Raw genomic sequence first — 229,796 nt, forward strand, 5'->3', positions numbered from 1 at the left:
TGTTCTCCGGCGACATGATCATGGGCGGCGTGCGCAATCTGATCGAGACCTACACGAGCGGCGGCTCATTGTTCGCCAACATCACCCCGAACACGCATCTGATGAGCTACCAGACCAGCGAGGAGAAGCTCGCCAGCGTCTACATCACCGAAAAGGTCGACCGCAAAACCGGCTGGCAATATGTCTGCCTCGAGGAGGAATGGACGCGCGGGTACTTGCAGGAGATCCAGGACTTCATGGAATGCGCCGCGACGGATCGACAGCCACTCTCGGACCTCGCGCTGGCGTACGAGACGATCAAGGTGAACTACGCGGGCTACTGGGCGGCGGAAGAGGGGCGGCGCGTGGTGTTGTAGCGATGAGCCCGCTGAGCTGGCCGCGCGCATGGCTGAGCAGTGGGCGCGCAAACAAAGAAAGCCCCGAGAGGAAACCCACATTGGGAATCCTTTGGGGGCTATTTTTCGGCAAAGCTCGTATTGAAAAAGTGCGAGGTTTCTATCTGCACACCCGCCCCAATTCTTCTTCTCCGGCTGCTCGATCTGTCGTCACAGCACCAGCTTCGTCAATTGCCCTGATAATTACAGGACACGCACATATGACCAGCTTTATCAAAGTTCTCCCTAGCATCGTAGCCTGAGTTCGCGCAGATTTTGCCTATAAAGTGTCGAGGCAGGTCGTTGGTCCATAGCACCGCCTGCTGGAACAGCCATCACAGCTGATCCACTATGATGTCTCTTATGGAGTGATGAACGATGACGCTGATCACTACCAGCATTAGCTGATACAACACCAGCAGCTAATATAGCTGCAATAAGAAGTGCGGTCTTCATGATACACCTCTCAAATTAAGGCAACGTAGTCGCTGCCAAAGCAAGGCGACTGCTTCTGTCACCGGTCTGCGTGTCCGCCGTGTCAACACTACTCTGACCAGCAGGATCGCAGTCCGCTTGCAAGAGTTCAGGACGTTTGCTCGTGAGCAGAGGCTGTTTCCGCATTTCATTAAGGCGGGCGCGGCAATATTCGCGATAGAGCAGCTCGAATATGGCGGGCATGGTCACCCCCATCGTTGACTATCACTGTTATGAGTATTCCCAGGCCCCGCTGGATGCGCGCCCGTTCGCCGACTGCGCCAGCCGTGCGAAAAAAGGAGCAGGGCCAATTACCTAAAGGCTACTATAGCAGGCTCGTGTTTCAGCAAAACTTCGTCCGACAACTTGAGAGCGCGGCCCTGCGATCGAAAATCCAACTACAGCGCGAAAAGAATTACCACTGGATGCAAGCACCATCGGCTGCAACGTCGCCAGCGCGGCGTTGCAGCACTGATTGGTTAGCCGCTTGCACGCTGCAGATCCTTCTCCTCTTGCGGGAGAAGGTCGCATAGCCGCTACGACAAGCTACGTCAGAGCATCACTCACGCCCCGTAAGTCGATCCCTTCGGCAGCGGGAAGACCGGCTCCCGCGTCCGGATGTTCGTCGGCCATACCACCGAGATGTGCTCGCCGGCGTTCTGCATCACGACCGGCGTCGAACGCTCGTTCTGGCCGGAGAGCGGCGTGCCCGGCGGGAAGAATTTCACGCCATAGCCCTGGATGGTGCCACCGGCGGGGATGTCGACGTCGAGCGCTGCTTTGCGAACGGCCTCGGGCTCGAAGCTGCCGTACTTCTCCTTGGCGACCGGCAGCACGTTGTTGAGCAGCACCCAGGTCTGGTTAAAACCCATCGAGCAGTGCGGCGGCACGTCGGTGGCGCCGGTCTTGGACTGGTAGCGCGAGACCATGGTCTTGATCAGATCGCCCATACCCGGCGCGAGCTTGGCGGGGTCGAGCAGCTGCGCCGGCACCGGATCGATGTTGCAGAAATTGTCGATGTCGGAGCCGAAAGTCGCACGCAGCTTGTCGAGCTGGCTGTAGCCGGCACCGGCCCCGAACAGCATCTTGAAACGCAAGCCGCTCTCGCGGGCCTGGCGCAGGAACAGCGTGATATCGGGGTTGTAGCCGGCGTGCGAGATCACGTCGGCCTTGGCGCGCTTGATTTTTGTGACCAGCACCGAGAGATCGGGCGCCGAGGCCGAATACCCTTCGCGCAGCACCACCTGGATGCCGGCCTGCTTGGCATAGGCCTCGTCGGCGGAGGCAACGCCGACGCCATAGGGGCCGTCCTCGTGGATCAATGCGACCTTGACCTCCTTCGGGTCGATGCCGAGCTTGGCTTTCGCATGCTCGTTGATAAAGCTTGCAAAGGCTTGTCCGTACTGGTCGGAATGAATCTGCGCGCGGAAGACGTATTGCAGATTCTTGTCTTTGAACACGGCGGTCGAGACCGCGGTCGTGATCCAGAGGATCTTCTTCTGCTGCTCGACCCTGGCGGCGAGCGGCACGGCATGCGAGCTCGCATAGACGCCGTTGAGGATATCGACCTTCTCCTGGTTGATCAGGCGTTCGGCCTCGTTGATCGCGACGTCCGGCTTGCTCTGGGAGTCGGCGGCAACAGGCACGATCTTGGTCTTGCCTCCGATCCCGCCCTTCTCGTTGACGAGATCGATGGCAATCTGCGCACCGATCGAAGAGGCGACCGAACCGCCTGCGGCGAACGGCCCGGTCAGATCGTAGATGACGCCAATTCGCAAATTCTCGGCTTGGGCCTGGGCCCGTGTCCAATCGAGGCTGAGTGCGGCGGCGGCAGCCGCCGATGTCTTCAGCAGCTGCCTGCGTGAAGTCGGCATCCTATCCTCCCTCAAAACCGTCTTATGTTTGGCTGTTATTTTTTTGCGAAGTATTGGGAGCAGGATGGCGAAAGTCAACATCGCCCAAGGTCGATAGGGCAGGCGGCGGCGTAGAACGCATCTGCGAAAGGCAGCAAAAAGCCCATCACTCCGCGCGGAGCGATGGGCCTCCTGTCGATGCGACTGGTTACTGCGACAGCTTGACGAAGTTCGGAAACTTCATCTTGCCTTCCGCGATCTTCTCGGGCCAGACCACGACCTGCTTGGAGTCCTGCCACTGGAAGACGAGGCCGGTGACAGCGCCGGGGCCCGACTTGATGCCGTGGGTGAACTCGTCGTTCTTGCCGTGGAACTGGATGCGACCGATCGTGCCCTCGTAATCGGTCTTCTCGAGCTCGGCGACCATCTTGTCGGGATCGGTCGAGCCGGCGCGCTTGATGGCTTCCGTGATGAAGTAGACCTCGTCATAGGAGGTGTAGCCGGTATAGGCCGGCGGAGTGCCGAACTTGGCCTTGAAGGCGGCCGCGAACGGCTTCGTCTTGGGAGTGACGGCGACGTCCGGCGTCGCCACCGCCAGCGACGGTATGCCGTCGGCCGCGCCATTGGTGTCCTTCCAGAAGGTCGGGCTCAGCGCCTGCGCGCTGATGCCGAACATCGGGATCGGCACCTGCTGGTTCTTCCACTGCACCGTCGGCTGCACGCCGACATGGGAGATGCCGGTGACGATCACGTCGGGCTTCTTGCTCTCGATGTTGTTGAAGATCGGCGTGAAGTCGGTGGTATCAGGCGAGAAGCGGACGTGCTCGACGACCTTGAGGCCGGCCTTCGGCAGGCATGCCTCGTAGCCGACGTCGAGCGGCTTGGTCCAGGCGGCGTCCTCGCTCATGATCGCGACGGTCTTGAACTTGAGCTTGTCGACGAGCAGGTCCTTGGCGGCGTCGCAGACCAGCTGGGCTTGGGCGGCCGAGGTCAGGTAGCCGTGGAAGGTGTACTTGTTCTTCTCGTAGTCGTTGTGGATCGCCTTGGTGATCTCGTTCGAGGCGGCGCCCGGCGTGATCAGCGGCATCTTCAGCCGCGCCGCCCAGGGCTCCAGCGCCAGCACGACCTCGCTGATATAGCTCGCGATCACCGCGGAGACCTTGTCCTCGCTGACCGCACGCTGGAAGGCGCGCACGGAATCCGCCGACGAGCTCTTGTTGTCGTAGGTGACGATCTCGATCTTGCGGCCGAGCACGCCGCCCTTGGCGTTGATCTCGTCGGCAGCGATCTGCGCGCCGCCGGGCGTCGCCGCACCGGCGATCGACTGCACCTCGGCGATGACGCCGATCTTGATCGGATCGGTCGACTGCGCGTAGGCGGGTGCCGCGAGGCACAGCGCCAGCGCGGAGGCGAGCAGGCTGCTGTTGAGAACTGATGGTCGCATGGTCGTTTCCTTTTCCATGTTTTTGTTGATGTTGACGGACTTAAAGAAATCGGCGCCGGCCTCGCTCGCGAATCGGCCGGGATCGCCTTCCCAGACGATCCTTGCATGCTCCAGCACATAGACGCGGTCGGCATGCGGCAGCGCGAAGGTCACGTTCTGCTCGCCGAGCAGCACCGTGATCGACGTGGTCTGCCGCAGCTTGGTCAGCGCCTTGGACAACTGCTCGAGGATGACGGGGGCAAGGCCCAGCGTCGGCTCGTCCAGGATCAGGATCTGCGGCTGCATCATTAGCGCGCGGCCGATGGCGAGCATCTGCTGCTCGCCGCCGGATAGCGTCTGCGCCATTTGCCCTTGGCGCTCCTTGAGGATCGGGAACAGCTCGAACAGCCAGGCGAGCTGTGCCGCGCGCTTGTCATCGGAAAGGTGCTGGCCACCGAGATCGAGGTTTTCCCGCACGCTCATCTCGCCGAACAGCTCGCGCGATTCCGGGCACTGCACGAGACCGCTGCGCGCGATCCTGGCCGGGCTGGTGCCGCGCAGCTTCTCGCCGCCGCGGACGATCTCACCGCTGTAAGGCAGGAAGCCCGAGATGGTATTGAATAGCGTGGTCTTGCCGGCGCCGTTAAGGCCGACGACCGAGACGAACTCGCCCTCATGGACGTGGATCGAGACGTTCTCCAGCGCCTGGGCCTTGCCGTAGAACACGCTGACATTCTCGACCTGGAGCAGCGGCACCTTGTCCTTGAAGCTGGTCTCGGGCCGCGCATGGGTCTCGATGGCGCCGCCGAGATAGACCCGGCGCACGGTCTCGTTCTTCATCACGTCGTCGGCCCTGCCGGTGACGATCTCCTCGCCGAGATACATCGCGAGCACGCGGTCGACGAGGGCGGCGACGCTCTTGACGTTGTGGTCGACCAGCATCACCGCGCGGCCCTCATCGCGAAAGCTGCGGATCAGGTCGGAGAAGATGTCGACTTCGGCCCGTGTCAGGCCGGCGAAGGGCTCGTCGACCAGCACGACCTTGGGGTCACGCGCGATCGCCCTGGCAAGCTCGAGCCGGCGCAGATCGGCAAACGGCAGCGTCGGCGGGCGGCGGTTCATCACATTGCCGAGCCCGACGCGGTCGGCGATCCATTTGGCGCGCTCGACCAGCGCCTTGTCGGGGAACAGCATGAACAGGCTGTCCGGCAACAGCGCCACCATGATGTTTTCCAGCACCGTTTGCCGGTTCAGCGGCCGCGAGTGCTGGAACACCATGCCAAAACCTTTGCGCGCGATCTTGTGCGCGGGCAGGCCGGCGACGTCCTCGCCTTCGAAGACGACCTCGCCTGATGTCGGGCGCTCGATGCCCATCACGCTCTTCATCGCGGTCGACTTGCCGGAGCCGTTCGGCCCGATCAGGCCAAAGATCTCACCGGCGTTGACCTCGAAGCCGAGGTTTTTCACCGCAGTCAATCCGCCGAAGCGTTTTGTCAGGCCGCGAACTTCGAGCACGGCCCGGTTTGAAAGCCTCATGTCCATCACGTGCGCGCCTCGCGCGAGAGGGCCGCTCCGAGGAAGCCGCCGGGAAAGAACAGCACGACGAGGAGCGCGACCGCCGAGACGATGAAGGTCGCGAGCTCACCGGTCGGCCGCAAGAACTCGCCGGCGACGATCAGGAAGATCGCGCCCAACGCCGCGCCAAGCACGGTGCGGCGGCCGCCGAGCACGGCGGAGACGATGACGTTGACGCCGACCGCGACGTCGACGACCGTGCCGACCGAGGCGGTGCCGAAGTAGAACACGAGAAGCGCGCCCGACAGTCCCGAGAAGAACGCGCTGACGATGAAGGCGGCGAGCTTGTGCTTGACGATGTTGAAGCCGAGCGCGCCGGCCTGCACCGGATCCTGACCGCTGGCCTGGAGCACGAGTCCAACAGGCGATTGCGACAGGCCGTAGAGGATCGCCGCCGAGATCGTCATGAAGCCGAGCGCGATCCAGTAATTCGTGCCGGCATTGATGCTGATGACGTCGGGGATGGTGAGCCCGATCTCACCGCCGGTGAGGTCGGCGAACACGACGATGAAGTTCTGCAGCAACAAGACCGCGACCAGCGTGGTCAGGCCGAAATAGGGCCCGCGCACCCGCAAGGCCGGCAGCGCCAGCACGAGGCCGGCGACGACGGAGGCGAGGGCGCCGAGGACGATGCAGAGATAAACTGACCAGCCGAACTGGGCATTGAGGATGCCGGCGGCATAGGCACCGACGCCGATCAGGAACGTGGGGCCAAAGTTCACTTCGCCGGCAAAGCCGAACAAGAGGTCCCAGGCCATCGCGAACACACCGAAATAGAACGCGACGGTGAGCAGCCCGAGCACATAGCCGGAGACGTAGAGCGGCAGCGTTGCCGCGATGATGACGAGCGCGAGCGAGATGAAGAACAGGCGCGAGGTGAAGAAGGTAGACATCTCAGCGCCTCCCCAGAAGGCCCTGGGGCCGGATGTACATCACGAACACGAGCAGCAGCAGCGCCGGGATGGTGCGGTAGGCCGGCGAGAGCAGGTAGGCCGTCAGGGTCTCGAGATAGCCGACCACGAAGGCCGCGATCAGCGAGCCGGAGACGCTGCCGAGGCCGCCGAGCACGACGATCGAGAACGCGCTCGCGGTCAGCGGTCCGACGCTGTAGGAGCTGACCCCTAAGAACATGCCGAGCAGCACACCGGCGATGCCGGCGAGGATGCCGTAGATCGCCCACACCACGATGTAGATGTTGGTGAGCTCGAGCCCGAGCAGGGTGACACCGCGTGGGTTCATCGAGGCCGCCAGCACGGCCTTACCGGTGCGGGTGCGGTTCACCAGGAGCCACAGCAGCGCGATGACCAGGCAGCAGACGATCGCCGTGAAAATCTCGTTGCGCGGCGTGCGGACGCCGAGGATCTCGACCACGCCGTCGACAATCGGCAGCACGGTCTTGGCGTTGTTGGTGAAGAAATAGGCGATCAGCTCCTGGATCATGATGCCCCACAGCAGGGTGCCGGTGAGGACGAAGATCTCCTTTTCCTCGTTCGGGATGCGCCGCGAATCCTGGATCGGCTTCACCACCGCGAAATAGGTGGCAAAAGCGGTGAGAAGTGCGACGCCGACGCCGATCAGCGCGCCGGCATAGGTGCCGACATTGAGGATGCTGACGGCGGCCCAGGCCGCCACCGCTGCGGCCACCATGATGGCACCGTGAGAGAGGTTGAGCACGCCGGAGACGCCGAAGATCAGCGTGAAGCCGGTTGCACCGAGAGCGTAGAGAGCGCTGATGGCAAAGCCATCGATCAATATCTGGAATGCTTGCATCTATGGTTGGCCAGGCAGTCTTGGCTGCCTCTTGGAGAAAAGGTGCTGCGGAAGCCGCATGTGGAAGCTCCCGGGGAAAGAGCCCGGGAGCTGTTCCGATCAGTTCGTGGTGAGCTTGATGAAGCTCGGGAACTTGACGTCGGTCTTGGCGACGTCCTTCGGCCAGACCGCGGTCTGCTTGCCGTTCTGCCATTGCAGCATCAGTCCGGTGATCAGGCCCTTGCCGTACTTGATCGAGTGCGTGAACGGATCGTCCTTGCCGTAGAACTGGACGCGACCGATCGTGCCTTCCCAGTCGGTCTTCTCGAGCGCCGCGACCAGCTTGTCGGCGTCGGTCGAGCCTGCGCGCTTGGCGGCATCGGCGATGTAGTAGACCTCGTCATAGGCGGTGTAGCCGGCATAGGACGGATAGTTGCCGTACTTCTTCTTGAAGTTCTCCGCGAACGGCACCGACTTCGGCGTCACCGCGACGCCAGGGCCGGAGACGCCCTGGTAGAGCACGCCTTCGGCCGCTTGATTGGTGTCCTTGCCAAAGGTCTCGTTTGTCGCCTGCGAGGCGATGCCGAACATCGGGATCGGCACCTGCTGGTTCTTCCACTGCACCGTCGGCTGCACGCCGACATGCGAGATGCCGGTGATGATCACGTCGGGCTTGGAGCCCTCGATCTTGTTGAAGATCGGCGTGAAGTCGGTGGTATCGGGCGAGAAGCGGATGTGATCGAGCACCTTCAGCCCGACCTTGGGCAGGCATTCCTCGTAGCCGACGTCGAGCGGCTTGGTCCAGGCGGCGTCTTCGCTCATGATCACCGCCGACTTCATATGCATCTTGTCGACGAGCAGATCCTTGGCGGCGTCGCAGACCGAAAGCGCCAGCGCGGCCGAGGTCAGATAGCCATGGAAGGTGTACTTGTTCTTCTCGTAGTCGGCGTGGACGCTCTTGCTGATCTCGTTGGAGGCCGCGCCGGGCGTCACGAACGGCGTCTTCAGACGCGAGGCCCAGGGCTCCAGCGCCAGCACCACCTCGCTGATGTAGCTGGCGATGACCGCGTTGACCTTGTCCTCGTTCACCGCGCGCTGGAACGCGCGCACCGAATCTGCGGAGGAGGAGTGATTGTCGTAGGAGATGATCTCGATCTTGCGGCCGTCGACGCCGCCGCTCGCATTGATCTCGTCGGCTGCGAGCTGCGCCGCCTGCGGGATCGATGCGCCGGCGATCGCCTGCGCCTCCGCGATCACGCCGATCCTGATCGGGTCTACCGCAAGTGCCGCGCTCGACGCGGTCATCAGCGCGCCGAGTGAGGCTGCGCCGAGGACCATCCGCAATGCACCAGAGAGTATGGTTTTCATGTTGTTCTTTCTCCCTTTTAATAAGCCTCTTACGAGCTATTGGGGCGGGACTATAACGGCGATGACATTCTCGGCAAGTGAAACTGCATTCGGGATTGTGAGAGCCGGCTAAAGTCTAGCGCTGCGCAAACAGCTGGTATTGCAGTTGCAAGCGCTGCTTCGGGATCAGGCATGCAGATTTCGTCGATCGCCATGCTGTATGCGCTCGGCCTTGCGATCGTCAGTGTCGACCCGAAACGCCCGCACTGCGAGCAGCCATTGATCATCGCCCGCCACGGGCGTCCAGTGGTAATGCCGCGCCGCGCGGGAAGGTCTTAAAGCATGGTCCAGCTGGTTGAATGCCGCCTCGTCAACGAGCCGTTCGCCGATCCCGGCCTGCTCGTCGACTTCAGGTTCGGACGCCGTGCGATGCTGTTCGACATCGGCGATCTCTCTGGCTTGTCCAATCGCGAGTTGCTCCGCATCAGCGACGTCTTCGTCAGCCATCTCGAAACGCCGGGACCGGTTGCGCAGCGAAGCGGAGGCCGCGTTCTCCGGCGCGGCTTAGCGCGCCCTTAGCAGCGACGGATCGAGCGGGCGCAGCCGGGCGGGATCGAACGGCGACAGGTCGACATCGCCTGCTGCGCCATGCGCGATCAGCTGCGCCAGCGCTTCGCCGGTCGCGGGCGCATTGAGGATGCCCCAGACATTATGTCCAGTCGCAACGTAGAGGCCCTCACTTCCCGGCACCTTGCCGATCAGCGGCAAGCCGTCCTGCGTGACCGGACGGAAGCAGGCCTGCCGCGCGATGATCCTGTCGGCGCGAAACGCGGGCGACAGCCGTTCGGAGATCGCCTGCAGGCGAGCGATCGCGTCCTGGTCCGGCGTCACGGCTGCGGGATCGAGCGGCAGCGGCGCGATGTCGGAGAAGGCAGTGACGTGCGTGCTGCCGTCGGCACGCGGGAAAACCTCGATCGAGACCGCGCTGCCATTCTCATCATATTCCAGGAACAGCGCATCCGCCGGCACGTCCGCGCCGGTGTCGTACACGATGCTCGGGCTGCGCTGGCCGTAGACCGCAGGCAGGCTCATCCATTGTGCGGCGAGCAGCGACCAAGGTCCCATGGCGATCACTACCGCATCCGCCTCAAGGGTGCGGCCGTCAATTTCGACCCCGCGCGCGGTGCCGTTCGCATCGCGAACGATGCCGGTGACGCGTCCGGTTCGAAGCTCGGCGCCTTGCGCGAGGGCCGCGTTCATCATGGCGGAGGTGAACTTGCGCGGATGAACGATCGCGGTCGTCTCAGTCGTGCCGAGGCGGTGCGCGATGACGACGCCATTGGAGAGCCAGCCGAGCGCGGCCGGCGCATCACGGTGCGCATCAGCATCGGACACGACGAAGCCGCTATAGGCGTTCATGCGGCGATAGCCCCAATCACCAGCGGTCTCGTCCGGCAACCGCGCATGAAGCGCAAAGCTGCGCCGCGCCAGCGCATCGAGCGGCGTGTCGGCGCACCAGTCGAGCGCCAGGAATCCGCCGGCCTTGCCGGATGCGGCGGCCGCGACCTCGGTCCGTTCGACGACGATGACGTCGATGCCGAGGCGGCCGAGGAAATAAGCGGTGCAGGCGCCGATCACGCCGCCGCCGCAGATGACAACGCACATGGCTTCTTCCCTGATAGTCCCTCTCGCATCGAGAGGAGTATCAAAACAATTCGGCGCCGGCAGGGCGCGCCGGCGCCGTCTCGTGGACTGCGTCGCGCCGCTTCAGCCCGGCCCAGCGCCTTGTGTCGCCGTGTAGACCGCGTAGAGCGACTGGCTCGCGGCCATGAACAGGCGGTTGCGCTTGGGGCCGCCGAAGCAGATGTTGCCGCACACTTCCGGCAGGCGGATGCGACCGAGCAGCTTGCCGTCCGGTGACCACACCGTCACGCCGTTGTAGCCGACGGCGCGGCCGGCATTGCTGGAGGCCCAGACATTGCCGTTGACGTCGCAGCGCAAGCCGTCGGGCCCGCACTTCACGCCGTCGATCACGCAATCGCTGAACTTCCTGAGGTTGGAGAGCTTGTTGTCGCTGCCGACGTCGAACACGAAGATCTCGCCCTTGCCGCCCGCTCCGGTGTCGCCCGGTCCCTTCCCGGTCGAGGCGATGTAGAGCTTCTTGTAGTCGGGTGAGAAGCAGAGGCCGTTCGGATCTGGCACCTGGTCTTCGGTGACGACGAGGTCGATGCGGCCCGAGGGGTCGATGCGATAGCAGTTGGTCGGCAACTCGCGTTTGCCTGCGACGAAGCCGGCCGGCTGTCCGATCCGCGGATTGAGCTTGCCGCCTGCATTGCTCGGGCCACCTGCGACATCGGGCTCGCCTTCGTAGAGCTGGCCGCCATAGGGCGGATCGGTGAACCAGTAGCTGCCGTCGGGATGCGCGGCGATGTCGTTCGGCGAGTTCAGCTTCTTGCCCTGATAGGAGTCCGCGAGCACGGTGGCGGTGCCGTCATGCTCATAACGCGTCACCCGACGCGTCAGGTGTTCGCAGGAAAGCTGGCGGCCCTGGAAGTCGAATGAGTTGCCGTTGGAATTGTTGGACGGCGCACGAAACACGCTGACGCGACCGTCGTCCTCGCTCCAGCGCATCTGACGGTTGTTGGGAATGTCGCTCCACAGCAGATAACGTCCTTGCGCGCTCCAGGCCGGGCCCTCGGCCCAGAGCACACCGGTGTAGAGCCGCTTGATCGCGGTGTTGGGCTGCGCGAGATCGTTGAAGGACGGATCGACGGCGATGATGTCGGGGTCCCAGAAATAGGTGGTCGGCGCGCCACTGGGGCCGAAGTCGCGCGGCGGGGTGGTGATCGTCGTCGGCGGTGCGGCGGGGCCGGCCTGCGCCAGCGCGGAGCCGGCTCCAGCCATTGTGGCGGCGGCGCCGAGCGCAAGCCCTTGTAAAACTCCTTGGACAAGTGTTCGTCGTGAAAGCGCACCATCGTGGTCACGCTGCTCTCCGTCACGAGCCTCTTGGCGTGTCATCGCGTCCTCCCGATCATGTTCGCTGGCCGGTTGATCCGGCCGAGCGGGGCGGAGGTTAATGCGGTCCGCAACCGGTTGCGAGGGGTGGAATCGAAACCGCTGCGCGAGGCGGGTCGCAATTTCGTCACCTTCGAATGCGTTTGGATTGGAGGCTGACAGGGATAAAGCCGGAGCTCATTGTGCAATTTGTCGTCCTGGTCATTCTGCTCGCGATCGCATTTGCGGCCGGCTACTTCACGCGCGACTACGTCTCTCGCAAAAGGCGCGCGGAGGCACGCCGCTGGCGCGAGTACACCGAGCCGGATTGGCTCTCCGCCCACGCGCCGGCAAACACCAACGAGATCACGAACGCCGGCGCCGCCGTGGTTACCACCGGCGAGCTTGGCCAGATGCTGAACCGCTGGGAAAGCAGGGCCCGCGCCCGTCGCACCGGCACCGGATAGCCGGCGGTCGCGCGCTGGCCTACAAATTCCCCTCTACTAGGTCAGCTCCCCTGACCATCTTTTGGCGTTGCAGTTGTGGCCGTTTCTCGTCTAGAAACGGCCGTATCGAGCCCCGGCAACCAACCGTCAACGGTTTTGACCGAGGATTGTGGGCTCAAAAGGGTCTGGCAATGCTGATTCGCGGCCAAATCGATGGGATTTCGGGGGAGGTGGCTGTGGCCGCCGCCGCGATCCCGGCCGCGCTGCCCACCCTCCTTCTTGGCGGGCTTCTTCTTAGCTGCCCCTGAGGGCCGGCTGGGCGCCACGCGCCTGGGCGCTCAGGGGTTGGTCGAGATCACCAGACACCTCAAGCGCCCAGCAGACTGAACGGCGCAAAAGCTCAAAAGGAAATTTGGAATGGCCACCGTGAACAAGTCCGACAAGGACCGCGTCATCATTTTCGACACCACGCTGCGCGACGGCGAGCAGTGCCCCGGCGCCACCATGACCTTCGAGGAGAAGCTCGAGGTCGCCGAGCTCCTGGACGATATGGGCGTCGACGTCATCGAGGCCGGCTTCCCGATCACCTCCGAAGGCGACTTCCAGGCGGTCAGCGAGATCGCCCGCCGCTCCAAGAATTCGGTGATCGCCGGCCTGTCCCGCGCGCATCCGGCCGACATCGACCGCTGCGCCGAGGCGGTGAAGTTCGCCAAGCGCGGCCGCGTTCATACCGTGATCGCGACCTCGCCGCTGCACATGCGGGTGAAACTCAACAAGACCCCGGAGCAGGTGATCGAGACCTCGGTCGCCATGGTCGCGCGCGCTCGCAACCAGATCGACGACGTCGAATGGTCGGCCGAGGACGGCACCCGCAGCGAGATGGACTTTCTGTGCCGTATCGTCGAGGCCGTGATCAAAGCCGGCGCCACCACGGTGAACATCCCCGACACCGTCGGCTATACGGTGCCGGAGGAATACACCCACTTCATGAAGACGCTGATCGAGCGCGTGCCGAACTCGGACAAGGCTGTGTTCTCCGTGCACTGTCATAACGACCTCGGCATGGCGGTGGCGAACTCGCTGGCCGGCGTGGTCGGCGGCGCGCGCCAGGTCGAGTGCACCATCAACGGCATCGGCGAGCGCGCCGGTAACGCGGCGCTCGAAGAGATCGTGATGGCGATCAATGTGCGCAACGACAAATTCCCGTACTGGAACAAGATCGACACCACGCAGCTGACCCGCGCCTCGAAGATGGTATCGGCGGCGACCTCGTTCCCGGTGCAGTACAACAAGGCCATCGTCGGCCGGAACGCGTTCGCGCATGAGAGCGGCATCCACCAGGACGGCGTGCTGAAGGACGCCTCGACCTACGAGATCATGCGCCCGGAGATGGTCGGCCTGAAGCAGTCCTCGCTGGTGCTGGGCAAGCATTCCGGCCGTCATGCCTTCGTGCACAAGCTGGAGGAGATGGGCTACAAGCTCGGCCCGAACCAGCTGGAAGATGCGTTCACGCGGATGAAGGCGCTGGCCGACCGCAAGAAGGACATCTACGACGAGGACATCGAGGCGCTGGTCGACGAGGAGATGGCGGCCTCGCACGACCGCATCAAGCTGACCTCGCTGACCGTGATCGCCGGCACCCATGGCCCGCAGCGCGCGACCATGAAGCTCGACGTCGACGGCCAGATCAAGATCGAGGAGGCCGAGGGCAACGGTCCGGTCGACGCGGTGTTCAACTGCATCAAGCGCCTGGTGCCGCACGAGGCCAAACTCGAGCTGTACCAGGTTCACGCGGTGACCGAAGGCACCGACGCACAGGCCGAGGTCTCGGTGCGGCTGTCGCAGGACGGCCGTTCGATGACGGCGCGTGCGGCGGACCCGGATACGCTGGTGGCCTCCGCAAAGGCCTATCTCGGCGCGCTCAACAAGATCGTCATGAAGCGCCAGCGCGATACGGTGACGGCGGCAGCGGCGAGTTGACGCAGCTGACTTCGCCTCTCCCGCTGGCGGGAGAGGCCGACGCGCTCGGCAGCGCACTTGCGCGCCGGAGCGAGGCAGGTGAAGGCTCCGTTCTCACAGGGAGCTCTCCCCAACCCTCTCCCGCAAGCGGGAGAGGGCGCAGCGATGCTCGCGGCATTCACCATGAATACCTGCCCTGCTAACGGCCAATAGCCGTGCAGGCTGCCGGCCTGTATTGATGCTGTCGGCATGAGGATAGGCCGCTCGGCATGCCGGGCGGCCCAATAACACCAGGGAGAGATTATGCGCACCTTTGCGATCGCGGCCTCCGTCGCGGCTTTGGCCTTGGGCCTTGTCGGCCCCGCCAGCGCTGACCCGATCATCATCAAATTCAGCCACGTCGTCGCCACCGACACGCCGAAGGGCAAGGGGGCGGAGAAATTCAAGGAGCTCGCCGAGAAGTACACCGGCGGCAAGGTCAAGGTCGAAGTCTATCCGAACTCGACGCTCTACAAGGACAAGGAAGAGCTCGAGGCGCTCCAGCTCGGCAGCGTGCAGATGCTGGCGCCGTCCAACTCGAAATTCGGTCCGCTCGGCATCCGCGAGTTCGAGGTGTTCGATCTGCCCTACATCCTTCCCGACCTGAAGACGCTGCGGAAGGTGACGGAAGGCCCGCTCGGCGCAAAGCTGCTCAAGCTCCTGGACGCCAAGGGCATCACGGGACTTGCCTATTGGGATAACGGCTTCAAGCAGATGAGCGCCAACAAGAAGCTGATCTCGCCTGCCGACTATCAGGGCGTCAAATTCCGCATCCAGTCCTCGCGCGTGCTCCAGGCCCAGTTCAAGGCGCTCGGCTCGCTGCCGCAGGTGATGGCGTTCTCGGAAGTCTACCAGGCACTCCAGACCGGCGTCGTCGACGGACAGGAGAACACCTGGTCGAACATCTATACCCAGAAGATGCACGAGGTGCAGAAGTACATCACCGAGACCAATCACGGTTACATCGGCTACGTCGTGATCGTGAACAAGAAGTTCTGGGACGATCTGCCGGCCGACATCCGCGACCAGCTTTCGAAGGCGATGAAGGAGGCAACCGCCTTCAGCAACGCGCAGTCGCAGAAGGAGAACGACGACGCGCTCGCCGAGATCAAGAAGAGCGGCAAGAGCGAGATCATCAAGCTCACGGGCGAGCAGGACGAGGCGATGCGCAAGGCGATGGAGCCGGTCTACAAGGACGCCGCAAGCCGCGTCGGCCAGCCGCTGATCGACGAATTCCTGAAGGAAGCCAAGAGCACGACCAACTGATCTGGAAAGACGATGAAGGGGCTTCCGTGCGAGCTGCACGGAAGCCTTTTTGTTGCGAATGATTTCTGATTGTGGCTGGCGGTAAAATCAGGCGTTGCGTCGTCGTAAGAACGCCGCTTCCTGTCCAAGTTGTAAGTTGCGCGTCAGCCGCACCGCGCTCATCCTCGGGGCATCCTTCCAGAGGAGGTCCGTATGAGGAAGTTCACCATCGCTGCCATTGCCGTGCTCAGCATCGCCGGCTCGGGCGTGGTCTATGCTCAATATCATCGCCCGTGGATGGAGCGCTTCCATCACATCCGCATGAACCCCGAGGACCGCGCCGCCTTCGTCGACGCGCGGATCGCCGCCGTCCATGCCGGCTTGAAGCTCAATGCCGATCAGGAGAAGCTGTGGCCGCCGGTCGAGGCCGCCGTGCGCGATTTCGCCAAGCTGCGCATCGACCGCGCCAATGCGCGGATGAATGCCGGCCCGGGCGATACCGACAAGCCGGAGGATCCGATTGCGCGCCTGCGCCAGCGCGCCGAGGACATGGGCGCCAGTTCCGCCGCCCTGAAGAAGATCGCCGATGCCGCCGATCCGCTCTACAAGACGCTGGATGAGGGCCAGAAGCGGCGCCTCGCGGTGCTGACCCGCCACCGCGGCCCATTCGGCGGCGGCGAAGACGGGCCGCCCCGCCACTTCATGGAACGCGGCATGGACCGCATGATGGAGCGCGGCATGGAGCACTTCCATCGTGACCGTTTCGACCGCGACGGCGGTTCGGACCGGGACGGCGAAGGCCGGCTCTGAGGGGGGCCGGACTGTCCCGGGATTAACCCTGGCGAAGCCGCAGGAATCCGGCGGCTTTTCGCTTTTTTGGACGTGTGGACGAAGCCTTGGAAAACTTGCGTCCCATCGCTTGCCATACCCGGATCGCTTTGCTAAACGACCGGCCTCGCAAGGCCTTAACCGCCTTTCGGGCGCATAGCTCAGTTGGTAGAGCAGCTGACTCTTAATCAGCGGGTCCCAGGTTCGAGCCCTGGTGCGCCCACCAAGCCTTTCAATGGCTTGGGTACCCCTCGCGATAGCCATTCCGACAAGCGGTCAGCGGCTGGACGTGGTCCAGTCCGCATTCGGTAGCCGCCAAAATCCTTTCTTTGAGCCTGTTGGCGGACGCTGGGTTGCATGCATTCCCGACGAGCGGAGCCGATCGCTCTGCGTCATCCGAGCCAGCGCTTGCGACGCTTGTAGTGCTTCACGTCGCGGAATGATTTTCGCCTGTCACCGGCAACGCCAAGGTAGAATTCCTTGACGTCCTCATTTGCTGCGAGCGCCCGTGCCTCGCCGTCCATCACCACGCGGCCATTTTCGAGGATATAGCCGTGGCTCGCGTATTTGAGCGCCATATTGGTGTTCTGCTCGGCGAGAAGAAAGGAAACGCCTTCCTTGACGTTGAGATCCTTTACGATCTCGAAGATCTCCTGCACGATCTGCGGCGCAAGGCCCATCGAAGGTTCATCGAGCAGGATCATCTTCGGGCACGACATCAGCGCGCGCCCGATCACGCACATCTGCTGTTCACCGCCTGACGTATAACCGGCGGTGGAACCACGTCGCTCTCTGAGGCGGGGGAAATAGGCATAGACCCGCTCAAGGTCCTGCGTGATCGCCGACTTGCCGTCCTTGCGCGTGAAGGCGCCAGTCAGAAGATTCTCTTCTATCGTGAGGTGAGGGAAGGCACGTCGCCCCTCCATCACCTGGATGCAACCGCGCTGCACCAGATCGCTCGGCGACAGGGACTTCACCTCGACGCCGTCGAACAGAATCGAGCCCTTGGTGACTTCGCCACGCTCTGCATGCAGCAGATTGGAGATCGCTTTCAGCGTCGTGGTCTTGCCGGCACCATTGGCGCCGAGAAGCGCGACTATGCCGCCCCGCGGAACCTCCAGCGATACGCCTTTTAGCACGAGGATGACGTGATCGTAGACAACCTCGATATTGTTGACCGACAGAACCGGAGCTGCCGCTTCCGTCGCCGGAGCGACCTTGGGGGTTGACACGGCAGACCTCCAGACAGTTGCACCTTCGGGGATCCGGGAGCAGGCAAACCTGCCTCCCGGATCACTCAGACTGGTTCAGGTTTCTTTCGCGCAGTCGCGCGGCTGGATCTTCTTCTCCGCGGCATACTTCGCGGACACATCGGCGACGAGCGGTTCAATGAGCGATTCGTCTGCCGTGTACCAGTCGGAGATTACTTTCCAGGCCTTGCCATCCCACTGCTGAACGCGCCCGTAGCGCGCACCCTCGTGATCGGAGCAGGAAATGCTGACCGGCTTCAACATCCCCTCAAATCCGAGTTCCTTGATGCGTGCATCGGTGAGGATGAGGTTCTCCAGCCCCCAACGGACCTGCTCGCCCGTCAGCGGTTTCTTGCCGAACTTTTCCTGCGCCTTCCGGATCGCCTCCACGCCGAGCATGGCGTTGACCATGCCACGGTTGTAGAGAACTTCGCCGACCTTGCCAGTTTCCGTTGAACCTTTGCCTTTCGCGTAGACGTATTTCTCTATGTCAGCATGGACAGGAAACCTGCCAGCACCATGCTGAAGCATCAGTGATTTGTAACCTGTGGCCTGATCGCCTGCCGGCGTCACGTCGGGCTCTGCGCCCGACCACCAAACACCGATCATCTTCTCGCGCGGATAGGCAACGGCTGCCGCTTCCTTGATTGCCGTGCTGTTCATGACGCCCCAGCCCCAGACCAGGACATAGTCCGGTCGATTCTGGCGGATCGCCAGCCATTGCGACTTCTGCTCGACACCGGGGTGCGTGACCGGGATCGAGGTGAACGCAAAGCCGTACTTCTGCGCCAGCACCTGCAGCATCGGAATCGGCTCCTTGCCATAGGGGCTGTCGTGATACAGCAGCGAAATCTTCCTGCCTTTCAGCTTGTCGAAGCCACCGAGTTCCTTGGCGACATGCTGGATCGCGATATCCGCCGCCGACCAGTAAGTGCCGAGCAATGGGAAGTTGTAGGCGAACACCGCGCCGTTCTTGGAATCGGCACGGCCGTACCCCATCGTGATGATCGGGATTTTGTCGGTCGCGGTCTTCTCGGTGAGCGCAAAGGTGATCCCGGTCGATAGCGGGTTGATGAAGGCCGCGCCGGTCGGCCCCTTGCCCTTGAGGTGCTCGTAGCACTCAACGCCCTTGTCGGTCGCGTAACTCGTCTCGCATTCTTCGGTCAGAATCTTGACGCCGTTGATACCGCCGTCACGCTCATTGATCAGGTTGTAATAGTCCACAACGCCGTTTGCGTAGGGCGCTCCGTTCACAGCGTACGGGCCGGTCCGGTAGGACAGAACTGGGATGAACTGCTCGTTTTGCGCTGCGGCCGGTGCACTAAACGCCGCGCCCGACAACGCGGCCGCCAGTATCAGTACATTGCGTGCATTACTTGCCATGTTGATATTCTCCTCCTTTGAGCCCCTCTTTTTCCGTTCGGGGGATTGTTTCCTTCCTCCTTTGTCAACAGCCGCCATCCGCTCGAGGCGCGATCGCAACTTCAATAGGGAAACGGCCAAAGTCTGAGCTTCTCCTTGCCGATTGATATCAGCCGGGCGAACCCATGGGGTTCTTTGATGAGAAGATAGCAGATCAACGACCCAAAGATAATGAACTGCAGGTGAGTGATCGTTTCCGTCGACAGCGGCACGCCGAGCTGGGTTGGAAGGACGTTCAGCATGATCGGCACAATGAGGATAAACGCCGCTCCGACGAACGGGCCCATGATGGATCCCAGCCCACCGATTATCACCATGAACAAGAGCTCGAGCGAACGGTCGATCGAGAACGCGAGCGGCTCCCATGAGCCAAGGTAAACGAACGCCCAGAGTGCGCCCGCCACGCCGATGATAAATGAAGAGACCGCGAAGGCGGTGAGCTTTGCATAGAGTGGCCGGATGCCGATCAGCTCGGCAGCGATATCCATATCGCGAATTGCCATCCATTGTCGGCCAAGGTTGCCGCGGACGAGATTCTTCGCCAAGACCGCGATCACCGTGACGAAGATCAGGCACAGCAGATAGCGTTCGATCGGCGTGCGAACGACCACACCGAAGAAATTCAGTTCCGGCGCATTGACCGACCCTGACGGGGCGTAGTTGGTGAACCACGGCACCCGCAGGAATACCCAGTCGAAGAAGAACTGCGCCGCGAGCGTTGCAACCGCAAGATAGAGGCCCTTGATCCGCAGACTGGGAATCCCGAATAGGATTCCGACACCCGCCGCCATGAACCCGCCAAGCAGAATGGATACCAATACGGGCAAAGGCGGGATCGAAATCGCGAAGCCATGCGAGGTGAGCGGGACATGAACGCCTGTCGCCAGCTTGTAGGCGGAATAGGCGCCAATGGCCATGAACGCACCGCTGCCGAGCGAGATTTGGCCGCAATAGCCGACGAGAATGTTTGTGCCGATGGCAGCGAGTGCGAGGATCAGGAAGGGCAGCAGAATCGCCCACAGCAGATACTCGCTACCAAACGGCCAGATGTGGAAGCTGGCCAGCACCGGCACCCCAATGAAAGCGATGCCGAGCAAGATCGCGAGCGCAATGCGGTCCTGACGGATCGGGAAGATCGCCATATCCTCTGCGTAGGTTGTCTTGAATTGGCCGACCTCACGATAAAGCAAAGCTAGCTCCTGTCTCAGATACGCTCGATGATCCGCTCGCCGAACAGACCCTGCGGCCGCACAAGCAACACTGTTAACGCCAGCACATAGCCAAACCAATATTCGATACCGCCGCCTATAGATGGCCCGAGGTACACCTCTGCAAGCTTCTCACCCGCCCCGACAATGAGCCCGCCGGCGATGGCTCCCGGAATGGAGGTGAGGCCCCCGATGATCAGGACCGGCAGAGCCTTCAGCGCGAGAAAGGTGATGGAAAATTGCACACCAAGCTTGGTGCCCCACACGGTCGCAGCAACCAGCGCAACGAGACCGGCAACGAGCCAGACCACGAACCAGATCCAACTGATTGGAATCCCAACCGAGTGCGCGGCCAAATGGTCATCGGCCACAGCCCTGAGTGCGCGACCGGTCTTGGTACGCTGAAAGAAGATCGCGAGGCCGGCGACCAGGATGCCTGCGATCAATGCACCCCAGACGTCCAGTTTGTTGATCAGAATTCCACCCGGGAAGAGGCCCTCAAACACGAACCAGGCGTCCGTCGGGAATAGCCGCAACGGATAAACATCCGATCCGAAGATCATTTCCGCCGCGCCCTCGAGAACGAATGTCACGCCGATGGTGGACATGAACAGCGTGAGGGCGTCCTGGTTGATGAGGGGTCCGATCACGAACCGCTCGATCAGCCAAGCCGTTGTCGCCATGATCAGGGCGGCAAAGCCGATGCCGAGAACGATCGCAACCCAAAGCGGGAAGCCGTTGGCCACGAGGAGATCGAGCGAGCGAACCAGCGCCAATCCCGCGAGCAATACCATTGCACCCTGGGCAAAATTAAAAACGCCGGATGCCTTGAAGATCAGCACGAAGCCGAGGGCGACCAGCGAATAGAGCACGCCGGACATCAATCCGCCGATCAGGACCTCGAGAAACTGACCCAATGCGATCACGAACGCACCTCAGTGTGCGACGCCAAGATAGGCGTCGATGACGGCCTGGTTCTCCCTCATCTCGTCCGGCGTGCCGTCGGCGATCTTTACGCCATGATCGAGCACCGCCACTCTATCCGATAGATCCATGACCACAGCCATGTCGTGCTCGATCAGCACGATCGTTGTGCCGTAATGGCTGTTCACATCGATAATGAACCGCGACATGTCCTCCTTCTCCTCGAGATTCATCCCTGCCATGGGCTCGTCGAGGAGAAGAAGGTCGGGCTCCATGGCGAGAGCGCGACCAAGCTCGACGCGCTTCTGCAAGCCGTATGGCAAGCGCCCGACAGGCACCTTGCGGATCGATTCGATCTCCAGGAAGTCGATAATCTCCTCGACCCGGTGCCGATGCTCGACTTCCTCTGCCAGAGCAGGGCCGTAACGCAGCATCTGCCATAAGAGGCCCCGGCGCACCTTCAACGTGCGGCCAGCCATGATGTTGTCGAGCGCGCTCATTCCCTTGAACAGGGCGACGTTCTGGAAGGTGCGCGCGACGCCGCCGCGGGCGGCCTCGAAAGGCTGCATCCTGGCCCGGGTGCGCCCCTTGAAGGTGATGGTGCCACGATCAGGGTGATAGAAACCGTTGATGACGTTGAGCATTGAGGTCTTGCCGGCGCCGTTGGGGCCGATGATGGCTCGAATTTCGCCTTTTCTCACGTTGAACGAAACGTCCCTCAGCGCCCTGACGCCGCCGAAGGCCAGTGCTACGCCCTCGACTTGAAGCAGGATCTCGTTCGTGTCCGGCGCTCTCATGCTGCCTTCCCCAAAGATTTCCGCCGAACCAGTGGCCTGCATGTCGCGGATCTTGACACGAGCCGCGATAGTGCCCTTGCGGCCATCCTCAAAAGTGACTTCAGTGGAAATGTCGGCCTCATGCGAGCCGTCGTAGAGTGCGGTGACCAGTGGCGCATAGCGCTCGGCAATGAACCGGCGACGCACCTTCTGCGTGCGGGTCAATTCGCCGTCATCTGCGTCGAGTTCCTTGTGCAAAATGAGAAAGCGACGAATTTGAGCGCCCGCCAGCACCCTTTCCTTGACGAGAGAGTGGTTCACCGCGGCAACGTCTTTCGCTACCATGTCATAGACCAGCGGATGCCCGGCAAGCTCCTGATAGGAGCCATAGGCGATATTGTTGCGCTCCGCCCAATTCGCGATAGCGACCGGGTCGATGTTGATCATGGCGCAAACAAACTCTCTTGAGTCGCCGAAAGTGATCGCTTCCTTGATATTGGGAAAAAACTTCAGTTTGTTCTCAAGGTACTTCGGCGCAACCATCGTGCCGTCAGCCAGCCAGCCGACGTCCTTCGCCCGATCGATGATCTTTAGATGTCCGGTCTTCTCGTCGAAAAAGCCCGCATCGCCGGTCTTGACGTAACCGTCGAATGTCATGGTTTCCGCGGTCTTCGCCTGATCCTTGAAATATCCGACGAACATGCCGGGCGAGCGAAATTGCACTTCGCCCGATTGCGCAATGCGGATGTCGACGTTCGGGGCCGCCGGACCAACCGTATCGGGGTAGATCTCGCCATCAGGCTGGCACGTCACGTACAGGAAGGCTTCGGTCTGGCCGTAGAGCTGCTTCAGATTTAGTCCGATCGAGCGGTAGAATGCGAACAAGTCCGGACCGATGGCTTCGCCTGCAGTGTACGCGACACGCACCCGGGACAGGCCGAGAACATTCTTGAGAGGTTCGTAGACCAGCAAGCGCCCGAGCGCATAGAGCAACCGGCCCCGCAGCGGCACCTGTTTTCCGGTCAACACCTGCTCGCCATACCGGCGCGCCACGTCGAGAAAGTAGTTGAACATTCGACGCTTGACAGGCGCAGCGTCCTCCATGCGGATCATCAGGCGCGTCCGCATGGCCTCGAAACCACGCGGCGGCGCGAAATAGAAGGTCGGTCCGATCTCGCGCCGATCCTGCTCGATCGTTTCACTACTCTCGGGACAGGCCATGCAGAAGCCAGCGACAAGGCCTTGCACATAGTTGAGGTAATGATCGCCCACCCAGGCCAGCGGCAGATATGCGAACACCACGTCGTGGTCGGCCAGTCCGTCGAACCTGGTGGTGTCCGACGCGGCGTCAATGCAGCCTCGCGTCGACAGCACGACGCCCTTCGACGCGCCGGTCGTTCCCGAGGTGTAGAGGATGACCGCGATGTCAGAACCATCACCCTGCCGGACGAATTCATCGATCTGTCCACAGAGCGCCGGATCCGCCGTAAGCGCTGCGCGACCGTCCTCGATGACATCGTGGATTGCGATCAGCCGGCTGTCCGCGTAGCCATCAAGGCCGCGCGACTCGTCATAGAGAATCTTTTGAAGATGCGGCACTCGCTCGCATACGGACAAGACCTTGTCCACTTGCTCCTGATCCTGTGCTGCAACAAAGCTCACCTCAGCGTGCGCGAGAACAAAAGCAAGCTCTTCAGCCACTGCGTCCGAGTAAACCGGAACCGGAATCGCTTGCAGCGCCTGCGCTGCCATCATGGTCCAGTAGAGCTTCGGTCGGTTGGAACCCACTACCGCGATCTTGTCTCCTGGCTGCAGTCCAAGTCGATGCAAGCCCGCGGCGTAAGCCCGGACGATCGCAGCAACCTGGGCCCACGTCCACGTCTGCCAAATGCCAAGATCCTTGTGTCGAAACGCCGGACGCGTGCCGAACTGCGTCGCATTTCGCAGAAGCAACTTGGGGAACGTATCAAACGATCCGCCATCGGCCATGTCGCTCTCGATCCCAAAAACCGACGCGTTGGTTCGCGCCTGCTTATGGTGACGCCGCGCCCTTTATGGGAAGCAGCCATGCGAACGCCGCACGTTCCAACATTACAACGGTTCGAAAGTCCTACAAGTCCCGGTTTTGCCGGGCCGAGATTGTCGTGACCGTCCCCGCGGTGGGTCATTGAGGGGGCCGCCTGCCAATAACCGATTGCGGTATTGACGGCTAAACTCGAGCGTCCAGATTTATGTTGCGTTGCGATATTGAAGCTGCGCTCCATTCCGACAGGGAAAATCCTATTCTGCGTAGGCATTGGTCGGCTGCGAAGGCGGTGGAGGGCTGCCTTGCCGCCCTGACCAACCGAGGCTTCGAGGGCCGGATACATGACATCGGCAGCCTTTTTGCGCAAACCGAACGTTTAGCTTCCGCCCTCAATAAACGGTCGACTACGACGGCAAAGCGCGGGGCCGTCGTTTCTTTGGCCGGCCGGAACGATGTAGACCCCGTACTTCCTGCTGTTGAAAGAGCTCACCGCACACGTCACGCAGCCATTGGCTTGCCGGATCGTGATGGAAGCGGGCGTGCCAATATTGCTTCACCGTAAAGCCGACGATCGCCAGCGGGCAGTCGAGCACGCGCAGTCCGTAATAGTGAGCCAACGTTTCGCCGATGTGCCTTGGAAGGGTGGCGATCAGGTCAGTCGTTCCGACGATTGCGGGTAACCCCAAAAAGCCCGGCAGCTCAAGCGCAACGTCGAGGACTATCCGCTGCTCCTGTAGCGCGGCCGCGAGCAACTGATGTCCGGTGCCGGAGCGAATGAGGACGTGCGCCTCACGCCTGAAATCCTTTGCGGTGATGCGGTCGCGGATCCGGGCATGTTTTGCGTTCGCCAAGCAGACCCAATCCTGCGGAAAGAGTGCCTGTTGGAAGTGCCCAGCGTCGAGGTCCGAGATGTAGCCGAGCGCCAGATCGGCCTCGCCAGACTGCAGCATTCGTGGGGTATCGCCGCCGATCTGCGCCGCCTCGATGCGGATGCCCGGAGCAACACGACGAACGTAGGCGAGGATGGCCGGAAGCAGCGTGATGTGGCTCGCATCCGTCATGCAGATGACGAAGCGGCGCTTTGCAGTCGCCGGATCAAACTCGGGCGAAGCTCTGCCAGACGACGCAGCATCTCCAACGCCTGTCTGGCCGTGCCGATGAGAGCCTCGGCGCGCGGAGTCGGCAGCATTCCCTCCGCCGACCGGATAAAGAGCGGATCGTCCAGTTCCTTTCGCAGGCGCGCCAGCCAGATCGAAATGGTCGGCTGGCTCTGACCGAGCTTATCGGCTGCCTTGGTCACGCTACCCGTGGTGAACAATGCATCGAAGAGCCGGAGCAGGCGCGGCTCCAGCAGGTTCGTCTCGGAGAGGTCCCGGTGCTTCATTGCATTCTGCAATAATGGTTATAAGGATCATAGCATATCCAAATACCGGGCAGCCTGCTACCACGCTTCCAACGCCAAAATGGGCGAGGGAGAAGCGTTCGGATGAGGATCTGCTTTATCGGAGCGGGAGCCCTGGGCTCGACCATCGGCGGCACGCTGGCACGCGGCGGTGCCGAGGTTTGGTTGATCGATCCGTTCCAGGCTCATGTCGACGCGATCAATGCCGATGGTCTCCGGATGCTCGAAGGTGACGCCGAGACCGTTGTGAAGGTCTCTGCCTGCACCTCCGCGACCCAGGTCGGCATCGTGGCGGACCTCGTCATCGTCCTCGTCAAATCCTATCACACGCGGGATGCGATCCGGGCGGCAGCGCCGATCATCGGGCCGCAGACGGTCGTGATGTCGCTTCAAAACGGTCTTGGTCACGAGGATATCCTTGCGGAGGAAGTGGGGCGTGACAGGGTCATGGCCGGCAAGACCTACGTTGGCGGTGTGCTGCTTGGCCCCGGTCGTGTTCGCTCCGGGGTCATCGGCAAGGAAACCATCATCGGTGAACTTGATGGACACCTGACGGAACGCGCTCAGCGAATTTCCGAGACGTTCAATCGCGCCGGCATTCTCACGCTGCTCAGCGACAACATTCTGGGCACGATGTGGGACAAGTTGTTCATCAATGTCGCCGGAGGAGGAATCACTGCCGTTACCGGGCTGACTTATGGCGGTCTCTATTCGCTGCCGATCCTGGAAGATTGCGCGCTGGCCGCGATCTCAGAGGGCATCGCGGTCGCGCAGGCGGCCGGCGTGAAGATCTCGATCACCGATCCGCGACGCGCTTGGACGATGGCATCCGCTGGTCTACCGCCCGAGTTCAAGACGTCGATGTTGCAGAGTTTGCAGTCCGGCAACCTGACCGAGGTCGACTACATCCACGGCTCCGTCGTGCGTTGGGGTTCCAGGCTCAACGTCCCAACTCCCGTAAATTCCACCCTCGTCGCGTTAGTCAAGGGCATCGAATACGCCCGCAGCGACTATCCTGGAAGGTCCTGAGACGATGTCGCCGCCCCGTGCCTATGTCGAACACGTCGCCATCCGTGTGCCTGACGTTGATCGTCACGTCGACTTCTTTCGTGAGGTGCTTGGTCTTGCCATTCGCGACGAGCAACCCGCCGATGGCGCGCGCCCACGTCAGGTGTGGGTGCTCGGAAGCGTGCAACTCATCGAAGATCCGAACTTCGTGGGACCAGAGGGGCGTCTCGCCCATCTCGGCATCATGGTCGACGATTACGAAGGTGTGCTCGCCCGTGCGGCCGCGTGGGGCGCCAAGGCGTTGCCTGCCGGGCCGAACTGGCTCGAGCTACCGGGCGGGCTCAACGTCGAAATCTTGCAAGCCAGTGCAGGCGCCGTGGAAGCCGCCCTGGCGATCAATCCCCGTGCCTAGAGTTAGAGGAAGACGCGACATGACCGGTGAGCGCTACTGGGACGATGCCAGGGTCGGTGACGAATGCGTCACCCCCTCGGTGACGGTCACCGAAGCGATGGTGAATGCCTATGCCGAACTGACGGGTGATTTCACGCCGGTCCATGTCGACGAGGAATACGCCAAGACCACACCGTTCGGCACGCGCGTCGCGCACGGGCTGTTCGGTCTGTCGCTGGCCGACGGTTTGAAGACCCGTGCCGACTACCGTTTCCTTCCGGGAATGTCGCTGGGCTGGACGTGGGATTTCAAGCTACCGATCAAGCTCGGTGACACCGTGCACGTGAAGTTCCGCGTTGGTTCGATGCGCGCCACGAAGCGTGACGGGTGGGGCATCGTGGTGCTGCCCTCGGAGCTCATCAACCAGCGCGGCGAAGTGGTGCAGCTAGGCGAGCATCGGCTGATGATTCCGATGCGGCCGAAGACCAACGCCGCAGGAGAGCAGGCATGAGCACGCAAGATCTGCCGCTCAAAGGCATTCGCGTCATCGACTACAGCCATTTCCTGGCAGGCCCGTTCATGGGCCGTTGCCTCGCCGCGATGGGCGCGGACGTCATCAAGGTGGAGCGTCCGAAGGCAGGCGATGCGGGCCGCGCCCATGGGTATTTCAAGGACGGACAATCCGGCTACTTCCTGCAGCAGAACATGGGGAAGCAGGGATTGTGTATCGATCTGCGCGACACGCGTGGTCTCGACATGATGATGAAGCTGGTCGACACAGCCGACGTCTTCATCGAGAACTACCGCCCCGGCGCACTCGAGCGCCTCGGGCTCGGTTACAAGGCGCTATCGACGCGGAAGCCCGGACTGATCTACTGCTCGGTCTCCGCCTATGGCCACACCGGTCCCTATGCCGACCGTCCGGGCTTCGGCCTGATCGCAGAGGCGATGTCGGGCGCTCTGGCGCAACTGGGCTCCCCCGGTGAAGCGCCGCCGCTGCTGCGGATGCCACTGGCCGACATGTATACCGGCATTCACGGTGTGGCTGCCATCAATGCAGCGCTGGTCGGCCGCGCGTCGTCCGGCCGCGGCCAGCATATCGATCTGGCGCTGTACGACTGCATGGTGTCGATGCACGACTATGCGGTTCAGCGTTACTTCCTTTCCGGCGGTACCGACCTGCCGAAGCAGACCGGCAGCGGCCAGCCGGACTCGACCGTTTACGGGGTCTTTCCGGCCAAGGACGGCAATCTTGTCATCGCTGCGCAAGTCGATGATGCGTGGCGACGATTGGCGGCGCTGATCGGAGGAAGCAGGTTGTCATCCGACGAACGCTTCACCACGCCTGCCGCGCGGAACGCCCACTATGCCGAGGCGATGGAAATTGTGCGCAACTGGACGCTGTCGCAGCCGTCTCGGGATGCCTGTCTTGCCGCACTCGAGCAAGCAGGTGTGCCGTCCGCTCCTGTGCAGACCATCGAAGAGGTCGTGAGGGATCCGCAGATCCACGCGCGTGGCATGCTGGTCGAGCAGGAGCATCCTGTTCTCGGCAGGGTGACGTTGCCGAACCTGCCCTTCCGCTTCTCCAGCTGCGACATCACGGTGCGCACTCCAGCACCACTGCTCGGCCAGGACAATCGCCACATTGCAGAGTCGCTGGGCCTGTCGGCCCAAACCATCGACGCGATGGTGCGAGACGGTGTTCTCTACAACGAAACTGCAGTGCAGGAGTAAGCCATGAGCGATCGTTATGCGGTGATTGGCAATCCGATCGGCTTCAGCAAATCACCCCTCATCCATGGCACTTTCGCCAAAATGACGGGACAGGACCTTGTCTATGAGGCGATCGAGGGACCACTCGATGGCTTCAACGAACGGGTTGATCAATTCCGGACGGAGGGCGCCAAGGGGCTGAACATCACAGCCCCGTTCAAGCTCGATGCTTTCGCCTACGCAAATGAGCTTTCAGAGAGCGCCAAACGAGCGGGCGCCGCAAACTGCCTGAAGTTCGAGGGCGATCGGATCATTGCCGAGAATTTCGACGGGATCGGCCTGGTGCGTGACATCACCGTCAATCTCGGCGTCAAAATGGCCGGCCGCCGCGTCCTGATGCTCGGCGCTGGAGGAGCAGCACGTGGCGCGCTGCTGCCGTTCCTCCGCCAGGAGCCGTCCGAGCTGGTTCTGGTCAACCGAACGCTGTCGAAAGCGGTGGCATTGGCCGAAGAGTTTGCCGGCTGGGGTCCCCTGATTGTCAGCGGCTATGCTGAACTGGCCGATCTTGCCAAGGGCTATGACGTCGTGGTCAACGCGACGTCGGCCAGCCTGCGCGGTGAAATGCCGCCGCTTCCAGGCAATGTCTTCCGCGGTGCGGAGCTGGCGTACGAACTCGCCTACGGCAAAGGGCTGACGCCCTTTTTGCAAGCAGCCCGCGCCGAAGGCGTAGCCAAGCTGGCCGACGGCGTCGGCATGCTGGTCGAGCAAGCGGCCGAAGCTTTTTCCTGGTGGCGCGGCGTTCGACCGAGCACGGCTCAGGTCATCGCCGAACTGACCGTCCCATTGAGCTGACGGCCGATGCCGAGCATGCATCCGAAGTCCAGCTTTCTCGTCGGCCTGATCGGCAGCGGCATCGCTGCGTCCCGCACCCCGCCCATGCACGAAGCGGCCGCAGACGCCGCTGGCATCCGCTATATCTACAAAAAGATCGATCTGACAGAGTTGAAGCTCGGTGTGGAGGCGTTGCCGGAATTGCTCACGGCCGCAAGGCGGATGGGCTTTGACGGGTTGAACGTGACCCATCCCTGCAAGCAGGCGATCCTTCCATACTTGGACGAGCTTTCGCCTGACGCAGAGGCGCTTGGCGCCGTGAACACCGTGGTCATCAGGAACGGTCGAATGACCGGCAACAACACGGACTGGTTCGGCTTCGCCGAGAACTTTCGCCGCAACATGGAAGGTGCATCACTCGGTCGCGTCGTCCAGTTCGGCGCGGGCGGCGCAGGCGCGGCGGTCGCTTTCGCGCTCATGAAGCTGGGCGTGCGGGAACTAACCATCATCGACGTCGACGTGGCCAAGGCGCAGAGTTTGGTGGATAGCTTGTCTCCCCGATTTGTAGAGGGGCGCTTGAGGGCCGGCCAGGATGTTCGCGGCGGCCGTCGCTGCCGCAGACGGAATTGTCAACGCAACGCCGATCGGCATGGACAAGTATCCGGGGACACCGCTGCCGACGGCCCTGCTGCGTCCCGATCTGTGGGTCGCCGAGATCGTCTACTTCCCGCTGGAAACCGCGCTGCTGCGCGCGGCGCGTGCCCTCGGCTGCCGCGCCGTCGATGGTGGTGGCATGGCGATCTTCCAGGGCACCGAGGCATTCCGCCTGTTCACGGGCATCTCACCTGATCCAGACGTCTTCTTCGCCACTTTTGCATCCCGGGGAGGGTGACACCCGGCCGATGGGCGAGCGGCACGCACAACGCCCGAGAGGAAACGCAAGATGGGCTACACGCTCGATTTCTCGGTGGTTTGGCATGCGATGCCCGCGCTGCTGTGGGGGTGCGTGGGTACGTTGGGCCTGGCGCTTGCCGGCATGACGCTCGCAATGATGATCGGTGTCGCCGGCGTCGCGGCACGCGATTCGAAGGCGGCGTGGTTGCGTGCTCTCGTGATCGGCTTCGTCGAGACCGTGCGCAATACGCCTTTCCTGGTGCAGATCTTCTTTCTGTTCTTCGCCCTGCCGCTCGTCGGATTGAAGCTCAATCCGACAGCTACCGCCGTCATCGCACTCGGTGTCAACGGCGGCGCCTACGCCATCGAGATCATCCGCGGCGGGGTGCAGTCCATTCATAAGGGACAGGTAGAAGCCGGCTACGCGCTCGGACTGCACAAAGGGCAGGTATTCCGGTTCGTTGTGCTCAAGCCAGCGCTTCGCGCGATCTACCCCTCGCTCACGGGTCAGTTCATCATGCTGACGCTGACCTCGTCGATCTGTTCGGCCGTATCGGCTTACGAATTGACGTCGGTTGCGCAGCGCATCGAAAGCGACACATTCCGCAGCTTCGAGGTCTACTTCTTCGTCACTTTCCTCTACCTCGCGATCTCCTGGCTGTTGATGCTGGGCTTCGCGGTCATCTCTCACCGTTTCTTCTCATATCCAACACGCTGAGGGGGAGATGATGGCACCGCATTTTGGCCTCCCTGAGTTCGGTTTCCTGTTGCGTGGATTGCAATGGACGATGCTGCTGACGCTGGTCGCGTTTGCGGGCGGCTGCACGGCGGGGCTGGCTATCGCATTGCTGCGCACCTGTGGTCATAAGGGCGTGGAATGGGTCATCCGCATTTACATCGGGATATTCCAGGGCACTCCGCTGCTGCTGCAGCTTTTCGTCGTGTATTACGGATTGGCGCTAACCGGGCTGAAGCTCGACGCCTTCGTCGCGGTGGCGATCGGCTTCACCGTGAATGCCTCCGCCTTCCTTGGTGAGATTTGGCGCGGAGCGATACAGGCCGTGCCGCGCGGCCAGACCGAGGCGGCGATGGCGCTTGGACTGCATTATTCGTCCCGCATGCGCGACATCGTGCTGCCGCAGGCGATCCGCATCTCGCTACCGGCGACCATCGGCTATCTCGTGCAGCTCATCAAGGGCACTTCGCTCGCCGCCATCGTCGGCTTCATCGAACTCGCCCGCGCCGGTCAAATCGTATCGAACCAGACCTTCCAGCCGTTGCTCGTCTTCGGCGTGGTCGGCGCGATGTATTTCATCCTCTGCTGGCCACTCTCATGGTGGGGCAGCCGGATGGAGGCCAGGCTCGCCCTGGCCAGTCAAAGGTAGGAACGGCGCACTTGCCCAATCAAACAGAGCCATCACCAGGAGGAGGAAACATCAGATGTTATTTTCGATCAATCGTCGCCAACTCGGCGCCGCGCTGCTGATGCTGGGGGCCATCGCTGTCGCGGGTAAATCGCAGGCGGGCACTCTGGAAGACGTGAAGAAGAAGGGCGTCGTCGTCATCGGCATCCAGGGCGACAATCCTCCTTGGGGCTATGTCGACAGCTCAGGAAAGCAGGATGGCATCGATGCCGATATGGGGCGCGCCTTCGCTGAATATCTTGGCGTGAAGGCCGAGTTCGTCCCGCTGGCGGTGGCCAATCGTATTCCGGCGCTGACCACAGGCCGCGTAGACATTCTGTTCGCAACCATGGCGATGCTGCCCGAGCGTGCAAAGGCGGTGCAGTATTCCAAACCGTATGTTGCCAATGAGATCACGCTTGTCGCTGCCCAGGCAACGCCGATCAGCAGCAATGCCGATATGGGCAAGTACGTTATAGGCGTTCCGAGGTCCTCCACGCAGGACACCCAGGTCACCAATAGTGCTCCAGCGGGCACCGAAATCCGCAGATTTGATGATGATGCGGCCACGATCCAGGCGCTGCTCTCGGGTCAGGTGCAGGCCGTCGGCGCAAACAGCTTCTACCCGCAGCGTCTGAACGCCGCAAAGCCGGAATTTGGGTTCGAGCCCAAGCTTCACTTCACTGCCCTGTACAACGGAGCCTGCACCCGCCTGGGGGAGAAGGAGTGGAACGAGACCGCCAACAAGTTCATCGACCAGATCAAGTCTAACGGTAAATTGGCCGGCTTCTACGCCAAATGGATGAAGGCGCCCGTGCCGACCTTCCCCGACTCGGTCCCCGGCGTTCCGTTCACAGTCCAGTAAATACCGTTAAGCGGCCGACGCGCTGCGCGCGTTGGCCGCTGTCGATGTCGGAGGCCGAATTCATGCAGGACCAGATCCTGATCGAAATGACGGGTGTGCAGAAGTGGTACGGCGGGTACCAAGCTCTCCGCAACGTTGATCTCACTGTGCGCAAGGGTGAAAAAATCGTGCTCTGCGGTCCGTCCGGCTCAGGCAAGTCGACACTGATCCGCTGCATCAACCGCCTCGAGGCGATCCAGCAGGGCAGTATCGTAGTAAACGGTCATCGGCTGGACGACAGCATCAAGGCAATCGATGTCGTACGTCAGGACGTCGGCATGGTCTTTCAGAGCTTCAACCTCTTTCCGCATATGACGGTGTTGCAGAATTGCATGCTCGCCCCCGTTCGCGCGCGCCGCATCAGCAAGACCGAGGCGGAGGCGACCGCGCGAAAATATCTCGAGCGCGTGCGCATCGGTGACCAGGCTAACAAGTATCCGGCTCAGCTTTCGGGCGGTCAGCAACAGCGCGTCGCTATTGCGCGCGCGCTCTGCATGCAGCCTAAGGTGATGCTGTTTGACGAACCGACCTCGGCTCTCGATCCCGAAATGGTCAAGGAGGTGCTCGATACAATGATAGGCCTCGCCAACGACGGCATGACCATGATTTGCGTCACCCACGAGATGGGCTTTGCCCGCCAGGTTGCCGACCGGGTCATCTTCATGGCTGAAGGCCAGATCATCGAAGAAGGCGAGCCCGGCGCTTTCTTCCGCAATCCACAGCACGCCCGCACCAGGCAGTTCCTTGGTGAGATCCTCGCCCATCACTGAACGGAGTACTTCCATGAGTCGTCTTGTCTACGTCCTCAACGGGCCAAATCTCAATTTGCTTGGCAAGCGCCAGCCCCACATCTATGGCCACGAGACGCTTTCGGATGTGGAGCGAGATTGCCGGGCGCTGGCCGGGGAGCTTGGCCTGGAGATTCGCTTTCATCAATCCAACAGAGAATACGAGCTGATCGACTGGATCCACGAGGCGCGCGAGACGGCGGCCGGTATTGTGATGAATCCCGCGGCTTTCACCCATACGTCGGTCGCCATCCTGGATGCTCTAAACACGTTCGAGGGGACAGTGATCGAGGTGCACATTTCCAACGTGCACAAACGCGAGGAATTCCGCCACCACTCGTTTGTGTCCAAACGAGCTGATGGAGTCATCGCAGGCTTCGGGACCCAGGGTTATCTGCTCGGCTTGCGTCGTGTGGCCAAGCTGCTTGATGAGAAGAAGGGGTAGCATCGTATGAGTGCACCCGTCCGTCGTGATGCGCCAACGTCTCATGCCGATCGCTGCGGATGTTTGGTAGTCTGCGCCGGCGTCGGCGGAGGGCAATAGTGGTCGGAACCGCTCGTTTGATCTGGATCAAGTCTCAGGCCCCCGCGGTCTTCAAGCTGTAAGCTGTCTGGCCTCTGAGATCCGGCAAAGCCTTGAAGACACTTCGCCAGCTTCTGTCCACCGACGGTGTTGTCCAGCTTGTGATCCGGCTGGCGCTGCTCGGCCTGCTGATCCTATGGACATTTCTGATCATCCGACCGTTCGTGCCGATCCTGACTTGGAGCGCGGTGCTGGCGGTGGCGTTCTACCCGGTTTTCGCCTGGCTCGCCCAACGCCTCGGCGATCGTCCCCGGATCGCCTCAGCCGTTCTCACCCTCGTCACGCTAGGCATCGTCATCGGTCCCGCCGCCTGGCTGGGCCTTGGTGCGGTTGAAGGGCTCCGGGACCTTGCGGGCCAGATCGGCAGCGGGGATCTCGTGCTTCAGGCGGCGCCAGAGCAGATCAGGGATTGGCCCTTGATCGGTCCGCAGCTCTACGCGTTCTGGGATGAGGCCTACACGAATATCCGTGCTGCGCTGCGCGAGGTGGCGCCGTATTTGAAACCGCTCGCCGGGACGATGTTGTCGTTTGCGGGCGACACCGGCATCGGAATGCTCCAATTCCTGCTGTCGGTGGTCGTCGCCGGTTTCCTGCTTCCGTACGGGACGCAGCTTGTTGCCGCGCTCCGGGGCTTCCTGTTGCGCATCGTGCCCGACCAGAGCGAGCACTTCCTGGAGCTCGCCGGGGCCACCATACGCGCGGTCTCACAGGGTGTCATCGGTGTCGCCATCGTGCAGGCCCTGCTGGCGGGCATCGGTTTCAAGCTCGCTGGCCTCCCAAGCGCAGGGCTGCTCGCAATCATCGTGCTCTTGCTATCGATCGTTCAGATCGGCGCGGCTATCGTGCTTCTTCCCGTGGTCGTTTGGATATGGATGGACAAGGACGTGACCGTAGCCCTGCTCTTGACGGTCTATCTCGTCGCCGTCGGTCTTCTTGATAACGTCCTGAAGCCGCTTCTCATGGGGCGAGGCCTGACGACGCCGACGCTCGTGATCCTGATCGGGGTCATCGGTGGTACGCTCGCGCATGGGATCATCGGCCTGTTCATCGGGCCGATCATCCTGTCGGTTGCTTGGGAGTTAGCGGCTGCATGGATCGGGATCGACCGGGCTACGCCGATTCCGGTGGACCAGGCTGCCGTTGCCGCAACGGAAACCGTCGACGCACCGTTGACCTAGATCAATCGTCCCCTTCGTCGATAGGCGCGAGCATGGTCACCATCAGATTCGATTCTCATCGTCGATCATAACGAATTGGGTCTGCCGAATTGAGGTCGGGTTCGACGCTATGATGCTACAATTCCTTGTCGGCATCCTGGTCAGTGTGATCAATATCGGGCTCCACGCGCTGGTGACGGTGGTCGCGGTCGCCATCGCTCGCAGTGCAGGCCTGCGTCATACCAATCGGCCGAGGTTGCATCTCATGGGCGTCATGATCGCGGCCGCCGTCGTGTTGAAGATCGCCCACATGCTCGAAATCCTGATGTGGGCCGCGACCTACAATGTCGTCCAGGCTGCTGCCGTCGACACGGACTTGCTCTACTTTGCTTTCGTCAACTACACCACGCTGGGCTACGGCGACATCACGCCGGTGCGCGAATGGCGGCTCATCGGCCCATTGACCGCCATGAATGGTGTTCTGCTGTTCGGCTGGTCCGCCGCCATTCTGTTCGAAGTCCTGCGCAAGACACTCGAACATCTCGGGCTGACGGAAGCGCCCGGCACAAGTCTACCACGGACCTAACGCAGTCGCGTGGACCCATCTTGATGGTCGTGGATTGTGGACCAGCACTCCGCCGGTTCAGGGCTGCAGATCGAGACTGGCGAGCTGGTGCCGGTCGAGCAGCACGATCTGACGCTGAGTGTTGCCGACGAAGCCGAGAACGCCAAGCTCATGCAGCCGCGACAGAGCGCGCGAGACAGTCTCCAGCGTCAGGCCGAGATAGTCGGCGATATCGCGCCGCGACATCGGAAGTGCCATGACGCCGGCGGCCGTCAGGCGCTTGTCCATTTCAAGCAGGAACGCCGCGACCCGCTCCAGGGAGGTCTTGCGGCCGAGAAGCAGCATGTGGTCTTCCGCATGCTGGAGGTTATCTGTCGTCATGCTGAGCAGGTTTCTGGTTACCATGACATCGCTCTCGGCCACGGTTTCGAGACTTTGCCGTCTGATCAGGCGTACCGTGGTGTCGATGATCGCTTCCGTCGTGAACCGGTGCTCGCTGCCGTTCTCGAGCCCGAAGATGTCGCCAACGAGGTGAAATGCGCCGATCTGCCTGCGGCCATCCGACAGCAGCTTGTAACTTCGTACCGCTCCGGACTTGACCTGGTAAACATACTCGGCCGGCTCTTTCTCGCCGTAGATCTCGGATCCTTTTCGGTAGGAGAATTCGCTTAAATTGACCAGCGCATTTGAATGATTTGTCATGCCGAGGTCGCGGAGGGTATTGGGACGCAGGGTGGAATCCGTTGTGATGCGAACGAACATGGGCCAACTCCTCAGCTTGTCGCCGAATTGGTCGGTCGGATGAAATATTCTCAGCTGGAAATGCGCCGCGCTATCCCACTCCCGCCGCAGTTGATTTTCGACCAAGGTGGTAGTTCAATCCATTGTCCCAAGGTTCATTGTACCAAAGGACAGCACTGCTGATTGTTGCGCGGGATGAGAAGCTTGCCGCGGTGGAGATGCGACATATTGCGAAGCAGATATTCCGACTTCCAAACGTGAAGATGACTTGAAGAATGAGAGGGACGTCGAGCCGTCCTCATTAAATTGAGCGAGAGGTAAAAAAGTGCCAGGCCTCGTTCACGTTGTTGACGACGACAGAGTCCTTTCGGACCGCGATCGAGCGCAGGCTGAAGCTCGCAGGATACGAGGTCGCGACCTATGCCTCAGCACTGGAGCTCCTGGATTCGGCGCCGGATGACGAGCAGGTGGGGTGTATCCTGCTCGACGTACGGATCCCGGGACTGAGCGGTCCCGACCTGCAGACCCGGTTGATCGCGTCTGGTTCGATGCTGCCGATCGTCTTCCTGACCGGCCATGCCGACACGCCGACCACCGTGCGCGCGATCAAGGCTGGTGCGGAAGACTTCCTGACCAAACCTATATCCTCCGAGCAGTTGCTCGACGCGATCGAGCGCGCGTTGGCCAGTCAGCAAACGGCGCGCACCCAGCGCAGCAGGCTTGATGGGTTTCGTGGTCATCTGGCCACGCTGACGCAGCGCGAGCGACAGGTGTTTGATCTCATCGTGCGCGGCCGGATCAACAAGCAGATCGCGCATGAACTCGGAACCACCGAACGCACAGTGAAAGCGCACCGTCACCAGGTGATGGAGAAGATGCAGGTTCATTCGCTGGCGGAACTCGTTTCGATCGCAGAGCGGCTCGGAATACTCGATTCGAACGAGCATTAGCCGCATCGTCACAGCGGTACGGTTCTCCCCGCTGTCGACTGCCCCGAAGGACAATGCCGAGGCGTGTTGACAGTGCACGGCGAGCCGTGCGCTATAGTGGATAGATGTCCGCTCCCGGAAATGCGGAGCAATCGTATCCAGTATCCCACCATCGTAGCAGTTCATCATCTCCCGGAAAGGCAGATCGCCTTGCCCCTATGCGAGTCCGTTTTCGTCGTCGATGACGATCCGTCCATGCGTGCCAGCATGGACAGACTTCTGCGAGGGTACGGTTTCGACACCACGCTGTTCGACACTGCGAGTGCCTTGCTCGATCATGGCAAGTTCTCCACCGCGATTTGCATCATCCTCGACATCAATCTTGGCGCAAAGTCCGGCATCGAGGTACGGCGAAGACTGGCTGAGAACGGCGTCATGGCGCCCGTGATCTATGTAACCGGGAATGATTGCCCCGCGAACCGTGCCGCGGCGATCGCATCGGGCTGCTTCGCTTATCTGACAAAGCCATTTTCCGCAGCATCGCTGATCGAGTCGGTGACGCGCGCCGCTGCCGCATAGGCCGCGAGCGCTCACTCCTCGACATATTGCTCCAGCGTCTTCGCCGGCGCACCGTTGCGCACGGACGCGAACTGAGCCAGCGGAACCGAGGTCGTGAGGGCCAGGAGATTCGAATCGACGAGCTCGAGCGTCAGCGCCTTGCCTGATGCCATCTCCTTGAGGGTCTTTGGCGCCGCCACGTCGGCTGCGATGCAGAGGTTGGTGACACACCAGGTATAGGGCACGCGGAAGGGAGTGCCGTGGTCGACCGTCAATTTGGGGGCTTGTTGCAGGTACATGCCGACAGGCACGAACAACTGCAGCCGGGCTGTGGAAGCGTCCTCGCGCTCGATCAGGTCGATGCGCACGGCCGTCTGACCGGTCGGGAATTTGCCTGTTATCGAAGTCCGGCACAGCATCGGCGCACCGCCGGCCTTGAAGCAGAGTTTCTGCCAGGCGCCATAGCTGATGTCCTTTGCTTCGCGCTGGCCGCGCGTTGCGACCTCGGCGGGCTTGTCGGCTTTCGCGGCCTCTGGCGCGGCGACGGTTGCGCTTGTGGCGGTTCCGACGGCTGCAACCACCAAGAGGCCAGAGACAATCAAGAGGGCGAGGCATCGTCGCGTCTCCGGGATATGGCAATCACTTCTGCGCATCCAAGAACTTCGTCACCGGCGGCGACCAGAGCGGGATCGCGTCCGGCGAGCCGATGAAGAAATGACCTTCATTGCCGAACGGCGGCATCAGATGATATTCGGCGCGGCCGCCGGCGGCGGTGAAGGCGGCATGCATGCGCTTGGACAGATCGGGTCCGAAGAACGTGTCGTTCTCGATGTAGATCCACAGCATCGGCACGCGCGAGGTGCGGCCGAAATCCGCGGTGGCCGCGACCAGCTTGTCGGGCGCGCAATTGCTGTTGGGCTTGCCGCCGACCCGGCCGCCGCGGCCTGCGGCGAAGGTGATGATCGCCTTCACCTGCGGCGGGTTCACGCTCGACAAGGCGATCGAAGCCCAGCCGCCGGCGGATTGACCGACCACGATCACGTCCTTCGGGATGATCCGCTTCTCGGCGGCCAAATAGTCGATAATCCAGAGATCGACCTGGGCGACCGCAAGGCCCGCATCATGGAAATTGGGATTGGTGCACTTGCCGACTTTGGAGAAGAACGGGCCAAACAGTGCGCGCTCGGGAATGTCGATCGCCTGTGCGCCATAACCGCTGCCGACCGGCGCCACCACCAGATAGCCGCGCTTGGCAAACCATTTGGCGGCATCGCGGAATTCCACCAAAGGAAAGAAGCTGCGATCGGTCGGGTTGAGCGAGACGCCATGGTTCATGATCACCAGCGGGAAGGGGCCGTCGCCGACCGGACGCACCAGATAGGCGAACATCGGCAGCGGCAGCGGGAGTGCCCAGACTTCTTCCTGGATGCTGACCTCGTCCTCGGCGCGCACGGGCGATGCGACGACGAGAAGGACGAGGAGGGTAATCGCAAGAGCCTGGAGCAATGCAGGCATGCGATGCATCGCGACCTCCCTCATCCCGAAAACGTTGCGGCCACCACGATCGGACCGAGCACCGTCAGCACGACGTTGCCGACCGCGTAGGGCACGGCGACGCCGAGCACCGGCGTCTGACTCTCAGCGACGTCGCAGGCGCCGGTGACGGCGGCATCGACCGTCATGGCGCCGGCCAGCGCGCCGCAGGTCACGACCGGGTTCATGCGCAGCAGGTAATAGGCAACGAGCGTTCCGACCGTCATCGGGATCAGCGTGACGACGATGCCCATGCCGACCAGCAGCAGGCCATGGGCCTGGATCGCCGACCAGGCGGCAAGACCGTTGCCGAGCCCGACCGCCGCGATGAAGCCGCCAAGGCCGATGTCGCTCAAAGTCTGCTGCGCCGCTGGCGGCATCGCGCCCATAGTCGGCTTGCGCGAGCGCAGCCAGCCGCAGACGAGGCCTGCGATCAGCGCGCCGCCGCCGCCACCAAGCGTCAGCGCGACCGCGCTGAGCTTGAAGCTGGCAAGGCCGGCCAAGAGACCGACGGCGATGCCGGCGGCAAGGAAGGCGATATCGGTCCGGTCGCTCGCGTTCAGCGCGTGACCGACCTGAGCCGTCGCCCGTGCGATATTGCCGGTGCTGCCGACCAGCGTCATGACATCGCCGAGATAGACGCGCGTTTCGGGCCCGAGCGGCACTTCACGCCCCATCCTCGTGAGGGCGCGCAGGAAAACGCCGCGTGCGCTGTCGCCGACGATATCGGCCACCTCCTTGATCGAGCGGCTGTGCAGCCTGCGGTTCTCCACGAGCACGTCGATCACGTTGCCTGGCAGGCTGCGCAAGAGCTCGTCCGCGTCGATTTCCTCGCCGATTACGGGCTTTGCCGCGACGATGGCCGCAGTCGGGCCGGTCAGGACGACGTCGTCGCCGTTCTCGAGAGCGGTATTGCGGTGCGGCGCAATATCGGCGCCGCGGCGCACGATCCGCTCCACAATGGTGCGGCTGCCGATCTCCGCCTCGATGGCTTCGACCGTGCGGCCCGCCGCGGCCGAGATGCGATAGGCGCGGGCCTGGAATTTGCGATAGGACAGATTGTCGGTCTTCGCTGGCGCACCGCCGGCAAGCTCGGCCTCGAGCTTTTTCGCTTCCGCCTTCAAATCGATCCGCATCAGCCGCGGCGCGACGAAGGGAACGAACAGCAGCGTCAGGATGTAGCCGAGCACATAGGTTACGGCGTAGCCAGCCGCGATGTTGGCCTCCTGCTGCTTCAACACGTCGGCGGAGAGGCCGAGCTGCGCCAGCGCGCCAGATGCGGTGCCGATCACCGAGGATTGCGTCAGCGCGCCCGCTGCGAGGCCTGCGGCCGTTCCGGTGTCGAGCTTGAACGCGTGAGCGAAGATGAGCACGAGCACGAGGCCCGTCGCGCCGATCACCAGCGCCAGCACGACCTGCGCCAGCGTCCGCACACTCAGCGAGGCAAAGAATTCCGGTCCCGAGCGGTAGCCGATCGTGAAGACGAAGAGGCTGAACAGGATCGCCCGCAGGATCGGTGGGAACGTGAAGCTGCCGAGCTGTCCGATCAAGACGGCGACGATCAAGATGCAAGCGGTGGTGCCGATCGAAAAACCGCGAACCTTGATGCGGCCGAGGATGGTGCCCACCGCAATCGCCAGCAGCAGGAATATCTCCGGTGCGGTGGTGATGATCCACCTGACGGTTTCCATGGTCGCATTCCCCCGGCGCTTTGGTGCGATTTGATTGGCGGTGCGGGGGACATTGCTTGATCCAGATCAAGCCTCGGCAGAGACGAGGCGATGCCTATGACCTCATGAAATGTTTGCGACAGCCCGTATTGCCGACATGAGCACCCTGTACGTCGCCGCCGGCGCGATCCGCCGCGATGAAACGGTCGAGATCGTCCTGCTGCTCGCCTTTGCCGGCGGCTATATCGATGCCTATACCTGGATCATTCACGGCGTGATGGCGAATGCCCAGACAGCCAATGTGATTTTTCTTTGGGTCTATGCGATGGCCGGAAATTGGGCGAAGGCATTGCACTTCGTGCCGCCGATCCTGGCCTTCGCGATCGGCATCGTGATCGCGGCCTGGCTGCGCCGTGCGGCGGGTGGGAGGGCCAGCGCGATCAGCACCTTGATCGAGATCCTGCTCTTGATCGTGATCGGTATCCTGCATAACCGGCTGCCGGATCTGGCCGGAACGCTCGGCATTTCCGTGATTGCGGCGATGCAAGCCGCGATATTCGTGAAAGTCGAGGGCACCGGTTGCAGCACGGTGATGCTCACCGGCAACATGCGTCAGACTATCGAGAACATCTTCGCGGTCGCATCCGGAGGCGCGCCGCTGGGGACGTTGCGCCGCTCGGGCATCTTCTTCGCATTATGTGCGGTATTCGGCTTTGGTGCCGCCGCCGGTGCTTTTGCGACTAAGAGCATCCCCGATCTCGCGCTGGGCGTGCCGGTGGTCGCGCTGCTGATTGTGTTGCTACGCTGCGAAGCGTCTAATTCGGAGGAGCGGCGATGAACACACCGTCCGATCCGACCTGGACGCGATTCTTTCCACCGGCTGAGTGGCTTGCAGCGTATCGACGCGAATGGCTGCCGTCCGACGCGATCGCCGGCATCACGCTCGCCGCTTACGCCATCCCGGTCTCGCTCGCCTATGCCGCGCTCGCCGGCTTGCCGCCGCAGGTCGGCGTCTATGGCTACATGCTCGGCGGCATCGGCTACGCCTTGCTGGGGTCATCGCGGCAGCTTGCGATCGGCCCGACCTCGGCGATCTCCCTGATGATCGCCGGCACCGTCGGCGCGCTGGCCGGCGGCGATGCACTGCGTTATGCCCAGATCGCGAGCCTTGCAGCCTTTGCGGTGGCCGTGTTGTGCTTCATCGCCTGGCTGTTCAAGCTCAGTGTGCTGGTCCGCCTCGTCAGCGACAGCATTCTGGTCGGCTTCAAGGCCGGTGCCGGGCTCACCATCATCATGAGCCAGCTGCCGAGCCTGCTCGGTGTTGCCGGTGGCGGCCACAATTTCTTCGATCGCGCCATCAAGCTGGGCGGTCAGCTCGGCGGCATCGATCCGCTTGTGCTCGCCATCGGCGCCGTCGCGCTGTTGTTGCTCCTGCTTGGCGAGCCGGCTTTTGCCGGGCAAGCCCGTCGGCATCACCATCGTTGCGCTCGCGATCATTCTGGCAACACTTCTGGGCCTCCCGGCCCTCGGTGTGCCCGTGACCGGGAAGATACCGGAAGGGCTGCCGGCGCTGGGGATCCCGACATTCGGCCTGCTGGAGTTCGACGATCTGTTTCCGCTGGCGGCAGGTTGCGTGCTGCTGGCCTATATCGAAGGCGTATCGGCAGCCGCAGCTTTGCTGCCAAGCACGGCTATCCGCTCGATGTCCGTCGGGAGTTCCTGGGATTGGGCGCGGCGAACCTCGCCGCTGCCTTAGGCCATGGCTATCCCGTCGCCGGCGGCCTGTCGCAATCGGCCGTCAACGACAGTGCCGGCGCGCGGACAGCGTTGGCGCTGGTGATCTGCTCGGTGGCGCTCGGGCTGTGCCTGCTGTTCTTCACGGGGCTGCTGACCAATCTCCCCAAGGCGGTGCTCGGGGCGATCGTCTTCGCCGCCGTCTACAGGCTGGTCGACGTTCGTGCACTGCTACGAATGTGGCAGGTCAGTCGGATCGATTTCTACGCCGCGGCGATTGCCCTGATCTCCGTGCTGCTGCTCGGCATCCTCCAGGGCATTCTGCTGGCATCGATCGCGTCGATCTTCCTGCTGCTGGCGCGGGCCTCGCGGCCAAACGTCGCATTCCTCGGCCGCTTGCCCGGCAGCGGACGTTATTCGGACAGTGCGAGGCATGAGGGCGTCGAGCCGCTGGTTGGAATCATCGCCTTCCGGCCCGAAGCGTCGCTGCTCTACATCAATGCCGAGACGATTCTGGAAACCGTCCTGATCGCCCTCCGGGGATCGCCGGGCGTCCGGCTGGTGGCCTGCGACTTGTCGGCGTCGCCCTATATCGATCTGGCAGGCGCGCGCATGCTGCACGATCTCCATGACGAACTTGCATCACGCAGGGTGACCTTCTGCATCGTCGGCGCTCATGCGCAGCTCCGCGACCTCTTGCGCGCCGAAGGACTCGCGGCCAAGACCGACAGCGGGCAGTGGCTGCGGTCGCTCGATAGCCTGCTGAGCGATGATCAGGCGAGCACCGCGCAACGAACGGTCTGACGCCTTCCTATTGCGTTGCGAACGGCATGGCATTGGCTGTCACAATGCACCCGACCGTTGACTTGGATCAATGGAGCAACCGGCGCCGCACTCACGATCCCGCATCACCTTCGCCCCAAAGGATCGGGAGAGACAGATGTCCAAAGAGCCCAAGGCCGCGCACAAGCGCATTGACCAGTTCTTTTCCGGCCCCGGAGCGCGGGCGGACGACTGGCGTGATCTGGTCGAGGCCGCCAAGACCTGGGCGCGGGTCGGCAATCGCGCGGTCTACGACGCGGCGCTGGCCGAGCTATCGGTCACGGAGGAGTTTCACGGCTATCCCGGTCTGCAATTGATGGCAGCGCTGCGGGAGGCCGCGGCTGCGGGCGACGGGGCAACCTCGTTGGCGCTTGCGAGCCGGATCAGCCAGGCACTGGCGACGCGATCTTTCCGTCAGCATGCCGGCGACTGGAGCGCCAAGGACGACGCCAATGGCGATGCGCCCGAGCTGGTGCCGCCGAGCTTCGGCGCGCATACGGCGCGCAGGCCGTATTTCGAGACCCTGATCGTCACCGGCGTGTCACCCAGCCAATGGCCGGCGCTCGCCGCCGAATGGCGCAAGCTGCGGCGCCCGGTCGATGGCTTCATCTATGAGCCGGTCATCGTCGGGAGCCTGGAGGATGCCTTCTGCGCGACGATGCTCAATCCCAACATCGGCGCCGTCATCATCAACGAAGGCTTCGGCCTGCGCTCGCGGCACGATGCCCCCGTGCTCCGCTCGATCACGGCCGCGGCCGGTCTCAATGACGAGGCCGACGCCTCCGCGCTGCGGCTCGCCCAGATCATCAAGCGCGTCCGACCCGAGCTCGATCTCTACATGATCTCGAACCGCGACGTCGAGGAGCTCGCCGGCAATCCCGAGGCCGACGTCGTCCGCCGCATCTTCTATTCGGTGGAAGAGCTCTTGGAGCTGCATCTGTCGATCCTCGAAGGCATCCAGGATCGCTACGACACTCCATTCTTCGACAATCTCAAGAAGTACGCGCAGCGTCCGATCGGGACGTTCCACGCGCTGCCGATCGCCCGCGGCAAGTCGATCTTCAAATCCGACTGGATCCGCGACATGGGCGAGTTCTACGGCCCGAACCTGTTTTTGGCCGAGAGCAGCGCCACCACGGGCGGCCTCGACAGCATGCTCGAGCCGACCGGCAACATCAAGAAGGCGCAGGAGAAGGCCGCCCGTGCGCTCGGCGCCGATCGCGTCTTCTTCGTCACCAACGGCACCTCGACCTCCAACAAGATGGCGGTGCAAGCGCTGCTCGCGCCCGGCGACATCGCGATCGTCGACCGCAACTGCCACAAGTCGCACCATTACGGCATGGTGCTGGCCGGCGCTCAGCCGCTCTATGTCGAAGCCTTCCCGATGACGGAATATTCGATGTATGGCGCGGTTCCGCTAAAGACGATCAAGCAGGCGCTTTTGAGCGCCAAGGCTGACGGCCGGCTGGACCGCGTCAAGATGATAGATCTCACCAATTGCACCTTCGATGGCCACATCTACAACACCCGCCGGGTGATGGAGGAATGTCTCGCCATCAAGCCGGACCTGATCTTCCTATGGGACGAGGCCTGGTTCGGCTTTGCGCGCTTCTCGCCGTTCCTGCGCCGGCGCACCGCCATGGGCGCCGCCAACGAGATCGAGGCATGGATGCGCGATCCGAAGTCGGTCGCTGCCTATGAAAAGCAGCAAGCCGAGCTCGGCAAGAATCCGTCCGAAGAGGTTCTGCTCAAGACCCGGCTTATTCCCGACCCCCGGCAGATCCGCCTGCGCGTCTACCAGACCAACTCGACCCACAAGTCGATGTCGGCGATCCGGCAGGGCTCCATGCTCTCGGTCAAGGACATCGAATTCCACACGGTCGAGCAGCAATTCAAGGAGGCCGTGTTCACCCACGCCTCCACCAGCCCGAACCAGCAGCTCATCGCCAGCCTCGATATCTCGCGGCGGCAGATGGAGCTTGAAGGTTATGGGCTCGTCGCCAATGCGATGGAGATCGCGCTCGCGATACGCCAGGCGGTCAACAACAATCCGCTGATCTCGAAGTATTTCCGCATTCTCGGCGCCGATGTCATGGTGCCCGCGCAATACCGTCAGAGCGGTTTTACTGACTATCTCGCGCCAGGCGTGAACTGGGTCACTGCGCTGAAGAGCCTCGACGACGACGAGTTCTGCCTCGACCCGACCCGTATGACGCTGGTGTGCGGCATGGCCGGCTATGACGGCACCCAGTTCAAGGGCATCCTCGCCAACGAGTACAACATCCAGGTCAACAAGACCTCGCGCAACTCGGTCCTGGTCCAATCCAACATCAACAACACCCGCAGCGACGTCGCGCATCTCGTGCGCGTGCTCGCTGAGATCGCGGGCGAAGTCGATCGCGGGCTGGCGCAAGGCGGCGCCAATGCGCGCAAGACGTTCGAGGCGCGGGTCAAGAGCCTGATGACCGACGTGCCGGACTTGCCGAACTTCTCGCATTTCCACCCGAGCTTCCGCGGCGATGCCGGCGCCAAGACCAACGAAGGCGACATCCGCTCCGGCTTCTACGCGGCCTATGACGTAGCGGGTTGCGAGCACATCCGCCTCAACGATCCCGAGATCGACCGGCGGCTGCAGGCCGGCCCCGAGCTCGTCTCGGCGAACTTCGTGATCCCCTATCCGCCGGGCTTCCCAATCATGGTGCCGGGCCAGGTCATCACCCAGGAGACCATCGACTTCATGCGCAAGCTCGATGTGAAGGAGATCCATGGCTACGACGCCAAGGAAGGGCTGAAGCTCGTGCGCACGGAAGCTCTGGCGAAGCTCGGCCGGCCGAAGCCGGCCGCATCGCCGAAGCTCAAGGCTGCCTCATAGGTTTGGAGGGGACGAACATGCAGGGCTTTTTCCAGTTTTTGCAGCAGTATCCGTATCTGCTGCTGTTCTTCGTCGTCGGTCTCGCCGTCTATATCGGCCGGGCCAGCATCAAGGGTTATGGCCTCGGCATGGTCGCCGGTGCCATTGTGGTGGGCGCAGGCATCTCGGTCTGGGCCTCCAGTTATGGCGTGAAGCTCGAGCTGAACAATTTCGCCAAGAGCCTGTTCTATTACCTCTTCATGTACGGTGTGGGCTTGCGCGTCGGTCCGTCCTTCATCAACAGCCTGAGGGGAGATGGCGTCAAGTTCCTGTTCCTCGCAGTCGTGTCCAGCATTCTGGGCCTGACCCTGGTCGTGCTTGGTGCGAAGCTCTTCGCGTTGCCGCCCGGTGCGGCCGGCGGCATGCTGGCGGGGTCACAGACCATGTCGGCGGCGATCGGTTCGGCCGAGCAGGCGGTGACCTCAGGTGTCGTCAAGCTGCCCGAGGGCATGAAGCCCGAGGAAGCGTCCGGCATGATCGCGCTGTCCTACGGCATCACTTACATCTGGGGCACCGTTGGCATCATCCTGATCTGCAAATATCTGCCGCGCTGGTGGGGCGTCGACGCCAAGGCTGCCGCGAAGCGGTATGAGCAGGAATTCGGCGTCAAGGATCTCGAAGGCGGGGCCCTGACCGGCTATCGGCAGTTCGGCCTGCGAGCCTACCGGCTGGAGAATCCAGCGACGGTCGGGATGAGCATCGCAAAATTCCGCTCGGTCAATCCTGAGTACCGGATCGTCAATGTGGGACGTAACGGCGAGCCGCAAGGCGCCGATGCCGACCTTGTCCTGCAAAGGGGCGACATCGTCGCGCTCGGTGGCGCGACCGAGCATCTCACCGAGAAGATGGGTCTGATTGGTCCGGAGGTCGCAGACGCCAAGACGCTCGGCGTCCCCATGGACCAGGCGGACATCCTCGTCACCAACAAGGAGATGGTGGGGCGCACCTTCGAATCCTTCCGCGACACGGCGATCGCCGGTCGAATTGCAGGTGACCAAGGTCGAGCGCGGCGGTGTGCAGATCCCGGCGGGTCTCAAGACCAAGCTGGAGCGAATGGACATCGTCTCCGTGGTCGGCTTGAAGTCCGCGGTCAACGAGCTCGGCGAGACGTGGGGCCGCATCGCGCGCGCCAACACGTCGACCGACCTGCTGACTCTGTCTGTCGGCATGATCCTCGGCTTCCTGATCGGCATGATCGAATTCCCCGCTTTCGGGGCCAAGGTCGGTCTTGGCAACGCAGGTGGCCTGCTTCTGTCAGGCGTGATCGTGTCCTCGATCGTGTCGCGTCTGCGCTTCTTCGGCAACACGCCGAATGCGGCGCGCAACGTGCTTGAGGATCTCGGCCTCGTTGTCTTCGTCGCCATCGTCGGCGTCAACGCCGGCGCGGGCCTCTTGGCACAGCTCACCGGCGCGGTCGCCCTGAAGATCTTCATCGTCGGCTTCATTGCCTGCACGATCCCGCCGTTCATCGTCTGGGCGATCGGCTTCCACGTCTTCAAGATCAATCCGGCCGTGTTGATGGGCGGCGTTGCCGGTGCGCGGTCGCATTCGGGCCCGTGCCGCGAGGCCGCAGTCGAGATCCAGAGTTCCGTGCCCTGGATCGGATTCCCGGTCGGCTATGCCGTCTCGGGCATCCTCCTCACCATCTTCGGCTACTTCGCGATGATCCTGGCGCAATGACCACAACAGGGGAAAGAAACGTCATGAGGAAAGTTACTATCGGCGCCGTCCTGATTGCATCGATCGCAGCCGCTACCGGATTCAGCACGCCGTCGCGTGCTGACACCGGCCAGGTTGCCGTCGTGTTCACCAAGGGCGGATTTATCGTCGGTGTCGGGGGCGGCGAAGGCGTCCTGCTATACCGGGGCAAGAAATATCCCTTCACGGTGTCCGGCATGAGCGTCGGCTTGACGGTCGGAGCGTCCACCACGAAGTTCGTCGGCCGCGCGCTCAATCTGAAGGGGCCCGCGTCCATCGAAGGCTCTTATGCCGTGGGGGGAGCGGGTGGGGCAGTCGCCGCAGGCGCCGGTGCCGTTCAGTTGCAGAACAGCAATGGCGTGATCCTCCAGCTCAGCGGCCCGCGGGTCGGCGCGGAAGTATCGGCGGCCGTCGGCGGCGTTACAATCCGCTTGAAGTGATCCGAACATGCAACGGGCTGCGCCACCGCAGCCCGTTCGCGTTTCAATATCGCTCGGCGACGAAATTCATTCCCTTTAGGCTGGCCTGGTCGTTGTAGCGTCCCTTCTCGGAGCGCTGCGGCAGCTTGATCTTGTCCTTCTTGATGCGCTTGTAGGGGATCGCGCCGAGGAGATGCGCGATGCAGTTCAGCCGTGCCTTTCGCTTGTCATCGGAGCGGATGATGTACCACGGCGCTTCCTTCGTGCTGGTCTGCTTGAGCATCAGATCGCGAGCTCGCGAATAGTCGTACCAGCGCCGGTAGGACTTTAGATCCATCGGGCTCAGCTTCCATTGCCGCACGGGGTCGTCGATGCGCGCGTGGAAGCGGCGTTCCTGCTCGTCCATGCCCACTTCGAGCCAGATCTTGATCAGGATTATGCCGCCATCGATGACATATTTCTCCATCTGCGGACACAACGTGAGGAAGCGCTCGTGCTCGGCGGGGGTGCAGAAGCCCATGACGTATTCCACGCCCGCGCGATTGTACCAGCTTCGGTCGAAGATCACGATCTCGCCGCCGGCCGGAAATCTCTCCATGTAGCGCTGGAAGAAGAGTTGCGTCTTCTCCCGGTCGGACGGCGCGGGCAGGGCAACGACGCGGAACACGCGCGGGCTGACCTTCTCGGTGATGGCCTTGATCGTCCCGCCCTTGCCGGCGGCGTCCCGGCCTTCGAACAGGACGATGACCCGCAGCTTGTTCTCCCGCACATAATCCTGGAGGTGGCACAGCTCGACCTGGAGCTTTTCAAGCTCCTTCTCGTAATCCTTACGCTTCATCCGCTCCGCAGATACGTCCTTGGCCATGCCGATCCTTCCTGTTGCTCGTCAATCGTCCCAGGAAATGGTCACGCCGATATCGCCGGGCACACCGCCAGGGAACTCGATGATCTGATAGGAAATGCGATAGCCGCGTGGTTTCAGGTAGTCGGTCCAGAGCTGGAAGATCTCCTTGGGAATGCCGGTTAGGGTGTTCTCCCAGCCCTTTTCCATCTGATTGATAGCGCGTCCCTTGTCGGTGCAGAGGGAGTTGGGAAAACGATACACCAGCACTTCCGTCAGGCCATTTCGCACCGCACGCTGGATGATGGTCGAGGCGAGCTTGATCTTCTCCTCCTCGGTCTTGCCGGAAGGTTTGCTCAAGCGCTCGATCAGCGCGCGCTTCTCGGCCTCGGCAGCGGTTGCGAGGCGGACATCTCCTCCGCCTTTTCGGCCTCCTTGAGGGCGGCTTCCTTTCGAATCTGGGCGGCGTTGGGGATGAGATCGTCGAGGCCGGGCATGGCTGCGGCTCCTGATGGTTATCCAATCAGCATCCGGGGAACGCTAAGTCCGGCGGAGGGCGTTCCCTTGATTCAAATCAAGCAAACCGGAAGCCTGTCCGAACACAGTGGCACACATGCGCATTTGACCGGGAGAGACGTTTGAGCGACCAGCTTCATCCGATGGCCCCGCACCATCTGCCATTCTATCTCGCGCCGGCCAGCGGGACCGATACGCTGATGGTAGTGATGGGCATATTTCTGATCGGGACTGTGCTCTGGGTCGGCACGCTCTATTGGAAGCTGCACAGCCTGCCGGAGCGGATGGCGCACAAATCGCAAAAATTGCAGTTCGAGTTCGTTGCGGTGCTCGGTCTGATCTCGCTTTTTACGCACATGCATATCTTCTGGATTGCGGGGCTCCTGCTGGCTTTGATCGATCTCCCCGATTTCGGTACACCGCTGCGCAGCATTGCCGGGTCGGTCGAGAAGATTGCAGAGGCAACGCCGGCCGGCGATGGCGAGGAAATCCCGACAGACGCTGCGGCTGCGCCGCCTCCAGCGGAAAAGCCCGGGTCTGCCAAGGAGAAGGAGCCCAGCCATGCTTGAGCTGCTGATCTGCTCCCTTGTCACGATCCTGCCGGACTACCTCTACCGTCGCTACGCCCAGGGCAAGCGCTTCGGCAAGGAGATCACCTTCTTCTCGATCTGGTACGAGCTGCGCTGGGGCATCACCGCCTGCCTGATGCTGACGGTGTCGCTGATCACGATGATCTTCTATTTCCATCCGTCCACGTCGTCGGCGGCTCTCTATTTCCGCACCGTGCCGATCTTGCCCGAAGGCTCGGGCCGCGTGGCTGAGGTCAAGGTCGGCTTCACTGCGCCGGTCAAGAAGGGCGATGTGCTGTTCACGCTGGACGCCTCGAAGCAGCGGGCCGCCTACGAGACGGCGAAGCGAAAGGTCGCGGAGGTCGACGCCGCCATGCAGACGGCGCAGGCCGACGTGGTCAAGGCCGAGGCGCAGATCGGGGAAGCGAAAGCCAACTACCAGCAGGCCAAGGACGAGCTCGAGGTCAAGAGCGAACTCCAGCGTCGCAATCCCGGCATCGTCCCGCAACGTGATATCGACAAGCTCCAGGTCCTGGTTGACCAGCGCCAGTCCGGCATCGATGCTGCGACGGCCGCGAAGCAATCGGCATCCTTGCAGGTCTCTACCCTGCTGCCGGCACAGAAGGCCAGTGCGGAGGCCGCGCTCGACCAGGCTCAGGTCGATCTCGACAAGACCCTCGTGCGCGCCGGCGTCGATGGGCGCGTCGAGCAGTTCCTGGTTCGCCCCGGCGACGTCGTCAATCAGCTGATGCGCCCAGCCGGCGTTCTCGTTCCCGAAGGTGCTGGCCGCAAGGCGCTTCAGGCCGGTTTCGGCCAGATCGAGGCGCAGGTGATGAAGGAAGGCATGGTGGCGGAAGCGACCTGCATCTCAAAGCCATGGGTGATCATCCCGATGGTGATCACCACGGTGCAGGACTACATCGCTGCCGGACAGTTCCGATCCGGCGAGCAGCTGATCGATCCACAGAACGCCGTCCGTCCCGGCACCATCCTGGTATTTCTGGAGCCGCTTTACAAAGGCGGCCTGGATGGGGTCACACCCGGCAGCAGCTGCATCGTCAATGCCTACACCAGCAATCACGAGGAAATCTCGGCCAAGGACACTCCGACCAGCCGGAAGATCGCGCTGCACGTCGTGGACGGCGTCGGCCTCGTACACGCGCTGCTGCTGCGTATCCAGGCGCTGTTGCTGCCGATCCAGACACTTGTGCTGAGCGGTCATTGAACGGCCTAGGAAGGAAGACGATATGTGTTCACGGAAGGTGGTCGCGCTCGGCACGGCGTTGCTGGTCCCGCTGCTTGTCATGGGTGGCCGTGCCGTTGCTCTCGACCTCAACGGTGCATGGGTGACCGATTCCAGCAATTGCCCCAAGGTGTTCGCGCGCAAGGGGATGCAGCTCGGCTTCACCGACATGTCCGATGTTTATGGCGGCGGCTTCATTGTCGATGGCGAACAGATCATCGGCAAGTTCGCCCGCTGCCGGATCAAGGCGCGGAAGGACGACGGTCCGACCGTCAATCTGGTTGCGGCCTGCGCGACGACATGATGCTCTCCAGCGTTCAATTCAGCCTGAAAGAGCTGGATGCAAACAGCCTCATCCGGCTGTTCCCGGGCATGGAGGATATGGAGATTCGCTATCACCGTTGCCCGGCGCTCTAGCGACAAGTTGTGCCAGCTTTGACTCAAGTCAAACAAGCGGACCGCCAGCGCATTTCAATGTCCTTCATTCTAGGAGGACTCGCAATGAAACCAATAACAGGCTTTGGAAGGACATTGTTCGCTACCGGCGCAGCGTTGCTGCTTGCTGCGACCTCGCCGGCACGTGCGGATGACCCGGCCAAGATCCTCAAGTCGATGACGGACTATCTCGGCAGCCAGAAGACACTGTCCGCGTCATTCGACAGCGACATCGAGATCATCACCCCCGAGCTCCAGAAGATCCAGTTCGCAAGCTCCGGCCAGTTCAAGCTGGGGCGGCCCGACAAGCTGCGCGTCAGGCGCACCGGCGGCTATGCCGATGTCGAGCTGGTCTATGACGGAAAGACCGTCTCGCTCTACGGCAACGACGCCAAATCCTACATGCAGGCCGAGATGGCAGGCACGGTGGATCAGATGATCACCGAGATGCAGACCCATTCCGGAACTCGGCATGCCCGGTACCGATTTGCTGCTCACCAACGCATTCGAGGAGCTGATGGCCACGGCCGCCGACGGCAAGCATGTCGGGCAGGGCGTGATCGACGGCGTCGAATGCGAGCATCTCGCATTTCGCACGGCCGACACGGACTGGCAGATCTGGATCGAAACGGGTGCAAAGCCGGTGCCGCGCAAATACGTGATCACCAGCAAAACGGTCACGGGCGCACCGCAATACACGTTGCGGACCAGAGACTGGAAGACCGACGCCTTTGCCGAGGATACGTTTGTATTCAAGGCGCCAGCCGGCGCCACCAAGGTCGACATCAACTCGGTCGCGATGGCGGATTTCGACGAACTTCCTCCGGGCACACCGACAGGAGCCAAGAAATGATCATGCTGCGGAAAACCTTGATCGGCGCGGCTGCAATGGTCGCTTTTGCCGCCGGACTGTCCTGGAACGGTGCGCCGCGTATCGACGAGAGCGGCTTCCTTTCGGAGGCGCAGGCGAGGGTGGGACGCCCCCTCACGCCCATGAGCTATGCCGGCGTCGCGCGTCGAACGACGCGCCGGGCGGTTGCGGTTGGCGCCGCGGCGGGAGCCGCCGGGGCCTATTATGCGCCCTCCTGCGCGCAGGTCGTGGACGCTTATGGGCGGGTCGTCACGCGGTGCTGAGGCCCGCCTCGGGGCTGTCCGTGCGGTGCAATCCCCGCTAAAATTGCCTGGAAAGCAGCTGCCGGAAGCTGCGAGGGTGTAGCATGAGCGGGGGCGCGTCCATTAACGGGGTGAGGCCGCGGCTCGTGGCCGCGTTACTTTGTCTCGGCCTGTTCGTCGCCCTGTGCCTGCCGCCCGAGCGCGCCGGGGCCGTCGAGCGAAGTCTGCGCGGCGAGCTCAAGCGCGTGCTGGTGTTGCATTCCTTCGGTCGCGAGTTTCGGCCGTGGAGTGAGTATGCGCGTGACATCAAGGCCGAACTGGAGCGGCAATCGCCCTGGCCGCTCGATATCCAGGAGCACGCGCTGCTCACCGCGCGCTTCAACAATCCTGGTCCCGAGGCGCCTTTCGTCGAGTATCTGCACTCGCTGTACCAGGGCGCGATGCCCGACATCGTGTTGAGCATCGGCGCGCCTGCCGCCCGGTTTGCGCAGAGATACCGCGACAGACTGTTCCCCCATACGCCGTTGATTCTCTCGGCAGTCGAGCATCGACTGATCAATCGCGCCGATCTCGGCGACAACGATGTCGTCGTGGCGATCCGGAACGATTTCGTGGCGGCCTTCGACAACATCCTTCAGGTTCTGCCGGACACCAGGTCGGTTGCGGTCGTCATCGGTGCCTCGCCGCTCGAGAAGTTTTGGGTAGAGGAGGTGAAGCGGGAGCTGAAATCTTTCGGCGAGCGGGTAGAGCTCGTCTGGTATTCGGATTTGTCGTTCGAGGAAATACTGAAACGCGCATCAAAACTCCCGCCGCACACTGTGCTGTTTTGGGGCCTGATGTCGGTCGATGCGGCTGGGGTCGTCCACGAGAGCGACATCGCCTTGCGCAGCCTGCACGCAGTCGCGAATGCTCCGATCTTCTCCTACCAGGAGCCGTTCTTCGGTAACAGCACGGTCGGTGGGCCGATGCATTTGATTGCGGACACGAGTTCGAGGACCGTCACCGCCGCGCTCGGCGTTCTCGGCGGCGCGAAACCGGCGAGCATCCATTACGAGCCGATCGGCTTCGCTGCGCCGAGATATGATTGGCGGGAATTGCAGCGCTGGGGCATCAGCGAGAGTCGTTTGCCTCCCGGCAGCGAGATCCTGTTTCGCGAGCCGAACATCTGGGTGCGCTATCGCTGGCAGATGTTGATGATCGCGGCGGTATTCCTGGTGCAGGCAGGTCTCATCAGCGGGTTGCTGCACGAGCGTCGCCGCCGCCGCGTCGCCGAAGTGGAATCGCGCCAGCGGCTTACGGAGCTGGCCCACGTCAATCGCTATTCGACTGTCGGCGAGCTCACGACCTCGATCGCCCATGAATTGAACCAGCCGCTCGGCTCCATCTTGACAAATGCCGAGACGGCGGAGCTCATGCTCAAGGCCAGTTCGCCGGACATCAACGAGATTCGTCTGATTCTTGCCGACATCCGGCGTGACGATCAACGCGCAAGCGAGGTGATCCGCAGGCTGCGCAGCGTTCTGAGAAAGACGCCGTTTGAGGTCAAGGACATCGAGCTCAACGATACGGTCCGCGAAGCGATCGGCCTTGTGAAGGCCGTCGCCGACGGACGCCGGATCACGCTGATCTACACGCCTGTGCTGGCCGATCTGCGCGTCAAGGGCGATCCGGTCCAGCTTCAGCAGATCATCCTCAACCTGATCATCAATGCGATGGATGCGATCTCCGATGCGGAGACCGGAAAGCGCGAGGTCAGCGTTTCAACCCTCCGCGCCGGCAATCAGGCCGAGATCAGGATCGCCGATACCGGACCCGGAATAGCGGCCTCAGATCTCGCAAACGTCTTCGATCCGTTCTTCACGACCAAGCCGCAAGGCATGGGCATGGGACTCGCGATCGCCCGAACCATCATCGAGGCCCACCACGGCGCAATTGTCGCGGCGAACCAGCTCGCCGGAGGAGCCCTGTTCACGATCCGGCTTCCGATCGCCCGCTGACAGGCGGTATCTTGACGATCATGCCTCTGGATCGGGGGGAAAGTCGTCCTGGCCTGAAATCTGGGCGGATGCGTCCTCGCGCTGCAGCCAGCCGCGACGAATTCGTTTCGTTGATCTCGATCAACAAACGCCTGCGCTCCGGCCTGATCTTCCCACATTGGAAGTCTGAGGGAGGATGTGATGTTTCGCTGTGGCAAGACCCTGATGGCGCTTGCGCTCCTAATGGCGACTTCGGTCGCTGCAACGGCGCAGACCACAACGACACCTGCAGCCCCAAATCCGCAGGCGCAATCAGTGAGCCCGCCTGCGCCGACTGCCGAGCTCTTGAAGCCCGAGCAACTTGAGGCCCTCGTTGCGCCGATCGCGCTCTATCCCGACGAGCTGCTGGCCAATGTGCTGGCGGCCTCAACTTATCCGCTGGAGGTGGTGCAGGCCGACCGCTGGCTGAAGGAGCGCAAGCAGCTCAAGGGTGATGCGCTCAAGACTGAGGTGGACAAGCAGGGCTGGGACGACAGCGTCAAGGCGCTGGCCAGCACCGCCGATGTGTTGACCATGATGAGCGACCAGCTCGACTGGACCAAGAAGCTCGGCGACGCCTTTCTCGCCCAGCAACCCGATGTGATGGATGCGATCCAGCGCCTGCGCACCAAGGCCTATGACAACAAGAAGCTGGTCACGACCAAGCAGCAGAAGGTCAGTGTCCAGTCCCAGGAAGGCAAGCAGGTCGTCGTGATCCAGCAGGCCGATCCTTCAGCGATGTACGTGCCGTATTACGATCCGGCGACGGTCTACGGCAGCTGGCCCTATGCGGAGTATCCGCCGTACTATTGGGGCTATCCGTCCTATATCGGCGCCGGCATGGTTGCGGCGGGAATCGCCTTCGGCACCGCTTGGGCGATCGGACGCTGGGGCAATTACTGGGGCGGCGGCTGCAACTGGGGCAATCGCAACGTCTATGTCAACCATCGCACCACCAACATCGGCAACGGCTGGCAGCACAATCCGGCGCATCGTCAGGGCGTTCGCTACAACAACACCAACGTTCAGCAGCGCTTCGGCAACAACAATCTGAAGGCTGGCGTGTCGGACCGGATGGATTTCCGCGGTCGTGACGGAAATCAGGTCTTGCGACCGAATCAAGGTGCGGGAGATCGGGCGGGCGACCGTGCCGGTGATCGTGGGGGGCCGGGTGATCGCGCAGGTGACCGTGCGGGCAACCGCGGCGATCGGCCCGGCGGTGGCGATCGCGCTGGGGCCGCGGATCGTGCCAAGGGCGGTGGCGACCGGGCCAAGGGCGCAAGCAAAGGCGGCGGCGATCGCGCCAAGGCTGCCAATCGAGCCGGCGGCGGTGCTGCCGCCAATCGTGGTGGCGGCAATCGTAGCGGCAACCGCGGCGGCGCGATGAACGTCTCGTCGGGCCGATCGGCGGCCGCGGCATCGGCGCGCGGGCGTTCGAGCATGGCAAGCATGCCGCGCGGTGGCGGCGGCTTTGCCGGGCGGGGCGGTGGTGGCGGAATGGCCATGCATGGTGGCGGCGGTTTCCGTGGTGGCGGCGGAGGGGGCGGCTTCCGCGGCGGTGGCGGCGGCCGGCGCTCCGATATCGCGCTGAAACACGACGTTGTCCTACTCGGCCATCTTCCCAACGGCCTCGGCTACTATCGCTTCAGCTACATCGGCAGCAATAAGGCCTATGTCGGCGTGATGGCGCAGGAGGTCGAGCAGGTGATGCCTGCCGCCGTGACCCGTGGCAGCGATGGATATCTGCGTGTCCATTACGAAAAACTCGGGCTGACATTCCGCAGCTATGGTGAATGGCTCGCCGGCGGCGCGAAGATTCCTGCGGAGGTGACGCCATGACGGGCCTGAAATCGTTCCGCCGCGCGGTGTTGCCGGGCATCATGGCGCTGGCGCTTCTTGGCTCTGCGTCACAGGCACAGCAATCCTACAAGACGCCGGAGGACGCGGCGGCTACGCTTGCGGCCGCGGTCAAGAGCGGACCAAGCGACATTCTGAAGGTGCTTGGGCGCGCTGCTGAAGACATCGTCTCCTCCGGCGACGAGATCGCCGACAACGACATCCGCCAGCGCTTCTCGTCGATGTATGAAGCCAAGCACGGCATCAAGGCCGAGGGCAACAAGACTGCGACCCTGATGCTGGGGCCGGACAATTTCCCGTTCCCGATTCCGCTGGTCAACACGAGGAGCGGTTGGGAGTTCGACACCGACGAGGGACGGATCGAGGTGCTGCGGCGTCGCATCGGCCGCAACGAGCTCGACGCAATCCAGACCGCGCTCGCCTTTGTCGACGCGCAGAACGAATATGCCGACAAGGACCGCGGCGAAGGCGCCGGCGTCTATGCGCAGCGCATCGTTTCCTCGCCCGGCAAGAAGGACGGCCTGTTCTGGCGCGACGACAGCGACCCGAGCCCGCTTGGCGCGCTGGCAGCCGAAGCCTCGAAGGAGGGCTATCGCGCGGGCGATGTCGGACCTGAGCCCTATCACGGCTACTACTTCCGCATCCTCAAAGGACAGGGGCGGGATGCACCCGGCGGCGCGCTCAACTACGTCGTCAAGGGCAAGATGATCGGCGGCTTCGCCTTGATCGCCTGGCCAGCGGAGTACGGCAATTCGGGCGTGATGACCTTTCTGGTCAACCATGCCGGCACTGTTTACCAGAAGGATCTCGGCAAACGCACGGCCTTCATCGCCGAGCGGACCACGCTGTTCGATCCCGATGAGACCTGGAAGAAGGTCGATGCCCAAAAACCGTGAACGGCGCGCGCGCCGGCGTGCATTTCGCCTGATCGCGCTCCTGCTGCTGGCACTCGGGCTGACCATGCCGGCGACGCCGTCCTTCGCGCAAGCGGCCGGTCATGTCAGAGTCAAGATCGTCAAGGCCGGTCTCCTGGTCGGCGGTGGCGCCGGCAACGGCGTGCTGACGTACCGCGGTAAGACCTATCCGTTCAAGATCAGCGGTCTGAGTTTCGGCATCACGGTCGGCGCCACGGTCGGCCGTCTCGACGGCTGGGCCTCGGGCATCCGCGAGATCAGTGACTTCGCCGGCACCTACAGCTCCGTCGGCGGCGGTTTTGCGCTGGTCGGCGGCGTCAGCGGCGTTCACCTTCGCAACGAAAAGGGCGTGACGATGGTGCTGCAGGGCCCGAAGGCGGGACTCGAGCTGGCGGCCAATATCAGTCAGATCACGATCGCTTTGAGATGAGGCTCAAGCGGGGCGCGCGGATGCAAGATCGAGAGCCAAGCGCACTGTCCTCGGATCATCACTTCTCGCGGGCTTGAAACCTGACTTCGCGAACACGCTGCGCATGGGCGCGTTGTCGGACAGAACCTCGGCCGTGAGCTCCTGCATCCCATGCGCCCGCGCGATGTCGATGAGGTACCGCAGCAGCAGGGAGCCGATCCCGCGGCCTTGCCAGGCATCCACCACGACGAAGGCCATCTCGGCCCGACCGGGATCTGTGACCACGTAGCGGCCGCCGCCGATGATGGTGAGACGATCCTGTTCCTCGACGAGGGCGGCCAGTGCAACGTGATTGCTGAAATCCACGTTCATGAAGAAGGCGCGCTCCTTCTCCGAGAAGTGCCGCTTCATGACGAAGAATCGGCTCTGCAGCGAGCTCGGCCCGGTGCGCTCGATGGCAGCGAGCATATCCGCCTCGTCGCTCGCTCGAAGCGCGCGGATCTGGACCGGAGTGCCGTCCTTCAGTACGGCTTGCGCGCTGTAACTTGCGATTTGTGACATGCCGATGTCGTCCGGCGAAATCAGCTCGTCAAGTGAGCCGCGTCTCATGAACTCGATTGCAGGATAAGAGTCCTTTCAAGCGTGCAGATCATCTTGACCTAGATCAACGTTCGTCCTTGCCCGGCGCCGTCAATTGTCGAACCCGACAAAGAGGTCGAAAACATGTCCATAGACAAGGTGCAAATTCCGGGCGGTCCAATGTCGGGGCTGTTCGCCTCGGCGATCGAATACTTGGTCGATGCGGGACAACGCAGTGTCCTGTTCCTGGATATCATGCGCCGGCGCGGTGATCAGTACAGGGAACACCTCGCGCAAACCGCGCCGCATGTTCTTCAATATGCGGCCGAACTGATCATGGACGGCCGCAAACTCGTCGAGCCGGTCAATTACGCGCTGGTGCGCATCGTTCCGCCGGACAATGTCGAGATCGACATGAACCGTCGGCCTTTCATTGTGGTCGATCCGCGCGCGGGCCACGGCCCCGGCATCGGTGGCTTCAAGGCGGACAGCGAGATCGGCGTGGCAATGAAAGCAGGCCATCCCTGCTATTTCATCGGATTTCTGCCGGATCCGATGCCCGGTCAGACCATTGAGCGTATCGCGCGTGCAGAAGCCATATTCATCGAAAAGGTCATGAACCTTCACCCGGATGCCGACGGCAAGCCCTGTGTGATCGGCAATTGCCAGGCCGGATGGGCCGTCATGATCCTGGCCTCGCTGCGTCCTGAACTGTTCGGGCCGCTGATCATCGCCGGCGCGCCGCTCAGCTATTGGGCCGGCGTGCGCGGAAAATATCCAATGCGCTACTCCGGAGGCCTCTTGGGCGGGAGTTGGCTCACGGCGCTCACCAGCGATCTCGGCGCCGGCAAATTCGACGGCGCCTGGCTAGTGCAGAATTTTGAGAGCCAGAACCCGTCGAACACGCTGTGGACCAAGCAGTACAACGTCTATTCGAAGGTCGACACCGAGGCAGAGCGTTATCTCGAATTCGAGCGTTGGTGGGGCGGCCACGTCAATCTGAACGCCGCGGAGATCCAGTTCATCGTCGACGAGCTGTTCGTCGGCAACAATCTTGCGGCAGGCAACATCGAATTGTCCGACGGCCGCAAGGTCGATCTCCGCAACATCAGGTCGCCGATCGTGGTGTTCTGCTCGGAGGGCGACAACATCACGCCACCGCAACAGGCACTGCATTGGATCCTGGATTGCTACGCCGACGTCGACGAGATCAGGGCCTATGGGCAGACCATCGTCTACACCGTGCACAAGAGCATCGGTCATCTCGGTATTTTCGTCTCCGGTGGCGTTGCCAAGAAGGAACATGCGGAGTTTTCCAGCAACATCGACCTGATCGACGTTCTTCCACCCGGGCTCTATGAAGCCACCTTCGAGGCGAAAGGCGAGGACACCGCGAGTTCGGATCTGGTGGTCGGCCAGTGGGTAATGCGCTGCGAGGCGCGGACCCTCGAAGATATCCGCGCTATGGGGGGCAACTCGCCCGAGGACGAGCGGCGCTTTGCCACGGCCAAACGCGTCTCGGAGATCAATCTGGCGGCGTACCAGAAATTCCTTCAGCCATGGATCAAGGCCATGGTGACGCCCCAGATGGCCGAATGGGCCCACAACATGCACCCGCTGCGGCTGCAATACGAGCTCTTCAGCAACCGGAATCCCTATATGGCGATAGTGAAATCGTTGGCCGAGAAGGCCGTCGAGAAGCGCAAGCCGGTCGCGAAGGACAACCCATTCCTGGCGTTCCAGGAGCAGATGTCGAAGCAGATCGTGCATGCCCTGGACAGCTGGCGCGATTCACAGGAGGCGCTCAGCGAAGCGATCTTCCTCAGCGTCTATGGGTCGCCGGCGCTGCAGGCCGCAGTCGGAATTGATCCCACTTCCGTGCCATCCCGGCAGCGTGAAATGTCCGTCGAGCATCGCGCCATGCTCGAAAGGCGCATCGACGATCTGAAGTCGCGGATCGGCGAGGGCGGCCTTCGTGAAGCGGCGCTGCGCGCCTTGCTCTATGTCGGCTCTGCGCGGGGGATGGTCGACGAACGAAGTATCGAGGCTCTACGCCAGATCCGCCGCAAACATGGTGGCGCACGCATGAGCCTTGCCGAATTCAAAATGCTGGTGCAGGAGCAGTTCTTCATGCTGCTGCTCGATCGTGACGGGGCGCTCGGCGCTATTCCGAAGCTGCTGCCTGACGACATGAATCGTCGCCGCGGGGCTTTCGAGGCGATCGAGCAGGTGCTTTCGGCCAGTGAGGATGTCACGGGCGAGCGCGCAATCCGCCTGCGGCAGGTCGCCGGCCTGTTTGGCATCGACACAATGGAAGATGCCGAAAAGGCGTCGAACGTTGCCCCTTTCGATCCGAAAGCGAAGGCCTCGTAGCGCGAGTTGCAACGATCGGGAGCGACATCATGGCACTAGATGCGACGGCCACGCACTCTCCCAGCAAGTATGATCGCCTGATCGCCGCGGCCAAGGCGATCCCGCCGGCGCCGACCGTCGTCGTGCATCCCTGCGACGAGACATCGTTGCGGGGCGCCGTCGACAGCGCGGCGGCCGGCATCGTCCGGCCCCTGCTGGTCGGGCCGGAACGGAAGATCAGGGATACGGCCGCCAGGTTTGCACTGGACATTTCGGGCTATGAGATCGTCGATGCCGCTCACAGCGACGATGCCGCGGCGAAGGGCGTCGAACTGATCCATGCCGCCCGCGGCGAACTGCTGATGAAGGGCAGCCTGCACACCGACGAGTTAATGCGTGCCGTCACCGCGAAGGCCGGAGGTTTGCGGACGGATCGACGCATAAGCCACGTTTTCGTCATGGACGTGCCGGCCTACGCCGAGACTATCTTTGTCACTGACGCCGCCATCAACATCTTTCCCGATCTGGATGCCAAGCGGGACATCATCCAGAATGCGATCGACCTCTACAACCAGGCCGGTTTCGGTCAGTCGCCGCGGGTCGCCATCCTCTCTGCGGTCGAGACGGTTACATCGAAAATTCCATCCACGATCGAGGCGGCGGCGCTCTGCAAGATGGCGGACCGCGGACAGATCACCGGCGGCGTGCTCGACGGGCCGCTGGCGTTCGACAATGCGATCGACCTGGAGTCCGCGCGGATCAAGGGCATCAAATCCGAGGTCGCCGGCCGGGCGCAGATCCTGGTCGTGCCTGACCTTGAATTCGGGCAACATGCTCGCTAAGAATCTCGCCTATTTCGCCAAGGCCGACGGCGCCGGCATTGTGCTCGGCGCGCGCGTGCCAGTTGTCCTGACCTCGCGTGCGGACAGCCCGAGAGCGCGGATGGCGTCCTGCGCGGTCGCGGCACTTTATGCTCATGCCCTGCGCCAAACGGCGCCGACGATTGCGGCGTGACCGCCATGGACAGCATCCTCGTCGTCAACGCCGGCTCGTCGAGCGTCAAGTTCCAGGTCTTCGTGATCGAGGGGGAAGGCACGCTTCGCCGGTTGATCAAGGGGCAGGTGGACGGCATCGGCAGCCGCCCGCGCCTGCGGGCGAGCGGTGCGGGCAGCGATCCCATGGCCGACCGGGCCTATCCGATCGAGGCCATTCCGGACGTTCCGGCGGCGATGAACCTGGCAGGCGAATGGCTGCGGAACGAAGTTCGTATCCATCCCATGGCGGTCGGGCATCGCGTGGTGCACGGTGGACCGGACTATGAGCGGCCGGTTCTGGTCGATCATGGCGTGGTGGCGCGACTGGAGCGCTTCGTCGCCCTGGCGCCGCTGCACCAGCCACACAATCTGGCGCCGATCCGCTCGATCCTGGCCAATTTCCCGACCGTGCCGCAGGTCGCCTGCTTCGATACCGCGTTTCACCGCACGCACGGCCCGCTGGCCGATCATTACGCCATTCCGCACCAGCTCCATGCCGAGGGCGTGCGGCGCTATGGCTTCCACGGGCTTTCCTATGAACACATATCCAGAACGCTACCCCAGACTGCACCGGAGATCGCAGAACGGCGCGTGATCGTCGCCCATCTCGGCAGCGGCGCATCGATGTGCGCCATGAAGGGCGGACAAAGCGTCGAGAGCACCATGGGATTCACCGCGCTTGACGGGCTGCCGATGGGCACGCGCCCCGGCCAGCTCGATCCAGGCGTCGTGCTGTATCTAATGTCCGAGAAGGGCATGACTGCCTCGAAGGTCCAGGAGTTCCTCTATCGCGATTGCGGATTGAAAGGTCTGTCCGGCGTCAGCAACGACATGCGCGAACTGGAGGCAAGCACCGATCCGCAAGCAAAGCTGGCAGTCGATTATTTCGTCTATCGCATTGGTCTCAACGCCGGGATGCTCGCCGCTGCGCTGCAAGGTGTTGACGCGTTCGTCTTTACCGCCGGCATCGGAGAGAACTCGAGCGGCATTCGGGCCCGCGTTGCGGCACACCTCGGCTGGCTCGGCGCCGCGCTTGATGCAACCGCGAATGCCCGTCACGCACGGCTGATATCGACGAAGAGCAGTCGCATCCCGGTCTACGTCATCCCGACCGACGAGGAGCTGATGATCGCGCAGCATACGTTGTCGCTGCTGATGAACGGCCAGTCGCCCAACGCCAGACATGAGAGGGTATCATGATTCCAGTATATCCGGACAGCAAGGTCGCCCTGAAGGGGAAGAAAGGCCTCGTCGTCGGCATCGCCAACGACCAGTCGATCGCCTGGGGCTGCGCCAGGGCGTTTCGCGCACTCGGCGCCGATCTCGCCGTCACTTACCTGAACGGCCGCGCCAAGAAGCACGTCGAGCCGCTCGCGCAGGCACTGGCGGCGCCGATCTTCCTGCCGCTCGACGTCATGGTTGAAGGCCAGACTGAAGCGGTGTTCGAGCGGATCAAATCGGAGTGGGGGCAGCTCGATTTCCTGCTTCATTCCATCGCATTCTCGCCGAAGGAGGCGCTGCACGGCCGCGTCGTCGATGTCGGCCGTGATGGCTTCCTGAAGACCATGGACGTCTCCTGCTGGTCATTCCTGCGAATGGCACATCTTGCCGAACCCTTGATGAAGAACGGCGGCACGATGTTCACCATGACCTATTACGGCAGCCAGATGGTGGTGGAGAACTACAACATCATGGGCGTCGCGAAGGCAGCCCTCGAGGCCTCCGTCCGTTACGCTGCCGCCGAATTAGGCCCGAAAGGCATCCGGGTCCACGCGATCTCGCCAGGACCGCTCGCCACGCGCGCAGCGTCAGGCATTCCCGAATTCGACGAGCTGATGGACAAAGCGCAGTCGAAAGCTCCCTCGCGCAGCCTCGTCAGCATCGATGATGTCGGCAATGCCACAGCGTTCCTGGCGCTCGACGGCGCCAAGCTGATCACCGGTGGTGTGCTCTATATCGACGGCGGCTATCACATCATCGATTGATCGCGCCGCGTTGCCAAGCCGGGCTGGCAGTCTGGGCCATGGGCTGACGATGGCATATTGTCACTGTGTTGCCCGACGGGTCAACCTCTTTCGTAAAATAAGAAATCGTAATGCCGTCAACCTCATGGCTACTGTGCATGGGGTTGTTTTTCGACTTTTTTGATTCAGCGATAGTGCAACGCGATCAACTCGGCGACGCAAGCAGGCTTCTTGCCGTCCTCGATCTCGATCACGAGGTGATAGTTGACACGCAGCCCGTCCGGCGGCACGTCCTCGGCTTCGGCGATCGTGACGCGGCCGCGCAGTTTCGAGCCCGCCGGCACCGGCGCAAGATACCTGATCCGGTCGGCGCCGTAGTTGAGCGTGTTGCGCAGGCCCTTCAGGCCGATGACCGAGCGGATGAAGAGTGGGGCCAGTGCAAGTGACAGCAGGCCGTGGGCGATGGTCTTGCCGCCGGGCATCTCTTGCTTCGCGCGCTCCTGGTCGACATGGATCCATTGCTCGTCGCAGGTCGCCTCGGCGAATTGGTTGATGCGGTCCTGCGTGATCTCGATCCAGTCGCTGGCACCGATCTCGGAGCCGACGGCAGATTTGATCTCGTCGAAGTCGCTGAATATACGCATGGGTTAACCTGCTCAGAGTCTCATTTCCGGAACACTGTCGGGGATAGCGAGCTCGGCCTCCGTTAGCGCCAAGACCTCGCCGACGCTCATGCCGGGCGCGGTTTCGAGCAATGTGGCCTTGCCATCGGGGAAACCAATCACGGCCATGTCGGTCACGACCAAACTCACAGGACGCGCCGAGGTCAGCGGCAAGGAGCATTTTGCCACGATCTTGGACTTGCCCTTCGCCGCGTGCTGCATGGCGACGATCACGCGTTTGGCGCCGCTGACGAGGTCCATTGCGCCGCCCATGCCCGGCACCATCTTGCCAGGGATCATCCAATTGGCCAGATGGCCGCGTGCATCGACCTGAAGGCCACCGAGCACGGTGACATCGACGTGGCCGCCGCGGATCAGTCCGAACGACATTGCGCTATCGAAGGTGGAGGCGCCCGGCAGCGCACTGATCGGGCGCCCGCCGGCATCGGTGAGTGTTGGATGGGCCATGCCCTGCTCTGGAATCGGCCCAGTGCCGATCAATCCATTCTCCGACTGGAAGAACACTTTCAGATCGGACGGCACGTAGTTCGCGACCAGCGTCGGAATGCCGATACCGAGATTGACGAGATTGCCGCTCCTCAACTCCTTGGCGACGCGCCGGGCGATGATGATCTGGGGATCCATGATGTCACCCGTTGGTGATGAGATAGTCGACGAGCGGTGCGGGGGTGACGACGTGATCGGGCGCAATCACGCCAACGGGCACAATGTGCTCGGCCGTCACGATGACGGTGTCCGCCGCCATCGCCATGACCGGGTTGAAATTGCGCGAAGTGAGCGCGTAGGCGAGGTTGCCGAGATAATCGGCGAGGAAGGCGTGCACCAATGCGAATTGCGCCCGCAGCGCCGTTTCCAGCAGGAATGGCTTGCCGTCGACTTCGATCTGACGCTTGCCTTCGGCAACGAGCGTCCCGACGCCCGTGGGCGTCAGCACGCCGCCGAGGCCGCATCCGCCGGCGCGGATGCGTTCGACGAACGTGCCTTGCGGAACGAGATCGACGGCGATCTGGTTGGCCAGCATCTGCTGCTGCGCCTTCGGATTGAGGCCGATATGCGTTGCCGTCAGCTTTGATACCAACGCCTGATCGAACAGCTTGCCGACGCCCTTGCCGGGCGTCGCCGCGTCGTTCGAGATCAAAGTCAGGCCTGCCTTCTTCTGGCGAACGACTTCGTCGAGCAGCCGCTCCGGAGTCCCGACTCCCATGAATCCGCCAACCATGACGCTGGCGCCCGCCGGGATCATCGCAACGGCTTCTTCGACGGAAACGGCCTTCATGATTAAAACTCCCGGTCGGCCGACGATGGGTAGAAGGGCGGCAATGCGCGGATGTTGGAGCTCGACGATTGCTCTCCCTTGATCTGCATCAAGGCTTCCAATCATTCGATTCGGGGTGCGTGGATGCCGATGCTTCCGAGTATTTCGTGCCAAAGCTTGCGAACGCCGGCGTGACGCTGTTCGAGGGCCGCACTCACCGCATTTCGATGCGGCGCCAGGTCCGCACCCGCTCCGCCAGCCGATAAGTAGCGAAATTGTGCTTGTTAACCACGCACATCATCGCGATCAATCTGCCCCAATATTACGCGAGCCAGTTCCGAACGGATTCTCAACAGCTGAGAAGTGGCCGGTATTCTTGAGCGCCACCATCTGCGCAGCAGGGATCAGCGACCGCGTGCGTTCGCGCTCATTCGGCCGAGACCAGTCGCTGTCGCCATAAATGAGCGTCACCGGAGCCGAGATCTGCCGATAGTAGTCGCGGGCCTTGCTCCAGGATCGCCAACCAGCCAGCACCTTGCGTGCGATCCGCTTGTATCCCGGACGGTGGGCGACTTCGTCGAACTCGGCGAGCAGATCGGCCGGCAGCCTGCGGGGATCGTGATATCCCCCGCCCATGATCTTGCCGAGGATCATCTTGTTTTCGAGCGACGCATTCACCGCGCCGAGCACCGGGATCTGCAAACTTCCAATGATGAAATTCGCGAGCCAGTTGCCGCGTCGAATCCCGTCCCCGTAGCGGGTCTCGTAGTCGTAAGGGTTGATCGCATAGACCCGCTTCACGCGCTGTGGAAGCGACGCCGCCACCGTGAGGGCCAGTGCCCCGCCGATCGACTCGCCCACGATCGTGACGTTCGAGAGATCGAGCTCGCCGATGAAGCCAATGATGGCTCGCCTGAAGTAGGGTTCGTCAAAGCTCGCAGTTGAATCTATTGGTGAGTGTCCATGGCCTGGAAGGTCAATGGCGTACACCGTGTGCGATCCGGCGAGAAGGGGGGCAAGACTGCGGAAATATTCGAGCTGCGTCCGGATCGTATGTATGAGGAGCAGCGGAGGCCCGTTGCCGGTCTTTTGAAAACGTACACTCAGCGTGTCCGATATCTTGAGCAGACTTGGTTTGATGTCACTCGGGCTAAGCATTCGATCTCTCTGTGCTTTAGGGGGTGATCTTTCAAACGGCAGCGGCGTCGCGAACCTGTTCGGCCGCTGCATCCAAAAGCGCCTGAGCCAGATCAGGGTCGTTGACGACGCGCGACAGCGTCACCGCGCCGACCATGATTGAGAGAATGGCCATGGCCTTGCCGCGGGACGCCTCGCCGCCGGTCTCGGCAATGAAGCGGCCGAGCACGTCGAGATGCGCCTTGATTCCCGCTTCGAAGGCCGCCTTCACGTCGGGGCCCTGTCGGGCAGCATCTGAGCCGAGCGCCACGATCGGGCAGCCGTCCATCCTTTCTTCGCGATGGTCGCCGCTGAGGTAGAACGCGATCACCGCGCCAAGCGGATCGTCCGGATTCTGCTCGGCCGCGTCCGACCATCGATGGGACGCACTTTCCAACGCGCGCCTGGACGCCTCTATCGCCAAATCCTCTTTTGACGCGAATTGCTTGTAGAAGGCGCCCTGGGTTAGCCCGGCCGCCTCCATCAGATCCTTGAGCCCGATCCCATCGAATCCGCGCTCCCTAAAGAGGCGGCTTGCCACATTGATCACGGTTTGGCGGTTCTCCGCAGCCTGAACGCGACTTACTCGCATCAGCATCCTCCATTTTAGATTACATTCGAACTCTAATATGTCAGATAGAAGCCGAGCGCAATCTATCAAGCCCCAAGAGCGCTCTTTTGGGGGAGACCGCCCTCCAATCTCGCTTGAGGCCTGAAATCACACTTTCGTTGTTCCCCCGTTTTAGATTGCGAACAACATCTAAATGGAATATAGAGTTCGAATGGAATCTAAATCTGGGAGACGGACATGAAGATGCGGGGTTTTGCGGTCTTGGCCGGTATTTTGATCCCGGCAGGGGTGGCCACATTCGTTGCTCTCGCCATTCCAGCTAAAGAAGCCTCTGCCGTGGGCGACCCGAGGCAGGAGCCGCCGATGGTCAGGCTGATCACGGCCGCGCGGGTGGGCGGATCCGAGCGCGGGTTCACGGGTACCATTGGCGCGAGGGTGGAAAGCAATCTGGGCTTTCGCGTCGCCGGGAAGATTGTCGAACGGCTCGTGAATGTCGGTGAGCAGGTCAAGTCCGGGCAGCCGCTGATGCGGATCGACGAAACTGACCTGCGCCTTGCGCTTACGGCGAAGCGCAACGCAGTCGCCGCAGCGCGCGCAACGGTCGTTCAGACGGATGCGGATGAGCGGCGATACGCCAACCTCGTCAACGACGGGTGGACGTCCCGGCAGCGATACGAGCAGGCGAAGGCCGCGTCGGATACAGCCAAAGCGCAGCTCGCATCGGCGGAAGCCGAAGCAGGGGTAGCCGAGAACCAAGCAACTTACTCCGTCCTGGTGGCGGATGCGGACGGAACGGTCACCCAAACGCTTGGCGAGCCCGGACAAGTGGTCTCCGCCGGCCAGACCGTGGTTCGGCTTGCACAGGCCGGTCCTCGCGAAGCCGTGGTGACGCTTCCCGAAACGATCCGGCCGGCGATCGGCTCGCTCGCCGAGGCAAGCCTGTATGGGAACGATGGGCGACGCTATGCGGCGCATCTCCGGCAGTTGTCCGATTCCGCCGACGCCCAAACCCGCACCTACGAGGCCCGCTATGTGCTCGACGGTGAAGCTGCGGCAGCCCCGCTTGGCGCGACGGTCACTATTCGGCTTGCAAGCCAGGAGGCTAAGCCGGAAGTCCAGGTCCCGCTGGGAGCCGTGCTTGATAACGGCAGAATGACAGGCGTCTGGGTGTTCGACAGCGCCAGCTCGACCGTACGCTTTCAGTCCATCAAGCTCCTGCGAGTGACCAGCGAAACAGCCGTTATTTCTGGATCGAATTCCGGTGACCAAATTGTTTCCCTCGGTGCTCACCTCCTGCACGAGGGCGCGCGCGTCAGGACTGCCTCTGAAAGCAGGAGCAACTGATGAGCTTCAATCTTTCCGCGCTGGCCGTTCGCGAGCGGGCCGTAACCCTCTTTTTCATCCTTCTGCTGGCGGCCGCGGGCGCCTACGCCTTCGTCATGCTCGGGCGGGCCGAGGACCCGTCCTTCACCATCAAGACGCTGACGGTGACCACGGTATGGCCGGGCGCGACGGCGAGCGAGATGCAGGACCAGGTCGCCGAACCCCTGGAGAAGCGGATTCAGGAGCTCACCTGGTACGACCGGGTGGAGACGACCACGCGGCCCGGTTATGCGTACATGACGGTGACGCTGAAAGACAGCACGCCGCCATCGAGCGTGCAGGAGGAGTTTTATCAGGCCCGCAAGAAGCTAGGCGATGAAGCCCGCAAGCTGCCCTCTGGCGTGCTTGGCCCCTTCGTCAACGACGAATATTCGGACGTGAGCTTCGCCCTTTATGCCCTCAAGGCCAAGGGCATGCCGATGCGCGAGCTCGCAAGGCAAGCCGAGACCATTCGTCAGGATCTCCTGCACGTACCCGGCGTGAAGAAGATCAATATCCTCGGTGAGCGTCCCGAACAGATATTCATCGAGTTTTCCTATGCCAAACTGACGACCCTCGGCATATCGGCACAGGATATTGTTGCTGCCTTGCAGCGGCAGAACACGGTCACACCTGCAGGCTCGATCGACACCAAGGGGCCGCAGGTCTTCATCCGGGTCGATGGCGCTTATGATAGCGTTCAGGCGATCGCCGACACCCCGATCGTCGCTGCGGGGCGGACGCTGAAACTCTCCGACATCGCGGAAGTCCGCCGCGGTTACGAGGATCCTCCCACCTACCTGATCCGACACCAAGGCGAGCCCGCTGTGATGCTCGCTGCGGTCATGCAAGAGGGTTGGGATGGCCTCGCGCTCGGCAAGGCGCTGGAAGCGAGGTCCGCAGCTATCTCTCGCACGCTCCCACTCGGGATGACGCTGGCCAAGGTCAGCGACCAGGCCGTCAACATCACCTCGGCGGTTGACGAATTCATGATGAAGTTTGCGATGGCGCTCGGCGTGGTGCTGCTGGTGAGCCTGCTCAGCCTCGGCTGGCGCGTTGGCATCGTTGTCGCGGCTGCCGTCCCTTTGACGCTTGCCGTCGTGTTTCTCATCATGTTGGAGACCGGTCGGTTCTTCGACCGGATCACGCTCGGCGCTCTCATCCTGGCGCTCGGCCTTCTCGTCGACGATGCCATCATCGCCATCGAGGTGATGGTGGTGAAAATGGAAGAGGGCATGGATCGCCTATCGGCGGCGGCTTATGCCTGGAGTCACACGGCGGCGCCGATGCTGTCCGGAACACTCGTAACGGTCGCCGGGTTTCTGCCGGTGGGCTTCGCCCGCTCGACGGCTGGCGAATACGCCGGCAACATCTTCTGGGTGGTGGGCTTTGCCCTCATCGTCTCCTGGATCGTCGCGGTGGTCTTCACGCCCTATCTTGGCGTCAGGATGCTGCCCGCGATTAAGCCCGTCGCAGGCGGTCACCAAGCGATCTACGACACACCGAACTATCGGCGCCTGCGAGCGCTCATCACCCTCGCGGTACGCCATAAGTTCGTGACCAGCGCCATCGTCGCGGTCGCCTTCGCGCTTGCCGGGGCCGGCATGGGCGCCGTCAAACAGCAGTTCTTCCCGACCTCCGACCGCCCGGAAGTGCTGGTGGAGGTCCGTCTGCCGGAAGGTACCAGCATCGAGACGACGACGGCCACGGTCGAGAAGCTCGAACACTGGCTTGACCACCAGTCGGAGGCCAAGATCGTGACGAGCTATGTCGGTCAGGGAGCGCCGCGCTTCTTCTTCGCGATGGCGCCGGAGCTGCCCGATCCAGCCTTTGCCAAGATCGTCGTACTGACACCGGACGCAGAGGCCCGCGAGGCTTTGAAGCACCGGCTCCGAGAAGCGGTTTCACAGGGCCTTGCAGCTGAGGCCAATGTGCGCGTCACCCAGCTCGTTTTCGGACCATATACGCCTTTCCCGGTGGAGTTTCGGGTGATGGGGCCTGATCCGGCGCAATTGTACGATATTTCTCAAAAGGCCCTCGGTGTCATGCGTGGCGTTCCCGACGTACGGCAGGCCAATCGCGACTGGGGTAATCGCACGCCCGTGCTCCGCTTCATCCCGGATCAGGATCGACTGAATCTCATCGGTCTTTCGCCAGCCGAGGTAGGCCGGCAGCTCCAGTTCCTGCTCACGGGCATCACGGTTACGCAGGTCCGCGAGGATATCCGCAATGTCCCCATCGTGGCGCGCAGCGCCGGCGGCGAGCGGCTGGATCCGGCGCGTCTGGCGGACTTCTCGTTGATGAGCCGGGACGGCCGCTCGATCCCGCTCGACCAGGTCGGCCACTCGGAAGTCCGACTTGAAGAGCCGATTCTCAAGCGCCGTGATCGCACACCAGTCGTCACGATCCGCTCGGACATCAATGAGGCGACCCAACCTCCGGAGGTCTCCAAGGAGATCAAGACGGCCCTTCAGCCGCTGATCGCATCCCTTCCGGCCGGCTATCGTATCGAGTTGGGCGGATCGATCGAGGAGGCAACCAAGGCCAATGACGCGCTGGCGACGATCTTTCCCGCCATGATAGCCGCCATGTTGATCGTCGTCATGCTCCAGGTGCGATCGTTCTCGACGATGGCGATGGTCATGCTAACGGCCCCGCTGGGCTTGGTCGGCGTCGTGCCGATGTTGCTCACCTTCAATCAGCCGTTCGGATTCAACGCGATTCTGGGCCTGATAGGACTGGCCGGCATCCTGATGCGCAATACTCTGATCCTGACCGAACAAATCAAGGAGAACCGCGCTGCCGGCCTTGATGATTATCACGCCGTCATCGAGGCCACGGTGCAACGTACGAGGCCGGTGATCCTGACCGCGCTTGCTGCGGTGCTGGCCTTCATCCCTCTAACGCATTCAGTCTTCTGGGGATCGATGGCCTATACGCTGATCGGCGGCACGGCGGTCGGAACGGTCCTGATTCTGCTGTTCCTTCCCGCGCTTTATGCCGCATGGTTTCGGATCAAGCCGACCGCAGATGACATCCACGAGGTTTCGCGCGAGAAGCCGGAATTGCGACCAGCATTGGCGGCCGAGTAGGGCTCCGTCAGATCCATGAATCGTCCGATCCGAACAGGAAATGATTCAGACGAGGCGCGCGCGCATTCTGGAGGTGGCCGAGGAGCGCTTTCGCAGCGTCGGTTACCACAGGACGTCGGTGGCCGACATCGCCGCCAAACTCGGCATGAGCCCGGCGAATGTCTACCGTTTCTTTCCCTCCAGAAATGCGATCAATGAGTCCATCTGCAGCCGGCTTGTGAACGAGATCGCCGAAATTGCCTTTGCGATCGCCCGCACGAACGCGCCGGCCACGGAGAAACTCGACCAACTCCTGACCGCCATTCACAGCCATACCAAGATGACGCTGGTCAAGGAAAGGTACATGCATGACCTGATTGCTACTGCCACGCGGGAGAACTGGGCGATCGCCAAAGCGCATATTGAGCGGATGGTAGCGATCGTGGAGGCGATCATACGCGAGGGCATCGAATCCGGTGAATTCCAGGTCGAAGACGCCGCGGAAGCGGCACGAGCGGTCAGGTTGGCGTTCATGCCATTCTTCCATCCGATTCTGATCGAGCATTGTGTTCAACAACGCGGAGACACGGAGGCAGACATGCGCGGCCAGATTCGTTTTATCCTGAAGGCGCTCGGCAAGTCTGACCAAGCAGCCTGCCGTATTCCGGCATGATGCACCCACGCGCCGGCCGCGAGGTGGGACGCTCTTCCCCCGGAATAAACGTTTCTGATCCAAGAGTTCATCCTGACCCGTCGGCGATCGTAGATTGAGGATGCCGTTCTGGAACAAAGTCCCGCCTGGGCGTTGTTTTGGTATGGTTCGTGAAGGCCCAGCAGAGCCGCCCCCTCCGCCCAAGGAACCCTATCCGGCAGAGAAGGCAAGGGGCGGAGAGATCATTCTTCGCACGCCGGCGAGAAGAGCGATCTTCTTGGCCGGGCTCATCGGTGCTCTGGTGCTGGCGGCATTCTTCTTCGTTTTGGCCCGCTAGGCGCCGAGATCGGGCGGAGAGTAGCGGATGGCGCAGTCCCGAAAGGCTGGTGGCGGCTCGCCCGCGTTTCTCTTCGTGATGACGACGGGTGTTGTCAACCTGTTTGGGGACATCACCTACGAAGGCGGCGCCAGCATTAACGGGCCCTTCATGGCGACGCTGGGTGCGAGTGCAGCCGTCGTCAGCGTCACGGCGGGGCTGGGTGAGTTTCTCGGCTATGCCTTGCGTCTGCCCGCCGGCTACGCAGCGGACCGCACCGGCCGCTATTGGCTGATCACCTTCGTCGGCTACGTGATCAACCTCCTTGCGGTGCCGGCAATGGCGCTCGCCGGGAGCTGGCAGTTGGCCGCCGCTCTGGTTCTCGCCGAGCGGATAGGGCGGGCGCTGCGGAAGCCGACGATCGAAGCCATGCTCTCCTACACGACGGGTGAGCTCGGCAAAGGCTGGGTCTACGCGCTGAACACCGCGCTCGACGAGATCGGCGCGACCTTGGGGCCGCTTATCGTTGCGCTGGTGCTTCTGCTGAAGGGGGATTTCAGGACGGGGTACGCCTTCCTGACGATCTCGGCGGCGGCGGCGCTCATCACGCTGGTGGTCGCCCGGGTGAACTTCCCGACACCGTCGCATCTGGAACAGGGCCGCACGGCACCGGCTAGAGACTTCTCCAAAGCCTATTGGCTGTACATGCTGGCCGGCGCGCTGTTTGCGTCCGGGTTGATGAGCTTCGAACTGATCTCCTACCATCTAGCCAAGGCGAAGATTGCCTCCGAGCAGTGGATCCCCGTGATGCTTGCGATCTCGACGGCATTCGGCGTTCTTGCGAACCTGGCCTTCGGAAAGATCTACGATCGCATCGGGCTTCCCATCGTGATCGTCGCGGTGTGCATCGCGGCCGCGTTCTCGCCCTTCGTGTTCTTGGGTGGCTTCTGGCTGGTGCTGTTCGGCATGCTGCTCTGGGGCGCCGGCTATGCGATTCAGGACACGCTGCTCAAGGCGCTCGTTGCCGAGGTGCTTCCCGAAGGAAAGCGAAACTTCGCGTTCGGGCTGTACTATGCGGGCTACGGCGTTGGGTGGCTCGTCGGCAGTATCGCGACCGGCCTGCTGTACGAAAACTCCCGAGCCGGATTGATCACGTTCTCGATCGTGATGCAGCTCGCCTCCGTACCGGTGTTTATAGTGGCGGAACGGCAGGGGCGCCCCAACTGATGCTTCTCCGAAAGGGCTCGTGTTCCGTTATCGAGGATGGTGTCTCCTAGGCGGTGCTGCTTCCGTAGACGATGTTCTTGATCGCATCCACGGACGCCTTCGGTGCTTTGCGAGGGGCGAAGTGACCGACACCAGGAAGCAAGTGACGCTCCTGGTGCTGTCCGCGACGTCCGAGATCGGACGAATTCACGGTTCGCAAAGCGTCGCCGATCGCTATCAGCAACACTATGGGCCGATCGGCAACTACGCACTCAATTCCTACGATGCGACGCGCATGCTGCTCTCCGCAATCGAGTGGAGCGCAGGGGAGGTGGCGGAGTTTCCTCGTTCAGGCTGCTGACGACCTTTGCGTCGGCCACAATGATCGGATCTCCTCGGGCAGCGAGTGTCGCACCTTCTCTATCTGATTGGGATCGACATGGTGACTTAGCACGCGGAACACTGCACGCGCCGCTTCGACGGTATCGACCGGTTTCACCGACTTCATCTGTGCCGATACGAGCGCAATAAATTCATCCGCCGACCTCCAGGTCTGTGGCGTGTCGCTCGGACGCCACTGTTCGAAATAACTGCCGCGCACCAAGAGCGGTAGTTGCGCGCCAAGGTGAACGGCGAGGTTGAGCGGAACGCGATCGCGCACGGTCCGTAGTACCGCCCCCAAGGCGTGCCACGCCAATTGCCTGTCGCGCGGCAGTGTCGTCATGATCTCATCCAGCCAGACGTTCGTCAGGTGGATCGTTCTGTCGAATACATCGAGACCTGTGGCGCTCATGGGATCACTCCATCGCTGGTTTGCGAAGGCAATGGAGCGTCCGCGGATACGTTCCAAAAAGGCTCAGCCAGAGTCGAAGATGTGAAGCCTGCGGTTCTTCGCAAGGTTCTGACGGGCCATGCCAACCCGTCGTCAAGCCGCCCGTGGCGCAATGGACGATCCTTGCGACCCGCTGCCCGTCAAACCAATCTTGACACGTACCACCTGATCTCGATCCTGCAATTCGGGCAGGTCGGTGGCTCCAAAATGGGTCAGCGAGCTCCTGAGGCGATGCACGACGCCAGAGTGTGCCCACGCGTCAAGCGCGTTTCTCTTCATTCGGGAATGGTTCGAACGTTCGGCGGCCCAGAAATGTGTCCGGTATGGGTCGACGCAGCACCTCGGTGGCTTGCCTGGCCATTTCGTGCATGCGAGCGAGCTGTTCGGCATCCCCGCGCTTCGAATGGTCGAGGCGATAAATCCGTGTCGCATGCTTCATGATTTGGCTCCGCCTTTCGGGATCTTCTCCGCCAACACCACCACTCCAGGATGGTTCGCAAGGGAACAGACATTCAGCGATTCACATTTGGTTGTGCTGTGCCTCGAACGCATCTCGCGAGCTATCCTTCCGGCGTCGGGGCTTAGATGGAGGCTGGAAGGAATATTTTCTGCATGTGCGGACGCGCCTGCTGAAGTGACGTGCCGGACTCATCCGGTTCGGTCCAAAACTCGTCGAGTCATCGCTCGATCGTTCCGGTTCGCCGAATCTTCTTCTGAAGGAGCACGAGTCCGTAGAGCAGGGCTTCAGCCGTCGGAGGGCAGCCGGGCACATAGATGTCAACGGGCACGATACGGTCGCAGCCGCGCACGACCGAGTACGAATAGTGATAGTAGCCGCCCCCGTTGGCGCACGATCCCATCGAGATGACGTAGCGCGGCTCCGGCATCTGGTCATAGACCTTGCGCAGGGCTGGCGCCATTTTGTTGCAGAGCGTGCCCGAGACGATCATGACGTCAGACTGCCTTGGCGATGCGCGCGGAGCGGCACCAAATCGTTCAATATCGTATCGCGGCATCGATACCTGCATCTGCTCGATCGCACAGCACGCAAGCCCAAATGTCATCCACATCAGAGAACCCGATCGCGCCCATGTGATGAGGTCGTCGAGCGGAGCCACGAAGTAGCCGCGGTCACCGAGATGGTCCTGGACATTGTCGAAGGGAACGTTTTCGAGATAGTTCATGGCGATATCGCCTCGCAAGCCCTGCCCGTTGCTGCAAGCACTGCTCCGTCTCGGTGTTCCTAATTCTCCTCCGTCCTAATCGACTTCAAGCTCAAATGCTCTTGGCAGTTCGGCCGGAGGAACAGTCTGGCGGATGCGCTTGCGAAGAGGGAAGTCAACTCCGACGCTCTTGCGGCCTGACTGGAACAGTCGCTTCGGTCGCTGCATTTCGCCCGTGAGCCGCCGATCAAAAAAGACCCCGCCGGTTACCGAAGTAACCTGACGGGGCTTGTGAACGAATCTTTAGTTTGGTCTATCCGTAGCTTTCGCTCTGGTCTCGCCATTCCATCGATCGCTCACCGAATTACCAACTGATGACTTCCGTGGACGTTCCGGACGGCGGCTATTTTTAATGTTTCAGGTTCCTGCATTGGCGTGAGACTGGCCAAGGCTCAGCGGCTGTAGGTGCCGACGAGCTCGGCCTGTCCGAGCAGGTGCGTCTGGGCCGCCTTCCAGATATCGCCGACCGCGAGCTTGGGTGCCGGCGAGAGCGCTTCGACATCGAGCGCCGCAAGCTTGAAATGATAGTGATGCGTCCCGTGACCTCTGGGCGGTGCAGGTCCCTGGTAGTTTGGCTCGCCGAAATCGTTGATACCCTTGCCGATGTTTTTGCCGATGTCCTCCGTTTTCGCCCTACCGCCGCCAACACCTTCCGGCAGGACGGTACGCTCGCCCATGATGTTATAGAGTCCCCAATGGCGGAAAGTACCCGAAGGTGCATCCGGATCTTCGACGACGAGTGCGAAGCTCTTGGTGCCCGGCGGTGGATCTGACCATTGCAGGGGCGGGGAGAAGTTCTCGCCGTCCGCAGTATATCTGGCCGGTATGCGCTCGCCATCGCGGAACGCAGGGCTCGTCAAGCTGAATGCCATTGCGGCCTCCTGCTTTGCTAGTTGCTGTGCATCTGGCGACGTTCCTGGTCCGTCGCCTTCGAGATACCTTGCAGAGCATCCCGTGCGGCGCCAACTTCGCAGCGGCCGAAATCGGCAAGTGCGACCACTCCGACCAGCCGCTTGTCGCGATTGAGGACAGGAAGCCGCCTCACCTGGTGCTTTGCCATGATCTGCGCGGCAGCTTGGGCGTCATCATCTTCGAAGCAGTAGCTGATTCCCTCCGACATCACCTCGCGCACTGCGATGTTCCCGGGCGCACGATCGGTTGCGACGCCGCGCATGACGATGTCACGGTCCGTCACCATCCCGATCAGACGATCATGCTCGCCGACCGGCAATGAACCAATGTTGTCGGCGCGCATCCGACGTGCGATGTCTCGAACCGTCATGTTGGGATCTGCGATTGCTACGTTTCGCTGCATGATCTGCTGGACTTGCATAGGCGTTCTCCTGAACAAGGGATTGCCGTCTTCTGCCCAACGACAGGTCAAGGCAAAGGTTTCTGCCGTTCCGGTAGACCGATCCGCGAAAACTCCGAACCGGCGTAGGTGTTTCCGCTCAGGTTCCGGCCCAGAAGGTGGCGTTGAAGAAATTCGACCTCGTCAGCGACCACCGCCTCGTGAGGCGGCCCATCGTAAATATCGAAATGATCGATGCCCGGATAAATGCGGAGTTCACCTTTCGGAGCCCCGCGCGCCGCCTCGATTGCAGGCCCCGGCTTGGCAACCTGATCGTCTGCGCGACGCAAACCAGCCAGGGGCAATGAAGCGAGGCGCTGTGTTGGACCGGCCTATATGGTGGACCCAGCAGCCACGCTGCCGAGACGCGGTTCCGCCATCGGGATTCGTCGCCGATTGCAACGACACGACGCCAGCCGACCTCGGCTCCCGGCGCGTAAATCAGCGCCGCCTCATTGGGCTGACCAACGGCAGGCAAATAGCGCCCTTCGGCCGCCGCTGCCTTTATCTCCTCGAGGACGTGCTGAGGCCTGACATAGGCTTGGGTTTCTCTGTCGAGCATCGGGACCTGACTGATGGCCGCGGCCACCTTGCGATCCGCCGCTGCCGCGGCAAGCGCGTGACCCCCGCCGGACGAGGAGCCGAGCGTCGCCACGCGTTCGGCATCGACACCGGGCAGAGAACGGGCAAATGCGATGGCAGCGCGCCAGTCGTCCAATTGACGAGAAGGTTCGTATAGGTCCGGCTCACCCGTGCTGTCGCCAAAGCCGCGGTAGTCAAAGACGAGCGCCGCAATACCTGCGGCCGCGAACCGGTCCGCGAACGCGCCGAGACGGTCTCGGCGTGTGCCGGTCAGTCCGTGAGCCATCACGATGATTGGCCTTGCACCCTCGTCAACGGCGGCCGGGTATAGCCAGGCTGCGCATGTATCGCTGCTGGAGGAAAACGTTAGTTCTTTGCGCCTCATGCTCATTGGGTATATCCCTCGGATGGGCCGCCGATTTCATGCGCGCAAGCTCGTTCCGTTTGGAATACGCTGAGTGGCTATGATGCTCGACGCGGCATTCGTTGTGAACCTCGACTGCCGCAGCCGGTTCCTCGTCACATGATCTACCAACGAGGTGAGTCTTTCATCTCCGAAGACACGATGTTGGACTACTTCGCCTTGCCCGACTGGGACTGCTGAGGCTCATGCGGGAGCTGACCAAGCGTCACGTTCAATGAGCTTTGGTTCCCGGCGCGAACCATCGCGAGCTGAATTGTAGAGCCGGGCGCCATCGCGTGAACTTTCTTCGTCAATTCAGTGGCGCTCTTGATCGACTCTCCGTCCACGGACGTAACTACGTCGCCGCTTCGCAAACCGGCCTTCGCCGCGGGACCATTCTGTTGAACGTTGGCGATGATCGCACCATGAAGGTTGTCGGCACCGAGACTATCGGCAATCTCGGGAGTCACTGATTGGACTTCGGCACCCATCGACCCCCGCGTTACGGTGCCTTTTTCCCTCAATTGGGGGATCACTGATCGGACGGTGTCGGCAGGGATCGCGAAGGCAACCCCGGACCATCCACCGGACAGCGAAAAGATCATGCTGTTCACACCGATGACATCGCCGTTGGTGTTAAGGCTTGGTCCGCCGGAATCTCCGCTGTTGATCGGTGCATCGATCTGAATGAAACCCTCGCTCGGACCATTTTCGATTTCGCGGTCGCGAGCCGAGACAATTCCCGCCGTGACCGTACCTCCAAGCCCGAATGGATTGCCAACGGTGAGTACCCAGTCGCCGACGCGTGGCGATTGTTCCGCCATTTTCACGTAGCCAAAGTCCGTTCGTCCGTCGACCTTGATCAAGGCAAGGTCGCTGAGTGAATCCCGTCCTACCACCTTTGCTGGGTAGGTCTTCTTGTCGCTCGTGAGGATCGCAGCCGTGTCGTTGTCCCCCACGACGTGGCTGTTGGTCACGGCGTAACCGTCCGGAGAGATGAAAAATCCTGATCCCATCGCGATCGATTGGCGCGCATTCGAGCCATTTCTCGGGTCCAGGCCATTCGGTCCAGGAGATCCCTTGCCGGGATGGTCTTCGGGAGCGTCCTCGTCGGGTACATCGTCGAACGGTGGGCCTGGCATCAGTTGCTTGGATCCGGCAGATCGAGAGATGACGCCGATAACAGCGGGTTGAACTCTCTCAGCGACGTCGGCAAGGCTATTTGGCCCATTGGGCGTTGCGGCATCTCGAATTAAGTGAAGCGCGCCCTCGGGGCTGACTGCGGGATTGGAGCCTTGGTGCGTGGAGATCGGCTGGGCAACGGCCGCGCTGATTGTCGCTAGTGCCGCCACGGCTGCGCCGCAATTGGCCGATGCTCGATGGTAACGCAAGGTCAGTGCTCGAAACGCTATTTCGATTTTCATTCGTGTTCCCATTGTGTGTTGCACCTGTCTCGCCGGCCGCGCTTCGAACCTTGCCACTAGGATGCTGGCGCGGGCGAACGTCCAAATGTCGAGGGGCCACAGCCCGGCCAGCGGCTTGTCGCGATCGAGGACGGCAGAACGTCGCAAGAGGTGCTTGGTCATGATCTGCGCTGCAGCTTGAGCGTCTTCAAGCAAAAGCCAGCCCCTTCCGACATGACCACGCGAACCGTCGTATCCCCAACAAAAGGTCGGCGCAAAGGTTTCCATGGACCGTTGGGAACAGTCCATCGCGGCCCGAGTTTCCGCTGGACCGAGCGGCTCGCCGTCGTCTTTGCCTGCGGTATGCGATCCACATCGACGATGTGGCCAGCCACCCAATGGAGGGATTCCCATGGCCCTCTCGCGCGAAGCCGAGCGCGTTCACCATGAGTTCAATCGCGAACTCATCTCCCGGTTGCGCGATGCCGCCGAGCACTTGCCCCCGCCGGAGCGCGATGAATTCGGCGCCTTCTTTGCGCGCTTCGCCGACTCCAAGATCGTGTTGCTAGGCGAATCCACCCACGGGACGTCGGAATTTTATCAGGCGCGCGCGACCATCACGCGGCACTTGATCGAGCGGCACGGTTTCAACGTCGTGGCGGTCGAGGCCGACTGGCCCGACGCAGCCGCGATCGACCGTCACGTCCGTCAGTTACCCGCCGCGCCCGATGCCGAGCTCCCATTCCAGCGCTTTCCGACCTGGATGTGGCGCAACGTCGAGGTGCGCGAATTCGCCAATTATCTGCATGTGCATAATCAAGCGAGTGCACCGGACAAGCGGGTCGAGTTCCGCGGGCTCGACGTCTACAGTCTCGGTCGGTCCATCGCCGCCGTGATCGATTATCTTGAGAAGGTCGATCCTGAACGCGCCCGCGCGGCGCGGCAACGCTACGGCTGTTTGACTCCCTGGCAGTCCGACCCGGCCGCCTACGGGGCCGCCGTTCTCGCCGGTCGCGACGATTGCGAGAATGCCGTTGCCGAGCAGTTGCGCGAGCTCCTGGAGAAGCGGCTTGCCGATGGTGCAGGGGAAGGGGAGGCATTCTTCAATGCGACGCAGAATGCACGCATCGTACGCGCGGCGGAGCGTTACTATCGCATCATGTACCGTGGCTCGACGGAGTCGCGGAATTTGCGTGATCGGCACATGTTCGACACGCTGCAATATGTGATGCAGCGGCGTGGGTGCGGCGCCAAGGCGGTGGTGTGGGCGCACAACTCCCATGTCGGTAATGCGTCGGCCACCGCGATGGGCTGGGCGGGCGAGTTCGACATTGGAGAGCTCGTGCGCAACGCCCATGGCGAAGACGCGGCCCTGATCGGTTTCGGAACCGATCGCGGGACCGTTGCCGCTGCCAGCGACTGGGGCGGGGCGATGGAGATCAAATCAGTGCGGCCGGCGCGTGAGGATTCCTACGAATATCTGTTTCGGCACACCGGCGTTGCGCGCTCCCTGACTGACCTCCGACCGGGCACCCGACGCGGCCTGCGGGAAGCACTGACCGGACCGCGCCTGGAACGAGCCATCGGCGTGGTCTACCGGCCGGAGACCGAGCTGTTCAGTCACTATTTTGAGGCGGCACTGCCGGACCAGTTCGATGCCATGGTCTGGTTCGAAGAGACGCACGCTGTGACGCCGCTAGAAGCCCCGGTATCGGGAGCCGCCGCGGATACTTATCCCTTCGGTCTGTGAGCGGATATCTCCATCGTGTCAATTGGGCGAAGCTGCCGGACGGCTGGCAGCTCACCGACGTCGCCTCCGTCGCGGCCGACAGCAAGGACCAGATCTACGCCTTCAATCGCGGCGCCCATCCGATGGTGGTGGTGGTCCAGCGTGAACAACTCCGAACTCGGCGTCGAACTTTCTGGCGCATCTGCCGCGCGACTTTTCCATGTCAGCCGTCGTCATTCCCTTCCCAGCAGCGAAAGCCTGAGTTGGCACCGTAAGAGGCGGAATTCACAGATATCCACTCCGCGCCAACTCGCGGTTAGTTGCCACCTCGCACGGCGTAGGCCCAGCTTATATGGAACGTGATTCGGGAACATGATGAATCTGGAGCAGTTCAAGGACATGTCCATTGATGAACTGTGGGACCTCCACAGCGTCGTCGAAGCCATTCTTGCGGCGAGGCTCATTGCCAAGAAGGACGAACTTGAAAAGCGTTTGGGACTGCTCCACACGAAATCCCCGATCGGCCGTCAGTCAGAGCATTGATCTGCCGAAGGCTGCAAGATCGGTTTAGATCGGCGCCTCGACAACGGCGCCGCGCTCATCGGAAGTTTCGCACCGTAGCATGGTCGATATGAAAATCGCCGAATCCGAACGGAGGCGGCCAAAATTAACTAATTAAATGCTCAATAAAACTAAAATTAATATAGAATAAACATTTAATTTGGGTTACGATAAGCCAATTGTGCCGGACGGACGCACAAGGACCTCGGAAGAGACGACTCCAGCATCCCGCTTAAGCCCCAGGATGCAGGAGCCGTTTCTCCGAGTACTCGCCTGAGGAGTATTGGATTGAGCGTGCCTCAGGCGCTGGACAAGTTGCGAAGACAAGATTCTTTGGAAGCTGGTGAACACTGAGCGTCACCGGGCTTTATCGCCCAGACTTTGAACCTAACTGGAAAAGAGGCGAGGCTATCTCCTCGATTGCCGCTGGCCATGCAGAAGCAGATCGCAATTGCCCTTTGGTCGTTGGCCGCCGCATGCGTGCTGGCTTTCATATTTGCGGCGATCGTCTCAGGCCGCGAATTCCGTAGCGCCCATAGACGTGCGAGCACGGAAACAATCCAAGTTTCAAGTTCGCTCAGCGGTGGCCTACTGAGGGCAAACGCAACGACCTTCAGTTGTTGGGCCTAGTTCTCCAGCCGTATTCCTGATGCTGGATCGTTGTGGCGATATCGACATCTTTGCCGGCCGACAGGCGCCAGGCTGCCACCCCGAAGCACAAGGTCAGGGTCAGGGCGAGGGCGAGCAGAAGCATGGAGAGGAAATGGCTCACGCGCGTGTACCCGCAAGGTCTGAAACTAACAGCAAGAACGAGCACAGAGGCGCGATTCGGAAAATGCAGGCGATCTGACCCATCGGCCGTTTTCCCCATCCCGACACCAGCTAAGAGCGCTCACGATCGCGATCGTGATTGGGGCGTGCGCAATGACTGTCCGCCAAGCGGGTAAGTTGGGACGACAGAACTAGTATGAAGATACCCCATGCCCCGAGCGCCCCCTGAGATAGCCTAAGAGCTGCTTTTTGGATCTGACCCACAAAAACAACGAAAGATCGATTGCACAGAACAATTGTTGGCGGCACATGCCGCCGTCCGACGGGGCGGAAACCAGAGCCGCTTCACGTTGGAGAGCCTCGCTTTATGGAAGACAAGCGACGATCGCGAGAACTACATCGGCGGCGAGGTCACCCGAATACATCGACAAGAGCAACTCGGCGCCAAGCACAACTGCAATTGCTTTGAGCGTGATCATTTTGAAACTCCCTCGCCAACAGAGAGGAAGCTAGACCCGCACGGTTTCCGGACTGCTTCGGGGGAGGCCGTAAATGATTTCGTTCACCAATCCGTTATCTGCGAAGGTATCGGGAGGTTGGCGATGGGAGCACCAGCGAGCCTTCAATCCAAAACACCGGGCATTGTCTGTCCCACGCCCGTCCCAGAGGGACGTTCGGGGACATTTTTTAATAAGGATCTGCTGACCGCGCAGTGTGAAATAGGTTATTTCCACAACCACAAAATGAGGCTAATGTGGCGGCATTAATTGGTAAAGTCATGTTGTTATTGTATATTATGAGGGGCCAATGGATGCTTATAGTGCGCGTCTCCAGCGTGTTTCTTCGGAAGGCCAAAAGCTGAAAGATATAATGCTGGAGATCCAGCGGCTACGCAGGCTTGTCAGCCTGGCAGAGGCCGAAGTGAGAAGCAGACAGCAGAACGGCCGGCCCACAAAAAGGAACAACCTCAGGCTCGTCATGGATACGAGCGTCGCAACGAGCGTCAATTCTCACTGACCTCTTTTCGAGGGGGATTCCGATGAGGCTAGCTCTGCCTTATACCGGCCTTGCAGTTTGTCTCGCAGTCGCGGCCTGGCTCACCTTCGTTCACATTTTATAGGACGATCAAAGCCAGGTGCTCAGTCGATGAGGGCCGATCGCAGATTCACCTTGCGGCTTTCATCGGTGTAGCCCTGACAGGAGGCGAGCAGGTCACGCACGCCGGTTCGCGCATCTCACCCAACCTTATCTTCACGGGGCGGCCGCGAGGACGCAACGGAAGGTCGGGCTCTCTCATGCTCGAGCAACTCTTGGAGTATTTGCAGCGCTCAAGAACGGGCGCAGCCGAGTTCGAAGGCAGCAAAGCGGGAAGATGCCGGCAACGTAGAGATCAGCGGAGCACTACGCAGTGATGGGCGCGCTCGATCCTGCGGTATTCGGATTATCTCCGATTGGCGGGAGCGAGGAGCCGGCCGTGCATTGTTCGAACATGCTGGCGAAGGGTGTCATTAGCCAAGTGCTCCCAGAACTCAGCCTCGGCGAGAAGCTTCCAGCTTCGGTCAGGATAATGTGCAGAAGTCTGTCGGCACAGCAACGCCATCGCGCGCAAGCGGCGTACGGTCTCCATCCACTCCTCCCATTAGTTTTCCCCACCTTATTTTCCGTTTTGCTTAGGAGCAATTATTATTATGCCGAATAATCAATTTTAACTTTCAAGGCGGTGCGATTCGGAGGCAAGCAACTTACGCTTTGCTTTCGAATTGCCTCTCGAGCGTGCAACGGCCGGACTGAGTTGAATCGACGCCGCAATAAAAACGAGATAGGCAGATATCAGAAGGGATAAGTGCAGGTGGAGCACATGATCGGCGGCGGTGCGTCGCCGGCGGTCGTGGTGGCTCGGTCGAGCAAAGCCACTTGGAAGCTCTCGCTAGGATTGGAGCCGCATGCGGTAACTCGTCCCAGACCGGGGCCGTCGCATCCGCGACGCCGAGCCCGATCTCCGTCTTTCTCCGGAGCTTCGCGCTTCCGCCCTTCGTACTTTCTCTCGAAGCCTCTCCAATTGAGCAAGCATGCTAGCGAGTGCGATGGCCGTATGTCGCAGAACGGCCAAGCGGCTGCAAACCCCACTACTCACTACAGTACCCCCAAACACGTCTTTGCTGGATCAGCGACGGGACCTTTTGATGACGTGCCAGCGTGACGTCTAGCCGAGGGATCGTCAGATCATCAGTTCGCTTTATGACAATGCGTCGAAATATTTCGAACGTCTCTTCAAAAACGTTCTTCAATATAAGAACTTGATGAATGCATGCGACATGACGCGGGTGAAGATTGAGCGCTCGATGGTCAAGAATCTCCTGAAGCCCGGCTCCCAGTTGAGCCGGTGCATGCCGGCGGCAACGCCGCTCCAGCTGAATTCAGTAAGCGTGGTGCGAGATGAGACCGTCCGCCCGAATTGGCGGGATGCCACATAGTTCGGCTCTGCGTCCGAGTCGAAACACGCTACGCGTCGGCACAACGCGCGGCACCGAACATTTCCACGGGCCGGACGACCGGCTCCTCGACCCAGGCCTCGCGAGCGAACCAGTTGTGATTGGTGCGACAGTCCGGGCAATGAGTATTGCCATAAAACACAACGCTCCGCAGGAAAGTCTCACGGTCGGACTTGATACCAGTTGGAATCACACGACCAGTTTGCGGGCATTTGACCATGACCATACCCATGTGAGCCTCCCTTGGAAATTTATTCGTTGTTGAAGCGAAGAGGACCGGCCGGATGGAGAGCGTCGTCATCAGTGCGGGTTACTTGGGGGGCATCGCGCACTGGGGGTCGTTTGTTCGAGCAAAGGGCGGCGTGCTCGTGACGGTGCTTCTCCAACCGGCCGGATCGCTGCTTGAGCGATTCCTTGGATGCTGCCGGAATCTGGCTCGGCAGCGCGTGAGTATCGATTATGCGGCCGCGCCCGAGAACTCCTTGGGCGCCATTGAAAACTGGCCTAGCTGAGCGGATGCGGAATTGTGTCTCGCGACGAAAAGGATCATGTCGCCCGTGATGGGCCAATCGGCTAACTCGATCACTGGCTTCGCTCCCACGCTCGTCTACCAGGCAAATATTTGTTGTCGGATTTTAATGTGCAAACTAAAAGTGGCGCTGTCGGTCTGGTTTGCGAACTCTTGTTCAGATTTATTTTGTGCCGTTGTTCGTGCGGCGAGGAAGGCAACTGAAGTCGTCAGGCTCAACAGCGCCGGGCCCTTGATCGACGGCTTCCGTCCCTCTATCGCTTCGATGCAATGTGCTTCTTTGTCTTTGAATGGTCGCGTCCGGTTCGAAGATGAAACAAATTTTTATTATATGGTAAAGATATAATTGCGTTGTTAATTGCCGCCAATGGCGTAAGCTGATTTCTTCAGATTTTTCGGTTGGAGGTGACGATGTGGGAAATCAATTCATAAGCACAATTCCGCCTCGGCTGCGCAGCAATTGGCCCAAATGCGCGAGGAATTAGCGAGCATCGGCGAAAAGGAGCGCGTTCTAAGAGAGCGGAGTGCTGCTCGAGAAGTTTACCGGTATTTGCTGGAAGCTCACCGGTTGATCGCGCGGACGAGCTTTCTCGAAGAACAGAGTGTTGAATATTCCTCCACCTGCGGCGGGCGAGGGCAGTCAGCTGGCGGCATGACTGGGGTCACATTGTCATTTTGAAACGAAGCGCAGCCGGGGACGGGCCCCGCGCCGGATGAGGACTTGTATCGCGTCGTGGTCTGGCTGAATTTTCTGGGCAACAGCAGTTCGTTTGATCGCGGTGAATAATGCATCTCAAGAAGTTGTCGCCGCCGCGTCGAGACCACGGCGAGACAGATATCGTTGATATTGGTTGGAGCCGTGCTGGAAAGATCATCGGTAGAGATGGCGTTGAGGCCGGCCGCGGGTGCAGTCTTCGCGCTGCTGGACGGTCGATCAGTGCTTTTCAGCGAGATAAGTCAAACGATCTATGAGCTGGACCAGGCGGGGGCATTCATTTGGTGCAAGTTGGCACAAGGCGCTTCTTTGGAAGACGTCCATCGGGAACTCGGCCAGCTGGGCATTGATGATCACGCCGCGCGCCAGTTCACGCGGCAGGCCATGAACATCTGGATCGATCGAGGGTTGCTCGACATCGACTGGCGAATGCCCGCCAATTGTGCCTTCTCAGCGGATCTGGGGCGGCGCAGGATCAGTTTCCGGGCCGCAAATTGGGACCTCTTGCAAAGGTTGATTCCGCTATTTTGCGCTCTGGACGACGGCGGCGGCGAAGATGATATCGTGATCGAGGCAATGGCGCTCGACGATCAGGTATTCTTCCGTGGGAATGAGGCCAGGGTCCACAGGTGTGAAGCCGGTGCCCTGGCACCTACAATCAAGGCTCACATCACCGAGCGACTGATCCGAAGCGATCGTTGGGTTTTCGCGCTCCATGCCGCTTCTCTTGCGAAGGGCGGTGCGGGGTTGCTGCTGTGCGGCCAACCGGGAGCCGGAAAATCAACTCTTACACTGCGGCTGGCGAACGCTGGATTTCAGTATGCCGGTGATGATGTTGCGCTGATCGGGACTGACGGAACGATCTGCGGAATCCCATTTGCCCTCACCCTCAAGGAGGGGTCGTGGGAGGTGCTGTCGCGACTATATGGCGATTGGAACGACGTGACGCATTGCCGGCCCGATGGCGCTCAGGTGCGGTATTTGCCAATTCCGGATGCGCACAAGGGATGCCTTTCCGCCAGCTGGATCGTCTTTCTGAACCGGATTGCAAGCGGCCCCGTCGAGCTGACCCCGCTGGATCAGCTCGGTTCGATGAAGCGGCTCATTGAGGGTGCATTTGCCGCGGACGGGAGACTGTCGCAGGCCGGCTTTTTCGCTTTGAAGCGTATTGTTGCGGGCGCGCGATCGTTCCAACTTACCTATTCCGAGTCCGCGGAGGCTCGGGGGCTGCTGATGGACTTGTGCAATGGCACGGCATAGTGCGGCGCTGACGACCCTTTGCAATTGCTTACGGGGCATGCCTCCCGTTGATGTGGAGTGGACGTCCGTAATCGGGCTCGCAAATCAGACGTTGACGACGCCGGCGCTTATCGACTTCGTCGACCAATTTGCATCGGAGTTGCCGGAAGACGTCTGCACCTATATCCGCCAGATCCATCGTCGAAACTCGCTTCGCAACGATCGGTTGGCCGGTCAATTGGAAGAGGCCATCATTGCGATGAACGGCCAGGGAGTTACGCCGGTATTGCTCAAGGGGGCAGCAACGCTAGCCACCGCGCCTGATGAGCGGCGAGGAGTTCGGCTGATGTCTGATCTGGACATTATGGTTATGCCGGGCGAGGCTGAAAGGGCGATCGCTGCTCTGGGCGCAATTGGTTATGAAATTTATGAGCAGGCGTCCCCCGAAAGCTCAAGATGGTATGTCGAGCTAAATCGGCCGCAGGACGTCGGAACCATCGATCTGCAGCAGGCCGCTCCAGGCCCTGCGTACCTCTACCCTGGCAACGGACATACTCTGAACCACTGCGCCCCCGTGCTGTTGGGGCGGGGAAGCGTGTACGTTCCGACGCCCACCTATCGAGCGCTCCAGTTGATCATGCATGATCAGTTTGAGGACTACGGTTATTGGCTTGGCGACCTCGATCTGCGGCATCTTGTTGAGTTGCGCGACCTGAACAATTCCGTCGAGGGCCTGGACTGGAAGGAGCTTGCTTCTCATGTCTCAAGCGAATTGATGAAGAACGCAGTCGAAACCCAGCTGCTCGCTCTCGCTGCGCTGCTCGGGGTCGAAGTTCCGCACTCGATGCGCTCCCGACTGATTCCTCGTCTGCAGTTCATGCGACAGTTGATGCAAGCACGCTTCCCGTCCACACGTGTGCCCTTCCTCGCAATGACGTTCCTGGACCTCAGAAATTACCGGAGGGAGGCGGTGACCCGCTATACGCAAACCAGCGTGCGCCGGCCTGGATTGTGGTCCATGCCAAGAGCGGACACCTTACAGTTTCTGCTGAGGGAGGCCATCGCAGTTCGTGTGGGAAAGGTCTAAACCAGCGACGGTCACACGAGCGCTTTCGAGGGATTGCGGTAGATTCCTGCTTCAAGGATCAGCTGCGGTCCGGAAACGCAGAGCCCAATACTTCAGGCAACCGATATCTCTGCAGCTCCATAGAGCTAGGAATGCCCTCGACCACCAGCATTCCGATCGGACGATTCGCCGTTCTCGCGAATCCTGAACTCTTCGAGCGTGTGCCCTGATTGGAGCGCCGCAACCAGCCAACGAGGCTGTTTACCGCGTCCCGACCAAGTCTCCGTCGGCTGGAGTGGATTGAAGTATTTAGGCACGACCTTCGGGTATTTGCGGCGCGGCGGCTGGCCCGTTCCCATCTCGGCGGCGCCGCTTTCAGCTGCGGCGAACTGCTCCGGCTGGTTGAGCTGTGCAAGGCGCTTTTCGAGTTCCCGCTTCTCGGCCGTGATCTTTTCGGCAAGTATCTTTGTTAGCTCCTCGTGGAGGAGCCAAAGTTCTTCAAAGTCCATGGCTTCGAGATCTTGCCGATGCAGCATTCTCGTCACCGTTTGCCTGACCCCTGGTCCATCATCCTCACCTTTCGAGTATCGTTGTCCGCGCGGCGAATGAAACGATGGACCAAAGTCAGCGCTTCAATTGACGCGACAATAAATAAATAGTATATTATTTAATAATTATTGCGAGGATTATTTTATTAAATTGGCTCGACAAGTGAGCAAAAAGTGACTGCAGGCACAAGGGCAAAATGGATATTGTCGATTACCCTCTCAGACGTCTCGAGAGTTCGATCAGCCGGTTTATCGTTCCCTCGGCTGCATTGACGGACGTCCAGGCTCTGAAAGAGCAAATTGAGCTTCGACGGCGTGCGCTCAGCGACATCGCGGCTATTCGCCTCCAGTTGCAACTAACGGAAGGGCGCATCACAAGAAGTTTCCCCAGAAGGGGGAGAGGCCGCCTCGCCCGCCGAGCACATTCGCTGAGAGTGCGGCGTGGCAGATTGGTCTTGCGGCCCGCCTAATTTATTCCTTCATTTTTAGAATCGTCGCTTTGCCTGCGGATGCGGCTACACGCACGGCTAGGCGATGTTCGCTTCCCCGCAATTAAATTCTGCGGATAGCTTATTTTTCTGCCTTGATTAGCGCCGATTACTTAGTTAAGTGGAACGCGAATTTCGGTTCGGTTCCATACATTTTTTGTTGGAAAGCTGACACTCGGACTTGATTAATCAACCGGGGCGGTATCAAATGGGCGCAACTACAGGATGCTCACATGACGACTAAGAAGCTTGAACTAGAAGCAATGTCCCTCGACGATCTTTGGTCGCTTCATGAGGAAATTAGCGGGATTTTATCAGCCCGGATTAAGGCTGAAAAGCAGGAACTAGAGAAGCGGCTGGCGGTGCTCGGGGGCGGTATGGGCACTTTTGCCAATCACTCGGCGGGACCCGAAATTTCACCTGCCGGAAAGCCCAGACGCAAATATCCCCGAGTGCTCCCGAAATACCGCAATCCTCAGACGTCCGAAACCTGGTCGGGTCGGGGAAAGCGGCCACGATGGCTGGTTGCAGCTATAAAGTCGGGCCGCAAAATTGAGGAGTTCAGGTTGGGCGAAACAAATTCGAGGGTCCGGCAGCGGGCGTGATTTGATCCGATCGCAGCATCCAGTTTCGCGCGGCTGAAAAGTGATTTGCCGGGTGGGCCGCCAAGAGCAATGCAACTCAACAAGCATTGCGACCCCGCAAAACCTCAAGAGGAGTCCGAAGCAGGATTTCGAGATCAAGCCGAAGACTCCAATTGTCGACGTACCAGAGATCGTACTCCACACGTCTCTCAACCATGGTCGCTGTAGGCGTTGGTCCACGGCAGCCATGGATTTGAGCCCACCCAGTCAATCCGGGTCTCACTCGGCGCCGCAAGGCGTACTTCCGGACGAGCTTATCGAACTGTCCGTCGTGGGCGACGGCATGGGGGCGTGGGCCTACCAATGACATGCTGCCGTCGAGGACATTCAACAACTGCGGCAGCTCGTCGAAGCTCGTTCGCCGCAGCCATCTGCCGACCCTGGTGATGCGAGGGTCAAGAGGCGTTGCCTGAACGACGACGGACCCATTCTCAAGCACATGCATCGTCCGAAACTTTCGGATGGAAAATATTCGGCCATTGAAGCCGCATCTTTGTTGCTTGAAGAGGATCGGACCGGGAGAATCTCAGTCTGATCGCGACCGCAGCTATCGCGAGCAATGGTGCAAAGACTGTCAAAGCAAGTCCCGCACCGATAATATCAACTATTCGCTTGCTGGCGCACTCGATTGCGGTGAGGGGGCCGGGCTGGATCTCTACGCAAGCGGCACTTCCCAAGCTCCTCGTCGGATGTCGAAGCAGTTCGGATGCAGCGCCAACCGGGACGAACACGATAGGGAAAGGTAGCACCCTCAGGTCGGAGATAAAGGCACGAAGATCGGCCCATCGTTCGGGATTGGCCTCCAGCACGATTTTATCGACTTCGGAATTGCGAATATGTTCGATCACGCGGGAGCTGAGCCGTTTTCTGGAATCAGGGTCCGAGCCCATCGTGGGCAAACCAAAGCGGCCCTTAACGCGATAGCCGAGGACCGCGAGAGTCTCCGACAGGCCAGCATGAGCCGAGGGCGGCTGATCGGTGATCAGGACGAGATTCGTCCGAGCGAACCGCCTGCCACTGAAGCATTTTATCAGCAGTATTCTGGCAACGCACCGTTGCGCAATCAAAGATGCCAGGCCGAGTGCCGCAAACAGGAGGCCGGCACCTCGAAAGAACTGTGGATTGTCATCGAGCATCTCCACAGCGGCGGCCAGGACATGCAACAAGATCCACGTGAGGCAAATGGCGCGAACTTGACTTCGGAGTACGAGGAGTTCGGTTGGCCGATACAGTCCCCTGCCGTTCAGAATGTAGACAAAAGAGACTGATGCTGCGGCCGCGTAGGCGCATGCCTGGGCGAGGCCGGCTGGTGCCGGGCTGCCGGGTGAAAGAAGCGCGGAAAGGAAGCCGGCGAATAGAATGGTCGCGATATCGGCGCAGATCGCTACAAATTCGACAGCGTCGTACCGGACGGGCCATTTGCCTTCATCAGCAATGGACGATTGTGAGCTGAGGAGAGTTAGATCGCTCTCATGATCGCCGATATGCCGGTTGATAAAATTCATGGCTAATCAACAAGGAACGCAGGCGGTTAATAATTAATATACTATAAATTTAAATAAATTAATCAACAGAATTCGTCGCGGGTGCGATAAATTTAATCTGAGCACGTTAAACGCGTCGCGATATCAATCAGGACCGATCTGGGTGCGATCGGGGCATACTGCTAAAAAAGGCTATGGGCCTCGCGAGCGCAACTTCTGAACGTAGCCTGGGTCGAGCTCCGAAATAGAGCTCTCGGCAAACGCCCTGCCGTCTGCTGATGCCGACTGGTATGCGGTGGCGATGGCTGGCCGGAGTGCGGTCCGGCCGGTCATGGCAACTTTAAGGTCGCGTCGGATAAGATCTCGAAGCTCAGGCTCCTTGATCGCAGCATCAGTACCGAGAGCGACGGAAAGCCGTAGTGGAATAAGATCCAGCGCGTTTGGTGCAGTATAGTAGGACATCTTAAGTAGGCTTGCCGTGTCATAAGTCGCCGCGTGCTGCTTTGAAAGCGCCGCAAGCATGAGCCAAACGTCGCCTCGAAGGGGTGAGTATTCCAGCACTGCGGAAAAGGAATTCAAGTCCGCGGACCGCCCGGTGTTCTGCGGGTCCGCAGCCTTGTCAGACCTAAGGCCCACAGTTGCAGAGAACCCTGAGATCGTCGCGGCATTCTCGCGCGTGGATTGGAGCGCTGACGCCCAGGCTTCGTTCGAACCGGCAACCGCTGAAACTGAGAGGCGATCACCAAAAGGCCAGATTTGCGAGACCATCCACGCTGCTTGCGCAGCTAACAGCAATCCGATCACTGTCAGAGCAACGCGTGTCAGAGGCCATGGGGAAGCCATGGCGGTTGTAGGAATTCGTCGCGCTGCCGTGGTTCGGTCGCCGGCTTCCTGCGTGAGCTGCCGCAACTCGATGGAATCCACGTCGCGGGCTGTACTGGACAGGCTTTGAGCAAAAGCTAGGCCGTAAACCGCCGCCACCAACAATGATGCCCATAAATCGAAAAGGCTATTTTCTGCAAATGCCAGTATTGTCAACGATACGGAAGCGCCTGCGCCGATCGCCGGGTATAGGTAAGCGTGATTGCGAGACAGGGCGCGCCCGAACAAGATGCAGGCGCTGATGAGGGCGACTATCAACAGGCCGCAGAGGAACGTACGTCCCATCTCGACCGCGACCGCGGCGGCAGCGGTCGGCCGTTCGCGCATTGCGACCACGCCAACGTCCCCATAAATCGGCAGAAGCGCAACAAACGTGCCTGCGCCGGTTCCGATCGGGTGAGTGTCCTGTAGCATCCGCTCGGTTGCGGCCCGAGTTTGTGTCGATAAGGAAATCGTCAGGTCGGCATTTCGATTGATCGGAATGAAAGTGAAGGCGGCGACGAACAACATGGCGGCGGTCGCGAGAACGCCAGCTCTGCCCCACATGCCAAAGAACAATTTGCGAATAGCGACCACCGTGAGGATGGTTGTCGCTCCGAGCAGAACGGCAATCAGCGCGGTCCAGCCGCTGCAAAGCGCGACTGCCGATAGGGAGACGATCAATGATAGAATTGCGCAGCTAAGCATGGCGAGCGGTCCTGTCGGCGCGCGAGGGGACCGTCTAGGCCGCCGCAGCTGGTCGACCGCGCGGATAGCCATTGCAGTGGAGAGAAGGACACCAAGTGCCGCCTCGGTCGAGCCCGTCCAGACTTGTTCGCCGGGCACGGAACCACTCGGGTTGCTTCTTCTCCATATCGAAAATATGCAGATGACAGCAGTGACCGATACAAGGACACTGAGGACCTGCGCCGCCCGCTGCTTGTCCAGGGTAACGACGGCGGTGACGAGGGCCACGGCGAGAACAAGGCTGTAATGTGATAGCGCCAGTATCGTCTCGCGTACATCAACTGAGAACCTGTCCGCGAGAGGTTGGTGTAGGGCTGCCGACGCCGTCGCCCAGATCTGATTTCCGAGGCCGCGGAACGGGATCGGAACAACTTGCAATGCGATCCAAAGCACGGGTGCGACAAGAGCCAGAATGAAGAGGGGCCGCAGAAGCTTCGCGAAGGAGGCGAGGGTTGACGACGTGGAGAAGAGGCCGACGCCCAGTATGGCGGCCGCAAGAAAGCCAGATAGCACCCCTGGACCCAGTAGGCTCTCGACCACAGTAAAAGCCGGCGCAATGGCCGCAGGCACAGCGAGCATTGTAGACTGGACAACCATTTTACACCATCTCTGACTCTGACCCGCTCACAGCGGAGAGCATGTTGCAGAAGGCGCTGACTCCATCGTTTGGTCCGACGCATCTCAGAGGGGCATCCTGAGAGTTCCGACAAGCCATATCTGACGTAGTGGCTGTCATCGTAGTAATCACTCCGGTGAGCGTCGTACCGTGCCATTGCCCTTATATCGGTCTTGTTAAGGACGACGCCGATCAAGGAATCGGAGATGGTCGGCGCAGTATGCAGGGCATGCTGAACCACATCGATTTTCGTCCGTCCCCATTCGACGACGAGAACGTAGCAGTCGACCAACGGCGCAGTGACGCGCACATCTACCAGAGGCGAGAGTGGCGGGAAATCCACTATGACGTAGTCATAGGCCTGCCGCAAACGATCGAATAGTTTGCTTACGTTTTCGGCGGACAGGATCTCGCTCGTGTGAAGCAGGGGCCCGCGGCGGACGGCTGGCAAGAATGCGAGATTAGTTCGGGCATCGTGCCAGAGCGCTTCTTCGAGGGAACGCTTTCCGTTTGCCACCTCGAGCAATCCGAATTCAGCTTTCGGAGCCATAGCTGTGGAAAGTGAAGGGTTTCTAAGATCGCAATCGACGACAATAGCCCGCTTGCCGCTATGTGCGATGAGGTGAGCTAGAGAGGCTGCAATCGTCGTCTTGCCCTCATTTGGCAGTGCCGACGTGAGTCCTATCACCTGGTTGGAGGCCTTCACTGGGGTGTGGTCTATAGCAAGCTTGATCGAACGGATGGCTTCCGTGAAGCGGGAGAGCGGCATTCCGATGACGGCTCGGTGAAGCGTCGGCACGTTTGACATCGTGTGTGATCGCAGATCTTCATCCGATTGCTGAGATCGGACGGTCGACTTCTGCGCCTTCGGAGCCGACAGCAAAGGGACCAACGACAAGCACGGTAGCTCCAGTGCGGCCTCTATCTGTGACGACGTGCGAAAAACTCTGTCCATAACATCTCGCAGAAGAGCCAAGCCGATCCCGAGCGCCAGCCCGGCGGCTAGGCCTAAACCCAGCACAAAATTTGCCTTCGGCTTGCTCTTGCGCTCTGGCGGGGAGGCGGGAAAGATCACCCGTGTTTCCGAAATCGGAAATGTCTCCTGCTGAGTCGCCCCCATGGAGTGCTGCAGAAACGCCTCATGCATGGCGCGCAGACTTTTCGCTCGGCTCTCCAGCTCCCGTATGGTTAGTTCTGCGGAGTTCGTCAGGCGCGATTGCGAGACGGCTCGCGCAAGCTGCTTCTCGAGCTCCTGCTGCCGCTGCTGAGCAGCTTCCAATTCGTTCTTGCTGGTTTCGGCGAGCCTCTTAACTTCCTCAAGGATGGAAGTGCGAATGTCGCGTATCCGCGTCCGCAGGTTGACAACTGCCAAATGGTCGCGGCCGAATCGGGCTGACCAATCGGCTTCGCGACGCGACAACTCGAGATATTGCTGCCGAAGCGTATTGATAATCGCGCTCTGGAGGACATCTGCGCTCGCCGCGTCAGGAGCGCTGATCGTGGAGGAGCCAGCTGCATTGGCACGCAGGACCGCGTCGTACCGATTGAACTTGACCTGTGCATCGGAGGTCTGAGTTCGGGCGGCCACCAATCGCGCGTTAAGATCGTTGACGGGTTGTTCGTCAATCGGTTTCCCGCCGGTCGAGACGATGTTGTTCTGAGACTTATATGCGCTCACGGCGCGTTCGGCCGTCAGTGCTTGCTCATTGAGGTTTTGGAGACGTTCCTGCAACCAACTGGCTGCGGTTCGCGTGGCCTCGAATTTCGCATTCATCTGGTCGTTAATGTACGCGTTAGCTACGGCATTAGCGATCTCCGCCGCGCGCTCTGCGCTGCTCGAACTGTAGCTGACCTCGATGATTTTGCTATATCCGATCCTGTACGCGGAAAGCCTATCCAACAACGCGGCGATGGCGCCTTCCCTAGGCGTATCAGCCTTCGAATCGTGCTCCGGCTGCTGACCGCGGTTTCGAATACGCTGCAGTAACGAGCTGAAGGACCACCGTGAACCCGTAAAGTCTGGATCGTTGGCTAGATCCAGCTGCGTTATGACTGCCGCTGCAATTCCCCGCGACCTTATCATCTGCAGTTGCGTTTCGATTTGGGCCGCATCGACGACGGGCTCCGGAAGAAGTGACTGTTGCTGAACGAATTGAGCTCGAGGATTGGACAGCAGGATTTGTACTTGAGCTGTGTAGGTGGGGGGAGCAAACCGCAGGTAGAGCATCGCGGCTGCAAATACGAGAGCTGCGGTGACGATGATCATAAGATATCGACGTTTTAGAAAAACAACCGCGAACTTGACGAGATCGCCAATTCCCCCGCCGTCGATTTGGTTCGACTGGGCCTGCTCGCCCAGAGACACGCGCGTTCTGTCGGTCTGTAGAAGATTGCTCTGAAGCATGAGGTACCTGTCTGGGTCGGGAGCGCGTCGGTTCGGCCGCCCGCATGCGAGCGTCTGGTATGATTTATTAAATGAATATAACTCGGAAAAATATGATTGCCAAATTAAATATTATTCGGGTATTAATTGGACGACAGCCATGGGAAGCGGCCTCTTGGCCAAGTGCGGCGTCGCTCTTGCGCGCTCGACGATAATCGGCGGGCGGAATTAAATGAGATTTGAATTCTGGTGGTTAAAGGGTAGCCCGGCGGGACTGATCGTGAAGGTAAGAAGCGTGTCGGGCCTCCCCGATCATTCAACGACAGTTGAACGCCTTGAATGGTCCGCGTGTTTGCTGGCACGGCGAGGCGAAGCGAGCCGGCTCAAGGCCTCGAATTCCTCCCGCGCTGCAGACGCGTGGCATGTGCGAGCGCCCATCATGACGGCTCGAATGACAGCGGCGAGAGCGGTTTCGACGAGAGCAATTTCGATCGGTGCTTTGAAGACCTCGTTGCGCCTTCTGGCGGGACTGAGCACCACGTACCGGAGGACGTTTTCATGCTGGAAGTACGGTGTTTAGAGATCCCAGATATTAAGATCATTCAAACGGATCGAGTATCCGACGCGCGGGGGTATTTCTGTGAGACGTTTCAGCGATCGGCCTTCGCTGAGAAAGGGATTCATGTCGATTTCGTTCAGGACAATCAATCCAGCTCAGACAAGATTGGAACGGTCCGGGGCTTGCATTTCCAGCGACCGCCGTTCGCCCAGGCCAAGCTCATACGAGTGCTAAGCGGCGCTATTCTGGATGTCGTGGTCGATCTTCGGCGTTCATCGGCGACCTTCGGAAAGCATATAGCTGTCAAGCTGGATAGCAAAACGGGTGAGCAACTGCTTGTCCCGAAAGGCTTTGCGCACGGTTTCTGCACGCTGCAACCTGAGACCATCGTGTTCTACAAGGTCGACCAGGTCTACGCTCCAAGCCATGACGGAGGGCTCTATTGGGCCGATCCGGCACTGGCGATCGAGTGGCCGGTGACAACAGTCGAGGCCCAAGTGTCGCCAAAAGACAGGTCCCTGCCCAGGCTGGACCAGCTTACGGCCATTTTCGAGTGACGGAGAGCGGTCAGATGCGCGTTTTGGTGACCGGGGGAGCGGGATTTATCGGGTCTGCAGTGTGCCGTAGCTTGGTGCTGCAGAAGGACGCCGCAGTGATCAATGTCGATAAGCTGACCTATGCGGCCAACTCAGCCTCGTTGGCGCCTATCGAGGGGTTAAAGTCATACTTGTTCGAGCAGCAGGATATCTGCGACCGCGAGGCCATGGATTTCGTGTTTAGCAGCTACCAGCCTGACGCGATTGTTCACCTCGCAGCCGAGAGTCACGTCGACCGCTCGATCACAGGCTCGGCCGCTTTCATTGCCACGAATATCGTGGGCACGTACACGTTATTGGAAGCAGCCAGAAAATACTATGAGGGCCTCTCGGTGCCACGACGAAAGCGGTTTCGCTTCGTTCACGTCTCGACAGACGAGGTCTACGGCTCACTCGGACTTGCCGACTACTTCCGGGAGGAAACGCCTTACCGGCCGAGCTCGCCCTATTCGGCGAGCAAGGCGGCCTCGGATCATCTCGCGCTTGCGTGGTTCAAGACCTATGGCCTACCGGTCATTGTGTCGAATTGCTCGAACAACTACGGGCCGTTCCAATTTCCAGAAAAACTCATCCCTTTGACGATTCTCAATGCGATCGAGCGCAAGCCGCTGCCAGTGTATGGCGACGGCCGAAACGTACGCGACTGGCTGCATGTTGAGGATCATGCGGCAGGTTTGATCACGCTTCTGTCGGAAGGCAAGCCCGGCGAGAAGTACAATTTCGGCGGCGATAGCGAACGGTCCAACCTCGACGTGGTCACCCAGATCTGCGACGTCGTCGACGGACTGTATCCCGGTCCGGCAACGAGACGATCGATGATTACCTTTGTGCCGGATCGTCCGGGACACGATGTCCGCTACGCGATTGACGCATCGAAAGCTCGCCGTGAGCTCGGCTGGCGGCCCACAAGGACGTTCGAGCAGGGGCTGACCGAAACAGTCGCATGGTATCTCAAGAGCCGCGCATGGTGGGAGCGTGCCCGCAGCGGGGTTTATGACGGCTCGCGTCTAGGGCTCTTGGCTACACAACATTGAGGCTGCGAATGACGGAAAGGCCCATTTTGATTGCTGGTCGCAACGGTCAGTTGGCAAGGTGTCTTCATGACCTCGCGGTGCTGCACAGCATGCCCGTGGTCTCCCTTGGACGCAGCGAATTCAATCTGGAGGCCCATGGGGAGCTCTGTCGAGCGATCGATCCATTCGCACCGTCCATGATCATCAACGCTGCCGCTTACACGGCGGTGGACCTAGCAGAATCGGAAGTAGCAAGAGCATTCAGCATTAATCGCGACGCAGCGGCCGCGTTGGCCGATGTCGCATGGCAAATGAATATACCGTTCATCCACATCTCAACCGACTATGTCTTTGACGGCACAAAGCTGGATGCTTACGAGGAAAGCGATGTTCCTGCGCCAATGAATGTGTACGGCGCATCGAAGCTCGCTGGCGAAGCTGCCGTACTAGCAGCTCACCCCCTGGCAACGGTAATTCGCACTTCATGGCTATATAGTCCCTATGGCAACAACTTTGTTCGGACGATGCTGCGGCTCTGTGAATCGCAACCGGTCGTCAGAGTCGTTCAGGACCAATGTGGAAATCCAACTTCCGCGCTCGACCTTGCGTCGGCGATCCTTCAGCTCTCGGCGCGACTGCTAACCCACGATCGTAGAGCCATGGCCGGCATCTTTCATCTTGCCGGACAAGGTGAGACGACTTGGCATGGGTTTGCCCAAGCGATTTTCGACTTGCTCGCTCATCGCGGAATCCGAGTGCCGCAGCTTGAGGCGATCACGAGCGAACAGTACCAGACGGCCGCGCGACGGCCGCGGAATTCGCGTCTCGATTCATCCAAGGCCGAACGCGTCTTAGGCATTCGATTGCCGTTATGGCCTTGTTCTCTCGAAACTTGTCTCGACCAACTCGCGGAAGGTAGAATCGATGCTGAAAGGAATTGTGCTGGCCGGGGGCAGCGGAACTCGACTGTATCCAATCACGAGAGCGATCAGCAAGCAACTACTGCCCATCTATGACAAGCCGATGATCTACTATCCCTTGTCAACGCTGATGCTGGCAGGCGTGCGCGAGGTTCTTATCATAACCACGCCATCAGATCGGTGTCAGTTCGAGCGTTTACTGGGGGACGGCAGTCAATGGGGAGTTAGGCTCAGCTACGCGGAGCAGCCCCGACCCGCCGGTCTGGCGGATGCGTTCATTATTGGCGCCGACTTCATCGGGAGCGATCGCGTTGCGATGGTGCTTGGAGATAACATCTTCTTTGGCGACGGCCTGAGCGAAATGCTCGCAAGGGCTGCCGAGCGTGAGGAAGGTGCAACCGTTTTCGCTTATCATGTACGAGACCCGGAGAGGTATGGCGTCGTTACGTTCGATGAGGGCGATCGCCCGCTGCGAATCGAGGAGAAGCCGAAGCAGCCGAGCTCGAACTGGGCGATCACAGGTCTCTATTTCTTCGACAACAACGTCGTGCGCTACGCACGACGCGTCGAGCCGTCATCGCGCGGCGAACTCGAGATCACGGATCTGCAGATGCGCTATCTTTCGGCCAAGAAGCTCCATGTAGAGCGGATGGGTCGAGGTTTCGCCTGGCTCGATACAGGCACGGTGGAATCGCTGATCGATGCGGCGATGTTCGTGCAGACGCTCGAAAAGCGACAGGGGATGAAGGTTGCCTGTCTGGAGGAAATTGCCCTGAGGCAGGGCTTTATCGATCGCGATCAAGTCGCCGCGCTCGCCGGGCCCCTGGAGAAAAGCGGCTACGGCAAGTATCTGAACGAAGTCTCGCATTTCATTCGATAAAACCAGTCTACCGTTCGGAGCCGGCCGCAGATTGGTGGCGCAAACTTTGCGCTGTCCAAATGTTCTCTACGGGCCAGTTTCCAATGGCCGGCTTTCGGGTTATTTAACCCGGTTTCGCGGTATGTGTGCCGCTTGAAAATGTGTGGTCGGCGTTTCGTTAATTGCGATTTTATTGTTGTTATTTATTATTTGATTTAAATAGAAAGATGCGATTAAATTGGTTTGGGTTGTTCGACAGCGAGCATGGTAACCGATTTGATACCCTTCTTGGACTTGAAAGCACAAGCTCGCACGGTCGGATCGCAAATCGACGTTGCGATCGCGCGTGCCATTCGAGACGAACGGTCTAGATGGAGACGTGAAGCGGGCGCTTTCGAGAAACCCTTCGCGGATTACTGCAACGTCGCTTGCTGCAGCGCCGTTAACAGTGGCACATCGGCGCTCCGTCTCGCATTGCTGGCCGCTGGCGTGGAGCCGGGCAATGAGGTGATCACGGTCTCGATGAATTTCGTCGCGGCGACGGCTGCCATTATCAGCTGCGGTGCAACACCTGTCTTTGTGGACGTTGATCCAGTCACCTGGACGATGAACCCTGCTCTACTCGAGGCTGCGATTACGAACAAAACGAGGGCGATCCTGCCGGCCCATCTGCATGGGCTCATGGCGGACATGGATCCAATCATGTCGATTGCCCGCCGCCATGGTCTGTTTGTAATCGAGGACGCTGCGCAGGCGCATGGTGCTGTGTACAAGAGCAGGCGTGCCGGCTCGATCGGAGATTTCGGCTGCTTCAGCTTCTATCCCGACAAGAATCTCGGAGCCCATGGCGAGGCCGGAGCAGTTGTTACCGATCAGCCGGAACTTGCGCGACGCGTATCCTTGCTCCTCGATCGAACGCCGGAGGACGAGCGAAATCATATTTTCGCAAGATACGATGGCCGAATGGACGAAGTTCACGCGGCAATACTGAACGTGAAGATGGACCACATCGAAGCCTGGACCGAGGCTCGTCGATCGATCGCCACGAAGTATGATCAGGAGCTGTCCGATCTGGCACTTGCGCGTCCGCGGCCACCCAGCCACAGCCGGCATGTCTATCATATCTACGCCCTTAGGCTTCTGCATCGCGATCAGGCTCTTGCCATGCTGGGCCGCGCGGGAATTGGCGTTGGCATTCATTACCCCGTTCCGGTCCATTTACAACAGAGCTACGTAGAACTTGGATATCGTGTCGGCGATCTGCCTGTAAGTGAGAGGCTTGCGCGTGAGTTTCTATCGCTTCCCATTTATCCCGAGCTGTTGCCGGAGCAACCGGGCATTGTTGCCGCCGAAGTGAGAAAGGTCGCGACACGAGAGACGCGAATATTTCGAAGCAACTGGGCATTTCAGGACAAAATGCCTCGATATGGCCGATTAGCCTAGAACCAGGAGAGCGGTCAGGATGGATCTCAAGGGCAAGCGCGTTCTCGTTACCGGAGGCGCCGGATTCATCGGTTCGCATATCGTAGATTTGTTGTGCGACGAAGGTTGCGTCGAGATCGTCGCGCTCGACAATATGACGACCGGCCGACCGGAGAATCTCAGGAAGTCGCTTAATCGAGGACCCGTGCGATTGGTCCGCGGCGATTTGCGCGACACCAAGTTGGTGGAAGCGCTTGTAAAAGGAGCCAACATCATCTTTCACCACGCTGCACCATGCAGCGCCCATTGCATGGCCGAACCGCGTCTTGCCATGGAGGTCATGGTGAACGGTACCTTCGACCTGCTTGAACTTTGCGTCAGGTATGACGTCGAGAAGCTCATAGCCGCGTCTTCCGCTTCGGTGTACGGTGCGGCGGAGGAATTTCCGACGACGGAGCATCAGAACCCGTATGGAAACCGTACGGTCTGTGGAACAGCGAAGGTCTGCAATGAAGGCCTGCTCCGCGCTTATAACGATATGCACGGTCTCGACTATATCGCTTTGCGATATTTTGACGTGTATGGCAGCCGAATGGACGTGCACGGTCGATACGCCGAGATGCTGATCCGCTGGATGGAGGAAATGGAGGCTGGAACGCCGCCGGTGATAGTTGGGCACGACCAGGAGACCTTGGACCTAGTGCATGTCCGTGACGCAGCACGCGCAACCATCCTTGCGGCGAGGGCAAAGGTCAGCGACGAGGTGTTCAACGTGGGGAGCGGCATCGAAACAAGCCTGGTGCAGCTCGCTTCGGCCTTGGCTTCCGTTATGGGCCATGACGGCGTGCTCCCGCAAATCGCACCCGAGCACTCGATCAATCCTGTACCGCGCCGCGTGGCGTCGACAGGCAAAATGGAACGTCTGCTAGGCTTCCAAGCTACGGTGCCGCTCGAACTCGGACTGACGGAGTTTGTGAAGTGGTGGCGCTCCGAACGAGGACTTGCGACCGCGCGGCAACGGCAGGCTCTGGCTTCATGAGTCCTCTTGCTGTGTCACAACATCCCTTGAAGAAGCCGTGCGTGCAGCCATCCTGGCACTGCACTTTGTGTGCTCGAGACGATCTTCCCGATAGGAGGGCCGGCGCTTGACAGGGCGCAAGCCGAAACACGAAAGCCGGGCAGAATTTCATTCATAAAATTGAGTGCGATGGAGAATGGCAATGCGAGTTCTTGTAACAGGTCATCTTGGCTACATCGGCACGGTCTTGACGCCAATGCTGGTCGGCGCCGGTCACGAGGTGGCTGGAATGGACAGTGACATCTACTCCCGGTGTACATACGCCGCCGGCGGTAGCATTCTCGAGGTCCCGACGATTTGGAAGGACGTCAGAGACGCGGAGGTTGCGGATCTCGTTGGCTTCGACGCTGTGCTGCATCTAGCCGCGCTCTCCAACGATCCGCTCGGTAATCTGAGGCCTGAGCTGACTGACCAGATCAATCATCGCGCAAGCGTTCGCATGGCCGAGATTGCGAAACATGCCGGCGTACGTCGTTTCGTGTTCGCCTCATCCTGCAGCAACTATGGAAAAGCCGGCGAGGAAATGATCGATGAGACCGCCGCGCTCAATCCGGTGACGGCCTACGGAGAATCCAAGGTAGCCTCCGAACGTGATATTTCGGCGTTGGCCGGCGACGGGTTTTGCCCGGTGTATCTGAGGCCAGCGACAGCGTACGGAGTCTCGCCGCGACTGCGCTTCGATATTGTCCTGAATAACCTTGTTGCATGGGCGTTTACGACAGGAAGAATTCACCTGAAATCGGACGGCTCGCCCTGGCGGCCGATCGTCCACATCGAGGATATTTCTCGAGCTTTCATAGCCGCATTGGAGGCGCCTGCCGAATCCGTTTTCAATGAGGCATTCAATGTCGGTCAGACCGCTCACAATTATCGAATTCGGGATCTAGCCGAGATCGTCGCGAGTGTGGTGCCGAATTCTACGGTGGAGTTTGCGGAGGATGCGAGTCCAGATGAGCGGTCCTACCGAGTGAGCTTCGAAAAGATCCGCTGCAACTTGCCAGGATTCCAGCCGCGCTGGGACGCTCGAATGGGCGCCGAACAGCTGTACAGGGTCTATCGCTCGTCAAACTTGACTTTGGAGGAATTCGAAGGGCCGCGATATCAACGCATCGGCCATATTCGGAAGCTGCTGGCGGAGCAGGTCCTTAATGGCGACCTGCGCCAATCGAAGCTGCTTCAAGCTGTATCGTGAAAGATCAGCTTTCGGTCGGCGAAAGGCTAGCGACCGGGAATCCGGGCGAGGATATATTTGCCTTTGCGGCCGAGATATACCCGATCTGCCGCAGCATTACGGGTAATGGGGTACGGAAGACGTTGCGCGCGATCGGCATGCACATCGACCTCAAGATCCACGAAGTGCCGACCGGGACAGAGGTCTTCGACTGGACCATTCCCCGCGAATGGAATATTCGCGATGCGTATATAAAGAATGAGCGAGGCGAGAAGATACTCGACTTCGCTCACTCAAATCTGCACGTCATGAGCTATAGCCTGCCGGTGCGAAAGCGCATCTCGCTAGCTGAGTTGAAGCAGCACGTCTACACGTTGCCGGATCAACCCGACCGGATCCCTTATCGAACATCATATTACGCGGAGAATTGGGCATTCTGCATGCCCCACCGCTTGTTTGAGGGGCTCAGGGACGAGACCTACGAGGTTGTCATCGACTCGACTCTCGAGGACGGATACCTGACTTACGGTGAATATCTGCACCAGGGCGAATCCGAGGATGAATTTCTGCTTTCGGCCCACGTGTGCCACCCCTCGCTCGCCAACGACAATTGTTCCGGTGTCGCGCTGCTTACACACCTCGCGAAGCGGATGGCGGGCCTGCAGACGCGATACACTTACCGGTTTCTGTTTGCGCCGGGCACGATCGGTGCGATCACATGGCTAGCGCGTAATGAGGATCGCTGCCAACGCATCAAGCACGGGCTTGTCGTTTCGATGGTTGGAGATGGCGGCGGCCCCACCTACAAGAAGAGCCGGCGTGGTCATAGCGAGATTGACCGGGCAGTTGTCCATGCGATGCATCATTCCGGGCTGGCGCCGACGATTCTTGAATTTTCTCCATACGGATATGACGAACGGCAGTATTGCTCACCCGGATTCAACTTGCCGGTAGGGCTCTTCCAGCGCAGCAAGTTCGGCGAAATTCCTGAGTATCACACGTCGGGCGACAATCTCGAGTTCATCGCACCCGACCACTTGTCCCAGTCGTACGGGCTCATTGCTGAGACAATCGATATTGTGGAAAACAACGAGGTGTATTGCAACACAATGCCGAAATGCGAGCCCCAACTGGGGCGGCGCGGACTTTATGGACCAGTCGGCGGAGATAAGGGCGCCGCAGCTGCCAACATGGCTATGCTGTGGATCCTGAACCTTTCTGATGGAATGCACTCGCTGCTCGATATTGCCGAGCGTGGCAATTTGCCATTTTCGGTAATCCGAGACACAGCGCGACAACTGTATCGGAGCGGGCTTTTGAGGCCAGTGTTCGCTGCCAACCAAAATAGATGATTGCGCACGATGCCAGCCCCTTCCAAAAGTGCGCCAATCGGGACGGACGTGCAGCGTCAATCTGGATGAGAGGTGCGCCGTGGACGTCGCTGCCCAACACGTCGCGTCATCCCCCAAGTTTATATCGCAAATGCGGAGGTGGCCGAAGATTTCGACGCGGACGGCGGAGCGGAGCATCATCGAACGCTGACCGCAGGGCAAGGTCAAGCCGCCGGCCCCACTGCAAAGGCGGAGATGGCCGAAAATCCCAAGTCAAGGAAAGAGGGGCGGTAGGCAGGCCGTAAGGGTGGAGTCGAGGGCAGCGGCAAGGTCATTGAGTGATGTGCTGTCAGTTACGATGCCGACATGGGTGCCAGCTATAGACTGGCATTCGATGTCAGCAGCCATTCCCTGCCAGACCTCGGCCGGGCTACAACCGTATGCATCGTGATTGTCGGCCTCGAACGAAGTGATCTTACCCGCATAGTACTTTGGACGGTATTCGGCCATCACCGCTCTGCAGTGTTGCTCGGTTGCGCTCATCGTGTCTGCTGTTGTCGTCGAGGTGGGTCGAGAGACAGGCATTTTTCGTCTCAGCAAACGATAGAGGAGTCGCCGAGAGCGATGGAAGAACGTCGGAGCAATTTGGTTCAGTGGAAGTCCGACAAGGATCGCCAGATGTCGGTAGATCACGTGCACCTGTGAGCGGAGAAAGATATGTGTCGGCCAGAAGCGTTGGTCGAACCGAGTATCGATAAGTCCTACCAGTCCAATCTCCTCGTTCGACTGTTGAAGCAAGCGCGCAACCTCGATCGCGACCAGGCCTCCAAACGAATAGCCAACAAGGTGATAGGGCCCGCGAGGCTGCAGCGCGCGGATTGCAGAGCAGCTGCGATCCGCCATGATTTCGACGGTCGAAGGTAACTCACCATGACTGTCGCCTCGGCAAAAATCGATGCCAATCAACGCTCTGGAGTTGTGCATGCGCGATGTCAGTGCGGAGAGACCGCGGGGGTTGCCGTCGCCTCCGAAGAAGAGAAAAAGAGGCGCATCCGCTGCACCCGTTCTCAACTGGACCAGAGAGCCAGCATTGGCGTTGAGCTGGAGAATGGCCGCCATAAACCACCATTTGATTCAGGAAGTTGCGTTGCAGTGCCGGCAAGAGACGCTTAGCCGAACAAGACTCGAGCGCTCTATTGAGAAAAATCAGGCCAATGCAAATCCTTCTCGGAAATTTCCGTAATCGATTCCGGCCAATTCAGCCCGAACGCCGGATCGTCGTAGCGAATGCCGCGGGCGGATTCACGCTGGTATGGCGTGGAAATCAGGTAGCTCACCTCGACGTCATCGCAAAGCGTCTGGAATCCGTGCGCGAACCCTTTCGGAATGTAGAGTTGGTCGCCGCTCGCGCTCGAAAGCTCAAATCCCTGGGAATTCCGATAGGTCGGTGAGTCCGGCCTGATGTCGATAATAACGTCCAGGATCGCGCCTCGGCTGCAGCGGACCAATTTTGCCTCGCTGTACGGGGCGTCCTGGTAGTGCATGCCGCGCAGAGTTCCCTTGCGGGCAGAAAACGAGATGCTGTGCTGCGGATAATGAGCTTCAAGTCCATGGGTCCTGAATTCTTCGATACAGAAGCTGCGAGCGAAGAAGCCGCGTCTGTCGTGCACCGGCTCAAGTCGTACGAGATAGGCTCCATGGAGTTCTGTAGGGCAAAATTCCATCTGAATGACTGCCTCCGGATTTCCAAAGTTGCCGTCCGCAGCCTTTGTTTTGGCGAGAGCTGGCGGAAGGAGGTTCGTTTGGCCATTTAATTAACGAAAATATAGCATTTATTATTTCAAAACTATATTTAAATTTAAATCTGGGTGTGTATTATGTCGGCAGTTGTTCATTTCCGGCCTAGGGTTGAGGGCCGGCGTTAGGGCAGGGCGTGCGCATAGCAATGTTTAGCAGTCAAGCAAAATCGATCCAGGTGGCGACACGCCAGACCGCCAAAGTGAGCACCGAGACGTCTCCGCGCGGGTGTTGCCGTCTTTGCGGCGCAAAGCTCGCGACGACGTTCGTCGACCTTGGAATGTCACCACTGTGCGAAAGCTTTTTGCGTGGCGATCAACTCGATCAGATGGAACCTTATTTTCCGCTACACGTGCTGGTGTGCGACGGCTGCTTCCTGGTGCAGTTGCAGGAGTACGTCAAACCGGCGCACATATTTACGGAGTATGCGTATTTCTCTTCATATTCCACCTCCTGGGTTCAGCATGCGCGTCGGTATTGCGAAACGGTCGCGACGCGGTTTGCGCTCGGGCCCAGAGCAAGGTCGTTGAGCTTGCGAGCAACGACGGATATCTGCTTCAACACTTTCTGCCGATGGGGATTCCCGTTCTCGGAATCGAGCCAGCCGCGAACGTGGCCGAGGCTGCCCGGGCAAAGAATGTTCCAACATTGGTTGAGTTCTTTGGGCTGAATCTTGCCCGGCGCCTTGCATCGGAAGGCGGCACGGCCGATCTCATCGTCGGTAACAATGTGCTGGCGCAGGTGCCCGATCTCAACGACTTCACGGCCGGAATGGCTTGTCTTCTGGCTCCAGATGGAGTGGTCACACTTGAATTCCCACATCTCGAGCGCTTGATCGAGGAAAACCAGTTCGACACCATTTACCATGAGCACTTCTCGTATTTTTCGCTCGTCACCATTGATCGTCTCGCGAGTAGGCACGGCCTGAAAATATTTGATGTCGAACAACTTGCAACACACGGAGGATCGCTGCGTGTGTATCTCTGCCATCTGGACAGCAGGCACGCGATAGCTCCGCAAGTCGATAGCTTGCTGGCTCACGAGCGAGAAATTGGATTCGAGGACATTGGGAGTTACACCAGGTTCGCTGCAAATGTTCATCGCACCAAGCGCCAACTCGTGTCATTCCTCATTGAATGCAAGCAGAAGGGTGCAAAGGTCTGCGGGTATGGGGCCCCTGGCAAAGGCAACACGTTGCTCAACTACTGCGGGATCGGCACTGATTTTCTCGATTTTGCCGTCGACCGCAATCCTTACAAGCACGGGCGCTACACGCCCGGAATGCACATTCCGATTCATCCGGTCTCCGCGATCGACGAGGCGCGACCGGACTATATCCTGATTTTGCCGTGGAATCTGAAGAGCGAAATCGTCGGACAGATGCGTCACGTGAGCTCTTGGGGCTGCAAGATGGTGGTGCCCATTCCGAATGTAGAGGTTATCGATCCGCGAGAGTTTGCGCCATGAAGGTAGTTCTGTTCTGCGGGGGACTTGGTACCCGGATCCGCGAGTATTCGGAGAGCATCCCGAAGCCGATGATACCGATCGGTCATCAGCCAATCCTCTGGCATGTCATGCAATACTACAGCCAGTATGAGCATCGGGATTTCATCCTGTGCCTTGGGTACAAGGCAAACGTGGTGAAAGACTATTTTCTCAACTACAAGCAGGCGGCAAATAGTGACTGCGTAATCTCTCATTTTGGCAAGAAGGTCGAATTGCTGGGTGCGCGACCTGCAGATTGGCGCGTGTCACTCGTGGACACGGGAATATGGCGCAATATTGGTCAGCGTCTGCTTGCGGTCCGTCATCTGGTCGAGGATGAGGAGATGTTTCTTGCCAATTACAGCGATGGACTGACCGACGCACCGCTCCCGCACATGATCGAGCGCTTCCGGCAGAGCGGCAAGATTGGTTGCTTCATAGCCATACATCCGCCAATTACCTTTCACCTTGCTGAATTTGATGAGAGTGGCACCGTGCAGCAGATACGCGAGAGCCAGGAATCGGAGATCTGGATCAATGGCGGGTATTTCATCTTCCGCAAGGAGATATTCGACCACATCCGGGAAGGAGACGAGTTGGTGGTTCAGCCATTCAAGCGCCTCATCGAGCGCGGCGACCTGATGGCATACAGATATGAAGGATTTTGGCGCGCCATGGATACGCTCAGGGACAGGCAGGTCCTCGAGGAGATGATCGAACGTGGCGATACGCCGTGGCAGCTCAGCAACCAGGTTGCCGTCGCGGTGAATTCGTGAAGACGCTTCGGATCGTAGGACCGGGTGATCGGCTATCGGTGCTATGCTTGGGGGCGCACTCTGACGATATCGAGATTGGTGCAGGAGCAACACTGCTTAGCTGGCTGGATCAGGGGATTCGCCTCGACGTTCATTGGTGCGTGCTCAGTGGTGCCGGCGAGCGCGAACAGGAAGCGAGAGCGTCCGCGAACGATTTTCTGCGGGAAGCTGCGAGCAGCAACATCGAAGTCATGGCCTTTCGAGACGGTTTCTTCCCTGAGCAGGGTGAGAAAATCAAGGTCTGGTTCGAGGAATTGAAAGACCGCGTTGATCCCGATGTAGTCCTCACGCACCGCGGCGACGATGCACATCAAGACCATCGTCAGCTCGCTCGCCTTGCCTGGAATACGTTCCGAGACCATCTCATCCTTGAGTACGAGATACCGAAGTGGGATGGCGATATGGCAAGACCGAATTTCTATATGCCGGTGTCAGCATCTGCAATGCAGCGCAAAGTAGATTTGCTCGTCAGGCATTTCGGCAGCCAACGCTCGAAGCAGTGGTTCGATGCCGAAACCTTTCTCGGCCTGGCACGGCTGAGGGGGATGGAATGCCGGGCGCAGGAACGCTATGCGGAGGCGTTTTTCGCGCGCAAAGTCTCGCTGGCTTGATCGGTTGGCGCCCAGGCAAACGAGCAAAGGTGAAGTCCGATCTGATGCACCACAGCAGCTTTTGCCATGTGGTGGGGATGACTTTGCTTCGACTCGTGGACGCGCTCAATCTTTCGTCCGAACATGATCTTTTCGGGAGCCTGTTCTACTTTCGGGATTAGGCTCCAGGGTGCAGCTATGGAAAAGGTACTGGTAACTGGCGCGCGAGGTTTCATCGGGGCGCAGCTGTGCAGGAGGCTAGCGGTTTCCGGGGTAGAGTTGCACGCGGTCTCGCGTCAGCCGCCCATTGATGTGGTGGCTTGGTGGCGATCTATCGGTGGAGATATGAGCGATGCTCCATGCGCCGCTGCGATCCGTTGGTGGAACGTCGATCTGATCGACCTGCGGGCAACGCAAGAACTGATCCGGGCCGTTCTGCCTGACAAGACTTATCATCTCGCTAGTCTGGTGACGGGGTCGCGCAGCCTCGACGTCGTGCTGCCGATCATGCAAAGCAACTTCCTTACCGCATTCAATCTTCTTTTTGCCGCTGCTGAGAGCGGTGCGGGTCGAATCGTCTTCGCAGGCTCACTCGAGGAGCCGGATGAGGCGGATTCCGTGCCTTGCTCGCCATATGCCGCTGCAAAAGGAGCCGCGGCGGCTTACGCGCGAATGTTCGAGGCGCTGTACCGGACCGAGGTCGTCATGACGAAGATCTCGATGGTTTACGGGCCGGGCAGACCGACCTCACGAAGCTGGTCCCCTATGTCACCACCGCCTTTCTGCGCGGCGATCGCCCCAAGCTGAGCAGCGGCTTTCGGCTGGTTGACTGGATCAGCGTCGATGACGTCGTCGACGGCCTTGTCGCATGCGCGTGCGCATCTGGTGCCAATGGTCGCACGGTTGATATCGGGTCGGGCCAGGTATGCTCGATCCGGGAACTCGTTCAGGAGCTGAGACAATTGATTCCAGGCGCACCCGAACCGCTGTTCGGCGCCGTTCCGGATCGACCTCTCGAGCGGCCAATGGCGGTCGATCTGGTTGCTACCTACAAGTCGATCGGCTGGAGCCCGTCGACAATACTGCACGAGGGCCTGCGCCGCACGGTCGATTGGTATAGATCAAACCTCGCTGCACCGCCGGACAAAGCGGGTGCGTGCGACCAACTCCTTGGCTAGACATTCTCCCGTTTCAGCGGCGACATCGGTCGGGCTTTCCCAGGCGAGTTGACGAACCTTCGTGCCACACGAGATTTGACCCGCCGTATCGGCTTGGCCTGTAATGCCACACCGAAAATGCCGCGGGTGCGAAACCTATCTTGACCGCGATTTTCAATCGACCGACCAGGCAGGCACTGCCGGTTTTAGAGCGATCAGAATCGCTGCATCAGAGTCTATGAAGCCCGACTTTTGGCGCCGACCGTCTTCGGCGCGTAGATCAGCTCTCCGCCAGCCTCGGTGCCGTCATCATGGAGTGCAGTGACGTCCTCGGGCATTCGCGACAGATCTGTGCACCGAAGATAGTCTCGCATAACGGTTCCAGTGGATGCGGAATCGATATTCGGCGCACCTCGCTTTGCCGTAGCGTCGTCCAAATGGACGGTCCGGAAGTCAATACTGAAGCGGGTTACGCCCGATGTGTTCGGTACACTTGAGTGCATTTGCGCCGCGGAGAACAGCAGGACGCCGCCCACAGGGCAAATGAGGCGAATCTGCGGGTCAAGCTCCATCGGTTCGGTCGCGCGTGGCAGCGGACGCGGGTCACTCTTGATCATCTTCGCGATGCTTTCCCCGCGATGCATCTTGTTCCAAACATAATAGTTATAGTCGGACGAGCTGTTCTTGACGGGCTTCGTCCAATAACGCGGGTGGAATGCCATGGCGTTGTTCGATTCGATGTCGTAGATCGGCAGCCACCAGTTGATCTGGCAAAGGGGAGCCGAATACCAGGTATCCCGGTGAGCGTGCCAGGCGAATGCAATACCGGTCGTGAGATAGTTGTCGCTCGTGGAGCTGCGCATTCTGGGCACGTCGAAAAAGGTCTTCTCTGGATCGCAGCCAAAATCTTCCAAAACCGCCTTGAGGTGACGCTTCGATTCCGGATGGTGTATGAAGGCTGGTTTCAATCTTCCGAGAATGTCCGCGTAACGCTCGACTTCCATGTTCCTTTGTGCGGTTCTTGGATCGAGCCCGCCAAACGCGTCTTCGATCATCGACCGCGCAAAGTTGGTTAGAGCAAGGACACTCGGCCGGACGCCGTAAACGAAGAGTTGCCCATCATACAGTTGCCGACGTCGGACATCATCTGAAACGTTCGAGTCGAAGAAAACGGTGTTATTCATGGAGCGTCCCATCGAGTTCCGATTTAAATAGATTTGCGATTAAGGCGCCATAAATCAATATTTAAATAAATAATTAAGTTAATTCATGCGCAGTTTATGTTAATCAGAGCCGGACGCGGGTCTTTCGGCTTATCAGACAAATTGATCTTGTTCTTATTGAGTATTTTCCAGTCGCGTGAGTTCGACCCTCGGCTGGACTTGCGGCGCCGCGCGGCGCTGGCGACGGCACGGGCATCACAATTGATGTTGTCATGGAATAATAAATATAATAAGGCTAGATTAATTGACCAATTTATTTACAAGGCACACACCATGTCATCTGCAGATAAGCGTCCGTTGCGCCCAGGCGATGTTGTTGAGGTCCGGTCCGCGGCGGAGATTCTCGCGACGTTGGACGGTGATGCCGCTCTTGAGAAGTTGCCGTTCATGCCAGAGATGGCCCGTTATGCGGGGCGACGCTTCACGGTAACTCGACGTGTGGACAGGATCTGTGACACGATCACGGCAACTGGAAGCCGTCGCATGTCCGGCACGGTCTATCTCGACAGTCCCCGTTGCGACGGGGCAGGTCACGACGGCTGTCAGGCCGGCTGCTTGCTTTATTGGAAGGACGCTTGGCTTCGTCGCGTTGACGATAAGTCAGGTGTGGGCGATGAGAGCCACGAGGCCGCCGCCGAGCTTGATCGTCTTGCGCAGGCGGGAACGCGGACTGTGCGCGAGATCGAAGGCCAACGATCTGAGGTTTGGCGCTGCCAGGCAACCGATGCCCTCAAGGCCACCACGGAGCTGAAAAAGTCTAATCTTGCACAGTATTGGCGTGAATTGACGAACGGCAATTTTGGTTTTCTGTATTTCATCCGCCTTTTGGTGCGGGGGCTTATCTTGGAGCTCGCACGTCGTGCTGGCCTGCGGCGGCCGCTACCGTTGCGAGGCCCGGGAAATTGTACCAGGGGGAGCGTCAAGTGATCTTCAGCCCGGTGATCTCGTGCAAGTGCGGTCGCCGACCGAGATTGCGGCCACACTAGACGACAGCGGTCTGAATCTCGGGCTTTCCTTCGACCGTGAGATGCTTCCCTATTGCGGCCAAAACTTGCGCATTAGGGACAAGGTGCGACGTATCGTGGATGACAAGACCGGTCGCATGCTCAAGATCAAGGACTGCCTCATCCTTGAGGGCGCCGTCTGTTCTGGCGAGCGCACCCCTGGCTGTTGGTTCTGCCCACGTCAGATCTATCCCTTTTGGCGCGAGGCATGGGTCCGCCGAGTCCCGGAGCCCAACCGCCGGTGAATGCAGAACGACGCCTAGCTGCAATGGCTCAACTGCGCGATGCGCTGCAGTGGCGTCGCCGGCGAGGTAAGCTCAGTAAGCTGACAAAGACGTTCTCGGATCCGTGCCGAACGCCATGGACAAGATCAACAGACGCGTGCTGACGACCGGTCTCCTCTCCGGCGCTATGTCGTTTGCCACGGCTGGGATAGCACAATCTCCCGTGCCAGCCCCTGCGACGCAGTTTGCCGGCTTTCCCGATGAAACCAACACGGGCCCGGTCGCTCACACGATATTTCAGGACTACACGGGGAATTACGAGGTTCGCACAGACAACGCTGTGGTCAGCGGGCTCCGTGTGACCGGGGCGATTGTGGTCCACGCCAATAACGTTACGGTCCAGAATTGCATCGTCAACGGCTCTGGCCAGCTTTGGTGTGTTGGTGTGCCGGGCGAGCTTGGCAACAAGAATCTCAAGGTTCTGAATTGCAGGCTCTATGGCGTGCCTGTTAAGGATAATCATGACGCTTCCCACTTGCTGGATGGTGTATACAACGCCATCGAAGTCGGGTTCTGCGAAATCTACGGCTGCGAAAACGGAGTTGATGGCGGCGGTTCACTCTACATGCACGACAACTACATCCACGACTTTGCCGATTGGGGCGAAGATCACGACGACGGCCTGCAAACGTATGGCTGGGATCATACGGGCGGCCTCCGAGTGATCCATAATACCATTGTCGGCATTGAGACGGGCGGCGCCTTCTCGCCTACTCACTGGCGAGGATCTAGCTCATGCCTCGCCTTGTCCGAGGGCCAATTCGACATGACCATTGACGGCAATCTGTTCTTCGGTGGCAGTTATACCCTATATGGCCCCTCGCAGCACGGCGCGTCTCCCGTCAACGTCCACGTCACCAACAATCGCTTCTCGAGACGATATTATCCGAGATGTGGAGCTTATGGAACGCACTCCGGGTTCAACCGCAACGGGCCGGGTTTCCTATGGTCCGGAAATGTTTGGCATGAGACTGGAGCGATAATACCGCCGTGACGTTCGGCGTGTGGCAAAGACGGCGCGGAGCTCGGGTTGGATTTCCGTGGCCCGGGGCCGCCATTGTAAGCTCGAGGCTAAATCAAGCTTTCCTCATCGTGGCCTGCCAATCGTTTCCACGCCACGCTTCACAACCCTTTTGGCGATTTCACCCTTTAGTTTGAGCCCGCCGGCCGTACATCGCCCGGATGGCGCTCGTTAGCCATTCAGCGTCGTAATATTCGATGCCGTGTTTCGGAGATTCCCGAGCGCGCCAGGCGGATCTGCTCTTTGATCCAGAAGCGCCGAAGCGCGGACCTGCAACGTCGCAGCTGCGCATTGGAGAGATCCGCCGATACGGCAAGGGCATACAATTCGCGGCACAGGCGGAGTGGGTTGGTCCTCAGTTGCTCTGCCAGTACGGGATCGAGACGACGCCTGAAGGCCACTTGATCGACGCCACGGGGGTACTCGCGTGTGCGGTTTGCAAGCCGCTCCTGCACATGGATGACAGGGCCAAGGAGCGCCAGTTCGGCGCTAATCAGCCAGTCGGTCCGCTCCGAGGGATGCGGAAAGCGTGTTCGAATGAGGCGATCCCGCCGATAGACGCCATACACCGGATCGTATTTCGCGTCTCCGGCGTGCAAGAACCACAACATACGCTCGAAACGCTGAGCCGGGTCCGGCGAATCAGGGACGTCGCCCCGATACTCTTCGTATCGGGGCGGCCGACCGGGCGTGTGTATCGTGAACCACGTGGTTACTCCGGTCGCGTCGGGGCGGCTCTCAAGCGCACGAACGCAAGTGGAAAGGTAACTCGGTTCCAGCCAATCATCGGCGCTGATCCAGCGAAAGAAGGTCCCTCGGGACAGGTCGAGGGCGCGCCGCATGTTCTCGTGCAAACCGATGTTGGTCTGATTGACGTTGATCCTAAGACGCGGGTCGGCGCACCCGTATTCCTCGAGCATTCGCCTCGTTCCGTCATCCGAGGCGTTGTCGCTGATGACAAGTTCAAAATCGGTGAAGTCCTGAGACAGGATCGATTCGATGCAGCGTCCGACAGAGTGTCGGCCATTGCGCACAGCGAGCCCGACCGAAAATTTGGGAGAGTCCTTGGTCACCGGAGTTCCTCTGGGTCACAACACTGGCGGATTGACGCGCGCTAGGTGCATAGATTTTTTTCGGTTGTTTCGGAGTCCACGAAAGCAGTCCCAGCTGGAGTTTTGGCCGAAGTAGAGCCTTTCAATCCCCTCAGAAGGTTGGAGTAGAGCGTCTTTTGCCCCAAGACGAACAAGAAAATCACAAGATAGACAATAAGCATGACAACGCTTGTCATCAGAAGCCGCAAGAAAGGCGACTGCAAGTAGCCTGGGTTAATCATATAGAATTCAACGCCAAGGGCAAAAGCCGCGGCCACGACGCTCGCAAGAAACGGCCGGCATGTCGCTAGTAGCACGTCCCAAGGGGAAACGACTGTGTTGTGAAGCGACCAGAAAACATGTGGTACCAGCCACACCGCCATCGCAACCGAAAAGGCGAACGCGACGCCATTGGGACCATAAGGTAGTCCAACCAGATATGCGGTCATGACGAGCGGAGCGATGACAAAGGCAATTCTTAAACTTCGTACCTGCAGCCCAACGGATTGGATGAGCCAGCCCGTAGGATTGATAACGCCGAGCACGAAGATGGTCGGAGTCAACAAGCGAAACATCGTTGTCGCATCCGTCCACTTCGGTCCAAGAGCAACAAGAACTATGTCGTTAGCAAAAAAGGCTCCGAAAACGGAAACGGGCACGGTTAACGAGGAGACAAGCGAGTAGCCCTTCAGAAAGTAGTTCCTAAGACGTACTGGATCATCGTGGAGCCGCGATATTGCAGAAAACACGACACCACCGACTGCCGCGTTGAGATTGCTCGTTGGTACATTGATGAGTTGGTACGCTCTTCCATAGAGTCCGAGCGCATCGGCGCCCCAGAAGCGGCCCAAAAGCAGCTTGTCTAGATTATAGGCGAAATACATCACCAGGTTGTTCAGAGTGATTGTGCCACCAAAACGTAGCATCTGGTAGATCCCCGCGTTGCGGCGCGGCATGCCCGGCATCCACCCAGTGATCGCCCACGTCAAGGCGGTGTTGATGGCCGGCGCGGCAATCGTCGAAACAACGAGAGCCCAATATCCGAATGCACCGAACGCCATGATTAATCCAAGCGCGAAGCTTACCAGTAGGGAAAGTGTTTCAACTATGGCAAGGGCGACGTAACGCAATTGGCGTTGGAGCAGCGCAGAATGCTGCACTCCGCCCGCGCTGAATACAAAGCCTGCACTCAGGATCACGGTAACCCAGAAAAGGCGGGGCTCGTGATAGAAGGAAACGAGAACCGGAGCGGTCGCTGAGCACAAAAGACAAAGTACCGTCCCGACAAGAATATTGATCCAGAACAGTGTCGAAATCTGTTCGCCGGTGATGCTGGCCTTTTGGATCGTGGCTGACGAAAGGCCGGCGGTTCTGAAGATTTCGAAGAACCCGGTTAAGACGGTCGCCATAGTCACCAATCCGAACTCCTCCGGATCCAGCAATCGCGCCATGATCATCATGAAGCTAAGGCGAAGGAATAGATTTGCTGCTTGGCCGCAGAGCCTGGCCAAGCCGCCGCGAACCACTCTTTCCTTGAGATCTTTCATCCCAATCTCCAGAGAGATCCAACATTGGGCGACTGCACTAGGGCGGTGAGAATTGTTGTTGTCCTGTCTCTCAGTTCGTTGTCATGGCCGAACTGATCACAACCAAGAAATCGGCTGGCACGGCGATGTAACTTCATGCGAACTCGTTCGGCTTGGCTTCACTACGGTCCCTCCCGATCGCGTCGCTCAGCACGTTCTCTGGCGGTAAGCGCATCGTGGATTGCCGCTATAATGGTCTAGGCTGGCCCAGTTATCTAGCGTTTGATATTTAAATTTATTTTATCTCTTAGTATATTGCTATTCCGATGGCGGCAGGAATTGAATGGAGCTGTCAGAGCAAAGGCCGCCGTATGGCTCTGAAAAATCGCCACAAATGCCCGCCCAACGCGACCAGGTTTCAGTCGGCGGGAAAAATAATCGGACCACTCGGTTAATTAATCTCCTTGCTTCGTCGAGTGGATGTATTTAATGTGTTTAATATTAACGTCATTATTTGTCTATGTTGATCGCCGGCCTCCGAGGAACTCCGCTCGATCCGAATGGTCAATTTGAGAAATTTGAAATGACCTCAACTTCGGCAACGCTTCAGCACTGGGCGACCGATATTGAAATGGCTGGGTACGCTCCAGCGCCGATCGTCGATCGAGTGGGAGAGGTACGCTCTTGACCATCCAGGACAGATTGGTTTTGACCTCTTCCAGAGGGCCTGGCTTCGATCACGTGCGGCTTGTCGCTGCAATCATCGTGCTCCTGCACCACAGCCGCGGGCTTCAATATCCCGATGTCCGAGACGATCCGTTATTGCACTATAGCGGGGGGTACATGGATTTCGGCCGCTTCGCTGTGGTCATCTTTTTCGCCATCAGCGGCTTCCTGGTGACGCCCGGCTTGCTGCGCACGGCGAACGTTGTGTACTACGCACTGCATCGGAGCCTCCGCATATTTCCTGGTCTGATCGTCAACGTCGTGCTGACGGTGCTGGTACTTGGTCCAGTGCTGACAACGCATTCCCTGGCGTCCTACTTCAGGGATCCTCAGACGTACCTTTACGCCAAGAACATATTGACCCTGATGGTGAACTATTTACCGGGCGTGGTCGCGAGCGACGGAAACCCCGTGAGCGTCAATGGCGCGCTTTGGACACTGCATTTCGAAGTTCTTTGCTACATCTTGCTTGGCCTGTTCGGCGTCCTGGGCCTGTTGAACCGACGCAAGCTCGTTTTGGTGTTTTGGTGCGCGTTCTATGCAGTCTCCATCGCGATCGCGCTCAGTCCCTCCTTCGCCGCCGCCTTAGGCGGCCGTTTTTCGACGTTCGTGAGCTTGTTTGTCTATTTCGGATGCGGCATCGTGCTGTACTTGTTTCGCGCGCGCATTCCGTTCTCCATCGTCTTGGCGTGTACCTTGTTTGTGGTGCTTCTCGGGGCATTGCCTCTCGGCGGAGGACCCTTCGTCATGCCCATCTGCCTGCCGTATCTGATGATGTTTTGCGGACTTTCGGCTCTGCCCGGGAAGGTCCCGCTAAAGCATGACCTCTCCTATGGCGTGTATTTGATTCATGCACCGGTTCTGCTTGCCTTCAGTCTCACATTTCCGAGTATGCATATTTGGTGGATTGGCGCTGCGGTAGTCTTTCTCGTCACCCTGGTGCTGGCCTACGCCTCATGGATTTTTGTCGAGGGTCCGGCGTTGAGCAAGAAGAAGGTGGCGTCGAAGTGGGCTGAGCGATGCATTGAATCGCTTAAGCCACATCTTGGGTCGCGTACTCGGGCCCGGACGGCTGCTGAGAGGATTGGAAACCTGCAAAGCTGAACGTCTGCGTTCTATGCACGTTTCGACGAGGATTTCCCGGCGCGGATGACGTGTGATTTCTCGGACTATTCAGCCGGTGCCCCGTAACGTACCTTCCGTGCAGGCGAACGCGAGCTGGCTCTCTCCGAGGTCTCTGCGTCTACGTCGAGCACCCAGGCTCCGCTTCCCAGTAGAAATAGAAAAGCAACATACGCAGTGTCCCAGAAATGGACGGTCCAACCGACCAGGTAAATCCCTGCCATGGCGATCAGAAAAGCCGTTCGATACGCCGTTATCTTCCCGTCGAGACCCTTCTTGGAACCTACGGTAAGGAAGATCAACAAAATGGCCAGATGCAGGAGAACAGGTGCCGGCAAGCCGGAGCGCATTGCCAAGACGAGCCAGAAATTGTCAATGCTTGGCCCCATCCAATTGGGGCGTTCCCAATCGCTCAGGCCGATGCCGAAAACGGGATGATCCAGGGCTACCGCGGACCCATAGTCCCATATCAGCAGCCGAAAATAGTATGACTGAGGATCGAATGTGAGATAGCCGGAGACAATTGACGGCAAGGATCGGTTGGCCACGGCTTCGATCAAAGTGACGACTACGGCCAAAAGCCCGATCAAAATTTTCCATCGGGCCTTGACGCCCCTTAACAGCGAGTCCCATGACAGAAGGAGCCCTTGAGCGACGATCGCCATTAAGGGCCCGGCGGACAACGACATGCTCGCGGTAGCCGCCACGGCCGCAGTCATGAGGTTGCGCCGAAGCAAACTCATCTTGTGGCCGAGAACCAAGTAAACCGGGGCAAGCGCACTGGCTGCGAACACGCCGAAGAGAATTGGATGATCAAAAACCGACTGGACCCGAGTTAACCCAGATCGTTGCTCCGGGCTGAACAAGGGCGTTGGGCAGATCATCGCAAACAATTCGCGCAAAATGTTGTGCCCAGAGACAAGCTCGATAATGGCGAACGGCAACAGGACGAGCACGATCCTGAACAGTAGCTGGATCATGTTGTAGAAGTCGTCCGCGTCACGGATGAAGCATCGCGCCAAAAGATAGGGGCCGATGGTTTCGATCCACTCAATTCCGAACGTTTGGCTGGACGATTCTATTCCATCAACAACGATTAAGCCGAGGACGCGCCAGAATGAAAACAGCAGCACTGCAACATCGGAAATCTTGATTCCCACTCTCCCGGCAGCAAACTTGCTCAAGCAAGGCAGGATCATCACGAGAAGGACGATTCGGTAGAGCGACAGTCGCAGTGACCCGACATAAAGTTGGCACGGCCAGAGGAGGGCAAGAAAGAACAGAAGTACGGGCCAACTTAATTGTTTCCGTCCGGCCTGATATGAACCGGCCAGCCCTTGCTCCTTGTGCAACGGACTGACGACCTGAAAAGCGGGGATATGACGACGCCGGAGTTTACCGGAACCTATTGAATATCTGGGCATCTGATCGGCTCCGATAGACAATCCTATCTGGACTATAACGTCCGCCTGTTCGGAACGCCGGAGCGTCGAGTCAGCAGAGATCCGGTGGCGTCATCAGCATTACTTGTGAATGTTGGCGCGCAGATCCCGTCGAACCTAGTACATCCGCAAGTACGTTCGGCAATGCGATTATTGGCGATCCTGATGTTGGTCATCGGGTTTGGCCACGTCCATCACGACGCGCGGTGTAGCCACCGCCGGTGGGGCGATTATCCTCCAGTCGGACATCGTCTACCGGACCTTCGCTATTCTCAATCGTAAACGAGGAATTAGTGGTGCTGTCGTAGATAGCGGTGTTGTGTTTCACGACGTCCCTTTGGGCGCAAACGCCATCTTGCACTTTGTGAACATTGCAATGCCGGACAGTCCATCCGAGGTTCCATCGAACCCCACACCCTTGCTGCCACCGGTCGCGAAGGTGCTGAACATGTCACTATCCCCGATCAGAACTCCGCCACCCTTGCCGGTTATGATAATCCGTCCCAGGCCGTGGCATTGACGCGCATGTTTCTTATCGGCACACTGGGGCATTGATGTAGAGAGATAGCCTTCAATATCTAACCCGCTGATTACGGCTTGACCTCGGCGGGTATTATCGCATTTAATAATTTACACTTCAATGCATTTTGAATCCCCGACGCTTTAAGCGTGGAGAGATCATAGATAAAGATCTGTTCGGTTTGGTTTTTTAATGGAAGATTATTTCCAATAAGTTGCGGCGAGCTTAGGGAAATGTATCATTTTCTTTCGAGTTTACCATCTGCCGTATTTGTGGATTTAACATTGGCAGTCCTAATGCCGCCGCCGCCGAGAGGCCGCGGCAAAACAACTCGTTCACGATTCAGGCGGTATCTATTGAGGAGCTCAACCCACGGGTGTGCGCCTGGGGCACTGCATCCGGCGTGGACGCGCCTGACAGTGGAATTCCGGTGGCCTCCGACTTCTTCCCGATCGCCGCTTGGTTGCAGGGTACGGTGCGTGATCCGATGCGGCTAGCGCAAAATTGGGGGCAACATTCTGCGGGTCTTCCCTACATCGACAGGGTGGTGAGCGCCCGATGAACCGAACAACGCATAATCCAACGGAAGGGGGCGGTTACCTTCCCATCGAGCCAAGCGCGCTCCACGAGGCCTGCAGACAGCACGCGACCTGTTTTCCTCGGTCTTGGACGAGGCGTCGCGTATGATGGTTGGGAACTCCGCTCGGCGCCGCACTATTGGGAGACTCAAATGGCTGTGGTCTCCGGGGGCGACCGCGCTTTCTTGTCACGTCGCTTTGCGGAGTTATTTGAGATAAGCTGGATTTAAATATTTTAAGAGGGTATGAGCTACAGGCTCAGGCAAAGCATATGAGCAACGTAGACGAGCTTTCCGGCGGCTGCGACCCAAAGCGCCGGAATTTTGCAGGCGAGCGGCTGGCCCAAAGAGATCGGCCCGCGCGAGCACGCGAAATGCTTGGCGCATGTAGTGAGTAGCTACGCGTGATGAGAAACATCTCCATTTGGGCAAGCACCAAGCGGATTGCAAAGCTAGCAATTAGCCTGCTCTACTATATCGCAGGGAGATTTTCGCGATCCGTACTTCAATTGGTGGGTCGTTCGCCGGATCGCAGCTTGGTTATCCTGTACTATCATGGGATACCACACGCGTACCGAGCCAATTTCGTGCGCCAAATGGAATCGATCCAGCGCAGAGCTCGAGTATTGCCAGCGTCTCATCGTGGAACCCTGCCTGGCGGCAAGCCGAACGTCGCAATCACGTTTGATGACGCTTATGTCAGCGTGGCCGAGCACGCCTTGCCGGAGCTTCACGCTCGCGGATTTCATTCTACTATTTTTGTTCCGGTGGGGGCCTTGGGGCGTCGTCCAACCTGGCCCGTCGAACCCGGTAGCCTTGATGCCGATGAGACGGTGATGTCCGCGGACCAGCTCACCCCACTGCGTTCCACGCTCGTAACGCTTGGATCTCACACCAACACGCATCCGCGTCTCTCCCAAATAGATGCACGTCTTGCCCAGGAAGAAATCGAAGACTTACGCCTGAAGCTTCAGGAATTGACGGCGCGGCAGGTTCGGCTATTGGCCTTTCCATATGGAGATCATGACGCCTCGACGATCGAATTGTGCAGGGCTGCGGGCTACGACTATGTTTTCAGCGTGGTGCCTAATGCTGTCGATACGACAAGTTCCAGCTTCGTCAGAGGGCGCGTGAAAGTCGATCCCTTCGATTGGCCACTAGAATTTTTTCTAAAGTATCACGGAGCCTATGCCTGGTTCTCACAGGTGTCTCTGCTGAAGCAGAAGCTGAGCGATCGGCGTCGAGAGGTTCGGCGCCATCTTACGGACACCCAGGCCAAATCGGCCCATTCTTTGTAGTGCAATTGTGATGAGGATTGCGGTCGGACCGAACACGAACCTCGGGTGACGAGTGACGAAATAGAACAGCAGGTCACCGCCGTTGCACGCAAAGCTCAGCGACTTTGGAAATAGCGACGAACCATACTAACTCAGCAACCTGTTGCGCGCGGCCTCCAAGAAGTGCAACACGCCGCTCTGCAGACTACCGGGGCTGCACTCGTAGGGGCCGACGTCGGTGACGGCGCGGCCGTTCAACCCCTGTTTGAAACGAAAAACGCCTGGATTCCGCTGCTGATCGATACCGCCCAGATCGTAGTAGGAGTTGCCGGTCCTTTGCGCATATTCGATCACAGTCCAATGCAAGAGGTATGAAGCGCGCAGATCGCGCCCCTTGGAATTAGCCGCGCCGAGCAGATAGATGGCCGTGTCGCCTACGAAGCTGCCGAGATGCCCTGCAACAAGCTCCTGCCCATGCCAAGCAAGGTGCAAAACGAGTTTCTGATCGGCAGGAATCTCAGGCTGAATGTTCTTGAAGAAGAGCACGTCCTGGTTCGTCTTGAAATCCTTCTGCTTGGTGAGTTCGAGGAATATGGGCTCGAACTGGTCAAAATCATCCGGCTCGAACGACCGAGTTATCCGGATGTCCGCCTTCTCGGCTTTGGCCAGGTTGCGACGCCAATGGAGATCAGCATCCTTTCGTATGGCGGAAAGCGGTCTAGCCAGATCGAGAATGAACGTTCCTCGCGGCCTCTGCCGCGTGCAAGGCCGGAACCCGCTGGCCTCCAGCATCGCTATCTGTAGCTCCTGGAATTGGCCGCCGACGAGCGCCGGGACAACGCGTAGAACTAACCGCCGACGCTCGACGTACTCTCGACGAAGTGCCTCGACACAGCGCCCGAACTTTTCCGGGGAGAAGCTGCTGTCGTTCCTGGTGACGGGAGCGTGACTCAAATAGCCAATTCCGAAGGGCGTCAGCGGAACGGTCTTAACGCGAACGTCAGCGAGGCCGACCAGAGTCTGATCCTCATACAATCCGTTCAGTTCGGAAGTTGCGCCGACCCGGCGCGCCGCGGCATCGGCATAGCCGCTGAGTTGGCGATAGGAAGTATCACGAAACATGGGCGTCAGCGCATCCCACGTTTCCTTCGACAGTCGCTTGACGGTGATCATTTGGATGAAGCTGCGGATTGCGCGATGCGAGAAGTATTGTCCCGCTCCCAGGCGGAACCTCTAGTCCAGCAACGAATGCTAGCCCTGCATCGAGCTAGCATATTGACAAAGCAATAAATCAACAATCCGGACCATATGCGAGGTTCCTTGAACAGTGCGATGAGCGTCCGGTGATTTGCTTCGCCTTTATTTGCGTGGAGCTCAGAAAAATCGCGAGCGAGCTCGAATATCCCGGCATAGGCACGAGTTCTGACCGCAATCAACTGTGAGATCGTGCGTGGGGGAAATACCGTGGACTTAGCGGAGGGGAGGGTCTCTCGTTCTTTCGGCGTGAACTGAAGCCGAACGTAAATGTCATCGGCAATGAGATCTGGAAATCGGGTAAAGCGCTTGTGTCCTTCCGCAGACAATGCATAGACGCCGGACCCACCGATTCCCTCGCGGGACGACGGCAATCTGGATCGAATGCCATAGTATTTGCGGACTGGCCAGGAGCAGCCGGTTAGATCGATCTCGGGCGTTGGTGCCACGGCCAACACGTCGCCCCGCTCGAGACGGCTCGCCAAAACCCGAATGGCATCGTCCGTAATGACGATATCGGCATCAACATAAATACGCGGGAAGGCGCAGGCGATCTGATCGCCGAGGTTTAGGGCGTGAGTCTTGCTCGCGACCTCGGACTCGATAACACGTGCCGTTGGACTGAAATGCCGCGCGATGTCCGCCGTGTTGTCAGTGCATCCATTGCAAACGACGACGACGTCCATCTCGTCTGAACCCGAGTTGCTAACCCAAGCACCTAACGTTCGCGCTATTACCGAGCTCTCGTTGTGTGCGGGGACGACAATCGAAATCATGGCTTCCTCAGGCACGAGCAACGGCAGCAACTGCTCGGAAGGGGCTCGCGCGACGACCCACCACAGCCGCGGGTCTGGCGCCGCCCGGACCGCCACTGCAGCAGTGCGACCCTCGTCCGGTCAACTGAGCGGATTCTGATAAACATAAACTGGGCGGCTCCGGTGACATTAAATTCCTATTGTTTATCTTCGAGTTTAAATTATAATCAATTTAAACGGCCTAAATTTAAATTGCAATATTTTTTCATGTCGTCGGAGGCATTGAATATGGAAGGCTTAATCTCCAGCCCGGTCAAGATCGCGCAGGACATCGCAGACCTTGCCAGTCCTCAGGAAAAGATTCTTTCGAATCGTCCAGCCAAGCTCAAAATCAGCGTCTTCGGCATTGGTTACGTCGGGACAGTATCTGCAGCGTGCCTTGCACGCGACGGGCATGAAGTGGTGGCGGTTGATGTCAACCAAGAGAAGGTCGATATCCTGAACGAAGGTCTGTCGCCAATCGTCGAGCCATGGCTCTGTGAAAACATCGATGCCGCTGTCCGCGCTGGTCGATTGAAGGCAACGACCGACCCTTTGGCGGCCGTTTCGTCAACCGACGTCTCGTTGATCTGCGTCGGAACCCCTTCGCAAGAAAATGGATCACTCGAAACGGCGTTCGTGAGCCGAGTGGCGCAGGAAATTGGAGAAGGTCTCCGCAAGAGCACGAACTTTCATTCGGTTGTAATGCGCTCGACGATGCTGCCGGGCACGATGGAAGAATTGATCATACCCATGCTGGAGCGCTCGTCGGGTAAGCAAGCTGGTCGAGACTTCGGAGTTGCCTATTTTCCCGAATTCTTGCGAGAAGGAACAGCCATAGGCGACTATGACAATCCGGGAGCGATCGTGTTCGGCGTCGAAGATGACCCGCAAACGCTTCGGCGGCTCATGGACATCCATGAAAAATTTTCTGTAGCGCCCCAGATCATGTCAATTCGCGCCGCCGAGGCAGTCAAGTATGCAAATAATGCCTGGCATGCGACGAAGATCAGCTTTGCAAATGAGTTGGGATTGCTTTGCAAAGCGATGGGTGTCGACAGCCACGAAGTAATGAAGGCTCTGGTTAGCGACACGAAACTCAATATCTCTCCGGCGTACCTCAAGCCCGGATTCGCGTTCGGCGGTTCTTGCTTGCCAAAGGACGTCAGCGCTTTGCGCCATGCCGGAAGAATGGTCGACATTGACACGCCCTTACTTGATGCCGTTCTGCAAGCGAACGAGAACCAAATTCGAAGTGCCTTTCGAACTCGTCGCCGCGACCGGAAAGCGGCGTATTGGCCTCGTCGGCCTGAGCTTCAAGCCGGACACGGACGATCTGCGTTACAGTCCAATGCTGGAGATTGCAGAAAGATTGATCGGCCGTGGCTATGAACTCGCGATCTATGACTCGAACATTCGTTTGTCGCGGCTCACAGGGGCCAACAGAGATGAGCTGATCAGGCGCCTGCCGCATATCGCCTGCCTGCTGCGAGAGACAATGACCGAACTCGCCGACTTTGCCGAGGTTCTGGTAGTCGGAAACCGCGAAGAGTTTCAGAAGAATTCGTCCCCCTTGATCGGTCACAAGAAGATAATCATCGATCTTGTACGCATTAGGCCGGACGGGCAAACCGGAATTAATTATCGCGGCATCTGTTGGTAAATCGCTGGTCTGGCGATCATGACGCTAGTATCTGGTGTTGAGGGGACACGTAGCATCCGACCGCGGAGAATTCTGATCATTGTCGAAAACCTTCCGGTCCCATTCGATCGCCGGGTCTGGGCGGAGGCGCAATCGCTGCGCAGGTCCGGCTACGAGGTATCAGTGATCTGTCCCCGTGGTCCGCTCGCGGAGACTCCTTTCGAGCTGATCGACGGGATCGAAATCCACCGCCACCCGCTGCCGATCCAAGCCAAGGGCAAGCTCGCCTATCTCGCCGAATACAGCAGCGCCCTATTTTGGGAGTTTGCCTACTCGCTCAAGGTGCTCGGGCGGAATGGCTTTGATGTGATTCACGCCTGCAATCCACCGGATCTTATTTTCCTAATCGGAGCCTTCTATAAGTATCTGTTCGGCAAGAAGTTCGTGTTCGATCATCACGATCTGAATCCAGAGTTATTCGAAGCAAAATTCGGACATCGTGGGCTGATTTGGAAAGCGCTAGTCCTTCTCGAACGAGCGACGTTCAGGGTGGCCGACATCTCCATCGCTACCAATCTGTCCTATGCCCGCGTCGCTGTCCAGCGTGGCAAAATGAGGCCGGATCGGGTGTTTGTCGTCCGGTCGGGACCGAATCTCGCGCGGGTGCGCGAGTTGGCTCCCGACAACACGTGGCGCAATGGCCGGTCGCATCTCGTCGGCTATGTCGGCGTCATCGGGGAGCAGGAAGGCATCGATCTCCTGCTTGAGGCAATCAATCACATAACGTTCACGCGGCAACGAACTGATGTCCAGTTCGTCATTATGGGAGCGGGACCAAACCTGGAGTCGCTAAAGCAGGCTTGTGCGCAGATGGGCATTTCAGAATTTGTGACCTTCACCGGCAGGGTGGACGACGCTACCCTGTTCACGGTGCTTTCGACCGCGGACGTCTGCGTCAACCCGGATCGCCCAAATGCGATGAATGACATGTCTACGATGAACAAGATCATGGAGTACATGGCGCTAGGCAAGCCGATCGTGCAGTTCGATCTATCGGAAGGACGAGTGTCGGCGCAATCGGCCTCTCTCTACGCCCGCAACACTGATACGGTCGATTTCGGAAACAAGATCCTAGAACTCATCGATGATCCAGATCGTCGTCGAGAGATGGGCATGCACGGACGCCAGCGCGCACGCGACGAGCTCTCGTGGGAGCATGAAGGGCCGAAACTGATTGCAGCTTACGAGGCGCTTTTCAAATGAGGCTGCAGCAGCCGAGGCTTTCCTTGCTGGAGCCGGTCGTCTGGGTGCAGCAATTGGTGGCGACGTCCAGCCCCGAGTGTGCGTGGGCGCCTCCAAATGCTGCCAGGATCATGAGCCGAAGCGGATATGTTTCCCAGAACCGTTCTATTGATAGGGTGCAGAATGGTCGGCCCGAGTTTGTTGACGGGTGTGGCCAACGCCTGATGCTCCCCGATGTGCACCGAACCGCCAACTCTGAGACCATGACGGCAGTATCGGTAGATTTGGCGCGTGGATCAATCTGTGGCGCCATACCTGCTTAACGGGCCCTCATTCCAGCAGACCAAGCAAAGGGAGGTCCTCACTCAAGGCTTTGATCGATTATCCTTGCGCGTTCGATAGAAGTTCCGCTTCCGATGGATCAACCCAGGCTCGGTGTCCGGCGAAGGCGGCGCGCCGAGCCGCCAGCGGGGTGCGGGACTTCGCTGATATCATGACGGCAATATCGGTACGTTTGGCGCGTCGGATGAAGTCTATGGCGCCCTGGCTGCTCAGCGGGCCCTCATTCCAGTAGGCCAAGCAAAGCGGGTCCTCTGAGGCGAATGAGTTGGCGGGTGCACCCAGCGCTTCATCCACGAACACGCCGTAGAGCGTCCACTCGGAGAAATGGAGTTGCCCGGCAATAGCGGTGGCCCATGGGCGGCCTGTAATGGTCGCCACTCTTGCGAGCATTTGCCGAACGATCGCCGGATCCCAGGCTAGGAGCGACGAGATGTAATCGGCATGCGGCGGCGGAGGCAGCTTCAACCCGAGCAGCGCGCGGGCGACCTGGTGCCAAATCACCGTGCTTCGGCAGTCTTTGGTCGATCTCGTTCGGTTTTCTGTAAAAGCGGACCGTTTCATTGTGGATGAACGTCTCTACACCGAACGCACGGATGAGCTCAATGTCGGAATCAACGAGCAGCACCACGTCATCTTCACTTGCGGCGACGGCGGCCAGCTTGACCACTTGTTGCAGGATCCAGCCACGGACCGGCGGGATCGGCTGTCGCAGATTGACCGTGAACTTGGTCAAAGGCATGGGTACAAATGAACTGGGCAGGAATTCGGCTTCGCAGCGGATATGCGTGCGGGGACCGGCGAGACGCTGGAAGAGCGAGATGTCTGATCGCGGCACAATGATGTGATGGTGGACCGATTCAGGCGCGTACTCGAGAATCGACCGGTGCAGGTCTTTGCACAACTCGAAATCGGGTGCGAAGCTCGGTGTAATTACGGACATACGCTTCATGACCATTCTCCTGGCGGCCCGCATCACCTGTGTCTACACGAATCCAAACGTAAAATAGTCAACCTAAGAAATGGTCAAGGAAATCGCCCGCGCCAAAAAAGATCGTGAATGTCGCTCACTTCCGAGTGCGGACGTCGATGGGCTCTATTTGCTGGATCTCCGAAGGGACGAGCCGCCGCGATGATCTGAGCAGGCCGTTGGTACTCGGTACTCAGGCGGCAACGTCCAGGGCATGAACGCTGCTCGCACGGCGGCTCTGTGGCCGCTCGGTCCATGAAGCGCACGGATGCCTTGGCCTAGAATGACACTTAACCAAAATGCAGCCGTAGATAACGCACCGTGATGCCTGCGATGGTACCGAATTCGATTGGCTGACAACAGGGCCGAAAGCCGGGGATTTTCGCCGTACTCTCCCCCAATGTGGATCGCTTTCGCCTCTGGCACATACATCACGGAAAATCCGCACTCCCGCACTCTTCGCATGTAGTCGACTTCTTCCATGTACAGAAAGAACAACTCGTCCCAATCGCCGACAATCCCACGTGCCCTCGCCGAAACCGCAAGAATGGCTCCGGTTGCCCAATCGATCGGGCTTTCCCGATCATACACCGCGGGATCGCCGACCATCTCACCCGTGCCGATCCGGGCAGCCAATGTTCCGCCAAGAATGGCGTCCGTCCATGCGGTCACAACGGACGGCTCCCGGCGAATTGACCAACAAGTCGTTCCATCCTCGGCTAAATTTCGCGGCACCACTACACCAACGGACGAATCTATCAACCGATCAAGTAGCAAACTCGCCACGCCGGGGGTGAGACGGACGTCGGGATTGAGAATCAACAGATTTGCACCGGGGCTAACAGTGGCTGCCCCTGCATTGATGGCCGCGGCATAGCCGGCGTTTCGGCCCATTCTGATTACTCTCGGTCGTACAGGATGAGCGGCTGCGATGTCGACACTACTATCACGTGAGTCGTTATCGACGACGATTGTTTCGAACTGCTTCACCCCCTCCAGTCCGGCCGGCAAGGAATCCAGCAGACCTGGCAGAACACGCGCGCTGTTGTAGGTCACAATGATGATTGACAGTCGAGATTCGGTGTCGGGCCTGTCATCAGCTAAGCGCTGTGAATTCGCGTTTCCTTCGTTGCCGCACGGCTGTTGCCGGCCACTGCTCCTTCGGGTAATGATGGTCCTACCTCCGCGTCCCAGCTCAGTAAATTATTTATATTTAATGTGGCGCATTTAATATAAAACACAATTAAATTGACCTGCAAGGGATTTTTGGGGGCGCCGAGGTCAACCTTTACACGCGGATCGCAATCTCGGCCGGCGTCGCGCCCTGAGGCTGGATCGCCGGCGGACCTCCGAGCAAAAGCTCAAACTCGAACCGGCACATCAACGGCGCTCGGACATTATCTCTCGCAACGCGTCTCCACGGCAGCCTAATCGGATGAACCTGCTAAGGAACTGTCGGCTTGCCCAGATTTGTCTGCAGTACATTTAATATAGCCACGTCGCCGGTATAGCCCGTGGATCGCACGGTGTGGGGATCGAAAACCATAATTCCCTCGGATTCAGCGTGCGAATAGGAAATATATCCGCCCCCCTGATTGGCTGCCGGAGAAAGTTTAAAGAGAATATCCTTCGTGCCGATCAAAAACCGGTTGATGATATCGTCCATGTGTCTCTGGCCGTCAGACGCGGTTGTCGTAACCACAGTTTGTAGGCTCGATGAATTTAAACCTCCAAACATTTGCATAGCAGCGCGCGAGTTGAGAAGAGGATACCAGGAGTCCCAAGAGTAGCCCGCGGAACTGCGTTGACCTTCGGCATCGAAAGCGTCGAATTCGAAGAGCATTCCCTGTGCGCCCGAATTCGGCAGGAGATCACAATTGCGCACGACCTTTGCCGCGCCACCGATTCCTGCGCCGCCGTACAAGCCGCATGCGACGGTTTTCGAGAACGTTCGGTCCGCAATGTAGCCGAAAAGCTGAAGAAGATCGCGCTCGGTGATTCCGTGGAACGAGTAGATGTGGCCGTCCACAATCTGTCTTAGACCGGCCTGAATAATCGCTCCCGACGGCCGATTGGGATTTGTGTACGTCCACAGTAGATTGGTCATACCGTATTGTTTCAGTTTCGCGATAAAGACCGCGTCGTCGTAGGCTGCGAGTTTCGCTTCGAACTGATCGGCTCCCCAGTACAGTGTGGTCATGATGATCATCCCGATCATTCCGTTCTGGATATTCGGATTGTAATCGCGATTATTGGGATCGCCGGCCATGTTATCCACGATGTTGGCGTGGACCACGTCCTTCGTCGTTAGCACGGAGCTGTACAGGAACGCTTCCATGTTGATGCCAATCAAATCGTGTTCAGCCGCCGTCAGCTGATTCCAAATGCGCGGCGTGTTCTTCGCTAGGAGGAACATCATCGCGGCGCCCATTTGCTTTTGATCTTGATAGCCGCCGGTTGCCGTTGGCCCCCGATTCGGTGCCAGAACGTACCGGATTTGTTGGAGGAGTGCGGCGTCAGTTCTAGTGTCGCCACAGAAGGAGTTTATCGCCTTCATCACTTCAGCGTTGTTAAACACGTGTTGATGCGCTCCTCCCGAGAGGCTGGGGTCGTACCACACCTTTCTTGCACCGAGGGCGTACTTTACAGCGGCTTCTGAGAGGCAGAAGGACGCTGCGGCCGTTGAGGACGCCGTGCCCTCGGCGTTGTCGGCCTCGATCGAAATATTTGTAGCCGACGTTTTGGCCGCATTACCGGCTCGGGCCGAGAGTGTGTATGTGGCATCGGCCAAGTTGGCCGTTTCGGGCGAAGCTTCAGAAGCTCCGTTTAGCCTTTCGGCACCAAGAATCGCGCCGTCCAAAAGAAGCGGCACTCCCGCCGCGCCCTTGTTCTCCGTCGTGCCCGAAACCGTCGCGCCATTGGCGGATGAGGCGAGAGTGACGGGGGGACAACAGTGTCCGTTGCGGCAGGCGCGGTCGCTGAGGAGCCAAAAACAACCGGAGCTGGGGTGAAGCTTTTGGCACAACTCAAATAAATGAAACAAAGTATTGATAAAAACGCGACGCCCTTGGCGGACATGGATCACCCCTATTCCCACTCAAGCAGTTCAGCCGCGAGCTTCGGGACTATCCGCCTCTACGATCATGTCGAAATGAGTTTCGAGACTCCTGAAGAAAGTTGAAAGCGAAGCGACGCCGGCGTTCTGCGTTGATTGTTCTCGCTCCAGAGCGGCAGGCTGCGTCACCCCTCCAGGCGCGATGACGCAATAGCAAGAAGCACTAAATCGACCGGGCCCGGTCCGGGGCCGCGTCAATCATCTTGCTTTATAAACCCGCTTATCTATCGAGTCGCTTTTTCGTCGATATGCAGGTTTGCATCAAACCAGCCCATGGGTCGGTTGAGAAGGCCGGTTCGAAGATGCAGTCCACGAAAACGCAGTGGACGAACCGCGGTCGTCCCCCTTCAGGACAAAGCGACATTCGCGAAACAACTCTTCGCGGAATTCGTGGTCGGCGGCGAACTCAAATGTTACGTGGTCTATCTCTTTGCCCAACACACACCTCGCGATCGATAATAAATAATGTGCCAAAGGATGCGTTTGGTTTACTTAGCATATTAATAGTTATTTAAAAGCATTTTCGATTTGACTATTACATTTAATGTATGAAAATGGCCGAGCGAGGTCTTAGAATCGCGTAGACCCTGCCTGCGTTCCGCTACAGCTCGCCGAGCGGGAGGGATTTCATGTTGGACGCCCGGAACCAAATCTTTGAGCGTCTCAATAATTTCCGTTGGGAAGCTCAGCTCAATATATCGACAAGGGGAATTGCGGAAGTCGACAAGCCCGACGCCGGGCACTACGCCACAATCCACTATTCGGCGGTTTACAGGGTTCTTCGTCATCTTTCGCTGCAGCCTTCAGATACCTTCGTCGATGTCGGTTGCGGCAAGGGAAGGATATTGTGCTGTGCGGCGCGGCGCCCATGCAGGAAGGTGGTGGGTATCGATTATTGCGAGGAGTTCTGCAAGGAAGCGCAGACGAATGCGGCGCGAATGCGCGGACGCAGGGTACCCGTGGTGGTGCATAACGGCGCCGCCGAGGAGTTTGATTACACCGAAGCGACTGCTCTGTTCTTCTTCAGTCCCTTCGGCGCCTCGACGCTGGCCGCCGTACTTCAAAAGATGGACCACGACAGCCAGCACCGTCGCATCCGGTTGGCGTTTGTGAACTGCAACGAGGAGCAAGACAAGGTATTTGCCAGGCAGTCTTGGCTCGAACTATACGGCTATTGGCGAGCCGCGGGCCGACGCGCGCATTCGGTACATTTTTACAGGCGGACAGGAGCAGAGATCGACTGAAGATCTGGGCGACCTAACTGCCTCCCGCCTCGATGTCGGAGGTACCGCTCAACGACCTGCTCATCGAGATCGACCAGCTTGTAGTGACGGCCCGTGATCCAACTCAGGAGCCCGCCAACCACGTTGAGGCAACGCCACGCGCCGCGCCGAACGAGCCTCTCTTCGACGAGACGAGCGGCGTAGCGCTCGATGAGCTGTCCGTGCGGCGCGCTTCTGAGACGCCGGTACAGACGGCTTTTGCCGAGTGCTCTTCTACTTCCATCTTCCTGTTCTCCGCTGTTGAAAGCGGGGGCACAGAACGAACTATGCCGAACCGACCAAACGCCGGCCAGCGAGAAATCTGGGGAAAACGACCGAACTCGGCATAGTTCGGCGGGCGGCATAAACCGCCCTATGCCGAACTCGGCATAGGGCGGAGGCGATCAGGGTGTAGATCTCAGCCTCACGCCGGCCGCCCTCATCGGAGCCGGCGAAGGTCCAATTTCTTCGGCCCACGGCGACCGCCCGTAGCTCGCGCTCGGCAACATTGTTCGACATGCAAAGTCGTCCGTCAAAGGAAGCGGGTAAATGCGTCCCAGCGGCTGAGGCAGTAGTTGATCGCCTTGGTCGTCTCGTTGTTTTTGGAGAGCTTGGCGCGCTGCTCGCGCAACCACCCCTGCAGTTCGACGATCAGAGGGCGGCTGCGCTCCCGGCGCACGCGCAGGCGGTCCTGCGGCGCAAGACCGTTGATCTCGCGTTCAATGGCGAACAGAACATCAATGCGCTTGACCGCCTCGGCCGCGATCGGCGCCTTGGTGAGCCGCGTGAGATCAAAGAACTTGCGCCTGCCGTGCGCCCAGCACGCGGCCTCGATGACCGGCCCGCCCTTGCGATTGGCCTCGTAGAGCCTGCCAAAGCCGGCATAGGCGTCGGCCTGCATCAGTCCAGCATAGCCCGCCAGATGCTGCTCCGGATGCTCACCGCCACGGTCCGGCGAGTAGAAGAACACGGCCGCTGGCGGATCTGGCCCAGCAAACGGGCGGTCATCGCGCACATAGGTCCAGAGCCGGCCGATCCGGGTCTTGCCCCTGGCCAGGACCGGCGCCGTGGTGCCATCCGCGTGAATGAGCTCGGCTGCGAAGACGTGGCTCCGGATCGCGTCGACCAGCGGCATCAGGGTTGCGGCGGAGGCACCTACCCAGTCCGCGGCGTCGAGACGTCAAGCTCAATGCCTTCACGCTGGTAGACCTCGCTCTGACGATTGAGTGGCAGGTGCAGGCCGTACTTGGTGAACAGGACATGGGCCAGCAACTTCGGCCCTGCACGCCCGCGCGCAATCGGATGCGAGGGGCCGGCGGCTGGGTGATCGCTTCGCAGCCCTGGCAGACGAGCTTCTCGCGCACGTGCTGGATCATCTTCCACTGCCGCGGAATGAGCTCCCGCGTCTCAATCACGTCCTCGCCGATGGACCGCATCTGGCGTTGGATGGACAACGTGCTCATCGAGGGGCTGTGGCGGTCCCTCAAGACCTGAAGACGCCGACGGGCGTGAGGCGCGGCAATGCGAAATCGATGGACTTTTACAACGAGTGGCGCGTTCACTAGGCGCTGGGCTATCGCGCGCCGGCAAGACTGGCGCGAGCAAATTGTGCGGGCCCGAGCGGTGGACATGATGGACAATGCATGCGCGCGGCCCATGCCTACAGCGGCAGCAAGCACAGCCTTTGGCTGCATGATAGGCGGAAGAACGAGTGGCCGAGTTTCCAACTAAGGACCAGGATCAAGTGGGTCCCGCTTCGCGGGTTCATTTTACATTTCTCGGATGCAAATTCGGGCAAAATTGAGAACAATGGTATCGCTCGTTGTGCCGAGTAACGTGTCTTGGCATTCGCGGTGGCTCGGAGCCAATTCGAGTAATCTAGATTTCGGGTTATTTGATTTTCAATTCAGGATTTAAAAGCGTCAAAAGGTTGTCTTATTGGCTATGCTTGCAACTCAAAGCAGTAGGGTGGCATGGCGGGGCTTTTCATGAGCCGTGAACGCCAAATTGGAGTGTTGCCTTCAAGCGCGAGACGCTCGTCGCCTGTAAGCGCGATCGCTGTGCTTCTAGTTCATCGAAGGCAGCATATTTGACATTTCGCCCTTCAGGTTGCGATCATGAGTGCGCTTCGTTTCGCGAACATGATCAAAGATGGCAGCCTCTGCTGGGCTTCTGATGGTTGCCTTCAGAACACTTTCACGTCTTTTTCAATTTGAACGCGTTTCCACTGTAAGCAGGGTCAGATGACCTCTGGCTAGGTTGATTTTTCCCACGCACCAAAATGAATTTGTGGGGTAAAATTCAATTGTGATTCGCGATTTAAGGGGCGGTTCGGTTGCTTCTTACGCGGATCAATTTGGACTTCGAAAAAGTCAAAGAATGGTCGCAGAAAAGAGAGGAATGGTCTTAAAAAAGACCAGAGCGAAGGGCCAATGGAAGTCGGATGGGTGCGGGGCAGAGTAATAAGCGTTGAGTGCGAGTGCGTAGTCTGAGTAACGGCGAGGGCTTTGATCTCAACGCGCGACACACATGGAGACAGATTTGACTACGATCACCAAGTTCACGACTGACAGTGGCATCATCGGCGACGGCATCACAGATGACAGCGCGCTCCTGCTGAGCGGCACGGCGACGGCGAACAGCACGGTGAAAGTGTATGACGGGACGACGCTCCTCGGCAGCGCGACGGCTAATTCCAGCGGGGCGTGGGGCTACACAACCGGCACGTTGTCGGATGGTGCGCATAGTTTCACGGCGGCGACCGATACGGGTGGCAGCACGGGCGCTCCATCTACCACGTTCCCGGATGCATCAACAACAGGTGTGCGTGATGGCGTGACGCTCAAGCCATCGGGCGACATCACGATCACTACAGCCGGGGCTGTTGTCAGCGGCCTTGATATCACCGGCAATGTCGTCATTGCCGCCCCGAATGTGACGCTTGTCGACTGTAAAGTTACTGGAAACGTTTCTCTAAGATCTACCGGTGCTGTTGTCGAGCATTGTACGGTGGTTGAAAAAATACGTTGGACAGCATCGACATCAATCCAAATGGTGTCGCTGGTCAGGGAGCCAGTACGACTATTAAAAATTGCGATATCAGCGGTTCTGAAAATGGAATTTGGCTGGAAGCAAATGGAGCCGTGATCGAAAACAATTACATTCACAATCTGTTTAGCAATAACGGTAACCCAGATCCTCACATTGATGGGATCCAGGTACCCGGTAGCAACATTGGGTCTGCGACGAGCGAGAATGCCATCATCAGGGGCAACAACATCGACTTAGATAACAGTACGGCTAATGCCTGCATCACGACTATGGATGCGGTCAACTTTGATATCAGCAATAATCGCTTCAACGGTGGCTCGTATGTCCTCTATTTTGAGGGCACCGCTACAGGCTCCCAAGTAGTCAACAACGTTTTCGCCCAGTATACGTATGGCTACTCTTCCGGTCAGTCAGAGACGTCACAGACCTACAGTGGCAACGTCACCGACAAGGGCGTTCCGCTTGTGCAGTCGAATAGTGTGCAGGATTTGGTCCCCACTCCCGGCGCCGCCTCGGCAACAACGACCAGCAGCGTCACTACAGATACTTCGGCGCCGTTGTCGGTCACCATCGACACGAAAGCGCCCGATGCGCCGACGATTGCCAGCGATGTGGTCAACAGCGCCAATCAGGTGGTGTTGTCGGGGAACGCCGAAGCGAACAGCGCGATCAAGGTGTATGACGGAACGACGCAGGTCGGGACGGCGACAACCAACTCGAGCGGCGCGTGGAGCGTCACGACGTCTGCGTTGTCGGCCGGTTCACATGCGCTGACGGCGAAGGCCGCTGACGTTGCGGGCAATGTCAGCGCTGCGTCGACGGCCGTGGATCCGATCATTGGTTCTGGATCGTCGGGCTCCACCGGCTCGGGCACGTCCGGTTCGGGCACCTCGGGTACGGGCACGTCCGGTTCAGGCACCTCTGGTACTGGCACCTCGGGCTCGGGCATCACAGCGCCGGCCGCGCCGAAGATCGCCTCTTTCTCGACAGACAGCGGTGTCGCCGGTGATCACATCACCAACGACAAGACGCTGACCCTGGCGGGGACCGCGGCTGCCAACAGCACGGTCAAAGTGTTCGACGGCACGACCCAGCTCGGCACCGCGACCGCGGACGCCAATGGAGCCTGGCACTATACGAGTGTCGCGTTGCCCGATGGCAAGCACAGCCTCACCGCGACGGACACGGTCTCTGGCGTCACCAGCAAGGCATCGGCTGTGCTGGATGTCACGCTGGATACCGCTGCCCCTGATGCTCCGGTTCTGCTCAGCGATGTGACCAGTCATCATCGTGCGACGGTGACCGGAACGGCCGAGGCGGGCAGCACCATCAAGGTCTACGAGGGGACGACCCTGCTTGGCACGGCGGCGGCAGGCGCCGATGGACATTTCAGCGTGACGACCTCTGGCCTCAAAACCGGATCTCACACGTTCGTCGCCTCGGCCACCGACGCAGCCGGCAACACCAGCGCGTTGTCGCAGCCGATCGATCCGCCAATTGGCTCGCACGGCGGCAACGGCACCTCGACGGTGGAAGTCACCAACGTGCGTCCGCACTGGGATCACACCGCGACGATCAAGGGCACTGCCGATCCCAACAGCCAGATCAAGCTGTTTGACGGCACGACCTCGGTCGGTTCGGTCACGGCGGGCGACAACGGCAAGTGGAGCTTCCACACCTCTGATTTGGCGGGCAAGACCCACGCCTTTACCGCGGAGCAGGTCGACACGACCGGCCACGTGGTCGGGACCAGCTCGGGCGAGGCGATCATCGGCACGGGCCGCAGCAATACGCTGACCGGCACCACGGGCAATGACATCATGGTCGGCAAAAGGGGGGCGGATACCTTCGAGTTTGCGTCGAACTTCGGCCACGACGTCATCAAGGACTTCGCTGCCCGCGGACCTGCTCACGACACGATCGAGTTCAGCAAGGGCGTGTTCGACAGCTTTGCGAGCGTTCTCTCCCATGCGGCCCAGTCGGGTCACGACGTCGTCATCGCGACGGGGAGCGACACGCTCACGCTAAAGAACACGCAGCTCGAACAAGCTGAACAGCCATGACTTCCATTTCGCGTAGTCACGCGTTCAGCGACACGGTGTAGCCACCAATCTGCGGTGCAGATCATGGAAGGCGGGGGGTGGTCCCCGCCTTCTTTTTATTCTGGCTGCCTCTGCTGATCTGCGCGTGAGCGGCTTCGCGGCGTTCGCGGGATACAGCGCCAACTGTCTGGCTCGGTCCCCATCGCATTAAGACAGCGAGTACGTGGAAATAAATAGAATTAAATATGGTGTAAGAGTCGGCCTCGTACTCGGATGGGCTCGCCGAGCGTTTAAGCAAACGATTTCTGTGGGCTGAGGCCGTGCCACAATACAAGCGTGTTGAGTCTCACTGTCTGGCATGACATCAGAGAAATTCGCGACGGTTTTTAATGGAGGAAAACCGCGCGATTATTGCAGTACCGTGAGTTGACGTGCTGGTTAAAAAACCTCAGCCCGGCCCCCATCTGGTCCCAAAAAAGCCCATGGCGACCGGCACGTGAGGCCAAGCTGATTAACCATGAGGTGGTGGATACAGATCGCCACGACATCGCGCTCTGCGAACGACTTCGTAGTGGAGTACGTGTCGAAGAGGCTGGGAGAGCAGATTAAATGGCGGGATGGCCATTATGTCACGCTGGTACCGGCAGGCGACACGCTCAAGTTGGCCAGGCTCGGTGCGCAAAATCGATCTGACTTCTACTTCGCGTAAACAGTAGCTCGACGACAGGGAAATCAAACTCAGGACTGCCTTGGTGATCTTCTTGGGGATCGTCACATCAGGCACGTTTTCAAGGGCGGGAGTCATGACAAACTTCGAACGGTGGGGGGTGATCCCCCTGCCAGCAGGACGTTATCGGATCCAACTTTCGCAGTTGACGAGACTTGGGGCCGTCGCACGACAGTGGGCGGAAGATGCCGAACTGCGGACGCAAGGACCGATCATCTGGGCAAAGCACCTCGTCGAAGTCTTGCGTCGACGACTGTTCTCCGGTCTTCCGCGGCCGGCTAGCGACTATGATGAGTCGCAGTCGGAGCTGTCGGCTTTCTTGCGGTCCTGCCGCCGGATATTCTGGGCTCTCGCGGCCTTCAGCGGGATGAGCAATCTCCTCATGCTCACCGGCTCGTTTTTCATGCTGCAAGTCTACGATCGGGTGCTGCCCGGGCGCAGCATACCGACGCTGATCGCCTTGATGGTTCTGGCCACCGTGCTTTACCTGTTTCAGGGCGGGCTCGACCTCGTCAGGAGCAGGATCAGCGCCCGGGCCGGCCGGTATTTCGATGAAAGGCTCGGCGTTCGCATATTCGATGCGCTTGTTCGCCTGCCTTTGAAGACCAGAGCCGATGGCGACGGCTTGCAGCCGGTGCGGGACCTTGATCAGGTCCGCAGCTTCCTGGCGAGCGGAGGGCCGACGGCGCTGTTCGATCTGCCATGGATGCCGATCTATCTAGGCGTCTGCTTCCTCTTTCACTTCTGGATTGGCGTCACTGCGCTGGCCGGCGCGCTGGTGCTGGTCGGGATTACGATGCTCACGGAAACACACACGCGAGGCCCGGCAAAGGCAAGCTCGCGTCTGGCCGTTTCGCGAACCGCACTGGCGCTCGAGGGGCGGCGAAACGCCGAAGTTCTGCAGGCCATGGGCATGCGGCAACAGGCGGCCTTGCGTTGGCGGGATGTGAACGCGAAGTATCTCGCGGCCCATGAGCGGGCCAGCGATGTCGCAAACGGACTCGGTGGTGCCTCCAAGATCTTTCGAGCGATCCTGCAATCGCTGGTTCTTGCGGTTGGCGCCGTCCTCGTCATCAACCAGGAATCGACGGCCGGCATCATCATTGCTGGATCGATCCTCACCGCGCGGGCACTGGCGCCCGTCGAAATGGCCATTGCGAACTGGAAAGGATTCGTCGCCGCGCGGCAATCGGGGCAACGGCTCGACCAGTTGCTCAAGCTTCTGCCCACGGAAGAGGAGCGCTTGGCCTTGCCGGCTCCCGTCGAAACACTCACGGTCGAGCAGCTCTATGTCGGCGCGCCGAATGCGGAGAGACCCACCCTCGGTGACGTGTCATTTCGGCTTCGGAGCGGGCAGGCCGTCGGAATCATCGGTCCGAGCGGATCAGGCAAGTCGACCCTGGCACGGGCCCTGGTTGGGGTGTGGCCAAGCGTTCGGGGCAGGATCAGGCTCGACAAGGCGGCGCTCGATCACTGGTCTTCCGACGCACTCGGCAAGCACATCGGCTACCTGCCTCAGGACGTTGAACTCTTCGACGGCAGCATAGCAATGAATATTGCGCGGTTCGACCCGCAAGCCACGGCTGCCGCTGTTCTGGAGGCCTCTCACGCGGCGGGCGCGCACGATCTCATTCTCTCCTTTCCGGATGGCTACAGCACCAAGATCGGCGAGGGGGGGGCGGCGCTATCGGCAGGTCAGCGACAGCGCATCGGTCTTGCGCGCGCCTTCTACGGCAAACCGTTCCTGGTGGTGCTCGATGAGCCATCTTCGAACCTCAACTCGGAGGGCGAGGAGGCACTGACCGAGGCGATCATGAACGTGCGCCGGCGCGGCGGGATCGTCGTCGTTGTGGCGCATCGTCCGAAGGCGCTGGAAGGCGTGGACCACGTCTTGTGCCTCGGGGACGGTCGAGTCCAGTCATTTGGCCAGAAAGAGGAGGTTCTCAGGCGGGTCTTGCGGAATCCTGTGCCGCTCAAGGTGGTTGCGGATGGTCATGGGGGCACCCGATGACCAACCAAATCACGCTCGATGTCGCGCCCGCCATGCAATCCATCCAACGCTACATGATCGTTGGCATGATCATGTTCGGCTTCGTCGCGTTTGGCATCGGTGGCTGGGCAACAACGACCCAACTGTCCGGTGCCGTGATCGCCCAGGGTGTCATCGTGGTGGATTCTAGCGTGAAGAAGGTTCAGCACGCGACGGGCGGGATCGTCGGAGAGCTGCGCGTAAGGGAGGGCGATCGGGTCAATGCCGGCGACGTCTTGATCCGTCTCGACGAGACCCAGACGCTGGCAAACGCGACAATCGTCACCAAGGGTCTCGACGAGTTGCTCGCGCGCCAGGCCCGTCTAGAGGCCGAGCGCGACGGCGCCGATCAATTGGCCTTTCCCAAGGCGCTGCTCGACCGGACCAAAGAGATCAGTTCCGATGCAAACCGTGCGACCGCGGCAGAGCGTACTCTCTTCGAACTCCGTCGCCAGGCGAGGAGCGGTCAAAAGGCGCAGCTCCAGGAGAAAAAAGAGCAGCTGGAAAACGAGATCAAAGGCTATAGCGGTCAGGTCGAGGCCAAGCAGAAGGAGGTCGATCTCATTCGGCAGGAGCTGGAGGGCGTGCGATCGCTTTGGCAGAAGAATCTGGTGCCGATCACGCGGCTCAATTCTCTTGAGCGTGATGCCGCCCGTCTCGAGGGTGAGCGGAGCCAACTGGCGGGTATGATCGCCCAGTCGAAGGGCAAGATCGCTGAAATTGGCCTCCAGATCATCCAGATCGACCAGGACCTGCGGACGGAAGTCGGCAAGGATCTGATCGAAACACGCTCGAAACTCTCGGAGCTTTCCGAACGCAAGATTGCGGCAGTTGACCAGCTGAATCGGGTCGACATCCGGGCACCGCAGTCCGGCCGCGTCCACGAGCTCAGCGTTCATACCGTCGGAGGTGTGATCTCTCCCGGCGAGCAAATCATGCTGATCGTGCCGGATGCGGACTCGCTTGCGGTTGAAGTCAAGATCGCGCCGCGCGACATCGACCAGGTCTATGTGGGGCAAACCGCGACGATGCGCTTCGCGGCTTTCAACCAGAAGACCACGCCGGAAATCGATGGCGAGGTCAGCATGGTCTCCGCGGATATCACACAGGACCAGCGTACCGGGACGAGCTACTACACCGGTCGTGTCCTGCTGAGGCCGGAGGAACTGACCAAGCTTGGGTCGGCGAAAGTGTTGCCGGGCATGCCGGTCGAAGTCTTCATCAAGACGCCTGGTCGGACTGCGCTGTCCTACCTGCTCAAGCCGCTGCAGGATCAGGCCGGGCGCGCATTCAAGGAGCGCTGATGCTTGATCGGTATCAGTCCGCTCATGCGTGCGGGAGGTGACTTCGTTTCGGTTTCAGCCCATCGGTCGAGCCTTGGAGGCTCGGCCGATGTCGTTCTTGCGGAAGACGCACCTGCAATCGAGACCCGTAGCAGGGGAGACAAAAGCCCTGTTCTCCTTGGGCTTGAATGCCTCCCGATCCCTGTGATTGACCGGCGCGAGGCCTAGCTCTGATATTCAATAGCCGGAGGTTTAATCAGAGCCCCCGGGCCGCCGTGGGATAGCGCACATGCAATAATCCACCAGCAGGATTATTCGACCATCCGCGCTCGCAGCGTGGAAACGATCACATCGACGCCTAGTCCAGTTTGCGCCGACGCCGCTTGATCATCCAGTAGGCGCCATAGGCAACTGCGGCGAAGGATAGCCCTGCGCCTGCGAGGGGGCCTGGGGCGCCGTTGGCTGTCCCCTGGCCGACATAAGTGTAGGTCTGGTCAGGGGGAAAGAACAGCGTAGCCGTGAAATAGACGCCGGCCGGCACTGCTGCGGCCATTGCAAGGAAAATCGCAAGGACCCATCCAGGTATGGTCATATTTTCTTCCTTTCGACTTGCGGTCGCCATCTGGCCAGATAAATAGAAATAAGCTTGTCGATTTAATAATCTCTAGAATTAATTATCTTGTCAATATCAATCTTAGGTATCTCTCATCGGAAATTTACCCGTGACGAGATGACGCGCCGGGCGCGGCCCCGACGTCTGACCGCCGCTCTCGTGGGTTTTCGAAATTCAGTGTCGTATCAGGCCGGACGATCTTAAAAGTTCAGTCCATGGGAGCCATTCTGCATTGCAAGACAAGTTCTCCGCCACGTCGATGACGGGAGTGATCTGTCTAATCAATCCAAGCTCACGAAGAAATCTGGACCATAGATAATGGAGCACTGTCCAGGGTATTGGTTGTTGCGCGTACACTTCGCCGCGAAACACGACAAACGAACGATCCGTGCCTATCGCAAGATGTCGAACGAGATTCCGGTTCGATCCATCCGGAATTAGCTTTGCGACCTGCAGTTGGCATGACGCTCGGGTGGCCCGGATGATCGGCATGTCGGCCGCCGCCATTTCGTCGGCTACCACGACATTGAAGTGATTTCGTTCGAGAAACCTAACAAGATCCTCCTTTAAATAGTTGGGATCTTCGAACGGTACCGCAATCTTCCACCCAATGGCGAGCAAGAGCAGGGTCGCGATGCACCACCTAAATGCGCTGTAAGAGCTCACGCCTCACCCCTAGCACGGAAAAGCCAAGTATCAGGCCCAGTATGCTCGTGTTCGCAACCGCATCGCCCCAAGAGCTGTGGAACATCGCGTAGTGCCATTGGCTCAATCCCATGAAGCTTATACGAGTGACATTAACCGCCACGACGCAAAGGCAGGCCATAAGGGGCCAGAATAGATCGTAGGTAGATTTCTTGTGGCTGACCAACTGGCTCACGGTAACCCAGCATAGAAGTGCAAGCGACACGTTTGCTAGTGAGGAACATGCTGGCAGAATAACCAGAACGCCGGAGCCGTCGGCGAAGTCGACAATGTCCCCGTTTCGATGCGTGCTCAAGATCCAACCAACGAGCGATGCGTCGATCCGCAAAATTCGCTCGGCAAAAAACTGAAAGAGCACCCGGCTCCAAAGCATCGGCACGGTAGAAGCGAGCAATATGAAAGCGCCGCGCCGCGACGAGGAGACATCGGCGGTGTTGATGACATAGAGGCTGAGCGCAGTTACTGCCAGCCAGCTAAGGGGGCCGATTGGTAGAAGGACGAGCAGGACAAAGATTGCTCCCAGGACGAGTTCTGAAGAACGAATTCCAACCGTTCGATCTTGAAGAACGAGAGAGACCCCGGCGGCACACGATATCCAGACGATTACACTGATCCCAAAGGTGCCGAGAACGGCCTCTACCCATCCATGCCGGTGCACCGATTGAATGACGTGAGATACAAGGCCACTTACACAACCGAGAGCGAACAGGCCTGCAAAGAATTCACCGCGCGCTAGCTCCTTCGCTACATGCGATACGGAATCGCGAGCAATCGATTTTTCCGAATCCGTCATGATTTAATGCCCCGAGTCGCCTCAATCATGCGGAAAGGCCCGGAGGACGACGGGAGCAAATCGCGAGGTCGTTTTCAAGATATCCTGGCTCCGGAATTAAATAAATTTGGTGGTTGCATTAATCGCTAGATTTAATAATATAACCTTAGAAATAATATTTGAATAGATATATCGAGAAAAAATGGGGCGTGTCCGCAAGATCGAGTTCGTCGGCGAAGTCGAATGGGATGGCAAGGCGCTCTTGATCCTGGCGGTGACCGAATTTGGACACGTGCTCTGTAGAATCCCTCGCGAGACGATTCACGCGCTTTGGCTCTATTCGGACGCCATCGAACGCGAGATCCGTTTGGAGCGGCACCTGATCCTGGAACGGCTCGCCCCCGCACTGTGCGCAAAAATCTCTGCTCTGAGGGCAAATGAGCCGGTGGACCTATGGCCGTCGGATGTCAACGACACGCGCTCTCAGGCGCTCGTCATCGCGCCATCCATCGATCAAGCACTGGAGGGGCGCATGCAGGGACGAGACTGAAAAGCAGCAACCATCGTGAGCGTGAGCTGCCGCTCGGGTTCGTCGAATTGAGCTATGTGCGGTGAATTGGTCTGTGGATTCGAATGGCCGGTGGTGAGCGCAATGGACACTGACGTGGCAATTATCGGTGCTGGTCCATACGGCCTGGGGCTCGCAGCCCATCTGCGCGCCGCGGGCGTCGATCATGCAATTTTTGGGCGTCCCATGGAGCTGTGGCGGCGCCACATGCCTGAAGGCATGCTGCTGAAGTCTGACGGCTTCGCTTCCAATCTCTACGATCCACATAACGAACTGCCGCTGTCGCGATTCTGTCGGGAGCACTCAATCGAGTACAGCGACGATCGAATCCCTGTACAGTTGAGGACCTTCATCGACTACGGGATGGCGTTCGCCAAGCAATTCGCTCCGAACCTGGAGGAGACAACGGTCAGCTCGGTTCGACAGCATGGCAATGGGTTCGCATTCGACTGCGAGAATGGCGCGATGGTGCGGGCCCGGCGCATCGTGGTGGCAACAGGCGTCGGTCCCTTCCGCTATATGCCGCCCCCCCTTGACGCGTTTCCGTCAGAGATTGTTTCGCACAGCCATGATCATCGCGATCTCGGCCGTTTTGCGGGCAGCCGCGTTGTCGTGATCGGTGGAGGTGCATCGGCGATCGATCTTTCGGCACTGCTAAAGGCGCGTGGTTGCGACGTAACATTGATCTGCCGGCGTCGAAACCTGATATTCGCGACCCCTCCGTCCGCCACAGGTCGTTCGTTGTGGCAACGCATCAGGCATCCCCGCTCTGGCATAGGCCCGGGTCTGAGGTCGCGGATGTGCACCGATGCACCGCTACTTTTTCATGTCATGCCCGACAATTTCCGCCGGGGAGTAGTTCGTCGCCATCTGGGACCGGCGGCGGGATGGCCTATGAAGGACATGTTTGTCGGTCGCGTTCCTGTGCTGAGCGGTCACGAGCTGGTGCATGCATCCATTTCTCACGGAAGCGTCCATCTGGAGTTGCGCGATGAGTCTGGCGAGACGGCCCGCGTAGAGACAGACCACGTGATCGCCGCAACGGGTTATCGCGTCGACATCCGGCGCCTCGACTATTTCGATGGCTCACTGCTGTCGCGCTTATCGCACACGGGGCAGGCCCCGTTGCTGTCCTCGCGTTTTGAAATCGTCGATTGAGGGGCTCTTCTTCGCCGGGCCGGTCGCCGCAAACAGCTTCGGGCCGTTGTTACGCTTTGCCTTCGGTGCAGGATTTGCCTCGCGCCGTCTGGTGCCGATCCTGAGTCGGGAGCCGCGCCTGCAATCGCGCAGTTACGCGATACCGCAATTTGATGCGTGGGCGGAGAAATCGAGTGCAAGAGTCCTTCTCGCGCACAGCATGTTGTGGCCCAATGTCGCGCGGTTAGCGATTGCATTTCGAAAAGCAGGTTCTGCGGTAGACGTCGTTGCACCCTCTGGGCACCCGGTTCATCGGATGCATTCGCCGAATCGAACGTTCGAATATCGGAGGACTGCGGCCTATGATTCGATCAAGGCCGCGATCGCTGCATCCCAGCCGGATCTGATTGTGCCGTGCGACGATCGAGTTGTCGCCCACCTTCACAGATTGCATGACGAGGTGTCAGCCCTCTCCAGTGAGGCTGGCATGCGGTGCATTGCTTCGCTCATTAGAGCATCGTTGGGATCGCCGCTTTCTTACCCTTTGGTTGTCCGACGTTCCTTCCTGTCCGATCTTTCGCGCTTGCCCGACGTTCACATTCCGCACACGGCGGCCATCGATGGTGTTACGGACCTGTTCGATTGGGTTCGCCAACATGGGCTTCCGGCTGTCCTGAAGCTCGACGGAAGTTCGGGTGGCAAAGACGTCATTGCGATTCGCAGGGTGAGCGAAATCGTACCTTGTTTTCTCAGGATGCGTCTCCAGAAGAGCTGGGTGCGTCGGCTAAAGTCGTTTTTGGTGAACGGTGATGGCGAGGCCCTGCTGGCGGCCAACAAGTTTTCGACAGCTCAGATTTGCGTACAATCGTACGTTACAGGGCGCCTCGCAAATTGCACCGTGGCTTGCTGGCATGGCGATGTTCGCGCTTCTGCGGCCGTCGAGGTCTTGCAGCGTACGAGCGACTTCGGAGTAGCAAGTGTGGTTCGTCGAGTGAAAGGCGAGGGGATGATTGCTAGCGCGCGGTCAATCGTGCGGCATCTCGACCTCTCGGGAATCTTTGGATTCGACTTCGTGTTGGAAGATGGCACCCAGCAGGCGAAGCTGATAGAGATCAACCCTCGGGCTACTCAAATCGATCATTTTCCGGGTTTCGACGGTCCCGATTTGCCATCGGCGCTGCTTAGCGTCATCTCGAACGAGCCTATTGTCAACGCGGTAGATCATCAAATCGCGAACGAAGTAGCTCTGTTCCCGCAGGAATGGCAGCGCGACCCGGCGAGTAGATGGTTCGCAAGGGCCTACCACGACGTTCCGTTCGAAGAGCCGGAGTTTCTACGGTACTTTGGATCTCGTGGCAGAAAGAGCATCCCGCCGCTCGTTGCTCGGACTGACCGAGCCGCCGCGGTCGACGGCCCTGGCGACATCGACCCGCGTCCTCGCCCACCACTTTAAATCCTGCGCGTAGTCGCACATCGCTCGACGCGACGCCTGTTGCTGAAGAGCTGCTAAAATGGGGGGTCGGTGATGCGGCTGCATCCTTCGTGGTCCAGAGTGGCCATGCTGGTTGGACTGCTACCATAACAGGCTTGGTGCGAGGCCAAGCGGATCGCGACCAAGGCCGGTTGTCGACACGCCAGACTGGCGTTCGCTGGAGAAGCGTCCGCTCAGGATGTTCAAGTTTCCCGCAATCTCACGAATCGGAGTGGCTGAACCAATATGTCTCGCAAAACGAACTCAGTCTGTGTGTTCGACGGGAGGGCCGAGATCCCAGAGTAGACCGACGGTTCTGACCATCCCGTTTCAAGCCGCGCTTGGACCTCGCGCCCGGCGGTGCTTGTGGATTTCCCTCAGCAAGAATACCCGCCGCGTTCCAGCGCCGTGCAACAGGTTCTCAAAGAGGAGAAAGATTTCGCGCGCTTGCACGTGGCCTCCATGCTGATCGAGTGCTGATCGAAGCCGCACGAGGCAAGCCGGGCCTCGATCTAGGCGCCGGCCTATCAACTCGCCAGCTCAGAGCGTTTTGCATCTTGTAAAACTCGGCTTCACATTTGAAATCGGGTGCGATGCCAACCAAGTCGACGCGGCGAAGTTGCCCGCCGCCGGTGATGATTGAGAGCACCGAGCTTCGCGCGGCCGTGACCCACATGTTATGCTATAGCTCGGCCATGTGTTTCTCGGCTGCTGCTTCCTCAGTGAAGGCCCACGGCAGCATGAACTTGGCCTCAAACACGGCGCCGGTTTGCTCGACGATGCCGTCAAGGGTAGCTGCCATCCATTTGTGTACGGGATGGCGGACGCGTTATTGGATGTTCCTGATGGTTTGCCCCGACGACCGTTGAATCAAGCGCGATTCACGGTTCCGAGCTGAATGATCAGATTGTCTGAGAGGTGGATCTGGTTGGAAAGCGCGGCAGTGATTCGGAACCAGCTGCGTCCGCGCTGCGACAAGCGTGCGGTCAGCATGCTGTCGAATCCCTTCACACGCACCTCACGAAAGCACCCGACTTCCGCGAGTTGCGCTAGGCCATCAGCGTCGTTTGCGTCCGTCTTATTCGCCGCCATATCGAGTGCCGCTTTAGCATAGCGCGCATCGATGCAGATCGCCGGCAACCCTTCGGTGCGCAGCGAATGATAGAACCATACCGACAGCGGTCCGGTCTCGAATACGACGCGTTTCACGGACGGCGCCCGCTTGCGGATGAGCTCTGCGATAATGCTGAGATCAGATGGGCACTTGCCGCGTCAGATCCGTTCACCTGTTTGGCGGATCGAGACTGCCGTCTCTTTCATCGACACGTCGAGACCAATAAATTCTCCCATGGCTGTTCTCCATTCGATGCTTGGGCCCGGCGTCAGGTCGTGAGCCCGTCTCTCCATCTTATCGGGGAACAGCCACTCATTCAGGGGCGACTCGCTCCGCGATTACCCCATGTGGCTTGGCCACGCCGTCACTCTGTACGCTGCGCCAAGAACAGCGGCGCTCCTCGCCGCACTGCCTGAAGCCCCGCGTCTGCGAGGTGAGATACCGGCCCCCGCCTTCGAGCTCCGGCCGACTCAATAAACGCTCCGATTGCGCAGGAATTCCAGTCCTATCTGCAGCAATCCTATTGCTCATGTCGCATCTCCGTCTGTGCCACGAGCGGCGGCCGGGGCGCCTCTAATGAAAAAGGCGACAAATCGAAGCTAGCGGGACCAACGACGAAGCAGCAGTACGGCCTTAGAGCTCGGAGCGACCCCCAAGGGTTCACCTTCTCCGCCCCGCGGCGCGATCAGCCTCTGCCGCTAACCCTCGTTGTCCGGTGAGCAGCCATCGATAGTCGTTCAATCACTCGGCCTGTATCCGTTGCATTCAGGGCAGGTCGCGAGATAGCTGGCGCCAAGTTTATCGTTACGCGCCGCCGCCCGACGACCTCGCTTGATGCTGTTGAAGAACCGCACAACCCGATTGCGGGCGCGATATAGGCAAGGACCAAAACAGATTAGTTCGCCGCGATTCCTTTTGGGCGGGATGTTGGTCCATGCGCCTTTCTTCATGGCAGCTCGGCGTCGTAGCCACGATCAGCAAGCCGCATCGATTCGGGCATCAAGCGAGACAGAAGTCTTCCAGCAAGCCGATTATCGTGAGCCTCGAGGGGGGCCTCATTGTGCCTTGCTGTTTGTTCGCTATCCGGATTATTGTTTAGTATGGTCACGCCCACTCTTCGCCTCACGATCATTGTCGCCGCGGCTTCCATCGTGCCGGCGTGGACAACGAACCATAATGTTCGAGCCGATGAAACGGTGGTCAGAATTGTCGCGCTCGGGGATTCTCTCACTGCCGGGTACGGTGTCCCCGCTGGCTCCGCCTTTCCGAAGAAACTAGAAGCTGCATTGAGAGCCAGAGGTCAACCAGCCGCGGTTGCAAATGCAGGTGTGTCTGGTGACACAGCTGCAAGGGGTCTTGCTAGATTGAACCGATCGATCAGTGACGATACTGACGCGGTAATCTTGGAACTCGGTGCGAATGACATGCTTAGGGGATTCGAACCAAATGTCACTCGCGCGGCGCTCGGGGAGATACTACGCAATCTCGAAGCTCGGCGGATTGTCGTGCTTCTTTGCGGGGTGCGGACCCAACCCAGCCGTGGAGATGAATACAAGCGTGCCTTTGCGGCGATGTTCTCTGATCTTGCCAGAGAGCACAATGTGTTGTTCTATCCGGCTTTCGACGATGCGTTTGTGGACGATACTCAGCTCAAACTGCCGGACGGCCTACACCCGACCGCGGCCGGAATCGAAGCGGTCGTCACGCGCATATTGCCAAAGGTCGAGGTCCTCATCGACCGCGCGCGTCATAGGGGTCGTTGATCCCTTCCAGGTTGCGCCGAATGGCGCCCATTTCATTGTCCCCGACGAGGCGATGAATAGCGCCGGGCCGCTTCCGCTTATGGGCCTATCGGCGACATCGGGATGTCCGTCCTGTGCTGCGTCGCATTCTCGCATTCGGCAGATCCGCCATGACATACTTGTTGCGTTGATGGAATGCCCAAGCCCGAAGCTAGCGAAGCGTCTTACTGGATTGGAGCGCTATGAGAGGCCGGTTCGGGCCGCGCAACGGCGCGTCCTGAAGCGCTGGCTGAAGGAGGGACAACAACAAGAGCGAAGGCAAGGCGCCGGAGCCATTGCGTTTGGAGAGCTTGCCGATCCCATGCCCTGTCAATCGCGTGGGGCCACCATCCCTCCAAAAAAGAGTGCGTCGATCATCGCGAGAGCTTGAAGCGGTTGATTCTGGCAACATCGAAGTGCGGTTAGTCAGTTTCAGAAAGAAGATTTCACTTGAATTAAATGTCTTATTAAATAATCTAGATAAATGGAGCCTATTTATTGGATATGGGATTTTTGATATGACGCGGAGCTCTGTCGGAGACATCGAGTTCGTTGGCGAGGTCGAGTGGGATGGCAAGGCCATCGTGGTCGGGGTAGCGACCCCATTTGGGCACGTGTCGTGTAGAATCCCTCGTGAGACAATCCACGCGCTCCCGATCTATTCGGATGCCCTCGAACGCGAGATCCGTTTGGAGCGGCACCTGATTCTGGAGCGGCTCGCCCCGCCCTACGCGCAAAAATTTCTATTTCGGGAACGGGCGAACCAGTGGATTTGTGGCCTTGGGAGATCAGTCGCGCACGCCCTGCGGCTGTCGCGAGCGCACTACCCGCTGATCAAGAGACCGCCGGTGGATTGCCGGAGGCGATCGAAAAGGTGCAGCCGTCATGATCGGTCAATGGGTTCAAATCGGCTAGCTTGACGAACAACGTCGGCATAGCTGGACTTGAACGTCCAATCCGCGCGTTCGGATCGCCGCCGATTCCAAGGCTCCATCGCAGGCTTCTGTCAGGCGGCGTCCTGTGCGAGAAGCAATGGTGCTGGCGATTTCGACTCGCGTCCCCGCCCTGCACACAAAATCCGGTGCATAACCGCGGACCGAGTGCGGCGTTTGCGTGTTGCAAAAATATGTCTGCTCATTGCAGCCATTCGCTTGGCGAGCGAAGTCACCGCTACGATTGCCGCCTGAATTATGAGGGGACGAAGTTGGAGGCAGCGCGCCTTCGGCGCCGTTCCGCCCGATAACAGCGCGACGCTCGCGACGCGAATGCCACCGTCGCTGACAGACGGCAGCCGCGTAAGGGCAGCAGCGCTCTCGGAGAGAAGCAACCGACGCGCATTTGAACCTGCTTGTCCACTGGCAGGCTCAGCTTTTTTCGTCCGAAGCTGGATTATTTAATCTCGAATGTTATTTTGGTTGATAATTAGATAAAATTTAATACATTTGGATATGACAATTAATCGCGCGGTTCTGGCCATGGCCTCGCTGCGGCTGGATCTGAGCCTCAGTGGTGTTCGCAAGGGGATCGGCAGATGTATCGAGTCTCCGGCTCCGTGTTGGTTGTAGCGGTCGCCATGATGGTCGGAGGTACTCCATGGGCGGACGCAGGACGCCTGGCGATGCCCATGACTTCTCAAGCAGCACTAGGGCGCATCGAACTCGGGCGGCCCACGCTTCCGCCTTTGACGTACACGATGTTCTGCCTGCGCTATGAGGCCGAATGCCGCTCGCGGCGTGGCTTCCGGGGCGGCCCGGTCCGGCTGACCGAGGAGCGGTGGGCGGATCTCTTGGAGGTCAACCGTGCGGTCAATCTGGCCATTATGCCGGTGCCCAACAACCTCGGCTTGGCCGGCGAGGCGTGGAGCGTCAATCCCGATCGCGGGGACTGCAACGACTACGCTGTAAGCAAACGTCACGAACTCCTTCGGCGTGGCTGGCCGGCGCGGGCCTTGCTACTGAGCGAGGTCATCGTCAGTTCCGGAGAACATCATTTGGTGCTGCTCGTCCGCACCCGGAGCGGCGATCTCGTGCTCGACAATCTCGCCCCAGAGATCAAGCTCTGGTCGCGAGTCCCCTATCGTTGGCTTCGCGTGCAAATGCCGAGCAGTCACCAGCTGTGGGCGACGATCGACGGGAAAGGGGCGTAATCGTTACCGGGCGAGCGCGATGCGGATCGCCATTTCCTTTCCCTTGGCGCCGCGCTCCCGTGGATCGGGCCTACTGCTCATCGGTGGACCGGCAGCGGCGAGATCCGAAAGCTGCCCACCATGGCCGTCGTTGCCGGCCCCGTGCAGTTCGGCATTGCGGTCAATGGGCTGCGGCCTCCTGGCGGCAAGGACGGCCCGAACCGCGGAGTAAGCCGCCCGCGGCAAAGGGCATCGTCTCGGCGCGCGGCGTCGGGATACGGCCGTGGCGCTCAGCCCGTCCGGCGGCGGCTTTGTCCGGATGGGCGGTTGATCAGTAGATCGGTCAGCTTCTTGCCGGCTCGAAGCTGCGCTTTCAGCCATCGGGGCTGCTTACCGCGACCGGACCAGGTTTCGGATGGGTCCTTCGGGTTCCGGTACTTCGGCAGCACTGGGGGTAGGGACGGCGCGCACGCTCCGCGTTCGGGGCCCCGGCAGTTCCCTCAATCCTGCGAAGTCGTTCTTCGAGCTTGGCTTTTTCCGCGATCATTCTCCGACTGAGAACAGTCGTCACCTCATCGTAAAGCCGCCACAGCTCGGCTGTGGTCGCGGATGCCCAGTCGTCCTTCTCCATGGAAGCCGTCCCCACTACTTCCGATTTGAAATAGGAGGGGGACTTATCAGGTCGAACCCGGGTCGGGCAAGCACGATCACCTCGCGCACAGCCCGGTCTGCAACGCGGTTCTTCTTGATGCTACCGGCCGGGTCCGTGCCTCCGACCGACCGGCCGCCTCTCGGCCGCTCTCCGCCGACGGCCCCTTCGCATTGGACCAAGCAAGCGCTGCTCGGCCATCAACACGCGACTACGTAAATTCTGCAATTCAGTGAATTGAACGATCAGCGCCTCATGCGTTTGACGCAAAATAGCCGAAGAATACATGTGACCACCTACTCATGACCAGCGATGAACCCGTGACTGCAGATTGGAAGTTGCGGGTTGACGAAATGCCGCCCCAACTTTGCTGACAAGTTTTCATCGGTGCTACTACTGAAGCAGTACAGTTATCGTTCGAGATCCCTGATCAATGGTTGGAAATAAATTCGTGCCCCTCATTTGAGCCTCCCGGCTGGCACACGACTGAGATCGGAATGATTCCAGCCGCTGTCACGCTCGATGACCAGTCCTCGCATTATCTTAAGGAATAGTATTACTTTTTTGCGCCTCCTCTTTCTCGACCTTCCTGTCTGGGGCGAGGCTTTTCAGATTGCCTCGCTCCGGTGAAACTTTGTCGAATGTTAGATTTGAATCGTGAATGTCCCTATATATCGTTCGTAATAAGTGGCCGGTGACGAGTTAGATGATGTTAACCAACACTGACGAAGCGGCCAAATTACTGCATCAATACATTCTTTGGGAGGGCTTTCATGTTGCTACAACCCTTAATTGCAGTAGAAATCGCGGTTTAGTCGATGAATATGCGGTTTCGGATTTCCTTGAGGAGACCCGCATTCTTACGGTGCTGCATGCATTCTCTAAGCGAGTTACGTTGATGCGGCCATCAAGCGTTGCCGATACGTGCCGTGGCGAAGTTGGCAGTGCGACGTTTTGGCAGAACGGATCGGTTATGCCTCCTGCGCGTCTCTATAGAGGGAATGGTGGATTAAACGGCTGCATGCGGAGCTATTAGCGATAGGCAAGGGAAGCATGCGCCGCATCAGAGTTGTCATCGCGGATCGGCACCCGATCGTTTTGCAGGGCATCAGCAGCGTCCTTGCGGCGCAGCACGATTTTGCGATCGTGGCCTCCTGCGGCGATGCTGCGAACTGCATCGAGGCGATTCGACTCCTCGTGCCGGACATTGTGCTGGTCGATAACGCAATGCCCAACGTCAGCCGGCCGGATCTTCTTGCTCTGGCAAACACCGCTGGCCGAGGAGCCCGGGTCATTTTCTTCGCTGGTAAGGCTGGCGATCGCGAGTTGCAAAGGCTGGCCGCAGACGGCGCGTGCGTCGTTCTCACGAAGGATGCCAAGCCGGAGATGCTGGTCGCGACCCTGCGGGAAGTTGCACAGAACCAAGGACTTGCGTCGGGGTCGACGGGCCCCGGTGGGGAGATCAGTGCGGAGCCTCGCGCAGGTGAGGAGAAGTCCCTGACACAACTGACCGACCGGGAGCGGCAGATCATGAGGCTCGTATCGGAGGGGTTGTCGAACAAGGAGATTGGGCGCCGCCTGAACATTGCCGACGGTACGATCAAGGTCCACCTTCACCACATCTTCCAGAAGCTGGATATCAGCAATCGTACAGTTCTCGCGGCATTGGCGATTTCGCAAAACGAGCAGCATGCAGCTCCGCGTGAGTTCGCCTCCTCCGGGCTGCTCCAGCCGGATCCGGTGGTTCGAGATGACGAGGACGCCAAGTGCAACGGTGTCCTTCCGGAACGTACGCGTTAGCTGCAAATCGCACTTGACTGGATATTGTTCCGTTAACCTCGCTGCAGCTTCGGTGTAGGCCTTTGCTGTCGCGGCCGTGCCACGGGGCCGGTGCACGCAAGCAGGACAGGAGCCGGCGGCGCTCTCAGAGACCTGCGAACAATCGTCGATTGTTTTCGGGCATCCTGTCCGAGATGCGTTGTTCATTACGTTAAGTGGGGAGGTCGGTTGTCGCAGCCAGATGCTCAGCCATGTTGCGGCAGGCCCCCTCGGCCTCGGCCAGCGTTCGGAAGGGTGAGCCGCTGATCTTGACCGCGCCGTTGTTCTGGTAGAGCGGTCGCCAACTCGCCAGGTAGCCGGAACGTCCGTGAAAGCCTGGACCCGTGGGGCTTCCAAAGCTGATCACAAACGAGAAGCCATCGCTGCTCGCGCTCCATATCTCCATCCGCTCAAGGGATCGATGAAACTGCAGTGGCATGGCAAATCCTGCGGTGTCTTGGTGGTCGCTCGATTAATATAAATCAGAAATAAATACATTAAATCCTCAATTTGCAAGCCCGAAATTCGACGGCCGCCGCCGCGGAGAACCGCAAGTTCAAGAGGATGCGGAAAATGGCGAAGAGCTGCCGGCTCGACACACGCTTAACAGCTGCCCATTTTCAAACAAAAGTCTTGGTTGAATGCGGATTTAATATATAATATGGGGAATAAATATTTAACTCGAGGAGAGCGCATTGTGTCCCGTGACTGCACTGAAGACGACGATCGGCGGGCATTCCTCAAAACCTGCGGAAGATTCGCGGCCGTGACACCCCCCGTCATGACGCTGCTTCTGTCGACCTCCCTGACCTCGACCGCGATCGCACGTTCGGGCGGACAGACCGGTGTAACCCGAGACGACGACGGGGGCAGGTCATTCTTCGACGACGATCGTCCGTCCGGGGCAGGGTCGAGAGCCTCTGGCAGCGGGTCAGCTGGAGGTGGTGGAGCATCAGGCGGTGGCGGTGGCGGTGGTGGGGCCCCCGGAGGTGGCGGAGCATCTGGCGGTCGCCGTGGTGCGTCATCAAGTGCCGGAGGGACCTCCGGCGGTGGCGGATCCGGTGGAGGGGGAGCCGGTGGTAAAGGGCCGTTCGCGACCGGTGGGAGCTCCGAAAACCCGATCGCAGCTGGCGGCGTCGATTGTGCAGATGAAGATGACGAGGCGCGGAGACGCAATCCCGATTGCGAGCGACCCGCCACTCGAGTTTCGACTGCAACGGGATCTGAGCATTAGTGCATGCAGCTTGGTCTATCGAGCAGGAGACCTGCCATGCCTATCCGCGCTCGGCGGACGACCCTGCTGCCGTTCTTCGCCAGCGTCTCGAAGCGCTTGCCTCCGAACTCGCAGAACTTGAGAGTTCTCAGAGGCCGGGTAGATCGGGCAGAGCGCCGTCAGCGCCACCTGCGCAACCGGGCTGTCCTGGGAAAGCGAGCGAGCTCAGAAGGCAAGCAAGCAGTCGTTGCAACCTGGCAGATTTAAATTTCATCCCTGCGCCGCCTGGTCGCAATTCGTCGAATTATTGCAACGAGTGTCCGAAAGCGAACGGATGGTTCGGCTTTGATCGATCATAGTTGGCTTCGGCCGGGGGAGGCAGTTCATTCGCAGCAGCATCCCACCATGCCGAGAATAGGGGCGCTAGTCTTCTGGCGCAGCACGTGCCGGGCGCTTTGGGGTCTTCAATCCATACCTAGTTTCGCTTGAAAGGATGAATGCTCGTGAATGATGCCAATGTGAAAGTCGAAACGCATGCCGCGAATGAGAGCTCGAACGGAGCAAAGCCAAGGTTCGAGTTGCCGCTTTTAAATTTCCAGGAACTCTTCCGCGGCTTTGCCGAGCAGGGCGCCGCGCAGGCGAGGAAAAATATTGAGAGCATGAAATCCACTTCCGAGGAGATCAGCGACGTTCTCCGTGAAGCCTGTTCTATGAACGTCAAGGGAACCATTGACTACGGCGCCAGGGTGATCGAGATCTCCAAAAACAATACCAGTGCCACCCTGGAATTTTTTTCCCGGCTCGCTGAGACCAGATCGCTGCTGGATATCGTACATCTTTCGACCGCCCAAAGCCGCGAGGCTTTCGAAGCCGCTTCCGCACAGAACCGGGAGCTTTGGGCGCTCGCGCAGAAAGTCGCGATCGATACGACCGAGCCCATCAAGACTGGCTTCAACCGGGTATTGCAAAGGACCGTCGCATAAGACCGTCTGAATCGAGGCTACCGGCCGCGCGGATCGGCTGGACAAGCCTCTCCCCGACAAGGAGAGGCGCGGTCCAGCCGATGGCGGGCGAGTGTGCTCAGAGCCGGCAATAGATTGCAGGAAATCAAGATGGGTATAGTAATGATTAAGTGCCCGGAAACGGGGAGCGCCATTTCGACGGGGATCGAGACCGATCGCGAAAGATTCCGGTGCAGCGCAGTATTCTTCTCGCGCACCTATTGCCGGATTTGCGCCGCCACACACGAGTGGTTCGCGAGGGAGGCCTGGGTCTACGAACCTGCCTTGGATAGTAGGTTACCGGTCGGCTGGCAGGCTCGCGCCGGAGCGGCGTGAAGAACCTCGGCTGCGCCCTGCGAAACGATCCGATCGATCCTGCGGCTCATCACCTTGTAGCACTCGCATGCCACGGCTTCGAGCCGCGGCCGATCAATCTCGAGCTGACCGCGCCGGTTCGATTTCAACGCTCTTGACGCGCGCAACGCGCTCACGACGTGCGTGACGGTGGTGCGGCGGACTCCCAGTAACTCCGACATGGTCTCTTGCGTCAAAGGGAGGAGATTGCCGGCATCCGCCCGGTCGTGAATGTGAAGCAGCCAGCGCGCCATCCGGGCCTCGACGGAGTGCAGGGCATTGCAAGCCGCGACGTACTGGAATTGCGTCAACAGCGATCTCGTGAAAATCTGCACCATGGATGTGATCGCAGGGCTGCGACGCAGAGCCGGCATGAATTGCGCCGCCGGAATCTGCAGCACTGACCCTGGGACGCGGACGACCGCCGTCACGGGTGAGCGGGATGCGCCAAGCGCCGACGTCAGACCGACGGCACCCTCATGACCGATTACCCCCGTGGCGGCCGTCTGCCCGTTCGGCAAGTCCACGATAAAGGCGATCGCGCCGCCGCAGGGGAAGTGAAGGTGTTCGATCCGATCGCCTGATCGGACCAGTACGGCGTCGCGCTCGAGCGCGACTTTCCGCAAATGAGGTGCAAGCAAAGCAAAATCCGCCGGCGGCAACGCTGCTAACAAACGATTACCAACTCTGGTCGCGTGGTCCATCACGGGATTCACCCCCGACGGATAACCGGCGCTGGGACTCGTGCCGGTCGTGCCGAGCTGCTCTGCAGAGTGACAGCTCAACAGCAAGCCAACCGGCCACCTCAGATATGGTTCCAGCGATGAATGGGCATGCCGGACAGCCGCCCCCTGCGGCCGAGATCCTGTCGCGGCTCCAGTGGCGTCCGGCAGCGCCGCCGCACAACTGATCGCATCAACCTTGTGCTCACCAGGCCTACGCGGGAGCCGAAAGAGGGTTGTGCCAGCGACCACTCTCCGAACAAGCACGTCGGCCGCGATCAGTGACGCGCAAGGTGCGGACTGCAAGCGCGCTCTGAGATTATTCGGGGTCGAACTAATTCCCGCAAGAATGTTCTGACCCGGACCAACACTGGTGCAATGACGAGAGCGCCGAATTGAATCGTATGATCTACTCAGGGCGAGGGAGAGGGAGGTCAACGATCCGCTTCATCAAATCGCGCAGATCGGCGGCTTCCTGTTCGCCCATGGCCTCTTCAAAGGCTGTCTGCGCGAGCCGCCATGCAGCCAGGGCTCGCCCATGCGTCTTATGACCCTGCCTTGTGATCGTAACGATACGCTCCCGTCGGTCATTCTTGCCGACTGAAATCTCGACGAAGCCGTCACGCACGAGCGGCCTCAGGTTATGCCCCGTGGTCGCACGATCCATGGACATCAGCTTGGCGAGCTGGGCCATGGTCATCGGCCCTGACGTTACGAGATAACCCAACAAACTGTATTGCGTCGATTTGAGCCCGCTCGAGGCTAGCGCGAGGTCATAGTACCGGGAGAGACGTCTGGCTGCGCGGCGGACTTGATTGCAGTTACAGCGCGCCGGGTCATCGACCAGATTGGATGCTTTTGCTGCTGCTCTCGGCATCAATACCCCTCTCAGCGTCCAACATATCACACGGCTCCTATTTGTTGTCGATAGTTCCAGAACCGCACGCGCGCGCGAGAGCGTTGCGCGCTGACGCTTCCTGCTGTATATCCAAATATAGTTTGATATGCCCCTATTTTGACGGCGATCGGACTCTCAGCGCGTTCGCTCGGCGCGCCGGGCGCAGCCGGAGGAGGAAGACATGGAATCTCCAGTCTTGATCACGGGTGGCGCAGGAACCGTTGGTCATTTACGACGTCGTCCTGCGATAGGCCGATGTGTACACGGCTAGAAACCAGGGCTACCCGCTATGAAGCGCATCGTGTGGTCACTGGCCCTCATCATGCTGGCAACGTCTGCGCCGGCGCGTGACGATGGTCGCTACGCCAATTCACCGCTGAAGGAATGGTTCGAGAGCCTGTCCAGCGAGCTCGGACCATGTTGCTCGGACGCCGATGGATATTTTGTCGCCGATATCGATTGGGAATCCGATCACGGCCACTACCGGGTGCGCATCGATGGCGAATGGGTGATGGTGCCGGACGGCGCCGTGGTCGCACAGCCAAACAAGACTGGGCGGACTATGGTCTGGAAATACTATATTGACGGTCATCCGCGGGTCCGCTGCTTCATGCGGGGCACGATGATCTGACATGGGAGATCTGGCTTCAGCAGGAGCGTGATTGTTCGCTCTCCCATGACTGCGCCCCGCGATACCTGGCGTTGTCCGACTCGAGGGCCCGATAGAGCCGCGCAGCAAGATCGCAAGCGTGCCCAAATAAGTACAATAATAGAACTGATGATCTCGACGACGAGGCGCTCCGTTTCCCCACGCGGCATTCCGATTGAAGGCGCTTCGCTGCTTAGTCTATTTGCGTGGAGACTGGCACGTCTCACCGGACGCAGCATGTGCGGTCCGTCCCAAAGCGATGGTCATCAAATCGCTTGACGAGTTCAAAAAAAGAACTGTAGATTTTGTGACAAGATGGCCGAGCTGAACGGCCGCAGGGCCTACCGCGCTGGCCAACCACGCTTGGACGGCGAGGCGCGCAATTCGCTCGGCGCGGTGCCGGGCGGGCGGTCAGCAAAACACAATGGCGTGCCCGGATGGGTGCGCATCAGGGAGGACGGGTCATGTTGGCGAAATGGAAGAGTCTTGCGGCTCTGGCTTTGCTTTTGAGCAGTCCAGCCTTCGCAGCCGACGAGCCGGGAGTTACCGCGACCGAGATCAAGATTGGCGGGGTGTTTCCGTTCAGCGGACCTGCGTCATCGATCGGTCTCGTGGGCAAGGGCCTCATCGCCTACGTTCAATCGGTGAATGACCGCGGCGGCATCAATGGCCGCAAGATCAACTACATCGCATATGACGACGCCTACAGTCCTCCGAAAGCGGTGGAGCACGTCCGCAAGCTCGTCGAGAGCGATGAAGTGGCGTTCATGTTCGGCCAGCTCGGCACGCCCGGCCTTTCGGCCACAGCAAAATACCTGAGGGCGAAAGCGGTGCCCAGCATCGCAATCATCAGCGGCTCGTCGAAATTCACGGACGTTGGCAGTTATCCGCTGACGACGACAGGCCTTGTCAGCTACGACACCGAAGGAAAAATCTACGCCAAATATCTGATCAGGACGCTGCCGAACGCCAAATACGCCATCCTCTATCAGAACGACGATCTCGGCAAAGATTACGTCAATGCCTTCAAGAGCTTTCTCGGCAAGGACTACGACCGAAAGGTCGTCAGCGCGTCCTATGAGGTCACGGAGCCGACCGTCGATTCGCAGATCACAACCCTGAAAAGCTCTGGTGCCGACGCCCTGATGATCGCGGGAACGCCGAAATTCGCAGCGCAGGCGATCCGGCAAGCTTCTGTGATCGGCTGGAAAGCAACCGTGATCATCAACTTTCCGTCCGGTTCGGTCGGAGGCACGCTCGCGCCGGCTGGCCTCGACAAATCAGTCGGTGTGATCGTCGGGACGATCAACAAGGACGTCGTGGATCCGACATGGAAAGACGATCCCGCCATGCAGGCTTATCGGGCGTTTCTCGACAAGTACCTGGCCGGCGTCGATATCACCAACGGCAGCTACCTGACCGGCTATCAGCAAGGCATCCTGCTCGAGCAGATCCTGAAGCAATGCGGCAATGACCTGTCCCGCAAGAACATTCTGGCGCAGGCCAAGAACCTCAGGGATTTCGTCGTCCCGACCGCGCTGCCCGGGATCAAGGTGAACACCAGCGAATCCGAGAACATGATCTGGACGCAGATGCGTTTGCAACGATGGACCGGATCGACCTGGGAAGCCTTCGGCGAGGTGTTGGACGCCAGGTCCGAATGATTTCGCCCCAGCCAGAGTGACGGACGCGGCATCAGTTGCGTCCGAGCTTGCTCTGCGCCGGCAGGCCGCCGCTGGGCAAGACAGGACTGCACCGCCTGCGGTCGCCTTTCAGCAATTCGGGAGATCATTTTCGATGTCGACGACCGCACTGACGTTTGCACCCCGCGAGGTTTCCATCGAGCGTCGAACCGACGGCACGCTTATCTTGAGCTCACCACTCGAATGGACGCCGTGCGACTGGCGCATCACAGATTTTCTGCCGCGCTGGGCCAATGCCGTTCCGGATCGGGTTTTCCTTGCGCAGCGCAATGCCAAGGGAGGATGGGACGAGATCACCTATGGTGAGGCATGGTCGCAGGTTCAGGCGGTTGGCCAAGGCCTGATCGATTTGGGCGCTAAGCCTGCCGACAAGCTTGCGGTGCTTTCCGGAAACTCCATCGAGAACGCGGTGATCTCGTTTGCGGCGATGTCGATCGGGGTCATCTTGGCGCCGATCTCGCCGAACTACACGCTGATGCCGGGGGGCCTCGCACGCCTCAAGGACATCGCGGAAGTGCTGCGCCCAAGCTTCGTATTCGTTCAAAGCGGACGCGACTTTTCCGCCAGCCGCGCGATTCCCGAATTGGCGGCCGCGACCTGGTTCAGCGTCGATGGCGCGCCGGATACGGTGCCTTTTCAGGCTCTGGCGGCTCGAACCGGGAGCGAAGGATTCGATCGCGCATCGCGTGAGGTGCCTTGCGACGCCGTCGCAAAGATTCTCTTCACGTCAGGTTCGACCGGCTTCCCCAAAGGGGTGCTCAACACCCATCGCATGATGGCAAGCTCCCTGCAAATGGGCAGCCTGCTCGTGTCACCTCCGGCCGTGCCGGTGCAGGTTGAATGGCTGCCCTGGCACCATACGATGGGCAGCAATGTCATCCTTCACGGCATCCTGAAGAATGGCGGGACGCTCTATATCGATGATGGCCGGCCGCTGCCGCAGCTCTTTCACAAGACGGTCGCCAATCTCAGGGAGATTTCACCAACCGCCATGTTCAACGTGCCTGCCGGCTATAACCTCTTATGTGATGCGATCGAGAACGACCTCGACCTTGGCGCCACCGTGTTCAAGCGGATGGACCGATTGAGTTATGCCGGCGCCGCAATTTCACAGGGCACCCTGGAAAAACTCTATCGATTGACATTCGCGGTCACCGGCCGACGAATTCCTGTCATGTCGGGCTATGGCACGACCGAAACGGCGCCGACAATCAGTTCGACGCATTGGGCAACGGACCAGCCCGGAGAGATCGGTCTTCCCGCGCCGGGGCTGCAGCTCAAGCTCATCCCGGTCTCCGATACCTACGAGGCCAGGGTCAAGGGCCCTAACGTCACGCCCGGCTATCTCGAAAGGCCGGATTTGACGGAAAGGGCCTTCGATGAGGAAGGATTCTACCGCATCGGCGACACTGTCTCGTTTCTGGATCCAGAGAAGCCGGAGCTTGGGCTGCGCTTTACGGGAAGAATTTCCGAGAACTTCAAGCTTGCGAATGGCACCTGGGTCTCGATCGGAAACATGCGCGCGGCAATCCTGGCCGCGACGCGCGGCGTCTTGCTCGACATCGTCGTTGCGGGCGAAAATCGCGAGGCGTGCGCGCTGCTCTGCTGGTTGAATCCGACCGAAGCGACGCGAGTTTCAACGAACCCAGCCGCAGATCTGACCTGCGATCCCTTCGTGATTCAATTTCTAAGGGATTGTTTTCAGAAATATAACGAGACCGTCGGAAGCAGCGAAAGAGTTTGTTCCTTCTCTCTGCTGAAGGATCCGCCATCAATGGCTGCCGGAGAGATCACGGACAAGGCCTATGTCAACCAACGCGCCGTGCTGAAGGTTCGCTCCGAACAGGTTGAACGCCTCTATACCAGCGAACCGGGCCGCGATGTGGTCCGAGTGTAAGGGCGAGTTGAGCGACATCGCGTGTCGGCCTGACGGCGCCCGCATGCGCTCCCTTGCGTTGCTATCCGATGCGCGGACCCTCGAGCAGCATTCCGTGGGCGGCCATCTCAAGCGGCGCGCGAGCGCGTCTTTGTCTTCCGGACCTCCGGCGCCGCCGTCGCGGGGGTGCCGCGGGCACCTGGTCCCGGATGAGTATGAACCTCCTTGGCCGACAGCGGCTCGCCGCATTCAGAGCACACCATGACCGGATCGAAGTCCTTTCCGCACTTGCGGTGCTGATGCAGCAACGGTCGGCCGCGCTCGTCGACCATGTGGGTATCGCCCCAATGCACGATCGCCATCATGATCGGATAGAGGTCGAGGCCCTTCTGGGTCAGGATATATTCGTGACGCTTGGGGGATTCCTGGTAGGGAATACGGCGCAGGATGCCCTGCCGAACCAGCTTTTTCAGCCGTTCGGCGAGCAAGTGTCGTGTGATTCCGAGCGCCGACTGAAATCCCTCGAAGCGGCGCGTGCGCAGGAAGCATTCACGCAGGATCAGAAGAGTCCAGCGATCGCCGATCACGCCGATGGTTCGGGCCATCGAACATGGCTCTTCCTCGAGTTCTTTCCACTTCATTCACCCACTCCAATCGTCCCGGCACAGGCCGTCTCCAATCGTCGCGGAGATCGGCACCGACTCTTGCATTCTAGATAGGTACTAGATTTCAAACAATACCCTTCCCAATAGGCCAAAATCAGCGGATTACAGGCGCATTGACAGTTCTATTTTAGAACTATATGGTTGCCGAAAGTCGCGCTGGCGATCGGATTGCCAGTGACCTCCATTCGCTCTCCGGGAGAAGGCCGAGATGACCCTGAAGGTTGAATTCCAGTTCGATTTCGGTAGCCCGAACGCCTACCTGGCGGAAGTGGCCATCCCTGGCATTGAGCAGCGGACCGGGGTGAAATTCGCGTACGTCCCGGTTCTGCTCGGCGGCATCTACAAGGCGACCGGCAACATGTCGCCGTTCGACTCGCTTCGCGGCATCAAGAACAAGCCGGAATATCAGGCGCTGGAGACCCAGCGGTTTATCCGACGCCACAACATCACGAAATTTCGCCAGAATCCCTTCTTTCCCGTCAACACGCTGACGCTGATGCGCGGTGCTGTCGCTGCCCAGTTCGAGGGCATGTTCGAGCCCTATTTCCGCGCCGCCTATCATCATATGTGGGAAGAGCCGAAGAAAATGGACGACCTCGAAATCTTCCGTCGCGCGTTTGTCTCCTCGGGTCTCGATGTCGATCGGCTGTTGGCGCGTGCGCAGCAGGATGACGTCAAGAAGAGGCTGATTGATCTGACCAACGACGCCGTCAGCCGGGGAGCATTCGGCTCTCCGACCTTTTTCGTCGGAAAGGAAATGTTCTTCGGCAAGGACCAGATCCGTGACGTCGAGGAATCGATCGTCGAGCAGATCAGGCAACCTGTTCCCAAGACGGCCTGACGGCGGCGACTGTCCGGGCTGCGTGGCGAAGCCGCTCTCGGACCCAAAGCAAACGTAAATTCAGGGAGAATGCCCATGCCCGGCCCACTTCACGGCGTTCGAGTGCTCGATTTGACCGGCGTGGTGTCGGGCCCGTTCGCGACCATGTTTCTGGCGGATCAGGGCGCCGACGTGCTGAAGATCGAGCCGATCGGCGGCGACATTACCCGCCGCAGCCGCGCCACCATCGACAAGGAGGGCGAGTTCTCCGCGCTATTCATCTCTTCAAACCGCGGCAAGCGCTCGCTGTCGATCGACGTCAAGAGTATGTCGGGATGCGAGGTGCTCACCCGGCTGGTCGCGCAGGCCGATGTCCTGGTGCAGAATTTCCGGCCAGGCACCATGGAACGTCTCGGTCTCGGCGTTGAGGAATTGCGCCAGCGCCATCCGCGCCTGATCTACGTCTCAATCAGCGGGGTCGGCGATACCGGACCCTATGTAAAGAAGCGCGTCTATGATCCGATCGTTCAGGGATTGTCGGGCTTCGCCGATATCCAGTCGCAGCCGGTCACGAACCGGCCGCAGATGATCCGCACCATCGTATGTGACAAGACCACCGCGGTGTTCACCGCTCAGGCGGTGGCGGCGGCGCTCTATGCGCGTGAGAAGACGGGGCAGGGCGACCACATCCAAGTGGCGATGCTGGATGCGATGATCTCCTACCTCTGGCCGGAAGGCATGATGCAGTACACGGTGGTCGGTGCCGAGGCGGCCACTGTCGATCCGAATGATCGGCCGGACCTGGTGTTCAAGACCAGCGACGGCTACATCACCGCCGGCACCATCTCCGACTCCGAATGGCAGGGCTTTTGCCACGCCTCCGGCGATCCCGAGCTCGCCAAGGATCCCCGCTTCGCGACTCCCGCGGCGCGCTCGGTCAATGCCACCGCGCGGATCAACAAGATGGCGGAATACATCAGTCAGCATACGACCGCCGAATGGCTGGAGCGCCTCGACGCCGCGGATGTGCCCTGCGCACCAATCCTGCGCCGGAGTGAGATCATTCATAACGAACAGGTGGTAGCGCGCGGCATCATCGCTGAATTCGATCAGCCGAAAGTCGGCCGTGTCCGGCAGCCGAAACCGGCAGCCCGCTTCGAGATCAACCAGGCTGCGATCGGCGGGCCGGCCCCCCGGGTCGGCGAGCATTCGCGCGAGGTGCTGCGCGATCTCGGATACGACGACGGCGCCATCGACAAAATGATTGCCGAGCGCGCCCTGCGCGTGGCTGTGTAGGCAGAAGCGTTAGCGCTGCCGGCGATCGCTTGGAGCTTTGCCGGCCCTACCGCAACGGGGCCACAGGAACATTAGCCGCGACCGCTCGCTGATAGGCCTCCCGTCGCTGGATGCGTTCGAGGTAGGGCAGCGCATTCTCGCAAATGCCGACGCCATAAGCGATGGCCCAGTCAAGGCACGTCGTAAGGAGGATATCTGCGCTGCTGAAGCGCTCGCCCATGAGAAACGGCCGGCCGTCAGCCAAGGCGACTTCAACGTGGCGCAGCTGGCCGCGAAAGTACTCCGCGGCTTGAGCGACGACTTCAGGTGCGACGCCATAGATGTGTCCCAGCGCGTCCGCCCGGTGGCGGCGCATGACGTAAAGGCTCGTGGAATCGAGCTCGGCCACGACAAAGAAGCACCATTCGAGCCACGCGGCATAGTCGTGGGTGGACTTCGGAATCAGCGAGCGTTCCGGCGTCGAATACATGCGCGACAAATAGGCAACGATCGCGGCGCTCTCGCCGATGCAGAAGTCGCCATCCTGCAACAATGGGATCTTCTGGCGGGGATTGAGCCTGGTATATTCAGCGGTTTTGGTTTCGCCTGTCCGAGGTCCGATCGGCTTGACCTTATAGGATAGGCCAAGTTCGTGCATCGCCCAGTGTGCACGAATGGTGCGGCTTGTGCCGGCGCCCCACAGCGTGAGATCGGGTGTCGCGTTCATCACCACTTCTCCACCGACGGACGAAGATCGAGTTCATGGGTCCAGCCGTCGCGGCTCTGCTGGTGCGTGAACCAATAGGCTTCTGCGATAGAGGAGGTCTTCGTCAGGCTGTCCGGCGGGATCGCGCCTGCCTCGATCCCCTTTGCCGCTTTCATGCGCTGGTGGATGGCTTCGCTATCGACGCCGGCATCGATGATGAGATGGACGACATGGATATTCTTCGGCCCAAGCTCGCGCGCCATGGCCTGGGCCACCGCGCGAAGGCCGAATTTTGCCGACGAGAACGCGGCAAAGCCCTGGCCGCCGCGAAGGCTGGCGGTCGCTCCGGTAAAGAAAATGGTGCCGCGACCGCGCGGCAACATGACGCGCGCAGCTTCGCGGCCCACGAGGAATCCGGCGTAGCACGCCAGCTCCCAGGCCTTGAAGAAGAGCCTCTCCGTGGTGTCCACGAGCGGCTTGTTGACGTTCGATCCGGCATTGAAAAGGCAGACCTCGATCGGTCCGATATCGCGTTCAACGTCGGAAAAGAGGTTCTGCACCTCGGCTTCTTGCCGCGCATCGACACTGAAGGCGTGGATACGACAGCCGGCAGCCGTCAGCTCGTCCACGAGCCCCTGGGATTTGGTGGCGTCACGCCGGCAGATACAAACCGTGTAGCCGCCTTTGGCAAAACGTCGGGCGACGGCGGCTCCGATCGCATCGCCCGCGCCCACCAGGATTGCTACGCCGGGACCTTCGACCATGATCACTCCTCCCCATAAGTTCTTATTTGATACTTAAGGCTAGCCGTTCGCCGCAATGTTGTAAACGATGTTCTGCAAGGGCTACGCAAAGCGACAGCTATTCTGTCACTCTGGCGTTAAGTCGCCAAATGGTCATTTAGCGATTGACGAGTTCTAAAAAAGAACGTTAACTCCAATTCGAATGGGCTTGGGCCAAGGACCGGGCTCAGCGTTTCGGGAGGTTGGCAGTGGCGGGGTTTTTCAGGCGCGGCCGATATCGCAGGCGACCGGGTGATCACGGTGCGCGAACAGCGTATTGGGCTGGACGCTCCGGCACGGCAGAACAGCTTCAACAGGTCTAATTTAACCGGGAGACGACCCTTGCAAAAGAGAAACGCAACCGTGGCCGTGATCGGTGCCGGCGACTATATCGGCGGCGAGATCGCAAAGAAGTTTGCCTCGGAGGGCTTCACGGTGTTTGCCGGGCGCCGCAACGGCGCCAAGCTCGAGCCGCTCGTCAAGGAGATCGAGGCGGCCGGCGGCGAGATTCACGCGCGCACGCTCGATGCGCGCAAGGAAGAGGAGATCATCTCGTTCCTGGAAGACGCCGACAAGCACGCGCCGCTCGAGGTCTGCATTTTCAACATCGGCGCCAACGTCAATTTCCCGATTCTGGAAACGACCGAGCGCGTCTTCCGCAAGGTCTGGGAGATGGCCTGCTATTCCGGCTTTCTCGCTGGCCGCGAGGCCGCGCGGCTGATGCTGCCTCGCGGCAAGGGCAACATCTTCTTCACCGGTGCAACGGCGAGCCTGCGCGGCGGAATTGGCTATGCAGCCTTCGCCAGTGCCAAGTTCGGTCTGCGGGCCGTTGCCCAGGCCGCGGCGCGCGAGCTGGGGCCGAAGAACATTCACGTGGCGCATCTCATCATCGACTCCGGGGTCGACACCGAATGGGTGCGCCAACGACGGATCGAGGCGCTCGGTCCGAATGCCCTCGATAATCCTGATCTCTTGATGCCGCCGTCGTCCGTCGCGGAATCCTGATTGGCTGCTGTATCAGCAGCCGCGCAGCGCCTGGACCTTCGAGCTGGAGATCCGCCCCTTCGGTGAGAAGTGGTAGCGGAGACTGTTGCGATGGAGCTCAATCTTTCCAGCGAGGATGCTGCCTTTCGTGACGAGGTTCGCACATTCATTGCGGAAAACTATCCGCAGGAAATGCGCGTTCCAAATCCCGAGACCGATTTGACCAAGGAGCAATCGCTGCTCTGGCATCGAATTCTCTACAAGAAGGGCTGGATCGCGCCGCTCTGGCCCAAGGAGTACGGCGGTCCGGGCTGGTCGATCACGCAACGCTTCATCTTTGAGCAGGAAACCTCTCGGGCCGGAACGCTGCCGCCGCTCGCGTTCAGCGTGACCATGGTCGGGCCGGTGATCTACACGTTTGGCAACGAGGCGCAGAAGAAGAAGCTTCTGCCGCGGATTCTATCCGGCGAAGATTGGTGGTGCCAAGGCTATTCGGAGCCGGGCTCCGGCTCGGACCTCGCGACCGTCAGAACCAAGGCGGTGCGCGAGGGTGACCACTACATCGTCAACGGGCACAAGACCTGGACCACGCTGGCGCAGCACGCCGACTGGATTTTCTGCCTGGTGCGGACGGATCCGAGCGCGAAGCCGCAATCCGGGATCTCCTTCCTGCTGATCGACATGAAGTCGCCCGGGGTGACGGCGCGGCCGATCATCACGATCGACGGCAGCCATGAAGTCAACGACGTCTTCCTCGAGAACGTCCGCGTGCCGTTGGAGAACCTTGTCGGCGAGGAGAACAAGGGCTGGACTTACGCCAAGTTCCTGCTCGGCAACGAGCGGACCAGCATGGCGGGCATCGGCCGGTCGACCCGTTACATCGGGAAGCTGAAGCAGATCGTGAAGGCCGAGATACCGGCGGACGATCCGGCACATCTCGAGTTTCTGCGGGACATTGCCCGCATTGAGCTCGAACGTGCTGGCTCTGGAGGCGACCGAACTGCGCGTCGTCGCCCAGATGGCGCGCGGCATCGATCCGGGGCCGGCGGCGTCGCTGTTCAAGATCCGCGGCACCGAGATCTTCCAGAGCATCACCGAACTTACTCACCGCGCGATGGGCAATTACGGCCTTGCGATCCGCGAGCATCCGGCCAGTGCCAACCATTTCATGCCAGGTCCCGACTACGGACATACCGCGTCGGAGAAATACCTGAATGCGCGCAAGCTCAGCATCTACGGCGGATCGAACGAGATCCAGCGCAACATCATCGCCAAAGCAGTGCTCGGCCTTTAGGCGCGGGCGCATCGGGAGGATCGGATGGACATCCAGTTCACGGAAGAGCAGGACATGCTGCGATCCAGCGTCCAGCGTCTGCTGCGCGATCAATACGATTTCGACACGCGCCGAAAGATCGTGGCGAGCGAGCAAGGCTTCAGCCGGAAGCAGTGGGAGGCTTTCGCGGAGCTCGGCCTGCTCGCTGCGCCGTTCTCCGAGGACGCTGGCGGTCTCGGCGGCGGCGCGCTGTCGACCATGATCATCATGCAGGAGTTCGGCCGGCACCTCGTCGTTGAGCCTTTCGTCGAGACGGTCGTGCTGGCCGGGGGGCTGATCGAGCAGGCGGGCACGTCGGAGCAGAAGCAGGGCTTCCTTCCCGGCATCATCGACGGCAGCAAGATCTGGGCGTTGGCCTGGACGGAGAAGGCATCCCGGTTCGATTTCGCTAACGTCGCGACCAGGGCGCGGCGTGAGGGGAACGACTACGTTCTGAGCGGTCGGAAGACCATGGTGATCGCCGCGCCCTGGGCGGATCATCTGATCGTCTCGGGGCGGACCTCCGGCGACGACCGCGACGGCGGCGGCGTCAGCCTGTTCGTGGTCGACCGCCGCGCCGCCGGCGTCGATCTTCAGAGCTTCAAGACGATCGACGGGCGCCGGGCCGCCGAGGTCGACCTGCGTGAGGTCCACGCGCAATTGCTGGGGAGGGAAGGCGAGGGCGTCGCCGCGCTGGAGGCTTGCCGCGAGCGTGCGATCGGCGCCCTCTGCGCGGAGGCCGTCGGCGCCATCGGCGAGCTGAATTCCGCCACACTGGAATATTCCAAGACCCGCAAGCAGTTCGGCACCACCATTGGCTCCTTCCAGGTGCTGCAACATCGGATGGTCGACATGTTCATCGCGCATCAGGAGGCGCTCTCCCTGATGCAGCATCTCAACCTCAGCCTCGCGGCGGGCGATGCGGGACTTCCGCGGCTCGCCTCGGGCGCCAAGTCGAAGATTGGTTATGCCGGCAAGTTCGTCGCCGACCAAGCGGTGCAGCTTCATGGCGGCATGGGAATGACCGACGAGCTCAACGTCGGACACTATTTCAAGCGAATCTCCTCCATCAACATCCAGTTCGGCGATCCCGCGTTCCACCTGCTGCGCTACGCGCAGCTGGATGCGGCCGCGTAAAGAGAAGAGGCCAGCATGACGACTGAAGCAGTCATCGTTTCCACCGCAAGGACCGCCGTCGGCAAGGCCTATCGCGGCGCGCTCAACAACACGGACGGCCCGACCATGGCCGGGCACGTGATGGCCGAAGCCGTGAAGCGGGCCGGCGTCGCGCCCGGCGAAGTCGAGGACGTGGTGATGGGCTGCGCGATGCAGCAAGGCACCATGGTGATGAACGTCGCGCGCAAGGGCGCGATCCGCGCTGGCTTGCCGGTCACCGTCGCCGGCACCACCATCGACCGCCAATGTGCCTCCGGCCTGCAGGCCATCGCCGTTGCCGCGCGCTCGGTGATATCGGATGGGGTCGAGGTCGCGATCGGCGGGGGCATCGAGTCGATCAGCCTCGTGCAGAACGACCACATGAACCGGTTTCATGCCGTCGACGATGAGTTGATGGCGATGAAGCCGGAAATGTACATGTCGATGCTCGAGACGGCCGAGATCGTCGCCGAACGCTACAAGATCGGTCGCGACAAGCAGGACGAATACAGTCTCGAATGCCAACGCCGCGTCGGCGCTGCCATGCAGGCCGGCCACTTCAACGACGAGATCGTGCCATTCACCACCAGGATGGCGCTCGTCAACAAGGACACGAAGGAGGTGACCTACGAGCAGGTGACGCTGACAAAGGACGAAGGCCCGCGCCCGGAAACGACCGCCGAAGTCCTGGCCAGGATCAAGCCGGTGTTCGAGGGCAAGACGATCAGCGCGGGCAATGCCAGCCAGCTTTCCGACGGTGCTTCGGCCTGTGTGATCATGAGCGATAAGATTGCAGCCAGGAAGGGCCTCAAGCCGCTCGGCATCTTCCGCGGCTTCGTCGCTGCCGGCGTCGAACCCGACGAGATGGGCGTCGGTCCGGTCGCCGCGATCCCGCGGCTGCTCAAGCGCCATGGCCTGAAGATCGACGACATCGATCTCTGGGAGCTGAACGAGGCCTACGCGGTCCAGGTGATCTATTGCCGCGATAAGCTCAGCATTGACCCGGACAAGCTCAACGTCAATGGCGGCTCGATTGCGATCGGTCATCCCTACGGCATGACCGGGGCGCGGCTCACCGGTCACCTCCTGATCGAGGGGCGGCGGCGCAAGGCGAAATACGGCGTGGTGACCATGTGCATCGGTGGTGGCATGGGCGCGGCGGGATTGTTTGAAATCATCCACTGAGCGGAAACGCGGGAGATCATTCGTGAAGACAGCGATCACTGAACTGTTCGGCATCGAGCATCCGATCATCCAGGGTGGGATGCACTATGTGGGGTTCGCCGAACTCGCCGCCGCGGTGTCGAATGCCGGCGGCCTGGGGATCATCACGGGCCTGACGCAGCGGACGCCGGAACTGCTGGCCAAGGAGATCGCGCGCTGCCGCGACATGACGGATAAACCATTCGGGGTGAACCTGACCTTTCTGCCCACCTTCAGCGCGCCACCCTATCCGGAGTACATCGCAGCGATCAGAGAGGGCGGCGTCAAGGTCGTCGAAACCGCCGGGCGCAGCCCCGAGCAGTACTGCCGGCTCTGAAGGCCGGCGACATCAAGGTGATCCACAAATGCACCTCCGTCCGGCATTCGCTGAAGGCCGAGCAGATCGGCTGCGATGCCGTCAGCGTCGACGGATTTGAATGCGGCGGCCATCCGGGCGAGGATGACATGCCAAACATGATCCTGTTGCCGCGTGCGGCCGAGGAACTGAAGATCCCGTTTGTTGCATCCGGCGGCATGGCAGATGCGCGCAGCCTGGTTGCGGCGCTGGCGATGGGGGCCGCCGGCATGAACATGGGCACGCGCTTTATCGCCACCAAGGAGGCACCGGTGCATGAGAACGTCAAGAATGCGCTGGTCCAGGCCTCGGAGCTCGATACCCGGCTCGTCATGCGCGCGCTCCGCAACACCGAGCGGGTCCTCAACAACAAGGGCGTCGAAGACTTGCTGGAGATCGAGCGAGAGAAAGGTAAAAGCCTCAAGATTGACGACATCCATGACCAGGTGGCGGGCGTCTATCCGAAGGTGATGATCGACGGCGATATGGACGCGGGCGCTTGGAGCTGCGGCATGGTCGTCGGACTCATCCGCGACATTCCGACCGTGAAGGAACTGGTCGACCGCATCATGGCGGACGCCGAGCGACTGATCAGGGGCAGGCTTACGGGATTCCTGGACGCCGACAGCACGGCCGCCCTGAAGGTCGCATGAAGCGACGGCGAGCGGATTGGCACCTCGTAGGGCTTGCCAAGCGCGAAATGCATCCCTCCAAAGCGGTTGCAAGACCCAGGAGAACGCCGGTCGTCCGCTTCACCTGATTGCTAGAGCGCCGGTTGCGACGGCGCGTTCACGTCAGCTGCTGGAGCTTCTTCAGCGGATTGAGTTCGCTCGGCTGGCCCTGTTCCTCGCGGCCGCGCTCCGCCTCGGCCTTGCCGTCCTCGTGGAGCTCCTGATCCCCGACGATCTCGCCGACGGCCTGTTTCGCCTTGCCGGCGATCCGCCGCTTAAGACCTTTCACCTTGCCCATGGCAGCCTCCAAGCTCACGCCGCTGCCCCGGCGCCAAACGGGGGAATAAGCGCCGGGGCCTGCGGTTTCGTCCAAAGTGCGTCCGACAGCAGGGGGCAGATGCCGGAGGCGTGGGGCAAACTCCTTGGCGCGCCGATAGTTCCTCCGATCATCGCCGTGCGAGCTCGATGATCACGCCTTCATTGCCCCGAAGCAGGATCGATGCGTCCGGCAATGGCTCGCGCGGCCGGTCCAGATGTGTTGACATCAGCAGGCGGCCACGGCCGTGCCAGTGCCATCTCCGCGGCTCGGCGACGATGTTGAGGGCGACCAGCACTTCGCCCGCGTCTGTCACGCGCTTGAAGGCGAGGACGTCGTTTTGCGATCGCAGCGGCGCGTGGCTGCCTTCGCGAAGACAGGCATGCTCGCGCCGCAGCGCGATCAGCGCGCGAAACAACGCCAGGATGGAATGTTCGTCCCGCCTCTGCTGCGCCACGTTGGGCGCATCGCGCGGCCCCAGCGGTAGCCATGGGCTGCCTGTGGTGAATCCACCGCTCTCGCTGTCATCCCAGCGCATCGGCGCGCGCTCGGGATCGCGGCAAAGTTCATATCCCGGCACAAGCTTCTCGAAGAGATCGCGAACGCGATCGGCTGGAATAGGGACCCGTTTGCGGCCGATCTCGTCGCCCATGAAGAAAAACGGCGTTCCCCGCAGCGTCATCAACAGCATCGCGAGCACGCGCATCTGCGCGGCACCGATCTTGCTCGCGATCCGCTGCTTGTCGTGCCCGCCGATCACCCACACCGGCCAAGCGTCCTTGGGAATGGCGTTGAGATAGGCGTCGATAGTCGCCTGGAGCGACAGCGCGTCCCATCGCGAGTCCAGCAGCGCGAAATTCAGCGGCAGGTGCAGGCGCGGTCGATCGTTGCCGTAGAAGTGCCCGATCCGGTCGGTCTTGCCCTGAACTTCGCCGCACAATAGCCGGTCCGGATAGCCATCGATCACCTCACGGATGAATTCGATGCACGACATCGTCTCCGGCCGGTCGTCGGTAAACACGGACGTATGGCGTTGCGGCGGCGGCTTGTCCTTGGCTTGCGGGTTTGGTGGATTGTCGCGCAACAGATCGTCCTTGATCAGCACGGCGCTGGCATCGACGCGAAAGCCGTCGACGCCGCGGTCGAGCCAGAAATGCATGACCTCGGCGATCGCAGCCCTCACGTCCGGATTGCGCCAGTTCAGGTCGGGCTGCTCGACCAGGAAGGAGTGGTAGTAATATTGCCGCCGCGCGTCACACCACTCCCAGGCGCTACCGCCGAAACGACTCAGCCAGTTGTTCGGCGGTCCGCCATTCTCGGCCGGATCGGCCCAGATGTACCAATCGGACTTTGCGCTGTGGCGCGAACTGCTGCTCTCGACGAACCAGGCGTGGTCGTCGGCAGTGTGATTGGGGACGAGGTCGAGAATGAGCCGGATCCCTTCTGTGTGCAGGGCGCTGACGAGGCGATCGAATTCGTCGAGCGTGCCGAAGCCCGGGTCGATTGAACAATAATCGGAGATATCATAGCCGAGATCGCGAAAGGGACTGCGGTAGATCGGCGTGAGCCACACCGCATCGATGCCGAGCCATCTCAAATAGTCTAGCCGCGACATCAAGCCGGCGAGGTCGCCTTTGCCGTCGCCATTGGAATCCTGGAACGAGATCGGCGCGATTTCATAGATGACCGCGGATTGCCACCACGCGCGTTCGTCACGGGATTTGGTCATTGCCTCGATTTCACCTCGTTGCAGGTGGCCTCTCGATCAAGCTCTGTAAACGGACAGCGATGGCGCAGCTCGTGAGCTTGATGATGGCGTCGCGCGGGTCCTGGATTTCCGGGTCGGTGACGGTGTCGCACCGGATGTCCGCCTTGCCATGCCAAACCAGCGCCTTGATCTCGGTCCTCCGCCATCAATCATGTGGCATCTAAGTTCAGGCATGAACGATGGTTGCTATGCAACGCGCAAATTCTTCGCACTGCACCGGACCGTGCGGGAATAGGAACAGCTGGCCGGTCGAGCGATTGGGCATCATCATCCCAACCCGCGAGGATACGCCCTATGGCCGCCAATCAACTCGCCGTCGTCACCGGCGCCTCAACCGGTATCGGCCTGGAACTTGCCAGGTGCTGCGCCCAAGCAGGTTTCAATCTTGTCATCGCCGCGGACGAGGCCGCGATCGAGGGGGTGGCCGTCGACCTGCGTAGGTTCGGCGGCAGTGTGGAGCCGGTCGAGACCGATCTCGCCACCATTGAGGGCGTCGACAAGCTCTGCGCGGCGGTCGCCGACCGGCCGGTCGACGCGCTGCTGGCTAATGCCGGCATCGGCCTCGGCAAGGCCTTCCTTGACCAGGATTTCCAACGCATCAGGCACGTCATCGATACCAACATCACCGGCACGCTCTACCTGATCCATCACGCCGGCAATGCGATGGTGCGACGCAACTCCGGGCGCATTCTCATCACGGGCTCGATCGCCGGCTTCATGCCCGGCAGCTTCGAGGCGGTGTACAACGCCTCCAAAGCTTTTCTCAACTCGTTCTCCTTCGCTCTGCGCGAAGAGCTGCGCGATAGCGGCGTCACCGTCACTTGCCTGATGCCTGGCGCCACCGACACCGAATTCTTCCGCCGCGCCGACATGATGGACACCAAGGTTGGCACCGAGCAGAAGGATGGCGCCTACGAGGTCGCCAAGGCCGGCTTCGATGCAATGCTGCGCGGTGAGGCCGACGTCGTCACCGGTCTGAAGAACAAGATCCAGGCGACGGTCGCCGCCATCACGCCGAACGAGATGCTGGCCAAGCAGCATCGGAAGTTGGCCGAGCCCGGCACGGCGAAATCGTAGCGCGAGAGTGCACCAACTCTCGCGGCACGCCGTAGATACGGCGTCTGCTGTGATGGCGCTGACCTTCTGTGCGTAACGGCGGGCCCGCCGACCGCAGAGGAGGACTGACCTTGGTGAACATGGCCGCTGCTTCGTCATCGAAGACCACGGTCTATGCCGCACTTGCCGGCAATGTGCTCGTCGCGGTCACCAAGATCGGCGCCGCCATCTGGACGGGAAGCTCGGCGATGACGAGCGAGGCCGTGCACTCGGTGGTCGACACCTCCAACGAGGTGCTGCTGCTCTATGGCTACCATCGTGCCAGCCGCCCAGCGGACGAATCCCATCCACTCGGCTACGGGCGCGAGCTGTATTTCTGGAGCTTCATCGTCGCCCTGGTGATCTTTGCGCTCGGTTCGGGCGTCTCGCTCTATCAGGGCCTCGTGCATGTTGCCGCCCCTGAGCGGATCGAAGATCCCATCGTCAGCTTCATCGTGCTCGGGCTGTCGTTCCTGTTCGAGGGCGCATCGTGGCTGGTCGCCTTGCGACGTTTCCGCTTCGACGCGGCGCGGTTCGGCTACTATCAGGCCTTTGTCCGCAGCAAGGACCCGCCTGCATTCATGGTGCTGCTCGAGGACAGTGCGGCGCTGGTCGGTATCGTCATTGCGGCCGGGGCAACGGCGGCGGCGGTGTGGCTGGAGCAACCGGTGTGGGACGGCGTCGGCTCGATCCTGATCGGGATTCTGCTGGGGGTCACGTCCGTCGGGCTCGCCCGCGAGAGCAAGAGTCTGCTGATCGGCGAGCCGGCGCACCCTGAGCTTGCGCGATCGATCCTCGAGATCGCCCGGCGTTCGCCGGGGGTGCTGCAGGCCAACGGGCTCCTGACGGTCCGAACTATCCCCGGACGAGATTGTCGCCGCCCTCAGCGTCGAGTTCGCCGACGAGAAGCGCGCCGACGATATCGAGCAATGCGTGATCTCGCTCGAAGGTGAAATCCGCAAGCATCATCCGAGCGTCGCAGCCCTGTTCATCAAGCCGCAGACGAACGCGCGCTTTCACGCCGTTCGGGCGAAACGCAGGCGTGGAAGCTCCAGAGCCATCAATGACCCGAGAGGCGCTCCCCCAGTGCCAAAAAGCCATGGCAAGCTCCGGGTCGATGTCGCGCTGTGGCGGACCGCCTGCGTGAGACCGATTTCATGCCGACTGTGATGTCGCCCGCTGCCTTTGCTGCCCATCTTCAATCGGAAGCGGATCGTTGGAGCGCGATCGCACACCAGTCAAAGGTCAGAATTGAGTGAGCGGTCGACGCTTTCCGCGAGCATCACGAAGCAGTCGAAGAGGAGCGGCACATTGGTTGGCTCAGCCGGTGAGGATCGGTTTCAAAGCGTCCGCTTCCGATGCGACAAAGTCAAAGAAGGCTCCGACCCGCGGGAGATGTCGGGCATCGGGATAGGTGAGGAGGCGCCAGGCCCGGGTCAACTCGGGCACAGGCTCGAGAACACGTACGAGATCGACTTCGGCATCCCCGAGCGCGATCGGTAGCGTCGCAATCCCGACCCCCGCCTTCGCTGAGGACACCAGGCCAAGCACGCTGATACTTCGTGCAGCATAGTGAGCATCGGGTGCGACTTCACGTAGCCAGGTCGACAACCGGTGGCCGGCGAGGCTTTCGTCGAAGGCGATCAGCGGATGGTTTTTTAGCGCGTCAATCGATCCTGGTGCGCCGTTGCGCTCGAGATAGGCGTGACTGGCGTAGACGGCCCAGATGGAGTCGGCGATCTTTCTGCCGATCATATCCCCTGTGGTATCGCCGGAGCGGAACGCGACGTCAGCCTCACCCTTCGACAAGTCGATGTAACGATCCGCGAGGACGAACTGGACACGAATGCCGGGATGTTTGGCGTGGAAGCGGTCGATGAAACCCGATTGTGCGAGGCGGATCGCGATGGGTTCGGGGCAGGTCAGACGCAGAATGCTGGCATGGGCGGCTTCGGCGGCCTTGAGCCGGAACGCTTCGATGCTGGCAGCCACGTCCTCGGCCAATGGGAAGACCAGCGCGCCCGCAGTGGTGAGGCTGTAGCCGCTAGGCGATCGCTCGACCAATCGTAGCCCAAGGCGTCCTTCCGGTTCGGTCAGGCGCCGCTGGACGGTGAACTGGTTCACTCCCAGATGGCGTGCGGCCGCGAGCGTGCTGCCGTGATGGGCCACCGCCAGCAGGTACTTGAGATCATTCCAGTCGAACATCACAGATCCCCAACGCGCGCAGCCATTCTGCATCCTTGCGGCTCCCTTCCGCAATCGTCTTGACTGCCGCGGTTCGCGCTCGACCCTCACGGTGTAGCGCAAAGGATCTACATCATTCGCCTTCGAGCGCATTCCTGAGGGAATCGGATGAGCTTTGCGTGCTCTGTGCGGGGCAACCATATGACTGCTCGCCGACCAAGGCAGTTGGCGGGAATATGCTGTCGTATATTGCGCGAGCTTCCCGAATGAGACGAATTCGCTCGAGCTCGGATTTCGGGACAAATCGAATGACGTCGCCCATGTGCGCTCCCGCTAGGCTGCTTCGTGCGCGCGCCGCCAAATCGGAAACGGGTCTGCGAGCTTTGCCCATTCCGCGACGTCCATGGCAGGTTTTCCCCTCACGAGACATCCGTCCAGGCGGGCGCAGATCGAGTCTTCGTCCATGCCGGCCCCGATGAACACGATTTCCTGACGGCGATCGCCGTAGATGCTGCTCCAGTTTTGTCGAAGTTTCTTGCGCCAGAAAGGATCATCCGGCCATCGTTCTGCCGGCACGCCGGCCCACCAGAAACCAAGGGCCTGGGTGCGAATGATCGAACCCGCCTGGCTGAGTTCACCGAGCCATTGCGGCCGTGTCGCGAGCCAGAAGTGCCCCTTGGCGCGAATGACGCCTGGCCAAGGCTCCTTGATGAACCTGTCGAACTTGGCGGGGTCGAACGGACGGCGCGCGCGGTAGACGAAGTTCCTCACGCCGTATTCTTCCGTTTCCGGCACGTGATCGGCAAAGCCGTAGAGCTCCTTGTACCAGAGGGGATGCTGCTGAGCCTTTTCGAAGTCGAACCGGCCGGTGTCGAGAATGCGATCGAAAGCGACCCGGCTGTGGTTGGCTTCGATCAGGTCCGCTTCTGGATTGAGCGCACGAATGATCTTTCGCGCCGCTTCGCGCTGCTCGGGCGAGGCGTCATCGACCTTGTTCAAGACGATCACATCGGCAAATTCGATCTGCTCGACGAGGAGATCGACCAACGTGCGCTTGTCGTTCTCGAGCGCTTCGCCGCGTTGCTCCAGAAAATCCGTCGACGAATAGTCCTTGAGCAGGTTCTCGGCGTCGACCACGGTGACCATGGTGTCGAGACGCGCCACGTCGGAGAGGCTTTCGCCGTCTTCGGAGCGAAAGTCGAAGGTCGCCGCGACCGGCAGCGGCTCGGAGATGCCCGTCGATTCGATCAGCAAATAATCGAAGCGACCGTGTTCGGCGAGTGCGCGGACCTCCTTCAAGAGATCGTCGCGCAGCGTGCAGCAGATGCAGCCGTTCGTCATCTCGACGAGCTTCTCATCGGTCCGGGATAGATTCGCACCGTCATCGCGAACCAAATCCGCATCGATGTTCACCTCGCTCATATCGTTGACGATCACCGCCACCTTCAGGCCGTGCCGGTTGTTCAGGACATTGTTCAGCAAAGTGGTCTTTCCAGCCCCGAGGAAGCCGGACAAGACGGTGACGGGGAGTTTCTGCATGGAGATCGAAGAGCCTTTTCAAGGGGAGAGGGCGGCGCTTGGGACAGGGCATTTCGGCTGACGCGATGTAATGTTATAACATTACATCTTCGAAGCTTGGCCATCTGTCAAGGCGCTTTGGGTCACCGCACGATCGGAACCACCTTGAACGCGCTGGTGCGGTCCGGGTTTAGCATCGAACTCGTCGACGCGTTCGCCCTGTCGATTGAGCAGATCAGGGAGAGTCAGGCGCTCACGGAAGAGCTGGAGCGGCCGATGATGCTGCTCGTGTCGTCGAGGCGATCGGATGCCGATCTCGCCATTCGATCTGCATGATGGCGGCAGACTCGAGGCTCCGCGCTCGCTCTGCGGAGCGGACCGTTCAAGCCGTCCGTATCAACTCCCCTGGCCGGCCTTGGCCGAATAGAGCTCTGCAAAGCGCTCCCGCAGCAGGTTTTTCTGTACCTTGCCCATCGTGTTGCGCGGAAGCGTCTCGACGAAGATGATGCCCTTGGGCTGCTTGAATTTCGCCAGCCGTCCGGACAGCGCCGCGAGAATGGTGCGTTCGTCCAAGGACGAGCCCGGCGACCGGACGACGGCAGCCGTGACGCCCTCGCCGAAATCGGCATGCGGCACGCCGACGACGGCACTTTCTGAGACCCCCGGGATGGCGTCGATCTCCGTCTCGATCTCCTTCGGATAGACGTTGAAGCCGCCGGTGATGATGAGATCCTTGCCGCGGCCGACGATGTGCAGATAGCCATTTGCATCGAGCTTGCCGAGGTCGCCGGTGATGAAGAAGCCGTCGCTGCGGAATTCGGCCGCGGTCTTGTCCGGCATGTTCCAGTAGCCCGCAAACACGTTCGGCCCCTTCACTTCGATCATGCCAACCTCGTTCGTGGGCAGCGCCGCACCGCTCTCGGGATCGGCGATCCGAACTTCGACCGCGGGCAGGGGGCGACCCACGGAGCCCGGAATGCGCTGGCCGTCGTAGGGATTGGAGGCGATCATGCCGGTTTCGGTCATGCCGTAGCGCTCCAGGATCGCGTGTCCGGTCCTCGCCTGCCAGGCGCGGTGAGTCTCGGCAAGGAGCGGCGCCGAGCCGGCGACGAACAGCCTCATGTTGGCGGTCGTGCGCTCGTTCAGGTTCGTGCTCTCGAGCAGGCGTACATAGAAGGTCGGCACGCCCATCAGCACGGTGCTGCGCGCCATCGTCGCCAGAATGCGCTCGGCGTCGAACTTTTGCATGAACAGGATGCGCCCGCGCGCGGCGAACGTGACGTTGCAGGCCACGAAGAGCCCGTGAACGTGGTAGATCGGCAGCGCGTGGATCAGCACGTCCTTCCTGGAATAGCGCCACTCTTCAACCAGCGTCAGGGCGTTCGAGGCCAGATTGCCGTGCGTCAGCATGGCGCCCTTCGAGCGGCCGGTCGTGCCGGAGGTGTAGAGAATGGCGGCGAGGTCGTCATTCCCCCTGGCCACGGTGTCGAATGCAATCGGGAAGTCCGCCGCGGCATCGGCGAGCGAGCCCTTGCCGTGGTGATCGAGCGTCTCGACCCGGCCGCCCGCTTTGGCAGCAATGGCGCGCAGGTCGGCTTCTTCCTTCGGATTGCACACGATCAATGTCGGCTGCGCGTCGCGGACGAAGTACTCGGTTTCGGCCGGCGTATAGGCAGTGTTCAGCGGCAGATAGACGGCACCGGAGCGGAGCGTTGCGAGATAGAGGGCGATGGCCTCGACGGATTTCTCGACCTTGGCAGCGACACGGTGGTTCGGGCCGATGCCAATCCTGGCGAGCAAGTTCGCAAACTTGCCGCTCAGCGCAGCGAGTTCGGCGTAGCTCAACGTCGCGCCGTCCTCCTTCTCAATGCAGATGGACTGATCGGACTCCGCAGAGCCAAGCAGGCGGTCGTACAGGTTCCAGGTCATGACGAGATCTTCCGTTGAGAGTTGGATTGGGGACTCGGAACGAGGTCGCGCGATGACAATTTCGCGCGAAGGGCCTTCTTCACCTTGTCGGACGCCACTACGGTGCCGGCTTCCGCAAACGCTTCGTGGTTCGCCTCGATGTGCTCGAGCGCGTAAAGATAGTTCACCATCAGTCCGTAGGACTGCTTCATGCCCTTGGGCGAAGCATCCCCCAGGAAATTCAGCCGCTCCAGGCGCGCGCCGTTGCCGAGATGGAAGCGGGCGACCGGATCGACCGGCTTGCCTGACGGCAGCTTCGCCTTCAGGAAGTAGTAGGCCGCAAGCGCGGTGACGGCCTCTTTCGCCTGCGCGATGTCGCCGCCGTCATCGAGAGCGGCCAGCGCGCGTCGTGTCTCCTCATCGATCGCGCCGGAGGCCTCTGTCTTGAGCTCGCGCCGCACCCAACCGGCAAAGCCGGGAATGGGCGACAGCGTGACGAAGGTCTTCAGGTTCGGCAGCTCGCGGGCGAGATCCTGCACCACCTGCTTGATCAGGAAATTGCCGAACGAGACGCCGGCCAGGCCCTTCTGCGTATTCGAGATCGAGTAGAACACGGCAGTGGTCGCCTCACGCGCGGCAATCGCCTGGCGCGATTTGTCGAGCAATGGGCCGATCGCGCCGGGAATCTCCTTGGTTAGCGCGACCTCGACGAAGATCAGCGGCTCGTCGACCAGCTGCGGATGAAAGAACGCGTAGCAGCGGCGATCCGGCGGCTCGAGCCGGTTGCGCAAGTCCTCCCAGTCCTGGATGGCATGGACGGCCTCATACTTGATGATCTTCTCGAGGATGTTGGCAGACGTCGTCCAATCGATCGGCCGCAGCACGAGGAAGCCCCTGTTGAACCACGACGAGAACAGATGGACGAAATCGTCGTCGAACCGGCTGGAGCTCGGGATGCTCGCGCAGCAGCGAGAGCAGCACCTCCCGCATGCGAACCAGCGACGAAGTGCCGCCGGGCGCCAGATTGAGGCGCCGGATCAATTCCTGCCGGCGCGGCTCGGCGACGGCATGGAGCGCCTCGAGCTTGCTGCCGTCGCCGCCCTCCTTGCGTTGGTAGGCCGCGATCGCGAGCTCGATCGCGCGACGGTCGGGCCCGAACCGGTCCGCGAGCGAGGCGAGGAATTTCAGCCGCTGCGGCTCGCCGGCCTGCTCGAAAGCCGCAAGCAGCGATTGCGCGATCGCAACGCCGGAGGCTTCGCCGCGCCTGGAGAGCAGCGCTTCACCCAGAAGGGCGAGATCGCGATCCTCGCCTGGCTCGCGATCAGGCTTGATGCCCAGAACCGCGCGACCACGTTGCGTCAAGGTATCGATGAGCCCTTGCAGGAATTCGGGCGCCGTGATGCGTCCGGATCTTGTGTCGTTCAGCATCGTTCATGCCTCCTCGGTTAACGCGACGGGGCGCCCATCACCAGGTTGGGCAGAAAGGTGGAGATCGAGGGCGCCAGGCAAAGCAGGACGACCGCGAACGCCATCAGGAGCACGAAGGGCAGCGTCCCCCAGATCACGTCCCGCAACGGGATGTCCGGCGCGATGTTCCTGATGACGAAGATGTTGAGTCCAACCGGCGGATGAATGAGGCCCATCTCCATCACGATCGTCATCACCACGCCGAACCAGATCAGGTCGAAGCCTGCGTCCTTGAGCGGCGGCAGGATGATCGGCGCAGTCATCAGGATGATGGAGACCGGCGGCAGGAAGAAGCCGAGCACGACCACCAGCACCAGGATCGCTGCCAGCAGCACCCAGCGCGAGAGCTGCATCGCGACGATCGCTTGCGCCGCCGCCTGACTGATGTGGAGATAGCTCATCACGTAGGAGTAGAGCAGCGACATGCCGATGATCAGCATCAGCATGGTCGATTCCTTCAGCGTCGATTCCAGGATCGGGCCGAGATCCCGCGGGCGCCACACGCCATAGATCGAGGCGATCAGGACTAGCGCCAGGATGCCGCCGAGGCCTGCGGTTTCCGACGGCGTCGCATAGCCGCCATAGAGTGCGATCATGACGCCGCTGAGCAGCACGACGAAGGGGAGCACCCGCGGCAGCGCACCGAACCGCATCGCCATGGTGAAGCGCTCATTCGAAAGGATCGGGTGCTGCGCAGGGTCCGCGGCATAAGCGCGCTCTGCCGCGGCGTATTCGGACTTGAATCTCAACACCGCATACGTCGCAAACAGTAGCACCAGGAGAAGGCCCGGGCCGATGCCGGCGAGGAAGAGACGACCGAGCGACTGCTCCGCCGCGACCGCGTACAGGATCATGGTGATCGAGGGCGGCAGCAGGATGCCCAGCGTGCCGCCGGCTGCGATGACGCCCGCAGCAAAGCCGCCGGAGTAGCCGCGCTTGCGCATTTCGGGAATGCCGGCCGAACCGATGGCCGAGCACGTCGCCGGAGATGATCCGGCCATTGCAGCGAACAGCGCGCAGGCGAACACATTGGCGATGCCGAGCCCACCCGGGATCCGGCCCATCCAGACATGCAACGCGCTGTAGAGGTCTTGTCCCGCCTTCGACTTGCCAATCGCGGCGCCCTTCAGGATGAAGAGCGGGATCGCCAGCAGCGTGATCGAGGCCATCTCCTCGTACACGTTCTGCGTCACCGTATCGAGCGATGCAGCGGGCATGAAGAAATACATGAAGATGACGGCGACGGCACCGAGCGCCAGCGCGATCGGCATGCCCGAGGCCATGACGGCGAGCGTGGCCCCGCCATACATCAGTCCGACGGCAAACGTGCTCATTTGCTCCTCCATCCGTCGACGCGCGAGGCGAGCTGAAGCGCGATTTGAACCGTCATCAGCGTCATCCCGAGCGACATCATGCTGTAGGGAATCCATAGCGGCGGGGCCCAGGTCGATCCGGACACCTGTCCGTCGACCCATGCCTCGTGGAACAGCGTCCAGGATTTCCAGGCGAAGAAGCAGCAGAACAGCAGGCTCGCGGTGTCGACCACGAGCATGCGGATCGCATTGCCGCGCTTCGACAGATAGCCGGTGAGAGCCTCGATGCCGATGTGGCCGCGTCCGGCTTGCACGAACGCGGTCGACAGGAACGTGGCGCCGACCAGCAGGAACACCGCGGCCTCGTCCTGCCAATAGGTTGCCGCGTTGAAGAAGTAGCGCGCGGCCACGCTGTAGCTCAGGATCGTGCTCGCGACGATAAGTGCGACCGAGCAGAGGACGACGATCGTCCTGTTGAGCAGGATCATCGCGCGATTGATCCGTCCCACCGTGGAGCCGGGTCGCGCTGCCGTCATGACGACGGAGTGGCCGAGATCGACGCCGTGCGCGCTCATGATCCGGCCTCCATGGCGAGCTTGATCAGGCGGGCGCAGTTCTCGTTCTTTTTGGCGTAATCCTTCCAGGCCGTGTCGCGCGCAAGCTCCCGCCACGCCTGAACCGTCTTGTCGTCGAGATCATGCACGGTCGCGCCGGCGGCCTGGTAGACCTTGGCCACGCGGACGTCGTCTTCCATCGCCGCGGTGCGGCCGAACGCTTCCAGCTCGGCGCCGACCGAGACGATGATGTCGCGCTCCTCGCTCGAAAGCCGATCGAACACCGCCTTCGACATCACGAGCGGCTCGAGCATGAACCAGTAGCTCTTGGCCCGGCCGGTCGTCAGATGCTTGGCGAGCTCTTCCAGGCGGAACGAGGTCAGGCTGGTGGACGAGGTGAGGGCGGCATCGCAGGCGCCGGTCTGCATCGCCGCATAGAGTTCGTTGGAGGGAAGCGACAGCACCGAGGCGCCGGCGGCCTGGAGCACGAGATCCATCTCGCGCGAGCCGCCGCGGATCTTCATGCCCTTGGCATCGCCGACCTCGACGAGCGGACGCGCACGGCTGGCGACGCCGCCCGCCTGCCAGATCCAGGTGACAATGACGATGCCTTTGGCGGCGAGAAATTTGCTGAACTCCTGGCCGATCGGCTTGTTCTTCCAGCCGAGACCCTCGTCGTAACCGGTGACGAGACCCGGCATCAGGCCGATGTTCAGTTCGGGAAGATCGCCGCCGGCGTAGGAGATCGGAATGAGGCTCATGTCGAGCGCACCTTTGCGCATCGCCGAGACCTGCGCGTTGGTCTTCATCAGCGACGAGCCGGGATAGATCTCGGCGGTCATCGCGCCCTTGCTGCGCTCCTGGATCAGGGCTGCGAAACGCCGGCAGAGCCGGTCGCGGAAATCACCCTCGGTCGCCGTGCCACCCGGAAACTGGTGCGAGATCTTCAGGGCCGTGGCCGCGCGCGCTTCCCCGAACCGGAGCAGCGCCGGGGCTGCGATTCCCAAGGCCAGGGCTTGGCGTCTTGAAATCCTCATTCCATACCTCCCGTTGCCAGATTGCATTTTTTATTCCTAATCTTGCATACAATTAATATATGAACTGCATGCTGTTTGTTTTGTCAAGTATATGGTATGGAATTGTGGGATCAGGTGTATGCAATGAGCCAGGCCTTCAGACTTAAGCAGTCGATCGAAGACGCTGTGATTGCAGGAGAATTCCTGCCGGGTGATCGCCTGGACGAGGCCTCGCTGGCGGAGCGATTCGGGGTGTCGCGCACCCCCATCCGGGAGGCGCTGCTCCAGCTCGGCGCCGAGGGCTTCATCGATGTTCGCCCCCGCCGCGGCGCGATCGTCAGCGTCCCGTCACCGACCCGGCTGTTCGAGATGTTCGAAACGATGGCGGAGATCGAAAGCGCCTGCGGACGCCTGGCGGCACGTCGGCTGACGCCGGAGAACGATGCCGCAATGGAGACGGCTCATCGCGCCTGCGAGATTGCCGCGCGCGAAGGCGACAGCGAGCAGTACTACGCCGACAACCGCAATTTTCACGAAGCGATCTACCGCGCGAGCCGCAACAGTTTTCTCGCTGATCAAGCCTTTGCTCTGCATAAGCGGCTGAGCGCCTATCGCCGTATCCAGCTACGTGCGCGCAACCGCCTGCTGCAATCGCTCCAGGAGCACGCCGGGATTCTCGAAGCGATCCGCGCCGGCGATGAGCAACTCGCGGCAACGCGACTTCACGATCATGTTCTGGTCCAGGGTGAGCGGTTCTCGGACATGGTGCTTGGCCTTGCCGCGGATCGACGATCCGACGCGACCGGAAGCAAGAGCGGAACGGCGAAGTAGAGGCTGCGTCAGCGCCGGCTAGAGCATGATCCGGAAAAGTGTGCAGCGGTTTTCCGAAAAGATCATGCTAAAACAATAACCTAAAGCGCGATGACGATTCATCCCAATCTCATCGCGCTTTAGCGTTGAGTCTCGCCGTAGCCATTCGTCACTCCATTCAGGGTGTCCGCGCTGTGCTGCCGGTCGTGCCGCCAGTGAAGAATGCCACCCAACCCAATCTGGCCCCAACTGAGCTCGGCTTCGATGGTTCCGAGGAAGCCCGAATGCTGCTTCGCCGGAGCTCTCCGCTTCAGATACTCCTTATCAGCGGATGTCGGCGGCACGACGCTCGCTAGTTGCTCTTCGCATGTAGGCGTGCGGACTGGATCCCATTTCCGTCCGGAATGCGTAGACGAACGCGGATGCGGATCCGTAGCCCAGTTGCAACGCAGTCTCCGTGACTCCCGTGCCTCTGCTCAACAGCTCGATAGCGCGCAGCCAGCCGTACCCGCCGCCGCCATGATCGCAGGCTCGAACCCATTTCCGCTTCGAACTGGCGCGTCAGCGTGCGCGACGACATGCCGAGCGCCTTGGCCCAATCATCCGAAGTTCGGGAATCGGCCGGATCTACGTAGAGCGCTTCGCAAAGGCGCAGCAGGCGTTCGCCGCGCGGCCACGGCAATCCCGCCCTCAGCGCGCGGGCCCTGCCGAGCTGATCGAGAATGAGTGTCGCGACGCGATCGGGGTAGCCGTCGGTATCCTGGCTTCCTTCGATGGCTGCGGCCTCGACGATCAACTCCTTCAGCAGGGGAGACACGGCGAGCACTGTCGGAGCCGATGGCAGATTGCTCCCGGCGTCGACGGCAATCCACAGGCTGCGAAACTCGGCGCCGAGAAGGGAGCCCACCCGATGGCGAACGCCGCGCGGCAGCCAGACGGCTTGTTCGGGCGAGATGACGAAGGAACGGTTCTCCGCGGTCACCATCAGCACGCCGTCGATGGCGTAGACCACCTGGTGCCAGTCGTGCGCGTGCTCCAGGAATTCGTGCCGCGCCGGGATCGACTGGGCGCGCATGGTGATCGGGCGCGGCGGCAAGGCATCCGGCGGAGCCGATAGTGGGGTCCAGGTCATGTCGTTTCCGATTGGCCGATATTCTATATAAATTGGCAAAACGTCGAAAGACAGCCGCTTTTCGCTCTGCTAGCGCTCCAGTTCAAGGCCGGCCACACCACGGACTTCGTTGGCCGGACCGTCTCGTCCTCGTAGCAGGAGCGGAGCATGGCCGAGTGCGACAGCCGGGGCCTGCCGATTTCGACAGATTCACCGAAAGCCGCCGGTCAATATCGCGCCGGCATCGATCTGCTTCTTTCGGCGTGGCCGGGTGCAGATGAGGCGCTGCGGCAGGCCGTGGAGCACGATCCGCATTTCGCGCTGGCGCACGCCGCCCTCGCACGTCTGCACGCGATCAAGGCCGAGCCTGCGGACGCGCGCGCAAGGATCGCGACTGCGCAGGAAATCGTCGCGCGAAACGGCTCGCCGCGTGAGATCAGCCATGTGGCGGTCCTCGCGCTCGCGGTGACCGGCCAGTCCACCCGGGCGTTGGAGAGCGCGCTCGCGCATCTGGACGCGTGGCCGCGCGACGTCCTGATCCTCTCTCTGCCGCTCGGTGCGTTCGGCCTGTTCGCGTTCTCGGGGATGATCGGGCACGACCAGGCGCGCGTGGATCTCTGCGAACGCGTCGCGGGTCGCTACGACGCGGATGACTGGTGGTTCCTGACCTATCGCGGCTGGTCACATGCCGAGAACGGATCGGTCTCGAGAGGTCGCGACCTCGCGCAACGTGGTCTCGAACGGCGCCGCGCCAACGCGAACGCCGCGCATGCGGTCGCGCATGCGATGTTCGAGCAGGGCGCCAAGGACGAAGCCGAAACGCTGCTCGAAGGCTGGTTGCCTGATTATGATCGGGCAGGGATGCTTCACGGTCATCTGGCCTGGCACGCGGCGCTCTCGGCGCTGGAGCGCGACGATCCGCAACACGCCCTGGCGATCTACTCCAAATACGTTCGACCTTCGGCCTCGCTCGGTCTGCCGATCAACGTCGTGAGCGACACGGTTTCCTTGTTGTGGAGGCTTCAGGCGTATGGCCATGAGGTGCCGTCCGGCATGTGGGGCGAGGTCGAGAGCTACGCCGGATCCCGCTATCCGAGTCCCGGTCTGGCATTCGTCGAAGTGCACATGGCCTTGTTGGCCGCCGCGACCGGAAAACACGCCACGGCCGTCGACCGCATCAAGGCGAATGCGCAACGTGTCGCGGACGGCGCGCTGCCGGCTGGTCCCGTCGTGCCGGCCATCGGGCGGGCGGCGCTCGCGTTCGCGAACGCCGACTACGCCGAATGCATGCGGATTCTCGAGCCCGTGGCCGCAGACGTCGCCCGGGTCGCCGGCAGCGGCGCCCAGAGGGAAATCATCGAAGACATGTTGTTGCTCGCTTTCATGCGAAGCGGCGATTCCGCCAAGGCACGCGATCTGCTCGATCGCCGCCTTCACCGCCGTCCGTCGCAGCGCGATGCGCGCTGGCGCGGCCAAATCGAGGTCTGAATGTCAGAAGTTGCCGTGCAAGGGCGGATGGAGGCTCCGCCCGCGTTCCGTTTCGAGCGCAACAATATCGCAAGGCTCGCCGTCGCGCAGGCACTGGCCGGCGCGAATTCGGCGATCGTCTACGCCACCGGCGCCGTGATCGGCGACATGCTGGCGCCCAGCAAGGCGCTGGCAACTCTCCCAATCTCGATCTTCGTGGTCGGGATGGCGGCCTGCACCTTGCCCGCCGGAGCGGTCGCGCAACGTTACGGGCGACGCGCGACCTTCATGATCGGCACCGGCTGCGGTGTCCTCTCCGGCCTGATCGGATCGCTCGCGATTCTACACGCCTCGTTCGGCTTGTTCTGTGCGGCAACGTTTCTCGGCGGTGTCTACGCCGCGGTGGTGCTGTCCTTTCGCTTCGCTGCCGCCGATTGTGCGGCGCCGGAGCGGCGGCCGCGCGCGCTATCGGCGGTGATGGCAGGCGGTGTCTTTGCCGGCGTGATCGGGCCGCAACTCGTCACGTATACGATGGGTCTGTGGCCATCCCATCTGTTCGCGGCCACCTATCTGGCACAAGGCGCGGTCGCCGCGATCTCGTTATCGGTTCTCGCCGGGGTCCGTCTGCCGATGCCGATCGCGGCCGACAGGGGCAGAGGCCGTCCTCTTTCCGTGATCGCGCGCCAGCCGCGTTTCATTGCTGCGGTGGTCTGCGGTGTCGTCTCCTATCTGCTGATGAACTTCCTGATGACGGCGGCGCCGCTCGCGATGAAGTTCTGCAATCTGTCGCAGGAGTTTGCCAATCTTGGTCTGCAATGGCATGTGATCGCCATGTACGGCCCGAGCTTCTGGACCGGCAGGCTGATCACCCGGTTCGGCGCATCGAGGGTGGTGGCGACCGGGCTGCTGCTCACCGCCGCCTCTTCGGCAGTCGGTCTGTTCGGCATTCAGGTCGGGCACTTCTGGGCGACGCTGATCCTGCTCGGCGTCGGCTGGAATTTTGGCTTCGTCGGAGCATCTGCGATGGTCCTGGAGTGTCATCGCGCGGAGGAGAAGGCGCGCGTCCAGTCGCTGAACGACTTCATCGTGTTCGGGACGATGACCTTCGGCTCGTTCCTGTCGGGTGGACTGCTCTCCGCCTACGGCTGGAATACGGTCCTGTGGGTTTCGTTTCCGCCTCTGTTCCTGGCCGTCGCCGCGCTGGCGCTGGCATCACCACGATCGCGCCGCGGCGATACGGCGTCGTGATATGCTGGAGCGCGCCGCGGAGGCCGTCGCACGGATGCGGTCCGGCCAGGCCAATTTCAGAATGGTGTTGACCATGAGGGAGAAGAGCCATGCGCATCAATGATAACTTGACGGTTCCGGTGATCGTCCAGGCTGGGCAGCTGCCGTGGACCCAAAGCCCGGCGGCCGGTGTCGACCGGCGCATGCTGTTCCGCATCGGTGACGAGGTCGCGCGCGCCACCTCGATCGTGCGGTACGCGCCGCACAGCGCGTTTCCGCGCCATACGCATGGCGGCGGCGAAGAGATCGTCGTTCTCGATGGCGTCTTTCAGGACGAGCATGGCGATTACCCCGCGGGCAGCTACTTCCGCAATCCGCCCGGGACCTCGCACGTTCCCGCATCGGAGGCTGGCTGCACGATCTTCGTGCGCCTTTGGCAGTTCCGGGATGGCGATCGCGACCAGATCGTACGACGGCCCGCGGAAGGTCGTCAGCGCGAGCCGCGATCCGGGGCGGCGAGCGCGCTCGAACTGTTCGACGATGGATTTGAGAACGTGCGTTTCGAGAGCTGGATGCCGGGCAGTTCCGTCGCGGTCGAGAATGCACGCGGGCTCGAAATGCTCATTCTCGCCGGGAGCCTGTCGATTGGTGATCAGACGCTGCTCCCGCAAGGCTGGGTCCGCTTGCCCGCCGGACAGCCCCTGCGCGCCGTCTGCGGTGCGGACGGCGCGAACGTCTGGCTGAAGGACGCTCCTCTGCTGCATCCGGACGTCTGTCAGATGCCGTGAGCGCGAGGCGATCCGCACGTCCTGGAAGGTCCGATCGACAGACGCCGGGCCTCGATGACGACGCGGGATTGATTTTGCAAGACGATCGGTCTAATAAATCGCCATGAAAGCGATTTCGCCGTCAGCCGAACCACGTCGCCGTGGCCGTCCGCCTAAGGACCAGACACGGCCAGACGCGCCGCGCGCACGGCTGCTGCGCACCGGCGTAGCGATCCTGACCGAGAAGGGCTTCAGTGCCGTGGGCGTCGAGGAGATCCTTGACACCGCGGAGGTGCCAAAAGGCTCATTTTACCATTACTTCGACAGCAAGGAGGCCTTTGGTCTCGCACTGATCGATGCCTATGCGGACTATTTCGCGCGCAAGCTGGACCGATGGTTCGACGACACCGAGCGTGCTCCGCTCGACCGTCTGCGTGATTTCATCGCGGACGCTCGCTCGGGCATGGCGAGACATCGTTACCGGCGCGGCTGCCTCGTCGGCAATCTCGGACAGGAGATGGGTGTTCTGCCCGAACCGTTCCGGAAGCGCCTCGCTGCTGTGTTCCGGGATTGGGAAGCGCGGACGTCCCGTTGCCTGCGGTCGGCGCAAGAGGCGGGCGAGATGTCCAGCGAGCTCGACTGCGAGGATCTCGCGCAGTACTTCTGGATCGGCTGGGAGGGCGCGGTGCTACGCGCCAAGCTCGAACGGCGCCCGGACGCGCTCGACGTCTTCGCCGAAGGTTTTCTTGTGATGATCCGGGCGAAAGGTGAGGGGCGATGACTGTCGTGCCAATCTTCAACGAGGAGCCAAGCTCATGACCGAAACACGCGCCGTCAGCCGCTTCCCTGTCCCCGATCTCGCCGATATGCCGGACGATATCCGCAGCCGCATCCTGGCCGTGCAGGAGAAGTCCGGCTTCATTCCGAATGTCTTTCTCGTGCTCGCCCACCGGCCGGAGGAGTTTCGCGCGTTCTTTGCCTATCACGACGCGCTGATGGATAAGCCCGGCAATCTGACCAAGGCGGAGCGCGAGATGATCGTCGTTGCGACCAGCAACCTCAATCAGTGCCAGTATTGCGTAGTGGCGCATGGCGCGATCTTGCGGATCCGCGCCAAGGACCCGCTGATTGCCGATCAGGTCGCCGTCAACTACCGCAAGGCCGACATCACCGATCGTCAGAAGGCGATGCTGGATTTCGCTGTTCGGGTCTCGACCGAGGCGCACAAGACGTCTGAAAGCGACTTCGCCACGCTGAAGGCGCACGGATTCACCGAAGAGGACATCTGGGACATCGCGGCGATCTCGGCCTTTTTCGGCCTGTCGAACCGGCTCGCGAACGTGACGAGCATGCGTCCGAATGCCGAATTCTATGCCATGGGCCGCTGAGAAGGAGCGGCGCCATGGAGCTGTCATCCCGTCAATTGGCTTTGAAGGAAAGAGCCGCCGCCTTCTCGAACGGGCTGCTGCGCAAGCGCGGCGCCGAGATCGATCAATCGCGCGAGTATCCCTTCGACGTTGTCGAGGCACTGAAAGCCGAGCGCTTCATGGGCATGACCATCCCGAAGGAATATGGCGGGCAGGGCCAGAGCTTCCTCGACACGGTGCTGGTGATCGAGGAGATGGCGCGCGCGTGCACGGTCTCGGCGCGTATCGTCGTCGAGGCCAATATGGGCGCGATCTCCACCGTCATGGCCTACGGCACCGATGCACAGCGCAGGCGCGCTGCTGATCTCGTCCTGGCAGGCGACAAGCCGGCCATCTGCATCACGGAGCCCGAGGCGGGCAGCGACGCGAGCGGCATGAAGACCCGGGCCGACAAGCGCGGCAATCGCTTCGTGCTCAACGGCAGCAAGCATTGGATCACCGGTGCCGGCGTGTCGCGCCTGCACCTGATCTTCGCGCGGGTCTTCGATGAGAGCGGTGAGGAGCTTGGCGTCGGCGGCTTCCTGGCCGTGCGCGGCGAGGCCGAAGGGCTGCGCATCGGCAAGCGCGAAACGACGATGGGACTGTGCGGCATGCCCGAGGGCGAGCTCGTGTTCGAGGATCTGGAGATCACGCCGGACATGGTGCTGCTGCCTCCGTCGGGCTTCAAGCGCGGCTTTGCCGACCTCATCAATGCCTATAACAGCCAGCGTGTCGGCGCAGGCACTGTCGCGATGGGGATCGCAGCAGGTGCGCTGGAGCACGCCGTCGAATGGGTCAAGACGCGCGAGCAGTTCGGGCGCCCGATCGGCGAATTCCAGGGGCTGCAATGGATGCTCGCCGACATGCAAACGCAGCTCACCGCATCCCGCCTGATGCTGCATGCAGCCGCCGCGTCGCGAGGCCCGGGCGGCAGCGCATTTCCCGATCCGACCCTCGCGGCGCAGGCGAAGATCTTCGCGTCCGAGGCGGCGATCAAGATCGTCAACGATGCACTTCAGATGTTCGGGGCCCGCGGTTATTCGCGCGACTTCCCGCTCGAGCGCATGGCGCGCGACGTGCGCATGTTCACGATCGGCGGTGGCACGGCGCAGGTGCTGCGCACGCTCGTCGCGAGCAAGGTTCTGGGCTGGAAGCTGCCGCAGACCCGTCATTGAGCGGGGGTCATCCAGACTGCTTCAGCCAGTTTTGGGCTCGGCTCGCGGTCGGCTTGCGTCTGCGATCACTAGCTCGTGTCATCATGGCCGCTTCAGCGGCCCTGACGCGCCGACGCAGCTCTAACAATTCGCAATATGCGGCACGAAGCGGATCGTCAGAATCGAGCGTCGGCGATTGCTTTGAAGAATTCGTCGTGCCGTAGGATGAGTATCTGATCATCTTGAACACGCTGCGTTTGATATACGCAGAGCGTATCAGGGCATTCTCTTCGCGCAACGAAAGTCGCTCGTTAACATTGATGTCGGCGCAAAAAGTTAAGACCGGTACAAGGATATGCTCTCCCAACCGCTATTGTCGCGCAGCGATCGCGGTCATCTCGAGCTTGATGCCCGGACCGAGATCGGCGACGCCGATTGCGGCGCGCGCTGGCAGATGAGCTTCCGCAAAGTGCGCCTTCCAGGCGGCGTTGAACGCGGCCTTCTCCTTGAGGTCCGTCATGTAGATGGTCACCTGCAAGACATTCGCCAAATCGGATCCGAGGGTCTTCAGCAGCTGCGCCAGCTGCCGGAGGACGTCGTTAGCCTGACCCGACATGTCGAGGCTCGTGTCTTCAGGGACGATTCCACCGATGTAAAGCACGCCATTATGCTCGACCACTTCGTGGAGCAGACCTTCGTAGGGCAAGACGCGCTTGATCATGATGAGACCGATGTTGCTGATGAGGGGAGGGATGCGTATCGCACATCTGCACCATCAATACGAGGCCCTGTGACGTACCGAGTGGCACCGTCGACATCGGCTTGAGTCTTGACCTCGCTATTCGGCGGCGTCGGGTGCAACAGAGTGCACGGGAGCCCAGCGTAGACGTCAGCCCTGATCTCGATGACATCGCAGTGTGGATCGGTATACTGCCACCACGTGCTGGAACAAGGATCAGGCGATGGACGATACGATTGGCTTTCCCGACCCCGGCCTCGACCTGTCCGACGGCTTCAAGCCGCACACCTCGCATTGGGGCGTGTTCTCGGCGCGCCAAGGCGCGGCCGGGCTCGAGGTGAGAGCGTATGCAGGGGATCCCGATCCCAACGGCATCATCGACAATTTCCCCGGCGCGCTGCGCCATCAGGCGCGCATCGCCCAGCCGGCGATCCGCCGCGGCTGGCTCGAGCGCGGTCCCGGTCCGGACGATCGCCGCGGCCGCGACGAATTCGTCTCCGTGAGCTGGGAGAAGGCGCTCGACCTGCTCGGCGACGAACTGGCGCGCATCCGCGACACGCGTGGTCCCGGCGCCGTGTTCGGCGGCTCCTATGGCTGGTCGAGTGCGGGCCGCTTTCATCACGCACAGAGCCAGGTGCATCGCTTCCTCAACATCGCAATGGGCGGCTATGTGCGTTCGGTCAACACCTATTCTTCCGGCGCGTCCTCGGTGCTGCTGCCGCAGATCCTGGCGGGATACGAGGACATCACCAAGCGCAACGTCACCTGGGAGCAGATCGCGGCTGATACCGAGATCGTGCTGGCGTTCGGCGGCATGGCGCTGAAGAACTCCATGGTCGCCGGCGGCTCTATCAGCAAGCATGTCGAGCGCGGTGCCATGGCGGCGGCGCGCCGGCGCGGCTGCGAGTTCGTCCTGGTCAGCCCGCTGCGCGACGATCTGCCGGTCGAAGCTGGCGCCGAATGGATGAGCTGCGTGCCCGGCACCGACACCGCGCTGATGCTCGGCATCGTCCACACGCTGGTGAGCGAAGGTCTGCACGACCAGGCCTTCCTCGATCGCTACACGGAAGGCTGGCCCGTCTTCCTGCGCTATCTCACCGGCGAGAGCGATGGGCAAGCAAAGCATGCCGGATGGGCCGCCGCGATCTCAGGCGTCGACGCGGACACGATCCGCGCTCTGGCGCGTCGCCTCGCCGGAAAACGCGCGCTCATCACCGTCTCGCATTCGCTCCAGCGCGCCGAGCATGGTGAGCAGCCGGTGTGGATGGGCCTGGTATTGGCGGCAGCGCTCGGCCAGATCGGTCTTCCCGGCGGCGGTTACGCCTATTCGCTGGGTGCGATCGGCTATTACGGCCGCCGCGTCAACGACGTGCCGGGGCCGACGCTGGGGCAGGGCCGCAACGGCGTTGCCGATTTCATTCCGGTGGCACGCATCGCCGACATGCTGCTCAACCCCGGCAGCACCTATCGCTACAATGGCGAGACGCGCACCTATCCGGACATTCGCCTCGTCTACTGGGCCGGCGGCAATCCCTTCCATCATCACCAGGACATCAACCGCCTGCGCAAGGCGTTCGCGAAAGTCGACACGCTGGTCGTGCACGAGCTCGGCTGGACCGCGACGGCCCGGCACGCCGACATCGTGCTGCCCGCGACCATGACGCTGGAGCGCGAGGACATCGGCTATTCCACCAACGATCCCCTGATGGTCGCGATGCACCGGATCGCCGAGCCGTTCGGGCTCGCGCGCGACGACTATGATATCTTCGCCGATCTCGCCGAGCGTCTTGGCGCGCGCGAACCCTTTACGGAAGGTCGCACCTCCCGGGAGTGGCTCGAACATCTGTATGAGCCAACCCGCGCCTCGCTCGCCAAGCGTGGCCTGGAAGCGCCCAGCTTCGACGAATTCTGGCAGCGCGGCAGCCTGGTCGTGCCGCAGCAGCCCGATGACGGCGGCCGGCTGCGCCGATTCCGTGAGGATCCCGCAGGTCACGCCCTGCCGACGCCGAGCGGCCGCATCGAGATTTTCTCGGCGAAGATCGCGGGCCATGGCGATGCGGATTGTCCGGGCCATCCGGTTTGGCTCGACAAGACCGATATGCCGAGGCCTGGCGCGCCGTGCTTCCTCGTCGCCAACCAGCCGGTGACGCGGCTGCACAGCCAGCTCGATTTCGGCGGCCATTCGCTTGCCGCAAAACATCGCGGCCGCGAGGTCGCGCGCATGAACCCGCGCGATGCGGCCGCGCGCGGCATCAAGGATGGCGACATCATCCGCCTGTTCAACGACCGCGGCGCCTGCCTCGCTGCGGTCCACGTCACCGACGGCATCGCGCCCGGCGTCGTGCAGCTTCCGACCGGAGCGTGGTATGACCCGATGGATCCCGAGGACGACGCGCCGCTCTGCGTGCACGGCAATCCGAACGTGCTCACCCGAGACATCGGCACCTCATCCCTGGCGCAAGGCTGCACGGGGCAGCTGACGACGGTCGAGGTGGAGAAGTTCACGGGCAATCTGCCACCGATCCGGGCGTTCGATCCGGTGTAGGGCTTTTATCGTAGCCCGGATGGAGCGTAGCGCAATCCGGGACCGCTCTCTTCATCGGCACCTTCCCGGATTACGCTTTCGCTCCATCCGGGCTACGGCATCTCGCAATGATGAAGTAGAGACCGTGTGCGCCTCGCTACGCGGCCACGCTGGCGATCCAGTCCCTCTCCAGAGCGGCACGCCGCTGCGGAGGCGCTTCTGCCTCAGCTCGCTCACCCTTGCTGGCGAGGCGCCAGCGTGCCGGAGACTGGCCGCTGATGCGCTTGAAGACGGTGGAAAAATGCGCCTGCGTGCTGAAGCCGACGGCAAGCGCGATCTCCGCCAAGGGCCGCTCGGTGGTGATGAGCAGCGCCTTCGCACGTTCGATCCGGTGATTGAGAAGATATTCGCGGGGACGGTAACCGGTCGCGGCGCGGAATTGGGCCGCAAAGTGCATTCTGGACAAGCCGGCGACATGGGCGAGCTCGGCCAGGCTGATGCAGCGGTCGAAATGATCGGCGATGTATTGTTCGACCCGCCGCAGCCGCCATTTCGGCAAGGCATTGACCCTGACGCGCGGCGGCTCCAACCGGGCGAGATGCATCGCGAGGGTCTGGCCGAGGCAGCGCATGAACTGGTGGTCCGCGGCGTGACCACGTTCGATCAGCGCCTTGGCAAGCTCCGCAGCGAGCGGGTCCCGCAACAGGACGAGGTCATTCAGTCCTTCGGTCGCGGGGAATTGCGCCGGAAAATGATCCGTGGAGATATGAAAGTGCAGGAAAGCGCACGGCGATTCGAATTGCGCGCGGAGAGGCTTCGACGGTGCGGTGACATAGAGCGTGCCTGCAGGCATGGCGCCGTCGAAAACGATCTGACGGTCCCGGCTCAGTCTTGCGCGCGTGGTCTTCAGGGCGATGCCGACGAAATAGCGATCCTCGGGCGTCGTCGTTTCGTGCGACGAAGCGCCACGGCAATCTTCCCATCGCGAGATCGTGATGTCCTCGCTGGACGTCTCCGCGCTGCGATCGATCTGACGCCATCGGCTTTCCCGGGCGAATGCCTGTGTCGCTCGAATGGCTTCGCGATTCCGGTTGACGGCTCGAAGATCGGCCCAGGCGTGCGCCTGCATGTCGGTGAACATCGTTCGTCCTCTCGTCTCAGCGGCGGCTTGCGAATGCGCAAGTTCGCTATGGTCCGAGAGTACGCGTGTGCGCGCCAGGACGCCCGTTAGTGGTGATTAGGAGTTGTTAGTTGTTGTGTGAGTGCGAGCGCTGTGACAGCTCGCCGCAGGGGGGCTCTATGAACGTCCCAATTCGTCGCATCGGTTGGCAATCGTCGGCGCAGTCCAGGCCTGGTTCGAGCACGTGACGTCGTTTGCGCGCTCATGCGCCGCTACTCGAAGACGGCGTCGAAGATCTCGACGTCCATCAGCACGGGCTTGACGATCACGGTTCCATCGGGCCGCAGCGTTTGCGCCCGTCGAAGCGTCGGCACCACGATGCCGCCGAAACTGTCATGAGCCCAGGAAGAATGTGCGACCTTCATCCCGAAGAGATCGTGATCTGTCCGTCGTTGCAGGGCGCTCTCGTCGAAATAGAAGATCTGCTCGGGAGCGAGCGTGACCAGGCGCGGGGGGAATTGCGCCCGCAGCCGCCGCCAAGTCTGGGTGCTCTCGCGCCACGGCGTCAGCTCTTCCACCACGACATCGGGGTCGGCGAGCAGGAATGGAGTCGTCAGGTAATTCCAGATCGCCACGCCGCAGAAGAAGACGAGGTGCAGTTCGTCCGCGAGCGCAGCAGAGCCAGCCTCGGCAGACGCGAAGCTCGGGTTGCGCCAGGTCCGCAGGACCTCACCATCCAGGCTCTCGATCGTGATCGCGTCCGGTTGAAACGACCCGGAATGTTCGCCCCCGGTGATGCCGGTGAAGCGGATCGATTGCGTCCGGGTCGAGCCTTCTGCGGTCACGTCCTTGAATTCCCGGGCGTGCCCGGCGCTGGAGAACAGCGTCCCGCCGACGGAGAGGTGGAGCGTGAACCCCTTCAAGCTGTTCCAACGGGCCATACCGCCGTTGGCATCGATTACGTCGTCAAGAAGCGCCATGTCCCGCCATATCCACCGTGAAGTGCCTCCACCATGGCGGGGTGTGTGCGGCTTGGCGTGTTAGAAGTTGTTAGGACTTGCGAGCGCGCGGGATGGCGGTATCTCGTTGAAGATGCTCTCAATTCAGGGCGGCAAGGAGGCCTCTTGCGGCAACCAGATCGCGGGTCTGGAGGCCCTCCTGATACTGCGCGACGAGTGGGGTGAGCAGGTCGCGCGCGTCGGCGGCCTTGCCGGTGCGCTCCCAGATGCGGCCAAGGCTGATCGCGCCGCGGAGTTCCCAGCCGACCGCGAATTGGCGCCGCGACAGATCGAGCGATCTGCGCAAGACGCTCTCGGCCTCCGCAACGTTGCCAGACCGTACGAGGATGTCGCCCTTGACCCTGAGCATCTCCGGCATGTCGAACGACTCGCCATGATCGGGGATTTCCGCGATGGCCTCATCGATGGTCCGCAGGGCCTCGTCGGGCTGGTTCTGGGCCAAGAGTCCCTCCGCGAGCGCCGTCGCAAACACCGTCGTCATGATCCGGTGCCGCGTTGCGAACAGCGTGGCCTGGCTGCGGCGAAGATGCTCCATGCCGGCGGCGACGTCGCCGCGGCGCAGCAGCAGCTCGCCTTTCTGGCCGATGCCGACCGCATGATAGGGGCCGAGGAAGTGGCGCGCGGAATGTTCGATCAGCCGCTCGATCAGGATTTCCGCATTGGCCCAGTCGCCGACCCAGAGGAACACATAGATCGTCCAGATCAAGGAAATACCGAGGGTCAGCGGCTGCTCCAGCAACTCGGCCTCGCGAACGGTGTACCTGGCCGCCTCAATTGCACGATCGGGCCGGCCGGTGAGCCAAAGCCCGCGCGCCAGTGCCACCAGCGCCACGATGCGGTCGTCATAACCGAGATGCCCGATGTTCAGCCGCTGCGAGCCGGGATTGTGCGCCATTGCGCTCTGGCAAAACTGCACGGCCTTGTCCTGATTGCCGATCAGATGATGCGCAACGCCCAGCATCCATTCCACGTTCAGCGCGGCGGCGGGATCGTTCAGCCTGCGCGCAACGCTTTCGCCCTGTTCGCCCGTGCCGAGCGCGCCGTGAAAATCGCCAACCCTGGTGAGATAGATGTGCAATCCGCGCAACAGCCAGAGCTGCCAGTGCAGATCCTTCAGCTCCCGTGCAAGCTGGAGACTGCGCGTGAACGCCGTCCGGACCGCTTCCGTATTGCCCTGCGTGAACATCACGGAGACGCCGAGCGCCGCCTGCAACGTCATCTCCTGGCGGCTGTCGATCGAACCCGTGTCGAGCGAGGCCAGCGCCTGCCGGGTCCAACGGTAGCATTCCGTCAGCAATGTCAGCTCGAGGAAGAACTGGGCTGCCGAGGCCGCCAGATCCACGCCGATTGTCCGGTCGCCGCCGTCCGAAAAGCTCCAGGTCAGCGCGGCCCTGACGTTGGGCAGGTAGTCGGCATAAGGAAGGAAGCCGCCGGCGCTCTGCATGCCCGCTGATTTGACAGCAACGTCGCGCAGGACATCGCGGAAATATTCGGCGTGAGCGCGCGCAGCGCGGGCCGCTTCCCCGTTCTCGACGAGCTTGTCCGCGACGAAGGCGCGGGTCGTGTCGAGCAGGCGATAGCGCAGCCGCCGCTCCGCGGGCGACGTTGCGATCAGCGATTTGGAGAGCAGGTTCGAGATCGTCTCGACCGCTTCGGATTCGCTGATGCCCTGGCTGGACGCGACAGCAATTGCGGCTTCCAGCGTGAACGGGCCGACGAACACCGACAGTGCGCGCAGCGTCGCGCTTTCGGCCGGCGGCAGCAGGTCGTAACTCCAGGCGAGTGCCGCGCTCAGGGTCTGGTGTCGCGGAATCGCAGTACGTCGTCCTCGCCACAACAGCGAGAAGCGGCTATCCAGCAGCGAGGCGGTCCCGGCAATGCCATAGGCGTTCACACGTCCGGCGGCGAGCTCGATCGCAAGCGCAATGCCGTCGAGACGCCGGCAGATCTCGGCGACGAGCGGGGCATCCTCCTCGCTGAGCTCGAACTCGCTCAGGCTCTCGGCGATGCGTTCCACGAAGAGTTGGCTTGCGGGATAGGCAAGGATGTCGGCGATGCTGAGACCGTCGCGCTGCGGTGGGCAATCCAGTGGAAACAGCCGGTGGACGCGCTCGCCTTCGGTGCGAAAGGATTCGCGGCTGGTGGCGAGAATGTGCAGCTCTGGCGCCTCCTGGACGATGCGTTCGGCTAAGGGGGCGAGCTCATCGAGAATATGTTCGCAACTGTCGAACACCAGCAGCATCCGCTGGCTGTGCAGGAACGTCAGTAGGCCCGGCATGGGATCGTCGGAGTTGACGGTCAGGCCAAGCGCGGCCGCAATCGTTCCGGGCACGAGGCGGGCATCCGTCAGCGCACCGAAATCGACGAAGCTCACCCGACCGTCGAAGGCCCCGAGCTCGCGGTGCGCGACGGCGAGCGCAACCGAGGTCTTGCCGATCCCGCCGGGCCCGACGATGGTGACGAAGTGGTGCTGAGTCAGCTCTGCGGAGATCCTCTCGACCTCATCGTCGCGCCCTATCATCCTCGCAAGCGGCGAGGGAAGCGCGTGGGGCGAAGCGGCAGGCAAGCTGGTGCGGTCCTCGAACAGTGCTGTCCGGAGCAGCGGGGCGGCGAAGCAATAGCCACGTCCGGGGACGTTGACGACGTAGCGGGAGCCTTCGCCAGCATCGCCCAAGGTTTTGCGCAGATTCGTGATGTGGAAGCGCAGGCTGCCTTCGTCGACATTCACGTCGGCCCAGACGCGCCGCATCAGCTCCCGTTTGTCCACGACCTCGCCGGCGCGCTCGGCGAGAAAGATGAGGATGTCGAGCGCGCGGCCACCGAGGTGAAGCGGCGCGCCGTCCTTCTCAATCAGCCGCGACTTGGGAAACAGCCGGAACGGCCCGAAAGCAATGGCCGAATTCTGGTCGTTAGTGTCCGGCACGAGCAATGGTCCGCTGAAAAGGCTGATGTCTGCACGTTGATCTATCAGAACGAGACGTTCAGTAAACTGGCCGAAAGTGGCGAAATCGCGTGGCGATCATCGAATGCAGGGGAATAGCCGTCACAAATTTTGCTTAAAGGCGAGCGATTTACGACGATGACTGCGACAATTCGTCAGCATGCTTGACCGTCGAGGTCGCGCTGTCCGCCGCCAGATTGCGATGCCGCCGATCATAACAGAATCTTGCAACGTCTAACGCGCAAAACGCGAGCGATGCATTCAGTATGGCCTTCGGGTTAAATCGTACTCCAACGGGGAGGTTATCATGGCCACTATCGAAATCGACCGTGACGTCGCGACCAAGCCTTCGACATCGCGTAGCCTTGATCTGAAGCTCGAAGTCGTCGTCATCCCCGTCTCCGATGTCGACCGCGCCAAGGCGTTCTACACGCGTCTCGGCTGGCGACTGGACGCCGACTTCGTGTCGGGCAGCGAGTGGCGCGTGATCCAGTTCACGCCGCCGGGCTCGGCCTGTTCGGTGATTTTCGGCAGGAACGTCACGGCGGCCGCGCCTGGTTCGGCGCGCGGCCTCTACCTGATCGTCTCCGATCTGGAGGCTGCACGACAATATCTGCTCGACCGCGGCATCGCCGTCAGCGAACCCTTCCACGGTGCCGGCGATGTTCACGCCGGTCCGGACGAGCCGTACCTGTTCGGCAGCGTCCGGGTCAGCGGTGCTGACCCGGAGCGCGGCAGCTACAGCTCGTTTGCCTCGTTCAGCGATCCCGACGGCAATGGCTGGCTGTTCCAGGAAGTCACGACACGATTGCCCGGACGCATCACGGCAGACGGCACGACGTTCGCCTCGCAGAGCGATCTGGCGGCGGCGTTGCGCCGTGCATCGGTTGCGCATGGTGAGCACGAGACGCGGATCGGCGGACACGACGAGAATTGGGCGGATTGGTACGCCGACTACATCGTGCGCGAGCAAGCCGGTCTACCACTGCCGTCCTGAGTTGAAGGCAGTCTTCCATCTTGCGCCAGTCATCGGACAAATCGGACGGAACCTCGGCGCCGCGTGACCGGTTGGAGAGGCGGCAGGCGCGAGGCCGCCGCCGTCTTCCACCGGCACGAGGTGCCGGGATCGGGCTGAACGATCCACAAACAAACAAGGAGAACCAGGATGATCCGCAAGGCAAAAGCAGTATGGAAGGGCACTGGTCGTGATGGCACGGGCCATCTCTCAGGTGAATCTGGCGTGCTCGCTGAGACGCCCTATTCGTTCAAGACCCGCTTCGAGAACGAGAAGGGGACCAATCCCGAGGAGTTGATCGCGGCGGCCCATGCCGGCTGTTTTACGATGGCGTTGGCCTTCGGCCTTCAAATGGCAGGCTTCACGCCGGAGGAGCTCTCGACCGAGGCAGCCGTCACGCTCGAGCCCGAAGGCAAAGGCTTCAAGATCAGCAAGTCAGCGCTCACCTTGCGCGCGAAGGTGCCGAACCTCGATGAAGCAGGTTTCGCGCGCCTCGCCGGCGAGGCCGAGAAGAACTGTCCGGTGTCCAAGGTGCTCAACGCCGCGATCACGCTCGACGCCAAGCTGGGCTAGCGGCGAGCTTTCAATTCGTGTCCATCCGGTTCTGGTTGGGAAACTGAAGCTGTCGACGCTTTGGGCCCATGAGAGGACCGGGTGGACAAATACCTGCCTTTCGGCCAGGCAGCCGAAAGCATATGATACGACAGGCGCAGAACGGACAGAGCGATCAATTGGGAGCGGACAGATGACGACAGAGCGCGCAGTTTTGGCCGGAGGCTGCTTCTGGGGCATGCAGGATCTGATCCGCAAGCAGCCAGGCGTGGTCTCCACACGCGTCGGCTACACCGGCGGCCAGGTGAAGAATGCCACCTATCGCAATCACGAGGGCCACGCCGAAGCGATCGAGATCATCTTCGATCCCGCAAAGACCAGCTTCCGGACCATGCTGGAGTTCTTCTTCCAGATCCACGATCCCACCACGCTCAATCGCCAAGGCAATGATCGGGGCACGAGCTATCGCTCCGCGATCTTCTATACCAGCGAGGCGCAGAAGCGCATTGCCGAGGATACGATCGCGGACGTCGAGGCGTCGCGCCTGTGGCCCGGCAAGGTGGTGACCGAGATCGCGCCGGCCGGCGAGTTCTGGGAAGCCGAGCCCGAGCACCAGGATTATCTCGAACGCTATCCGGACGGCTACACCTGCCACTTCATCCGGCCGGGCTGGAAGCTGCCGCAGCGCGCGGCTGCTGCCGGAGGCTAGAGCGTTATCGAGCGAAGTGGATACCGGTTCGCGTGAAGAAAACGCGTCAAAACAAGAATCTCAGAGCTTCGGTTCTGATTCACCAGAACCGATCATGCTCTAGGCCGTCGCGGCGTCAGCGCGCGCGGTCAGGCGCGCAATTGCGCGATCAGATCGCGGGCAGTGCGTATATCGGCGATGTCTGCGCCCTCGGCGAACCTCCCGCAGACAGGGTCGAGAACCGCCAGTGCTTCTGCGCTTCGGCCGGCCCTGAACATGTATCGCGCGAGGCTGATAGCGCAACGCAGCTCCCAGAAGCGGGCGCCTTGCTGAACGGCCAGGTCCATGGCCTCGCGCAAACGTTCTTCGGCGTCGCCCGGGTGCCGCACACTCCTGAGCATCAATTCTGCCTTGATGCGGGTCAGTTCAGGCAGATACCAGAGCTCCTGCCGGTCGTTGCAGCGGGTCAGGACGTCGTCGATCACGTCGAGGCCGCGGTCGATCTGGTCGGTCTCCAGGAAGGCCGCCGCGAGTTCGCCGAGCAAGGGAAGAAATCGCGGCAGGAAGCGCGCATCGCCGGCGCGATTGAGCTCTTCGCGCAGCAGCGGCAGGCCCGTCGCGACGTCGCCTCGCTTGGCAATGACCGCTGCGTTGAAGGCTTTTGCCCACAAGCCCCACAGCCGGATCGCATGGCGCTCGGTGTGCTCGAGCAACTCGGTGCCGTGGCGCTCGGCGGCGTTGAAATCGCCGGCCCAGAACGCGATCGGGCAGGCGGCCTGTCCCAGCACGCTACAGAAGGTCAGGGCGTGGCCGTTGGCGCGGCCTTCCTCGATGTTCCTGGCGGCGAGCGCCTTGGCCTGATCGGCCAGGCCTTGCAGCCACAGGATGCGGGCGCGGAAATATTGCGTCGATATCCTGAGGTCGAGCGGGAAGATTTTCGGCTTCTCCGCCAGCACATGCAGCGACATGTTGACCCGATCGATGCGCACGCGCGCCTCGTCCTGGTCGCCGAGATAGTGCAGCGCGACGGCCATCAGCCGGTCGCCCAGCATGACATCGGTCTTGTCGGGTGAGTTCGCTGCCGCGTCGGCAAAGCGCTCGGCAAGCGTGCGGGCCTTGCCGAACTGCCCGTTGTTGAACTGGTCGATGCACAAACCCCACAGCGCGCGCAGCCGGAAATCCTTGTCATCGAGCCTGTCGGCCAGCTCAAGGGTCGTCTCCAGGATCGGACGCGCCTCGCGCGCGCGGCCTTCGCCATACATCAGCGACCAGCCAAGTGCCGACAGCAGCTGCATGCGGACACGGTCGTTGTCGCCGGCGTTGCCGAGCGCGGCGAGGGCCGTTCTGGTGCGCTCGCGGCATTCGGCGAACAAGGAAAGGCGCACCCACAGTGAGACCGCAACTGCGGTCAGGGCGATTCCCAGTGCAGCGTCGCCGTCGGGCGCGAAGGCCCAATCCAGCGCCGCGCGCACATTGTCCAGCTCTGCGCCGTAGATGTTCAGCCATTCGGGCAGCGGCGTTGTCGTGTCGGCCTCCGCGCGCTCGAAGAAATCGCGAAAATGCTCCGCATGGCGCCGCGCGAACTGCCTGTTTTCGCCGAGCTCGTGCAGCTTCGCGAGCGCGTAGGTGCGCGTTGTGTCGAGCAGGCGATAGCGCAGCGTTCGCGAACCGGACGGCGAGATCAGCGATTTGGTGACCAGGCTGTCGATCGCCTCCAGCGTCTCCGATTCGCTGAGGCCGTCGCCGGCCGCAACCGCGGCGGCCGCCTCCGGCGCAAAGGGCCCGGCGAAGACGGACAGCCGTCGCAAGGTGGCGCTCTCCGCCGCGGGCAGCAGATCGTAGCTCCAGTCGAGCGCGGCGGCGAGGGTCTGGTGTCGCGGCACGGCGGTGCGGCGCCCCCGCCATTGCAGCGAGAAGCGGCTGTCGAGCAGGGACGCGGTGCCGGCAATGCCGTACGCGTTGACGCGGCCTGCCGCGAGCTCGATCGCCAGCGCAATGCCGTCGAGGCGCCGGCAGATGCTGGCGACAAGCGGCGCCTCTTCGGCGCTGAGCTGGAACGGACCCGAGCTCTGCGCGATGCGCTCGACGAAGAGCTGAGCGGCGGGGTAGGCAAGGACATCGGCGACATCAAGGTCCTCGCGCTCCGGCGGACAATCCAGCGGGAAGAGCCTGAATATCCGCTCGCCTTCGCTGCGGAACGACTCGCGGCTGGTCGCGAGAACGCGAAGCTGCGGTGCTTCGCGAACGATGTGCTCGACCAGCGGCGCGAGCGCATCCAGCACGTGTTCGCAACTGTCGAAGATCAGCAAGGCCGGGCCGGTCTTCAGGAATGTCAGCAGGGCCGGCGTCGGATCCTCCGAGCTGATGGTCAGGCCGAGCGCCGAAGCAATGGTGGTCGCGATGTGGCTGGCGTCCCGCAACGGACTGAAGTCGACAAAGAAGACGCGCCCACCGAAATCCTGGGATCGGCGATGCCCGACGGTGACGGCGACGGCGGTCTTGCCGATGCCGCCCGGGCCGACCACGGTCATGAAGCGATGCAGCGAAAGTCCATTGGAGATCTTCTCGATGACTTCCTCTCGTCCGATCATCTTCGCGAGCCGAGCGGGCAGGGAGCGAGGAAGCGCGGTTTTGGCGGAGGGTGGGGCGATCTGCGGCGCCGCTTGCGCGAACGAGGCGACGAAGCAATAGCCGCGGCCGGGTACATTGACGACATAACGGGCCGACTTGCCGGTATCGCCGAGCACCTTGCGCAGCGCTGCGACATGAAAGCGCAGACTGCCTTCGTCGACATTGACGTCGGCCCAGATGCGCTTGACAAGCTCGCGCTTGTCGATGACTTCGCCGGGACGCTCGGCCAGGAAGATCAGAATGTCGAGCGCGCGGCCGCCGACGTGAAGCGGCGCGCCCTCCTTCTCCAAGAGCCGGGACTTGGGAAACAGCCGAAATGGCCCAAATGAAATGGCTGAGTCTTGGTTACTATGTGCTGGCACGCGCCATTGCCCCCTCGCGGGAGTCAAAAGGTATTTCGTTCTGGTCTAGCAGAACGAGGCGCCGAGTAAACTGGCCGAAAGCCGCATGACTGGCAGACCTGCGCAGATGGCTTGGGTCGGCCTCGGCTGATTGAAATAATTCTTGAAAAGGAATGGGTTAGACCAGCATGCCACGGCGGTGATGCTGCCGCTCGATCGGACCGGAGCATTGACGGCGGTCGCGGATTGCTGCGATGGGATGACGGGGAGCCGGTCCTGCCTCGACAGTAACTCCCGCTTCCGGAATTCGAACATGCCTTCCTTCTCGCGGCGACGGTTCGTCTCTGCGCTATCGGGCGCAGCGGCGCTGGCGACCATCCCACGCAGCGGACAAGCCGCCGACTATCCGTCCCGTCCCATTCGACTGGTGATTCCCTACGGGGCTGGCGGATCGGGTGACCAGATCGGGCGCCCATGGGTCGACAAGATGTCAGCGCTGCTCGGGCCGACCTTCGTCGACTATATCGGCGGCGCAGGCGGCGCGATCGGGACTGCCGCGGTTGCGCGCGAGGAGCCCGATGGCTATTCGCTGCTGCTTGGAAACGGCAGCACGCAGGTCATCATTCCCTTGACCACGGCAAATCACGGCTATTCCGTCGGCGATTTCCGCGCCATCTACCGCCTGATCAACAGCGCACTGGTTTTCGCCGTCCATCCTTCCGTACCCGCGGCCAATCTGCGCGAGTTGATCGCCTATGCGAAGGACAATCCGGGAAAGCTGTCCTACGGGACGCCCGGCGTCGCCACCGGAAATCACCTGGTCGGCGAATCCTTCAAGCAGCAGGCCGGCGCGCTCGACATCGTCCACGTGCCCTATCGGGGCATCGCGCAGGCGACCAATGATCTCGTCAGCGGCCAGATCTCGCTCGTCATTGCCGTCATGTCGGTCCAATTGCAGCAGCTGAGCCAAGCCGGCAAGATCCGGTTGCTCGCGGTCACCACCGAAAGGCGGCTGAGCGGCGCGCCTGATATCCCGACGGCCGTCGAATCCGGCATGCCGGATCTCAGATATGAGGGCTGGTTCGGACTGTTCGCGCCCAAGCGCACTGATGATGCGATCATCGATCGGATCGCCCAGGCTACGCGGTTGGCCATGGCCGATGCCGCGCTCCAGGCAAGCTACCGTGCTCAAGGCATGGAGCCGGACGCCGATTCAAGCCCCGAAAAATTCCAGCGCATCGTCGAGGCGACAACGGCAAGCCTGGCGCCCGTGATCAAATCGATTGGACTGAATCAGTTGTGAGGCCGCTCACGCGCTGACGCGCGATGTCCGGCGTTGCTCCTTCGTGACGACGCCTGCCGACAGCGTGACGAGACCCATCAGCGCGGCCAGCAGCCAGAACGCCGTTGGCAGCCCACTGACGCGAGCAACGAAGCCGACGCCGGCGGGGCCGATGAGGATGCCGGCATAGCCGGCGGTCGTGATCGCCGCGACTGCGAGGCCCGTGGGCATGGCGGTCTGCTTGGCCGCCCGGCGGAACAGCACCGGCACCAGGTTCGATGCGCCGAGGCCGATGAGCAGGAAGCCGGCTATGGCCACCGCCGCGATCGGAGCCGTGAGCAGGACCACGAAGCCCGCGATGGCGATGAGGCTTCCCCACAACAGCGTCGTGCGGTCGCCGATGCGCGCGACGACAGCGTCGCCGCCGAGCCGCCCCACCGTCATCGCGATCGAGAACACGATATAGCCGGCGCCGCCTTGTGCCTCCGAGACGAGGCCCGCGCCGATGACGAGCAGCGCTCCCCAATCGAGCATCGCGCCTTCGACGAGAAAGGTGATGGCGCCGAGCAGCGCGAGCAGCAGCACGGAGCCGTGCGGCAGCACGAACAGCGGACCCTCCTGCACCTGCGCCGAACGCAGCAGACGCGGCCAGGTCACCAGCATGGCAAACAGCATGAGGATCGAGCAGATCAGCGTGCAAGTGAGCGCGCCGAGTTGCAGCGAGAGCAGTGCCGTCATCAGCGCGGACCCGGCGAAGCCGCCGATGCTGAACAAAGCGTGGAAGCCGGACATAAGCGGGCGCTTCGCGGCGCGCTCCACCTCCACCGCGTGGATGTTCATCGCGACGTCGATCGAGCCGAGCGCGGCGCCGAACGCAAAGAGCGCCAGCGCCAGCGCTGCTGGCGAGCTCGCGATCGCGAGCAGCGGCAGGACCAGGGCGAGACCGAGCCCGCCCGCAATGATGATCGGCCTGCTGCCGTAGCGCGCACTCAGGATTCCGGTGAGAAGCATGGCGAGGACCGAGCCGATGCCGAGGCTGAGCAGCAGCAGCCCGAGGACGCCATCATCGACGCCGAGCCGCGTCTTCGCGAACGGCACCAGCGGCGCCCAGCACGCGATGCCGAAGCCCGCGACGAGGAAAGCGAGCCGAGTCGCAAGGCGCGTCGACGGCCGGTCGGCAGAATGCATGGGAACTCCGGGGAAGCAGTCGGGGTAGGGTGCTCCAGAAGCCCCAGAATTGCCGCGCCTTTATGTCCGAGGCTTGCCCGAATTGTCGCAGGCAGCGCTCGAAAGCTGTAAGCGGACGCGCAGGCCCCTGGGCTTATTGTCGAGCAGTTGAAGCGTTCCATCATGTGCGATCACGATCGCCTGCGCGATCGAAAGCCCGAGGCCGAATCCGGCCCTCTCGTCCATGTTGCGGGCGTCCTCTCCGCGTACGAAGGGCTCCAGCATCGCCACCTTCCTCTCATCGGGAATGCCGGGTCCGTCGTCGGAGACGTCGATGACGATCTCGTTTCCGGGCGTCGACAGCTCGACGCGGACGTCGGTTCCGAATCGCGTTGCGTTCTCGACCAGATTGGTGACCGCGCGAATGATCTCGTCCGGCCGCATGACGAACGCGGCACGGTCGGGGCCGGAATAAGTCACGGCGTGTCCGCAATCCGAGAACTGCTCGCAGACCATTTGAAGGAGCGCGGCAACGTCCACCAGGGTCGGCTTGACAGAGCTTTCGTTGCGCAGCAACGAGAGCACCGATTCGAGCATCGATTGCATCTGGTCGAGGTCGCGCACGGTCTGCATGCGCTGCGCCGCATCCTCGATATATTCCGAGCGCAACCGCAGCCGCGTGATCGGCGTGCGCAGGTCATGGCTGATGGCTGCGAGCATGCGGGTTCTGTCGTTCATCAGCGTGGTGATGCGCTCGCGCATCCGGTTGAGCGCTCTTGCCGCGGACCTGATCTCCTCTGGACCGTTTTCGGGTAGCGGCGCAGACGATCCGTTCAAGCTGAAGTCCTCTGCCGCGCGCGCGAAGGCCGACAAGGGCGAGGAGAGCGCGCGACCGGCCCAGACGCCGAGCAGCGTCACGCTCGCCACCAGGAACAGCAACGTAGAGGTCCAGAGGCCGCTGACGAAGGCCGGCATTTTGGGCGATCCGATCGTAGCCTCGAGCACGTCGTCCTTTGAGAGGTGAAACCACACACGATCGTGTTCTGACGTGCTGCCGCGAATGAGGTCGACCTCACCGTCGAGCGGCGACGGGACGTTCAATGTCCGCTCCGGCAATGGCACGGTGGAGGCGGAAACGCCTTCCAGCAATTGAAGCTTCAACGCGGGAAAGGTTCGGCTGACGTTCTCGAGAACAAGAGCTCGCTCGGCTTGTGGCGTGTTGGCGATGATCCGAACGATCAGCGCAAACTGCTCGAGCGGCCTGTCAGCTAGAATTTTCGGACGGTTGAGCAGGAAATAGCCGGCGATCAGGACATGGATCAGGACCAGCGATACCAGCACCAGGGCCGCGATCTGGCCGCTGATCCGCCTGAAGCTGAACAGCGTGACGATGTCGGCGGCGCGGCTCATGCTTCCTCCACCACCGGCGTGAAGATGTAGCCGCCGGTGCGGACGGTCTTGATCACGGACGTCCCTTCCGTGCGGTCGAGCTTGCGGCGCAGGCGGCTGACCAGCACGTCGATGCTGCGGCCAAAGCTTGCGCCGGCACGTCCGCGCGTCATGCTGAGCAGGCTGTCACGGGTCAGGATGCGGCCGGCCCGTTCGCAGAAGGCTTGCAGCAGGTCGAACTCGGCGCTGGTCAGCGGCACCTGCGCGCCCTCGGGATCGCGCAATTCCCGCAAGCGCAGATCGATCGTCCAGCCCTGGAATTTCAGCCGGCTCGCCGTCGCGCTGGCCGCAAGGCCGCTCGATTGCCGGCGCAGGACGGCGTTGATCCTGGCGAGGAGTTCGCGCGGGTTGAAGGGTTTCGGCAGATAGTCATCGGCTCCCATCTCGAGGCCGAGGATCCGGTCGAGATCCTCGCCCCTCGCGGTGAGGATGATGATCGGGGTCGTGGAGTCCATGCGTAGGCGACGGCAGAGGCTCAAGCCGTCCTCGCCCGGTAGCATCAGGTCGAGCACGATTAGATCGACGCGGTTCTGCGCCAGGTGACGGTCCATCTCTTTGCCGTTCGTGACGGCGTCGACCGAGAATTTGTGATCGCGCAGATAGCGCGCGATGAGGTCGCGAGTTCTGCTGATCGTCTTCGACGATCAGGATGCTCTGCGTGCCGTTTGTCATGATTGAGATCGCATCGGGGCTGCCGATCGTTGGTCGATGTGCGGACGATTGTCTCGTCCGAAGAACTACGGTCATGGGGCAATCCTACGGTCAGTCACGGCTCAACGCCACCACGGGGTCGAGGAAGGCGGCCCGCCGGGCCGGGAAGAAGCCGAAGGCGATCCCGATCCCCGTCGAGGTCAGGAACGCCGCGCCGATCGAGAACGGCGAATAGCTGACCTGGAATCCCGGGATCGCGATGTTGATCACGGTCCCGAGCAGGATCGCGACGACAATGCCGGCGATGCCGCCGATGGACGAGATCAAGGTCGCCTCCACCAGGAACTGCTGGAGGATGTCGGTGCGCCTGGCGCCGACCGCCATGCGTACGCCGATCTCGCTGATCCGCTCCGAAACGGACACCAGCATGATGTTCATCACGCCGATGCCGCCGACGATCAGCGAGATCACCGCGATCGCCGCCACGAGGAAGGCCAGGGTCTGCGTGGTGCGGCGGATGTCGTCGGTGTTGAGGATGACGAAATCCTTGACGTTGTGCCGCCGTGTTAGCAGCGTGGTGACCGCATCCTGCGCCAGCGCGGTCGAGATCTCGTCGCTGATCCGGAGCAGGATGCTGCGGAGCGAGCGGTCGCCCGTGAACTGCGCCTGCACGGTGGTGTAGGGAAGATAGACCGAGAGGTTCTGGTTCGAACCGAAGCCGCCCTGCTGCTGGGCGATGACGCCGACGATGCGGCAGGGCACCTTGCCGAGCCAGATGACGCGGCCGATGCCTGAGGTCTGGTCGTCCGCGAAGAAGGTCTTGCGGGTATTGTCGTCGATGACGGCCTGCCGCTCGATATTGCGGACCGCATCGGTGTCGAACAGGCGTCCTTTCGCCAGCTTGGCGCCCTTGACCTGGAAATAGCTCTCGCCGACGCCGTTCACCAGCACGTTGGATTCGTTGCCGCGGTACCGAACGGTGGTGCTGGTGGAGACCGTCGGCGTGACCCCGGCAATGAAGCTCTGGCGGTCAAGCGCGCGGGCATCGTCGAGCACCAGCGTCTTGATCTTGCCGGCACGGGCATCACCAAAGTCCTTGCCCGGAAAAACCTCGATCGTGTTGGTGCCGAGGCTTGCGATATCGGACAGCACCTTGCGCTGCGAGGCGTTGCCGAGCGCGACGACAGACGATACCGCCGCGATGCCGATGATGATGCCGAGCATCGTCAGGAAGGCGCGCAGCCGGTGCGCGGCCATCGCCACCAGCGCCATCCGCGATGCTTCGCGCAGCCGTCGCCACGCACCGGACCAGCCGGAGTCGCCGTCCCAGGACGTCCGGACAATCGGAGCGGACGGCTCCGCGATGACGGCGGTCGCGGCGCGGCGGTCGGCGGCGATCCTGCCGTCGCGCAGCTCGATGATGCGCTCGGCCCGCGCGGCGACCTCGGAATCGTGGGTGACGATGATGATCGTTCGCCCCTCGCGGTGCAGCTCGCCGAGGATACGCAGGACTTCCTCGCCGCTACGTCGGTCGAGCGCGCCGGTGGGCTCGTCCGCCAGGATGACCTCGGCCCCGTTGATCAGTGCGCGCGCGATCGAGACGCGCTGCTGCTGGCCCCCCGAAAGTTGGTTCGGGCGATGGCCGCGCCGGTCGTTCACGCCCAGTCTTGCGAGCAGCTTCTCTGCGCGCGTGCGGCGCTCCCGGGCCTTCATTCCGGCATAGACGGCGGGGATCTCGACGTTCGCGCCAGCCGAGAGGTCGCCGAGCAAATGATAGCGCTGGAAGATGAAGCCGAAATGCTCGCGGCGCAGCGCCGCCAGCGCATCGGCATCGAGCTCGGAGACGTTCTTGCCGGCGACCCGATAGGTGCCGGAGGTCGGACGGTCGAGGCAGCCGAGGATGTTGAGCAGGGTCGATTTGCCCGATCCGGACGAGCCGATGATCGCGACCATCTCGCCGGGCTGGATGCTGAGCGAGAAGTCGTCGAGTGCGATCACACTTGTGTCGCCGGCTGCGAACTCACGCCGGACGTTCTGAAGCGCGATGATCAGATCGGTCATGTCACGGACCTCCCGGCGGGCCGCCCGGCATGCCGTGCGATGCGGTCTGCTCGTTCGCTTCTCCGGTGACGACCCGTTCGCCCTCGTCGAGACCGGACCTGATCTCGACCGTGGTGCGGTCGTTGAGGCCGGTCTTGACCTCGCGCTCGCGAACGTCACCCGACGCGTCGAGGGTGCGGACGGTGCTGCGGCCGTCGGATTTGCGTGTCAACGCAAGCGCGGGGATGACCTTCACGCGTTTGGCCTCGCCGGTGACGATATGCACCTCGGCGGTCATGTAGGTTCGTAGCGCAAGGTCCTTGTTCGGGACGTTGAAGACACCGATGTAGTAGATCGCCGTGCTGGTCGAGCTCGACGAACTCGTGCTCGAGGTCGAATTGGTGGTGGTCGAAGAGAAGCTGGCGTCGCTCTTGATCGATTCGGGCGCCGGCTCGATCTGCTCCAGCCGCGCCTCGTAGCGATGGTCCTGGTCGCCGAGAATGGTGAAGTAGAGCGATTGCCCGGGCCTGACCTTGACGATGTCAGCCTCGGAGATCTCCGCCCGCACGGTCATCGTCTCGAGCTGGCCGAGCACGACGATGGTCGGCGCTGACTGCACCGCGTTGACGGTCTGTCCCTCCTGCACCACGGTGGCGAGCACGGTGCCGTCGATCGGTGCGGTGATGCGGGTGTATTCGAGGTTCACCCGCGCCGTCTCGACGCTGGCCTCGGCACCCACGATCAGCGCCTCCAGGGCCGCGATCTGGGCCCGGGTCTGGCGCACGGTCGAATCCGCGCTGTCGAAATCGCTGCGCGACGTCGCACGCTGCGCCAATGTCGCTTGCTGGCGCGCAAGGTTGGCCTCGGCCAGCACGAGCGCAGCCTCTTTCTCGACCTTCTGTGCACGGTAGTTCTTCAGCGACGCCTCCGCGCTGCGCAAATCGTTCTGCTTGGTGACGGGATCGATCTGGGCGATAACGTCCCCGGCCTTGACGCTGTCGCCGACGCGCACGTTGAGCGCGGTGATCCGGCCCGACACTTGCGCGCCAACAGCGGTCAGTCGCGCCGGCTTCAGCGTGCCGCTCGCGAGCACCTCCTCGCGCAAATCGCTGACGGTGACGGGCGCGGTGATGTAGGATTGCGCCTTGCTCGGTGTTCCCGGAAAGCGCGTCGCCGCGACGACGCCGGTGACTACGGCGACAATGAGCGCGGCAGTGATCTTCAGCCGCCTGGCGGTGATGATGGCAGTCACTTGACCGTCTCCCGCCAGTGAGGTCCCGTGCCCGCGTCGACGATAATCGGCGTCGATACATCGATTGGATCGGTCCAGCCGCCGCCAAGCGCCTTTGCCAGCGCGATGTAGTCCTTGGCCGCCGACACCTTGCTCTGGATCAGTGAATCTTCGGCTGAATAGAGCGAACGCTCGGCGTCCAGCACGTCGATGAAGCTGGCGCTGCCGGTCTCGAACAGCGATCGCGACAGGCGCGCAGCCTCGCGATAGTTCTTGGCTGCTTCGGACAGCTTGGTGGCGCGTATCCGTTCGCGCGACAGCGAAACCAGCGCGTTCTCGACATCCTCGAGCGCGGTGAGCAGGGTCGAATGGAAGGTGGCGAAGGCCTGGTCGCGTTGCGCTTCGGCGATCCTGACCGCCGCCTGTCGCTTGCCGGCGTCGAACACCGGCACGGTGACCGAGGGGCCGACCGACCAGCTCACGCTGGAATATTTGGCGAGATCGCCGGCCCGCAGCGCCGACGTGCCAACCGAGCCGGTCAGCGACACCGCCGGGTAGCGGTCGGCTTCGGCTTGCCCGATCTTGGCGGTCGCCTGCGCCAGCTTGCGCTCGGCACTTGCCACGTCGGGACGGCAGGTCAGGAGATCGGCGGGTATGCCCGTAGGCAGCGGCATCCGCGGCGCAGGCACGGGTGCGGACTGCGCCAGCAGCGAGGCGACACCATCGGGCGGCCGTCCGAGCAGGATTCCGAGCCGGTGGATGTCGGACGCGAGCGCGGCCTGATAGGTTGGAACGTTGGCTTCGGTGCTGGCGGCTTGCGCAGTGGCTTTGGCGAGATCGACGGTGTTGCCGCTGCCGGCCTCATATTTGCTGCGGGTGAGTTTTTCGGTGTCGCGCTGCGAGACCGAGGTGCGCTGCGCCAATGCGATCCGGGCCTGATAGCCGCGCGCGTCGACATAATAGGCGGCAACGTCGCCGATCAGCGTGACGAGGCTGTCGCGCAGATCCTCGACGGCGGATTGCTCGGAGCGCAGCGCCGCCTCGATGCTCCGTTGCGTGCCTCCGAACAGATCGAGCTCCCAGCTCGAATCGAAGCTCGCCTGGTGCAGCGCGTAGGGCGCGCTGTCGACGAGGACAGAGCTGGATCCCGCACTGGTCTTGTTGTCCGTCACCGAGGCCGTTCCGCTCACGGAGGGAAGCAGGCCTGCGGTGGTCTGCTGCAACGTGGCGCGCGCCTCGCGCACGACCGCTTTTGCCTTCGCGACATCGGGGTTGGCCTCGACGGCTTGCTCGATGAGCCGGTTGAGCAGCGGGTCGCGCAGGCGCAGCCACCAACGATCGAGATGGCTGGTCTGCCGTCGGGAGAGGGATTTGACGCTCCAATGCGAAGGCAGGTCCAGCCTGGGCGGACCGGCATAATCCGGCCCCACCGCGCAGCCCGTCAGTGAGCCGATCATCATCAGCGCGACGCAAATCGATCCGGCGTGCGAACGAGCTGCGTGCAGCAGGCGGGGCGTCGAATGATGGTTCTCCTTTGTGGATGGCACTGGGACGACGACGAACAAGTGTGACGGCATCAAATCGGCTGAAATCCATTGGCCTGACCCCGGGAAAGGGGCTCTCGCGACCTTTCGAGGGGAAGGACGAGACAGGGGCCACTAGCCGGGGGAGAGCCGCGTATGCGGACCGGACTGGTAGGAACGATTGGGACCGTGCGGGCCATACTCATAAACGACATTTTGTGCCGTTCGCGATTGGTCGCGCTTGCCGGTGGTGGCGGCATGTGCGGTGAAGGTCGAAGCGAGGACGGCGACCAGCACCGCTCTGGTCATGGCAATCGCGTTCATCGGCAAACACCCCTGCAAGTTCCTGATGTCGCCGCCTCTCGCACCGGCTTAAGGGCCTGTAAAGAATCCGGGCGTTGCGCGATGTTGCTGAACGTCAGCAAGGCAAGCCGCCTGCGCGGCAGCTTCGACGCCGGTCGGTTGCCATTGACAGCCCGCGCGCTTGTCGTGGCCTCCACATTCACGCCACCGATCAACCAATCAAATTCAACGACCGGAAACACTACAGCAATCTCAAAGCCACACCGCGGCCACAGCCGTCTCGTTTCAGAGCAGGCGAGGTACTGTTGAGGTGTGGAATGTCGTTTTTGCGGGCCTGGCTGATCGTTGCGGCGGTGAGTGGCGTGTCGATTGCAAGCTCACTGCCGCTTGCGCTGTTGTCGCGGCCGGCGGCCGCGCAAGTGGTGGAGACGATCGTCGTCGAAGGCAATCGTCGCGTTGAGGCCGAGACGGTCCGCTCCTACTTCAGGCCGGGGTCCGGCGGGCGTTTCGATCAATCGGCGGTCGACGAGGGCCTCAAGGCGCTGATCGGGACCGGCCTGTTTCAGGACGTGAAGATCAACCGGGCCGGCGGTCGCATCGTGGTGTCGGTGGTCGAAAATGCCGTGATCGGCCGCGTCGCCTTCGAGGGCAACAAGAAAATCAAGGACGAGCAACTCTCGGCCGAAATCCAGTCCAAGCCGCGCGGGACCTTCTCGCGGGCGCTGGTGCAATCCGACACGCTGCGCATCGCCGAGATCTATCGGCGCTCGGGCCGTTACGATGTGCGCGTCACGCCCGAAATCATCGAGCAGCCGAACAATCGCGTCGACCTGATCTTCACGGTCGAGGAGGGCGTCAAGACTTCGGTCAAATCGGTCGAGTACATTGGCAACAGCGCCTTCTCGGGCTCGCGCCTACGCGATGTCATCAAGACGCATGAGAGCAATCTGCTCAGCTTTCTCGGCAACAACGACCTCTACGACCCCGATCGCGTCGAAGCCGATCGCGACCTGATCCGCCGCTTCTATCTCAAGAACGGTTTCGCCGACGTCCAGGTCGTGGCCGCGCTCACCGAATACGATCCGGAGAAGAAGGGCTTTCTCGTTACCTTCAAGATCGAGGAAGGACAGCAATATCGGGTCGGAGCGGTGAATTTCCGCTCCAGCATTCCCGATTTCGATGCAGGCTCGCTGCGTACCTATTCGCGCGTCAATGTCGGCTCGCTCTACAACGTCGAATCGGTCGAGAAGTCGACCGAGGAGATGCAGATCGAGGCCTCGCGCCGCGGTTACGCCTTCGCCGTGGTCCGTCCCGGCGGCGACCGCAATTTCGAGGCCCACACCGTCTCGGTCGTGTTCAACATCGACGAGGGACCGCGCACCTATATCGAGCGCATCAATTTGCGCGGCAACACCCGCACGCGCGACTACGTGATCCGCCGCGAATTCGACCTCTCGGAAGGAGATGCCTACAACCGCGCCCTGGTTGACCGCGCCGAGCGGCGGCTGAAGAACCTCGACTACTTCAAGAGTGTCAAGATCGTCACCGAGCCCGGCTCCTCCAGCGACCGCGTCATCCTGATCGTCGACATGGAAGAGAAATCGACCGGCGATTTCTCGATCTCGGGCGGTTACTCCACGGCGGATGGCGCACTGGCCGAGGTCTCGGTCTCCGAGCGTAACCTGCTCGGCAAGGGACTCTACGCCAAGGCGTCCGTCAGCTATGGCCAGTACTCGCGTGGCATATCTTTATCCTTTGTCGAGCCCTACCTGCTCGACTATAGGCTGGCGCTCGGATTCGACACCTACTGGCGCCAGCAATTGTCGAACAGCTATACGAGCTATGGCGTGACGACGCTGGGCTTCTCTCCGCGCCTGGGCTTTGCGTTGCGCGAAGATCTCTCACTCCAGCTCCGCTACTCGCTCTATCAGCAGAGCATCACGCTCGCCAGCGCGTACAATAATTGCAACAACAACGCATCGAACACGTCACTGGCCTTTAACCCGACGCCGGCCTACATCAGAAATGTTCTGGGCGGCGTCGACCCGACCAATTCCACGGATTCGGGTGTTTACGGTTACGGCTGCTACGGCGACGGCGAGTCGAGCCTGCCGGTCCGGAAAGAACTGGCGAACGGCGCGACCTGGACGTCGGCGCTCGGCTACACCTTGAACTACAACACGCTCGACAACACCAAGAACCCCACCGACGGGTTGCTGATCGACTTCCGGCAGGATTTCGCCGGGGTCGGCGGCGATGTGACTTATCTGAAGACTGCGATTGACACGAAGTATTACACGCCGCTCGTGTCCGAGATCGTCAGCGTGATCCACCTTCAGGGTGGCATCCTCAACAAGATCGGCGACCAGGATCTGCGCATGCTCGACCATTTCCAGATGGGACCGAACCTCGTGCGCGGATTCGCTTCGAACGGCATCGGTCCGCGTGACATCACTTACTGGAGCCTCGGCGCGAGCGGCGATGCGCTCGGCGGCACGAAATACTGGGGCGCGTCGATGGAGTTGCAGATGCCGTTCTGGTTCCTGCCCAAGGAGGTCGGCCTGAAGGGTGCGATCTACGCCGATGCCGGCTCGCTCTGGGGCTATCAGGGGCCAACGTCATGGACGGCCACCGGCGAAATCAACACGGCGGCCTGTCCGACCTGCGGATTGCAATATGACGACGGCAATGTGGTGCGATCGTCGGTCGGCGTCGGCCTGATCTGGGCCTCGCCGTTCGGGCCGCTGCGCTTCGACTATGCCGTGCCGATCACCAAGGGCAAATACGACATCGTCCAGGAGTTCAGGTTCGGCGGCGGCACGTCGTTCTAGCGATGCGGCGCCGGCACCGCGATTCTCGTGTCGCGTGACGCGCGTTCGCCATTTGATCGTGCGTTTGTGAAAACGTGTGAAGCTCGCCTCGTGCGCGCACGTGGACAGTCGCTTGCGGATGTTGGATAATGCGCGACTGAAATTGCAGGACACTGTGGCCTGCACTCGGCTTCCACAGAAAGGCAAATCCGATGACGCAAGCAGGCGCCTATGGACAGAGGCTCGGGCAGTTCCTGCGTCTGAAGGAGGCGCCGCCGGCCCTGGTCACGCGCTCGCTGCGCAGCGCCGAGCTCGCGGTCACCGAAACCCGGAATGATCACCCGGTGCCCGGCCTGTCCGGTTCGCTGACCGCCGAAGATGCCTTTCTCGTCAGCCTGAAGCTTCACGACTACCCGGATTGCGAGCTCTGGGAGCGTGGCAAGTGTATCATGAAGGCGGACGTCCACGCCGGTACGACTTATCTCTACGACCTCAAGCGCGATCCGCGCTATGTGATCGACAAGCCGTTCCACTCGCTGTTTTTCTACATTCCGCGTTCGGCACTCGACAGCATCTCCGAGCAGTGCAATGCGTCGCGGATCGACGAACTCGACTGTCAGATCGGCGTCGGCCATGACGACGGAATCATCCGCCACATCGGCGCGTCGCTGCAGCAAGGCCTGCGCAGGCCGGACGAGGCCAACCAGCTTTTCATCGACCACATGATGCTCGGGCTGACCGCCCATGTCGCCCAGACTTATGGCGGGCTCCAGCGCACGGCCGGACCCACCCGCGGCGGGCTCGCTCCGTGGCAGGCGAAGCGTGCCTGCGAGAGACTGGAATCCGACCTCGGCGGCAAGCTCTCGCTGCAGAAGATCGCGACCGAGCTTGACCTCTCGGTCAGCCATTTCTCCCGCGCATTTCGAATTTCCGTCGGCATGCCGCCGCACCAATGGCTGCTTCATCAGCGGGTGAAGGCCGCCAAGCAGTTGATGACCGTTCGCGACCTGCCGCTGACGGAGATCGCGATCTCGGCCGGGTTCGCCAACCAGAGTCACTTCACGCGCGTGTTTTCCTCGATTGCCGGCGTCAGCCCGGCGGTGTGGCGCCGCGAGGCGCTCGGCGTCTTGCGCGCCGGGACGTGACCCCGCTGATCTGGGGCGCCAGTGCCCTCAACGGCGTTTCGCCAGTGAAATGGCGTAGGCGGTGCGCCGCGCCGCAAAGATCTCGTCCGGCGGATGACCGATGCCATCGGCGAGATCGGCCGGATTGAAGATGGAGGCGTCGCAAGCCCGGTTCGGCTCGAACCCCGTGATCACGATCGTACCCAGACGCACCTCTTCGCGGCTGTCCTCGTCCGGCCAGCGTATGGTCACGTCCATGACGGGGTCGCCGGGACGGTCGAGCAGCGCCATCACGTTGAAGCGGACATCGCCGGTAGCGATCCGCGTGTTCAGGTCGTCGTGCAGGAAGTGGGCCGGCTTCGTCTCGGCTTCCTGCTCGGTCAGCGTGATGTCGTCGCCGACCGGGGCGACCTTGAACTTGATGAACCGCGTCTCGCCTCGCGCGCTGGTCGCAGGAAAGGCGTGCACGCCCCGATAGGTCGTGCCGGCAAAACTCCCGGGCAGCCGGCGCGCGGCGACGTAGTTCGCCTGATTGAGCGTTTCGGGATTAGCCGCCGAGAAAGCTGCGACCTTCGCCTCATCTGGCCTGCCGTCCGGCCCGGGGATGCGCGCCTCGAGGAAGGCCAGCATCTGGTCGGGCGTCCTTGCAAAATGCACGGGAGCGCTTTCCGTGAGGATGTCGGATCGATGATCCCCGTCGCCCAGTCTGAAGCTGAAGCCGCGCAGCACGTGGTTGTCGGTATCAGCGACGTTAGGATTGCCGCCGCCCACCGAGAAGCGTGCCAGCACGCGCGATGGTCTCGTGAAGCTCCGCGATCTCGTGACGTCCCCCGCGCGGTCCGACGGGGTGTAGGTGCCGCGAACACACCGGCCCTTCGCGAAGCTCGCACGCACTTTCGGCGGATTGCCGGCGACCGCCTTCAGGGCGCCGACGATGGAGGCGGGTGTTGCGACGCCGTTCGGGCTCTCTGACAAGGCGGACCTCTCGCATGCGAGCCCCGCTTCTAGGCACGCTTCGGGTCATGAGTCTTTCCCAAAGCGGGCACGATTTGCCCGATCCCGCCACGATCGATGCTCGATCGATCGGGCAGCGACGACCCGTATGCTCAGCCGCCGAGAATGCGGCGGCAGGCGTCGACGAACACCTCTGCGCCGGTGACGATGTCGGCATCGGTGGTGTTCTCGGTCCAGTGATGGCTGATGCCGCCGATCGATGGCACGAACAGCATCGCCGCGGGCATGATCGTTGCCAGCATCTGCGCATCGTGGCCGGCGCCGCTGGGCATGCGGACCGACCGGCCACCGGCCAGGGCCTTGCTCGCCGCTTCGATGGCATCCTGAAAGCCAGCGTTCATCATGGCCGGCGCGCCGGTGCGTAGTTTCTCCACCGTGACGGTGCAGGGGCCCTTCGCGTTGACCTCGTCCGCCATGGTCTGCAGCAACTGCTCGAGCCGCGCGATGATCGCCGGGTCGTCGTCGCGGATCTGGAACAGCATTTCTGCTCCACCCGGAATGATGCTGGGTGCGCCGGGATCGAGCGTGATGCGACCGGTGGTCCACACCGTGCGCGGGCCGCAGGCATCGGGCAAACGTTCGTCGACCGCGACACAGAATTTGGCCAGCGCCAGGCCGGCATCCTTTCGCACGGCCATGCGGGTGGTGCCGGCGTGGTTCTGCTCGCCGACGAAGTTGATCCGGTATTGCCAGATCCCGACGATGGAGGTCACGACGCCGATCGCGAGGCGGCCGCTTTCGAGCGTGTCGCCCTGTTCGATATGCGCCTCCAGATATCCGACGTGCCGGCCTGGCGGGGCGGTGATGCGCGGGCGCCCCGAGAGCCCCATCTCGGCGAGTGCATCGCGCATGGTGCGGCCGCTGGTGCGGTCGCGGGCAGCATCGACGTCGGCCTCGGTCACCTGGCCGACATAGGAGCGCGAGCCGAGGAAATGCCCAAAATGTCCTTCCTCGTCGCACCAGGCGGCGACCTCGACCGCGCCCTTGAACGAGGGATCGGCATTGAGCACGCGTGCGGCTTCGAGCGCATAGACGACGCCGAGCGGACCGTCGAGCCAGCCGGCGTAATTCTGGCTTTCCAGATGCGATCCCGCCAGCAGCTTCGGCCCGGGCTTTGCGCTGGTACCGAAGACATTGCCAATGCCGTCGATCGTGGCGGAGAGGCCGGCGTCGGGCAGCTTTCGCACCAGCCAGTCCAGCGAAAGCCTGTGCGGCTCGGAGAAGGTCGGCTTGTGCACGCCGGTCTTATAGGCGCCGATTGCGCGCAGCGCATTGAGGTCGGCGAGGACGCGCTTCCCGTCGGCGCGGGGCTGGGTGTCAGGCATGTTCGGCAACTTTCAGCGCCTCGGTGCGGATCTCCTCGACCAGCCGCTCCTTGAGCTGGACGAATTCCGGCGTGGTCTTGATCTTGTAGGAACGCGGATGCGGCAGGTCCACATGGATCTCGGCCTTGATGCGGCCGGGGCGCGCGCTCATGACGATAACGCGGCTGCCGAGGAAGATCGCCTCCTCGATGTCGTGGGTCACGAACAACACGGTCTTCTGGTCGCGCTCCCAGATCCCGAGCAGCATCTCCTGCATCAAGGCGCGGGTCTGGTTATCCAGCGCGCCGAAGGGCTCGTCGAGCAGCAGGATTTTCGGATCGTTGGCGAGCGCGCGGGCGATCGCCGTGCGCTGCTGCATGCCGCCGGAGAGCTGCTTGGGCCAGTGGTTCTCGAAGCCGGATAATCCGACCTGGCGGATGAAAGCGTCGGCGATCCTGTTCCGCTCGTCTTGCGACACGCCGCGCTCGCGCAGGCCGAAGGCGATGTTCTCGCGTACGGTCAGCCAGGGGAACAGCGTGTAGGACTGGAACACCATGCCGCGATCGGCGCCTGGGCCGGTCCCCTCGCGCCCGTCAAGCGTGACACGCCCGCTGGTGGGGCGATCGAGGCCAGCGACGATGCGGAGCAGCGTGGACTTGCCGCAGCCGGACGGGCCGAGGATGGTGACGAAGTCGTTGTTGCCGATGACGAGATCGGTCGGCTCCAGCGCCCTGGTCGGCGCATTGCCGTGGCGCGCAGGAAAGGTGCGCGAGACCTGCTCGATCTTGAGGATCGTCATGCGAGCCTCCACGGAAACAGCCAGGCGTTGAACGCCTTGAACATGAAGTCCGAGAGGAGGCCGATCAATCCGATCACGATGATGCCGAAGATGATCTGGCCGGTGTTGAGCAGCGCCTGGCTGTCGGTGATCATGTGGCCGATGCCCGAGGACGAGCCGATCAGCTCGGCGACGATGACATAGGTCCAGGCCCAGCCCAGCACCAGTCGCAAAATTTCTGCGATCTCCGGCGCGGAGGAGGGCAGCAGCACGCGGCGGATGATGCCGCGGTCGCTGGCCCCGAGCGTATAGGCCGCCTCGACCAGATCACGCCGCGTCGCTCCGACCGTCACGGCGACCATCAGGATGACCTGGAACACCGAGCCGATGAAGATGACGAGCAGCTTCTGCAATTCCCCGATGCCGGCCCAGAGGATCAGGAGCGGAATGAAGGCGGACGCAGGCAGATAGCGCGCGAAGGAGACGAACGGCTCCAGGAACGCTTCGACCGGCTTGTAGGCCCCCATCAGCACGCCGAGCGGCACAGCGATGATTGCCGCGAGTGCAAAGCCGCCGACGACGCGCCAGACCGTCATGCCGATGTCGTACACGAAGCCCTGCTTGGCTAGCAGATCATAACCTTCCTGCACCATGGTCAGCGGGTTCGCGAGGAACGTCTTCGACACATGGCCGCCGAGCGTCGCCCAGGACCAGAGGGCAACGAACAGCACGAAGAATGCAAGGCCGTACGCCATACGTTGCTTCGATGTCACGGGATCCAGGGGACGCATCAAACTGTCTATCCGAATAGTCGATCATGTGCCGGCTCCGCCTCTTGGCGGAACCGGTCACTTGCAGAAGTTACTTGATGTAGCTCGCGTCGAAGAGGTCTTCGACCTTCGGCGCGGTCTTGATGATGCCGATCTCGAGTAGGAGCTCGGCGGCCTCCTTGTTGAAGGTCAGGAAATCGCCGGCGAAGAACTTCTGGTTCGCCGCCTTGTCCTGCCAGCGCAGATATTTCGCCGAGTTGCCGAACTGCTCGCCGGACTGCTTCACGTCGGCGCCCATGATCTCGTAGGCCTTTGCCTGATCCTTGGCGATCATGTCGAGCGCCTCGAAATAGCTGTCGGCGAGCGCCTTGGCGGCCTTCGGGTTCTCGGTGAGGAACTTTGGCGTGCAGCCGAACGTGTCCATGACCATCGGGTAGTCGAGCGTGGTCGCGATGATCTTGCCCTTGTCGGGCGCGGCGCGAACCGTCGAAAGATACGGTTCATACGTCATCGCGGCATCGTTCTGCCCGGAGACGAAGGCCTGCGCAGCCGCAGCCGGCTCGAGGTTGACGACGGTGACGTCCTTCACCGACAGACCGTTCTTCTTGAGCATCCAGGCCAGCGCGAAATAAGGCGAGGTGCCGGGCGCGGAGGCCGCGACGGTCTTGCCCTTCAGATCCTTGATCGAAGCCAGATCGTTTCGCACGGCCATGCCGTCGGCGCCGTAGCTCTTGTCGAGCTGGAAGATCTGCTTGGTCGCAACGCCGTTGGCGTTCCAGGAGATCCAGGTCTCGACGGTCGTTGCCGCGCACTGGACGTCGCCGGAGGCGATCGCGAGGTGACGGTCCTTCTGCGGGATCTTCTTGATGGTGACGTCGAGGCCGTTCTTCTTGAAGATGCCGGCCTCCTTCGCCAACGTCAGAGGCGCGAAGCCGGTCCATCCGGAGATGCCGATGCCGACCTTGACGTCGTCGGCGAGCACCGGAGTGGCGGTCGCGAGGGCAATGATTGTCACAAATACTTTCGAACTACGCATGATTGTCGTCCTCTTGCCGATCGATGGATTGACGTCCTGTTGATCCTTGTCGGTCCATTTGGACCGTTGCCCGAAGCATTGCACGAACTGTGCCGACATTATTCTCTCAGCCTCCCTTGAATCGGGCGACAAGGCGGTGAGAGTCACCGGGATAAAGCAGGCGCACCGCGGTGATCGTGCGCGCGCTGCGCCAGGTGTAGCGATCGATCACGAGGCAGGGCGCGCCGATTGCGATGTCGAGCGCCTTCGCCGCGCGATCGTCCGCAACGATGGCGCTGATGGTATGCTCGGCCTCCGTCCACGGCACATGGTGGAGCAGCCACGAGCCCGGCGGCTCGCGCGAGAAGTCTGCCGTCGCAGCATTCGGCACGGACGACAGATCGATCAGTCTGTCCTCGACGGCGAAGGGCACGTTGTCGGCGCTGTGCCGGCAGGCGATCGCGACCACCTTGCCGGCCTTCTTGACGCCGAGGCGGTCGCGGTCAGCGGCGGTCGCCGTGCGCAGCTTGCGGCCGATCAGCTCGTAGCCGTAAGCGCGGCCGAGCGCGATGATTTCGGCGCGGATGTCGGCGATCTTGAGCACGGCGGACTGATGCTGCGGCCGGCGCACGAAGGAGCCGGCGCGCCGCCGTCGCTCGATCAGGTCGGCCTGCGCCAGCTCCGACAGCGCCTTGTTCACCGTCATGCGCGAGCAGCCGTAGCGTGCGACCAGCTCGTGCTCGAAGGGGATGCGATGCCCGGGCGGCCATTCGCCGGTCAAAATGCGCTTTTCAATATCGGCGCGGATTCGCTTGTAGAGCGTCGGCTTGTCGGTCGCACCGGTCGCGAGGCTCATGCGACGAGCCTCCGGATGGAGGCGTTGAAGCGCTCGCGTGCGGCTTGGCGCAGCTTGTGCCGGCCATTCTCGACGACCTTGGCGCCGCCGGCCCAAACGCAATCGATCGCGCCGCCGCCGGCCGCGAAGATCCAGCCGTCGATGATGGCGTCGCGTGCGCGCCCCGCCAGCGACGGATGTGCCGTGTCGAGCGTGACGATGTCAGCGCGCGCACCCGGCGCGAGGCCGACGGTCGTCTGTGCCATCGCCTGCGCGCCGCCCGCGAGCGCATGATCGAACAGCGTGCGTCCCGTCGAGCGCCCCGCACCGCTGGAGAGTACGTTACGCTGACGATGCTTCAGACGCTGACCGTATTCGAGCTGGCGCAACTCGTCGGCGACGCCGACCAGCACGTTGGAATCGGTGCCGACACCGAACGCGCCGCCGGCCGCGAGAAATTCGCGCGCCGGAAAGATGCCGTCGCCGAGGCTCGCTTCCGTGATGGGGCAGAGACCCGCGACCGCGCCGGTCTTGGCGAATGCGGTGACTTCCGCATCCGTCGTGTGGGTGGCGTGGATGAGGCACCAGCGTTGATCGACGGGCGCGTGCTCCAGCAGCCATTGCACCGGCCGCTGGCTCGACCATGCCAGGCAATCCTCGACTTCCTTCACCTGTTCGGCGGCATGAATGTGCACCGGTCCGCCATCGGCCAGCGGAATGATCGCTGTGAGTTCGTCCGGCGTCACCGCGCGCAAGCTGTGCGGCGCGATGCCGATATTGGCGCCCGGCAATGTTGCGATGGCCGTGCGTGATGCAGTCATCAGGGCGGCGAACTGATCGACCGAGCAGATGAAGCGGCGCTGGCCGCCATGCGGCGCTGCGCCGCCGAAGGAGCCATGCGCATAAAAACTTGGCAGCAGTGTCAGCGCAATGCCTGACGCTTCGGCAGCCTGTGCGATGCGCGCGGCCATCTCGCCGAGATCAGCGTAGGGCGAGCCATCGCGATCATGATGGAGATAGTGGAATTCGC

The 229,796-nt window shown here is 61.0% G+C and carries 187 protein-coding genes, 1 tRNA gene and 24 pseudogenes (2 of these 212 only partly in view); 114 read left to right on the forward strand and 98 right to left on the reverse strand.

Translation table 11 applies throughout. From position 1 onward, the window contains the following. Positions 1-356 carry the 3' portion of a Gfo/Idh/MocA family protein gene (locus tag ACSKB8_RS21225; RefSeq protein WP_438106146.1) on the forward strand. The gene continues 814 nt to the left of window position 1, outside the view, so only the last 356 of its 1,170 coding nucleotides appear in the window; the start codon falls outside the window, past its left edge; its stop codon occupies positions 354-356. Between the two features lie 1,055 nt (positions 357-1,411). On the opposite strand, the gene ACSKB8_RS21230 is transcribed toward ACSKB8_RS21225, so the two are convergent. The 9 genes and pseudogenes from ACSKB8_RS21230 to ACSKB8_RS21270 form a co-directional block, all read right to left on the reverse strand. Next, entirely contained in the window at positions 1,412-2,722 is a 1,311-nt protein-coding gene (locus tag ACSKB8_RS21230) for an ABC transporter substrate-binding protein (protein ID WP_091878877.1), read from the reverse strand. Positions 2,723-2,909: 187 nt separating this feature from the next. Further along, a complete protein-coding gene (locus tag ACSKB8_RS21235) occupies positions 2,910-4,145 on the reverse strand; it encodes an ABC transporter substrate-binding protein (protein ID WP_438110607.1) in 1,236 nt (411 codons plus the stop codon). A gap of 45 nt (positions 4,146-4,190) precedes the next feature. Next, positions 4,191-5,666: pseudogene (locus ACSKB8_RS21240) on the reverse strand (ATP-binding cassette domain-containing protein); the annotation flags it as partial. Beyond that, positions 5,666-6,592 carry a branched-chain amino acid ABC transporter permease gene (locus ACSKB8_RS21245; RefSeq protein WP_438106148.1) on the reverse strand — a complete coding sequence of 309 codons (927 nt, stop codon included), beginning with the start codon at positions 6,590-6,592 and terminating at the stop codon, positions 5,666-5,668. The gene ACSKB8_RS21245 and the pseudogene ACSKB8_RS21240, both read right to left, overlap by 1 nt. A 1-nt stretch (position 6,593) precedes the next feature. Then, positions 6,594-7,469, reverse strand: coding sequence for a branched-chain amino acid ABC transporter permease (locus ACSKB8_RS21250; RefSeq protein WP_438106150.1), 876 nt, complete (start codon positions 7,467-7,469; stop codon positions 6,594-6,596). A gap of 99 nt (positions 7,470-7,568) precedes the next feature. Then, positions 7,569-8,816 carry an ABC transporter substrate-binding protein gene (locus tag ACSKB8_RS21255; RefSeq protein WP_438106152.1) on the reverse strand — a complete coding sequence of 416 codons (1,248 nt, stop codon included), beginning with the start codon at positions 8,814-8,816 and terminating at the stop codon, positions 7,569-7,571. A gap of 165 nt (positions 8,817-8,981) precedes the next feature. Then, positions 8,982-9,302 (reverse strand): hypothetical protein, encoded by a 321-nt coding sequence (locus tag ACSKB8_RS21260; RefSeq protein ID WP_438106154.1) that lies wholly within the window; start codon positions 9,300-9,302, stop codon positions 8,982-8,984. A 57-nt stretch (positions 9,303-9,359) separates the two neighbouring features. Further along, complete coding sequence (locus ACSKB8_RS21265; RefSeq protein WP_438106156.1) at positions 9,360-10,460, reverse strand: NAD(P)/FAD-dependent oxidoreductase; 1,101 nt, start codon at positions 10,458-10,460, stop codon at positions 9,360-9,362. 102 nt (positions 10,461-10,562) lie between these two features. Beyond that, positions 10,563-11,813: an SMP-30/gluconolactonase/LRE family protein gene (locus tag ACSKB8_RS21270; protein WP_438106157.1), complete on the reverse strand. Its 1,251-nt coding sequence runs from the start codon at positions 11,811-11,813 to the stop codon at positions 10,563-10,565. 176 nt (positions 11,814-11,989) lie between these two features. Between ACSKB8_RS21270 and ACSKB8_RS21275 the strand changes: the two genes are divergently transcribed. The 5 genes from ACSKB8_RS21275 (at position 11,990) to ACSKB8_RS21295 (ending at position 16,532) form a co-directional block, all read left to right on the forward strand. After that, positions 11,990-12,256: a hypothetical protein gene (locus tag ACSKB8_RS21275; RefSeq protein ID WP_091880278.1), complete on the forward strand. Its 267-nt coding sequence runs from the start codon at positions 11,990-11,992 to the stop codon at positions 12,254-12,256. Positions 12,257-12,652: 396 nt separating this feature from the next. Then, the gene (locus ACSKB8_RS21280) at positions 12,653-14,215 is read left to right on the forward strand and encodes a 2-isopropylmalate synthase (protein WP_091878849.1); all 1,563 of its coding nucleotides are present in this window, start codon (positions 12,653-12,655) and stop codon (positions 14,213-14,215) included. Between the two features lie 282 nt (positions 14,216-14,497). Further along, on the forward strand, positions 14,498-15,499 hold the full coding sequence (locus ACSKB8_RS21285; protein ID WP_091878846.1) for a TRAP transporter substrate-binding protein: 1,002 nt from the start codon (positions 14,498-14,500) through the stop codon (positions 15,497-15,499). A 192-nt stretch (positions 15,500-15,691) separates the two neighbouring features. Then, positions 15,692-16,288, forward strand: coding sequence for a Spy/CpxP family protein refolding chaperone (locus ACSKB8_RS21290; protein ID WP_370987557.1), 597 nt, complete (start codon positions 15,692-15,694; stop codon positions 16,286-16,288). A 168-nt stretch (positions 16,289-16,456) separates the two neighbouring features. Next, a tRNA-Lys gene (locus tag ACSKB8_RS21295) sits at positions 16,457-16,532 on the forward strand. Positions 16,533-16,698: 166 nt separating this feature from the next. Here ACSKB8_RS21295 and ACSKB8_RS21300 read toward each other — a convergent pair. From ACSKB8_RS21300 to ACSKB8_RS21330, 7 genes and pseudogenes are all read right to left on the reverse strand, one after another. Then, positions 16,699-17,538 (reverse strand): ABC transporter ATP-binding protein, encoded by an 840-nt coding sequence (locus ACSKB8_RS21300; RefSeq protein WP_438106159.1) that lies wholly within the window; start codon positions 17,536-17,538, stop codon positions 16,699-16,701. Between the two features lie 75 nt (positions 17,539-17,613). Beyond that, positions 17,614-18,939, reverse strand: coding sequence for an ABC transporter substrate-binding protein (locus ACSKB8_RS21305; protein WP_438106161.1), 1,326 nt, complete (start codon positions 18,937-18,939; stop codon positions 17,614-17,616). 101 nt (positions 18,940-19,040) lie between these two features. After that, on the reverse strand, positions 19,041-20,168 hold the full coding sequence (locus ACSKB8_RS21310) for a branched-chain amino acid ABC transporter permease (RefSeq protein WP_128932296.1): 1,128 nt from the start codon (positions 20,166-20,168) through the stop codon (positions 19,041-19,043). Positions 20,169-20,182: 14 nt separating this feature from the next. Further along, on the reverse strand, positions 20,183-21,112 hold the full coding sequence (locus ACSKB8_RS21315) for a branched-chain amino acid ABC transporter permease (RefSeq protein ID WP_438106163.1): 930 nt from the start codon (positions 21,110-21,112) through the stop codon (positions 20,183-20,185). Between the two features lie 9 nt (positions 21,113-21,121). After that, on the reverse strand, positions 21,122-21,907 hold the full coding sequence (locus ACSKB8_RS21320) for an ABC transporter ATP-binding protein (protein ID WP_438110609.1): 786 nt from the start codon (positions 21,905-21,907) through the stop codon (positions 21,122-21,124). A gap of 675 nt (positions 21,908-22,582) precedes the next feature. Continuing rightward, positions 22,583-23,875: pseudogene (locus ACSKB8_RS21325) on the reverse strand (AMP-dependent synthetase/ligase); the annotation flags it as partial. A 441-nt stretch (positions 23,876-24,316) separates the two neighbouring features. Beyond that, positions 24,317-25,296 (reverse strand): annotated as a pseudogene (locus ACSKB8_RS21330) (LysR family transcriptional regulator). Positions 25,297-25,398: 102 nt separating this feature from the next. Between ACSKB8_RS21330 and ACSKB8_RS21335 the strand changes: the two are divergent. The 13 genes and pseudogenes from ACSKB8_RS21335 (at position 25,399) to ACSKB8_RS21395 (ending at position 35,572) form a co-directional block, all read left to right on the forward strand. Then, on the forward strand, positions 25,399-26,343 hold the full coding sequence (locus ACSKB8_RS21335; protein WP_438106165.1) for a ketopantoate reductase family protein: 945 nt from the start codon (positions 25,399-25,401) through the stop codon (positions 26,341-26,343). A gap of 4 nt (positions 26,344-26,347) precedes the next feature. Beyond that, positions 26,348-26,734, forward strand: coding sequence for a VOC family protein (locus ACSKB8_RS21340; protein ID WP_128945180.1), 387 nt, complete (start codon positions 26,348-26,350; stop codon positions 26,732-26,734). 19 nt (positions 26,735-26,753) lie between these two features. Then, positions 26,754-27,224 carry a MaoC family dehydratase gene (locus tag ACSKB8_RS21345; protein WP_370987565.1) on the forward strand — a complete coding sequence of 157 codons (471 nt, stop codon included), beginning with the start codon at positions 26,754-26,756 and terminating at the stop codon, positions 27,222-27,224. Further along, a complete protein-coding gene (locus ACSKB8_RS21350) occupies positions 27,221-28,447 on the forward strand; it encodes a CaiB/BaiF CoA transferase family protein (protein ID WP_438106167.1) in 1,227 nt (408 codons plus the stop codon). The genes ACSKB8_RS21345 and ACSKB8_RS21350 overlap by 4 nt, the downstream gene beginning before the upstream one ends. 3 nt (positions 28,448-28,450) lie before the next feature. Beyond that, positions 28,451-29,278: a shikimate dehydrogenase gene (gene aroE / locus ACSKB8_RS21355; protein ID WP_438106169.1), complete on the forward strand. Its 828-nt coding sequence runs from the start codon at positions 28,451-28,453 to the stop codon at positions 29,276-29,278. Between the two features lie 15 nt (positions 29,279-29,293). After that, positions 29,294-30,149: pseudogene (locus ACSKB8_RS21360) on the forward strand (shikimate dehydrogenase). 51 nt (positions 30,150-30,200) lie between these two features. Next, positions 30,201-30,869 carry an amino acid ABC transporter permease gene (locus ACSKB8_RS21365; RefSeq protein WP_091878454.1) on the forward strand — a complete coding sequence of 223 codons (669 nt, stop codon included), beginning with the start codon at positions 30,201-30,203 and terminating at the stop codon, positions 30,867-30,869. 10 nt (positions 30,870-30,879) lie between these two features. After that, positions 30,880-31,536, forward strand: a complete 657-nt coding sequence (locus ACSKB8_RS21370) for an amino acid ABC transporter permease (RefSeq protein WP_438110611.1) — start codon at positions 30,880-30,882, stop codon at positions 31,534-31,536. A 55-nt stretch (positions 31,537-31,591) separates the two neighbouring features. Next, on the forward strand, positions 31,592-32,419 hold the full coding sequence (locus ACSKB8_RS21375) for a transporter substrate-binding domain-containing protein (RefSeq protein WP_438106171.1): 828 nt from the start codon (positions 31,592-31,594) through the stop codon (positions 32,417-32,419). Positions 32,420-32,481: 62 nt separating this feature from the next. Continuing rightward, complete coding sequence (locus ACSKB8_RS21380) at positions 32,482-33,228, forward strand: amino acid ABC transporter ATP-binding protein (RefSeq protein ID WP_438110613.1); 747 nt, start codon at positions 32,482-32,484, stop codon at positions 33,226-33,228. Between the two features lie 13 nt (positions 33,229-33,241). Next, positions 33,242-33,691 carry a type II 3-dehydroquinate dehydratase gene (gene aroQ, locus ACSKB8_RS21385; RefSeq protein WP_438106173.1) on the forward strand — a complete coding sequence of 150 codons (450 nt, stop codon included), beginning with the start codon at positions 33,242-33,244 and terminating at the stop codon, positions 33,689-33,691. Between the two features lie 239 nt (positions 33,692-33,930). Next, positions 33,931-35,007, forward strand: a complete 1,077-nt coding sequence (locus tag ACSKB8_RS21390; RefSeq protein ID WP_438106174.1) for an AI-2E family transporter — start codon at positions 33,931-33,933, stop codon at positions 35,005-35,007. A 109-nt stretch (positions 35,008-35,116) separates the two neighbouring features. Beyond that, a complete protein-coding gene (locus tag ACSKB8_RS21395; protein WP_438106176.1) occupies positions 35,117-35,572 on the forward strand; it encodes a potassium channel family protein in 456 nt (151 codons plus the stop codon). Positions 35,573-35,629: 57 nt separating this feature from the next. On the opposite strand, the gene ACSKB8_RS21400 is transcribed toward ACSKB8_RS21395, so the two are convergent. Continuing rightward, positions 35,630-36,313 (reverse strand): helix-turn-helix domain-containing protein, encoded by a 684-nt coding sequence (locus tag ACSKB8_RS21400; protein WP_091880224.1) that lies wholly within the window; start codon positions 36,311-36,313, stop codon positions 35,630-35,632. A gap of 304 nt (positions 36,314-36,617) precedes the next feature. Here ACSKB8_RS21400 and ACSKB8_RS21405 point away from each other — a divergent pair. Together ACSKB8_RS21405 and ACSKB8_RS21410 are read left to right on the forward strand one after the other, a co-directional pair. Beyond that, a pseudogene (locus tag ACSKB8_RS21405) lies at positions 36,618-37,242 on the forward strand (response regulator transcription factor). A 189-nt stretch (positions 37,243-37,431) separates the two neighbouring features. After that, a complete protein-coding gene (locus ACSKB8_RS21410; RefSeq protein WP_438110615.1) occupies positions 37,432-37,800 on the forward strand; it encodes a response regulator transcription factor in 369 nt (122 codons plus the stop codon). 11 nt (positions 37,801-37,811) lie between these two features. On the opposite strand, the gene ACSKB8_RS21415 is transcribed toward ACSKB8_RS21410, so the two are convergent. From ACSKB8_RS21415 to ACSKB8_RS21425, 3 genes are read right to left on the reverse strand one after another with little or no spacing between them, the layout of a single operon-like run. Next, on the reverse strand, positions 37,812-38,432 hold the full coding sequence (locus tag ACSKB8_RS21415; protein ID WP_438106178.1) for an invasion associated locus B family protein: 621 nt from the start codon (positions 38,430-38,432) through the stop codon (positions 37,812-37,814). Beyond that, positions 38,419-39,294 (reverse strand): alpha/beta hydrolase family protein, encoded by an 876-nt coding sequence (locus ACSKB8_RS21420; RefSeq protein WP_438110617.1) that lies wholly within the window; start codon positions 39,292-39,294, stop codon positions 38,419-38,421. The genes ACSKB8_RS21415 and ACSKB8_RS21420 overlap by 14 nt, the downstream gene beginning before the upstream one ends. Before the next feature lie 20 nt (positions 39,295-39,314). Next, positions 39,315-41,003, reverse strand: coding sequence for an aspartate:alanine exchanger family transporter (locus tag ACSKB8_RS21425; RefSeq protein ID WP_438106180.1), 1,689 nt, complete (start codon positions 41,001-41,003; stop codon positions 39,315-39,317). Positions 41,004-41,139: 136 nt separating this feature from the next. On the opposite strand from ACSKB8_RS21425, the gene ACSKB8_RS21430 reads away from it, so the two are divergent. The 6 genes and pseudogenes from ACSKB8_RS21430 to ACSKB8_RS21455 all read left to right on the forward strand — a co-directional run bounded on the left by ACSKB8_RS21430 (position 41,140) and on the right by ACSKB8_RS21455 (position 48,587). Beyond that, on the forward strand, positions 41,140-41,820 hold the full coding sequence (locus ACSKB8_RS21430) for a YoaK family protein (protein ID WP_438106181.1): 681 nt from the start codon (positions 41,140-41,142) through the stop codon (positions 41,818-41,820). Continuing rightward, positions 41,817-43,520 (forward strand): annotated as a pseudogene (locus tag ACSKB8_RS21435) (SulP family inorganic anion transporter). Before ACSKB8_RS21430 ends, ACSKB8_RS21435 begins: the two are co-directional and overlap by 4 nt. 136 nt (positions 43,521-43,656) lie before the next feature. Further along, on the forward strand, positions 43,657-46,410 hold the full coding sequence (locus tag ACSKB8_RS21440; protein ID WP_438106183.1) for a decarboxylase: 2,754 nt from the start codon (positions 43,657-43,659) through the stop codon (positions 46,408-46,410). Positions 46,411-46,427: 17 nt separating this feature from the next. Continuing rightward, positions 46,428-46,934, forward strand: a pseudogene (locus ACSKB8_RS21445) (transporter); the annotation flags it as partial. A 706-nt stretch (positions 46,935-47,640) separates the two neighbouring features. Then, positions 47,641-48,129 (forward strand): hypothetical protein, encoded by a 489-nt coding sequence (locus tag ACSKB8_RS21450; protein ID WP_438106185.1) that lies wholly within the window; start codon positions 47,641-47,643, stop codon positions 48,127-48,129. Between the two features lie 23 nt (positions 48,130-48,152). Next, the gene (locus tag ACSKB8_RS21455) at positions 48,153-48,587 is read left to right on the forward strand and encodes a hypothetical protein (protein WP_128932320.1); all 435 of its coding nucleotides are present in this window, start codon (positions 48,153-48,155) and stop codon (positions 48,585-48,587) included. Positions 48,588-48,630: 43 nt separating this feature from the next. Here ACSKB8_RS21455 and ppk2 read toward each other — a convergent pair whose 3' ends face one another. Both ppk2 and ACSKB8_RS21465 read right to left on the reverse strand, forming a co-directional pair. Beyond that, positions 48,631-49,431: a polyphosphate kinase 2 gene (gene ppk2, locus ACSKB8_RS21460; RefSeq protein ID WP_438106187.1), complete on the reverse strand. Its 801-nt coding sequence runs from the start codon at positions 49,429-49,431 to the stop codon at positions 48,631-48,633. A 21-nt stretch (positions 49,432-49,452) separates the two neighbouring features. After that, a pseudogene (locus tag ACSKB8_RS21465) lies at positions 49,453-49,904 on the reverse strand (hypothetical protein). Between the two features lie 162 nt (positions 49,905-50,066). Here ACSKB8_RS21465 and ACSKB8_RS21470 point away from each other — a divergent pair. The 10 genes and pseudogenes from ACSKB8_RS21470 to ACSKB8_RS21515 all read left to right on the forward strand — a co-directional run bounded on the left by ACSKB8_RS21470 (position 50,067) and on the right by ACSKB8_RS21515 (position 58,499). Continuing rightward, a complete protein-coding gene (locus ACSKB8_RS21470) occupies positions 50,067-50,492 on the forward strand; it encodes a hypothetical protein (protein ID WP_438110619.1) in 426 nt (141 codons plus the stop codon). After that, entirely contained in the window at positions 50,485-51,717 is a 1,233-nt protein-coding gene (locus ACSKB8_RS21475; protein ID WP_128932323.1) for an HlyD family secretion protein, read from the forward strand. Before ACSKB8_RS21470 ends, ACSKB8_RS21475 begins: the two co-directional genes overlap by 8 nt. A 22-nt stretch (positions 51,718-51,739) precedes the next feature. Continuing rightward, positions 51,740-52,039: a hypothetical protein gene (locus ACSKB8_RS21480; RefSeq protein WP_438106189.1), complete on the forward strand. Its 300-nt coding sequence runs from the start codon at positions 51,740-51,742 to the stop codon at positions 52,037-52,039. A gap of 308 nt (positions 52,040-52,347) precedes the next feature. Then, positions 52,348-52,578, forward strand: a pseudogene (locus tag ACSKB8_RS21485) (DUF2092 domain-containing protein); the annotation flags it as partial. 64 nt (positions 52,579-52,642) lie between these two features. Continuing rightward, complete coding sequence (locus tag ACSKB8_RS21490) at positions 52,643-53,023, forward strand: DUF2092 domain-containing protein (protein WP_438106191.1); 381 nt, start codon at positions 52,643-52,645, stop codon at positions 53,021-53,023. Further along, complete coding sequence (locus ACSKB8_RS21495; RefSeq protein WP_128956318.1) at positions 53,020-53,304, forward strand: hypothetical protein; 285 nt, start codon at positions 53,020-53,022, stop codon at positions 53,302-53,304. Before ACSKB8_RS21490 ends, ACSKB8_RS21495 begins: the two co-directional genes overlap by 4 nt. Before the next feature lie 83 nt (positions 53,305-53,387). Then, a complete protein-coding gene (locus ACSKB8_RS21500) occupies positions 53,388-55,280 on the forward strand; it encodes an ATP-binding protein (RefSeq protein WP_438106193.1) in 1,893 nt (630 codons plus the stop codon). 180 nt (positions 55,281-55,460) lie between these two features. Continuing rightward, positions 55,461-57,137, forward strand: a complete 1,677-nt coding sequence (locus tag ACSKB8_RS21505; RefSeq protein WP_438106195.1) for a DUF3300 domain-containing protein — start codon at positions 55,461-55,463, stop codon at positions 57,135-57,137. After that, a complete protein-coding gene (locus ACSKB8_RS21510; protein ID WP_438106197.1) occupies positions 57,134-58,051 on the forward strand; it encodes a DUF2950 domain-containing protein in 918 nt (305 codons plus the stop codon). Before ACSKB8_RS21505 ends, ACSKB8_RS21510 begins: the two co-directional genes overlap by 4 nt. Beyond that, the gene (locus ACSKB8_RS21515; protein ID WP_370987587.1) at positions 58,035-58,499 is read left to right on the forward strand and encodes a hypothetical protein; all 465 of its coding nucleotides are present in this window, start codon (positions 58,035-58,037) and stop codon (positions 58,497-58,499) included. Before ACSKB8_RS21510 ends, ACSKB8_RS21515 begins: the two co-directional genes overlap by 17 nt. A 3-nt stretch (positions 58,500-58,502) precedes the next feature. Here the strand turns inward: ACSKB8_RS21515 and ACSKB8_RS21520 are convergent, their stop codons facing one another. After that, on the reverse strand, positions 58,503-59,087 hold the full coding sequence (locus ACSKB8_RS21520; protein ID WP_438106199.1) for an N-acetyltransferase family protein: 585 nt from the start codon (positions 59,085-59,087) through the stop codon (positions 58,503-58,505). Positions 59,088-59,201: 114 nt separating this feature from the next. Between ACSKB8_RS21520 and ACSKB8_RS21525 the strand changes: the two genes are divergently transcribed. The 4 genes and pseudogenes from ACSKB8_RS21525 to fabI all read left to right on the forward strand — a co-directional run bounded on the left by ACSKB8_RS21525 (position 59,202) and on the right by fabI (position 64,428). Further along, on the forward strand, positions 59,202-61,430 hold the full coding sequence (locus ACSKB8_RS21525; protein WP_438106201.1) for a DUF3141 domain-containing protein: 2,229 nt from the start codon (positions 59,202-59,204) through the stop codon (positions 61,428-61,430). 29 nt (positions 61,431-61,459) lie between these two features. Next, positions 61,460-62,423 (forward strand): annotated as a pseudogene (locus tag ACSKB8_RS21530) (phosphate acetyltransferase). A 5-nt stretch (positions 62,424-62,428) separates the two neighbouring features. After that, positions 62,429-63,643, forward strand: a complete 1,215-nt coding sequence (locus ACSKB8_RS21535; protein WP_438110620.1) for an acetate/propionate family kinase — start codon at positions 62,429-62,431, stop codon at positions 63,641-63,643. After that, on the forward strand, positions 63,640-64,428 hold the full coding sequence (fabI, locus tag ACSKB8_RS21540; RefSeq protein ID WP_438106202.1) for an enoyl-ACP reductase FabI: 789 nt from the start codon (positions 63,640-63,642) through the stop codon (positions 64,426-64,428). The genes ACSKB8_RS21535 and fabI overlap by 4 nt, the downstream gene beginning before the upstream one ends. 164 nt (positions 64,429-64,592) lie before the next feature. Here fabI and ACSKB8_RS21545 read toward each other — a convergent pair whose 3' ends face one another. From ACSKB8_RS21545 to ACSKB8_RS21565, 5 genes are all read right to left on the reverse strand, one after another. Then, on the reverse strand, positions 64,593-65,051 hold the full coding sequence (locus tag ACSKB8_RS21545) for a MaoC family dehydratase (protein WP_438106204.1): 459 nt from the start codon (positions 65,049-65,051) through the stop codon (positions 64,593-64,595). A 12-nt stretch (positions 65,052-65,063) separates the two neighbouring features. Next, on the reverse strand, positions 65,064-65,714 hold the full coding sequence (locus ACSKB8_RS21550; RefSeq protein ID WP_438106206.1) for a 3-oxoacid CoA-transferase subunit B: 651 nt from the start codon (positions 65,712-65,714) through the stop codon (positions 65,064-65,066). A 4-nt stretch (positions 65,715-65,718) separates the two neighbouring features. Beyond that, positions 65,719-66,366, reverse strand: coding sequence for a CoA transferase subunit A (locus ACSKB8_RS21555; RefSeq protein WP_128939404.1), 648 nt, complete (start codon positions 66,364-66,366; stop codon positions 65,719-65,721). A 285-nt stretch (positions 66,367-66,651) separates the two neighbouring features. Continuing rightward, positions 66,652-67,503, reverse strand: a complete 852-nt coding sequence (locus ACSKB8_RS21560) for an alpha/beta fold hydrolase (RefSeq protein ID WP_438106208.1) — start codon at positions 67,501-67,503, stop codon at positions 66,652-66,654. Between the two features lie 31 nt (positions 67,504-67,534). Beyond that, entirely contained in the window at positions 67,535-68,113 is a 579-nt protein-coding gene (locus ACSKB8_RS21565; protein WP_438106210.1) for a TetR/AcrR family transcriptional regulator, read from the reverse strand. Positions 68,114-68,329: 216 nt separating this feature from the next. On the opposite strand from ACSKB8_RS21565, the gene ACSKB8_RS21570 reads away from it, so the two are divergent. From ACSKB8_RS21570 to ACSKB8_RS21590, 5 genes are all read left to right on the forward strand, one after another. Continuing rightward, on the forward strand, positions 68,330-69,436 hold the full coding sequence (locus ACSKB8_RS21570; protein ID WP_438106212.1) for an efflux RND transporter periplasmic adaptor subunit: 1,107 nt from the start codon (positions 68,330-68,332) through the stop codon (positions 69,434-69,436). Further along, the gene (locus ACSKB8_RS21575) at positions 69,436-72,546 is read left to right on the forward strand and encodes an efflux RND transporter permease subunit (RefSeq protein WP_438106214.1); all 3,111 of its coding nucleotides are present in this window, start codon (positions 69,436-69,438) and stop codon (positions 72,544-72,546) included. Before ACSKB8_RS21570 ends, ACSKB8_RS21575 begins: the two co-directional genes overlap by 1 nt. 40 nt (positions 72,547-72,586) lie before the next feature. Further along, positions 72,587-73,198, forward strand: coding sequence for a TetR/AcrR family transcriptional regulator (locus tag ACSKB8_RS21580; RefSeq protein ID WP_438106216.1), 612 nt, complete (start codon positions 72,587-72,589; stop codon positions 73,196-73,198). A 343-nt stretch (positions 73,199-73,541) separates the two neighbouring features. After that, a complete protein-coding gene (locus ACSKB8_RS21585) occupies positions 73,542-74,720 on the forward strand; it encodes an MFS transporter (RefSeq protein ID WP_438106218.1) in 1,179 nt (392 codons plus the stop codon). A 121-nt stretch (positions 74,721-74,841) separates the two neighbouring features. Next, positions 74,842-75,060, forward strand: coding sequence for a hypothetical protein (locus ACSKB8_RS21590; RefSeq protein ID WP_438106220.1), 219 nt, complete (start codon positions 74,842-74,844; stop codon positions 75,058-75,060). On the opposite strand, the gene ACSKB8_RS21595 is transcribed toward ACSKB8_RS21590, so the two are convergent. From ACSKB8_RS21595 to ACSKB8_RS21625, 7 genes and pseudogenes are all read right to left on the reverse strand, one after another. Then, positions 75,049-75,492, reverse strand: a complete 444-nt coding sequence (locus ACSKB8_RS21595) for a DUF2267 domain-containing protein (RefSeq protein ID WP_091878386.1) — start codon at positions 75,490-75,492, stop codon at positions 75,049-75,051. The genes ACSKB8_RS21590 and ACSKB8_RS21595 overlap by 12 nt on opposite strands. Positions 75,493-75,790: 298 nt before the next feature. After that, positions 75,791-75,970 carry a hypothetical protein gene (locus ACSKB8_RS21600; protein WP_438106222.1) on the reverse strand — a complete coding sequence of 60 codons (180 nt, stop codon included), beginning with the start codon at positions 75,968-75,970 and terminating at the stop codon, positions 75,791-75,793. 238 nt (positions 75,971-76,208) lie between these two features. Beyond that, a pseudogene (locus tag ACSKB8_RS21605) lies at positions 76,209-76,670 on the reverse strand (NuoB/complex I 20 kDa subunit family protein); the annotation flags it as partial. Positions 76,671-77,146: 476 nt separating this feature from the next. Further along, positions 77,147-77,626 (reverse strand): YbhB/YbcL family Raf kinase inhibitor-like protein, encoded by a 480-nt coding sequence (locus ACSKB8_RS21610; protein ID WP_438106223.1) that lies wholly within the window; start codon positions 77,624-77,626, stop codon positions 77,147-77,149. A gap of 17 nt (positions 77,627-77,643) precedes the next feature. Then, complete coding sequence (locus tag ACSKB8_RS21615; RefSeq protein WP_438106225.1) at positions 77,644-78,087, reverse strand: CBS domain-containing protein; 444 nt, start codon at positions 78,085-78,087, stop codon at positions 77,644-77,646. Positions 78,088-78,205: 118 nt separating this feature from the next. Beyond that, positions 78,206-79,078 (reverse strand): alpha/beta hydrolase, encoded by an 873-nt coding sequence (locus ACSKB8_RS21620; protein WP_438106226.1) that lies wholly within the window; start codon positions 79,076-79,078, stop codon positions 78,206-78,208. Between the two features lie 182 nt (positions 79,079-79,260). Further along, entirely contained in the window at positions 79,261-80,781 is a 1,521-nt protein-coding gene (locus tag ACSKB8_RS21625) for a S1C family serine protease (RefSeq protein WP_176945275.1), read from the reverse strand. 124 nt (positions 80,782-80,905) lie between these two features. Between ACSKB8_RS21625 and ACSKB8_RS21630 the strand changes: the two genes are divergently transcribed. Both ACSKB8_RS21630 and ACSKB8_RS21635 read left to right on the forward strand, forming a co-directional pair. Next, the gene (locus tag ACSKB8_RS21630; RefSeq protein WP_438106227.1) at positions 80,906-82,243 is read left to right on the forward strand and encodes an erythromycin esterase family protein; all 1,338 of its coding nucleotides are present in this window, start codon (positions 80,906-80,908) and stop codon (positions 82,241-82,243) included. A gap of 351 nt (positions 82,244-82,594) precedes the next feature. Then, on the forward strand, positions 82,595-82,765 hold the full coding sequence (locus ACSKB8_RS21635) for a hypothetical protein (protein ID WP_164934580.1): 171 nt from the start codon (positions 82,595-82,597) through the stop codon (positions 82,763-82,765). 631 nt (positions 82,766-83,396) lie between these two features. Here ACSKB8_RS21635 and ACSKB8_RS21640 read toward each other — a convergent pair. Together ACSKB8_RS21640 and ACSKB8_RS21645 are read right to left on the reverse strand one after the other, a co-directional pair. Further along, positions 83,397-83,555: a hypothetical protein gene (locus ACSKB8_RS21640; protein WP_245471094.1), complete on the reverse strand. Its 159-nt coding sequence runs from the start codon at positions 83,553-83,555 to the stop codon at positions 83,397-83,399. 2,501 nt (positions 83,556-86,056) lie between these two features. Further along, positions 86,057-86,278, reverse strand: coding sequence for a hypothetical protein (locus ACSKB8_RS21645; RefSeq protein WP_370987610.1), 222 nt, complete (start codon positions 86,276-86,278; stop codon positions 86,057-86,059). Positions 86,279-86,330: 52 nt separating this feature from the next. On the opposite strand from ACSKB8_RS21645, the gene ACSKB8_RS21650 reads away from it, so the two are divergent. From ACSKB8_RS21650 to ACSKB8_RS21665, 4 genes are all read left to right on the forward strand, one after another. Continuing rightward, a complete protein-coding gene (locus ACSKB8_RS21650) occupies positions 86,331-86,558 on the forward strand; it encodes a hypothetical protein (RefSeq protein ID WP_438106230.1) in 228 nt (75 codons plus the stop codon). Positions 86,559-86,594: 36 nt separating this feature from the next. After that, complete coding sequence (locus ACSKB8_RS21655; RefSeq protein ID WP_438106232.1) at positions 86,595-86,921, forward strand: hypothetical protein; 327 nt, start codon at positions 86,595-86,597, stop codon at positions 86,919-86,921. A gap of 513 nt (positions 86,922-87,434) precedes the next feature. Next, on the forward strand, positions 87,435-88,550 hold the full coding sequence (locus ACSKB8_RS21660; protein WP_438106234.1) for a serine/threonine protein kinase: 1,116 nt from the start codon (positions 87,435-87,437) through the stop codon (positions 88,548-88,550). Positions 88,551-88,587: 37 nt separating this feature from the next. Next, positions 88,588-89,616 carry a nucleotidyltransferase family protein gene (locus tag ACSKB8_RS21665; RefSeq protein WP_438110622.1) on the forward strand — a complete coding sequence of 343 codons (1,029 nt, stop codon included), beginning with the start codon at positions 88,588-88,590 and terminating at the stop codon, positions 89,614-89,616. Positions 89,617-89,741: 125 nt separating this feature from the next. Here ACSKB8_RS21665 and ACSKB8_RS21670 read toward each other — a convergent pair whose 3' ends face one another. Beyond that, positions 89,742-90,131: an H-NS histone family protein gene (locus tag ACSKB8_RS21670; RefSeq protein ID WP_438106236.1), complete on the reverse strand. Its 390-nt coding sequence runs from the start codon at positions 90,129-90,131 to the stop codon at positions 89,742-89,744. Positions 90,132-90,864: 733 nt separating this feature from the next. On the opposite strand from ACSKB8_RS21670, the gene ACSKB8_RS21675 reads away from it, so the two are divergent. Beyond that, a complete protein-coding gene (locus ACSKB8_RS21675) occupies positions 90,865-91,236 on the forward strand; it encodes an H-NS histone family protein (protein ID WP_438106238.1) in 372 nt (123 codons plus the stop codon). Between the two features lie 76 nt (positions 91,237-91,312). Here the strand turns inward: ACSKB8_RS21675 and ACSKB8_RS21680 are convergent, their stop codons facing one another. From ACSKB8_RS21680 to ACSKB8_RS21695, 4 genes are all read right to left on the reverse strand, one after another. Then, positions 91,313-91,786 (reverse strand): sugar transferase, encoded by a 474-nt coding sequence (locus ACSKB8_RS21680; RefSeq protein ID WP_438110624.1) that lies wholly within the window; start codon positions 91,784-91,786, stop codon positions 91,313-91,315. Further along, a complete protein-coding gene (locus ACSKB8_RS21685) occupies positions 91,707-92,780 on the reverse strand; it encodes a hypothetical protein (RefSeq protein WP_438106240.1) in 1,074 nt (357 codons plus the stop codon). Before ACSKB8_RS21685 ends, ACSKB8_RS21680 begins: the two co-directional genes overlap by 80 nt. 171 nt (positions 92,781-92,951) lie before the next feature. Continuing rightward, positions 92,952-94,304: a hypothetical protein gene (locus ACSKB8_RS21690; protein ID WP_438106242.1), complete on the reverse strand. Its 1,353-nt coding sequence runs from the start codon at positions 94,302-94,304 to the stop codon at positions 92,952-92,954. Continuing rightward, positions 94,301-97,387 (reverse strand): AAA family ATPase, encoded by a 3,087-nt coding sequence (locus tag ACSKB8_RS21695; protein ID WP_438106244.1) that lies wholly within the window; start codon positions 97,385-97,387, stop codon positions 94,301-94,303. Before ACSKB8_RS21695 ends, ACSKB8_RS21690 begins: the two co-directional genes overlap by 4 nt. A gap of 537 nt (positions 97,388-97,924) precedes the next feature. Here ACSKB8_RS21695 and rfbC point away from each other — a divergent pair. From rfbC to ACSKB8_RS21735, 8 genes are all read left to right on the forward strand, one after another. Then, positions 97,925-98,482 carry a dTDP-4-dehydrorhamnose 3,5-epimerase gene (gene rfbC / locus ACSKB8_RS21700; protein ID WP_438106245.1) on the forward strand — a complete coding sequence of 186 codons (558 nt, stop codon included), beginning with the start codon at positions 97,925-97,927 and terminating at the stop codon, positions 98,480-98,482. Positions 98,483-98,496: 14 nt separating this feature from the next. Next, positions 98,497-99,555 (forward strand): dTDP-glucose 4,6-dehydratase, encoded by a 1,059-nt coding sequence (gene rfbB, locus ACSKB8_RS21705; protein ID WP_438106247.1) that lies wholly within the window; start codon positions 98,497-98,499, stop codon positions 99,553-99,555. Between the two features lie 8 nt (positions 99,556-99,563). Next, complete coding sequence (gene rfbD, locus ACSKB8_RS21710) at positions 99,564-100,550, forward strand: dTDP-4-dehydrorhamnose reductase (RefSeq protein ID WP_438106249.1); 987 nt, start codon at positions 99,564-99,566, stop codon at positions 100,548-100,550. Next, entirely contained in the window at positions 100,459-101,334 is an 876-nt protein-coding gene (rfbA, locus tag ACSKB8_RS21715) for a glucose-1-phosphate thymidylyltransferase RfbA (RefSeq protein WP_438106251.1), read from the forward strand. The genes rfbD and rfbA overlap by 92 nt, the downstream gene beginning before the upstream one ends. A gap of 255 nt (positions 101,335-101,589) precedes the next feature. Continuing rightward, a complete protein-coding gene (locus ACSKB8_RS21720) occupies positions 101,590-102,756 on the forward strand; it encodes a DegT/DnrJ/EryC1/StrS family aminotransferase (RefSeq protein ID WP_438110625.1) in 1,167 nt (388 codons plus the stop codon). A 19-nt stretch (positions 102,757-102,775) separates the two neighbouring features. Next, on the forward strand, positions 102,776-103,774 hold the full coding sequence (locus ACSKB8_RS21725; RefSeq protein WP_438106252.1) for an NAD-dependent epimerase/dehydratase family protein: 999 nt from the start codon (positions 102,776-102,778) through the stop codon (positions 103,772-103,774). Between the two features lie 181 nt (positions 103,775-103,955). Next, on the forward strand, positions 103,956-105,005 hold the full coding sequence (locus ACSKB8_RS21730; RefSeq protein ID WP_438106254.1) for an NAD-dependent epimerase/dehydratase family protein: 1,050 nt from the start codon (positions 103,956-103,958) through the stop codon (positions 105,003-105,005). Beyond that, entirely contained in the window at positions 105,002-106,336 is a 1,335-nt protein-coding gene (locus ACSKB8_RS21735; RefSeq protein ID WP_438106255.1) for a DUF4910 domain-containing protein, read from the forward strand. The genes ACSKB8_RS21730 and ACSKB8_RS21735 overlap by 4 nt, the downstream gene beginning before the upstream one ends. 252 nt (positions 106,337-106,588) lie before the next feature. Here ACSKB8_RS21735 and ACSKB8_RS21740 read toward each other — a convergent pair whose 3' ends face one another. Together ACSKB8_RS21740 and ACSKB8_RS21745 are read right to left on the reverse strand one after the other, a co-directional pair. Beyond that, the gene (locus ACSKB8_RS21740) at positions 106,589-107,434 is read right to left on the reverse strand and encodes a thioesterase domain-containing protein (protein ID WP_438106257.1); all 846 of its coding nucleotides are present in this window, start codon (positions 107,432-107,434) and stop codon (positions 106,589-106,591) included. Positions 107,435-107,508: 74 nt separating this feature from the next. Further along, entirely contained in the window at positions 107,509-108,039 is a 531-nt protein-coding gene (locus ACSKB8_RS21745) for a dTDP-4-dehydrorhamnose 3,5-epimerase family protein (protein ID WP_438106259.1), read from the reverse strand. Between the two features lie 221 nt (positions 108,040-108,260). Here ACSKB8_RS21745 and ACSKB8_RS21750 point away from each other — a divergent pair. From ACSKB8_RS21750 to ACSKB8_RS21770, 5 genes and pseudogenes are all read left to right on the forward strand, one after another. Beyond that, positions 108,261-109,579: pseudogene (locus ACSKB8_RS21750) on the forward strand (methyltransferase domain-containing protein). Next, positions 109,576-110,373 carry a glucose-1-phosphate cytidylyltransferase gene (locus tag ACSKB8_RS21755; RefSeq protein ID WP_438106260.1) on the forward strand — a complete coding sequence of 266 codons (798 nt, stop codon included), beginning with the start codon at positions 109,576-109,578 and terminating at the stop codon, positions 110,371-110,373. The pseudogene ACSKB8_RS21750 and the gene ACSKB8_RS21755 overlap by 4 nt, the downstream one beginning before the upstream one ends. Then, on the forward strand, positions 110,370-111,023 hold the full coding sequence (locus ACSKB8_RS21760) for a PIG-L deacetylase family protein (RefSeq protein ID WP_438106262.1): 654 nt from the start codon (positions 110,370-110,372) through the stop codon (positions 111,021-111,023). The genes ACSKB8_RS21755 and ACSKB8_RS21760 overlap by 4 nt, the downstream gene beginning before the upstream one ends. 177 nt (positions 111,024-111,200) lie before the next feature. Beyond that, positions 111,201-111,809 carry an SDR family NAD(P)-dependent oxidoreductase gene (locus ACSKB8_RS21765; protein ID WP_438106264.1) on the forward strand — a complete coding sequence of 203 codons (609 nt, stop codon included), beginning with the start codon at positions 111,201-111,203 and terminating at the stop codon, positions 111,807-111,809. Between the two features lie 218 nt (positions 111,810-112,027). Next, positions 112,028-112,180 carry a hypothetical protein gene (locus ACSKB8_RS21770; protein WP_438106265.1) on the forward strand — a complete coding sequence of 51 codons (153 nt, stop codon included), beginning with the start codon at positions 112,028-112,030 and terminating at the stop codon, positions 112,178-112,180. A gap of 215 nt (positions 112,181-112,395) precedes the next feature. Here ACSKB8_RS21770 and ACSKB8_RS21775 read toward each other — a convergent pair whose 3' ends face one another. Next, the gene (locus ACSKB8_RS21775; RefSeq protein WP_438106267.1) at positions 112,396-113,343 is read right to left on the reverse strand and encodes a hypothetical protein; all 948 of its coding nucleotides are present in this window, start codon (positions 113,341-113,343) and stop codon (positions 112,396-112,398) included. Positions 113,344-113,490: 147 nt separating this feature from the next. Here ACSKB8_RS21775 and ACSKB8_RS21780 point away from each other — a divergent pair, with 147 nt between their 5' ends. Both ACSKB8_RS21780 and ACSKB8_RS21785 read left to right on the forward strand, forming a co-directional pair. Next, entirely contained in the window at positions 113,491-114,309 is an 819-nt protein-coding gene (locus tag ACSKB8_RS21780; protein WP_438106268.1) for a hypothetical protein, read from the forward strand. A 437-nt stretch (positions 114,310-114,746) separates the two neighbouring features. Further along, complete coding sequence (locus ACSKB8_RS21785) at positions 114,747-115,664, forward strand: hypothetical protein (protein WP_438106270.1); 918 nt, start codon at positions 114,747-114,749, stop codon at positions 115,662-115,664. A 206-nt stretch (positions 115,665-115,870) separates the two neighbouring features. On the opposite strand, the gene ACSKB8_RS21790 is transcribed toward ACSKB8_RS21785, so the two are convergent. Beyond that, positions 115,871-116,764, reverse strand: a complete 894-nt coding sequence (locus ACSKB8_RS21790; RefSeq protein WP_438106272.1) for a glycosyltransferase family 2 protein — start codon at positions 116,762-116,764, stop codon at positions 115,871-115,873. A gap of 41 nt (positions 116,765-116,805) precedes the next feature. Continuing rightward, positions 116,806-118,329: a lipopolysaccharide biosynthesis protein gene (locus ACSKB8_RS21795; RefSeq protein WP_438106274.1), complete on the reverse strand. Its 1,524-nt coding sequence runs from the start codon at positions 118,327-118,329 to the stop codon at positions 116,806-116,808. A gap of 663 nt (positions 118,330-118,992) precedes the next feature. Here ACSKB8_RS21795 and ACSKB8_RS21800 point away from each other — a divergent pair. Beyond that, positions 118,993-120,138, forward strand: a complete 1,146-nt coding sequence (locus ACSKB8_RS21800; protein WP_438106276.1) for an acyltransferase family protein — start codon at positions 118,993-118,995, stop codon at positions 120,136-120,138. Positions 120,139-120,203: 65 nt separating this feature from the next. Here the strand turns inward: ACSKB8_RS21800 and ACSKB8_RS21805 are convergent, their stop codons facing one another. Both ACSKB8_RS21805 and ACSKB8_RS21810 read right to left on the reverse strand, forming a co-directional pair. Further along, positions 120,204-121,580, reverse strand: coding sequence for an O-antigen ligase family protein (locus ACSKB8_RS21805; RefSeq protein ID WP_438106278.1), 1,377 nt, complete (start codon positions 121,578-121,580; stop codon positions 120,204-120,206). Positions 121,581-121,922: 342 nt separating this feature from the next. Further along, positions 121,923-122,048, reverse strand: coding sequence for a hypothetical protein (locus ACSKB8_RS21810; RefSeq protein ID WP_438106280.1), 126 nt, complete (start codon positions 122,046-122,048; stop codon positions 121,923-121,925). A 1,054-nt stretch (positions 122,049-123,102) separates the two neighbouring features. On the opposite strand from ACSKB8_RS21810, the gene ACSKB8_RS21815 reads away from it, so the two are divergent. After that, complete coding sequence (locus ACSKB8_RS21815) at positions 123,103-123,993, forward strand: polysaccharide deacetylase family protein (RefSeq protein ID WP_438106282.1); 891 nt, start codon at positions 123,103-123,105, stop codon at positions 123,991-123,993. 126 nt (positions 123,994-124,119) lie between these two features. Here ACSKB8_RS21815 and ACSKB8_RS21820 read toward each other — a convergent pair whose 3' ends face one another. After that, a complete protein-coding gene (locus tag ACSKB8_RS21820) occupies positions 124,120-125,145 on the reverse strand; it encodes a lipid II:glycine glycyltransferase FemX (RefSeq protein ID WP_438106284.1) in 1,026 nt (341 codons plus the stop codon). After that, positions 125,142-126,002: a glycosyltransferase gene (locus ACSKB8_RS21825; RefSeq protein WP_438106285.1), complete on the reverse strand. Its 861-nt coding sequence runs from the start codon at positions 126,000-126,002 to the stop codon at positions 125,142-125,144. The genes ACSKB8_RS21820 and ACSKB8_RS21825 overlap by 4 nt, the downstream gene beginning before the upstream one ends. Positions 126,003-126,164: 162 nt before the next feature. On the opposite strand from ACSKB8_RS21825, the gene ACSKB8_RS21830 reads away from it, so the two are divergent. Genes ACSKB8_RS21830 through ACSKB8_RS21840 form a run of 3 tightly spaced genes read left to right on the forward strand, consistent with a single transcriptional unit; the run spans position 126,165 to position 128,925 of the window. After that, entirely contained in the window at positions 126,165-127,412 is a 1,248-nt protein-coding gene (locus ACSKB8_RS21830; protein WP_438106287.1) for a nucleotide sugar dehydrogenase, read from the forward strand. After that, positions 127,372-127,683 (forward strand): hypothetical protein, encoded by a 312-nt coding sequence (locus ACSKB8_RS21835; RefSeq protein WP_438106289.1) that lies wholly within the window; start codon positions 127,372-127,374, stop codon positions 127,681-127,683. Before ACSKB8_RS21830 ends, ACSKB8_RS21835 begins: the two co-directional genes overlap by 41 nt. Before the next feature lie 18 nt (positions 127,684-127,701). Beyond that, on the forward strand, positions 127,702-128,925 hold the full coding sequence (locus ACSKB8_RS21840; protein ID WP_438106290.1) for a glycosyltransferase family 4 protein: 1,224 nt from the start codon (positions 127,702-127,704) through the stop codon (positions 128,923-128,925). A gap of 607 nt (positions 128,926-129,532) precedes the next feature. Here the strand turns inward: ACSKB8_RS21840 and ACSKB8_RS21845 are convergent. The 3 genes from ACSKB8_RS21845 to ACSKB8_RS21855 all read right to left on the reverse strand — a co-directional run bounded on the left by ACSKB8_RS21845 (position 129,533) and on the right by ACSKB8_RS21855 (position 133,298). Continuing rightward, a complete protein-coding gene (locus ACSKB8_RS21845) occupies positions 129,533-130,195 on the reverse strand; it encodes a DUF6492 family protein (RefSeq protein ID WP_438106292.1) in 663 nt (220 codons plus the stop codon). A 144-nt stretch (positions 130,196-130,339) separates the two neighbouring features. Beyond that, the gene (locus ACSKB8_RS21850) at positions 130,340-131,269 is read right to left on the reverse strand and encodes a glycosyltransferase (RefSeq protein WP_438106294.1); all 930 of its coding nucleotides are present in this window, start codon (positions 131,267-131,269) and stop codon (positions 130,340-130,342) included. Between the two features lie 388 nt (positions 131,270-131,657). After that, the gene (locus ACSKB8_RS21855) at positions 131,658-133,298 is read right to left on the reverse strand and encodes a hypothetical protein (RefSeq protein ID WP_438106295.1); all 1,641 of its coding nucleotides are present in this window, start codon (positions 133,296-133,298) and stop codon (positions 131,658-131,660) included. Positions 133,299-133,957: 659 nt separating this feature from the next. On the opposite strand from ACSKB8_RS21855, the gene ACSKB8_RS21860 reads away from it, so the two are divergent. Together ACSKB8_RS21860 and ACSKB8_RS21865 are read left to right on the forward strand one after the other, a co-directional pair. Beyond that, positions 133,958-134,572 carry a class I SAM-dependent methyltransferase gene (locus ACSKB8_RS21860; protein WP_438106297.1) on the forward strand — a complete coding sequence of 205 codons (615 nt, stop codon included), beginning with the start codon at positions 133,958-133,960 and terminating at the stop codon, positions 134,570-134,572. A gap of 32 nt (positions 134,573-134,604) precedes the next feature. Then, positions 134,605-134,940 carry a hypothetical protein gene (locus ACSKB8_RS21865; protein WP_438110903.1) on the forward strand — a complete coding sequence of 112 codons (336 nt, stop codon included), beginning with the start codon at positions 134,605-134,607 and terminating at the stop codon, positions 134,938-134,940. A 43-nt stretch (positions 134,941-134,983) separates the two neighbouring features. Here the strand turns inward: ACSKB8_RS21865 and tnpC are convergent. Then, positions 134,984-136,029, reverse strand: a pseudogene (gene tnpC / locus ACSKB8_RS21870) (IS66 family transposase); the annotation flags it as partial. 1,102 nt (positions 136,030-137,131) lie between these two features. Here tnpC and ACSKB8_RS21875 point away from each other — a divergent pair. The 4 genes from ACSKB8_RS21875 (at position 137,132) to ACSKB8_RS21890 (ending at position 143,743) form a co-directional block, all read left to right on the forward strand. Then, positions 137,132-137,737 (forward strand): Ig-like domain-containing protein, encoded by a 606-nt coding sequence (locus ACSKB8_RS21875; protein ID WP_438106299.1) that lies wholly within the window; start codon positions 137,132-137,134, stop codon positions 137,735-137,737. Beyond that, entirely contained in the window at positions 137,626-139,704 is a 2,079-nt protein-coding gene (locus ACSKB8_RS21880; protein ID WP_438110627.1) for an Ig-like domain-containing protein, read from the forward strand. The genes ACSKB8_RS21875 and ACSKB8_RS21880 overlap by 112 nt, the downstream gene beginning before the upstream one ends. A 782-nt stretch (positions 139,705-140,486) precedes the next feature. Next, entirely contained in the window at positions 140,487-142,421 is a 1,935-nt protein-coding gene (locus ACSKB8_RS21885; protein WP_438106301.1) for a type I secretion system permease/ATPase, read from the forward strand. After that, the gene (locus tag ACSKB8_RS21890) at positions 142,418-143,743 is read left to right on the forward strand and encodes an HlyD family type I secretion periplasmic adaptor subunit (RefSeq protein ID WP_438106303.1); all 1,326 of its coding nucleotides are present in this window, start codon (positions 142,418-142,420) and stop codon (positions 143,741-143,743) included. The genes ACSKB8_RS21885 and ACSKB8_RS21890 overlap by 4 nt, the downstream gene beginning before the upstream one ends. A 337-nt stretch (positions 143,744-144,080) precedes the next feature. On the opposite strand, the gene ACSKB8_RS21895 is transcribed toward ACSKB8_RS21890, so the two are convergent. Further along, complete coding sequence (locus tag ACSKB8_RS21895; protein ID WP_438106304.1) at positions 144,081-144,314, reverse strand: hypothetical protein; 234 nt, start codon at positions 144,312-144,314, stop codon at positions 144,081-144,083. Positions 144,315-144,978: 664 nt separating this feature from the next. Beyond that, positions 144,979-145,833 (reverse strand): hypothetical protein, encoded by an 855-nt coding sequence (locus ACSKB8_RS21900; protein ID WP_438106306.1) that lies wholly within the window; start codon positions 145,831-145,833, stop codon positions 144,979-144,981. Between the two features lie 181 nt (positions 145,834-146,014). On the opposite strand from ACSKB8_RS21900, the gene ACSKB8_RS21905 reads away from it, so the two are divergent. The 3 genes from ACSKB8_RS21905 to ACSKB8_RS21915 all read left to right on the forward strand — a co-directional run bounded on the left by ACSKB8_RS21905 (position 146,015) and on the right by ACSKB8_RS21915 (position 148,970). After that, entirely contained in the window at positions 146,015-146,362 is a 348-nt protein-coding gene (locus ACSKB8_RS21905; RefSeq protein WP_438106307.1) for a hypothetical protein, read from the forward strand. Positions 146,363-146,464: 102 nt separating this feature from the next. After that, positions 146,465-147,538 (forward strand): NAD(P)-binding domain-containing protein, encoded by a 1,074-nt coding sequence (locus ACSKB8_RS21910; RefSeq protein ID WP_438106308.1) that lies wholly within the window; start codon positions 146,465-146,467, stop codon positions 147,536-147,538. Continuing rightward, on the forward strand, positions 147,522-148,970 hold the full coding sequence (locus ACSKB8_RS21915; protein WP_438106310.1) for an ATP-grasp domain-containing protein: 1,449 nt from the start codon (positions 147,522-147,524) through the stop codon (positions 148,968-148,970). Before ACSKB8_RS21910 ends, ACSKB8_RS21915 begins: the two co-directional genes overlap by 17 nt. Before the next feature lie 637 nt (positions 148,971-149,607). On the opposite strand, the pseudogene ACSKB8_RS21920 reads toward ACSKB8_RS21915, so the two are convergent. The 3 pseudogenes from ACSKB8_RS21920 to ACSKB8_RS21930 all read right to left on the reverse strand — a co-directional run. After that, a pseudogene (locus tag ACSKB8_RS21920) lies at positions 149,608-149,936 on the reverse strand (YqaJ viral recombinase family protein); the annotation flags it as partial. Continuing rightward, a pseudogene (locus tag ACSKB8_RS21925) lies at positions 149,910-150,338 on the reverse strand (IS110 family transposase); the annotation flags it as partial. The pseudogenes ACSKB8_RS21920 and ACSKB8_RS21925, both read right to left, overlap by 27 nt. A gap of 501 nt (positions 150,339-150,839) precedes the next feature. Beyond that, positions 150,840-151,156: pseudogene (locus tag ACSKB8_RS21930) on the reverse strand (hypothetical protein); the annotation flags it as partial. A gap of 46 nt (positions 151,157-151,202) precedes the next feature. Between ACSKB8_RS21930 and ACSKB8_RS21935 the strand changes: the two are divergent. Together ACSKB8_RS21935 and ACSKB8_RS21940 are read left to right on the forward strand one after the other, a co-directional pair. Continuing rightward, positions 151,203-151,865, forward strand: a complete 663-nt coding sequence (locus ACSKB8_RS21935; RefSeq protein WP_438106312.1) for an arylesterase — start codon at positions 151,203-151,205, stop codon at positions 151,863-151,865. A gap of 1,642 nt (positions 151,866-153,507) precedes the next feature. Further along, positions 153,508-154,029 carry a transglutaminase-like cysteine peptidase gene (locus ACSKB8_RS21940; RefSeq protein WP_438106314.1) on the forward strand — a complete coding sequence of 174 codons (522 nt, stop codon included), beginning with the start codon at positions 153,508-153,510 and terminating at the stop codon, positions 154,027-154,029. Positions 154,030-154,298: 269 nt separating this feature from the next. On the opposite strand, the gene ACSKB8_RS21945 is transcribed toward ACSKB8_RS21940, so the two are convergent. Further along, positions 154,299-154,457, reverse strand: coding sequence for an H-NS histone family protein (locus ACSKB8_RS21945; RefSeq protein WP_438106316.1), 159 nt, complete (start codon positions 154,455-154,457; stop codon positions 154,299-154,301). A 1,253-nt stretch (positions 154,458-155,710) separates the two neighbouring features. On the opposite strand from ACSKB8_RS21945, the gene ACSKB8_RS21950 reads away from it, so the two are divergent. Next, positions 155,711-156,457, forward strand: a complete 747-nt coding sequence (locus ACSKB8_RS21950; RefSeq protein WP_438106318.1) for a LuxR C-terminal-related transcriptional regulator — start codon at positions 155,711-155,713, stop codon at positions 156,455-156,457. Between the two features lie 190 nt (positions 156,458-156,647). Here ACSKB8_RS21950 and ACSKB8_RS21955 read toward each other — a convergent pair whose 3' ends face one another. Further along, a complete protein-coding gene (locus tag ACSKB8_RS21955) occupies positions 156,648-156,914 on the reverse strand; it encodes a hypothetical protein (protein ID WP_438106319.1) in 267 nt (88 codons plus the stop codon). A gap of 222 nt (positions 156,915-157,136) precedes the next feature. On the opposite strand from ACSKB8_RS21955, the pseudogene ACSKB8_RS21960 reads away from it, so the two are divergent. Both ACSKB8_RS21960 and ACSKB8_RS21965 read left to right on the forward strand, forming a co-directional pair. Continuing rightward, a pseudogene (locus ACSKB8_RS21960) lies at positions 157,137-157,323 on the forward strand (hypothetical protein); the annotation flags it as partial. An 862-nt stretch (positions 157,324-158,185) separates the two neighbouring features. Next, the gene (locus ACSKB8_RS21965) at positions 158,186-158,671 is read left to right on the forward strand and encodes a phasin family protein (protein ID WP_244550920.1); all 486 of its coding nucleotides are present in this window, start codon (positions 158,186-158,188) and stop codon (positions 158,669-158,671) included. A 290-nt stretch (positions 158,672-158,961) separates the two neighbouring features. On the opposite strand, the gene ACSKB8_RS21970 is transcribed toward ACSKB8_RS21965, so the two are convergent. After that, positions 158,962-159,747, reverse strand: a complete 786-nt coding sequence (locus ACSKB8_RS21970; RefSeq protein WP_438106321.1) for a Crp/Fnr family transcriptional regulator — start codon at positions 159,745-159,747, stop codon at positions 158,962-158,964. Positions 159,748-160,174: 427 nt separating this feature from the next. Further along, the gene (locus ACSKB8_RS21975) at positions 160,175-160,642 is read right to left on the reverse strand and encodes a MarR family winged helix-turn-helix transcriptional regulator (protein WP_370987674.1); all 468 of its coding nucleotides are present in this window, start codon (positions 160,640-160,642) and stop codon (positions 160,175-160,177) included. A 310-nt stretch (positions 160,643-160,952) separates the two neighbouring features. Here ACSKB8_RS21975 and ACSKB8_RS21980 point away from each other — a divergent pair, with 310 nt between their 5' ends. The 3 genes from ACSKB8_RS21980 (at position 160,953) to ACSKB8_RS21990 (ending at position 164,912) form a co-directional block, all read left to right on the forward strand. Then, positions 160,953-161,294: a hypothetical protein gene (locus tag ACSKB8_RS21980; protein ID WP_091878253.1), complete on the forward strand. Its 342-nt coding sequence runs from the start codon at positions 160,953-160,955 to the stop codon at positions 161,292-161,294. 482 nt (positions 161,295-161,776) lie between these two features. Next, positions 161,777-162,976, forward strand: a complete 1,200-nt coding sequence (locus tag ACSKB8_RS21985; RefSeq protein ID WP_438106323.1) for an ABC transporter substrate-binding protein — start codon at positions 161,777-161,779, stop codon at positions 162,974-162,976. Between the two features lie 133 nt (positions 162,977-163,109). Then, positions 163,110-164,912: an AMP-binding protein gene (locus tag ACSKB8_RS21990; protein ID WP_438106325.1), complete on the forward strand. Its 1,803-nt coding sequence runs from the start codon at positions 163,110-163,112 to the stop codon at positions 164,910-164,912. A 107-nt stretch (positions 164,913-165,019) separates the two neighbouring features. On the opposite strand, the gene ACSKB8_RS21995 is transcribed toward ACSKB8_RS21990, so the two are convergent. Beyond that, entirely contained in the window at positions 165,020-165,532 is a 513-nt protein-coding gene (locus ACSKB8_RS21995) for a winged helix-turn-helix transcriptional regulator (RefSeq protein WP_091878246.1), read from the reverse strand. A 232-nt stretch (positions 165,533-165,764) separates the two neighbouring features. Here ACSKB8_RS21995 and ACSKB8_RS22000 point away from each other — a divergent pair, with 232 nt between their 5' ends. Then, entirely contained in the window at positions 165,765-166,397 is a 633-nt protein-coding gene (locus tag ACSKB8_RS22000; protein ID WP_438106327.1) for a 2-hydroxychromene-2-carboxylate isomerase, read from the forward strand. Positions 166,398-166,472: 75 nt separating this feature from the next. Beyond that, positions 166,473-167,672: a CaiB/BaiF CoA transferase family protein gene (locus tag ACSKB8_RS22005; protein WP_438106329.1), complete on the forward strand. Its 1,200-nt coding sequence runs from the start codon at positions 166,473-166,475 to the stop codon at positions 167,670-167,672. A 46-nt stretch (positions 167,673-167,718) separates the two neighbouring features. Here ACSKB8_RS22005 and ACSKB8_RS22010 read toward each other — a convergent pair whose 3' ends face one another. After that, on the reverse strand, positions 167,719-168,378 hold the full coding sequence (locus ACSKB8_RS22010; protein ID WP_438106330.1) for a glutathione S-transferase family protein: 660 nt from the start codon (positions 168,376-168,378) through the stop codon (positions 167,719-167,721). Next, positions 168,378-169,121, reverse strand: coding sequence for an SDR family NAD(P)-dependent oxidoreductase (locus tag ACSKB8_RS22015; RefSeq protein ID WP_438106332.1), 744 nt, complete (start codon positions 169,119-169,121; stop codon positions 168,378-168,380). Before ACSKB8_RS22015 ends, ACSKB8_RS22010 begins: the two co-directional genes overlap by 1 nt. 360 nt (positions 169,122-169,481) lie before the next feature. Here ACSKB8_RS22015 and ACSKB8_RS22020 point away from each other — a divergent pair. The 5 genes and pseudogenes from ACSKB8_RS22020 (at position 169,482) to ACSKB8_RS22040 (ending at position 174,801) form a co-directional block, all read left to right on the forward strand. Then, positions 169,482-170,220 (forward strand): annotated as a pseudogene (locus ACSKB8_RS22020) (SDR family oxidoreductase). A 14-nt stretch (positions 170,221-170,234) separates the two neighbouring features. Then, positions 170,235-171,417: pseudogene (locus ACSKB8_RS22025) on the forward strand (acyl-CoA dehydrogenase family protein). Between the two features lie 24 nt (positions 171,418-171,441). Beyond that, a complete protein-coding gene (locus ACSKB8_RS22030; RefSeq protein ID WP_438106334.1) occupies positions 171,442-172,572 on the forward strand; it encodes an acyl-CoA dehydrogenase family protein in 1,131 nt (376 codons plus the stop codon). Positions 172,573-172,587: 15 nt separating this feature from the next. After that, complete coding sequence (locus ACSKB8_RS22035; protein ID WP_438106336.1) at positions 172,588-173,775, forward strand: acetyl-CoA C-acyltransferase; 1,188 nt, start codon at positions 172,588-172,590, stop codon at positions 173,773-173,775. A gap of 22 nt (positions 173,776-173,797) precedes the next feature. Next, positions 173,798-174,801 (forward strand): annotated as a pseudogene (locus ACSKB8_RS22040) (NAD(P)H-dependent flavin oxidoreductase). Between the two features lie 136 nt (positions 174,802-174,937). Here ACSKB8_RS22040 and ACSKB8_RS22045 read toward each other — a convergent pair. Together ACSKB8_RS22045 and ACSKB8_RS22050 are read right to left on the reverse strand one after the other, a co-directional pair. Continuing rightward, complete coding sequence (locus ACSKB8_RS22045; RefSeq protein ID WP_091878224.1) at positions 174,938-175,117, reverse strand: CsbD family protein; 180 nt, start codon at positions 175,115-175,117, stop codon at positions 174,938-174,940. Positions 175,118-175,265: 148 nt separating this feature from the next. Then, entirely contained in the window at positions 175,266-176,864 is a 1,599-nt protein-coding gene (locus ACSKB8_RS22050) for an alpha-amylase family glycosyl hydrolase (RefSeq protein WP_438106338.1), read from the reverse strand. A 333-nt stretch (positions 176,865-177,197) separates the two neighbouring features. Between ACSKB8_RS22050 and ACSKB8_RS22055 the strand changes: the two genes are divergently transcribed. Together ACSKB8_RS22055 and ACSKB8_RS22060 are read left to right on the forward strand one after the other, a co-directional pair. Continuing rightward, positions 177,198-177,980: an SDR family NAD(P)-dependent oxidoreductase gene (locus ACSKB8_RS22055; protein WP_438106340.1), complete on the forward strand. Its 783-nt coding sequence runs from the start codon at positions 177,198-177,200 to the stop codon at positions 177,978-177,980. A gap of 119 nt (positions 177,981-178,099) precedes the next feature. Further along, positions 178,100-179,036 (forward strand): annotated as a pseudogene (locus ACSKB8_RS22060) (cation diffusion facilitator family transporter); the annotation flags it as partial. 282 nt (positions 179,037-179,318) lie between these two features. Here ACSKB8_RS22060 and ACSKB8_RS22065 read toward each other — a convergent pair. The 3 genes from ACSKB8_RS22065 to zigA all read right to left on the reverse strand — a co-directional run bounded on the left by ACSKB8_RS22065 (position 179,319) and on the right by zigA (position 181,721). After that, positions 179,319-180,203, reverse strand: a complete 885-nt coding sequence (locus ACSKB8_RS22065) for a LysR family transcriptional regulator (RefSeq protein ID WP_438106342.1) — start codon at positions 180,201-180,203, stop codon at positions 179,319-179,321. 112 nt (positions 180,204-180,315) lie between these two features. Then, entirely contained in the window at positions 180,316-180,504 is a 189-nt protein-coding gene (locus ACSKB8_RS22070; RefSeq protein WP_438106344.1) for a hypothetical protein, read from the reverse strand. Positions 180,505-180,515: 11 nt separating this feature from the next. Next, complete coding sequence (zigA, locus tag ACSKB8_RS22075; RefSeq protein ID WP_438106345.1) at positions 180,516-181,721, reverse strand: zinc metallochaperone GTPase ZigA; 1,206 nt, start codon at positions 181,719-181,721, stop codon at positions 180,516-180,518. A gap of 144 nt (positions 181,722-181,865) precedes the next feature. Here zigA and ACSKB8_RS22080 point away from each other — a divergent pair, with 144 nt between their 5' ends. Next, positions 181,866-182,036, forward strand: a complete 171-nt coding sequence (locus ACSKB8_RS22080; protein WP_438106347.1) for a hypothetical protein — start codon at positions 181,866-181,868, stop codon at positions 182,034-182,036. Between the two features lie 60 nt (positions 182,037-182,096). Here ACSKB8_RS22080 and ACSKB8_RS22085 read toward each other — a convergent pair whose 3' ends face one another. From ACSKB8_RS22085 to dctP, 5 genes and pseudogenes are all read right to left on the reverse strand, one after another. Beyond that, positions 182,097-183,629, reverse strand: a complete 1,533-nt coding sequence (locus ACSKB8_RS22085) for a malonate--CoA ligase (RefSeq protein ID WP_438106349.1) — start codon at positions 183,627-183,629, stop codon at positions 182,097-182,099. Next, positions 183,626-185,036 (reverse strand): annotated as a pseudogene (locus tag ACSKB8_RS22090) (malonyl-CoA decarboxylase). The gene ACSKB8_RS22085 and the pseudogene ACSKB8_RS22090 overlap by 4 nt, the downstream one beginning before the upstream one ends. Positions 185,037-185,053: 17 nt before the next feature. Beyond that, positions 185,054-186,409: a TRAP transporter large permease gene (locus ACSKB8_RS22095; RefSeq protein WP_438106350.1), complete on the reverse strand. Its 1,356-nt coding sequence runs from the start codon at positions 186,407-186,409 to the stop codon at positions 185,054-185,056. Continuing rightward, complete coding sequence (locus tag ACSKB8_RS22100; RefSeq protein WP_128945279.1) at positions 186,406-186,963, reverse strand: TRAP transporter small permease; 558 nt, start codon at positions 186,961-186,963, stop codon at positions 186,406-186,408. The genes ACSKB8_RS22095 and ACSKB8_RS22100 overlap by 4 nt, the downstream gene beginning before the upstream one ends. Continuing rightward, complete coding sequence (dctP, locus tag ACSKB8_RS22105) at positions 186,960-187,979, reverse strand: TRAP transporter substrate-binding protein DctP (protein ID WP_438106352.1); 1,020 nt, start codon at positions 187,977-187,979, stop codon at positions 186,960-186,962. The genes ACSKB8_RS22100 and dctP overlap by 4 nt, the downstream gene beginning before the upstream one ends. 123 nt (positions 187,980-188,102) lie before the next feature. Here dctP and ACSKB8_RS22110 point away from each other — a divergent pair, with 123 nt between their 5' ends. Continuing rightward, positions 188,103-188,789 carry a GntR family transcriptional regulator gene (locus ACSKB8_RS22110; RefSeq protein WP_438106354.1) on the forward strand — a complete coding sequence of 229 codons (687 nt, stop codon included), beginning with the start codon at positions 188,103-188,105 and terminating at the stop codon, positions 188,787-188,789. Between the two features lie 303 nt (positions 188,790-189,092). On the opposite strand, the gene ACSKB8_RS22115 is transcribed toward ACSKB8_RS22110, so the two are convergent. Both ACSKB8_RS22115 and ACSKB8_RS22120 read right to left on the reverse strand, forming a co-directional pair. Continuing rightward, positions 189,093-189,248: a hypothetical protein gene (locus tag ACSKB8_RS22115; RefSeq protein ID WP_438106356.1), complete on the reverse strand. Its 156-nt coding sequence runs from the start codon at positions 189,246-189,248 to the stop codon at positions 189,093-189,095. 433 nt (positions 189,249-189,681) lie between these two features. After that, positions 189,682-189,900, reverse strand: a pseudogene (locus tag ACSKB8_RS22120) (AraC family ligand binding domain-containing protein); the annotation flags it as partial. Positions 189,901-190,047: 147 nt separating this feature from the next. Between ACSKB8_RS22120 and ACSKB8_RS22125 the strand changes: the two are divergent. From ACSKB8_RS22125 to acdA, 6 genes are all read left to right on the forward strand, one after another. Continuing rightward, positions 190,048-191,367 carry a tetratricopeptide repeat protein gene (locus ACSKB8_RS22125; protein WP_438106358.1) on the forward strand — a complete coding sequence of 440 codons (1,320 nt, stop codon included), beginning with the start codon at positions 190,048-190,050 and terminating at the stop codon, positions 191,365-191,367. Beyond that, positions 191,368-192,594: an MFS transporter gene (locus ACSKB8_RS22130; protein WP_438106359.1), complete on the forward strand. Its 1,227-nt coding sequence runs from the start codon at positions 191,368-191,370 to the stop codon at positions 192,592-192,594. It abuts the gene before it with no gap. A gap of 89 nt (positions 192,595-192,683) precedes the next feature. Beyond that, positions 192,684-193,361 (forward strand): cupin domain-containing protein, encoded by a 678-nt coding sequence (locus ACSKB8_RS22135; RefSeq protein ID WP_438106360.1) that lies wholly within the window; start codon positions 192,684-192,686, stop codon positions 193,359-193,361. 103 nt (positions 193,362-193,464) lie between these two features. Further along, the gene (acuR, locus tag ACSKB8_RS22140) at positions 193,465-194,121 is read left to right on the forward strand and encodes an acrylate utilization transcriptional regulator AcuR (RefSeq protein WP_438106362.1); all 657 of its coding nucleotides are present in this window, start codon (positions 193,465-193,467) and stop codon (positions 194,119-194,121) included. A 34-nt stretch (positions 194,122-194,155) separates the two neighbouring features. Next, positions 194,156-194,728 carry a peroxidase-related enzyme gene (locus tag ACSKB8_RS22145; protein WP_130211712.1) on the forward strand — a complete coding sequence of 191 codons (573 nt, stop codon included), beginning with the start codon at positions 194,156-194,158 and terminating at the stop codon, positions 194,726-194,728. Between the two features lie 14 nt (positions 194,729-194,742). Further along, a complete protein-coding gene (acdA, locus tag ACSKB8_RS22150; RefSeq protein WP_438106364.1) occupies positions 194,743-195,921 on the forward strand; it encodes a 3-sulfinopropanoyl-CoA desulfinase in 1,179 nt (392 codons plus the stop codon). Positions 195,922-196,270: 349 nt separating this feature from the next. On the opposite strand, the gene ACSKB8_RS22155 is transcribed toward acdA, so the two are convergent. After that, entirely contained in the window at positions 196,271-196,621 is a 351-nt protein-coding gene (locus ACSKB8_RS22155; protein WP_438106366.1) for a RidA family protein, read from the reverse strand. A gap of 241 nt (positions 196,622-196,862) precedes the next feature. On the opposite strand from ACSKB8_RS22155, the gene ACSKB8_RS22160 reads away from it, so the two are divergent. Next, positions 196,863-199,184: a molybdopterin guanine dinucleotide-containing S/N-oxide reductase gene (locus ACSKB8_RS22160; RefSeq protein ID WP_438106368.1), complete on the forward strand. Its 2,322-nt coding sequence runs from the start codon at positions 196,863-196,865 to the stop codon at positions 199,182-199,184. 136 nt (positions 199,185-199,320) lie between these two features. Here ACSKB8_RS22160 and ACSKB8_RS22165 read toward each other — a convergent pair whose 3' ends face one another. From ACSKB8_RS22165 to ACSKB8_RS22175, 3 genes are all read right to left on the reverse strand, one after another. After that, entirely contained in the window at positions 199,321-200,304 is a 984-nt protein-coding gene (locus ACSKB8_RS22165; RefSeq protein WP_438106370.1) for a helix-turn-helix domain-containing protein, read from the reverse strand. 251 nt (positions 200,305-200,555) lie between these two features. Next, on the reverse strand, positions 200,556-201,263 hold the full coding sequence (locus ACSKB8_RS22170; protein ID WP_091878181.1) for a hypothetical protein: 708 nt from the start codon (positions 201,261-201,263) through the stop codon (positions 200,556-200,558). Positions 201,264-201,381: 118 nt separating this feature from the next. Then, positions 201,382-204,225, reverse strand: a complete 2,844-nt coding sequence (locus ACSKB8_RS22175) for an ATP-binding protein (RefSeq protein ID WP_438106372.1) — start codon at positions 204,223-204,225, stop codon at positions 201,382-201,384. Between the two features lie 325 nt (positions 204,226-204,550). Between ACSKB8_RS22175 and ACSKB8_RS22180 the strand changes: the two genes are divergently transcribed. The 3 genes from ACSKB8_RS22180 (at position 204,551) to msrA (ending at position 206,519) form a co-directional block, all read left to right on the forward strand. Continuing rightward, on the forward strand, positions 204,551-205,240 hold the full coding sequence (locus tag ACSKB8_RS22180) for a VOC family protein (protein ID WP_438106374.1): 690 nt from the start codon (positions 204,551-204,553) through the stop codon (positions 205,238-205,240). Between the two features lie 168 nt (positions 205,241-205,408). Further along, on the forward strand, positions 205,409-205,831 hold the full coding sequence (locus tag ACSKB8_RS22185; protein ID WP_438106375.1) for an OsmC family protein: 423 nt from the start codon (positions 205,409-205,411) through the stop codon (positions 205,829-205,831). A gap of 172 nt (positions 205,832-206,003) precedes the next feature. Next, positions 206,004-206,519, forward strand: coding sequence for a peptide-methionine (S)-S-oxide reductase MsrA (gene msrA, locus ACSKB8_RS22190; protein ID WP_438106377.1), 516 nt, complete (start codon positions 206,004-206,006; stop codon positions 206,517-206,519). 128 nt (positions 206,520-206,647) lie between these two features. On the opposite strand, the gene ACSKB8_RS22195 is transcribed toward msrA, so the two are convergent. Then, complete coding sequence (locus ACSKB8_RS22195) at positions 206,648-209,491, reverse strand: ATP-binding protein (RefSeq protein WP_438106379.1); 2,844 nt, start codon at positions 209,489-209,491, stop codon at positions 206,648-206,650. Between the two features lie 292 nt (positions 209,492-209,783). Here ACSKB8_RS22195 and ACSKB8_RS22200 point away from each other — a divergent pair, with 292 nt between their 5' ends. Continuing rightward, positions 209,784-210,773: a Bug family tripartite tricarboxylate transporter substrate binding protein gene (locus tag ACSKB8_RS22200; RefSeq protein WP_438106381.1), complete on the forward strand. Its 990-nt coding sequence runs from the start codon at positions 209,784-209,786 to the stop codon at positions 210,771-210,773. 6 nt (positions 210,774-210,779) lie between these two features. Here ACSKB8_RS22200 and ACSKB8_RS22205 read toward each other — a convergent pair whose 3' ends face one another. The 7 genes and pseudogenes from ACSKB8_RS22205 to ACSKB8_RS22235 form a co-directional block, all read right to left on the reverse strand. Next, entirely contained in the window at positions 210,780-211,940 is a 1,161-nt protein-coding gene (locus ACSKB8_RS22205; protein WP_438106383.1) for an MFS transporter, read from the reverse strand. 60 nt (positions 211,941-212,000) lie between these two features. After that, positions 212,001-213,329, reverse strand: coding sequence for an ATP-binding protein (locus ACSKB8_RS22210; RefSeq protein ID WP_438106385.1), 1,329 nt, complete (start codon positions 213,327-213,329; stop codon positions 212,001-212,003). Continuing rightward, positions 213,326-214,040, reverse strand: a pseudogene (locus ACSKB8_RS22215) (response regulator). The gene ACSKB8_RS22210 and the pseudogene ACSKB8_RS22215 overlap by 4 nt, the downstream one beginning before the upstream one ends. A gap of 90 nt (positions 214,041-214,130) precedes the next feature. Next, positions 214,131-216,080, reverse strand: coding sequence for a MacB family efflux pump subunit (locus ACSKB8_RS22220; protein WP_438106387.1), 1,950 nt, complete (start codon positions 216,078-216,080; stop codon positions 214,131-214,133). 1 nt (position 216,081) lies between these two features. Continuing rightward, on the reverse strand, positions 216,082-217,311 hold the full coding sequence (locus ACSKB8_RS22225) for an efflux RND transporter periplasmic adaptor subunit (protein ID WP_438106389.1): 1,230 nt from the start codon (positions 217,309-217,311) through the stop codon (positions 216,082-216,084). Beyond that, positions 217,308-218,750: an efflux transporter outer membrane subunit gene (locus tag ACSKB8_RS22230; protein WP_438106391.1), complete on the reverse strand. Its 1,443-nt coding sequence runs from the start codon at positions 218,748-218,750 to the stop codon at positions 217,308-217,310. Before ACSKB8_RS22230 ends, ACSKB8_RS22225 begins: the two co-directional genes overlap by 4 nt. A gap of 198 nt (positions 218,751-218,948) precedes the next feature. After that, on the reverse strand, positions 218,949-219,137 hold the full coding sequence (locus ACSKB8_RS22235) for a hypothetical protein (protein WP_438106393.1): 189 nt from the start codon (positions 219,135-219,137) through the stop codon (positions 218,949-218,951). Positions 219,138-219,433: 296 nt separating this feature from the next. Here ACSKB8_RS22235 and bamA point away from each other — a divergent pair, with 296 nt between their 5' ends. Beyond that, the gene (gene bamA / locus ACSKB8_RS22240; RefSeq protein WP_438106395.1) at positions 219,434-221,947 is read left to right on the forward strand and encodes an outer membrane protein assembly factor BamA; all 2,514 of its coding nucleotides are present in this window, start codon (positions 219,434-219,436) and stop codon (positions 221,945-221,947) included. A 191-nt stretch (positions 221,948-222,138) separates the two neighbouring features. Then, a complete protein-coding gene (locus tag ACSKB8_RS22245) occupies positions 222,139-223,071 on the forward strand; it encodes a helix-turn-helix domain-containing protein (RefSeq protein ID WP_438106397.1) in 933 nt (310 codons plus the stop codon). A gap of 27 nt (positions 223,072-223,098) precedes the next feature. Here the strand turns inward: ACSKB8_RS22245 and ACSKB8_RS22250 are convergent, their stop codons facing one another. From ACSKB8_RS22250 to ACSKB8_RS22280, 7 genes are all read right to left on the reverse strand, one after another. Further along, on the reverse strand, positions 223,099-224,025 hold the full coding sequence (locus ACSKB8_RS22250; protein WP_438106398.1) for a catalase family peroxidase: 927 nt from the start codon (positions 224,023-224,025) through the stop codon (positions 223,099-223,101). Between the two features lie 131 nt (positions 224,026-224,156). Continuing rightward, positions 224,157-225,389, reverse strand: coding sequence for a Zn-dependent hydrolase (locus ACSKB8_RS22255; RefSeq protein WP_438106400.1), 1,233 nt, complete (start codon positions 225,387-225,389; stop codon positions 224,157-224,159). Further along, positions 225,382-226,167 (reverse strand): ABC transporter ATP-binding protein, encoded by a 786-nt coding sequence (locus ACSKB8_RS22260; RefSeq protein ID WP_438106402.1) that lies wholly within the window; start codon positions 226,165-226,167, stop codon positions 225,382-225,384. The genes ACSKB8_RS22255 and ACSKB8_RS22260 overlap by 8 nt, the downstream gene beginning before the upstream one ends. Beyond that, positions 226,164-226,937, reverse strand: coding sequence for an ABC transporter permease (locus ACSKB8_RS22265; protein ID WP_091896321.1), 774 nt, complete (start codon positions 226,935-226,937; stop codon positions 226,164-226,166). The genes ACSKB8_RS22260 and ACSKB8_RS22265 overlap by 4 nt, the downstream gene beginning before the upstream one ends. Before the next feature lie 70 nt (positions 226,938-227,007). Next, on the reverse strand, positions 227,008-227,952 hold the full coding sequence (locus tag ACSKB8_RS22270; RefSeq protein WP_128932433.1) for an ABC transporter substrate-binding protein: 945 nt from the start codon (positions 227,950-227,952) through the stop codon (positions 227,008-227,010). 106 nt (positions 227,953-228,058) lie between these two features. Then, on the reverse strand, positions 228,059-228,787 hold the full coding sequence (gene hutC, locus ACSKB8_RS22275) for a histidine utilization repressor (protein ID WP_128932434.1): 729 nt from the start codon (positions 228,785-228,787) through the stop codon (positions 228,059-228,061). Further along, positions 228,784-229,796, reverse strand: the 3' portion of a protein-coding gene (locus ACSKB8_RS22280; protein WP_438106405.1) for a formimidoylglutamate deiminase. 346 nt of this gene lie beyond the right edge of the window; only the last 1,013 of its 1,359 coding nucleotides appear in the window; the start codon falls outside the window, past its right edge; the stop codon is at positions 228,784-228,786. Before ACSKB8_RS22280 ends, hutC begins: the two co-directional genes overlap by 4 nt.

It is taken from the genome of Bradyrhizobium sp. BR 1432, from assembly GCF_051547705.1.
GTDB classification, from domain to species: Bacteria; Pseudomonadota; Alphaproteobacteria; order Rhizobiales; family Xanthobacteraceae; genus Bradyrhizobium; species Bradyrhizobium zhanjiangense.

What these genes read in the sequence shown, in the direction of transcription:
- ACSKB8_RS21230 (WP_091878877.1), bottom strand. Translation starts at nt 2,722, where the DNA reads ATGCCGACTTCACGCAGGCAGCTGCTGAAGACATCGGCGGCTGCCGCC.
- ACSKB8_RS21235 (WP_438110607.1), bottom strand. Translation starts at nt 4,145, where the DNA reads ATGCGACCATCAGTTCTCAACAGCAGCCTGCTCGCCTCCGCGCTGGCG.
- ACSKB8_RS21245 (WP_438106148.1), bottom strand. Translation starts at nt 6,592, where the DNA reads ATGTCTACCTTCTTCACCTCGCGCCTGTTCTTCATCTCGCTCGCGCTC.
- ACSKB8_RS21250 (WP_438106150.1), bottom strand. Translation starts at nt 7,469, where the DNA reads ATGCAAGCATTCCAGATATTGATCGATGGCTTTGCCATCAGCGCTCTC.
- ACSKB8_RS21255 (WP_438106152.1), bottom strand. Translation starts at nt 8,816, where the DNA reads ATGAAAACCATACTCTCTGGTGCATTGCGGATGGTCCTCGGCGCAGCC.
- ACSKB8_RS21260 (WP_438106154.1), bottom strand. Translation starts at nt 9,302, where the DNA reads ATGGCTGACGAAGACGTCGCTGATGCGGAGCAACTCGCGATTGGACAA.
- ACSKB8_RS21265 (WP_438106156.1), bottom strand. Translation starts at nt 10,460, where the DNA reads ATGTGCGTTGTCATCTGCGGCGGCGGCGTGATCGGCGCCTGCACCGCT.
- ACSKB8_RS21270 (WP_438106157.1), bottom strand. Translation starts at nt 11,813, where the DNA reads ATGACACGCCAAGAGGCTCGTGACGGAGAGCAGCGTGACCACGATGGT.
- ACSKB8_RS21280 (WP_091878849.1), top strand. Translation starts at nt 12,653, where the DNA reads ATGGCCACCGTGAACAAGTCCGACAAGGACCGCGTCATCATTTTCGAC.
- ACSKB8_RS21285 (WP_091878846.1), top strand. Translation starts at nt 14,498, where the DNA reads ATGCGCACCTTTGCGATCGCGGCCTCCGTCGCGGCTTTGGCCTTGGGC.
- ACSKB8_RS21290 (WP_370987557.1), top strand. Translation starts at nt 15,692, where the DNA reads ATGAGGAAGTTCACCATCGCTGCCATTGCCGTGCTCAGCATCGCCGGC.
- ACSKB8_RS21305 (WP_438106161.1), bottom strand. Translation starts at nt 18,939, where the DNA reads ATGGCAAGTAATGCACGCAATGTACTGATACTGGCGGCCGCGTTGTCG.
- ACSKB8_RS21320 (WP_438110609.1), bottom strand. Translation starts at nt 21,907, where the DNA reads ATGAGAGCGCCGGACACGAACGAGATCCTGCTTCAAGTCGAGGGCGTA.
- ACSKB8_RS21335 (WP_438106165.1), top strand. Translation starts at nt 25,399, where the DNA reads ATGAGGATCTGCTTTATCGGAGCGGGAGCCCTGGGCTCGACCATCGGC.
- ACSKB8_RS21340 (WP_128945180.1), top strand. Translation starts at nt 26,348, where the DNA reads ATGTCGCCGCCCCGTGCCTATGTCGAACACGTCGCCATCCGTGTGCCT.
- ACSKB8_RS21345 (WP_370987565.1), top strand. Translation starts at nt 26,754, where the DNA reads ATGACCGGTGAGCGCTACTGGGACGATGCCAGGGTCGGTGACGAATGC.
- ACSKB8_RS21350 (WP_438106167.1), top strand. Translation starts at nt 27,221, where the DNA reads ATGAGCACGCAAGATCTGCCGCTCAAAGGCATTCGCGTCATCGACTAC.
- aroE (WP_438106169.1), top strand. Translation starts at nt 28,451, where the DNA reads ATGAGCGATCGTTATGCGGTGATTGGCAATCCGATCGGCTTCAGCAAA.
- ACSKB8_RS21365 (WP_091878454.1), top strand. Translation starts at nt 30,201, where the DNA reads ATGGGCTACACGCTCGATTTCTCGGTGGTTTGGCATGCGATGCCCGCG.
- ACSKB8_RS21370 (WP_438110611.1), top strand. Translation starts at nt 30,880, where the DNA reads ATGGCACCGCATTTTGGCCTCCCTGAGTTCGGTTTCCTGTTGCGTGGA.
- ACSKB8_RS21375 (WP_438106171.1), top strand. Translation starts at nt 31,592, where the DNA reads ATGTTATTTTCGATCAATCGTCGCCAACTCGGCGCCGCGCTGCTGATG.
- ACSKB8_RS21380 (WP_438110613.1), top strand. Translation starts at nt 32,482, where the DNA reads ATGCAGGACCAGATCCTGATCGAAATGACGGGTGTGCAGAAGTGGTAC.
- aroQ (WP_438106173.1), top strand. Translation starts at nt 33,242, where the DNA reads ATGAGTCGTCTTGTCTACGTCCTCAACGGGCCAAATCTCAATTTGCTT.
- ACSKB8_RS21395 (WP_438106176.1), top strand. Translation starts at nt 35,117, where the DNA reads ATGATGCTACAATTCCTTGTCGGCATCCTGGTCAGTGTGATCAATATC.
- ACSKB8_RS21400 (WP_091880224.1), bottom strand. Translation starts at nt 36,313, where the DNA reads ATGTTCGTTCGCATCACAACGGATTCCACCCTGCGTCCCAATACCCTC.
- ACSKB8_RS21415 (WP_438106178.1), bottom strand. Translation starts at nt 38,432, where the DNA reads ATGCGCAGAAGTGATTGCCATATCCCGGAGACGCGACGATGCCTCGCC.
- ACSKB8_RS21420 (WP_438110617.1), bottom strand. Translation starts at nt 39,294, where the DNA reads ATGCCTGCATTGCTCCAGGCTCTTGCGATTACCCTCCTCGTCCTTCTC.
- ACSKB8_RS21425 (WP_438106180.1), bottom strand. Translation starts at nt 41,003, where the DNA reads ATGGAAACCGTCAGGTGGATCATCACCACCGCACCGGAGATATTCCTG.
- ACSKB8_RS21430 (WP_438106181.1), top strand. Translation starts at nt 41,140, where the DNA reads ATGAGCACCCTGTACGTCGCCGCCGGCGCGATCCGCCGCGATGAAACG.
- ACSKB8_RS21440 (WP_438106183.1), top strand. Translation starts at nt 43,657, where the DNA reads ATGTCCAAAGAGCCCAAGGCCGCGCACAAGCGCATTGACCAGTTCTTT.
- ACSKB8_RS21450 (WP_438106185.1), top strand. Translation starts at nt 47,641, where the DNA reads ATGATCGAATTCCCCGCTTTCGGGGCCAAGGTCGGTCTTGGCAACGCA.
- ACSKB8_RS21455 (WP_128932320.1), top strand. Translation starts at nt 48,153, where the DNA reads ATGAGGAAAGTTACTATCGGCGCCGTCCTGATTGCATCGATCGCAGCC.
- ppk2 (WP_438106187.1), bottom strand. Translation starts at nt 49,431, where the DNA reads ATGGCCAAGGACGTATCTGCGGAGCGGATGAAGCGTAAGGATTACGAG.
- ACSKB8_RS21470 (WP_438110619.1), top strand. Translation starts at nt 50,067, where the DNA reads ATGGCCCCGCACCATCTGCCATTCTATCTCGCGCCGGCCAGCGGGACC.
- ACSKB8_RS21475 (WP_128932323.1), top strand. Translation starts at nt 50,485, where the DNA reads ATGCTTGAGCTGCTGATCTGCTCCCTTGTCACGATCCTGCCGGACTAC.
- ACSKB8_RS21480 (WP_438106189.1), top strand. Translation starts at nt 51,740, where the DNA reads ATGTGTTCACGGAAGGTGGTCGCGCTCGGCACGGCGTTGCTGGTCCCG.
- ACSKB8_RS21490 (WP_438106191.1), top strand. Translation starts at nt 52,643, where the DNA reads ATGCCCGGTACCGATTTGCTGCTCACCAACGCATTCGAGGAGCTGATG.
- ACSKB8_RS21495 (WP_128956318.1), top strand. Translation starts at nt 53,020, where the DNA reads ATGATCATGCTGCGGAAAACCTTGATCGGCGCGGCTGCAATGGTCGCT.
- ACSKB8_RS21500 (WP_438106193.1), top strand. Translation starts at nt 53,388, where the DNA reads ATGAGCGGGGGCGCGTCCATTAACGGGGTGAGGCCGCGGCTCGTGGCC.
- ACSKB8_RS21505 (WP_438106195.1), top strand. Translation starts at nt 55,461, where the DNA reads ATGTTTCGCTGTGGCAAGACCCTGATGGCGCTTGCGCTCCTAATGGCG.
- ACSKB8_RS21510 (WP_438106197.1), top strand. Translation starts at nt 57,134, where the DNA reads ATGACGGGCCTGAAATCGTTCCGCCGCGCGGTGTTGCCGGGCATCATG.
- ACSKB8_RS21515 (WP_370987587.1), top strand. Translation starts at nt 58,035, where the DNA reads ATGCCCAAAAACCGTGAACGGCGCGCGCGCCGGCGTGCATTTCGCCTG.
- ACSKB8_RS21520 (WP_438106199.1), bottom strand. Translation starts at nt 59,087, where the DNA reads ATGAGACGCGGCTCACTTGACGAGCTGATTTCGCCGGACGACATCGGC.
- ACSKB8_RS21525 (WP_438106201.1), top strand. Translation starts at nt 59,202, where the DNA reads ATGTCCATAGACAAGGTGCAAATTCCGGGCGGTCCAATGTCGGGGCTG.
- ACSKB8_RS21535 (WP_438110620.1), top strand. Translation starts at nt 62,429, where the DNA reads ATGGACAGCATCCTCGTCGTCAACGCCGGCTCGTCGAGCGTCAAGTTC.
- fabI (WP_438106202.1), top strand. Translation starts at nt 63,640, where the DNA reads ATGATTCCAGTATATCCGGACAGCAAGGTCGCCCTGAAGGGGAAGAAA.
- ACSKB8_RS21545 (WP_438106204.1), bottom strand. Translation starts at nt 65,051, where the DNA reads ATGCGTATATTCAGCGACTTCGACGAGATCAAATCTGCCGTCGGCTCC.
- ACSKB8_RS21550 (WP_438106206.1), bottom strand. Translation starts at nt 65,714, where the DNA reads ATGGATCCCCAGATCATCATCGCCCGGCGCGTCGCCAAGGAGTTGAGG.
- ACSKB8_RS21555 (WP_128939404.1), bottom strand. Translation starts at nt 66,366, where the DNA reads ATGAAGGCCGTTTCCGTCGAAGAAGCCGTTGCGATGATCCCGGCGGGC.
- ACSKB8_RS21560 (WP_438106208.1), bottom strand. Translation starts at nt 67,503, where the DNA reads ATGCTTAGCCCGAGTGACATCAAACCAAGTCTGCTCAAGATATCGGAC.
- ACSKB8_RS21565 (WP_438106210.1), bottom strand. Translation starts at nt 68,113, where the DNA reads ATGCGAGTAAGTCGCGTTCAGGCTGCGGAGAACCGCCAAACCGTGATC.
- ACSKB8_RS21570 (WP_438106212.1), top strand. Translation starts at nt 68,330, where the DNA reads ATGAAGATGCGGGGTTTTGCGGTCTTGGCCGGTATTTTGATCCCGGCA.
- ACSKB8_RS21575 (WP_438106214.1), top strand. Translation starts at nt 69,436, where the DNA reads ATGAGCTTCAATCTTTCCGCGCTGGCCGTTCGCGAGCGGGCCGTAACC.
- ACSKB8_RS21580 (WP_438106216.1), top strand. Translation starts at nt 72,587, where the DNA reads ATGATTCAGACGAGGCGCGCGCGCATTCTGGAGGTGGCCGAGGAGCGC.
- ACSKB8_RS21585 (WP_438106218.1), top strand. Translation starts at nt 73,542, where the DNA reads ATGGCGCAGTCCCGAAAGGCTGGTGGCGGCTCGCCCGCGTTTCTCTTC.
- ACSKB8_RS21595 (WP_091878386.1), bottom strand. Translation starts at nt 75,492, where the DNA reads ATGAGCGCCACAGGTCTCGATGTATTCGACAGAACGATCCACCTGACG.
- ACSKB8_RS21600 (WP_438106222.1), bottom strand. Translation starts at nt 75,970, where the DNA reads ATGAAGCATGCGACACGGATTTATCGCCTCGACCATTCGAAGCGCGGG.
- ACSKB8_RS21610 (WP_438106223.1), bottom strand. Translation starts at nt 77,626, where the DNA reads ATGGCATTCAGCTTGACGAGCCCTGCGTTCCGCGATGGCGAGCGCATA.
- ACSKB8_RS21615 (WP_438106225.1), bottom strand. Translation starts at nt 78,087, where the DNA reads ATGCAAGTCCAGCAGATCATGCAGCGAAACGTAGCAATCGCAGATCCC.
- ACSKB8_RS21620 (WP_438106226.1), bottom strand. Translation starts at nt 79,078, where the DNA reads ATGAGCATGAGGCGCAAAGAACTAACGTTTTCCTCCAGCAGCGATACA.
- ACSKB8_RS21625 (WP_176945275.1), bottom strand. Translation starts at nt 80,781, where the DNA reads ATGGAAACCTTTGCGCCGACCTTTTGTTGGGGATACGACGGTTCGCGT.
- ACSKB8_RS21630 (WP_438106227.1), top strand. Translation starts at nt 80,906, where the DNA reads ATGGCCCTCTCGCGCGAAGCCGAGCGCGTTCACCATGAGTTCAATCGC.
- ACSKB8_RS21635 (WP_164934580.1), top strand. Translation starts at nt 82,595, where the DNA reads ATGATGAATCTGGAGCAGTTCAAGGACATGTCCATTGATGAACTGTGG.
- ACSKB8_RS21645 (WP_370987610.1), bottom strand. Translation starts at nt 86,278, where the DNA reads ATGGGTATGGTCATGGTCAAATGCCCGCAAACTGGTCGTGTGATTCCA.
- ACSKB8_RS21650 (WP_438106230.1), top strand. Translation starts at nt 86,331, where the DNA reads ATGGAGAGCGTCGTCATCAGTGCGGGTTACTTGGGGGGCATCGCGCAC.
- ACSKB8_RS21655 (WP_438106232.1), top strand. Translation starts at nt 86,595, where the DNA reads ATGTCGCCCGTGATGGGCCAATCGGCTAACTCGATCACTGGCTTCGCT.
- ACSKB8_RS21665 (WP_438110622.1), top strand. Translation starts at nt 88,588, where the DNA reads ATGCCTCCCGTTGATGTGGAGTGGACGTCCGTAATCGGGCTCGCAAAT.
- ACSKB8_RS21670 (WP_438106236.1), bottom strand. Translation starts at nt 90,131, where the DNA reads ATGCTGCATCGGCAAGATCTCGAAGCCATGGACTTTGAAGAACTTTGG.
- ACSKB8_RS21675 (WP_438106238.1), top strand. Translation starts at nt 90,865, where the DNA reads ATGACGACTAAGAAGCTTGAACTAGAAGCAATGTCCCTCGACGATCTT.
- ACSKB8_RS21685 (WP_438106240.1), bottom strand. Translation starts at nt 92,780, where the DNA reads ATGAATTTTATCAACCGGCATATCGGCGATCATGAGAGCGATCTAACT.
- ACSKB8_RS21695 (WP_438106244.1), bottom strand. Translation starts at nt 97,387, where the DNA reads ATGCTTCAGAGCAATCTTCTACAGACCGACAGAACGCGCGTGTCTCTG.
- rfbC (WP_438106245.1), top strand. Translation starts at nt 97,925, where the DNA reads ATGCTGGAAGTACGGTGTTTAGAGATCCCAGATATTAAGATCATTCAA.
- rfbB (WP_438106247.1), top strand. Translation starts at nt 98,497, where the DNA reads ATGCGCGTTTTGGTGACCGGGGGAGCGGGATTTATCGGGTCTGCAGTG.
- rfbD (WP_438106249.1), top strand. Translation starts at nt 99,564, where the DNA reads ATGACGGAAAGGCCCATTTTGATTGCTGGTCGCAACGGTCAGTTGGCA.
- rfbA (WP_438106251.1), top strand. Translation starts at nt 100,459, where the DNA reads ATGCTGAAAGGAATTGTGCTGGCCGGGGGCAGCGGAACTCGACTGTAT.
- ACSKB8_RS21725 (WP_438106252.1), top strand. Translation starts at nt 102,776, where the DNA reads ATGGATCTCAAGGGCAAGCGCGTTCTCGTTACCGGAGGCGCCGGATTC.
- ACSKB8_RS21730 (WP_438106254.1), top strand. Translation starts at nt 103,956, where the DNA reads ATGCGAGTTCTTGTAACAGGTCATCTTGGCTACATCGGCACGGTCTTG.
- ACSKB8_RS21740 (WP_438106257.1), bottom strand. Translation starts at nt 107,434, where the DNA reads ATGGCGGCCATTCTCCAGCTCAACGCCAATGCTGGCTCTCTGGTCCAG.
- ACSKB8_RS21745 (WP_438106259.1), bottom strand. Translation starts at nt 108,039, where the DNA reads ATGGAATTTTGCCCTACAGAACTCCATGGAGCCTATCTCGTACGACTT.
- ACSKB8_RS21755 (WP_438106260.1), top strand. Translation starts at nt 109,576, where the DNA reads ATGAAGGTAGTTCTGTTCTGCGGGGGACTTGGTACCCGGATCCGCGAG.
- ACSKB8_RS21765 (WP_438106264.1), top strand. Translation starts at nt 111,201, where the DNA reads ATGGAAAAGGTACTGGTAACTGGCGCGCGAGGTTTCATCGGGGCGCAG.
- ACSKB8_RS21770 (WP_438106265.1), top strand. Translation starts at nt 112,028, where the DNA reads ATGGCGGTCGATCTGGTTGCTACCTACAAGTCGATCGGCTGGAGCCCG.
- ACSKB8_RS21775 (WP_438106267.1), bottom strand. Translation starts at nt 113,343, where the DNA reads ATGAATAACACCGTTTTCTTCGACTCGAACGTTTCAGATGATGTCCGA.
- ACSKB8_RS21785 (WP_438106270.1), top strand. Translation starts at nt 114,747, where the DNA reads ATGGACAAGATCAACAGACGCGTGCTGACGACCGGTCTCCTCTCCGGC.
- ACSKB8_RS21795 (WP_438106274.1), bottom strand. Translation starts at nt 118,329, where the DNA reads ATGAAAGATCTCAAGGAAAGAGTGGTTCGCGGCGGCTTGGCCAGGCTC.
- ACSKB8_RS21805 (WP_438106278.1), bottom strand. Translation starts at nt 121,580, where the DNA reads ATGCCCAGATATTCAATAGGTTCCGGTAAACTCCGGCGTCGTCATATC.
- ACSKB8_RS21810 (WP_438106280.1), bottom strand. Translation starts at nt 122,048, where the DNA reads ATGTTCAGCACCTTCGCGACCGGTGGCAGCAAGGGTGTGGGGTTCGAT.
- ACSKB8_RS21815 (WP_438106282.1), top strand. Translation starts at nt 123,103, where the DNA reads ATGAGAAACATCTCCATTTGGGCAAGCACCAAGCGGATTGCAAAGCTA.
- ACSKB8_RS21820 (WP_438106284.1), bottom strand. Translation starts at nt 125,145, where the DNA reads ATGATCACCGTCAAGCGACTGTCGAAGGAAACGTGGGATGCGCTGACG.
- ACSKB8_RS21825 (WP_438106285.1), bottom strand. Translation starts at nt 126,002, where the DNA reads ATGATTTCGATTGTCGTCCCCGCACACAACGAGAGCTCGGTAATAGCG.
- ACSKB8_RS21835 (WP_438106289.1), top strand. Translation starts at nt 127,372, where the DNA reads ATGCTGGAGATTGCAGAAAGATTGATCGGCCGTGGCTATGAACTCGCG.
- ACSKB8_RS21840 (WP_438106290.1), top strand. Translation starts at nt 127,702, where the DNA reads ATGACGCTAGTATCTGGTGTTGAGGGGACACGTAGCATCCGACCGCGG.
- ACSKB8_RS21845 (WP_438106292.1), bottom strand. Translation starts at nt 130,195, where the DNA reads ATGAAGCGTATGTCCGTAATTACACCGAGCTTCGCACCCGATTTCGAG.
- ACSKB8_RS21860 (WP_438106297.1), top strand. Translation starts at nt 133,958, where the DNA reads ATGTTGGACGCCCGGAACCAAATCTTTGAGCGTCTCAATAATTTCCGT.
- ACSKB8_RS21865 (WP_438110903.1), top strand. Translation starts at nt 134,605, where the DNA reads ATGTCGGAGGTACCGCTCAACGACCTGCTCATCGAGATCGACCAGCTT.
- ACSKB8_RS21885 (WP_438106301.1), top strand. Translation starts at nt 140,487, where the DNA reads ATGACAAACTTCGAACGGTGGGGGGTGATCCCCCTGCCAGCAGGACGT.
- ACSKB8_RS21890 (WP_438106303.1), top strand. Translation starts at nt 142,418, where the DNA reads ATGACCAACCAAATCACGCTCGATGTCGCGCCCGCCATGCAATCCATC.
- ACSKB8_RS21895 (WP_438106304.1), bottom strand. Translation starts at nt 144,314, where the DNA reads ATGACCATACCTGGATGGGTCCTTGCGATTTTCCTTGCAATGGCCGCA.
- ACSKB8_RS21900 (WP_438106306.1), bottom strand. Translation starts at nt 145,833, where the DNA reads ATGACGGATTCGGAAAAATCGATTGCTCGCGATTCCGTATCGCATGTA.
- ACSKB8_RS21905 (WP_438106307.1), top strand. Translation starts at nt 146,015, where the DNA reads ATGGGGCGTGTCCGCAAGATCGAGTTCGTCGGCGAAGTCGAATGGGAT.
- ACSKB8_RS21910 (WP_438106308.1), top strand. Translation starts at nt 146,465, where the DNA reads ATGGACACTGACGTGGCAATTATCGGTGCTGGTCCATACGGCCTGGGG.
- ACSKB8_RS21935 (WP_438106312.1), top strand. Translation starts at nt 151,203, where the DNA reads ATGGTCACGCCCACTCTTCGCCTCACGATCATTGTCGCCGCGGCTTCC.
- ACSKB8_RS21940 (WP_438106314.1), top strand. Translation starts at nt 153,508, where the DNA reads ATGACTTCTCAAGCAGCACTAGGGCGCATCGAACTCGGGCGGCCCACG.
- ACSKB8_RS21950 (WP_438106318.1), top strand. Translation starts at nt 155,711, where the DNA reads ATGCGCCGCATCAGAGTTGTCATCGCGGATCGGCACCCGATCGTTTTG.
- ACSKB8_RS21955 (WP_438106319.1), bottom strand. Translation starts at nt 156,914, where the DNA reads ATGCCACTGCAGTTTCATCGATCCCTTGAGCGGATGGAGATATGGAGC.
- ACSKB8_RS21965 (WP_244550920.1), top strand. Translation starts at nt 158,186, where the DNA reads ATGCTCGTGAATGATGCCAATGTGAAAGTCGAAACGCATGCCGCGAAT.
- ACSKB8_RS21970 (WP_438106321.1), bottom strand. Translation starts at nt 159,747, where the DNA reads ATGGACCACGCGACCAGAGTTGGTAATCGTTTGTTAGCAGCGTTGCCG.
- ACSKB8_RS21975 (WP_370987674.1), bottom strand. Translation starts at nt 160,642, where the DNA reads ATGCCGAGAGCAGCAGCAAAAGCATCCAATCTGGTCGATGACCCGGCG.
- ACSKB8_RS21980 (WP_091878253.1), top strand. Translation starts at nt 160,953, where the DNA reads ATGAAGCGCATCGTGTGGTCACTGGCCCTCATCATGCTGGCAACGTCT.
- ACSKB8_RS21985 (WP_438106323.1), top strand. Translation starts at nt 161,777, where the DNA reads ATGTTGGCGAAATGGAAGAGTCTTGCGGCTCTGGCTTTGCTTTTGAGC.
- ACSKB8_RS21990 (WP_438106325.1), top strand. Translation starts at nt 163,110, where the DNA reads ATGTCGACGACCGCACTGACGTTTGCACCCCGCGAGGTTTCCATCGAG.
- ACSKB8_RS21995 (WP_091878246.1), bottom strand. Translation starts at nt 165,532, where the DNA reads ATGAAGTGGAAAGAACTCGAGGAAGAGCCATGTTCGATGGCCCGAACC.
- ACSKB8_RS22000 (WP_438106327.1), top strand. Translation starts at nt 165,765, where the DNA reads ATGACCCTGAAGGTTGAATTCCAGTTCGATTTCGGTAGCCCGAACGCC.
- ACSKB8_RS22005 (WP_438106329.1), top strand. Translation starts at nt 166,473, where the DNA reads ATGCCCGGCCCACTTCACGGCGTTCGAGTGCTCGATTTGACCGGCGTG.
- ACSKB8_RS22010 (WP_438106330.1), bottom strand. Translation starts at nt 168,378, where the DNA reads ATGAACGCGACACCCGATCTCACGCTGTGGGGCGCCGGCACAAGCCGC.
- ACSKB8_RS22015 (WP_438106332.1), bottom strand. Translation starts at nt 169,121, where the DNA reads ATGGTCGAAGGTCCCGGCGTAGCAATCCTGGTGGGCGCGGGCGATGCG.
- ACSKB8_RS22030 (WP_438106334.1), top strand. Translation starts at nt 171,442, where the DNA reads ATGGACATCCAGTTCACGGAAGAGCAGGACATGCTGCGATCCAGCGTC.
- ACSKB8_RS22035 (WP_438106336.1), top strand. Translation starts at nt 172,588, where the DNA reads ATGACGACTGAAGCAGTCATCGTTTCCACCGCAAGGACCGCCGTCGGC.
- ACSKB8_RS22045 (WP_091878224.1), bottom strand. Translation starts at nt 175,117, where the DNA reads ATGGGCAAGGTGAAAGGTCTTAAGCGGCGGATCGCCGGCAAGGCGAAA.
- ACSKB8_RS22050 (WP_438106338.1), bottom strand. Translation starts at nt 176,864, where the DNA reads ATGACCAAATCCCGTGACGAACGCGCGTGGTGGCAATCCGCGGTCATC.
- ACSKB8_RS22055 (WP_438106340.1), top strand. Translation starts at nt 177,198, where the DNA reads ATGGCCGCCAATCAACTCGCCGTCGTCACCGGCGCCTCAACCGGTATC.
- ACSKB8_RS22065 (WP_438106342.1), bottom strand. Translation starts at nt 180,203, where the DNA reads ATGTTCGACTGGAATGATCTCAAGTACCTGCTGGCGGTGGCCCATCAC.
- ACSKB8_RS22070 (WP_438106344.1), bottom strand. Translation starts at nt 180,504, where the DNA reads ATGGGCGACGTCATTCGATTTGTCCCGAAATCCGAGCTCGAGCGAATT.
- zigA (WP_438106345.1), bottom strand. Translation starts at nt 181,721, where the DNA reads ATGCAGAAACTCCCCGTCACCGTCTTGTCCGGCTTCCTCGGGGCTGGA.
- ACSKB8_RS22085 (WP_438106349.1), bottom strand. Translation starts at nt 183,629, where the DNA reads ATGACCTGGAACCTGTACGACCGCCTGCTTGGCTCTGCGGAGTCCGAT.
- ACSKB8_RS22095 (WP_438106350.1), bottom strand. Translation starts at nt 186,409, where the DNA reads ATGAGCACGTTTGCCGTCGGACTGATGTATGGCGGGGCCACGCTCGCC.
- ACSKB8_RS22100 (WP_128945279.1), bottom strand. Translation starts at nt 186,963, where the DNA reads ATGAGCGCGCACGGCGTCGATCTCGGCCACTCCGTCGTCATGACGGCA.
- dctP (WP_438106352.1), bottom strand. Translation starts at nt 187,979, where the DNA reads ATGAGGATTTCAAGACGCCAAGCCCTGGCCTTGGGAATCGCAGCCCCG.
- ACSKB8_RS22110 (WP_438106354.1), top strand. Translation starts at nt 188,103, where the DNA reads ATGAGCCAGGCCTTCAGACTTAAGCAGTCGATCGAAGACGCTGTGATT.
- ACSKB8_RS22125 (WP_438106358.1), top strand. Translation starts at nt 190,048, where the DNA reads ATGGCCGAGTGCGACAGCCGGGGCCTGCCGATTTCGACAGATTCACCG.
- ACSKB8_RS22130 (WP_438106359.1), top strand. Translation starts at nt 191,368, where the DNA reads ATGTCAGAAGTTGCCGTGCAAGGGCGGATGGAGGCTCCGCCCGCGTTC.
- ACSKB8_RS22135 (WP_438106360.1), top strand. Translation starts at nt 192,684, where the DNA reads ATGCGCATCAATGATAACTTGACGGTTCCGGTGATCGTCCAGGCTGGG.
- acuR (WP_438106362.1), top strand. Translation starts at nt 193,465, where the DNA reads ATGAAAGCGATTTCGCCGTCAGCCGAACCACGTCGCCGTGGCCGTCCG.
- ACSKB8_RS22145 (WP_130211712.1), top strand. Translation starts at nt 194,156, where the DNA reads ATGACCGAAACACGCGCCGTCAGCCGCTTCCCTGTCCCCGATCTCGCC.
- acdA (WP_438106364.1), top strand. Translation starts at nt 194,743, where the DNA reads ATGGAGCTGTCATCCCGTCAATTGGCTTTGAAGGAAAGAGCCGCCGCC.
- ACSKB8_RS22155 (WP_438106366.1), bottom strand. Translation starts at nt 196,621, where the DNA reads ATGATCAAGCGCGTCTTGCCCTACGAAGGTCTGCTCCACGAAGTGGTC.
- ACSKB8_RS22160 (WP_438106368.1), top strand. Translation starts at nt 196,863, where the DNA reads ATGGACGATACGATTGGCTTTCCCGACCCCGGCCTCGACCTGTCCGAC.
- ACSKB8_RS22165 (WP_438106370.1), bottom strand. Translation starts at nt 200,304, where the DNA reads ATGTTCACCGACATGCAGGCGCACGCCTGGGCCGATCTTCGAGCCGTC.
- ACSKB8_RS22170 (WP_091878181.1), bottom strand. Translation starts at nt 201,263, where the DNA reads ATGGCGCTTCTTGACGACGTAATCGATGCCAACGGCGGTATGGCCCGT.
- ACSKB8_RS22180 (WP_438106374.1), top strand. Translation starts at nt 204,551, where the DNA reads ATGGCCACTATCGAAATCGACCGTGACGTCGCGACCAAGCCTTCGACA.
- ACSKB8_RS22185 (WP_438106375.1), top strand. Translation starts at nt 205,409, where the DNA reads ATGATCCGCAAGGCAAAAGCAGTATGGAAGGGCACTGGTCGTGATGGC.
- msrA (WP_438106377.1), top strand. Translation starts at nt 206,004, where the DNA reads ATGACGACAGAGCGCGCAGTTTTGGCCGGAGGCTGCTTCTGGGGCATG.
- ACSKB8_RS22200 (WP_438106381.1), top strand. Translation starts at nt 209,784, where the DNA reads ATGCCTTCCTTCTCGCGGCGACGGTTCGTCTCTGCGCTATCGGGCGCA.
- ACSKB8_RS22205 (WP_438106383.1), bottom strand. Translation starts at nt 211,940, where the DNA reads ATGCATTCTGCCGACCGGCCGTCGACGCGCCTTGCGACTCGGCTCGCT.
- ACSKB8_RS22210 (WP_438106385.1), bottom strand. Translation starts at nt 213,329, where the DNA reads ATGAGCCGCGCCGCCGACATCGTCACGCTGTTCAGCTTCAGGCGGATC.
- ACSKB8_RS22220 (WP_438106387.1), bottom strand. Translation starts at nt 216,080, where the DNA reads ATGACCGATCTGATCATCGCGCTTCAGAACGTCCGGCGTGAGTTCGCA.
- ACSKB8_RS22230 (WP_438106391.1), bottom strand. Translation starts at nt 218,750, where the DNA reads ATGATGATCGGCTCACTGACGGGCTGCGCGGTGGGGCCGGATTATGCC.
- ACSKB8_RS22235 (WP_438106393.1), bottom strand. Translation starts at nt 219,137, where the DNA reads ATGAACGCGATTGCCATGACCAGAGCGGTGCTGGTCGCCGTCCTCGCT.
- bamA (WP_438106395.1), top strand. Translation starts at nt 219,434, where the DNA reads ATGTCGTTTTTGCGGGCCTGGCTGATCGTTGCGGCGGTGAGTGGCGTG.
- ACSKB8_RS22245 (WP_438106397.1), top strand. Translation starts at nt 222,139, where the DNA reads ATGACGCAAGCAGGCGCCTATGGACAGAGGCTCGGGCAGTTCCTGCGT.
- ACSKB8_RS22255 (WP_438106400.1), bottom strand. Translation starts at nt 225,389, where the DNA reads ATGCCTGACACCCAGCCCCGCGCCGACGGGAAGCGCGTCCTCGCCGAC.
- ACSKB8_RS22260 (WP_438106402.1), bottom strand. Translation starts at nt 226,167, where the DNA reads ATGACGATCCTCAAGATCGAGCAGGTCTCGCGCACCTTTCCTGCGCGC.
- ACSKB8_RS22265 (WP_091896321.1), bottom strand. Translation starts at nt 226,937, where the DNA reads ATGCGTCCCCTGGATCCCGTGACATCGAAGCAACGTATGGCGTACGGC.
- ACSKB8_RS22270 (WP_128932433.1), bottom strand. Translation starts at nt 227,952, where the DNA reads ATGCGTAGTTCGAAAGTATTTGTGACAATCATTGCCCTCGCGACCGCC.
- hutC (WP_128932434.1), bottom strand. Translation starts at nt 228,787, where the DNA reads ATGAGCCTCGCGACCGGTGCGACCGACAAGCCGACGCTCTACAAGCGA.